Source organism: Brachybacterium sacelli, from assembly GCF_017876545.1.
Lineage (GTDB): Bacteria > Actinomycetota > Actinomycetes > Actinomycetales > Dermabacteraceae > Brachybacterium > Brachybacterium sacelli.
In genome coordinates this window covers 2,955,422-3,140,405 of sequence record NZ_JAGIOD010000001.1, presented here as the reverse complement: position 1 = coordinate 3,140,405, position 184,984 = coordinate 2,955,422, and the positions used below count along the sequence as shown (strand labels likewise).

Annotated in this window: 156 protein-coding genes, 1 tRNA gene and 5 pseudogenes (1 of these 162 only partly in view); 67 read left to right on the top strand and 95 right to left on the bottom strand. The window is 68.6% G+C overall.

Going from position 1 to position 184,984, the window contains the following annotated elements:
• Window positions 1-844: 844 nt before the first annotated feature.
• The 4 genes and pseudogenes from JOF43_RS23180 to JOF43_RS14125 all read left to right on the top strand — a co-directional run bounded on the left by JOF43_RS23180 (window position 845) and on the right by JOF43_RS14125 (window position 4,372).
• Entirely contained in the window at window positions 845-1,327 is a 483-nt protein-coding gene (locus JOF43_RS23180; protein WP_342592047.1) for a tyrosine-type recombinase/integrase, read from the top strand.
• Window positions 1,305-1,655 (top strand): helix-turn-helix domain-containing protein, encoded by a 351-nt coding sequence (locus tag JOF43_RS14135; protein WP_209897632.1) that lies wholly within the window; start codon window positions 1,305-1,307, stop codon window positions 1,653-1,655. Before JOF43_RS23180 ends, JOF43_RS14135 begins: the two co-directional genes overlap by 23 nt.
• 515 nt (window positions 1,656-2,170) lie before the next feature.
• Window positions 2,171-3,112 carry a site-specific integrase gene (locus JOF43_RS14130; protein ID WP_209897634.1) on the top strand — a complete coding sequence of 314 codons (942 nt, stop codon included), beginning with the start codon at window positions 2,171-2,173 and terminating at the stop codon, window positions 3,110-3,112.
• Window positions 3,113-3,219: 107 nt separating this feature from the next.
• Window positions 3,220-4,372 (top strand): annotated as a pseudogene (locus tag JOF43_RS14125) (IS3 family transposase).
• Here JOF43_RS14125 and JOF43_RS23175 read toward each other — a convergent pair.
• Entirely contained in the window at window positions 4,356-4,694 is a 339-nt protein-coding gene (locus JOF43_RS23175; RefSeq protein WP_342592184.1) for a type IIL restriction-modification enzyme MmeI, read from the bottom strand. The pseudogene JOF43_RS14125 and the gene JOF43_RS23175 sit on opposite strands and share 17 nt — an antisense overlap.
• A gap of 89 nt (window positions 4,695-4,783) precedes the next feature.
• On the opposite strand from JOF43_RS23175, the gene JOF43_RS14120 reads away from it, so the two are divergent.
• From JOF43_RS14120 to JOF43_RS14110, 3 genes are read left to right on the top strand one after another with little or no spacing between them, the layout of a single operon-like run.
• Window positions 4,784-5,080, top strand: coding sequence for an SDR family NAD(P)-dependent oxidoreductase (locus tag JOF43_RS14120; protein ID WP_209903343.1), 297 nt, complete (start codon window positions 4,784-4,786; stop codon window positions 5,078-5,080).
• Entirely contained in the window at window positions 5,049-5,540 is a 492-nt protein-coding gene (locus JOF43_RS14115; protein ID WP_209903348.1) for an SDR family NAD(P)-dependent oxidoreductase, read from the top strand. The genes JOF43_RS14120 and JOF43_RS14115 overlap by 32 nt, the downstream gene beginning before the upstream one ends.
• A 44-nt stretch (window positions 5,541-5,584) precedes the next feature.
• On the top strand, window positions 5,585-6,529 hold the full coding sequence (locus JOF43_RS14110) for an SDR family oxidoreductase (RefSeq protein ID WP_209897638.1): 945 nt from the start codon (window positions 5,585-5,587) through the stop codon (window positions 6,527-6,529).
• Window positions 6,530-6,638: 109 nt separating this feature from the next.
• On the opposite strand, the gene JOF43_RS14105 is transcribed toward JOF43_RS14110, so the two are convergent.
• Complete coding sequence (locus tag JOF43_RS14105) at window positions 6,639-7,406, bottom strand: SDR family oxidoreductase (RefSeq protein ID WP_209897641.1); 768 nt, start codon at window positions 7,404-7,406, stop codon at window positions 6,639-6,641.
• 100 nt (window positions 7,407-7,506) lie between these two features.
• Here JOF43_RS14105 and JOF43_RS14100 point away from each other — a divergent pair, with 100 nt between their 5' ends.
• From JOF43_RS14100 to JOF43_RS14085, 4 genes are all read left to right on the top strand, one after another.
• Window positions 7,507-8,358 (top strand): helix-turn-helix transcriptional regulator, encoded by an 852-nt coding sequence (locus JOF43_RS14100; RefSeq protein ID WP_209897643.1) that lies wholly within the window; start codon window positions 7,507-7,509, stop codon window positions 8,356-8,358.
• Window positions 8,359-8,451: 93 nt separating this feature from the next.
• On the top strand, window positions 8,452-9,237 hold the full coding sequence (locus tag JOF43_RS14095; RefSeq protein ID WP_209897645.1) for an SDR family NAD(P)-dependent oxidoreductase: 786 nt from the start codon (window positions 8,452-8,454) through the stop codon (window positions 9,235-9,237).
• 87 nt (window positions 9,238-9,324) lie between these two features.
• Window positions 9,325-9,495 carry a hypothetical protein gene (locus JOF43_RS14090; protein ID WP_209897647.1) on the top strand — a complete coding sequence of 57 codons (171 nt, stop codon included), beginning with the start codon at window positions 9,325-9,327 and terminating at the stop codon, window positions 9,493-9,495.
• An 85-nt stretch (window positions 9,496-9,580) separates the two neighbouring features.
• Complete coding sequence (locus JOF43_RS14085) at window positions 9,581-10,723, top strand: AAA family ATPase (protein WP_209897649.1); 1,143 nt, start codon at window positions 9,581-9,583, stop codon at window positions 10,721-10,723.
• Between the two features lie 134 nt (window positions 10,724-10,857).
• On the opposite strand, the gene JOF43_RS14080 is transcribed toward JOF43_RS14085, so the two are convergent.
• Window positions 10,858-12,083, bottom strand: a protein-coding gene (locus JOF43_RS14080; RefSeq protein ID WP_245353966.1) for an IS3 family transposase whose coding sequence is annotated in 2 segments (ribosomal slippage) — window positions 10,858-11,798 and window positions 11,798-12,083 — 1,227 coding nt in all. Because the reading frame shifts where the segments join, the coding sequence is not laid out codon by codon here.
• Window positions 12,084-12,148: 65 nt separating this feature from the next.
• Between JOF43_RS14080 and JOF43_RS14075 the strand changes: the two genes are divergently transcribed.
• Window positions 12,149-12,859, top strand: coding sequence for an SOS response-associated peptidase (locus JOF43_RS14075; protein ID WP_209902963.1), 711 nt, complete (start codon window positions 12,149-12,151; stop codon window positions 12,857-12,859).
• 12 nt (window positions 12,860-12,871) lie between these two features.
• Here the strand turns inward: JOF43_RS14075 and JOF43_RS14070 are convergent, their stop codons facing one another.
• From JOF43_RS14070 to JOF43_RS14020, 11 genes are all read right to left on the bottom strand, one after another.
• Complete coding sequence (locus tag JOF43_RS14070) at window positions 12,872-14,248, bottom strand: hypothetical protein (RefSeq protein ID WP_209902961.1); 1,377 nt, start codon at window positions 14,246-14,248, stop codon at window positions 12,872-12,874.
• Window positions 14,249-14,437: 189 nt separating this feature from the next.
• Entirely contained in the window at window positions 14,438-15,145 is a 708-nt protein-coding gene (locus JOF43_RS14065) for an ATP-binding protein (RefSeq protein WP_209903341.1), read from the bottom strand.
• Between the two features lie 38 nt (window positions 15,146-15,183).
• The gene (istA, locus tag JOF43_RS14060) at window positions 15,184-16,767 is read right to left on the bottom strand and encodes an IS21 family transposase (RefSeq protein ID WP_209902959.1); all 1,584 of its coding nucleotides are present in this window, start codon (window positions 16,765-16,767) and stop codon (window positions 15,184-15,186) included.
• Between the two features lie 162 nt (window positions 16,768-16,929).
• Window positions 16,930-17,181 (bottom strand): hypothetical protein, encoded by a 252-nt coding sequence (locus JOF43_RS14055; RefSeq protein ID WP_209902957.1) that lies wholly within the window; start codon window positions 17,179-17,181, stop codon window positions 16,930-16,932.
• Window positions 17,182-17,256: 75 nt separating this feature from the next.
• Window positions 17,257-17,994 (bottom strand): CBS domain-containing protein, encoded by a 738-nt coding sequence (locus tag JOF43_RS14050; RefSeq protein WP_209902955.1) that lies wholly within the window; start codon window positions 17,992-17,994, stop codon window positions 17,257-17,259.
• An 80-nt stretch (window positions 17,995-18,074) separates the two neighbouring features.
• On the bottom strand, window positions 18,075-18,584 hold the full coding sequence (locus JOF43_RS14045) for a hypothetical protein (RefSeq protein WP_209902953.1): 510 nt from the start codon (window positions 18,582-18,584) through the stop codon (window positions 18,075-18,077).
• Between the two features lie 243 nt (window positions 18,585-18,827).
• Window positions 18,828-19,598, bottom strand: a complete 771-nt coding sequence (locus JOF43_RS14040) for a hypothetical protein (RefSeq protein WP_209902952.1) — start codon at window positions 19,596-19,598, stop codon at window positions 18,828-18,830.
• A gap of 650 nt (window positions 19,599-20,248) precedes the next feature.
• Window positions 20,249-20,635, bottom strand: a complete 387-nt coding sequence (locus JOF43_RS14035) for an RNA polymerase-binding protein RbpA (protein ID WP_209902950.1) — start codon at window positions 20,633-20,635, stop codon at window positions 20,249-20,251.
• The gene (locus tag JOF43_RS14030; RefSeq protein ID WP_209902948.1) at window positions 20,635-21,135 is read right to left on the bottom strand and encodes a hypothetical protein; all 501 of its coding nucleotides are present in this window, start codon (window positions 21,133-21,135) and stop codon (window positions 20,635-20,637) included. The genes JOF43_RS14035 and JOF43_RS14030 overlap by 1 nt, the downstream gene beginning before the upstream one ends.
• Before the next feature lie 474 nt (window positions 21,136-21,609).
• Window positions 21,610-22,518 carry a CPBP family intramembrane glutamic endopeptidase gene (locus JOF43_RS14025; protein WP_245354114.1) on the bottom strand — a complete coding sequence of 303 codons (909 nt, stop codon included), beginning with the start codon at window positions 22,516-22,518 and terminating at the stop codon, window positions 21,610-21,612.
• Between the two features lie 40 nt (window positions 22,519-22,558).
• On the bottom strand, window positions 22,559-23,209 hold the full coding sequence (locus JOF43_RS14020) for a hypothetical protein (RefSeq protein WP_096197820.1): 651 nt from the start codon (window positions 23,207-23,209) through the stop codon (window positions 22,559-22,561).
• A 110-nt stretch (window positions 23,210-23,319) separates the two neighbouring features.
• Between JOF43_RS14020 and JOF43_RS14015 the strand changes: the two genes are divergently transcribed.
• Window positions 23,320-23,967, top strand: coding sequence for a TetR/AcrR family transcriptional regulator (locus JOF43_RS14015; RefSeq protein WP_245354113.1), 648 nt, complete (start codon window positions 23,320-23,322; stop codon window positions 23,965-23,967).
• An 82-nt stretch (window positions 23,968-24,049) separates the two neighbouring features.
• Here JOF43_RS14015 and JOF43_RS14010 read toward each other — a convergent pair whose 3' ends face one another.
• Window positions 24,050-24,592 (bottom strand): CPBP family intramembrane glutamic endopeptidase, encoded by a 543-nt coding sequence (locus tag JOF43_RS14010; RefSeq protein WP_209902946.1) that lies wholly within the window; start codon window positions 24,590-24,592, stop codon window positions 24,050-24,052.
• A gap of 161 nt (window positions 24,593-24,753) precedes the next feature.
• Between JOF43_RS14010 and JOF43_RS14005 the strand changes: the two genes are divergently transcribed.
• A protein-coding gene (locus JOF43_RS14005) for an IS3 family transposase (RefSeq protein WP_245353993.1) occupies window positions 24,754-25,919 on the top strand; the annotation gives its coding sequence in 2 pieces (ribosomal slippage) (window positions 24,754-25,038 and window positions 25,041-25,919; 1,164 coding nt in all).
• A gap of 141 nt (window positions 25,920-26,060) precedes the next feature.
• On the opposite strand, the gene JOF43_RS14000 is transcribed toward JOF43_RS14005, so the two are convergent.
• Window positions 26,061-28,019, bottom strand: coding sequence for a penicillin acylase family protein (locus tag JOF43_RS14000; protein ID WP_209902945.1), 1,959 nt, complete (start codon window positions 28,017-28,019; stop codon window positions 26,061-26,063).
• Window positions 28,020-28,062: 43 nt separating this feature from the next.
• A complete protein-coding gene (locus JOF43_RS13995) occupies window positions 28,063-29,955 on the bottom strand; it encodes a S9 family peptidase (RefSeq protein ID WP_209902943.1) in 1,893 nt (630 codons plus the stop codon).
• Between the two features lie 138 nt (window positions 29,956-30,093).
• Between JOF43_RS13995 and JOF43_RS13990 the strand changes: the two genes are divergently transcribed.
• Entirely contained in the window at window positions 30,094-30,840 is a 747-nt protein-coding gene (locus JOF43_RS13990) for a MerR family transcriptional regulator (protein WP_096197816.1), read from the top strand.
• A 20-nt stretch (window positions 30,841-30,860) separates the two neighbouring features.
• On the opposite strand, the gene JOF43_RS13985 is transcribed toward JOF43_RS13990, so the two are convergent.
• Together JOF43_RS13985 and JOF43_RS13980 are read right to left on the bottom strand one after the other, a co-directional pair.
• On the bottom strand, window positions 30,861-32,591 hold the full coding sequence (locus JOF43_RS13985; protein ID WP_209902941.1) for a hypothetical protein: 1,731 nt from the start codon (window positions 32,589-32,591) through the stop codon (window positions 30,861-30,863).
• Window positions 32,588-33,505, bottom strand: a complete 918-nt coding sequence (locus JOF43_RS13980) for a hypothetical protein (RefSeq protein ID WP_209902939.1) — start codon at window positions 33,503-33,505, stop codon at window positions 32,588-32,590. Before JOF43_RS13980 ends, JOF43_RS13985 begins: the two co-directional genes overlap by 4 nt.
• An 847-nt stretch (window positions 33,506-34,352) precedes the next feature.
• On the opposite strand from JOF43_RS13980, the gene dnaE reads away from it, so the two are divergent.
• The 3 genes from dnaE to JOF43_RS13965 all read left to right on the top strand — a co-directional run bounded on the left by dnaE (window position 34,353) and on the right by JOF43_RS13965 (window position 39,836).
• Window positions 34,353-38,666 (top strand): DNA polymerase III subunit alpha, encoded by a 4,314-nt coding sequence (gene dnaE, locus JOF43_RS13975; RefSeq protein WP_209902937.1) that lies wholly within the window; start codon window positions 34,353-34,355, stop codon window positions 38,664-38,666.
• Window positions 38,667-38,810: 144 nt separating this feature from the next.
• Complete coding sequence (gene ssb, locus JOF43_RS13970; RefSeq protein ID WP_209902935.1) at window positions 38,811-39,275, top strand: single-stranded DNA-binding protein; 465 nt, start codon at window positions 38,811-38,813, stop codon at window positions 39,273-39,275.
• 90 nt (window positions 39,276-39,365) lie between these two features.
• The gene (locus JOF43_RS13965) at window positions 39,366-39,836 is read left to right on the top strand and encodes an HNH endonuclease (RefSeq protein ID WP_209902934.1); all 471 of its coding nucleotides are present in this window, start codon (window positions 39,366-39,368) and stop codon (window positions 39,834-39,836) included.
• 198 nt (window positions 39,837-40,034) lie between these two features.
• On the opposite strand, the gene JOF43_RS13960 is transcribed toward JOF43_RS13965, so the two are convergent.
• Window positions 40,035-40,691: a GntR family transcriptional regulator gene (locus JOF43_RS13960; protein ID WP_209902932.1), complete on the bottom strand. Its 657-nt coding sequence runs from the start codon at window positions 40,689-40,691 to the stop codon at window positions 40,035-40,037.
• A 225-nt stretch (window positions 40,692-40,916) separates the two neighbouring features.
• On the opposite strand from JOF43_RS13960, the gene JOF43_RS13955 reads away from it, so the two are divergent.
• A complete protein-coding gene (locus tag JOF43_RS13955) occupies window positions 40,917-42,470 on the top strand; it encodes an AbgT family transporter (protein WP_209902930.1) in 1,554 nt (517 codons plus the stop codon).
• 80 nt (window positions 42,471-42,550) lie between these two features.
• A complete protein-coding gene (locus JOF43_RS13950; RefSeq protein ID WP_209902928.1) occupies window positions 42,551-43,639 on the top strand; it encodes an NAD/NADP-dependent octopine/nopaline dehydrogenase family protein in 1,089 nt (362 codons plus the stop codon).
• A gap of 174 nt (window positions 43,640-43,813) precedes the next feature.
• Here JOF43_RS13950 and JOF43_RS13945 read toward each other — a convergent pair whose 3' ends face one another.
• Genes JOF43_RS13945 through JOF43_RS13925 form a run of 5 tightly spaced genes read right to left on the bottom strand, consistent with a single transcriptional unit; the run spans window position 43,814 to window position 51,433 of the window.
• Window positions 43,814-44,803 carry a hypothetical protein gene (locus JOF43_RS13945; RefSeq protein ID WP_209902926.1) on the bottom strand — a complete coding sequence of 330 codons (990 nt, stop codon included), beginning with the start codon at window positions 44,801-44,803 and terminating at the stop codon, window positions 43,814-43,816.
• A gap of 5 nt (window positions 44,804-44,808) precedes the next feature.
• Window positions 44,809-46,617 (bottom strand): phage tail tip lysozyme, encoded by a 1,809-nt coding sequence (locus JOF43_RS13940; protein ID WP_209902925.1) that lies wholly within the window; start codon window positions 46,615-46,617, stop codon window positions 44,809-44,811.
• Between the two features lie 50 nt (window positions 46,618-46,667).
• Window positions 46,668-50,735, bottom strand: a complete 4,068-nt coding sequence (locus JOF43_RS13935) for an FtsK/SpoIIIE domain-containing protein (RefSeq protein WP_209902923.1) — start codon at window positions 50,733-50,735, stop codon at window positions 46,668-46,670.
• Between the two features lie 9 nt (window positions 50,736-50,744).
• Entirely contained in the window at window positions 50,745-51,296 is a 552-nt protein-coding gene (locus tag JOF43_RS13930; protein WP_209902921.1) for a nuclease-related domain-containing protein, read from the bottom strand.
• Window positions 51,293-51,433: a hypothetical protein gene (locus JOF43_RS13925; protein ID WP_209902919.1), complete on the bottom strand. Its 141-nt coding sequence runs from the start codon at window positions 51,431-51,433 to the stop codon at window positions 51,293-51,295. Before JOF43_RS13925 ends, JOF43_RS13930 begins: the two co-directional genes overlap by 4 nt.
• A 431-nt stretch (window positions 51,434-51,864) precedes the next feature.
• Here JOF43_RS13925 and JOF43_RS13920 point away from each other — a divergent pair, with 431 nt between their 5' ends.
• Window positions 51,865-52,596: a haloacid dehalogenase type II gene (locus JOF43_RS13920; protein WP_209902918.1), complete on the top strand. Its 732-nt coding sequence runs from the start codon at window positions 51,865-51,867 to the stop codon at window positions 52,594-52,596.
• A 157-nt stretch (window positions 52,597-52,753) separates the two neighbouring features.
• On the opposite strand, the gene JOF43_RS13915 is transcribed toward JOF43_RS13920, so the two are convergent.
• Window positions 52,754-53,374 (bottom strand): hypothetical protein, encoded by a 621-nt coding sequence (locus JOF43_RS13915; RefSeq protein WP_209902916.1) that lies wholly within the window; start codon window positions 53,372-53,374, stop codon window positions 52,754-52,756.
• A 185-nt stretch (window positions 53,375-53,559) separates the two neighbouring features.
• On the opposite strand from JOF43_RS13915, the gene JOF43_RS13910 reads away from it, so the two are divergent.
• Both JOF43_RS13910 and JOF43_RS13905 read left to right on the top strand, forming a co-directional pair.
• The gene (locus JOF43_RS13910; protein WP_209902914.1) at window positions 53,560-54,501 is read left to right on the top strand and encodes a hypothetical protein; all 942 of its coding nucleotides are present in this window, start codon (window positions 53,560-53,562) and stop codon (window positions 54,499-54,501) included.
• A gap of 161 nt (window positions 54,502-54,662) precedes the next feature.
• Entirely contained in the window at window positions 54,663-55,673 is a 1,011-nt protein-coding gene (locus tag JOF43_RS13905; protein WP_209899127.1) for an IS481 family transposase, read from the top strand.
• A gap of 22 nt (window positions 55,674-55,695) precedes the next feature.
• On the opposite strand, the gene JOF43_RS13900 is transcribed toward JOF43_RS13905, so the two are convergent.
• Window positions 55,696-57,138, bottom strand: a complete 1,443-nt coding sequence (locus tag JOF43_RS13900) for a hypothetical protein (protein ID WP_209902912.1) — start codon at window positions 57,136-57,138, stop codon at window positions 55,696-55,698.
• The gene (locus JOF43_RS13895) at window positions 57,135-59,684 is read right to left on the bottom strand and encodes a type IV secretory system conjugative DNA transfer family protein (RefSeq protein WP_209902911.1); all 2,550 of its coding nucleotides are present in this window, start codon (window positions 59,682-59,684) and stop codon (window positions 57,135-57,137) included. The genes JOF43_RS13900 and JOF43_RS13895 overlap by 4 nt, the downstream gene beginning before the upstream one ends.
• Window positions 59,685-59,897: 213 nt before the next feature.
• On the opposite strand from JOF43_RS13895, the gene JOF43_RS23290 reads away from it, so the two are divergent.
• Window positions 59,898-60,215 (top strand): GIY-YIG nuclease family protein, encoded by a 318-nt coding sequence (locus JOF43_RS23290; protein WP_209902909.1) that lies wholly within the window; start codon window positions 59,898-59,900, stop codon window positions 60,213-60,215.
• 1,297 nt (window positions 60,216-61,512) lie between these two features.
• Here the strand turns inward: JOF43_RS23290 and JOF43_RS13885 are convergent.
• From JOF43_RS13885 to JOF43_RS13860, 6 genes are read right to left on the bottom strand one after another with little or no spacing between them, the layout of a single operon-like run.
• Window positions 61,513-63,498, bottom strand: a complete 1,986-nt coding sequence (locus JOF43_RS13885) for a hydantoinase B/oxoprolinase family protein (protein WP_209902907.1) — start codon at window positions 63,496-63,498, stop codon at window positions 61,513-61,515.
• Window positions 63,495-65,606 (bottom strand): hydantoinase/oxoprolinase family protein, encoded by a 2,112-nt coding sequence (locus JOF43_RS13880; protein WP_209902905.1) that lies wholly within the window; start codon window positions 65,604-65,606, stop codon window positions 63,495-63,497. The genes JOF43_RS13885 and JOF43_RS13880 overlap by 4 nt, the downstream gene beginning before the upstream one ends.
• A complete protein-coding gene (locus JOF43_RS13875; protein WP_209902903.1) occupies window positions 65,603-66,400 on the bottom strand; it encodes an ABC transporter permease in 798 nt (265 codons plus the stop codon). Before JOF43_RS13875 ends, JOF43_RS13880 begins: the two co-directional genes overlap by 4 nt.
• Window positions 66,393-67,265 (bottom strand): ABC transporter permease, encoded by an 873-nt coding sequence (locus JOF43_RS13870; RefSeq protein ID WP_209902901.1) that lies wholly within the window; start codon window positions 67,263-67,265, stop codon window positions 66,393-66,395. The genes JOF43_RS13875 and JOF43_RS13870 overlap by 8 nt, the downstream gene beginning before the upstream one ends.
• Entirely contained in the window at window positions 67,262-68,347 is a 1,086-nt protein-coding gene (locus JOF43_RS13865) for an ABC transporter ATP-binding protein (protein ID WP_209902899.1), read from the bottom strand. The genes JOF43_RS13870 and JOF43_RS13865 overlap by 4 nt, the downstream gene beginning before the upstream one ends.
• On the bottom strand, window positions 68,326-69,420 hold the full coding sequence (locus tag JOF43_RS13860; protein ID WP_209902897.1) for an ABC transporter substrate-binding protein: 1,095 nt from the start codon (window positions 69,418-69,420) through the stop codon (window positions 68,326-68,328). The genes JOF43_RS13865 and JOF43_RS13860 overlap by 22 nt, the downstream gene beginning before the upstream one ends.
• Before the next feature lie 201 nt (window positions 69,421-69,621).
• On the opposite strand from JOF43_RS13860, the gene JOF43_RS13855 reads away from it, so the two are divergent.
• The gene (locus tag JOF43_RS13855; RefSeq protein WP_209902895.1) at window positions 69,622-69,864 is read left to right on the top strand and encodes a hypothetical protein; all 243 of its coding nucleotides are present in this window, start codon (window positions 69,622-69,624) and stop codon (window positions 69,862-69,864) included.
• A 54-nt stretch (window positions 69,865-69,918) separates the two neighbouring features.
• Here the strand turns inward: JOF43_RS13855 and JOF43_RS13850 are convergent, their stop codons facing one another.
• Window positions 69,919-70,560 (bottom strand): helix-turn-helix domain-containing protein, encoded by a 642-nt coding sequence (locus JOF43_RS13850; protein WP_209902894.1) that lies wholly within the window; start codon window positions 70,558-70,560, stop codon window positions 69,919-69,921.
• Window positions 70,561-70,742: 182 nt separating this feature from the next.
• On the opposite strand from JOF43_RS13850, the gene JOF43_RS13845 reads away from it, so the two are divergent.
• From JOF43_RS13845 to JOF43_RS13820, 6 genes are all read left to right on the top strand, one after another.
• Entirely contained in the window at window positions 70,743-71,369 is a 627-nt protein-coding gene (locus JOF43_RS13845) for a hypothetical protein (protein ID WP_209902892.1), read from the top strand.
• Complete coding sequence (locus JOF43_RS13840) at window positions 71,332-72,585, top strand: hypothetical protein (RefSeq protein ID WP_209902890.1); 1,254 nt, start codon at window positions 71,332-71,334, stop codon at window positions 72,583-72,585. Before JOF43_RS13845 ends, JOF43_RS13840 begins: the two co-directional genes overlap by 38 nt.
• Window positions 72,586-72,677: 92 nt before the next feature.
• Entirely contained in the window at window positions 72,678-73,157 is a 480-nt protein-coding gene (locus tag JOF43_RS13835; protein ID WP_209902888.1) for a 2'-5' RNA ligase family protein, read from the top strand.
• A gap of 138 nt (window positions 73,158-73,295) precedes the next feature.
• Window positions 73,296-74,165 carry an aminoglycoside phosphotransferase family protein gene (locus JOF43_RS13830; protein WP_209902887.1) on the top strand — a complete coding sequence of 290 codons (870 nt, stop codon included), beginning with the start codon at window positions 73,296-73,298 and terminating at the stop codon, window positions 74,163-74,165.
• A gap of 170 nt (window positions 74,166-74,335) precedes the next feature.
• A complete protein-coding gene (locus JOF43_RS13825; RefSeq protein ID WP_209902885.1) occupies window positions 74,336-75,913 on the top strand; it encodes a DapH/DapD/GlmU-related protein in 1,578 nt (525 codons plus the stop codon).
• 38 nt (window positions 75,914-75,951) lie between these two features.
• Window positions 75,952-76,239, top strand: coding sequence for a DUF7455 domain-containing protein (locus JOF43_RS13820; RefSeq protein ID WP_209902883.1), 288 nt, complete (start codon window positions 75,952-75,954; stop codon window positions 76,237-76,239).
• A 159-nt stretch (window positions 76,240-76,398) separates the two neighbouring features.
• On the opposite strand, the gene JOF43_RS13815 is transcribed toward JOF43_RS13820, so the two are convergent.
• The 4 genes from JOF43_RS13815 to JOF43_RS13800 form a co-directional block, all read right to left on the bottom strand.
• Window positions 76,399-77,466, bottom strand: coding sequence for a DUF6545 domain-containing protein (locus JOF43_RS13815; protein ID WP_209902881.1), 1,068 nt, complete (start codon window positions 77,464-77,466; stop codon window positions 76,399-76,401).
• Between the two features lie 9 nt (window positions 77,467-77,475).
• A complete protein-coding gene (locus JOF43_RS13810; protein ID WP_209902879.1) occupies window positions 77,476-77,961 on the bottom strand; it encodes a hypothetical protein in 486 nt (161 codons plus the stop codon).
• A 12-nt stretch (window positions 77,962-77,973) separates the two neighbouring features.
• Complete coding sequence (locus tag JOF43_RS13805; RefSeq protein WP_209902877.1) at window positions 77,974-78,786, bottom strand: alpha/beta hydrolase fold domain-containing protein; 813 nt, start codon at window positions 78,784-78,786, stop codon at window positions 77,974-77,976.
• Between the two features lie 91 nt (window positions 78,787-78,877).
• Entirely contained in the window at window positions 78,878-79,348 is a 471-nt protein-coding gene (locus JOF43_RS13800) for a helix-turn-helix domain-containing protein (protein ID WP_209902875.1), read from the bottom strand.
• 446 nt (window positions 79,349-79,794) lie between these two features.
• Between JOF43_RS13800 and JOF43_RS13795 the strand changes: the two genes are divergently transcribed.
• Together JOF43_RS13795 and JOF43_RS13790 are read left to right on the top strand one after the other, a co-directional pair.
• Window positions 79,795-80,778, top strand: a complete 984-nt coding sequence (locus tag JOF43_RS13795) for a hypothetical protein (RefSeq protein WP_209902873.1) — start codon at window positions 79,795-79,797, stop codon at window positions 80,776-80,778.
• Window positions 80,779-80,843: 65 nt separating this feature from the next.
• Window positions 80,844-81,419: a hypothetical protein gene (locus JOF43_RS13790; protein ID WP_209902871.1), complete on the top strand. Its 576-nt coding sequence runs from the start codon at window positions 80,844-80,846 to the stop codon at window positions 81,417-81,419.
• Between the two features lie 25 nt (window positions 81,420-81,444).
• Here the strand turns inward: JOF43_RS13790 and JOF43_RS13785 are convergent, their stop codons facing one another.
• Window positions 81,445-82,725, bottom strand: coding sequence for a J domain-containing protein (locus JOF43_RS13785; RefSeq protein ID WP_209902869.1), 1,281 nt, complete (start codon window positions 82,723-82,725; stop codon window positions 81,445-81,447).
• A gap of 542 nt (window positions 82,726-83,267) precedes the next feature.
• On the opposite strand from JOF43_RS13785, the gene JOF43_RS13780 reads away from it, so the two are divergent.
• A complete protein-coding gene (locus JOF43_RS13780; RefSeq protein ID WP_209902867.1) occupies window positions 83,268-84,329 on the top strand; it encodes a DUF6602 domain-containing protein in 1,062 nt (353 codons plus the stop codon).
• Between the two features lie 326 nt (window positions 84,330-84,655).
• Here JOF43_RS13780 and JOF43_RS13775 read toward each other — a convergent pair whose 3' ends face one another.
• The 5 genes from JOF43_RS13775 to JOF43_RS13755 all read right to left on the bottom strand — a co-directional run bounded on the left by JOF43_RS13775 (window position 84,656) and on the right by JOF43_RS13755 (window position 90,041).
• A complete protein-coding gene (locus JOF43_RS13775; RefSeq protein ID WP_209902865.1) occupies window positions 84,656-85,090 on the bottom strand; it encodes a hypothetical protein in 435 nt (144 codons plus the stop codon).
• 244 nt (window positions 85,091-85,334) lie between these two features.
• Window positions 85,335-85,535: a helix-turn-helix domain-containing protein gene (locus JOF43_RS13770; protein ID WP_209902863.1), complete on the bottom strand. Its 201-nt coding sequence runs from the start codon at window positions 85,533-85,535 to the stop codon at window positions 85,335-85,337.
• A 119-nt stretch (window positions 85,536-85,654) separates the two neighbouring features.
• Window positions 85,655-86,899: a tyrosine-type recombinase/integrase gene (locus tag JOF43_RS13765; protein WP_209902861.1), complete on the bottom strand. Its 1,245-nt coding sequence runs from the start codon at window positions 86,897-86,899 to the stop codon at window positions 85,655-85,657.
• Window positions 86,900-87,144: 245 nt separating this feature from the next.
• Window positions 87,145-88,176, bottom strand: coding sequence for an NAD(P)-dependent alcohol dehydrogenase (locus JOF43_RS13760; protein WP_209902859.1), 1,032 nt, complete (start codon window positions 88,174-88,176; stop codon window positions 87,145-87,147).
• Window positions 88,177-88,376: 200 nt separating this feature from the next.
• Window positions 88,377-90,041 (bottom strand): HNH endonuclease signature motif containing protein, encoded by a 1,665-nt coding sequence (locus JOF43_RS13755; RefSeq protein WP_209902857.1) that lies wholly within the window; start codon window positions 90,039-90,041, stop codon window positions 88,377-88,379.
• Window positions 90,042-91,020: 979 nt separating this feature from the next.
• On the opposite strand from JOF43_RS13755, the gene JOF43_RS13750 reads away from it, so the two are divergent.
• The 3 genes from JOF43_RS13750 to JOF43_RS13740 are packed head-to-tail and all read left to right on the top strand — an operon-like array spanning window position 91,021 to window position 97,058.
• Window positions 91,021-91,872: a hypothetical protein gene (locus JOF43_RS13750; RefSeq protein ID WP_245354110.1), complete on the top strand. Its 852-nt coding sequence runs from the start codon at window positions 91,021-91,023 to the stop codon at window positions 91,870-91,872.
• Window positions 91,872-93,620, top strand: a complete 1,749-nt coding sequence (locus JOF43_RS13745; RefSeq protein ID WP_209902855.1) for a DNA polymerase Y family protein — start codon at window positions 91,872-91,874, stop codon at window positions 93,618-93,620. The genes JOF43_RS13750 and JOF43_RS13745 overlap by 1 nt, the downstream gene beginning before the upstream one ends.
• Window positions 93,621-93,632: 12 nt before the next feature.
• A complete protein-coding gene (locus JOF43_RS13740) occupies window positions 93,633-97,058 on the top strand; it encodes an error-prone DNA polymerase (protein WP_209902854.1) in 3,426 nt (1,141 codons plus the stop codon).
• Between the two features lies 1 nt (window position 97,059).
• On the opposite strand, the gene JOF43_RS13735 is transcribed toward JOF43_RS13740, so the two are convergent.
• Window positions 97,060-99,864: a YhgE/Pip domain-containing protein gene (locus JOF43_RS13735; protein WP_209902852.1), complete on the bottom strand. Its 2,805-nt coding sequence runs from the start codon at window positions 99,862-99,864 to the stop codon at window positions 97,060-97,062.
• Window positions 99,861-102,626, bottom strand: coding sequence for an MMPL family transporter (locus JOF43_RS13730; protein WP_209902850.1), 2,766 nt, complete (start codon window positions 102,624-102,626; stop codon window positions 99,861-99,863). The genes JOF43_RS13735 and JOF43_RS13730 overlap by 4 nt, the downstream gene beginning before the upstream one ends.
• Window positions 102,627-102,781: 155 nt before the next feature.
• Here JOF43_RS13730 and JOF43_RS13725 point away from each other — a divergent pair, with 155 nt between their 5' ends.
• The 4 genes from JOF43_RS13725 to JOF43_RS13710 all read left to right on the top strand — a co-directional run bounded on the left by JOF43_RS13725 (window position 102,782) and on the right by JOF43_RS13710 (window position 106,756).
• Window positions 102,782-103,453: a TetR/AcrR family transcriptional regulator gene (locus JOF43_RS13725; protein ID WP_209902848.1), complete on the top strand. Its 672-nt coding sequence runs from the start codon at window positions 102,782-102,784 to the stop codon at window positions 103,451-103,453.
• Between the two features lie 145 nt (window positions 103,454-103,598).
• Window positions 103,599-104,405: a GH25 family lysozyme gene (locus JOF43_RS13720; RefSeq protein WP_209902846.1), complete on the top strand. Its 807-nt coding sequence runs from the start codon at window positions 103,599-103,601 to the stop codon at window positions 104,403-104,405.
• Between the two features lie 77 nt (window positions 104,406-104,482).
• On the top strand, window positions 104,483-105,250 hold the full coding sequence (locus JOF43_RS13715; RefSeq protein ID WP_209902845.1) for a queuosine precursor transporter: 768 nt from the start codon (window positions 104,483-104,485) through the stop codon (window positions 105,248-105,250).
• A gap of 114 nt (window positions 105,251-105,364) precedes the next feature.
• The gene (locus tag JOF43_RS13710; protein WP_342592183.1) at window positions 105,365-106,756 is read left to right on the top strand and encodes a multidrug effflux MFS transporter; all 1,392 of its coding nucleotides are present in this window, start codon (window positions 105,365-105,367) and stop codon (window positions 106,754-106,756) included.
• Between the two features lie 81 nt (window positions 106,757-106,837).
• Here JOF43_RS13710 and JOF43_RS13705 read toward each other — a convergent pair whose 3' ends face one another.
• Together JOF43_RS13705 and JOF43_RS13700 are read right to left on the bottom strand one after the other, a co-directional pair.
• The gene (locus JOF43_RS13705; RefSeq protein ID WP_209902843.1) at window positions 106,838-107,410 is read right to left on the bottom strand and encodes a maltokinase N-terminal cap-like domain-containing protein; all 573 of its coding nucleotides are present in this window, start codon (window positions 107,408-107,410) and stop codon (window positions 106,838-106,840) included.
• A 72-nt stretch (window positions 107,411-107,482) separates the two neighbouring features.
• Window positions 107,483-108,103, bottom strand: coding sequence for an HAD-IA family hydrolase (locus JOF43_RS13700; RefSeq protein WP_209902841.1), 621 nt, complete (start codon window positions 108,101-108,103; stop codon window positions 107,483-107,485).
• Between the two features lie 62 nt (window positions 108,104-108,165).
• On the opposite strand from JOF43_RS13700, the gene JOF43_RS13695 reads away from it, so the two are divergent.
• Entirely contained in the window at window positions 108,166-108,969 is an 804-nt protein-coding gene (locus tag JOF43_RS13695; protein ID WP_209902839.1) for a TSUP family transporter, read from the top strand.
• 98 nt (window positions 108,970-109,067) lie between these two features.
• The gene (locus tag JOF43_RS13690) at window positions 109,068-109,988 is read left to right on the top strand and encodes a PAC2 family protein (protein WP_209902837.1); all 921 of its coding nucleotides are present in this window, start codon (window positions 109,068-109,070) and stop codon (window positions 109,986-109,988) included.
• On the opposite strand, the gene JOF43_RS13685 is transcribed toward JOF43_RS13690, so the two are convergent.
• On the bottom strand, window positions 109,977-110,774 hold the full coding sequence (locus JOF43_RS13685; RefSeq protein ID WP_342592182.1) for a transglutaminase-like domain-containing protein: 798 nt from the start codon (window positions 110,772-110,774) through the stop codon (window positions 109,977-109,979). The genes JOF43_RS13690 and JOF43_RS13685 overlap by 12 nt on opposite strands.
• 114 nt (window positions 110,775-110,888) lie before the next feature.
• Between JOF43_RS13685 and JOF43_RS13680 the strand changes: the two genes are divergently transcribed.
• From JOF43_RS13680 to JOF43_RS13660, 5 genes are read left to right on the top strand one after another with little or no spacing between them, the layout of a single operon-like run.
• Window positions 110,889-111,638 carry a sugar phosphate isomerase/epimerase family protein gene (locus JOF43_RS13680; protein WP_342592181.1) on the top strand — a complete coding sequence of 250 codons (750 nt, stop codon included), beginning with the start codon at window positions 110,889-110,891 and terminating at the stop codon, window positions 111,636-111,638.
• On the top strand, window positions 111,635-112,744 hold the full coding sequence (locus tag JOF43_RS13675; protein ID WP_209902833.1) for a Gfo/Idh/MocA family protein: 1,110 nt from the start codon (window positions 111,635-111,637) through the stop codon (window positions 112,742-112,744). Before JOF43_RS13680 ends, JOF43_RS13675 begins: the two co-directional genes overlap by 4 nt.
• Window positions 112,745-112,782: 38 nt before the next feature.
• Complete coding sequence (locus JOF43_RS13670; protein WP_209902832.1) at window positions 112,783-113,946, top strand: Gfo/Idh/MocA family protein; 1,164 nt, start codon at window positions 112,783-112,785, stop codon at window positions 113,944-113,946.
• 57 nt (window positions 113,947-114,003) lie between these two features.
• A complete protein-coding gene (locus JOF43_RS13665; protein ID WP_209902830.1) occupies window positions 114,004-115,005 on the top strand; it encodes a sugar phosphate isomerase/epimerase family protein in 1,002 nt (333 codons plus the stop codon).
• 4 nt (window positions 115,006-115,009) lie between these two features.
• The gene (locus JOF43_RS13660) at window positions 115,010-115,642 is read left to right on the top strand and encodes a TIGR03085 family metal-binding protein (protein ID WP_245354109.1); all 633 of its coding nucleotides are present in this window, start codon (window positions 115,010-115,012) and stop codon (window positions 115,640-115,642) included.
• A gap of 29 nt (window positions 115,643-115,671) precedes the next feature.
• On the opposite strand, the gene JOF43_RS13655 is transcribed toward JOF43_RS13660, so the two are convergent.
• On the bottom strand, window positions 115,672-116,688 hold the full coding sequence (locus JOF43_RS13655) for a methyltransferase (RefSeq protein WP_209902828.1): 1,017 nt from the start codon (window positions 116,686-116,688) through the stop codon (window positions 115,672-115,674).
• Window positions 116,689-116,783: 95 nt separating this feature from the next.
• Between JOF43_RS13655 and JOF43_RS13650 the strand changes: the two genes are divergently transcribed.
• Complete coding sequence (locus JOF43_RS13650) at window positions 116,784-117,575, top strand: ParA family protein (protein WP_209902826.1); 792 nt, start codon at window positions 116,784-116,786, stop codon at window positions 117,573-117,575.
• Window positions 117,576-117,666: 91 nt separating this feature from the next.
• Here JOF43_RS13650 and JOF43_RS13645 read toward each other — a convergent pair whose 3' ends face one another.
• The 7 genes from JOF43_RS13645 to JOF43_RS13615 form a co-directional block, all read right to left on the bottom strand.
• Window positions 117,667-118,251, bottom strand: a complete 585-nt coding sequence (locus JOF43_RS13645; RefSeq protein WP_209902824.1) for a MerR family transcriptional regulator — start codon at window positions 118,249-118,251, stop codon at window positions 117,667-117,669.
• Window positions 118,252-118,414: 163 nt separating this feature from the next.
• Window positions 118,415-119,107 (bottom strand): transcriptional regulator FtsR, encoded by a 693-nt coding sequence (gene ftsR, locus JOF43_RS13640; RefSeq protein WP_209902822.1) that lies wholly within the window; start codon window positions 119,105-119,107, stop codon window positions 118,415-118,417.
• A gap of 4 nt (window positions 119,108-119,111) precedes the next feature.
• A complete protein-coding gene (locus JOF43_RS13635; RefSeq protein WP_209902820.1) occupies window positions 119,112-119,555 on the bottom strand; it encodes an FHA domain-containing protein in 444 nt (147 codons plus the stop codon).
• Between the two features lie 126 nt (window positions 119,556-119,681).
• Entirely contained in the window at window positions 119,682-120,434 is a 753-nt protein-coding gene (locus JOF43_RS13630; RefSeq protein WP_209902818.1) for a DUF881 domain-containing protein, read from the bottom strand.
• On the bottom strand, window positions 120,431-120,763 hold the full coding sequence (locus JOF43_RS13625) for a small basic family protein (RefSeq protein WP_209902816.1): 333 nt from the start codon (window positions 120,761-120,763) through the stop codon (window positions 120,431-120,433). Before JOF43_RS13625 ends, JOF43_RS13630 begins: the two co-directional genes overlap by 4 nt.
• The gene (locus tag JOF43_RS13620) at window positions 120,760-121,698 is read right to left on the bottom strand and encodes a DUF881 domain-containing protein (RefSeq protein WP_209902814.1); all 939 of its coding nucleotides are present in this window, start codon (window positions 121,696-121,698) and stop codon (window positions 120,760-120,762) included. Before JOF43_RS13620 ends, JOF43_RS13625 begins: the two co-directional genes overlap by 4 nt.
• 67 nt (window positions 121,699-121,765) lie before the next feature.
• Entirely contained in the window at window positions 121,766-122,791 is a 1,026-nt protein-coding gene (locus JOF43_RS13615; RefSeq protein WP_209902812.1) for a dioxygenase family protein, read from the bottom strand.
• Between the two features lie 190 nt (window positions 122,792-122,981).
• Here JOF43_RS13615 and JOF43_RS13610 point away from each other — a divergent pair.
• Window positions 122,982-123,055 (top strand) — tRNA-Pro (locus JOF43_RS13610).
• A gap of 538 nt (window positions 123,056-123,593) precedes the next feature.
• Here the strand turns inward: JOF43_RS13610 and JOF43_RS13605 are convergent.
• Window positions 123,594-124,046: pseudogene (locus JOF43_RS13605) on the bottom strand (FAD-binding domain-containing protein); the annotation flags it as partial.
• On the opposite strand from JOF43_RS13605, the pseudogene JOF43_RS23170 reads away from it, so the two are divergent.
• Window positions 123,983-124,411: pseudogene (locus JOF43_RS23170) on the top strand (cytochrome P450); the annotation flags it as partial. The pseudogenes JOF43_RS13605 and JOF43_RS23170 sit on opposite strands and share 64 nt — an antisense overlap.
• A gap of 6 nt (window positions 124,412-124,417) precedes the next feature.
• Window positions 124,418-124,543 (top strand): hypothetical protein, encoded by a 126-nt coding sequence (locus JOF43_RS23165; protein WP_342592180.1) that lies wholly within the window; start codon window positions 124,418-124,420, stop codon window positions 124,541-124,543.
• A 3-nt stretch (window positions 124,544-124,546) separates the two neighbouring features.
• On the opposite strand, the gene JOF43_RS13595 is transcribed toward JOF43_RS23165, so the two are convergent.
• Entirely contained in the window at window positions 124,547-125,677 is a 1,131-nt protein-coding gene (locus JOF43_RS13595; RefSeq protein ID WP_342592179.1) for an FUSC family protein, read from the bottom strand.
• A 679-nt stretch (window positions 125,678-126,356) separates the two neighbouring features.
• On the opposite strand from JOF43_RS13595, the gene JOF43_RS13590 reads away from it, so the two are divergent.
• Entirely contained in the window at window positions 126,357-126,683 is a 327-nt protein-coding gene (locus tag JOF43_RS13590) for a biopolymer transporter Tol (RefSeq protein WP_209902810.1), read from the top strand.
• A gap of 411 nt (window positions 126,684-127,094) precedes the next feature.
• Here JOF43_RS13590 and JOF43_RS13585 read toward each other — a convergent pair.
• Window positions 127,095-127,457 (bottom strand): annotated as a pseudogene (locus tag JOF43_RS13585) (transposase); the annotation flags it as partial.
• A 34-nt stretch (window positions 127,458-127,491) separates the two neighbouring features.
• A protein-coding gene (locus JOF43_RS13580; RefSeq protein WP_245353964.1) for an IS3 family transposase occupies window positions 127,492-128,657 on the bottom strand; the annotation gives its coding sequence in 2 pieces (ribosomal slippage) (window positions 127,492-128,370 and window positions 128,373-128,657; 1,164 coding nt in all).
• Window positions 128,658-128,777: 120 nt separating this feature from the next.
• Between JOF43_RS13580 and JOF43_RS13575 the strand changes: the two genes are divergently transcribed.
• From JOF43_RS13575 to JOF43_RS13565, 3 genes are all read left to right on the top strand, one after another.
• Entirely contained in the window at window positions 128,778-129,821 is a 1,044-nt protein-coding gene (locus tag JOF43_RS13575; protein WP_209902809.1) for a site-specific integrase, read from the top strand.
• A 328-nt stretch (window positions 129,822-130,149) separates the two neighbouring features.
• Window positions 130,150-130,362, top strand: coding sequence for a heavy-metal-associated domain-containing protein (locus tag JOF43_RS13570; RefSeq protein WP_209902807.1), 213 nt, complete (start codon window positions 130,150-130,152; stop codon window positions 130,360-130,362).
• Entirely contained in the window at window positions 130,359-132,668 is a 2,310-nt protein-coding gene (locus tag JOF43_RS13565; RefSeq protein ID WP_209902805.1) for a heavy metal translocating P-type ATPase, read from the top strand. The genes JOF43_RS13570 and JOF43_RS13565 overlap by 4 nt, the downstream gene beginning before the upstream one ends.
• On the opposite strand, the gene JOF43_RS13560 is transcribed toward JOF43_RS13565, so the two are convergent.
• From JOF43_RS13560 to JOF43_RS13545, 4 genes are all read right to left on the bottom strand, one after another.
• Complete coding sequence (locus JOF43_RS13560; protein ID WP_209902804.1) at window positions 132,628-134,049, bottom strand: NAD-dependent succinate-semialdehyde dehydrogenase; 1,422 nt, start codon at window positions 134,047-134,049, stop codon at window positions 132,628-132,630. The two genes, JOF43_RS13565 and JOF43_RS13560, sit on opposite strands and share 41 nt — an antisense overlap.
• Before the next feature lie 13 nt (window positions 134,050-134,062).
• On the bottom strand, window positions 134,063-135,268 hold the full coding sequence (gene doeA / locus JOF43_RS13555; RefSeq protein ID WP_209902802.1) for an ectoine hydrolase: 1,206 nt from the start codon (window positions 135,266-135,268) through the stop codon (window positions 134,063-134,065).
• Window positions 135,268-136,527 (bottom strand): aspartate aminotransferase family protein, encoded by a 1,260-nt coding sequence (locus tag JOF43_RS13550; RefSeq protein WP_209902800.1) that lies wholly within the window; start codon window positions 136,525-136,527, stop codon window positions 135,268-135,270. Before JOF43_RS13550 ends, doeA begins: the two co-directional genes overlap by 1 nt.
• 268 nt (window positions 136,528-136,795) lie before the next feature.
• Window positions 136,796-137,434 (bottom strand): MarR family winged helix-turn-helix transcriptional regulator, encoded by a 639-nt coding sequence (locus tag JOF43_RS13545; protein ID WP_209902798.1) that lies wholly within the window; start codon window positions 137,432-137,434, stop codon window positions 136,796-136,798.
• Between the two features lie 105 nt (window positions 137,435-137,539).
• Here JOF43_RS13545 and JOF43_RS13540 point away from each other — a divergent pair, with 105 nt between their 5' ends.
• Window positions 137,540-139,735 (top strand): MMPL family transporter, encoded by a 2,196-nt coding sequence (locus tag JOF43_RS13540; RefSeq protein WP_209902797.1) that lies wholly within the window; start codon window positions 137,540-137,542, stop codon window positions 139,733-139,735.
• A 10-nt stretch (window positions 139,736-139,745) separates the two neighbouring features.
• Window positions 139,746-140,627, top strand: a complete 882-nt coding sequence (locus JOF43_RS13535; RefSeq protein WP_209902795.1) for a formyltetrahydrofolate deformylase — start codon at window positions 139,746-139,748, stop codon at window positions 140,625-140,627.
• A 19-nt stretch (window positions 140,628-140,646) separates the two neighbouring features.
• Here JOF43_RS13535 and JOF43_RS13530 read toward each other — a convergent pair whose 3' ends face one another.
• Together JOF43_RS13530 and JOF43_RS13525 are read right to left on the bottom strand one after the other, a co-directional pair.
• Window positions 140,647-141,267: a response regulator gene (locus tag JOF43_RS13530; RefSeq protein ID WP_209902793.1), complete on the bottom strand. Its 621-nt coding sequence runs from the start codon at window positions 141,265-141,267 to the stop codon at window positions 140,647-140,649.
• Window positions 141,264-142,517 carry a sensor histidine kinase gene (locus JOF43_RS13525; RefSeq protein WP_209902792.1) on the bottom strand — a complete coding sequence of 418 codons (1,254 nt, stop codon included), beginning with the start codon at window positions 142,515-142,517 and terminating at the stop codon, window positions 141,264-141,266. Before JOF43_RS13525 ends, JOF43_RS13530 begins: the two co-directional genes overlap by 4 nt.
• 121 nt (window positions 142,518-142,638) lie before the next feature.
• Between JOF43_RS13525 and JOF43_RS13520 the strand changes: the two genes are divergently transcribed.
• Window positions 142,639-143,865, top strand: a complete 1,227-nt coding sequence (locus JOF43_RS13520) for an acyltransferase family protein (protein WP_209902790.1) — start codon at window positions 142,639-142,641, stop codon at window positions 143,863-143,865.
• A 37-nt stretch (window positions 143,866-143,902) separates the two neighbouring features.
• On the opposite strand, the gene JOF43_RS13515 is transcribed toward JOF43_RS13520, so the two are convergent.
• The 13 genes from JOF43_RS13515 to JOF43_RS13455 form a co-directional block, all read right to left on the bottom strand.
• Window positions 143,903-144,814 carry a carbohydrate ABC transporter permease gene (locus JOF43_RS13515; protein WP_209902788.1) on the bottom strand — a complete coding sequence of 304 codons (912 nt, stop codon included), beginning with the start codon at window positions 144,812-144,814 and terminating at the stop codon, window positions 143,903-143,905.
• A complete protein-coding gene (locus JOF43_RS13510) occupies window positions 144,811-145,752 on the bottom strand; it encodes a carbohydrate ABC transporter permease (RefSeq protein WP_209902786.1) in 942 nt (313 codons plus the stop codon). Before JOF43_RS13510 ends, JOF43_RS13515 begins: the two co-directional genes overlap by 4 nt.
• Window positions 145,749-147,143, bottom strand: a complete 1,395-nt coding sequence (locus tag JOF43_RS13505; RefSeq protein WP_209902784.1) for an extracellular solute-binding protein — start codon at window positions 147,141-147,143, stop codon at window positions 145,749-145,751. The genes JOF43_RS13510 and JOF43_RS13505 overlap by 4 nt, the downstream gene beginning before the upstream one ends.
• 100 nt (window positions 147,144-147,243) lie before the next feature.
• Window positions 147,244-147,861, bottom strand: a complete 618-nt coding sequence (locus tag JOF43_RS13500; RefSeq protein WP_209902783.1) for a hypothetical protein — start codon at window positions 147,859-147,861, stop codon at window positions 147,244-147,246.
• Window positions 147,858-148,331, bottom strand: a complete 474-nt coding sequence (locus tag JOF43_RS13495; protein ID WP_209902781.1) for an NUDIX hydrolase — start codon at window positions 148,329-148,331, stop codon at window positions 147,858-147,860. Before JOF43_RS13495 ends, JOF43_RS13500 begins: the two co-directional genes overlap by 4 nt.
• A gap of 53 nt (window positions 148,332-148,384) precedes the next feature.
• Window positions 148,385-148,675 (bottom strand): hypothetical protein, encoded by a 291-nt coding sequence (locus JOF43_RS13490; RefSeq protein ID WP_209902779.1) that lies wholly within the window; start codon window positions 148,673-148,675, stop codon window positions 148,385-148,387.
• Between the two features lie 33 nt (window positions 148,676-148,708).
• Window positions 148,709-149,410 (bottom strand): TM2 domain-containing protein, encoded by a 702-nt coding sequence (locus tag JOF43_RS13485; RefSeq protein ID WP_209902777.1) that lies wholly within the window; start codon window positions 149,408-149,410, stop codon window positions 148,709-148,711.
• A 54-nt stretch (window positions 149,411-149,464) separates the two neighbouring features.
• The gene (gene der, locus JOF43_RS13480) at window positions 149,465-151,723 is read right to left on the bottom strand and encodes a bifunctional cytidylate kinase/GTPase Der (protein WP_209902776.1); all 2,259 of its coding nucleotides are present in this window, start codon (window positions 151,721-151,723) and stop codon (window positions 149,465-149,467) included.
• Between the two features lie 20 nt (window positions 151,724-151,743).
• A complete protein-coding gene (locus JOF43_RS13475; protein WP_209902774.1) occupies window positions 151,744-152,853 on the bottom strand; it encodes a prephenate dehydrogenase in 1,110 nt (369 codons plus the stop codon).
• The gene (locus tag JOF43_RS13470) at window positions 152,850-153,725 is read right to left on the bottom strand and encodes a pseudouridine synthase (RefSeq protein ID WP_209902772.1); all 876 of its coding nucleotides are present in this window, start codon (window positions 153,723-153,725) and stop codon (window positions 152,850-152,852) included. The genes JOF43_RS13475 and JOF43_RS13470 overlap by 4 nt, the downstream gene beginning before the upstream one ends.
• Entirely contained in the window at window positions 153,725-154,597 is an 873-nt protein-coding gene (locus JOF43_RS13465) for a ParA family protein (protein ID WP_209902770.1), read from the bottom strand. The genes JOF43_RS13470 and JOF43_RS13465 overlap by 1 nt, the downstream gene beginning before the upstream one ends.
• Before the next feature lie 164 nt (window positions 154,598-154,761).
• Complete coding sequence (locus JOF43_RS13460; protein WP_209902768.1) at window positions 154,762-155,760, bottom strand: site-specific tyrosine recombinase XerD; 999 nt, start codon at window positions 155,758-155,760, stop codon at window positions 154,762-154,764.
• A complete protein-coding gene (locus JOF43_RS13455; protein ID WP_209902766.1) occupies window positions 155,757-156,719 on the bottom strand; it encodes a heme o synthase in 963 nt (320 codons plus the stop codon). Before JOF43_RS13455 ends, JOF43_RS13460 begins: the two co-directional genes overlap by 4 nt.
• Window positions 156,720-157,009: 290 nt before the next feature.
• On the opposite strand from JOF43_RS13455, the gene tkt reads away from it, so the two are divergent.
• The 4 genes from tkt (at window position 157,010) to pgl (ending at window position 163,736) form a co-directional block, all read left to right on the top strand.
• Window positions 157,010-159,109, top strand: a complete 2,100-nt coding sequence (gene tkt, locus JOF43_RS13450; RefSeq protein ID WP_209902764.1) for a transketolase — start codon at window positions 157,010-157,012, stop codon at window positions 159,107-159,109.
• A 168-nt stretch (window positions 159,110-159,277) separates the two neighbouring features.
• Window positions 159,278-160,390, top strand: a complete 1,113-nt coding sequence (gene tal, locus JOF43_RS13445; protein WP_209902762.1) for a transaldolase — start codon at window positions 159,278-159,280, stop codon at window positions 160,388-160,390.
• A 77-nt stretch (window positions 160,391-160,467) separates the two neighbouring features.
• The gene (gene zwf, locus JOF43_RS13440) at window positions 160,468-162,024 is read left to right on the top strand and encodes a glucose-6-phosphate dehydrogenase (RefSeq protein ID WP_209902760.1); all 1,557 of its coding nucleotides are present in this window, start codon (window positions 160,468-160,470) and stop codon (window positions 162,022-162,024) included.
• Window positions 162,021-163,736 (top strand): 6-phosphogluconolactonase, encoded by a 1,716-nt coding sequence (pgl, locus tag JOF43_RS13435; RefSeq protein ID WP_209902758.1) that lies wholly within the window; start codon window positions 162,021-162,023, stop codon window positions 163,734-163,736. The genes zwf and pgl overlap by 4 nt, the downstream gene beginning before the upstream one ends.
• A gap of 139 nt (window positions 163,737-163,875) precedes the next feature.
• On the opposite strand, the gene secG is transcribed toward pgl, so the two are convergent.
• From secG to uvrA, 9 genes are all read right to left on the bottom strand, one after another.
• The gene (gene secG, locus JOF43_RS13430) at window positions 163,876-164,118 is read right to left on the bottom strand and encodes a preprotein translocase subunit SecG (protein WP_209903325.1); all 243 of its coding nucleotides are present in this window, start codon (window positions 164,116-164,118) and stop codon (window positions 163,876-163,878) included.
• 130 nt (window positions 164,119-164,248) lie between these two features.
• Entirely contained in the window at window positions 164,249-165,022 is a 774-nt protein-coding gene (gene tpiA / locus JOF43_RS13425) for a triose-phosphate isomerase (RefSeq protein ID WP_209902756.1), read from the bottom strand.
• Window positions 165,019-166,221, bottom strand: a complete 1,203-nt coding sequence (locus JOF43_RS13420; protein ID WP_209902754.1) for a phosphoglycerate kinase — start codon at window positions 166,219-166,221, stop codon at window positions 165,019-165,021. The genes tpiA and JOF43_RS13420 overlap by 4 nt, the downstream gene beginning before the upstream one ends.
• Window positions 166,222-166,368: 147 nt before the next feature.
• Entirely contained in the window at window positions 166,369-167,373 is a 1,005-nt protein-coding gene (gene gap, locus JOF43_RS13415) for a type I glyceraldehyde-3-phosphate dehydrogenase (RefSeq protein ID WP_209902752.1), read from the bottom strand.
• Between the two features lie 136 nt (window positions 167,374-167,509).
• Window positions 167,510-168,508 (bottom strand): DNA-binding protein WhiA, encoded by a 999-nt coding sequence (whiA, locus tag JOF43_RS13410; RefSeq protein ID WP_209902750.1) that lies wholly within the window; start codon window positions 168,506-168,508, stop codon window positions 167,510-167,512.
• A complete protein-coding gene (locus JOF43_RS13405) occupies window positions 168,492-169,622 on the bottom strand; it encodes a gluconeogenesis factor YvcK family protein (protein WP_209902748.1) in 1,131 nt (376 codons plus the stop codon). Before JOF43_RS13405 ends, whiA begins: the two co-directional genes overlap by 17 nt.
• On the bottom strand, window positions 169,619-170,497 hold the full coding sequence (gene rapZ, locus JOF43_RS13400) for an RNase adapter RapZ (RefSeq protein ID WP_209903323.1): 879 nt from the start codon (window positions 170,495-170,497) through the stop codon (window positions 169,619-169,621). Before rapZ ends, JOF43_RS13405 begins: the two co-directional genes overlap by 4 nt.
• 58 nt (window positions 170,498-170,555) lie before the next feature.
• Window positions 170,556-172,496, bottom strand: a complete 1,941-nt coding sequence (gene uvrC, locus JOF43_RS13395; protein WP_209902746.1) for an excinuclease ABC subunit UvrC — start codon at window positions 172,494-172,496, stop codon at window positions 170,556-170,558.
• Window positions 172,497-172,509: 13 nt separating this feature from the next.
• Window positions 172,510-175,377, bottom strand: coding sequence for an excinuclease ABC subunit UvrA (gene uvrA / locus JOF43_RS13390; RefSeq protein ID WP_209902744.1), 2,868 nt, complete (start codon window positions 175,375-175,377; stop codon window positions 172,510-172,512).
• Window positions 175,378-175,449: 72 nt separating this feature from the next.
• Here uvrA and JOF43_RS13385 point away from each other — a divergent pair, with 72 nt between their 5' ends.
• A complete protein-coding gene (locus JOF43_RS13385; protein WP_209902742.1) occupies window positions 175,450-176,139 on the top strand; it encodes an MBL fold metallo-hydrolase in 690 nt (229 codons plus the stop codon).
• Window positions 176,140-176,235: 96 nt separating this feature from the next.
• A complete protein-coding gene (locus JOF43_RS13380) occupies window positions 176,236-177,996 on the top strand; it encodes a bifunctional 3'-5' exonuclease/DNA polymerase (RefSeq protein ID WP_209902740.1) in 1,761 nt (586 codons plus the stop codon).
• Here JOF43_RS13380 and JOF43_RS13375 read toward each other — a convergent pair.
• A complete protein-coding gene (locus tag JOF43_RS13375; protein WP_209902738.1) occupies window positions 177,971-178,459 on the bottom strand; it encodes a hypothetical protein in 489 nt (162 codons plus the stop codon). The genes JOF43_RS13380 and JOF43_RS13375 overlap by 26 nt on opposite strands.
• A 214-nt stretch (window positions 178,460-178,673) precedes the next feature.
• On the opposite strand from JOF43_RS13375, the gene JOF43_RS13370 reads away from it, so the two are divergent.
• On the top strand, window positions 178,674-179,471 hold the full coding sequence (locus tag JOF43_RS13370; RefSeq protein ID WP_209902737.1) for a phosphatase PAP2 family protein: 798 nt from the start codon (window positions 178,674-178,676) through the stop codon (window positions 179,469-179,471).
• Here the strand turns inward: JOF43_RS13370 and JOF43_RS13365 are convergent.
• Both JOF43_RS13365 and JOF43_RS22660 read right to left on the bottom strand, forming a co-directional pair.
• Window positions 179,387-179,896, bottom strand: a complete 510-nt coding sequence (locus JOF43_RS13365; RefSeq protein WP_209902735.1) for a GNAT family N-acetyltransferase — start codon at window positions 179,894-179,896, stop codon at window positions 179,387-179,389. The two genes, JOF43_RS13370 and JOF43_RS13365, sit on opposite strands and share 85 nt — an antisense overlap.
• Window positions 179,897-180,066: 170 nt before the next feature.
• A pseudogene (locus tag JOF43_RS22660) lies at window positions 180,067-180,957 on the bottom strand (ATP-binding cassette domain-containing protein).
• 292 nt (window positions 180,958-181,249) lie between these two features.
• Between JOF43_RS22660 and JOF43_RS13350 the strand changes: the two are divergent.
• A complete protein-coding gene (locus tag JOF43_RS13350; RefSeq protein ID WP_209902729.1) occupies window positions 181,250-182,323 on the top strand; it encodes a hypothetical protein in 1,074 nt (357 codons plus the stop codon).
• On the opposite strand, the gene uvrB is transcribed toward JOF43_RS13350, so the two are convergent.
• Window positions 182,320-184,422, bottom strand: a complete 2,103-nt coding sequence (uvrB, locus tag JOF43_RS13345) for an excinuclease ABC subunit UvrB (protein WP_209902727.1) — start codon at window positions 184,420-184,422, stop codon at window positions 182,320-182,322. The two genes, JOF43_RS13350 and uvrB, sit on opposite strands and share 4 nt — an antisense overlap.
• 51 nt (window positions 184,423-184,473) lie before the next feature.
• Window positions 184,474-184,984, bottom strand: the 3' portion of a protein-coding gene (coaE, locus tag JOF43_RS13340; protein ID WP_209902725.1) for a dephospho-CoA kinase. The gene runs 131 nt beyond the window's last position; 511 of the gene's 642 nt are visible here — the last part of the coding sequence; the start codon falls outside the window, past its right edge; its stop codon occupies window positions 184,474-184,476.

Here is a 184,984-nt window from a genome sequence, read left to right as displayed (position 1 = left end):
AACCTTGTTTCTGCCTATGAGGGTTCGGCTGGGTTCCTTTCAATGGTCTGTCGGGGCTCTCGATCAGTCACGTCATCGCCGGGCAGATCCAGATGCTGCATCGCCGCTGGCAGAGCCCCAGCCCCGCGCACGTCGACGAAGGCAGAATCTGCCCCCGTCTGGCCAGGCTTGATGCATCATTGTTGCAACGGATGCAATACTGGCGTCGTGGATCAGAACCGCCCTGGTGTATCTCCGCTTCGCGAGCTCCGCAACGTGCGTGCGCTGGACGAGCATCGCTTCGTGTTCGACGCGATGCTCTCCGGTTGGGCGGATCAGCAGAGCAGCCGAGGGCTCTCCGAGCGGACCATCGGGAGTAGGGAGCGAGTCGTCCGGTCTTTCGAGGAGTTCGCTGGCCGATACCCGTGGGAGTGGTCTCCTGGAGATCTTGAGGACTACACCACGCGCGTGATGTCGCGGACGCATCCGGCGGCTCGGTCCACGATCCGGGGCTACCACTCCATCATCCGTCTGTTCTGCGACTACCTCACCGACCCTCGCTACCAGTGGTCGGTGGATTGCGAGGAGCGGTTCGGAACGACGCCGCAGCAGGTCTGCCATGAGTGGAACACGCTCGCACATTTGCTCGGCTATGAAGGACGCGCACAGCGGCGCGCTCTGACCTACGACGAGCTCGAGACGTTCTTCTCCGCGGCCGACCAGCGAGTCGAAGTCATCCTCCGACGCGGTCGAAAGGGGGCCCTGGCGGCGCTGCGCGATTCCCAGATCTTCAAGACCATCTACGCATACGGGCTGCGTCGCGCCGAGGCGGTAAGGCTAGATGTAGCGGACCTGAGGCCCAACGGTGCGGCCCCGCGGTTCGGACGCTTCGGAGCCGTGGAGGTGCGCTGGGGGAAGGGAGCTCACGGATCGGGCCCAAGGCGCCGCTCGGTGCACACTTCCCGAACTCGACTGGATCACGGAAGGTCTGGCCCAATGGATCGACCAGGCTCGTCCCCGCTTCACTACCGAATCAACGGGCCCCCTGTGGCTGACCGAACGAGGGACTCGGGTCTCGTTGCGCTACATCGACCTTCGCTTCGCCCAGATCCGTGACGAAGCCGGGCTACCCGGGGAGCTCAGCGTGCACGCTCTACGCCACACCTACGTCACGAACCTCATCGAGTGGGGGTACGCCGAAAAGTTCGTGCAGGACCAGGTCGGACACGCCTACGCGTCCACCACCGCGATATACACCTCTGTCGGCGACGACTTCAAAAACCGCATGATCAGCCAAGCACTATCACGCATCTACGGAGGAAACCATGCCGACGACTCCCACACCTGACGCCCCGATCACCTGGAAGCTGCGCCAGATCATGGCTACCTCGGGGATGTTCAACACCACCGATCTGATCGACCCCCTACGAGACCAAGGCGTACAGCTCTCCCGCGAACAGATCTACCGCCTCGTGACCAAGACTCCCGAGCGATTGAACGTCGAAGTGCTCGCCGCACTCTGCCGAATCCTTGACTGCACTCCAAACGACCTCATCGAGATCCCCCAGGTCCAGGTCCAGCGACCACGCCGAGCAGCAGGAGCAGCGCAGCACACCGGGCCGACGATAGGCGATCTGCGCCCCGTCCGGCCTCGGCTGCACCGCCCAAACGAGTGAGTCGGCAGAAGGTCACGGTTCAGATCGGCTGTGACCGCTGTGCTCGAGAAGTCGCGGCCCGGTACGTGATCCTCGAGCAGCGCATCTGCAACGCCTGCTATTCCAGGCTTCGTCGGCACCCCGGTCGCTGCCCGAGTTGCGGCTACATCAAGGTTCTTGCCTTCTACGATCCATCTCGGCAGATCGTCTGTGCGGCCTGCGCTGGCGTACCGCCACGATTCGCATGTACTACCTGTGGGGGCGAGGAGCAGCTCACCGGTTCGCAGTGCGGCACCTGCCGGCTGACTGCTCGCCTCCGTGACGTGCTTGCGGACGGTCACGGTGGCGTTCACCGGGGCCTGACGTCGCTGTACGACCATCTCCTGACGGCTCGTGATCCACGCTCGGTCGTACGGTGGCTACGGCGGAACCCCATCGGAGAGACGCTGCGCGCAATGGCTACAGACCAAGCCCCGATCAGCCACACCACGCTCGACGCGTTACCCCCCTCGCCTCGAGTGCGCTACCTACGACGCATGCTCATCAGCGCCGGCACGCTACCCGCGATCGATGTTCGACTGAACGACCTCGAAAACTTCGCCGCCACGTTCATCGCTGACCTTCCTGCCGAACACGCGGCCATCGTCGGCCAGTACTTCAACTGGGAAGTGTTCCGTAAGCTCCGCCAGCGATCCTCGAAGCGGACTCTCTCGACCGGCGCTTACGACACACGCGCCACCGATCTGCGCAAGATCGCGAACTTCCTGTACTGGATAACCAACCACGGTCTTGACCTGCCCTCATTGAGTCAGGCCACGGTGGATCGGTACTTCGCCGGCCATAGCTCGCAAGCTGCCGTCGGAACGTTCCTGAACTGGGCAGTGCGCCGGGGATTAACCGGCCCAGTCACCGTGCCTCGTCGCACACCTACCATTCCCTCGACTACGGTTCCGGACGACACCCTCTGGAGCAAGGTTGACCTCCTCATCGAGGACGACAGCATCCCTCTAAGCAGCCGCATCATCGGCCTGCTCGCCCTCGTGTTCGCCCAACGGCTCTCCGACTGCGTCCGCTTGCACCTCTCCGACATCACGGCGCACGATGGAACCATTCGCATCGCCTTTGGTACGACTCCGCTCACGCTGCCCGAAGCCATCGCGGACCTGCTTAGCCGACATCTCGAGGAGCTGAGCGGTCACCGACCGTTCGTGGGGGATGCACCAGAATGGCTGTTCCCCGGAGCCACGCCCCAGCACCACACCAGCGAAGCCAACGTCGCCCTACATCTCGCCCGCCACCGGATCCAGATCCGGAAGGCCCAGCAGGCACGGATCGACCAACTCGTCCAACAGGTACCGGCCAGCATCGTCGCGGACACCCTCGGCATCAGCATCAACACTGCCATCAGGCACGCGGCTCGCACGAACGCGACCTGGGGTGCCTATCCGGAACTCCGAGCAACACCACCGCAGGATTAGTGCAGGGCCGAACGATGCCGTGCCCCGGGAATCTGGGGGGACTGATGCGCAGGTAGGTGTCACGTGATCTGTGGCGCTGAGGAGCGTTGCAGGGAAGGATGTGCACCATGCCTGCTCCCTACCCCCAGGAGTTCCGGGACGACGTCGTCCGCGTCGCGAGGAACCGTGAACCTGGTCAGAAGCTCGCCGTGATCGCGAAGGACTTCGGGATCTCCGAGTCGTGCCTGACGAACTGGATGCGTCAGGCTGACGTCGAAGACGGTGCCCGGCCCGGGAAAACTCGGGAGGAATCGACCGAGCTGCGCGATCTGCGTCGCCGGAACGGCTGCTCGAGCAGGAGACGAGGTCCTGCGCCGCGCGGCCGCCTACCTGTCCCAAGCGAACCTGCGGGAAAAGGTTCTACCCGCTCGTGAGCGAGCTCGCCGCAGACGGCATTCCCGTCGCGGTGTCCCTGCGGGTCCTGAAGCTCTCCCGCCAGCCCTACTACGCTGGTTGCACAGCAGGTCACTGCAGCTGAGCTGACCGAGGCCTATCGAGCCACTGCCTGTGGATGCCCATCGCGACGATCCGGAGTTCGGCTACGCTTCTTGGCCGGCGAAGCCGCAGGCAGGCGTAGAGATGTGTGAGCGCACGGCGTGGAGGATCTGCCGGGACACCAATGGTGGTCCGTATTCGGGAAGAAGGCGGCAAGAATGGAAAGCGGCCCGGTCCACCGGTCCACGATGACCTCGTGAAGCGCGAATTCACCGCCGACGACGCCAACGAACTCTGGCTCACCGACATCACCGAGCACTGGACCGACGAGGGGAAGCTCTATCTCTGCGCTATCAAGGACGTCTTCTCCGGCCGGATCGTGGGCTACTCCATGGACTCCCGAATGAAGGCTCGCCTCGCAGTGAACGCCCTGGGCAACGCGGTATCGCGGCGCCGAGATGCGGCTGGCTGCATCGTGCATTCCGACAGAGGTTCGCAGTTCAGAGCAAAGAAATTCGTCCATGCTCTGAACCGCCACCACCTCATCGGCTCGATGGGCCAGGTCGGTGCCGCCGGTGACAACGCCGCCATGGAGTCCTTCTTCGCCCTGCTCCAGAAGAACGTCCTGGACCGCAAGCGCTGGCAGACCAGAGAAGAGCTGCGGACCGCGATCATCACCTGGATCGAACGCACCTACCACGCCGACGCCGGCAGGCCCGACTGGGTCGATTGACCCCCATCGAGTACGAGACCATCATGAACCCGACCGTCAGTCTGGCGGCCTAACCCCAGCTGACACCTGATCGCGCATCAGTCCCCTGTGCGTCGTGCGCCTTGATGAGGCGGGGGACATAGCGAGTGGGTTGTAGTGGTCGGCGAGGGAGCGGTCCGGGTACTGGGCCCTTGCCTCGAGAATGCCTTTGCCTGCTTCGATGATCTGCTGCCGTACACGATCAGTGGGGTTCGGGAGTGGCAGGTTGCTCCAGACGACTGTGGCAGAGAATCGCAAGTCCGACTTGATGCGGCCTCCTGTGGCGCGTTGCGAGGCGGCGCACTCCGGAACGGGCAGCGCCGTCCCTTCGTTTCGCTTCTCGTCGATACCAGGCATCGACAGACCCTGGTTAGGTCTGCGGGCCCGCGCGATCCTGAACTACGTAAGCAATACACACACGTAGACAGTTCGCAGAGGAGAAGAAGATGTCGGATCTGGCTGGAAAGGTCGCGGTGGTTACAGGATCGGCCCGCGGCGTCGGCAAGGCGATCGCCCAGAGGTACGCACGCCTGGGCGCGAGCGTCGTCGTCAACTACTCGAGCGACGAGCAGAACGCGCGCCGCACCGTCGAGGAGATCGAAGCGGCCGGGGGCGACGCGATCGCCGTGCAGGCGGACATCGCGACGCCGGCGGAGATCGACAGGCTGTTCGCAAACCGCGGTCGAGACGTATGGAAGCCTCGACATCGTCGTGGCCAATGCCGGTGTCGAGATCGTCGATGAACCGGTTCTCGACGCGACGGAGGAGCAGTTCGACCGGCTGTTCGCGATCAACTCCAAGGGCGCGTTCTTCACGCTGCAGAAGGCGGCGAAACTGCTGACAGACGGCGGCCGGCTCATCAACATCGGCTCGAGTTCGACGGTGAGCCCCGTACCCGGCACCGGTCTGTACTCGTCGAGCAAGACCGCCTCGCGCCAGCTCGTACGGGTGCTCGCCCTCGAACTGGGCCCGCGGAACATCACGGTCAACACGATCCTCCCGACGGTGATCGCCGGGGCGGGTGTGTTCACACAGGTCACCGAGGACGACGAGTTCCATCAGGTCAACGCCGGGATGCGGCCGCTCGGCGGGCGACCCGGCACTCCGGAGGATGTCGCCGACGCCGCCGAGTACTTGGCCGGCGACCTCGCCGCCTGGGTCAGCGGACAGGCGCTGCTCGTCAGCGGCGGCGCCGTCCAATAGCATCCGCGAGAACCTTGGTCGAGTCGAGAGTCAGGAGCGAGAAGATGGCACGCAAGAAGGTCGATATCAGCATCCCGGATCTGTCGGGTACGCGCGCCGTGGTCACCGGCGCGAGCGACGGGATGGGCCTGGGCATCGCCACCCGCCTGGCCCGTGCCGGCGCCCAGGTGATCATGCCGGTCCGCAATCTCCGCAAGGGAGACACCGCGATGGCGAAGATCGTGCAGGCCGTTCCAGGGGCCGACGTGTCGCTGCGCGACCTCGATCTCTCGTCACTGGCCTCCGTCGCCGCCCTCGGCGAGACCCTGCGTGATGAGGGTGCGCCGATTCACATCCTCATCAACAACGCCGGTGTGATGACCCCGCCCGAACGGCAGGAGACCGCCGACGGACTCGAGCTGCAGTTCGGCTCGAACCACCTCGGGCACTTCGCGCTCGTGGCGCACCTGCTGCCGCTCCTCAAGGAGGGGCGTGCACGGGTGACCTCGCAGATCAGTGTCGCGGCGAATCAGAACTCCATCAACTGGGACGATCTGAACTGGGAGCGGTCGTACAACGGTGCTCGTGCGTACAGCCAGTCGAAGATCGCGTTCGGACTGTTCGGGCTCGAGCTGGATCGACGCAGCAGGGCCAACGGCTGGGGCATCAGCAGCAACCTGTCGCATCCTGGAGTGGCTCCGACCAATCTGCTGGCAGCTCGCCCGGAACTCGGCCGTTCTCGCGAGACGCCACGCCGCAGGCTCATCCGCAAGCTATCCGAGCGCGGCATCCTGTTCGGCACTGTCGAGACGGCGGGCATGCCCGCCCTCACGGCGGCGACCGATCCGGCGGCGAAGCCGGGCGCGCTGTACGGGCCGAGCGGCCCGGGCCATCTCGGAGGGGCACCGGCCGAGCAGAGACTGTACTCGCGTCTGCGCGGAGCCGAAGATGCCAAGCGCATCTGGGATGTCTCGGAGCGTCTGGCCGGGGTTGAGTTCCCGGCGTCCTGACGCGGGACGGGGCTCGGGTTGGCGCGGACGCCCCCCGGAAAGCAGGATGATGCGCCGCCCGGCACCCGGCCTGGCGGCGCATCATCCTGCCCGCTTGACGAACTACATATCACTCCGCCGCGTGCGGGTCGCTCGCGTTCAGGGTCTTGACGACCTCGGCGTAGTCGCCGCGCGCCTCGCCGTATCGCAGGAACTTCACACGCTCGACCTGCACCTCGGTCACGTCGGGCTCGTCGCGCAGGATCGAGATGACCTCGTCGGCGAACGCGTCGAGCGGCATCGCGAACGAGCTCTCGCTCTGACCTGGCATCAGGTCGGTCGCCACCGACGGCGGCTCCAGCTCCACGATCCGCACCGAGGTGTGGGCGAGTTGCAGTCTGAGCGACTCGCTGAGCATGTGGATCGCGGCCTTCGTGGCGTTGTACGTCGGGGTCACCCGCAGGGGTGCGAACGCAAGCCCTGACGAGACCGTCATGATCGTCGCATCCTCGCGAGTCTGCAGGTGCTCGATGAACGCTCCGATGAGTCTGATCGGGCCGAGCAGGTTCGTCGTGACGGTCTCTTCCGCCGTCGAGACGAAACCGGACGGACGGGTCCAGTCCTCGATGCGCATGATGCCCGCCATCGCCACAAGAACGTTCAGGTCGGGGTGACGCTCGATGACCTCTGATGCTGCGGACGCGATGGATGCGGCATCCGTCGTGTCGATCACGACCGTGTCGATCCCCGGATGCCGGGCGGCGATCTCGGCCAGCAGCTCGCGGCGACGTCCGCCGACGATGACCGTGTTACCCGCATCGTGCAGTCGTTCGGCGAGAGCGAGGCCGATGCCGCTCGTCGCGCCCGGGATGAAGATGGTGTTTCCGTTGATTCGCATGTTCAGAGTCTCCGCCGCGCAGGAGAGCCCTACCAGGGACCGCTTATCGAGGGATCGTCGATCCCTGGATGCCGTCTCGCAGTGCGTGCATCATGGAGGCATGGATCGTGAAGCCCTGGCCGAGTTCCTCCGCCGTCGTCGCGGTGAACTGCAACCCGGCGATGTCGGCCTCACATCAGGACCGCGACGCCGAGCGCCGGGTTTGAGACGTGAAGAGGTCGCGCAGCTCGCCCTCATGTCGACCGAATACTACACGCGCCTCGAACAGCAACGCGGACCGCAGCCGAGCACTCAGATTCTCTCATCGCTCGCCCGGGCATTACGGCTCACGGCCGACGAGCGCGACTATCTCTACCGCACGGCGGGGCACGCCGTCCCCGATCGCCTGGGGGCCACCGGGCACGTCGCACCGGCGCTGCACCGCGTCTTCGATCGGCTCTCCGACACACCTGCGTTGATCATCTCCGCCCTCGGGGAGACCCTGTTGCAGAACAGACTCGCTGCGGCGCTGCTCGGCAATAACGCTGGCGCGACAGGGTGGGAGAGGTATGAGTCGTGGCGATGGTTCGTCCACCCGGAAACGGGCCGGCAGCACTATCCGCAGAGCGATCACGCTCGACACAGTCGGACCCTCGTCGCCGGTCTGCGCGCAGCGTACGGTGCGATGGGAACCTCATCGCGGGCCGCCGAGCTGGTCTCGGAGCTGCACGGGAGCAGTGCGGAGTTCGTCGAACTCTGGGAGCAGCACGAGGTCGCCCAGCGCTTCGCCGACCACAAGGTGATCATCCACCCCGAGGTGGGGTCGATCGAGGTCGACTGCCAAGCGCTGTTCACCGAGGACTGGTCGCAGGCGCTCCTGGTTCTCACCGCCGAACCGCACAGCGAGGACGAGGAGAAGATCAGGCTGCTCGGCGTGCTGGGGGTTCAGCGGTTCTCCGCCTCGCGACAGTGACGAGCCGTCAGAATCAGACGCTGACCGGGTCAGTGTGAGCCTGGTACAGCCTGTGCCTGTATCTGGCGCTCGCCCGAGCGCAGAGTTGTCACCATGACGAACAACATCAACACCACTCCCGTCGGCCTGCTCGCCGGCAAGGTCATTCTCATCACCGGCGCGAGCCGCGGCATCGGCGCGGCCGCAGTACGCCTCTTCGCCGCTGAGGGCGCCTCGGTCGTCCTCGCCGCTCGTGGCACGGAAGCCCTCGACCGCATCGCCGATGAGATCCGCGAAACCGGCGGCACTGCGGACGCCCTCGCCCTCGATCTCGCCGACCCGTCGAGCATCCGCGCCGTCGTCGGCAGTGTCGAGAAGCTGCACGGACGCCTCGACGGAGCGTTCAACAACGGTGCAGCCCCTCAGCAGCAGTTCGGTCCGGCCGACACCACGACCGACCACGACATCGACGAGCAGTTCACCGTGAACTTCCGCGCGCACTGGATCGCCATGAACGCCGAAGCCGCTCTCATGCGCAGCAACGGCGGCGGCGCCATCGTCAACACGTCGAGCATCGGTAGCCGCCGAGCGAGCCCGGCACTGCCCGCCTACGGCGCCATGAAGCGCGCCCTGAACAGCCTGACCGAGACGGCAGCCGTGAGCTGGGCGGCCGGCGGCATCCGGGTCAACGCCATCACCCCGGGCGCCACGGCCACCGAGATGATGGACATATGGGAGGAGGCGGCGCCCGGAACCCTCGCGGCTACTGCCGCTTCCGTGCCCCTGGGCCGGCTCGGCGAGCCGCGTGAGATCGCCGAGGTCGCCGCCTGGTTACTCAGCGACCGCGCCTCGTATGTCACTGGCGCGATCGTGCCCGTCGACGGCGGCGCCGGGGCCTGAATCCGATCGCGAGATGCGCGAGCGGTATGCAGCCGAGAGCCTCGCCCACGGCGGCCGTCCTCTCGGATGTCTGGATCTGTGCGGCCGATGAGGGCTGGTGAGGCGCGAGATGCTGGCGGTGAGGTTCACAATCGGATACTGGCCTTCCTGACCGAGGGCACGCTCGAGGAATGGTTCTCCCCCAGCAAGCTCAGGGCTGAGCAGAAGGCGCCACTGCCCGCGGAGCTCGAGGAGGCCTCTACCGCGATCGCCGGATAGCTCGTCACCCGCCCCGTCAGCCTGAACGTAGTCCGAGGATCTTTTGATCCTTTTTGATGTGGGCGCTGCCCTTTATACTTTTTGTATGCCACGCAACCTATTCAAGCCGTCGTTCGGCACCTACCCACACCTCCTTGTCGGCCGCGACCAGCTGATCGACGAGTTCGAGGACACCTTCGACGGGATCCTAGACCCTGCTGGCCTAACGGTCCTCCTGTCCGGACAGCGCGGGATGGGCAAGACCGTGCTGCTCGACGCCTACCGACGAGCGGCCGAGGGCGCCGGATGGCTGGTCATCACCGAGAGCTCGAGCAGCGGACTCCTGGAGCGCCTTACTCATGACCATCTGCCGCGCCTGCTCCAGGAGCACTCCAGCAAGCCGCCGGCACAGCTCGGGTCCGCGAGCGGAACGATCGGCCCCCTCGGGGGCAGCGCCTCGTGGACCGAGCGCTACCCCGCAGAGTCGACGCTCCGATCGCAGATCACCGAGCTCACCGACGCTCTCCAGGCCGACGGGAAAGGCCTCGTCATCACCATCGACGAGGTCCAGGCCGCTGACATCGAAGATCTCCGCAAGCTCGGCGAGATCATCCAGTACGGCCGCCGAGAGGAACGTCTGCTCGCCTTCGCAGCGGCGGGACTCTCCACTCCCATCGAAGAGCTGCTCGACCACCCAGGGGCGACGTTCCTGCGCCGCGCCGAACACCACCCCATCGGCCGCGTGAGCCGCGCAGAGGTCCGAGCCGCACTTGCGGGGACGATCGCCGACAGCGGGCACGAGATCGACGTCCACGGGCTCGACCTGGCGGCCGATGCCGTCGACGGGTATCCCTTCATGATCCAGCTCGTGGGCTACCACACCCTCAAGGCCCACACGACCGCTGGCCCGATTACTACCGAGGACGTCGACACTGGAATCGCCGCTGCACGACGCCGCCTCGGCCGGCACGTCCACACCCCCGCCCTGCGTCCGCTATCGAGCGTCGACCGCACCTACCTGCTCGCCATGGCCCAAGACGACGGCCCTTCCCGCACAGGGAAGATCGCCGAGCGGATGGGCGTGAGCGCCCAGTACGCCGGCGAGTACCGCCGACGCCTCATCCGCGACGGCATCATCGAGTCGGCCGGCCACGGACAAGTCCGCTTCACCATCCCCTACACCGCGGACCATCTGCGCGAGCATGCCGCTCACAATGCACTCGAGGGCCTCGTCGACGAGGACACGTGATCCCTCCCTGCCATCGGAGAATGTCTTCCCGGTCGCGGTAGGACAGAACTTCCGCAGTCAGCCCACCCGCTCCAGAACAGGAACCGCAACATGTCCATGACTCACACTGAAGCGCCCTGGGTTCCGTTCCGTGGTTAGACGGTCGCGGGCGCGGTCGTCGTGGGGTGAGTGTAGGACGCTTCGACTTCGGCCGGGGTGCGATAGTCGAGTGCTTCGTGCAGGCGCTTCGTGTTCCACCAGGTGACCCAGTCCAGAGTGGCGATCTCGACGGCGGTCGCTGAGGGCCAGGTGCGGCGTCGGTGGATGAGCTCGGCTTTGTAGAGGCCGTTGACGGTCTCAGCCAGGGCGTTGTCGTAGCTGTCTCCGACGGATCCGACCGAGGCCTGGACTCCGGCGGTGATCAGCGCATCGGAGTAGGCCAGCGAGACGTAGTTGCTGCCCCTATCGCTGTGATGGATCAGCCCAGTCCGAGACGCTTCTGCCGGGGAGGTCTGGAGGGCCTGCTCGAGAGCCTGCAGTGGCAGTGCCTCAGTGCGGAGGCTGGTGGCCACTGCCCAGCCGACGATCCTTCGCGTGAAAACGTCCGTGATGAACGCGGTGTAGCAGAACCCGGACGGGATCCGGACGTAGGTGATGTCAGCGACCCAGAGCTGATTCGGTCCGGCAGCCGTGAAGTTCCGCTCGACCAGATCAGGACGACGGTCCAGGCCACCAGCAGGGCTCGTCGTGAACACCTTTCGACCACGGCGTATCCCGCACAGACCAGCAGCTTTCATCAGCCGAGCGGTCTGGTCGCGGCCGACTTCCCATCCGGCACGGCGCATCGCGTGATGCATCTTCCGATACCCGTAGACGCCGTAGTTCTCGGCATGAATCCGACGGATCTCTTCGACGAGCACCTCGTCACGGACCGCTCTGGCCGATGCCGGGCGCTGCTTCGCGGCACGGTATCCGCGAGAGGTGAGGAACCCACGTTCCGTCGCGCCCAGGACGCGGCAGATGGCCTCGACCCCGAAGTGATCGCGATGCCTATCGATGAAGGCGATCATTTCGTCGTGGGGTGGTCGAGTTCCCTGGCGAAAAACACGGAGGCGGCCTTGAGGATCTCGTTGGCCCGCCGGGACTCGGCGAGCTCTCGACGCAGTCTGCGGTTCTCCTCCTCGAGAGACTCCGCGGGGCCGGCCGAGGGCTCGGCTGGCCCGTAGCGGTTGCACCAGATCCTCAGCGTCTCCATGCCAACGCCGAGTTGGGGCGCGACAGCACGGATCGACTCCGATCGTGGGCCACCTTCGAGTGCCTGGCGGTCGTAGACCATGCGCACGGCACGGTCACGCAGCTCCGGACTGAACTTCTTGGGCATACTCCGATTCTCCTTGCTGAGACTCGGAACGGAACCCAGGGCGCTTCATAATTCTCGATCGAACGATGCTGGTCCCCGGTAACGGTGCCGGGCTCCTGCATGCCTATGTCGCGACCAGCGACGACCGCGCGGGGGAGTGGGAGGCGATCTACTCGATCGCTCCACGCACGAAGGCGCCAGTGGTGCGGGAGTTCGTCGATGACGACGGCGAGTTGCAGCGTCGTCTTGAGCTCGCGCGGTGGGGACTGCATCCCTCGTGGGCCAAGGACAAGGGACCTCGTCCGATCAACGCTCGCATGGAGACCATTGCGACGAACGGGATGTTCCGCGGCCCGTTCTCCAGCGGCCGTGCGGTCGTACCGATGACCAGCTACTACGAATGGGTCGAAGCCGAGGACGGTGGCAAGGATCCGTTCGTCATCCACCACCCGGACGGGAAGTTGCTGCACGCCGCCGGGCTCACCGCCGCCCGGAAGGCCGAGGACGGGGAAAGCTGGGACATCACGTTCACGATCGTCACCCGGGAAGCCCGGGACGCCGGCGGCGAGGTCCACGACCGCATGCCCGTGTTCCTCACCGACGAGGCCGTGGGGGAGTGGCTCGTCCCGGGGAAGCTCGAACCTGAGCAGAAGAACCCACTGCTCGCGATGATCGACGACGTGTCGACGACCGTGGCCCGTGAGCTTGAGACCTACGCGGTGGATCGGAAAGTCAACAACGTCCGAACCCTCGACCGCACCGACCCGTCCCTGGTCGAGCCGTTGCCAGCGTCCTGAGGCGCCAGGGAATCAGGACTGGACGATGATGGCGGTCTTCACGCCGGAATCGTCGACATAGTCGATCGTGCCGGTGAGCTCGGTGGCCGAGCCTTCGGGCGGTGCGTCGGTCGTTTCCCACGTGACGCGGTGGTTGCTCGTCGTCCGTCCCTCGACGTTCCATTCGCCGTCGGCTCCCGGCCGACGCGTTGTCCGCTCGACGCGGATCCGCTCCGCCGTGAGCTTTTTGCCGGCGCGGCCGAGAGCGTTGGGGGAGTAGGCCGTGTTGGGGGCGGGGAATCCATCGGCGCCGAGCGTTACAGGGATCTCGAGCTTCGCCCGGGAGATCTGGGTCTGGTCGACGCCGCGGAACTCGCCGTGCTCCTTCACGGTGCCGGTCATCGTGACCTCATCACCGACGGCGATGGGCTGGACGGTGCTGGTCTTCCACACGATCTCGTGGCCGTCCGCGCCGCGCATGGTGATGATCTGGAACGGCTCGTCCCCGTGGGGCCACGCATAGGCGGCACGCGTGCCCTCGAAGACATTTGTGATCGTCACCGGGACATCGCGCAGACGCGTCTTGACCGGCGCAACGAATCCCGGGGTGGCTTCCGTGATCCGATCCTCACGCACCTTGACCTGCGCAACCTCGCGGTTCTTCCGGCCGTAAGCGGCCACGGCACTGATGACGGTTCCGGACATCGCCACGGTGGAGAATCCGGCGTCCAGCGCGGTGTTGAGATTGCGGCCGTAGTCGGAGTCCGTCCCCACCTCACGCGCGGCCTTCACCACGTCATCGACCAGGCCGGAGCTCAGGACCTCCGCGAGCTCTTGCCGGGCCTCCTCACGTTCGAGCCTGTCCTCTTCGGTGAGTCGACGGAACGTGGTCGAGCCGAAGAGTGCATCGATGCGGTCGGCGGTGGAGGCGCTGCCCCATTCGCCGGCGCGGGACTTCGAGACGTAGCGCTTGCCCATGTCTGAGGCGACCAGCGCTTTCGCGATCAGCTCCCGGTTGTCCTCGACGGACTGGGTGGACAGCGGCGCCGTATTCCGATCCTCATCGGGCTCGATCGACGTGCCGAGGCTCCACAGTCCCTTAGGCCGCACACCGAGGAACACCTCCATGCACGACGCACCGACCTGCAGCGTCTCGCCGGTCTCCTCGTTCGTGACCAGGTAGGTGGTGTTCCGGTCGCGAAACTTGCCACAGTGATCGCAGCGTCCCGGTTCAGGTCGCCATCCAGCGAAGTCGCGGCCCGGCACCGTGCGCATCATGAACTCGTCCGTGCCGGGAACGCGGTCCAGTGCGGCATCGAACCGCCAGCCCTCGTGAGAGATCGACGGCCGGTTCAGGGTGAGGGTCGAGTATTGAAAGGCGTACTGCTGCCACGGCGCGTAGCCGTACATGTCGACCTCGTCGCCCGTGGGCCGGCGGTAGGAGACCTCCTCGTCGTCCCGCTCGAGCTCGAATGAGTATTCGGCCTGTTGAGCGCCAGTCGGTATTGCCTCTGAGCGCCACTCGATATCGCGGTCGGGCGCCGGTGGATCGCGTCGGTGAGCGCCAGCCCTCGGGGCCGACGCTCACCGATGCCGTGGTCAGGTCGTGGCGTGCGCGATGTGCTCGCGCATGTTCATCTCACCGGTGGTGATCCAGAGGGTGTTGTGCACGATGCGATCCATGATCGCGTCGGCGTGGACTCCTCCGCCGAGGCGGGCGTGCCAGTCCTTCTTCGCGTACTGGGTGCAGAACACCGTCGAGACCGTGTCGTAGCGCCGTTCGAGCAGCTCGAGCAGCATGGAGCGGATCTCGTCGCTGGGCTCGTCCAGCAGCCATTCATCGATGACCAGGACTGCGAACGTGGAGTACTTCCGCAGCCACTTCTCCCGGCCACCGGGTTTGTCCTGGGCCGTGGCCCAGGACTCCTCGAGATCTGGCATCCGGATGTAGTGAGCGCGGTAGCGGTGCTGGCAGGCGCTCTTGGCCAGCGCGGAGCCGAGATACGACTTCCCCGACCCCGTGAAGCCTTGGAAGACGACGTTCTGCCGCATCTGGACGAACGAGCAGCTCCGCAGCTGAGCGAGGACGCCGCGATCCAGGCCCCTTTCCTCGACGAGGTCCACGAAGCGCAGGTCCGCGTCGGGGTAACGCAGCCCAGCACGACGGATGAGCCCGTCGACCTTCGCGTTCGTGAACGTGGCATGCGCATCATCGACGGCGAGCTGGATACGCTCTTCGAACGCCATCCCCAGGGCGAGGGTGGGGTCTTGTCCTTCGAACGCCTCCAGCAGGCTCGAAGCGCCCATCTCGCGGAGCTTGTGCTTGGTCTGTGCATCCAGCTGCGTCACTTCTTGCCTCCTGCGTAGTACTCCGCACCGCGCACGAACCCTGCTGCCACCCCGGCCGGCGCCTGAGGGGCTCGATCGATCTGGGGGCGGGCATCTCGCTGGGCGGGTGGGGCGTCCTGTCTGCTGTCGAGGATCGGCCGCAGATGCGCATAGCGCGGTGACCGGACCCGGGAAGAGAGCGCGATGCCGGCCGCGGCCTCGACCCGCGCCGCGGAGAACCGGCGCGTCAGGCGCAGCACCGCCAGCGCGGGGTCCAGCCCCTGCTCGGCAACCGCCACGGACTCGAAGATCCGGTTGACCACGGTGAGGGTGTTCTCGCCGATGCGGCCTGCCCATTCGCGGGCGCGATCGGCCGTCCATTCCCGGTAGCGAGGGCCGTCGGGCAAGTCCGCATCATGGGTTCGATGCTCGTTGACCACCCCAGCTGGAGCCAGAGCGTGGCTGGTCACGCGCCGGTCACCGTCGAACACTTCCAGAATCGAGGAGGTCACCCGCAGATCCACGCCCTGACCGATGAGAGCGTAGGGGACGGAGTAGAAGTTCTTCTCGAACACCACGTGACCATCCCGGCGGACTCGCCGCCCATGCACCCAGTGGCTGATCTCGTAACGGACCGCCGGCAGGGGCCGCAGCAGAGGCTTCTCCTCGGCCTCGAACACCGAGGACCGGGACCCGGCCCGCTTCTGGAACGGCTCGGCGTTGTATGCCTCCATCCGCTCATAGATCGCCTCCCGCAGCTGCGGCAGCGTCGTGAAAGATCGATGGCGCAGCGCGGCGATGACCTGCGTGGCAATGTTCCCGACCGTGTTCTCCACGCTCGCCTTGTCCTTCGGCTTCCTGACCCGGCCCGGCAGCACCGCCGCGCTGTAGTGCGCGGCCAGTTCCCGGTAGGCGTCGTTGAGCACGACTTCTCCCTCGGCAGGGTGCGCGAGCACTCCCGTCTTGAGGTTGTCCGGGACGATCCGCGGAACGCTCCCGCCGAACCACTCGAACATCGCCGTATGTGCCCGCAGCCAGGCCTCCTGCTTCATATCCAGCGTCGGCTCGACAAACGCATACCGCGAGAACGGCAAGCAGGCGACGAACAAGAACACCTTCGTCGTCTTCCCCGTGACCGGATCTGTCAAGGACATGGTCTTGCCCGACCAGTCGACCTCGATGCTCTGCCCGGCCTTGTGGCCCACGCGCGAGGCGAGCCCCGCGACCAGGACATGACGCTGATAGGTCTTGCAGAACCTGTCATACCCCATCGCCGGGGTGCCGGCCGAGGCTGCCGCGTCGCGGTACTCGCCGTGCAACAGCTTCAGCGTGACCCCGCCCTTCGCGAGCTCACGGTGGACCTCGTCCCAGTCCGGCTGGGCATAGACGCTGTGGTGCTCTCCCCGCCCGGGGAAGAGCCGCGCATACACCTCCGCATCCGGCACCGCGACGACATCGTCGTAGCTGATCCCTATCGCGTCCGCGGCAGCGATGACCGCGTCCACCGAGTGCCTCGACATGCCCTGCGCGGCGATCTGCCGGCGTGAGAGACCCTCGCTGCGGAGGCGAAGCACCAGCTTCGCCCTGATCTTCCGTACCATTTCCGATTACTCCTTCTGCCACGTGAGACGCCACGTGGCAGAAGGAGCCTAGAAATATGGTGGCGCTGACGCCCACTACTCAACGGCGCTGAGCACCACGATCACGCCCCCGACAAGGTGGCGCCGAACGGGACCACCACCGGTGCTCAACACGCCGAATATTCACTCGAAGCGCTCGGCGATACCTTCCCGCTCCAGGCGCCGGTTGGCGAGCTCCACCTTGTGCTCGATGCGATCTAGCGACCAGGTCGGGATCCGCATGGTCGTACCGGTCGACGACTCCTCCGTCTCCAGTTTCACCACGGAGGACGGCTCGGTGATCGCCACGGCGGCCTCGGCGCGGCTCACACTGGCGAACTCACCCTGGTTGCCCTGCTCGCCAGTGTCGCGTTTGCGGACCTTCGTCGTGGTCATGTCCATCTCCCTCGATGCCGTCGCTGTCGAGGAAGTGGGCGAGGGCTCTGCGTCGCGGGACGACGAGGGCGTCGGTCAGGGGTAGCTCACGGTCGCTTCGCGCAGGATGCGGGCCACGTCGAAGCGGGTCACGATCCCCTGCAGTTGCCCGGCGGCTGTCCCATCGGTCGTCACGAGGATTGCTGGGGGAGCGGTCTCCTTTGAGAGCGTCTCGCACACCTTCAGAGCCGACTTATTCGGACCCACGAACTTCGGCATCTCGTGTTGCTCAACATGCTCCAGGATCTCCGCGACCTTCACGTTCTCGATGATTAGGGTCCCGTTTTCGCTGCGGACCGCGTTGCCGAGCCACCTGGCCATGGCATTCGTCGTGAACAACCCGACGTATGAGCCCTCGTGATAGACCGGCAACTGCGACAGGTCGAGTCGTACGACGTGCTCGGAGGCCTCTTCGATCGCACTGTTCGGAGCGAGCACTGCCGGGTTTTTGACCATGAAGTCCTTGATCAGCGGATGGTGTTCGATGTGGGCCCCGATCCGCTCCATCGCCTCGACGGCGTCATCTCTCGGGATAGCGATAGGCAGCCCCTTGTTCACGCGACTGTGCTGAATGACGTTGCGTAGGTCGACAAGCACATGGAGGGCGGCTGCATTCTGTCGCACGACATGGTCGCGCTGCTCCTCCGCATGCCTCACCGCGGCACCGAGCCCGGAGAACTTCCTCTGGTACTTCCCCTCGAGGGCCTTCTTGGCTTGCTCCGTCGCGTTGATGAAGCGGTCCGCAGCGTCGCGCTGCCCAGTGTTGTCGGTCATGCTGACGAGGGTAGATCGTCAGTTACCGCGCGGGCTCGATCGTTCAGGTCAGGACGAACGCTCGCGTGATCGAACGATGCTCAGAAGTCGTAGTCGTCGCGCTCTTCCGGCGCCGAGCCAGGTGCAGTTGTGCTGGCCTCGTCATCGGTGACCGTGTTCACCTCGGGGCTCTTCACAAGCGCGCTCGACGGGTTGGCGGGCTTGTCGACGGGTCTCTGGTCGGGCTCGGGGGACTCGTCGGCGTCCTCGCCGAGATCGCGACGGATCAGGCCGATGACGGCATCGAGCCGCTCCATGCGCTCCTCGAGCTCCTCCCGCTGCACCACCAGGTGCTCCAGGCGCAAGCGTGCGGACTCGTCTTTGCCCTCGGCCTCGGTGGTGCCGGCGACGACCCGCGTGGCGCAGGGATATGGCACATGCGCGAGTTCCGCCGTGTAGACCCAGTCTTCGCCGTCGGCACTCGCCTTCTCGAGGGCTTCGGTGCGCAGGCGGGTGCATTCGGGACAGATGACGTCGACGTCGTAGCCGTTGTCGTGCTCGACGAGTGTCGGGCCGTGCAGCTTGCGGACGGACTCGATCAGCGAGGCCATGGATCCTCCTCCACGTGGGGCATGTCCCCGCACCAGTGGGCGAAGGCGAGGTTCCGCGGGACGGAGGGTCAGAGGTCAGAGCCCGGTGGCAGCTCGTCCCAGTACGACCGGCTGTCCGCGGCGTCGATTGCGTCAAGCTCTTCCTCGGCCTGCTGGATGGACAACATCCGGCCATCCGGCGCCTGGATCAACCACGAGGGTCCGCTCGTCCTCTCGCGCAGGTTAGCGAGTTAATAGGATCGCTCAGCTTGGGCATGATGGGTACTTGACATCCGCGAAAAGACGCGGAAGAGGCTCGCTCCACCATCCCAAGTCTAACCGGCAGTACGAACCCGATAGTTCATCACTTTTTATGCGGGCCAGGCTCCGGTGTTCCTGAAAGAGCACTGTTGCATCTTCTTCGTCACGGCTCAGGACGTACGCGGTCTGCTCTCCATTTGGTGTAACGACGGTTTCCGGCGGTATCCAAGGAATCGGCAGAGAGCTGAACATTAGGATCGCAAGCCCGGCAAGGCCGGCGCTCGTCGCTTCAAACCTGCTTGGCGGCTCTGAGGTCGGTACGGGGACGTTCTCGCGGCTAGCGCGCATCCGAATATCCTTGATCGATCGATAGATCGACAGTGCGGTCGCCAGCAATATGAACACTGCAAAGAATATCAATATCCCAAGCGGGACAATAAATACCAGTAGGATCGTGGGCCATGTCGCCAAGAGTCGTGCAGCGGCTCTCTCAACCGGCGTACGAAGCCTGAGGTCACGTTCAATTCGAGGAATTATCGCGAATGCGAATGCTCCGTAAAGGGTTGGCAGAACGGCCAGGAGTGCACCTGTCAGGACATTAGCTGTCCCGTTTGCTGCGAGGATTCCGAACGCGGTGTTGCTGTCCCAGCCGGCGACTGCTAAAAGCTTAAGGCAGATGAGCGCTGAGGCGGCCACACCAATGACCGGGCCGACGTGGTTTCCCCACTCGAATGCAGGGGTCCGTGAGAGTGCCGTCGAGGACTCGCTAGTCATGACACGATTCTCTCATCACGTAGCCTCAACTGGGCGTTCAAGCGACAGGGAAGCAGGGACGCATTGTCGAACGACGGTGCATGTCCCCGGAGAAGTGGGCGAATAGTCGCCGCCGCGGGACGGAGGATCAGAGGTCTGAGCCTGGAGGCAGCTCGTCCCAGTACGACCGGCTGTCCTCGGCGTCGATTGCGTCAAGCTCATTCTCGGCCTGCTGGATGGACAAGATCCGGCCGTCCGGGGCTTGGATCACCCATCGATAGCCGCTGTCCCGCAAACGCTGGTTCCGATCCGCCTTCACCGCTGCACCCTCCCTTATCCGTCGCACTTCTCGCTGCCCGGCGCTCAACGGCGCGGGTCGTTCCGCAGCGACGCACTCCCGGCACTGGTGTCGGCGCCCATCGCCGGAGCTTGCATGAGGAGCGAACGACGCTGCGGGCAGAGACCGCTGGCAGGCGCGGCAGATCTTCGAATCGTGCACATGAGGCCCGCTCTTGAGGTCGACCGTCTGATTGCACGCCCCACAAGTAGTCATGACTCGAACCTACGACGTACCCCGGACACCCGAGCCGACGATCACAAGGAAGCTGCGATGGGAGAAGGCAAATGCAGGAACCGGCCCTCCAAGCGCTCGGGAGGGACCGAAGACTTGGTTACATGTGCGATGGGCCGGCGTGCAGCTTCCCGGCGCGAAGCAGCTCCAGCCGGGCCGCCAGCAGCCGTTCGAGCTCGGCCTCGGTGCGGCGCTCCGACAGGTGGGTCCAGTGGTCCTTGCGCTGGTACCGCTTCAGGGAAGCCGGCATACCGATCAGCTCGATGCCGTCGTCGGCCTCCACTGTGCACTCGGCACCCTCGCGGCAGATCCGGCACGGCCAGAGCACGGGAATCGGTGCGCGCGGGTGCAGCCGGGCCTCGGTGGTGACCTCGCACTGCCCGCACAGGTACGCCACGATCTGCGGCACGAGCGGCACCACCCGATCAGGGTTCTCGGCCGTTCTCGTCCGGTGGGGCACCGTGGCGGTCACCATGGCTGGGGGCATCAGGCAACCGCCAGGTCGCCGTGCTCGAGCAGCTCAATGACCCCCAGGCCCTGCAGCGTCTCCAGCATGGTGACGTCGTCGGTGGGGTCGACCCAGGCGATGTTCCCGATCGGCTGGTCCCGGTCCGTGTACGGAGCGAACAGGCTCGACACGAGCACGAGCGGGATCTGGTGTTCCCACCGCACCCCGGGGTCGACGGTCTCCCGCTCCGCCAGCAGCGCGGTCCACACTTCCTCGTCGGTGGTCTCGTCCAGGTCGCGGCGTTGCACGGCGGCGGCCACGATCGACTCCTGCACCGCGGTCGCGATCACGATCGCCTGCTCGAGACGCATCAGGAACAGCACCTCGGGATCGGACTCCTCGAGGTACTCGGGGCCGATGACCGCGGCGAGCAGCTCGTCGTTGCGGTCCGCCCGTACGGTGCGTTCCCCGATGCGGAGGCAGAACCTGCCGGCGCCTTCCTCGGGAACGCTGGAGGTGTGGGTGCTGGAGGTGCTCACGGGTGCTTCCTCAGTTCCTTGGGTGCGGGATAGTCACCCCGCACCAGTGGGCGGCAGATCCAGGTTCCCGCTCCGATCCCGATTCATGCTCCAATTTTTCGCGCGGCCCGCGCCGCAGCATTTGCGTCCCGCAGCTCCGTCCCGTCCTGGCTGTAGATCTGACCCAAGTCAGCATTCGGTGCGCGGCGTCCGTTTCAGGGGTCGTGTCGCCGAATAGGCCGGCACCGTGGTCGAGGTAGTCCATTCCGATATGCTCGGCGATTTCTGCCCGGGTCGGCTCTGGTCGACTGGTGCGGCGGACCGTGGTGGGGGCGCCTACGTGCTCGACAAAGCAAGCACCGCGGTGCACTTCAGCGAGACGGGAATCGCATAGTGAATCGAGGGAGACCTCGGCACCGCCTACTGAGCCTGGTCAAAGGCAGGCATAGTGGCCAGAGTGCCTGAATAGATGTACTGCAAGCACAAGACCGTCCATTAGCGCGCCGTCTTAGCGTCGCGCGTCCTCACCATCGGAAGCTCCGCGGCACGCCCCTCCCGTCTCCACACGACGAGAACGAGGGTGAGGACGAAGAAGGCGGGGATGAGAAGGTGAGGTCCACCCGATCCGGCTGTCCGGGCGACGCTGAAGTCGCCTCCTCCTGCGAGAAGGGTGTTGAGGGCAGCGGTGAAGGTGTTGTTCGCGACGTGGAATCCGATCGGTGCCTCAAGGCCCCGGCTGCGGATCGCCATCACTGCGGTAGCCAGTCCGAGGAAGACGTGGTACCCGAAAAGCCACGGGTCGGTCGCGAGGTGCGTGACCGCGAAGGCGAGGCTCGAGACGACTGCTCCGAGAGCCAGGGCGATCCGTTCCGGACGCACCCAGGACGCGACGGCAGGCATCATCGCCCCTCTGAACATCAGTTCCTCCGAGACTGCCGCTAGAGGGGTCGTCAGCATGATGACCACGAGGAGCGCCGCCGTTGTCCCGGTGACCCCGAAGCCAACCCATGGGGTCTGACCGGGGGCGAAAAGTGCCAGTGACCCGTTGGCGAGCGCTGTGGCCCCGAGGGCCCACAGGAGATAGCTAGCGAGGCGGCGCCTGTCGAATGCCCGAGGGAAGCTGAGGATGGTGCGCCAGGGGACCTTCGCCCACCGGGATATCAGCGGGACGGTGAGCACGCCGGTGATCCCCATGCTCAGGTTTACTGCGAGCAGCTGCAGGGGGCCGACAGCTTCCTCCTGGGCGCTGCCGTGATCGATGAGACCCACGATGGTGAACAGGATGATCTGGAGGATGATCATCGCCACCGGGGGCACCACGATGAGGACGATTGGTTTCCACCAGGTTAGGGAGAGATGTGTGCCGTAGCGTCGGCGAGCTGTGCGAGAGGGGTGCGAGTTCATGGGCGCCTTCCTGGCGTGCGTGCCGGGGATGTCGTGAGGGTTAGTTTCCGGCTGCGTCGAGCAGCCAGTGGTAGCGAAGTCGTAGGGCCCGTTCTGTGCTGCCGGCTGCGGCCGCGATCCCGAGCGTGATGGTGAGCCACAGCGGCAGGCGGACCAGCGGCTCGACGGGGCCGATCTGTTCGGCGATCGGCGGGATCTGCAAGATCGGGATGGCGATCTGCTGCAGCAGCAGCGCCACGCCCACGAGTAGCGCCATGATCGAGAGGGCACCAACGGCTCGGCTCAGCCCGGGACTGCGATGCTCGAAGCGGGCGCGGCGTCCCTCGGCGGAGCGAGGATCTGGCGAGAGCTGGTGCGTGATGCCGTCGTCAGCGACGTAGTGGCAGCGCTTGAGGCCGAAGGCACTGGTAGCGACTTCGATCGTCCCACCATCGACCGGGAACAACGCGGGTGTCCTCGATGCCGCGTGGTGCAGGCCGTTGCGGTAGAGGTGCACCATGACGTAGCCGTTCTCATCCGTCTTCCACTGCCGCACATCGACGCTGTACCGCGCCGTGCCCTCAGTGGTGGCCAGGTCCAGGTGCATCAGGGATCGGCTCAGGAGCTGCCAGATCCGGAAAGGGCGCAACGCACTGCCGTCACCGGACGCAATGCGCGCGATCGCCCGACGGCGTCTCCATTGCTGGAACATCAGAGGGACTCCTTGGTGCTCGACGTGGGACTAACACGCTGTGCTAGTCGGGTTCCCGGCACGCTAGCACGCCGTTCTAGTACGATGTACTAGACGAAAGGTGGGTGTGCATGGGTGAGCGATCAGAGCTGACCACGCGCGAACGGATCCTTGCCGCTGCGGCCGGGATCATCGGCGAGGACGGCGTGACCGCCCGGCTCAGCGTGCGCGCGGTCGCTGCGCGCGCCGAGGTGAGCACGGGGTCCCTGCGCCATCATTTCCCGACCCAGCAGGTGCTGCGGGACGAGGTCATGAGCCGTGTCTACGACTGGATGCTCCCGGACATCAGCATTGACGACACCGCCGTCCCTCCCCGCGACCGGCTCGTGCACTGCCTGCGCCAGGTGCTCGACATGTCCGGGACCGGCTCCGAGGCACGCCACTCGATGGTCCTGCTCATGGAGAATTTCGTAACGGTCGAGCAGACAGAGGCGATGCGCGAGGCCTATCTCGCGATGCAGCGCGATGGTCAGCGCCGGATGGAGGGGTGGCTGGGGACGCTCGCCGAGGAGGTGGGCACATTGCCGGTCGCCGACATACCGCGTCGAGCGCGCCACCTGGGGACCGTCCTCAACGGCCTGGCGCTTGAACGCGCGCTGCCCGCCGAGGATTCCCTGGCACAGAGGGAGTCCGAGGCGCTGTACGCCGCAGCAGACATGGCTCTCGCTCCCCAGTGGATGCCAGGCGTAGATGGCGTGACAGGTTCGGACACGAAGTGAGCGGCACCGCGCCGCCGTCACCCAGCACGCCGGACCGCAAAGCGTTCGCGCCGACGTCCCCTGCCGTTGAGACGCGGAGTGGTCAGCGCTGGGCGTGAAAACGTCTCTTCTCGGCGTGCCACACGATCAGCACCGCGACGGCCTCGGCGAGGAGGAACAGGAGCAGGTAGGGCCCGGCGGACCCGGCGCCGCGTTCCTGGCCGATGCCGCCACCGTCCGCGAACAGTGCGCCGATCCCCATCGCGAAGACGTTGTTCATGACATGGAAGGCGATGGGAGCCTCGAGGTCCCGCCCGAGCAGGGCCATGAGCGCACAGCTCACCCTGAGGCCGAGGTAGTTCACGATCATCCACAGGTCAGCGCTCGTATGCAGGACCGTGAACAGAGTGCTCGAGCCAATGATCCCGACGATCACCGCGGGGCGGGCCGACCGCACCCAGGAGGCATACGACGCGGTCAGCACGCCGCGGAACATGATCTCCTCGGCGGCAGCCTGCAGAGGAGTAGTCAGCAGCACCATCGCCAGCAACGTCACCGTCGTGCCGGAGACGGCGAACAGCGAGAGCGGGGAGGGGTGGATCAGCTGCAGTACGAGGTTTGTTGCCACCATGAGGACGGCGAACACTCCGAGATAGGCACCGAGGCGGCGCCACCTGAAGCTACCTGTGACTCGGAGACCAGCGCATCGTCAGATGCGCCCCGAAAGGTCGGGCCGGATGGGACTGCCGCGTCGATAGGTGACATCTGATCTGGCTTGCCCGTAGGCGGCCTGGAAGGATGTGCACCATGCCCGCTCCCTACCCCCAGGAGTTCCGCGAGGACGTCGTGCGTGTGGCCCGGTCCCGCGAAGACGGCGTCACCCTCGCGCAGATCGCGAAGGACTTCGGCGTCCACGAGATGACGCTCCACAAATGGATCCGCCAAGCCGACATCGACGACGGCAACCGTCCCGGCAAGACTCGTGAGGACTCGACGGAACTGCGCGAGCTCCGCCGCCGGAACCGGTTGCTGGAGCAGGAGAAAGAGGTCCTGCGCCGCGCAGCCGCCTACCTGTCCCAGGCGAACCTGCCGGGAAAAGGTTCTACCCGCTCGTGAGCGAGCTCGCCGCTGACGGCATCCCCGTCGCGGTGTCCCTGCGGGTCCTGAAGCTCTCCCGCCAGCCCTACTACCGCTGGCGGAAGCAGCAGATCACCAGGGCCGAGCTCGTCGAGGCCTACCGAGCCAACGCCCTGTTGGACGCCCACCGCGACGATCCTGAGTTCGGCTACCGGTTCCTCGTCGGAGAAGCCGCCGAGGCCGGAGAGGTGATGTGTGAGCGGACCGCGTGGAAGATCTGCCGCGACAACCAGTGGTGGTCCGTGTTCGGGAAGAAGCGCGGCAAGAACGGAAAGCGCCCCGGTCCGCCGGTCCATGACGACCTTGTGAAGCGGGACTTCTCCGCCGATGACGCCAACGAACTGTGGCTCACCGACATCACCGAGCACTGGACCGACGAGGGCAAGCTCTACCTCTGCGCCATCAAGGACGTGTTCTCCGGCCGGATCGTGGGCTACTCGATCAGCGACCGGATGAAGGCCCGTCTCGCGGCGAACGCCCTGGACAACGCAGTATCCAGGCGTCGTGACACCGCCGGTTGCATCGTGCATTCGGACAGGGGATCCCAGTTCAGGTCCCGGAAGTTCGTGCACGCCCTGAACCGTCATCACCTCATCGGATCGATGGGCCAAGTCGGTGCTGCCGGCGACAACGCCGCGATGGAATCGTTCTTCTCGCTACTTCAGAAGAACGTCCTGGACCGCAAGCGCTGGCGGACTCGAGAGGAGTTGCGGATCGCGATCATCACCTGGATCGAGAGGACCTATCACCGCCGTCGCCGACAGGCTCGCCTGGGCCGATTGACCCCCATCGAATACGAGACCATCATGAACCCGGCCGTGAGCCTCGCGGCCTGACACCACAACTGTCACCTGTTCGTGCGGCAGCCCCGATCGACGCAGGGGGCGGGCGTCGTGGAGGATTCGGTCTGTGAACCGGGTGTCGTGCTCATAGCACTCCCATGGGGGTGTCGGTGGATTGCGGGCGGGGCGCCCGGATCAGGGCAGCAGAGGGTGGGGGACGAGCTCCTCGGCAGCGAAGAAGGCGGTCTGTGCACGAGATGTGGGGGCCTTTGCCTCCGAGGCCGGCCCGGGCACCAGTAGGCCCGAGGCGGTCGGTGCAGAGGACCCGAGACAAATCAAGGAGATCCAGGTGTCTCCGCCGATGGCAGGCCAGGCACCTTCGGTGGGAACGATCTCGAGGCACTTGAACAGGCCGAAGTAGGTGGGTCCGCCGCTGGCCGGGACCTCGTCGGACCCGGTGCCGATCCGGGCGACCTCTCCGTACGCAGCATCCAGCGACCTTCCCAGCTCTGCGAGTCGGTGTGCCGCGCGACGCAGGGCCTCGACGGCCGCATCCGGGTCGCGCAGGCCCGTCGGGAGCCCACCGGCTTCGAGGGATGGCGTGAGCCGGCTGTTGTCCATGACGACGTCGCCGACCGGGAAGTGATCGTGCGCCCACAGGTGGAACAGCAGATAGCCGCGGCTGCCCTCGTCGGCGCGACGGTCCCACGCGTGCAAGATGCTCGCGGCCTCGGAGAGTTTCGCGATCCCGGAGCAGGCGGCGAGGAGGTCGTCGAGGACCAGATCGGCCAGGTGCACCCGGCTGTCCCACTTCAGAGCCAGCAGATCCTGCGGCGAGATCGGGCCGGGTCGGCCCAGGGCCGTCCGGGAGAGCGGGGACCGGATATCGCGAAGCTGATCGGGGCCGGGCGCGATCCCGTCGGGGTAGTCGCCCGGGTTCAGCGGTGGGTCGCAGAACCACCAGGGCGTCTCGTTGACGTTCTGAACCCAGCCACACTCCGGATCGACTACTCGGGGCAGGCTGTGGGGAGGGTTCAGACGGGTCCAGATCTGCGTGGGGTCGTCGCCGGGCAGCCGTCGTCGCGAGTCATCGAAGGTGCCACCGGGCCGGGCCGGGGTGGCACCGCAGAAGGCGGCACCGACCGATCCGCTCGAGTCGGCGGCGAGGACGTTGAACATCGGCAGCGGCCACTGCTCCTGCGTATCGAAGAGCTCGTCGACGGTCTCAGCGAGGGACATCTGCCACCAGCACTCGAGCGCGGTCGTCACCGGCTGGTGCAACACCCCGGCGACCCAGATCGCGACTAAGGTGCCGTCGGGTGCTTCGATGACCGGGCCGTGAATGCTTCGCCGAGCCATCACGCGCACCGGTTCGGCGCCGCGGACGGTCACGAGGTGTTCCTGCGTCTCGAATGGGACGAGCGCGCCGTCGTGGAGGTACCGGTCGCCTGTGACCTCAAGCTCGTAAACCCATAGCTGCGGGAGCGGGTTCACCGTGTGGGTCCACCCGATCTTCCGCGTGTAGGCGAAGGATTGCCAGGGGAGCCCGATCGGTGTCGCGCCGTGGCAGCTGCGCTCCGGGGACAAGGTCCGCGCCTCGAACATCCGGTAGGGGGCGATCCACGGGATATGCGGGTTGATCAGCAGCATCGCCTCACCCGTCGAGGACTTCTCCGCCCTGACAGCCCAGGCGCTCGAGCCGCCGCCCAGGAGGCCAGGACCGCCGACGGGTGGGAAGGCTAGTCCCTGGTCCCAGAAGCGTGAGAACTCGAAGAACATCGAGAAGGTGCGGGCTACGACATCGCGGGGGCCGACGGGCAGCACTTCGCGACGGTCCCCGCCTAGAGCGGGGTTCTCCGCGCAGGCCTCGTTGATTCCGTCGCAGAAGGCTTGCAATCTCGTGCGGGTGGCGGCGCCCTGTGCCTGCCACCAAGTCTCCATGGCGGCCTCGAGGCCGAGCCTCGCATGTTGAACGTCGCCCTCGAGGAACTCCTCGTCCCACAGGGCCGCAGCGTTTCCCCGGGAGACCCCGTAGAGCTCGAGCACCGCGGTGGCGTGGGTGAGGGCCTGCGCGCGGCCGAATCCTCGGCAGGCCTCTAGCTCGTCCTCGGCGGTGATGGTCGGGGTCCCGTGCTCGTCCCAAATGATATCCATGCTCTCTCCTCCTGGTTGGTTATGCGGATCTGCGGGGGCGTCATCACAGGTGGGTCGCGAAGTGCTCCGCGATCGCTTGCTGGAGTCGGATCTGGTTCTCCGGGTTGCCGAAGCCGTGCCCCTCGTCGTCTGCCAGCAGGTAGCGGACGGCGACGCCGCGTTCGCGCAGCGAGGCGACGAGGGTGTCGGACTCCGTGCGCTGGACCCGGGCGTCGTTCGCGCCGTGGGCGATCAGCAGGGGAGTGGTGATCCGGTCAACGTGGGTGAGCGGGGAGCGGGCCCGCATGTCCGCCTCCTGCGCCGGGTCCTCTGGATCGCCGACGTAGGTCAGCCAGTTGCTGCGCAGGTAAGGGCGGCTCACCGGTGGCAGGTTCCTCAGGAAGCTCGTCAGGTCGGCGATGCCGACGATGTCCACGGCCGCGGCGAAGCGCTCGGGAGTGAAAGCGGCGCCGACCAGCGCGGCGTACCCGCCGTAGGAGGCACCGAGGATAGCCACCCGCTCCGGATCAGCGATCCCCTGCGCGACCGCCCAGTCCACCGCGTCCAGCAGGTCATCGTGCATCGCCCCGGCGAATTCCCCGACCGCGGCGAGGGTGTGGCGCCGCCCGTACCCGGAGGAGCCGCGGTAGTTCACCTGCAGCACGGCATACCCGCGGCTCGCCAGGAACTGGGCCTGCGGGTTGAAGCCCCAGCTGTCATGCACCCACGGCCCGCCGTGCACCTCGAGTACGAGCGGCAGGTCCCGCGGTGGGTGTCCACGGGGGAGGGTGAGGAAGCCCTGCAGGGGCAGGCCGTCCCGGGCGGTGAGCGAGATGGGCTCCATGGGGGCGAGATCTTCTGGAGCCCGGTGCGGGGACGGCGGGAACAGTCGCCGGCTCACCCCGGTGGTGCGGTCGTGGAACCAGGCCACGTGCGGGTCGCGGTCGTGGAGGAAGGTCGCGATCCAGCGCTGTCCGGAGAGGTCCGAGGACAGGGATCCCAGCACGCCATCGGACAGCTCGGACAATGCGGCGTGCACCTCGGCGAAGGCGGGATCGATCACTTCGATGTGCGGCCTGGGTCCGGTGAACCGGGCGGCGAGGATCTCTCCGCTGTGGCGGTCTGTGTACAGGGTCGGCGGCAGCACGCCCGGGGCGAGCACGCTGAGGATGTCGAGGCTCCAGCCCTCCACGGCGGCGAGCACGCGGATCTCCCCGGTGATGCGGTCCACGCGTACCAGCTTCATGTCGTCGCCGTCGAGATAGCTGCCGAGCACGAGGCCCGAACCGTCGGGAGCCGCCTGCTGGATCTCCACCCCCATCGGGTGATCCGCACCCCCGACCCGCAACAGCACCTGGTGCTGACCGGACGCCGGATCGATCGCGGAGAACTCCGTGTCTCCGTCGTCGGTGACGCGGGCGAGGAAAGCAGGTTCGCCGTCGCCGTCCAGGAGCAGGTCCTGCCCCGGGCCAGGCTGCTCGTGGTGGAGGGTGATCTCGCCGGTCGGGACGTCGATGAGGAACGTGTCCAGGGCGGCCGGTCGACGGTTCATCGTCGTGAGCACGGTCGCGGGCCGAGAGCGCAGCGGCTCCGCGGCGAAGACCCGGGATCCCGGGGCCAGCGGCGTGAGGTCGAAGGCTGGGGCGTCCGGGGAGCGCAGATCCACCCGGAACAGGTGCCAGTCCTCGTTCCCGTCGGTGTCCTGGAGATACAACAACCAGCGAGGGTCATCGCAGAAGAAGAACGTGGAGATGCCGCGCCGCTCGTCGTGGGTGACGCAGCGGGCGTCCTCGTGCTCCTCGTCGATGCTGCGCACCCAGACGTTGCGCCGACCGTGGGCTGGAGCGAGGTAGGCGAGCCGGTTCCCGTCGGGGGAGATCAGCGGGCTGGCGAAGGCGGGGTCGGCGAAGAGCTCCTCAGCCTCGAGTCGGCGTGGGCGGTGCTCGGTGCTGGTCATGTGGTGTGCTCCTCGATGGGTCGATCACGGATGACCCCATCCGAAACGGTGCCCCGGGGGCACGGTCAAGAGTTCGCTTCCCAACCGCCGTGGGTTCCGCAAGGATGGGGGCATGTACACGCCGCGAAGTAACCGCTGATGGCCTGGAGCACGCGCCGGCTCGCCGACCTGGCAGGCACCACTGTGAAGAGCGTGCGGCACTATCACTCGGTGGGGCTGCTCGAGGTGCCCGGCAGGGCAGCAAACGGGTACAAGCAGTACGGCACCGAACATCTGGTGCGCCTGCTGCAGATCACCCGACTGCGAGACTTGGGGATGTCCCTTGCCGAGATCGCGCAGGCAGGGAGGTCCGATGAGAGCTACCTCGAGGTGATGCGTGGGCTCGACGCCCAGCTCGCCGAATCCATCGCACGCCAACAGGCCGTCCGCGCTGAGCTCGCAGCCCTGATGGCCCACCCCGCCGGGCCCGACGTCCCACCCGGCTTCGAATCCGTCGCCGACAGCCTCACCGAGGCGGACCGCGCGATGATCACGATCAGCGGCGTCCTCTTCGACGAGCAAGGCATGCGGGACCTGCACGGCATCACCACTGACCATCAGGAAGCCGACGAAGGCTTCAACACCCTGCCGGCCGACGCCGATGACAACACCGTGCGAGCTATCGCCGCACAGCTGGCGCCCGTGCTCCGCACCATCCACGAGCAGTACCCCGGCACCATCACCCCGCCCGTCGCGGCCGGCTACCGGGGAAGCGAGGCGATAGAAGCGTTGAACCAGGCCGTCCTCGATCTGTACAACGCGGCACAGCTCGAAGCTCTGCGCCAGGCATACCGACTCGCGAACCAGGGCGCTGCTGTACCGGATCGAAGAACTGACCGCATCTGACGACCTGGCTCCGACAGTTCTCAGGCGCCTGCGGCCTTCGCCGCGTGCGCAGCTGCGGCGGCCCCCCGCAGCTCGGTCCCGTCCTCGTTGTAGGCCCGATCGGACTCGGCTTTCGGTACTCGGCGGCCGTTCCAGGGGTCGTCGTCTCCGAGCTGGCCGGCGCCGTTGTCGAGGTCGTCCATGCCGGTGTGCTCGGCGATCTCGGCTTGGGTCGGCTCCGGACGCGCGGTGCGGCGGACGGTGCTGGAGGCGGCGAGGTGCTCGGCGAACGTGGCGGTCGGGGCGAAGTAGCCCTTGAACACTCGCGAGGGCTGCCCCTCGGTCTCGGTGACGCCGACGCCCTTGGACACCCCGGCGGTGGTCTTCACGTTCTCGGGGACCTCGGCAACGGAGTCCGGGGCTGAGAACGCGTTTGCGCGCTGGTTGTCCGAGGCGTTGGGGCCCATGAGGAACCTGTTGCCGCAGGCGGCCTTCAGCGCCGTGGACACGCCGGTCTTGGTGTTGCCCAGCTGGGTGGAGACGAACACGTGCACGCCCACGAACCGCATCTCGAGCGCGATCTTCTGGATGAACGTGGCGACCATGTCCTTGAACCCGTTGGTCGCCTCGGCCTCGACCCGCATCGGGTGGTCCTTCGGGAGGGCCTTCGGGACGCGTTCGGGGGTCATGAGGCCGGTGTACTCGTCGGCGATCAGGACGATCGGCAGGAACGTGGGATCATCCCCGATCGAGAACCAGTTGTTGATCCCGCGGCGCTTCAGCACAGCGGCGCGGCGCTTCCCCTCGGCGTAGACCATGCCGCAGGTGGCGACCATCGCCTCGTAGCTCTCGCATCCCCAGCCGCCGTCGCGGACGTAGGGCTTGATCCATTCGAAGTCGACGGCCTTGTCGGGGGTGTCGACGATGGCGAGCTCGGCACCGACTTGGAGCATCCAGTACGCGAACGCGTTGATGTTCACGCTCTTGCCGGACATCGGCAGGCCCTGCAGCAGCGTGTGGGAGGCGCTGGCGAGGTCGAGGCGGAACTCGGGCCCGGTCGTGTCTCCTGGATGCCCTAGCGCGCAGCCGAGCGGTGCCTGCGTCCATGCGGTGTCGGCGGGGGAGGTGAACGTGGGGATGTCGCGGTCGAAGGGGTAGGGGATCATCGCCGGGAACGTCGGTGGCCTGGCGGGGATGATCTGCGCTGTCAGGGCCTTCGCGTCGATATCGACGTACCAGCCGGGCCGGCCGATCACGTTCTCCGCGACCTCGGTGAGCTTCCCGTCATGCCGGGAGGGAACATAGCTGGTCGGGAGGTCGAGGACGAAGCCACCACCGCGGCGGCGGGCGACTTGGACCTGCCAGGGCTTGACCGCGAGGCTGACGGCGACGGCTCCGCGGCAGCGGATCGCGTCCTCGGGGAGCTTCTCGAGCACGGCATGGCTGAGGTGCGGTTCGAATCGGGTCATCGTGTAGCCGGGGTTCTGGTTCTCTAGCCGGATCGCCTCTCGCTCCCCGTCGGAGGGCTTCGCGCCGGTGCGGAGGCTCGCGATCAGCCGGGTGGTGCCCTTCTCGGCGGCGACCTCGGTCACGGCTCTCGTGCGTTCGAAGGTGACGGTCTGCGTCTCGGGGTCGAAGCCGACGACGCGGAAGCCGGTTCCGGCCTCGTCGCTGAGCTTCGCTTCGACCGCTGCGACGTGGGCGTCGTTGTGCGGGTCGAACCCGGGCACCCGGTGACGAGTCCGCTGCACGTGGGCACTGGCGGTGGTCATCGGTCCTCCGTCCCGGCGCCGGCGAGGCTGTCCTCGGTGAAGCTCGCGAGGACTTCGACGAGCACGGGTTCGTAGGCGGTCCACAGGCCCTGCGCGATCTCGGACAGCTGCGAGATGATCTCGTCGACCAGTATCGGTCCGTCGGCGCCGGGGGAGTCGGCCTGGGCCTGGAGGTGGGCCAGCAGCGCGGACACGTCGCCGTTGGAGGCGAAGCGGGTGCGGGCGATTCGCACCAGGGAGCTGACGGCTCGGGCGGGATCGCTGGTCCCGAGCGGGGTCAGGTCCCCTTCGGTAACGAGCTCGCACAGCGCGACGATGTCCACGGCCGACAGCGCCATGGACGCCTTGTCGAAGGACTTGACGAGCGCGAGGGACGCGATGGAGGCCCAGTCGGAGTCCTCGGCGGTCTCTGGGACCAGTGCGCCGGAGAGGTCGATCGCGTCGAGGGTCTCGTCCTCGGCGCCGGCCCACCACGCCTGGATGCGCTGCTGGGTCGCGGGGTCGTCGGGGTCGAGGTCGTACAGGGCGAGCACATCGAGCCAGCCGGCGGTCTCGATGTCGTACAGGCCGGACCCCCACATCTCGAACACGACCCTGAGTGCCCAGGCGTCGTCGGACTCGAGCGTGATCGTGTCGCCGGTGTCGATCTCGAACCGCTCTCGCAGCGGCGCCGGGAGCCACATGAACGGAAACCGCAGCGCCTCGGGTCGGATGCCGGGGGTGCCGCGCAGGGGGAGCCCGTCGGTGTAGCGCGGCAGCGGGATCGCGACGGCGGGGGAGGTGAGGATCCGTGCGTCGTCGAGACCGAGGATGGTGCGGGCGAGGCCGAGCCGCAGCACTTGCGGGACGGTCCGCTCGGGCAGGGTGAGTGGCTCGCCGGGTTGCAGCAGGTACCGCGCTCGTCGGGTGTGCATCGTGGGCCTCCAGGGTCGAAAGGTGCTCTCACCCAACCCATATGCGAAGGAGGCTCCAGCGACCCCGGTGTGCCGACGCTGAAGGGGTAGCGCCAACATGCGCCAACGGAGCATTCACGCAGGTCATCTACGCTTTCGGCGATTTGCTCCACCCCAACGCCAACGCGCTCCACCCATCAAACGTGCAGGTCAGTTCGCGTTTACCCCCATATCCCACATCTCCCACTATAACCTTTATAGAGAAGTAGGTAGTAGTAGTAAGAGGAGATATGAAACCAGATCCCCTATACGTATGCAGTTTCCGGCGCGCAATGTGGGATTTGGTGTCAAACGGGGTCTGACCTGCACAAATACCGACTCTCAGGCGTTGGCGCCCCGTTGGCGCTGTTGGCAAACCCAGTCTGACCTGCAGTTTTGCAGGGGGGTTCGTCGGCGCTGCGCCAACGTGCACGCCTCGACAGGAAGGATCCCCGCCCAATGAGCGGGTTGAGCCGCCTCAGGATTGTCAAGCATCCGTGCAGGTCACCCCGGGTTCGCCAACGAGGTGCCACCATTCACCATTTCTGGGAGATTCGCCTGTTGCAGCAGGTCGGAACACATTTCCGGCGCTCTGCGCACGAGGTCAGTGCCACCGTGGTGCCAACGCATAATGTGCAGGTCAGCCCGGGTTTGCGTACATATCCCACGTTCCCCGGTATGACCTTATAAGGGAATTCTCTATCGGTTCCGGACCGGGGGAGTGCGACGGCGCCGAAACTGCGAACGAGCGACTTGCCGGGCTCGTCCCGCGAGGGGGCCGCCGCGCCCACTGCGCACTTGCACGGGAATGGCGTCGAAAGGGATCTCGGTGAGCACTGCTGGTTTCGTCCACCTCCACACCCACTCGGAGTACTCCGACTTCGACGGTCTGTCCTCCGTGGCCCGCCTCGTGGACGCTGCCGCAGCCGATGGTCAGACCGCTCTGGCGATCACCGACCATGGACGACTCGCTTCCCTCTGGGCTCTCCGCACCGCCTGTGCGAAGTCCGGCACCGTCACGCCGATTCCGGGCATCGAGGCCTACGTCGTCGTCTCCGGCACCCGGCATGACCCGGGCACGATCCAGGTCGCCGCGGACTCCGACGATCTCGACCCGGGCGGCTCCTCGGCCTCGAGCACTCGGGCGGCGACGAAGACGAAGCGCTACGAACACTTGACGATCCTCGCCTCCACCCAGGCCGGCCTGCAGAACCTCATCGAGATGTCGAACCGCTCGCAGGAGTCCAAGGCGGGGAAGTATCCGCTGATCGACTACGAGCTTCTCGCTGAGCACGCCGAGGGTCTGATCGTACTGACCGGCTGCGTCGGCGGTCCTATCGCCGGACCCCTTTCCCGCATCACCGACGCCGACCCCGCAGCCGACGCCGCAGAAGCTGAGCGGGCACAGGCGAATCTTGAGAGGCTCATCGAAGCTGTCGGTCGCGAGAACGTGTACGTCGAGCTCGCCGACCATGGTCAGGCAGCCCAGGAACGCGCCCTTACCGGTCTGTACGAGATCGCGGCCCGCAACGATCTGCCGGTCGTGGTCACCAACGATTCCCACTACATCGCCGAAGACGAGCAGCCCGTCCACGAGGCCCATATCGCGTTGGGTCAGTCCGGCCGCACCATCAATGATCCTGACCGGTACCGGTTCAGTGGCTCCGGTCAGTTCTTCCGCACCGAGGCTCAGATGCGCGCGCTGCGACCGGGTGATGAGATCTGGCAGCGGGGCTGCGACGAGACCGTGCGCATCGCCGCTCGGATCGAGGCCGACGTCTTCCCCGAGACCCGGCTGCGGGTGCCGAGCTTCCCGATCCCGGCTTGGTTCACCACCGGCCTCGAGGACGGCACGTTCAAGCGCTACACGGTGCCGTCTTCGGCCGCTGACGGCACGGATCCTGTCACGTTCAGCTACTTCATGCATCGCGTCCACGCCGGCGCTGTACAACGCTGGGGCGAAGACCTACCCACCGAAGTGTCCGCGCGGCTGAAGTTCGAGCTGTCGGTGATCTGCCGCCTCGGCGTCATGGACTACTTCCTGCTCGTCGAAGACCTCATCACGTGGGCCCGCTCCGACTGGACCGCCCACGACTGGACCACCCGCCACGACCATGACACCGAGCACCCCGACAGGGAGCTCAAGGATCCGATCCATGTTGGTCCCGGCCGCGGGTCAGCACCCGGCTCGGCAGTCTCGTACAGCCTGCAGATCGTCGGAATCGACCCGATCGAAGGCGGACTGCTGTTCGAGCGGTTCCTGGATCTCGAGCGGACCGAGATGCCCGACATCGACGTCGACTTCGAGAAGGAACGTCGCGGTGAGGTGATCGACTACCTATCCGTCCGCTACGGCCACGACAACGTGTGCCGCCTCGGCATGCACGGCACCAACAAGGCCAAGCGCGCCATCGACTCCGCCGGCCGCTACCTCGAGATCCCCGTCAGCACCGTCGCCGACGTCAAGAAGCAGCTCCCTACCGACTGCGCGGGCCTGGCGATGCTCCTACGTGCGGAACCACCGGACACCACCGGCATGAGCGCGAAAGAAGCCGCCGCATTGCGGGACCGCTACGAGGCCGGCCAGACCCTTCGCGACCACCTCGCGGCCCAGGACGGCGATGACCTACCCAGCCCGGGGACGCGGCGCCGGGCCCGCTACGGCGTGGCCACGATGATGGAGTACGCCGCCGTCCTCGAAGGAGTCGTCGTTAGCCCCGGCACGCATCCCTGCGGGGTCGTCGTCTCTGACGAGAACCTCACCCCGCTGGTGCCGATGCGTCTGGTCGAGGGGGAGTGGGTCACCGAATGGGACGGCGGGGACATCGCCGACTTCGGGCTGCTGAAGATGGATGTCCTCGGACTGCGGAACCTCGACATCGTGAAGGCCACCGAACAGAACGTCATCGCCACCCAGGGCGAGATCGACTTCGACCTGCTCGAGCTGCGCACCGACGGCCCGCGCGGCGAGGCGGCCTGGGAGCTGCTGGGCCGCGGCGACTCCACCGGCGTCTTCCAGCTCGAATCCGCCGGGATGCGCGATCTGCTGACTACCGCGCTCCCTCACACGCTCGATGACCTCGCGGCGCTGATCGCTGCCTACCGGCCGGGTCCGATGAGCGCCGGCATGCACACCGAATGGGCAGAGCGCACAGGTGGCAAGGCACCCGTCTCCTACGACTCCCTGACCACCGATCCCGCCGAGCAGGACGTGATTGCGTCCGTATTGGGGCAGTCTCAGGGCGTGATCCTGTTCCAGGAGCAGATGATGCGCCTGGGGAAGATCGTCGGGAAGTTCGACGCGGCAAGGGCGAACAACCTCCGCCGTGCGATCTCGAAAAAGAAGCAAGACCTGATCGACTCCCTCAAACCCGACTTCATTGCCGGCGCTCAGCGAACGGGCGTTGCCGAGGACGGACAGTCCCCTGTCCCGGGGATCTCCGCGCAGACCGCGGAACGGTTGTGGACCGCGTTCGAGGGCTCGGGACGCTACTCGTTCAACCGCTCGCACACTGCGGCCTACGGGGCCCTGGCCTTCCAGACCGCGTACCTGAAGGCGAACTGGCCGGCCGAGTTCGGGGCTGCCGTGTTGCGGTTCACCGGTTCCGGCAAGGACAAGGCCCACCTGCGCGTTGCGACGATCCGCTCGCTGCGCGCCGAGGGCGTCACCGTCCAGGCCCCCGACATCAACACTTCCGACGAGCACACCATCGCGCGCGACGGTGCAGTCTGGCTCGGACTGGGCGAGATCAAGGGCGTCGGAGCGATCGCAGCCGAGATCGTCGCCGAACGTGACCGGGGCGGGAAGTTCGCCTCGATGGCTGAGGTCGCCACCCGCGTGATCGTGCCCGCCAGCGACGACGGCGGGAAGAAGAAGTCCGTCACCAGCGCCCAGCTGACGGCTCTCGCTCAGGCCGGCGCGTTCGACCACGTCGGCCATGGATACCGCCTGGGGCACGTGATCGCTTCCCGCGCCGTCGCGAAGGATCCCGGCGTTCGCCTCCCGCAGATGGAGTACTCGGTGCTGGAGAAGGCGTCACGGCAGCGGGCCAGCATCCTCGCGATCACCGGCACCCATCCCACGAAGGCCCTCGCTCGCCAGATCGCCGACCTGTACCGGGTCGATGCGGGCGACGACGCAGCGCCTAAGCCACCCGTGGGGCTGCACAAGCTGCCCGGCACGGACGGTGCCAGGGTCCGCACCGGCGGAGTCGTCTCTGCGTTCACGGAGCGGCTGACCCGCAAGGGCACGTGGATGGTGACGATGGAGTTGGAGAACGCACACACCTCGATCCAGACAGTCGGATTCGCGGACGTCCACTCCGACCTGAAGGAGATCGGGATGCCGGAGCTCGGGGATCTGGTTGAGATCCGCGGCACGGTTCGCATCCGGGAGGTCGAGCGGGAAGTCACAGACGAGGTGACGGGGGAGTCCAGCACGGAGACCACGCTCGAGCATTCGATCGTGTTGTCGAACGTCGAGTTCATGGCGGTGGAGGACCCTGATCGTGACGCTGAGGGCGACCCGGTCCTGGCCGTGGGGTGGATGCTGGCTGACGGCACCCCGGAGCCGCGTAGGTCGGACTCGAGCTCGGACCCGGGCATCTCGAGTGACGACGACGGGGAGGTCATCCCGGGCGTGGACCGCCTGGCGGTCTCCGAGGTCGCGTCCGAGTCCGACCCGTCCACGCCGGGGGAGACCCCGCTGGAGGCCCCGGAGCATGGGCCAGCTCCGCAGGTTTCGGAGCCCGGAGATGCTGAGAAGGACTTCGGGATCCAGGACATCGTCAGGACCGTTGAGTGGCGGCAGCTGCAGGAGGCGCTGAGTGAGGTCAGTGGGGAAGGGTTCGAGCTCGCCACGCCCCGCGCAGGGCGAGGCACCGGGGTGCATCTGCGGCTTGAGACTGAGAACGGGTCCGTGCGCGTCCCTGCGACCGCGCAGCGCCGGCTGACTGAGCTCCTTGCTGCGGGCAGACTTCCGGCCCTCGTGTCGACGCCGGCGCTGTGCTGCGTCGTGATCGAGCCCGGGCATTGGCGCGGCCAGCTGCGGGCGATGTCCGATGCGATCAACTCTGGCGCGATCGACCCGGCAACGGTCTCGGTCGACGGATTGAGCCCGTCTGTTGCTGCACGCTCCGGCTGAAGGGCGTCGCCCTGGCACGTCCTGTGAGGTGTTGGCTTCGCCCACTGGTGCGGTGTGCGGGATCGTCCCGCCGCGGCCCCCGAGGGGTTGCAGCCATGTGGCAGAGCATCAGCGATGTCACGCATACCAAAGAGGAGAGTTCACATGGCTCTGGACAACATCGTCACGGTCGTCGGTCAGCTGACGGCCGACCCCGAGCTGCGCCACACCAAGAAGAACATCCCGGTCGCCTCGTTCTCCGTCGCGCACAACGACCGGATCTTCGACAGAGAGTCCGAGGAGTGGGTGGATGGGGAGCCGACGTTCGTGCGGGCTTCCTACTGGCGTGAGTCCGGCGAGAATTTCGCCGAGTCCCACTCGAAGGGCGATCGCGTGATCCTCGTCGGCAAGCTCAAGCAGAACGACTTCACCGACAAGGAGGGCAACGAGCGCTCGACCCTCGAGCTGATCGTCGAGGAGGCCGGGCCCTCGAACAAGTTCGCCACGACCACGGCCACCCGCCGCAAGGGCAACGGCAACCGCTCCTCCTCGAAGCCAAAGGCGAAGGCCAGCGCCTCCGTCAAGGCCGGCGCCGACGACGCAGGCTCGGACGACGACTTCGACTTCTGACCCTACGCGGTTACGGCGGGCCGTCGACGCATCCCATCGCGGATGAGTCGACGGCCCGCCTCACGTCGAGCGAGAAGAGGATTGGACGTCATGACGGAGGCATCGGTGCTCAGCGGCGCCCTGCAGGTGCTCGAGGCCGTCCTCGGCGTGATCGGCCAGCACCCCTGGCTGCTGGCGCCTATCGCCGTCTCGCTGCTCGTTTGTGTGGTGCTGGCGTCCCCGGCCGGCGGAGCCTGCACCTCAAGGGATCCCCGCCGTGGCTTCACCGTGGCCGAGCGTCGGGCCGCGTTCGAGCGCGCAGGGCTCAGGTGCGAGCACAAGTCGATCCTTTGGCACCGTTGTACGAACACCCCCACGCAGGGTGACCACATCTTCCCCTGGTCGCGCGGCGGCTGGACGGCGAGGAGCAACCAGCAGGCGCTTTGTCCGTTCCACAACAGCCGCAAGTCCGGAGCGGTACCGACGCGGATATACATCCTGCGACTGCAGTGGCGACGCCGCCGCTATTTCCCCGAAGGAGAGTCGCCACGAATCGAATGGCGGCCCGGAGCTGGGCTCTGATCGTGGGTGTGCATCGTTGAGAGGCCCGTGAGTGCTACGTGAAAGTATCGGGTGCTTCGGAAATGAGGCGGGGCGTCACAGGATGGTGTCCAGACGGAGTGTCCGCACGTCGGGGACTCGCGTGAAGACAGAGCGATACAAGTGCACGTCCGGGGAGGGCGAGCGCGCGTAGCAGGGAGGATCTCGCCAGGATCCTCGTCAGTAGCCTCCGCGTAATTCCTCGGTCATCGCGTCGAGGATCCACTGTCTGGCCTTGGTGATACCGGAGGCGACGTTCTCTCGGATCTCTTCCTCGGAGCCGTTCTTGATCAGCTCGACGATGTTCAGGTGGTTGGTAATCTTCTCGGACTTCTGCCCGACGAACATCTTGTAGTTGAGATACCGCTCGTTCTCTTCATGCAGCGTGCCCACCATGACCTCGAGGAGCCGCACATGCGCGGCCTCAGCGATGGCTGTGTGGAAAATCCGATTGACCTCGTGTTTCTCCCGCGGGTCCTCCAGGCCGTGCATGGTCAGGTTCGCCAGCTCCTCGAGTCGGATGATGTCCTCTCCCGTGGCTCGCTTCGATGCGATGGCCGCGGCCTCGGGCTCGAGCAGGAGTCTCAGGTTGAAGTTGTCCCGCACGTCGGCATCGCTGACTGCCTTGACGAACGTTCCTTTGCGGGGGACGACGGAGACCAGCCCCTCCGTCTCCAACCGGCCGATCGCCTGGCGGATCGGGGTTTTGCTCATCCCGTAACGCTCGGCTAGCCAAGCCTCGAGGATCAGCTCTCCGGGCGGGATCTCGCACCGGATGATGTCGCGCTTGAGCGCGGCGTACGCCTGTGAGGCGAGTGACCTGTTTGCCTGATTCACGATTCCCCTTTCAGGCAGCTAATGGAGGCTACTCTGCGCTCAGCCGGGCTTGACATCTCGAGCGCCGACTGTACTGTACCTCACAGATCCACAGTAGATTTCTCAGAAATATCTCGCGTGATGCCTGTGATCTCAGCTTCCCGGAGAGCTGACGAGCTCGGTGCCACCCCAATTGGTCCTGCGCCGCACGAAGCAGTGCTGGTACGGCCCTGAGGAGACCTCCCCATGACAAGCACGAAGGCGACGACGCCGTCGCTGACCTCCAACGGCTTCGACCGGGCACTGCAGAGCTTCCTGCGCGCCATCGAGGTCGTGGGCAACAAGATCCCGCACCCGGTGGCGCTGTTCGTCTGCCTGATCGTGGTGTTGACGGTGGCAAGTGCGGTGATGTCCGCCCTGGGCGTCTCGGTCAACACGAACTCCGGCGAGTCGTTATCGGTGCAGAACCTGCTGTCGGCCGAAGGCGTGCGGATGGCCCTCGACGACGGCCTCGAGAACTTCATGCTCTTCGGGCCCTTCGGCACGGTGCTCGTGATCATGATGGGCGTCTCGGTCGCCACCCAGACCGGGTATCTGCAGAACCTGCTGGTCGGTATCGTCCAGCGCGTCCCGAAGAAGATGGTCACCTTCGCGGTCTCCTTTTCCGCCATGGTCGCGCACGTGGCCTCCGACGCCGCGTACGTGGTGATGGCCCCCATTGGAGCGACCGCCTTCTACCTGATCGGCCGCAACCCGGTCACCGGCATGGTGCTCGCCTTCGTCTCCGCCGGTGCCGCCTACAACGCGGCACCCTTCATCACCCCCTCGGATGCCATGTTCGCCGGCGTGACCACCGCCGCCGCCCAGACCGTCCAGGCCGGCTACACGGTCACCCCGGTCTCGACCATCTTCTTCACCGCGGCCTCCTCGGTCGTGATGGCGCTGGTGTTCACGATCCTGTGCGAGACGGTCCTGGAGAAGCGGGTCGCGATCCTGGGCCCGGTGACCGAGGTGCCCGACGACGTCAAGACCTTCGGGGAGACCTCGGCCGAGGAAAGCGCTCGGAAGAAGCGGGCCAGCCGCTGGGCGACCACCACGCTGGTGGGCATAGTCGTCGTGGTGCTGCTGGCGATGATCCCCTCGAACTCACCGCTGCGAGCGGAGGACGGCGGCCTCGAGGGCTCCCCCGTGATGTCCGGGATTGCCCTCATCACCGCTTTCGCGTTCCTGGCAGCGGGCCTGGTGTACGGAAAGCTGTCGGGATCGGTCGGGTCTGTCCAGAACGAGACCGGCAACCTCATGGCCCATGGCGTCAAGGAGCTGGGTCCGGTGATCGCTCTGTTCTTCTTCATCTCTCAGTTCGTCGCCTACTTCCAGTGGACCAACATCGCCGGGATCCTCGCCGTGTGGGGCGCGACCCTGCTCCAGGCGATCAACCTCCCCATCCCGCTGCTGCTGGCTCTGCTGGTGGTCATCGTCGCGATCATGAACGTATTCACCCTCGGCGGGATCGCGATGTACTCGCTGACCGGTCTGATCCTGGTCCCGATGCTGTTCAGCGTCGGCGTCATCCCAGAGGTCACTCAGACCGCGGTGCGCATCGGCGACTGCATTACCAACCCCATTAACCCGCTCAATCCGTACTTCCTGTGGGTGCTCTCGCTGCTCAAGAAGTACATCCCCTCGGCAGGCATCGGGACGCTCGCCTCGATGACCGTGCCGCTCGCGCTGGGCGCTGGAGCCGTGTGGATCGTGTTCTTCGTGGCATGGATCGTGCTCGGCATCCCGCTGGGCATTTGAGCGCCGCACCGACCCCAATTCCCTGCGAGCTCAGAGCCGACGGCACCTGCTCGCTCACCTGCATCGAAAGGAACCCCCCCATGGGAAAAATCGCAGTTCTCGGAGCCGGCAACGTCGGACTCGCCATCGCCGGCCATATGTCGCTCAGCGGCCATGACGTCAGGCTCTACGACCGCTTCGGCGACCCACTGGTCGACGTCGAGAAGAGCGGCGGGATCGAGCTCACCGGCGAGGTCGAGGGCAAAGGCACCCCGCGCCTGCTCACCTCCGACATCGCCGAGGCTGTCGATGGAGCGGACACGATCGTCATCGTCGCCCCAGCTTTCGCCCACGAATACATCGGCCAGCAACTTGCTGCGGTCGCCCACCCCGAGCAGATGATCCTCTTCCAGCCCGGCGCGCTGGGCAGCGGGGTGCGGCTGCTGCACCAGTTCGCCGAGCAGAGCCGCTCTCCGAGCTACGTCGCGGAGACGCCCACCAGCTTGTACACCTGCCGGAAGAGCGGGGAGACGACGGTCTACATCGGAGCGATCAAGCACTCCGTGGAGATCGCCTCGGTGCCCGCCTCCTTCACTGATCGGTGCGTGGAGCACTTGAACACCTACTTCGGGGGACGCTACGTACCCGGCCCCGATGCGCTCACCGTTGGACTGAGTAACCACAACCCGATCTACCACCTGCCCCCGTCGGTCCTGAACATCAAGACCGTGGAGGACCAGGCCCAGCATCCGCTGCACAGCCTGGTCACTCCCCGCATCGCTGCGGTCATCGACAAGATGGAAGCCGAGCGGATGGCGATCAGCCACGCGCTGGGCGTGGAGTCCAAGACCTTCTGGCAAACCTTGGAGACCGCCTACGGCGTCACCGAGGGCACCACCCAGGAGCGCATCATCCAGGCGTACGGTCGGCAAGCCTTCCCCGAGCCCGACTCGCTGACCCACCGCTACTTCACCGAGGACGTCCCCTTCGGTATGGTCCCGTGGCTGGCTCTGGCCGACGAGGTCGGCGTGGACGCCCCGATCAACCGTTCCCTGACCGTGCTGGCCTCGGCCCTGTGTGATCGGGACTTCATGGCCGAGGGTCGCAACATCGACGCCCTGGGGCTGCGGGGAAGCGGTAGGGAAGGCATACGCCGCGCCTTCATCGAGGGGGCCGTAGCGTTGGCGTGAGTGCGTAGAGGGCCAGCGACGTCCGCGTCCTAGCGAGCGCCGGCAGGCATCAATGCCGCGACCCTTTGGCTGCCCGCTCTCGGGCTCAAGAACCTCCTGCCGAGATTGACCCCGAGTGTTGGGAGATCCTGACTTGCTTGCTGTGCCCCGGCAACACCGTCTCGAACACGACAGCTACTCGTCGTTGCCATCGCTTGTGGGCGTCTCCTCGACGCTCTGGACGACGAGCTCGGCGTTGTCGTCACGCACGATGGTGGCCGTCAGCGCCCAGGTGCCGTGGTACTCAGCATCGTAGGGGTCCACCCAGGAGCCGTTGTAGCTGATTATGATCGCGCCTCCGGGCTCAGTGGCGTAGACCTGGGAGTGGATCTCGGTCCTCATGGCGTACCGGCCGCTTCGTGACATCGGTGGGGTCGCGCTCGTGGGCTCGACGATGATCTTGTCCAGTCGTGCCTGGCGCTGCTCATCGCTCTCTTCGGGGTCGACGGTCAGTACCTGTGCGATCACGTTCGTGCGGGTCTCGCTCATCAGATCGCCGCGCTGCTGGGCCGTGAGCGGGGAGACCAGGTTCGCGGCCGGCCCTGGATCCTCATCGTCGCCCAGCATGTCCGGGGACCAGTCGAAGGAGTGGACCTTGTACTCGAAGGTGTTGTCCGCGGCGCCGCCACCCTCGGCGGGCTCGGTAGGGCGTGCGACGACGATTGAATAAACCTGCATCTCGACCCCTTCGTAGGTGCCGGAGACGGTGAAGGCGTACCGCTCGTAGATGTCACCAGAGGCGTGATCGACCTGCTCGACGCTCAGGTCGGTGACCTGTTCAAGCAGTGGCGCGTCGACCCTGTCGAGGGAGGCGAGGAATGTCGGATCGGCGAGGGACTGGATGTCGCCCGGGTACGTGATCACGAAGGCGCGTGCGACCTGTTCGGGTTCGGTCCGATCGCCCACCGATTCTGAGGTGTCCTCGACTGTCGGCGGGGACGGTGCGTCGCTCTCCACCGGCTGATCTGACCCGCCATCGGAGGGCAGCACAGCGACATCGGTGCTCCCGTCCTGCGACGGTTCTCCGGTCTCCGGGTCCGGCCTGGGGATTAGCCAGAACGCTGCGGTGAGGACGAGCAGCACGATCGTCCCGATCACGAATCCCTGGATCATCTTCGAGCCCATGCTGGTCATCCTTCGTAGACGTCGATATTGCGGTCGCGGTGCAGCCCGGAGGGAATGAACTCGATGTGCCAGAACTCTTCGTCGTGGATGTACATGCCGTGCTTCAGGCCGAGCTCGCGGAGTTTCTTCCATCGCTCCAGGTCGGCGCCGGTGCCTGGGTAGGAGCAGGCAGCCTCGGGGGTCTGGGTGGGTCCGCAGTTGTGCCGCGAGTAGGAGGCGGGGAAGTTGCCGATGTCGAAGGCCATCCCGAACTCGTGGTTCGACCATCCGGGGCGGGCAGCGCCGCCGGGAGAGTTCGCGTACAGAGACTGCTGCGTGGCGTGGGACCGGTAGGAGGAGGTGATCGTCAGCTCGAGCCCCTGTGCTTCTGCATCGGTCCAGAACTCTACGAACTCAGGCGCGATGGTCGCGTTCATGACGATCGGGCGGCCGTTGAGGTCGGTGACGTCGTCGAGGGCGCACAGCCGGATCGGCTTGCCCTGCCCCTGGTAGTAGGCGGTGGTGGTGCCGTTGTCTGCGGTCCCGTCCGGACAGGACAGAGAAGCGGATGGCTGGATCAGGGCGGCGATGTTCACGCAGCCGGGGGTGCCGCTGGGGCATGGAGTGACGGAGCCGGTCTCGGATCCCGGGGTGATCGACGAGCCGGTGCAGTCGGACCTCGAGGCGTCCGCGACATCGGCTGGAACGGTGCCAGCGGACTCGTCTGAGGCCGGAACGTGCGCAGTGCCGCCGGGGTCAGGCGCAGCCGTGCCGGAGTACTGGTCGTAGAACGTCTGGGCGTTGGCGATGCGTTCGTCGATCGCCATGACACCGGAGCGTTCGTACTTCGCTTCGAACGATCGCGTGGCCTCCTCGACCGTGAATGTCGAGGCGAGATGGTCACCTGCCGCTTTCTCGACGCCCTCGAGCTCTCCAATGATGTACCGCAGTTGGAACAGCACCATCGCATCGACGTCCTCCTCGGACATCGTGGCGGGCAACTGCTGCATGGTGGGTGCGGCGATGTAGTACTCGGTGCCGAGCTCGTCGATCACGGCGTCGCGGATCTCGGCGTGGCGGCTGCCAGTCCACTGCACAAGTCCCCAGCCGGAACCGATCGACGGGGTGCTCGCTTCGCCTTGGGCGATGAACGGGTTGAAGCTGCTCTCGCGTTCGATGTTCCCCATGACCCCGGCGGTCTGCTCTTCGCTGTACCCGGCGCCGCGGAGGTAGTTCCACACCTTCTCCTCGATGTCCCCACCGGCCACGTCACCCGGGATCGCTCCACCGTGATTGCCCGTGTCGTTGCAGGTGTCGGACTGCATGGCTGCTTGGCTGACGGAAGGTAGGACGGCGCTGACGATCGCGGCAGTGACCCCGGAGATGAGCACGGTCTGCAGCACCAAGGTGACGACGACGAGCGCTGCGATGCCGGCGAAGAGGTAGCGGAAGGCCTTGGTCTGGAAGATGGTGGTGACGGCCGATCCGGCGAGTCCCGCGACGGGCGCTCCGGCTCCGGTGCCTGCGATGGCTGCGGTGGTGAGTGCTCCGGCTCCGGAGGCAGCGACGTCTTGGGCACCGCCGATCATGTCGCCACTACGGGCCTTCTGCGCTCCCCGCAGGGCGCTGACGGCAACGTCGGACCCGGTCGCCTTCTTCACCCCCGCCTCGACGCCACGCTGAGCGAGCGCCTTGCCCGCCGAGGTGGCTGTCGCGGCCGCACCGCCGTCGGTGCCGGATCCGAGGTCACCGCTTCCCGGTGCGTCCAGCGAGGTGTCTTCGGGCAGGGGAGTGTCCCCGGTGTTGGGACCGTGGGTGTCGGCGTGATCCGCCATGGGTGACCTCCTCGGCTGCGCCAGTGGGCGGGAGGTCGAAGCGGGCGCGGTCAGAGTCCGCCGCGGACCATCGGAGGGGCCTCGAAGGTGAAGTCGAAGCCGTCGTCCTCATCGAGCGACTCTTTGGTCTCCGGTGCTGGTGGCGCAGCGGGGGAGTCGGCCGGGGCCGGCGCGACCTCGGGCAAGTCTTCGGCTGGGGTATCGGTGCCGGGGGTGGCGGTCGCACATAGCTCAGCGCCAACGTCGACGGCGAGCTCGGTGATCAGCTCCCGGTAGGTCGCGCCGACCTCCGACTCTGCGTCCAGACCCTCGACGTCGACGACGATCTCCGTGACCTTCTCTCGCTCGGTCGCGTCTTGCAGGGCTTCGAGAATTTCGAAGAGGCTGTTGGCCTCGAGCTCGGACAGAGCTACGCTCCGCTCAGCAGAGGATGCCTCGCCTTCGGGATCGTGAGTGGTGTCTCCGAGCAGGGAGCCGAGGTCGAAGCTGATATTCAGATCGAGCTCCTCCACCGCCAGCGCTTCCTGCTCCGTGATCTTCTCTTCGACCACGTCGACGAAGTCCTCCAGCGGCGCGACCACGTAGCGCGGATCCGACGGGTCCAGTAACTGCTCGGGGCGGGGCTGCGGGATGTCGTGCTCTTGCAGCTTCGCCTGGAGGGTGGCGTTTTCCTCGTACCAGACCTGCATGAGGCACGGGTGCGGGGCAGTCAGCGGCTCAAACAGGCCACGACCCACACGCGGTGCAGCGATGGTGTCGGCTTCCATGGGGTTCCGGAACGCGCTCATCCGGTCACCCTGGGTCATGTTCCCCAGCCCCATCCGGGCCAGATTGGTTTTTATGTCTGCCCCGCCCGGCATGGTGTCGAGGGTCTTCGACGTCAGCTTCTGGGTGCCCAGCAGCAGGTGGATCCCGACGGAGCGTGCTTCTCGTCCGAGTTTGCCGACAATGTTCCCGATGATCGCCCGGGCATTGTTCTCGGCCTCGGCCTCGAGCCGGGCATGATCGGCCGCCGGATCATCAGATTTCGGAGGCACCGAGGACTTCCCGATCAGGGACGTGAACTCATCGACCACCACGATCAGATGCGGCGGGCGCGCATCGTCAGGCAGCTTGTCGATGTTCACCGCGCCGTACTGTCCGTTCAGGGCTTTGCGCCGCTCGAGCTCTCCGTAGAGGGCCTTCATGGTCGAGGCGGCCTGGAAGACGTCTGCGGCGAATGGGGCGATCGCCCAGTCCTTGGAGAACAGGAAGTCGTACCCGCCCTTGGTCGGATCGATGATCACGGGGAGGTAGCCGCAGCGAATCAGGTCGAACAGCATGGTGCTGATCGCCGCCGACTTGCCGGCGCCGGTTCCTCCCAGTACGAGGAGGTGGGGGTTCTCGAGCGGGTCGTAGATGGTCGGCTCACCGAGCGCCGTGACGCCGAAGGCAGCCGGGGTGTCGCCGAGCCGGTCGAAAGGGATCCCGACGCGTTCGGGCAGGGGGTCGTGCTCTGCCATGAACAACTGGATCCCGGAGGCTCCGTGGCGGCGCACGTCGAGGAACTCCACGTTCAGGTTCGAGCGCAGCTTCTCCCGGTTGCCCTTGACCTTGTTGATATCCACGCCGGCGGGCAGGTCGAAGTCCAGCACCTCCACCTGGTCGTTCGACGCGAGTGTCTCGAGCTTCGTCAGGGTCGGGACGGTGCCGGAGAGGTTCGTGATGTTCGAGTCGACGAACGCCTGGTCGAAGTCGACCCGCCGCACCTCGACCTCGGCGCCGCGACGCAGCTTCGCCCCCGGCCCCGGGTCCCCGATATACAGGGTGACTTCACCGTCGCATGGACTGGACAGGCGCATCCACGGGCAGGCGAGCTGGGAACGGAGAGCGTCGGCCTTCTTGCGCACATCGACCAGCGTCGTCCCGCCGTGCAGGCGGAGCGTCACCTTCCAGGCGTGCTTCGAACTGGCCGGCAGGGTGAGTGGCTCGGTCTCGACGAGCTCGGGTTTGGGCAGCTTTACGGCGGCGGCTTGGAAGGCGCTGTTGATCAGGTGCGCGAGGATCCATGCGGAGCCGCTGGTGGCCACGGGGGTCGTCTGCTCGGGTGGTGCGACGTCTTGTGGGGTGGTCGGTACTGGGTCGGTGGTCCAGCGGACCAGGAACAGGTGTGGGTGGCGGGAGCCTGGGCCTTCTTTCTCGCTGGGCCAGCCGACGATCGAGACCATTTGCGCCCCGGTGATCGAGGTGCGCATCCCCTTCTCGAAGTCCTTGCCGCGCGGGTCGATGTACGTCTCGCCCGCATCGAGGCCGGTCTTGGTGGCGAACAGCTGCTCATGCAGCACGAGACCTTCGCGAGTGAAGCGCTGGGGGAGTTCGGCGTCTCGCGTGATCTCGAATCGGGTCGTCGGCGGCTGGGCGCCCTGGGGGAGAGTCTGCTCCCAGCGCTTCTCCCACTCGATCTCTGCCTGCACGTTGCGGACCTGTTCCACGGTGAGTCCCGAGTCCTCTGCGTACCTCGCCCCGTCGGCGAGGGGGTCGCCGACGAGGAGGTAGCCGCTGCGTCGATCGACCACGGCATCGACGTCGACTGGTTCGTCCTCGATCACGGCGGAGCACTCTGCGGCGATGGTCTCGTATTCGGACTGGATGGTGTGCCACGGGGGAGTGGGAATGCCGGGCATCGCCCAGGTCGTCTTCCAGATCGCGAGCGGAGATTCCTCCGGGGTCATTGGTGCCGGGGCCGGCACACCACGTAGCCACCGCCACGCTGCTGCGGCACGGGAGGACGTCGGAGGTTCGACCGGTTCGGTCAGGGACTGCTTCAGGCGTGCGACCTCGTCGGGGTGCTCGTCTCCGAGCTTCTCGATCTGCTGGCGAACGCCACGGTGACGCTTCTCCGCGATCTCGGCCAGGTGCGGATCGGTCTTCGCGGGCAGGTCGGCGACCTGCACGGCCTCGATCAGCGACATGCGGTTCACGCCGATCCCGTCGAACGCCCGGGCGAGGGCCGACTCCAGGGCGAGGTCGCGGGAAACAGGGTCGAGGTCAGGGTCGAGCAGGTTCGGGAAGGATCCTTCCGGCCACTGGACGACCCGTACCCGGAGCTGGTGCGCGGTGCCGGGGATTGGCTGTCCCGATGCGTCCAGGTTCGGGCTGGACAGGATGTCGATCCGCGTGGACGGATCCCCGTAGAACGCCGAGATCGCGTCGGCGCGCTGTTGCAGTCCGGCGGCCATGAGCTTCGGCGGAGCGTCCATCACGTCGACGATGGCCGCGCACGGCGCGAGGGTGCGTTCCACGAGCCGCGGCCGGCCTTCCTTCTCGGTGAACAGCTCGGCGAACCGCGGCGCCCACTCCCCCGTAGCCGCCTGCAGACGGCGCCAACGCTCCAGGCAGACCCGCGAGATCGGCCCGCCGAGGATCGCGACGACGGCGAGCACCGCCGCAGCGACCATCCCGACCGTCTGCCAAATCGGCGAGTCCTGCCCCACCATCTCCAGCCCGGTCACGGCAGCCCAACCACCGAGCACCGCGGCAATAGGCGTGGCGAGCAAAAGCGGACGCGCCCGTGAGCTCCATAGCTGCCGGAGCACCGTGGGGCCGATGGTGACGACGGGCTGTTCTCGGATTCTGCGTCGGCGGGCGAGCAGCGACGTGATCACGTGATGGGTCAGCAGCCCCGACGCCACTGCCACCCACCACGGCATCGCCACGACTGGCGCATCCGTGCCGAACAGTGCCCCGACGCGCTCGAGCACCGCGGTCGGGAGCTGACCGGACAGCGGGAACGCCGCCACGAGAGCGCCGGTCGTGGCCGAAGCGATGAACGAGAGACGCGGCGGGATCCCCGGCCACACCGTCTCCCAGCCCCACACGTTCCCGAGCAGCAGGGACGTGCGGGTATCCAGCCACGACCGGTGCCGCCGGACCAGGTGCTCTTCCCGCGGATTCGCGGGTGTCTCCTTCGGTCCCGTGAGCATCGGCGCCGGATGCAGGCACGCCACGGCCAGCACCCCGACGAACATCACCCATCCTCCGGGCAGGCCGACGAGCACCGCGGCGGCAGCGAGCAGCAGAGTCAGCACCATCAAGGGGATGGTGAGGTTCAGGGCGGGCTTGTCGTACTTCTGAGCCATGGATCCTCCTCAGCGGGTGCGGAGCAGGGGGTATAGGGCCGTGACGAGATCCGGATCGGTCGGCTCATCAGGCACCAACGCACGGACACGCCGGGGGAGAGCACTGGCCCGGATCGCATCGGCGCCAGGGACGTGCAGGAACGTCACGCTCATGGTCCCGGGCCGGGAGGCCTCGATCGACACCAGCGGCCGACGGACCAGGGCGCGGGGGATGTGGGCGCTGATGCGATGCTGGATCATCGCCATCGTGCGACGGTCGGCATGCTCCACCTTCGACAACCACCGGTACGAGGTGTCCTCGAGCGTCCAGTAGAAGCCGGGCCGCCACCGCTTCGAATCGACGATCAGCAAGACCGTGCCGCCGGTGATGATGTGGTCGATGTTCGCGGCGATCCCGCGGGCGGGAACATCCAGGTCATGCCAAACATCCCGGCGGGATTCCACCGCGAGCATGTCCAGCACCCGGCCAGTGCTCTCCTCACCCGCGCGCCCAACCTTCGCCGCATCAGTACCGAGTTCTTCGACAGACCCGCCGGCGATCCCATACACGGAGCCGCTCACGAGAACACCCCGACCAGCAGGGACAGAATGAAGATCGCGACCAGCACGAACAGCCCGGCCTTAACTGCGCCGCGGCTGAGGGAGTTCGCGAGGTCGTCGGAGTCCTTCTCGTAACGCGGTCCACGTCCCAGCTCCATGTCGCCCACCTTCGCCAGAGAGTTCCTGTCGACCCGGCCAGTGGGCGGGAACGCGACCTCGCGGGACCCGCAGGATCTGGTGCGGGCGTGCAGTCAGACGTCGGAGGCCGACTTCGGTGCTGCGGGGCGCGTGGTCGAGGGTGACGTTCTCTCGGTCGACGACGTGCGAGCCGGACTCACGGAGACGGTCGTGTTCGATCCGCACGGCGCCGCCGATGGCGCTGCCGTCGTGGAGCACCATGTGGGCAGTGACTCTGTCACTGACGGACACCCCCCTGCCCACAACGGCACCCTCGCCCCCAGCAACATCGTTACCGAGGCTCGCGATTTGACCGACAACAGGCTTCTCGGCCAGTGCCACGCGAGCTCCGGTACGCATCATCGCGGGGGAGGCGTCGCACTCAGAGAAGGCCCGGGCTACGGTGAGGCTCATGACGAGCGCACACACCGACCACGCTCTCGCGAGTGCGGACCACCCCGTGAGTCCGGACGGGCCCCGGCGACCGTCCCTGCTGATCTTCGACGTCAACGAAACGCTCTCGGACATGTCGTCGATGGGCCAGCGGTTCCAGGGCGTCGGCGCGCCAGCTCACCTGGCGAAGACCTGGTTCGCGGGACTTCTCCGCGACGGCTTCGCCTTGACCGCTGTCGGTGTCAGTGAGCCCTTTGCCAGCATCGCGGCGGAGGGACTGCGCGCCAACCTCCACGGGCTCCCGCTGAACCGCGGGACCGAAGACGCCGTCGAACACATCATGGCCGGGTTCACCGCTCTGCCGGTCCATGCAGACGTCCCAGAGGGCATCGAGGCCTTGAGCCGCCTGGGAGTCCGGTTGGTGACGCTGAGCAACGGGTCTGCATCCGTCGCCGAGTCGCTGCTCGACCGGGCCGGGATCCGCGGCCACTTCGAGGCGCTCCTCTCCGTCGAACAGGCGAGCATCTGGGAGCCCGGCGCAGGCGCGTACGCCTACGCCCTCGAGCGGTGCGAGGTCGACCCGATGGACGCCATGCTCGTCGCCGTGCATCCCTGGGACATCGACGGCGCGGCGCGTGCGGGTCTCGGCGCCGCCTGGATCAACCGGGACGGCGGCGTCTACCCTGCGTACTTCAAGTTCCCGGATCTGCGGGCACGGTCTCTGATCCAGCTGGCCGAGCAGCTCACGTGAGATGCGTTCTGCCGAGCGTCCACGGCCAGTGAAATCACCGAAACGGAAGCGGTCTCGCGGCTCCGGCTCGGCGATCTCGGCCCCTTCGGCAGCTCGGGGTCGGAGTGCAGGTGCGGCCGGGAGGTCGAGGTCGGTCTGCACGAAGTGGTTCGTGTTGTCAGTCCTCGGGGGTCGGCTTCGGCGCCGCGCGCGGGTGGTCGATGGTGACGTGCTCACCGTCGGCGATGCGGGAGTCAGGAAGGACCATGATTCCGGGGTCGACTCGGACCTTGTCGCCGAGGGTGCAGCGGTAGCCGATCAGCGTGCCCTCGCCGAGCTCGACGTCGCCGCCGAGAGTGGTCGCGTGACCGACCGAGGACCAGGCCTTCAAGACAGTCCCTTGCCCGATGGTGGAGCGGCCGGTGACGTGGGTGTGCCGACCGATGTACACGTCGGGCCTGATCTCGGTGTCAGGGCCGATGTTCGCTCCCGCAGAGATCTTCGTGCGCGCTCCGATCCGCGCCCGTGTGGAGATCGAGGCGCTCGGTCCGATGCGGACGTCTTCGCCGATGTGAGAGCCGCCGCCGACCTTCGCGCTCGAGCCCACCTGAACGCCTGTGTCGAGTCGTGCTGCAGCGCCGACGAAGGAATGGTGTCCCAGCTTCACGCCGTCGCCGATCGTCACGTCTTCCTGGATCCGCACCATGTTCCGGATCGTCGCCGACGAGCTAATCGCCGCAGAGTCGTGGATCTTCGCGGAACGGTCGATGCTCCCGCTGGCCGGGGATACATCGACCACGGCGTCGCTCCGGGAAACTGACCCGAACTCGCCTCGATTGCCCTGCTCGCCCGTGCTCTTCTTTCGCCTGATTTCCATGGCGCCCAGCCCTTCATCTCGATCGTGACGCGGTCATGCCGTGAAGTGGGCGGATCCACCCCGGACGCCGTTTCCACGATGTCCGCCTCCGTCGTTACTCTGCGGGGATGATGTACTCACAAGCTGCTGCGGACGCCGTCGCTCCAGAGGGACGCGACCTCGCCGAGGCACGCACAATCATTTTGAATGTGCTCGCGGATACACCGTCGAGCTCGAAGGTTGACCTCTACGCGGCCGTGTTGAGTGCGCACGGATTGACCAGTGAAAGCGCGAACGAGCCGCTTAAAGTCGACACTCCGCACGGTCGTCCAGTTGATGACGTTGATCCTTCGCACCCGGCCGTACAATCTCGGCGCCTTCGGTTCGCGACAGATCACGTGCTTCACGAGTTGTACACCGGGGGCGTCATCTCCCCGGCGTCCGGGGATCACTACAGCGCGAGCAACGACTCGATCCCCGTTCGCGGGCCCTCCTGGGGCGGAAGTACCCAGTTCCAGCATCACCACACGCCTGCTCCTCAGTTCGGCAGGTGGAAGTTGGCCGGAGTTCCGTCTATCCGTGCTGAACTGGCGCGGGAAGATCTGCCTGAGCAGTACATCGAGCTCTTGGGAGGCCGTGGCTCGCAGGTTCTCCGGGAGGGCATCGGTGCCTTTCAGCGTGGACTGTTCATTGCTGGGGTGGACCTGCTCGGCGCTGCGAGTGAAGCCGCCTGGTTCGGTCTCGGCGCCTGGCTCAAGGACGATCTGAAGCTCCAGCGTTTGGTGGCTGCAGGCGACAATGCTGCCGAGGTCATTGACCGCTCCGCCGAGGGGGTGGCACGCCGGAACGTGTGGAACAAACGCGGGCTTAGTGATCTGCGATCGCAAGCGGCACATCTCCGCGATTTGCGGAACTACGGACTTCACCCCACAGGAGCAGCCGACGATGATCTCGAGCCCGCGTTCACTGAGGCAGGCTGCGCGGTTCTCTACATGGCCGCCCCTCGGTACTTTCGTCAGCTCGATCAGATCAGGCAGCGGCTGAAGGAAGTGGAGTCAGGCGAGGCGTGAGCCCTTTTACATCCCTGCTGCTGATCAGGTAGGTCCGCTTATGGATCTAGATGTTGCGGGTCATGACGTTGTGGTCACGGCGTATGGGATGAAGGAACGGGCCCCTGGACTGCACGATGGGTGGTGTCTAAGCAACCGTCTCGCAGGAAGAGGCCCGTTCCATGCACCACCGTAATGCGCCGCTGACCGTCGTTGGAAGGCAGCGAGCTGTCGCGCAGGTCATCGACTCCGGTCGCCCGATCGCCCACGTCGCGGCCGAGTTTCACATCGCTCGCACCACGCTCTCGAAATGGGTCGGCCGCTACCGCGAGCACGGCGACCCAGGCCTGCAAGACCACTCCAGCGCGCCGGCGAACCGCCCCACCCGCCTCCCGATCTGGGTGCTCGAGCTGATCGAGTCCTGGCGGCGGAAGAGGAAGTGGTCCGCGCGCCGGATCGCCCGCGAGCTCGCCGACGGCCACGGGTTCGCGTGCTGCGTGAGGACGGTGACGAGGTGGCTGGACCGCCTCGGCTTGAACCGGATCCGCGATATCACCCCAGACGGTGAGAACCTGCGTTCACCAGGGAAGATCACCGCCCGCTACCCCGGCCACATAGTCCACATGGACGTCAAGAAGGTCGGTCAGATTCCCGACGGCGGCGGCTGGCGGGCCCATGGTCGTGGCAGCGAACTGGCCCTCGCCGGCAAGCGCGCCCACAAGCAAAAGGTCGGCTACACCTACCTCCACTCCATGGAGGACGGCTTCTCCCGCCTGTCCTACACCGAGTCGCTCGAGGACGAGAAAGCGATCACGACCATCGGGTTCTTCCATCGCGCCCGCGTGTTCTTCGCCGCGCACGGCATCACCTGGATCACGCGGCTGGTCACCGACAACGGCAGCAACTACACCGCCTCAGCGTTTCGGCGATCGACCTGCGCTTTCATCTCCCGGCACCAGCGTACGAGGATCTACACACCTCGCCACAACGGCAAGATCGAGCGCTACCAGCGGATCCTGGCCGAGGAGTGCCTCTACGCCCGCCCCTACGGCTCCGAGACCGAGCGGCGCGAAGCGATCGCGATCTGGGTCCATCACTACAATTTCCACCGACCCCACACCGCCTGCGGCGACCAGCCCCCGGCCTCACGACTTCACACCGGCGTCGACAACGTCATGACCAACTACATCTAGACCCGGCGAGGGACGACCAGTGCTAGGGACTTCGATCAGCATCAACGGCCTGCGGATCGTGGGGCGTGGACGAAGCAGTGAACTCGCCGAGTGACACCAACCCTCGCCATTTGCGGCCCGCGACCTGCTGTGTGAATCCGGGGCCGGTCATGCGGTCGGGGACCGAGGGGTGCTTCAACGTGTCGATGCCGCCGGTGCCGACCTGGTTCAGCAGGTACTGGTAGGTGCGCGGGACGGTCCCGGGGCGGAGCCAATAGGGGGTGCCGGCAAGCAGGCGCGCATTCGTCGAGATCATCTCGCCCGCCATCGTGGAGCCCTCCCGATACGGCAGCTGTGCCACGTCCAGTAGTTGCACGGGTCGCCAGCCGTCCTCGCCACCGTTGGTGCCGCGGGCGAGGAACGAGGCGGTGAGTCCGTTGATGGAGTCAGCGATCTGGTGCGGGCCGGGGAACCAGTCCGTCCACGAGACGACGCCGAGCCGTGCGGCGGTCCGGTTCAGTGCAGTGCCGGGGTAGTCGCGGACGGCTTCGCGGATCGCGGCTTGGATCTCGGCGTGGGCGGTGTTCTTCGCGGCGGCGCTGGTCGCCTGCGACGGCGTGGACACGTCCACGACGAGGACCACCAACGGCAGCTCGTAGGTGGGGTGGCGTTGGAGGATCTGTGCCCACTTAGCCATCTTCCGTCGGAACGCCTCCCCGACCGAGGCCGTGGTCTCGAGCGCGATGACGAGCCCGTCGCGGCGCACGATCCCGGCATCGGCCCGGCGGCCCAGATCCGCCTGCTGCACCTGTAGCCCTGAGGCGGCGAGCATGGACGGTAGGGAGATCTGCTTTTCGCCGAGCACCGTGGCGACGTCGCAGAACTCTGCGACGCGGAGTGCGAGCTCGGTGGTGAGGACGTTGTGGCGGTCGAAGCGGTGTTCGCTGCTCCAGTCCTGTCCGCCGGTGATGGCGATGTGCTCGGCGAACGTGAGGGACTTGCGGTACTGGGCGTAGGCGTCGATCTGGTCGCCAACGGTCCACATACTCATCCGCTGCGCAGCGGGGGCGAGACGGTTCATGCCGGCAGAGACGTAGCCGTGGGCGAGCAGGCCGGCACTGAACGGGGCTGAGAGCGCGGCTGGGTAGGTGTTTCCCATGACGCGTGACCCGGCGATGCAGGCGAGCTGCTCGCGGGTGACGGTGCGCCAGGAGGAGACGGCGCCAAGCGCGGCGAGGATCGAGGGGCGGTGACGGTTGGTGCGCATCTCCTTCAGCGCCTGGTCCTGGCCGGTGACGTAGCGGGGCGGGATGCCGGACCATCGCATCTGGGATGCGGGGGCGCGGCGGTGCTGGGAGGCGGAGACCCAGCCATCGGAGCTGCCGGTCGCGAACATCCCCTCCCAGTACGGGTCCACGCGCTCTGCGGCACGGAACGGGACCGACGCGATGGGACTGGGCAGGTCAGCGAGGTGCCGAGTGTTCATCGGGACCGGTCCTCTGTCTCGGCCGGGTAGACGATGTCGCGGAACGCGTCGCGGTCGTCTTCGAAGGGGTGGACTTTCGCGGTGAATACGTTCTGGCGTTGCTGCTCGAGCACGGTGCGGACGAGGGTCATGTACCGCGGCAGGTCCATCACTTCCTTGGGGTGGACGACTTCGAAACCTTCGCTCGCGCCGCCGGTGAAGTCCTTCGCGATCTGGGTGGCGACGTCTGAGTTCTCCTGGGCGTAGGAGATGACCGTCGACAGCGAGAACATGGTGCGCCGAACTGCGTCGGGTAGCTGGTCGGGTTCCTGGGTGGCGTAGATCGGGATGACGCCGAAGGAGCGGCCCTGCATGCGGGTCCACTCGATGACTTCGGGGGAGTTCGTCGCAACACGGGCGAGCTCGTCGCAGATGATCGCGACGTACCGGCCCTGCTCTTCCCATCCGGCGCACACGTCCTGGATGGCTTCCTTCAGCGAGTACAGGAGCATGCCGCTGAGCGCGTTGCCGACGGCGGCTGGGAGGCGGAGGTTGTCGCGGCTGGCGCCGGTGCGGGTGGAGGTCGCGCCCGAGTTGATCACTACGCGAAGGTGCCGGCGCAGGATCTCTTCGATGGTGGTGACGCGGCCCTCTGGTCGCCACCAGTGCGGGGCGAGCATCAGCACTTCGACCTTTGAAGAGGGTGCCTTCTGTAGGGCGGCGCGACTGGCCGGCTTCACCGTGGCGCCGTAGAGCTCGGACAGTCCACTGACTGCGATCTCGAGTGCGTTCTGGTCATCGTCTGCGCGGTGCGTTTTTACATCGGCGAGTCGGCGGCGGATCGTCTCGGCCAGGTGCACGCCGAACTCGTCGCCGTATCCGCCGAGCAGCGCGTGCGCGATCGACATCGGCGTCGCGACCGGAGCCGGGGTCGGCGCCTCCGGATGCGTCCCGATCGCTTCGTCCAGGACGTCGGTCGGGACACCAAGGGCGGTGGTGAACACTCCGCGGAGTGTCTTCGCGGATGCGGCGCCGATGGAGTCGCTGCCCCAGTGGTAGATCATCTTCTCCACGAACTTCGCGGCACTGTCGAGGATCCCGTCGCCGCCGGTGAACATGTTGATGCGGGCACCGTCAGGGTCGGCCAGATCGAACACGTGCACCTTGCGTCTACCGAGCGACGTGGCCCATGCCTGGTACTCGGCAGTGTCCTGCCCGGACTTCGACTCAAACGCCACGATCACACCCTCCTCGCCGAGCATGGACGCCGACTGCTCCGGTGCCGTGGCGGTGTCGCGGGGGAGTGGCTGCTGGTCCATCAGCAAGAACGCGAACAAGGACCGCAGAAGATACGACTTGCCGGAACGGGGCTTGCCGAACACAGCGATCCCGGCCCACAGATCCAGGGCCGACAGACGCACCATCCGGCCGATAGCGTCCAAGCCGATGACCGGTCCGATGCGGCGCAGCAGAGACGCCGGCGCACTGCGGTCACCCGTCTCGGAAGTGCCCGATGCCGAACCGGATGCGGGGGCGAGAGCACCGACTGGGAGGATCGCCCCGAGCTTGAACGCTCCCCGGTTCAGCGGGTAGTCACCTGGGTCACCGGAACGCTTCGAGGATCCGCTCTGGAAGTCCTGCGTGGACTCGGCCCGGCCCTGATCATTGCCTTGCGTCGGGGGACGGGTGCGCAACGCCCATCGCCGCGGCGGCAGCGGGAATCGGCCGGTACGGAACCGCTTCTCGTACCGCCGACCCCACACCACGTACCCCGCCATCGCGAGTAGCGGCAGGACCGCGGCAGTGAACAGGGCGGTGGTGATCATCGAGGCGACCTCGGCGGGGATCACTGTCGCGATACTCGGAGCGATGAGCTGCACGCCGATCCCCGCAGCGACGAACGTGAGAGTTGCAGCGAGCAGTTGCGCGAGCACCCAGGTGCGGGGGAAGCGGACGGTCCGCGTCTCGAGGTCGAAGCCGTGCATGTCGCCGGCCACCTGACGCAGCAAAGAGTCGACGCTCGAGCGGGACGTGGATGCCGCGGCGACATGCGCGATCACGCCGTTCGGTTCGAGGGAGTGGTGGGTCCCGCCGACGATGCGTCCCTTGATCCACCGATCCCACAGTCGGTCCTCGTGCAGTAGCAGACCGCGGTGCGGGGCCCGCATCGTGATCGCCACCCAGGACCCAACCGGCATGTCCGCCAGCGACGCCGCCATCGAGAACGGATCCCTACCGGACTGCGTCGTCGACGCACGCGTCCCACCCGGACGGAAGAACAGATGCCCGACCTGGTCGGCGGCGCGCAGATCCGGCAACTCGTCTACGTAGGAGAGCCTGCCCGTGACCGCATGCGCCGCGGACAGGGCGGCCTTGTTCATGCTGTCGGTGTCCGGGGTGATCAGGTAATTCTCTAGCCCGTCGCTGGTCATGACGGCAAGGAACGTCGCTGCGGTGCGAGGGCTGAGCGAGGACGCGAAGGAACGCATTCGGGTGGCGACGAGCTCGGGACTGTTCTGGCCACCGGATGCTCGGGCCACCCGGCGGATCACGGCGGATGTACTCATGCCCCTACATATGCGAAGGAGTCCCGGGGGATGCTTCCCCAAGGCTTACGGTCGATCCGCAGCCCCTCAGGACGACGGACTCACCGTCGCGACTCGGCGATTGTCGCCAGCCATAGCTAGCCTGGTCGAGAGGGCGATGCCTTCAGCCGATCCCTGAACTTCGAACGGCACGTAGCAGGATACGCAGATTCCCAGACTCTTGGAAGTGATCAAATGCCAGGCAGCCCAGGACTCGGATCAGCAGCCAGAAAACTATTCCGGATCTACGCACTCCTCACACCTGACCGCCTTACGGCCCATTATGTTGGCCAGACTGCAGACGCGTTACATCGACGACTTGAGGACCATCTCCGACGTCCAGGTCACAGTAAGAAGGCTGATTGGATTAGGGCTGTGCGCGAATCCGGCGACGCCCCGCAGATCGTCCTACTCGAGGAGTTTACTGGTTACCGCCAACAGGCGTACGAGCGCGAAACGTATTGGATACGGAGGCTACGAGCCCAGGGTCACCCTCTGAAGAATGTGCCCTGATGCTTAAGCTGAGTGCTCGACCAGGTCAGGGCACGCGCCTACCGATGTTGACGGGCAACGAAGAATCTCACGCATCGATCCTCGGATTTCAGGTTTTAGATGCCACCTGACCTTGAAGAATCATTCGCGCCGCCCAGGACGAGTCCCCGCCCTGAACGCGCTGTGTCCACGATGCGGCTTCGCCGCGGGAATCGTGGTGCGTCCAGTCGTATGACCTCGTCCGTGTATCGACCCCTGTGTTCCTCCGGCTTCGCCTATCGGGATGGTCGATTCAGCGTTCCTTGTGAGGTCATCCGATCCGGCGGGGACTGCTTGCGCTTCGCGCTGCGCATCGGACGGCGTCCGACAACTCGCGCTACGCGTTGCGTCACGGACTGCGTCCGTCTGCTCGTACTTCGTACTTCGCCACGGGCTCCGCCCGAACACGCTCCGCGGGCGGAACGCATGCGCTGCGCGCAACAACACGCGGCGCGATGCGCAACGCACCGCTCCGCGAGGGAACCGTTCACGTCGGTGTGCACGAGTTCTCGCCACACTTAGCGTCACGCGCAACGTATCGGGCGCGTAGCGCATGCGCCGCGCAGCGGGAATCCGACCACTCCTTGAGTGCATCCGGGGATCTCCGATCCATGGAACACGCCGACTAGATCGACACTTCGTGAAGTGGGCGGGAACGCACCGACACCGCGACGACCACGAAACGCGAAGCATTGCAAAGTACGAAGTACGAGCAGACGCAGGCCCCGGCCAGCGTCGACGCCCGCAGTACTGAACGCGGGTACCGAGAATCCAAGAAGTGCGCGGGGAGACCATGCACGAGCAGCGCTGTGCGCAGCGCACAGCTGACGAACCGTGAACGTCACGAGGGCAGCGTTGCGACGGCTGAGAGGACGCGTACCGAGGGACCCGCCCAGTCAGCGCACCGGTTTCGCACCGAGAGCAGCGACCAGTGGGCGCCACGGCTGCGTCATGCGCGCGCAGCGCACCGACATCGCACCGATCCACGCCACGACCACCACCAAGGGGCGAAGCCCCGGCAGGGAGCGAACCGACCAGACCGGACAGTGAGCACCAAGGACGGACGAGCGCCAGCGAGGACAACCGCCGGAGCGAGTCGGCCGGGGAGGGAGTGAGCGACCCCTTGTTAAGGCTCTGGGGCCGGCTCGGCGCTACGTGTTGGTTCGGCGGTGTGAGGGTAGTGGTTCGGGCTGTCGCCCACGCCCGATCGCCTCGCTGCGGCTCGGCGGGGTGGGGCGCGGGGTCTCCCACCGTCGCCGACAGTAGCGACGGATCGAGTTCAGGCCTCCAGCTGCGTGACTTCGGCCGCGAACCTGGCTCGGGCAAGGGTGATCTCGTTGTCGTCGGCCGCGACGGTCGGGAAGGAGCCTGGAAGCTCGGCGAGGACTGCCAATAGCAATCGCTCGCGAATGCCGGACCGTTCGACCAGCGGTCGCACCATGAGCGCGCTGACGAAGCGGTCGTAGGTCTCGGTGTCGAACACCGACTCCCAGCGAGAGATCTCGGCTCCTCGCCCGTGATCTGCGCCGTTGGTGGGCCGTCCGGAGCGCCGCTGGGCGGTGGCCTCCTCGTCTACCGCTCCGTCCACGATCACGACTCCGTAGTCCCTCTCGGCCGACGTGATTCCGACCAGACCTGCCGAGACGTCATCCAGTACGGCGAGAGCATCGCGAGCGAACGGGTCTCCAAAGCCCCCGGCACCTGCGGTGCGCAGAGTGACCACGTCCCCGGGTCCGACCGAGATGACATCCGGAGCCGACGGTCGCTGCTCGTGTTCTGTGCCCTCGTTGATCACGAGCTCGCTTTGAGCACCCGGAAGCCCACCCTCGAACCCCCAGGGCCGGAAGACCCGTCGCTCCAGGCCGCGGGTCAGTAACGAGGCGGGCGCATGGACCTCGAACACCAACTCCAGGCCGGTACCGCCGCGCCAGCGGCCCGGGCCACCCGAATCCGGGCGAAGGGAGTAGCGATGGATCGTCGTAGACAGCTCGGCCTCGACGGTCTCAACCGGATTGTTCGAAAGGTTAGAGATGCCCGAGTCACGTCCGTCGACACCGTCGGCCCCGTACCGAGCTCCCATGCCACCGACCATCGGTTCGAGCACCTGCACCACATCGCCGTCGGGGTGCTGCTCGGCGAGCACGACGGGCACTACCAGTCCGCTGCTGGCAGCCGGCACCACCTGCGGAGCCGCCTGGATGAGGGCCCCCGAGAGTGCATCGTTGACACGTGAGGAGCTGGCGTGGCGCACTCCGACCGCGGCTGGCCGTTGCGCGTTGACCAACGATCCCGGGGGAACGGTAACGCTCACATCTCGAGTGAGGCCGGCATTGAGGTGGATCTCCGGATCGAGGGTGCCGACGAGCGCGAGCACTCGGGTGACCAGCCAAGCGTGAACCGTGCCCTGGCTGGCGACGTTGAAGGCGGAGCGCACCTGGGGGTCAGTGCCGGTGAAGTCGATGTCCATCGTGCCGTCGCGCATCGTGATCAGCACGCTGATTCGGACCGGCAACCTGGAGACGCCGTCGTGGTCGAGAAAGTCGACAAAGCGATAGCGGCCGTCCTTGAGCACCCTCAGCGCAGCGCGGGCGCGCACTGCGGTTTCCTCGACCATCGCCTCGTGCGCGGAGAGCAATGTCGGTCGCCCGTAGCGGTTTAGGATCTCCTGGAGACGTCTGCTGCCCGTCTCGAGCGCCGCGAACATCGCCTGGAAGTCGCCGCGGTTGGCTTCGGGCGTTCGGGAGTTGCGCAGCACCAGACGCTCGACATCGGGGTCGACGCGGCCTTCGCGAACTATCCTCACGGGCGGGATCTGCAGTCCCTCTGCGAAGATCGAGTCGTTGGTGGGGCTGATCGACGAGGGCACGCGTCCGCCGATGTCCGAGCAGTGGATGAAGCACCATCCGTAGCCGACGATCTGCTCGCCGTCGAAGTACGGGCGGATCATCTGGATGTCCGGCAGGTGAGTGGCCAGCCCCCGTGTCGAGTACGGGTCGTTGGCGATGATCACGTCGCCGGGTCGCAGCGGTCCGCTCTGCGTCGCGGCCTCCACGGTTGTCTTGACGTTCAGACCCACGAAGCCGGAGACCCCGATGTTGCGCGGGTAGGCCACGAACCGGCCGTCGACGTCGGCGATCGCGCAGCAGAAGTCGGCGGTCTCCTTGACGTACAGGCTACGGCTGGTGCGTTGCAGTGTCTTGCACATCTCCTCCGAGGCCGCGCGCAGTTTTAGGGCGACGATGTCACGACCGATGTCCGCGCTCATGCTCGGTCCTCCTGCGTTGGGTGGTGCTGTCTGGTCAGGTGGATGGTGCCGTCAATGCCGGATGCCGCCGTCCAGCCGGTCGGGACTAGGACGGTGCTGTCCGACACGTCGATCACGGCCGGGCCGGTCACCGTTGCGTGACCGGGCAGCGCTGCGGCCGCGTATATGGACGCCCTCACCCAGCGGCCTCTCTCGCGAAGATCTCGGTGCGCCGTTGGCGGGGGCGATTCGGTGCCGGTGGTGGGGACCGCGGCGGCGTGCGGTGCCTCGGTCGCGGGGGAGAGAGTTGCGAGGCGCAACGTGCCGAGTTCGACCGCGGCGTTCTCGTCCCGGAAGCCGTGCACCCTCTCGTGTTCTGCATGGAAGGCCTCACGGAGGGTGCTGAGATCCGGGACCAGCTCATCGGCCCGGTCCAGGGGTCGAGTAGCGAGTGCCACGGTCAGCTCGTAGGCCTGCCCCTGGTAGCGCATGTCTGCCGAGAGGCCCAGGTGCGCCCGTTCGGGTGCTCCGCCGCTGCTCCGCAGCCATTCGATGCCCTCGGCAGCGAGCTCGGTGACGATGTCGGCGGCCAGTTCCCGAACCTGCCCGTTCAGTGTGCGGCGGATGCTGCGGGCGAGATCGCGGCGCAGGGGGGCGATAGCGGCGCCGAGCGCGCAGAAGGTCGCAGCCGACGCAGGCACAAGTACCTTCTCGATCCCCAGCTCGTCCGCGAGCAGCAGCGCGTGGGTGGGGCCCGCGCCGCCGAAGGGCACCAGCGTGAACTCTGAGGGCTCGTGTCCCCGTTCCGCGAGGATGGTGCGCAGGGCGGTCGCCATCTGCACGGTCGCGATCTCGAGCACGTACTCGGCGGCGGCGCCCGCGGCGCCGAGGCCGGCGTCCTGCGCGATTGCGTCGAAGGCGGAGTCGGCGGCAGAGCGGTCCAGGGGCATCGTCCCGCCGAGGAATCCCTGCGGGTCCAGCAAACCGGCGCTGAGGTAGGCGTCGGTGATAGTCGGCGTCGTGCCGCCGCGCCCGTAGCTCACAGGCCCCGGGTGCGCGCCGGCGCTCTTGGGCCCGATGTGCAGTGCCGCGGCGTCGCCCGTGTCGCCGGCGCTGACCATGGAACCGCCTCCCGAGCCGATCGCGCTGACGTCCACGACCGGGAGCATCAGGGGCAGTCGTCCCAGCATGGTGCGTGTGGTTAGCACGGGTGCTCCGCCGACCACGACGGACATGTCGCTGCTGGTGCCTCCCATGTCGAAGGTCAGCACATTGCGATCCGGCATCGTCAGGGCGGCGGCGGTTACTCCGGAGGCGGGGCCGGACAGGACGGTCTCGAGCGGGTGCAGCGCCGCGTAGTCCAGGGAGAGCGTGCCGCCGTTGGACGCGGAGATGAAGACCGGCGCGGTGAGGCCGAGCGCGTTCAGACGGGCCCTGAGCCGCTCGTAGTATCGGCCCATCAGAGGTCTGATGTGCGCTTCGAGGACTGCCACCAGTGAGCGTTCGTACTCGCGGATTTCCGGCCAAGTTCCTGCGGCGGAGATTACCGGCACGCCGTGGAGCCGCTCTTCCAAGGCGGCGGCGAGCTCGTGTTCAACCTCTGGGGCGGTGAAGCCCTGCACGAGCGATAGGGCGACTGCTTCGGGCTGCGTAGCCCTGACCTGCTCAGCGAGCTGGTCGAGCTCACTCTCTGTGGGGTTTCGGAGCAGGCGACCATCGGCGGAGAGCCTCGCGTCGACTTCGAGCACCCGCTCACGCGGCACGAGCGGCAGCTCCGCCGCGGCGTGGAGGTCGAAGGACTTGGGAAGGCGGGCGCGGGCGATGCCCAGCAGGTCTCTGTAGCCGCGGCTGGTCACGAAGCTGACCCGGGCCCCGGAGCGCTGGATGATCGCGTTCAGCCCGATCGTGGTTCCATGCACCACAGCATCGACTGAGGACAGATTCAGGCCCTGTTCGAGCAGATCCCGCAGACCCTGTTCCACGGCCTCGGATGGGTCGTGAGGTGTAGACGGCGTCTTGTGCCGCTGCACGGTGCCGTCGGTCCCCTGCGGGACTACGACGAGATCCGTGAACGTCCCTCCGACGTCAATGCCGATGCGCGAGGTGGTGATGGCGTGTTCCTTTCTCACAGATGGTTCGAAATCCGGACGAAACGCTCGAGGACGAGGATTACCACCACACTGATTGCCATCAACAGGGTGGAGACCACGGCGGCTGAGGGGTCCAGCTCGAACTGGACGGCGGACAGCACCCGCAGCGGGACGGTGGTGGTGTTTGCGCCAGCGATGAAGGTCGACACTGCGACCTCGCCGAGGGAGATCACTGCGGCGAACACCCCGGCGGAGATCAGGCCGGGCACCAGCTGCGGCAGCGTCACGGTGAGGAACACCCGCACGGGTCCGGCCCCTAGGCTCGCCGCGGAGGCCTCTATCTGAGGATCGAGGGACGTCGCGCTGTTCATCACCGCCCGCAGGCCGAAGGGAAGTGCGACCAGGGAGTGCGCGAGCCACAGCCCGCCAATTGTGTTGATCAGGCCGAGGGACTGCAGATAGGTGAGCAGGCCGATGCCGAGCATGATCTCGGGCACCATCAGCGGAGACATCAGGAATGCCTGGACGGCTCCGTGACCGCGAAAGCGGCCGCGCACTAGCCCATACCCGCCCAGCAGCGCGAGCACTGCGACGGTGGGGATTGCCAGCAGCGCGAGCAGGAACGACAGCGAGAAGGAAACGCGCCATTCGCGGTTGGCGAGGACCTGCTCGTACCAGCGCAATGAGAAGCTCTCGGGCGGGAAGGACAGGGAACTGCTGGCGGAGAACGACGTGATCACCACGACGAGCAGCGGGCCGATCAGGAACACCATCGTCAGCGCGACGACGATGTGCAGCAGCCAGGAACCGGAGGTGGACTTTCGCTCAGCCATGGAGCCGCTTCCTCCAGACGAGCTGAACGAGACCCAGCAAACCGGCGACGACGAGGCTGATCGCCAGTAGCACGAAGCTCATCGCGGCGGCGGTGGGGTAGTCGAAAGAGCTCATCACCTGGGTGTAGACGCGCAGTCCTCCGAGTGGCTGGTTTACTCCGCCAATCAGCAGCGGCGTCACGTAGATGCCCATGGACAGGGAGAACACCACGATCCCTCCTCCCACCAGGCCCGGGACCGATAGTGGGAGGATCACCTGCACGAAGCGCCGCGCTGCACCGGCACCGAGGGAGTGCGCGGCCCGCAGCACCGATTCGTCCAGTGACTTCAGGGATGAGTTCAGCATCAGCACGAAGAACGGCAACAGCACGTGGACGATCGAGATGATTGATCCTGCGCGGCTGGTGAGAAGGCTCAGCGGCTGCTCGATGAGCCCGAGGCCCAGTAGTGCCGAATTCACAGGGCCCTCGGCGGACAGCAAGATCCGCCACCCGTAGGAACGCACCACCACCGACGTCAGCATGGGAGAGATGACCACCATGAACACCAGCACCTTGAGCCAACGCTGGGTTGTGCGTGCGATCACCCAGGACAGCGGGAAGGCCAGCACCGCGCACGCGATTGTCACGATCGTGGCGTTGACCACGGTGAACAGGAGGCTGTCGGCGAAGTACGGCTCGGTCAGAACCCGCTGGAAGTTCTCGGGGGTGAAGCCGCCGAGGATGCGATTGAATGCGTCCGTGGGTCGCAGGCTCAGCTGTGCGAGCTGAATGAGCGGGAAGGCGAACATCACCACCACGAACACCAGCGGCGGGACGACCAGTGCGCCAGGACCGAGCCGGCGTGGAGGAGCGGTGGTGCTCATCGGGAGTCCTCCGTGATGACATGTGGGGCATTGGCCGACCAACTGATGTTGACGTTGCTGCCCGCCTCGGGCAGAACCCAGCCGGATCCGGGTCGGTCGGGGACCTGGGCAGTCAGGCTCCGGCCGATTTCAGTCTCGAGCACGAACTCCCAGTGGGACCCGGTGAACGAACGCATGTGCACGGTGGCCGGAACGCCATCCGATGTCGCCTCGGCGTCGATGAGGATCTGCTCTTGGCGGATCGCGACGTCGACCGTCGTACCGGGGGCCCGGCCGGTGCGGACCGGCAGACGCGTGCCGTCCACGTTGATCGCCTCGGCGTCGATCACCGTACCGTGCAGAATGTTCGCCGCGCCCATGAAGTCTGCGACAAATCGGGTGCGGGGACGGCGGTAAATCTCCTCGGGGGTGCCGAGCTGCTCCAGCCGGCCGGCGTTGAACAGGGCGACACGGTCGGACATCGACAGCGCTTCGTCTTGATCGTGGGTCACGAAGATCATGGTCGTGCCCAGGGCCTCCTGGATCTCCCTCAGCTCGATGCGCATCTGGCGGCGCAGCTGCGCATCAAGGTTCGACAGCGGCTCGTCGAGCAGCAGCACCTCGGGGCTGATCGCGAGCCCCCGGGCGAGTGCGACACGCTGCTGCTGACCACCGGAGAGCTGGTTGGGGCGACGCTCGGCGTAGTCGGTCAGCCCTACCAGCTCGAGCATCTGCGCGACGCGTTCCTCCCGTGGGCCACGACTGATGCCGCGCACTCCCAGCCCGTAGCCCACATTGCCGGCGACCGACAGATGCGGGAACAAGGCATAGTTCTGGAACACGACCCCGAGGTCGCGTCGATGTGGGGCGAGCGAGGTGATGTCCCGGTCTCCCACGGAAATGGACCCGCGGCGGGGCGGGACGAACCCGGCGATCGCGTTGAGTAGGGTCGTCTTCCCGCAGCCCGAGGGGCCGAGGATGGAGATGAACTCTCCAGCGTGGACCGTGAGCTCGTCCAGGGAGAGCACTTCCCGGTCGCCGTAGCCGACGCCGAGGTCCTTGATTGTTACATCGCTGGGCATCAGCCGAAGATCCCGTTCCATCGTGTTTGCCAGTCCTCCAGTCGGGGGATGGCCTGGGTGTAGTCGACCCACGCGAAGCTTTTGAAGACTTCCTCACCATGGGCGATGCGTGCCTCGAACTCGTCGGAGTAGTCAATCGTCAGGTTCGCGGCGGCGTACAGCGTGCCCTCGCCGAAGACCTTCTGGTTCTCCGCTTGGGCCAGGGTCCCCAGGAATTCGTAGGCGAGCTGCTCCCGCTCGGTGCCAGCTGCCACGTAGTAGGAGGTGAGTGCACCGACGCCGCCGGAGGCGGGGTAACTGAAGCCGACGGGGTCGCCAGCGTCAGCCATCGCGAAGGCGCGGCCGTCCCAGAACGGCGCAACCCAGGCATCGCCCTGCTGGATCGCGGAGAGCATGCTGCCAGCATCGCTGGGAAAGACCGAGGCGCGGCCGCTGAGCTGTTCGAGCTGGGTGAACACCTCGTCGACTGCGTTCTCGTCGTCCATCGTCCCGCCATTTTCCTGGAGCAGACCGGCTAGCAGTTCCAGGCCCGGGCTGTAGGTGAAGGGTGGTACGCCGACGAAGTTGCCCCATTGCTCGTCGAAGATGTCGCTCCAGTTCTCCGGAGCGCGGTCCGCATGTTCTGTGCGGTACATCAACCCGCACGTGCCTGTGGTCAGCGGTACGCCGTAGGTCGTCTCGCCGACGCCTGCCGCGGAGAGCAGGGTTGGGCTGAGTTCGTCGAAGTGTTTGATCTTGTCCGTCTCGAGTGGCGCGATCAGCTCCAGCGCTGCGGCCTGCACCACGATGTCCGGGGTGAAAGCCATGAGGTCGAAGGGCGGGCGCTGCCTGTCGGCGACCCGGAGCTGGGCGAGCCATTCCGACGGTGCGCCGACCACCACGTTAACCGTGGCACCGGTTTCTTCCTCGAAGGGCTCGATCACGGCTTCCCGCAGGGTGTCGCTCCACGCCCCGGCGAAGGCGCAGATCGTCAGGTCGGTGCCGGTGACTGATGAGCTTCCGGTGTCGACGGTGCAGCTGGTGAGTGCGGGCACTGTGGGGCTGAGCGCCAGCGCACCTCCAGCAAGCACCTGGCGCCGGGTGAGCGATGCCATTGGCCTCCTTCAGTAGTAACAAGCAGCCTCCATTGTCCGCTTCTTACAGATTCGCGACGAATTGTGTTGCGGACTGAGAACGCCCGTGTGCAGAGGGGGCCGAGCGCAATGCATGCCGAGGACGATCGGCCCCAGTTGCGCGCGAAGTGCGTACGGCATGCCAGGTAGCACGAGTGAGAGTCGCTGTCCCAGTTCGCCACGGTGACCTCGGTCGGTTGCCAGGAGGGCGCCCTGAAGGCGTCCGTGTGGGGCTGGCTGGCCAGGGCCGACATCGACGACGACGTGACCAGTTCCGGCATCACCAGCGAAGAGTGCGCCAAGATCAAGCGACTCACGAGCGAGGGCCGGCGCTTGCGTGAGGACAATGCAATCCTGCGCAAGGCCTCGATATTCTTCGGGTCAGCACCGTCTTCGTCGCGGCCCTCAACTCGGGTTTCCACGTGAGACTGTGGATTGGCTGAGGATCGGCCTAGTTGTGCCTGCTGTTCTCCGTCGTACTTAAACGGCGCTGTCACTAAACTCGGGCTCGTTTGGTCTCCGGGTTCGCCTCGCGGTGGTCCGGACGGGATCGGGCTCCGGTCGCAGGTCGTGGATGTTGAGTAGCCAGTGCGTCCAGGTCGCTCCACGTCCGAGCGCGACTGAGAGTGTCTGCATGGGGACGCCGTCGTCGACGACGGTTCGGCATGCTTCTGCCAGCAGGCGTCCTTCGGGGCCGCGGACGGCTCGTGATCCTTCGCGGTTGCGCGGCGCCTGCGGGCACACCTCGTACAGTCTCTGGATATCGTTGATCTCGTCCTCGGTGGGCGCTCGACGTTGAGACAGACGCGGGTAGCGGGTTTCTGGGGCGCGCTGCGCGGTTTCGAGGGCGGTGCGGATCGCCTGGCGGGAACAGCCCAACTTCTCGGCAATCTGATTGAGGGTCTGCCCGTCCTCTCTGCGTCTGACGACCTCGTCGATGTCGGCGAGTGGCTGTTGGCCCCAGCGGCGAAAGCTGATGTCGTGGCGGGCGACCGTTAACCGACGGACGTACGTGGACGTCAGTCCGTACCTCTCAGCGATCTTGGCCCACGTCTCGCCAGCCCGGTATCGAGTGGCAGCGTCATCGGCGACCTGGTCCCGCTGCTCAGAGGTGAGCTTCATGCAAGCTCCTCCTGCCTGCGCTAGTGGTCGACGCGACGAGCCTACGGCGGTCTAATCATGTTGGGTGGCGTATTACCGATGGGCGGTTCCCGAGCTGTAATCAGTGAATGGTGTGCGCGCAGCGGGGGCTGAGCTGTCGGGCCCTCCGTGCAAGCTGTAGCGACGCGACGAAGGGATCTCTGATGAACAGCTCTCCGCTGGACCGTGACGATGTCGAGACGGTGCGCCGAGCACTGAACGGATGCGCCGATGACCTGATGTCCACGCCACCCGATGGCCTGGATCCGGATTACCTGCAGGCGCTGGAGTACATCGGCCAAGGTGGAGGGGTGCAGTGGCCCGATACCGACATCATCGGGTATGACCTGATGAAGGTTGCTTCGGAGCTCGAACCGGGGTCATCCCGACTTCCCGAGTCGATCAAGCCCATTCTGCGGACGCTCGCAGCTGCTGCTCTGCGGCGTTATGCGATGGAGATCGAGCAGGAATCGGGCGGGGTGCCGGATGCTGGGAGTGCCGAGTCGGCTGATGTCGAGCGGGCTGAGCGTCTTGCGCAGCAGACGCTCGAACTGTCGGTCCGCGTCGATGCTCGACGTTGGAGCGGCGGATGGGAGCTGTATGCCCTCGGTAGCGTGGACCTCGTCACGCAGGTCGCGAACTTCCGAGACGCCCCGGCGATGGTGCGGGACTTGCTGGAGACAGACTTCCCCGGCGCGGACTTCAGCCGAGTCGCCTTCGACGTTCAGATCATCGACCGAACAGGCCCGTCCTGTGACGGCCGCAGGTCGCCCACTTCCACGGGTAGGTGAGGATCCCGAGGAGGCAGGCGATGAGCGGCATGACGCGCACACTGGGCAGCCGGGGAACGGTGGTGAGTTCGGGACCATTGGACGGCAGGACGCCGAGGTGGACTTGAGGCCCACGTCCGGAAAGACCTGCGCCACGGGGGCGACACTGGTGGAGCGGTTCGGCTTCGATGTATGCACCGCCGATCCAGTCGACTTCGACGAGCACGCCGTGGAGGCCGGGAAGGCTCTGGGGGAGACTGAATCCCGCCTGCGCGGCCGGCTCGACGAGCTGCATCGAGCAGTCGGGGACCGGAGGAGCTCTCGTATCGGCTGGGCAAAGAGCGATCAGCAGGCGCTCACGGCTGCTCGTGATTGGGTGACCCTCTCCGATGGTGGCGCTGCGTCTGAGAAGATGGGCGGCCGGATCCGAGGCCCGCTGCGGGAGGTCGAGTCGGCACAGGCCGAGCACGACCGGGCGCGCGAACAGGTCGACGGGCTCCAGGAGGCGTTCCGGATCCGAGGCGGCTGGAACCGTGCGTTCCTTGTCGCGAACGCGAACGGTCACGTGCACTCGGGCACTGGGTGTTCGACCTGCCGGCCCGCGACCCGGTACGCCTGGCTGACCGACTACTCCGGCGTCGATGAGGATGCGATTGTTGCGGACGCCGGGCACCGCGCCTGTACGATTTGCTATCCCTCAGCGCCCGTGGGAGATGCGAAGTCGCTGCCCACGAAGATGTATTCGTCCGAAGAGCTCGCGGCCCAGCGGGATCGGGAGCGGCGGGAGGCGTGGGCGAAGCTGACCCCGGCGGAGAAGCGGGCACGAAAGCGGGCGGAGAAGCACGCGGCCGCCGTGTCGAAGGACGGGAAGCCGCTGCGATTCGAGGAAGACCTGGGGGATGCCGGGAAGGTGCGGGAGGTGATCTCCACTGAACGGGATGCCGAGATGGCCTGGGAGCGCGGAATCGGCGACACCCTAAATCTGAAGCGGACCGCGGGGGACGCGCTGCCGGAGTTCGCCGAGTACCGCCGGGACCAGGAAACGCGGGCAAACTGGCGGGCCCGAATGCGTCCCGTGATCGCCAGGACACTGGCCGAGAAACGCGGCACCACGGCACTCGAGGAGAAGCACCGCCTCGACGAGATGACCAGGACCTCTTACGAAGAGAAGCCCCCGAGTTCGCCAAGAATTTCGGGGCCGATTCGGAAGAGGACTACCTCGGCCAGTGAGGTGTAGGTTCTCGTCCTAGTTGGCCAGTTCTCACTTTCTTGGCCAGCGTGTGTCAGGTTTCTCGCCGACTTGTCAGGCGTGCAGGCACAATGGTGGGCGTGGCGCACACTGTCATCCAGGTCCCGGTACCAGAGCTTGAGTCGATCACTCAACGCCTCGAGCGTCCGCCTGTGTGCCCGCACATCACGTTACTCGGACCGTTCGTCGACCGGCGCGACGTCAACGAGGACCTCGTCGACACCCTCCGCGCCCTGTTAGCGCAGGTTCGACCCTTCGACTTCATGCTCTCCGCGGTGGGCCGCTTCGGCAGCGAGGTCACATACCTAGCACCGGAGCCAGCAGATCCCTTCATCCGACTCACGAACATGCTCGCAGCAGCTTTCCCGAAGTGGCCTCCATACGGCGGGGCGTTCGAGGAGATCATCCCTCACCTTTCGATCGGTGCAGCCCTCACAAGCGCCGAAGAAGAGGCCGTCCGGGGGCCTCTTCCGATCAGCTCGACAGCGGACGAGGTGACGCTCACCTGGTGGTCAGAGGACGCTGCCGAGGAGCTTGCGCGCTTTCCCCTGCACCTCTAGTGCAGTACAGGAACTCGCGGCACCGCCCGCGGGCAAGAAAACACGTGGACTGGAAGAAACCGACCTAGGCATACTCGAGTGCGTGCTGCCCACTCGGCCCGTGAGCAGAGACAAAGCATTGCCGTCGAGGGAGCCTGCATGCCTGAAATCACCGCTGATCTGGTCACCGAACTCGTCGCCCGCCACGTGCCTGCGCTTGCGGGATTGCCAGTGACGCCCGTGGCGCGCCAGGGCTGGGACAACCGCACCTTCCGGATCCAGGACACCCACTGCGCGCGCCTGCCGAGCGCCGACGGCTACTCCGCGGGGGTCGAGAAAGAGGACCATGTGCTCCCCATCCTCGCGCCCCACCTGCCAGTAGCAATTCCCGATGTGGTGGCTTCAGTTCCCCCCTCAGCCGATTTCGGTCGCCCGTGGACCGTACGCCGATGGCTGAGCGGCCGTACCCCCGACGAATGTCCAGATCTGGACCGCACTCAATTCGCCCACGAACTCGGTGTATTCCTTCTTAGAATGCGCGAGGCTCCGACCGACGGGGGACCGTGGGCCGGGGGACATACCGCCTTTCGCGGCTGCCACCCCAGCGTCTACGCCGATGAGGTGCAGCGCGCGCTAAGCCGCGAGCTGCCGATGGACACCGCGCAGTGCCGCGCCTTGTGGTTGGCCGGCATGGACTCCGCCTGGGAAGGTGAGCCGGTCTGGTTTCATGGCGACATGGCCATCGGTAACGTGCTGGTCGACAGCGGGAAGCTCAGCGCTGTCATCGACTTCGGGCAGTGTGGCGTCGGCGACCCTGCCTGCGACCTGACCATTGCATGGACCTACTTTCGAGGCACAGAGCGTCAGGTCTTCGCCGAGGCGCTCAATCTGGATGCGGGCACTTGGCGTCGCGCCAGGGCGTGGGCCCTGTGGAAAGCAATGATCCAGCTAGAGAGTCCTGACAATGCGTTGTACTCGATCCACAACGATGCGCTTCTCGAGATCCTCGCGGACCCAGTGGTCCGCTGACGAGGCTTGGCGACTCCACACCGCTGAGGAATCTGACAGCTTGGCGAGAATCGGGGCACCTGGCCATTGCCTCACACCGCAGGTCACAGCTCCACGCTCCTGACAGATCGCGCGAGAACCTACATGAGGACTCGTCCCGCGAGGAGCTGCCGTCGCCCACTGCGCCGGGTATGAGCAGCTGGAACTCTCCGCCCCGCTTCGCGCGCGCCCGCAGCGTCCTGGTGGGTCTGCTCGCGGTGCTGCTCGTCGCGCTGTACGGGTTCGCACACCGTGCAGAGCTGGGACAGATCGTCGACGAGCTCCGTGAGGCGCTTCCGGTCGACCGGCGGATGACTACGACGAGGAAGGAACTGACCATGGCGACGAAGTCCAGGGCAGCAGCGAGCCCCGATGAGAAGGTGCGCAAGCGCGATACCGGCGAGCAGGGGAACAAGGGCGAATTCAGTGCCGTGTCCCGCGGCGAGGCGGATATCCGGATCCCCGCTCCGGGTACCGGGGCCAGTCCGATCCTCGGGGAGGACGCCCAGGTAGCTGCCACTGCCGAGCTCGGGGACGGTGTCCAGATCGGCGGCTTCGGCCGGATCGGTGAGGATGTCACGATTAGCGAGGGCGTGAGCATCGGCGAAGGTGTCGTGATCCGAGACGGCGCCCGGATCGGCGCGGGGACGCGCATCGAGGACGATGCCTCGATCGGGGAAGGCGCCAGTGTGGGGGAGGGGACCACCATCCGCCAGGGCGCCATCCTGCAGGCCGGCTCTGCGGTCGGCGACGGGGTTGAGCTCGACGAAGAGGTCTCGGTAGGCGAGGTAGCTCAGCTCGGTCGGGACGTGCACGTCGAGCGTTTCACGCGCATCGGCGTGCGCGTCACGGTCGATGAGGGTGCCGTGATCGGCGAGTGCAGCGTGCTCGAGGACCGATCGTCCATCCGGCATTCGGTCCGGCTCGGGGATGCTGTCACGATCGGTAAGAGCACGGAGATCCACGCCGGGTCGAGCGTTGGCAACAGATCGCGGGTCGGAGCCCTCAGCCGGCTCGAGGGAACGTTCGGTGACGAGCTCGAGGTCGGTGCCCGCTCGAGACTGCTCGGTGGCAGCACATGGGGCGACAACGTCGAGATCGGTGACGGTGTAAAGGCGGGGACGGACGGCCGTTCCCGATTCGCCGACGACACGCAGCTCGGCGACAAGACGACCCTCAGCGGCGCCGTCGTCGCCGGAGAGCTGTCCACCGGCGAAGGAGTCGCGATCAAGGGTGGGAGCGGGACCAGCGAGCTGAACGGCACCATCGTGATTGGTGCCGGCTCGGTGCTCGACGGTGCGATCAAGCTCCAGGACGGTACGGAGATCGGGGAGTCCGTCGAGATCCACGGCCCAAGCGGCACCTTCGCAGATGAGGGGGCCACCGAGCTCGACCGGGACTGCGAGGTCCTGGACCGCGCCACGATCCGATCCGGTGCGCGGCTCGGTGAGCACACCATCGTCGGCTCTGCAGCGGAGGTCGGTCACGCCGTGACCACCGGCGCGGGAACAGACATCTTCGACAAGGTGAGGGTCGGAGACTTCTCCGTCATCAACGGCTCCATGATCGGCGAAGGCGCGACGGTTGGGCACGGTGCGCAGACGGGGTATGGAGCTGAGCTGGGGGAGCGTTCGGTCATCGAGGACAACGTGGTCATCGAGCCTCATGCCCGCATCGAGGCTGATGGCTACATCCCCCGCGGTGCCGTCGTGACGGAGACACCTCACTGACCGTCCCGCGACGGTACGGCATCGCCCACTGGAGCTGCATGACCATCACGACGCCGCACACCGCGCTCAAGGCGACTCCGCTGTCGGTCCCGCCCCGGCACGCGGACACCCTGTTCGGGCAGACCCCGACAGTCACCTCCGAGCAGACGTCCTGTGACCGCTGCCCGGCCGCGCTGGCCAGGGTGAATGCGATCTACGTGACCGGTCCGATCTACCTGTGCGGACACCACGCCCGCGAGTCGTGGCGCGTGCTTGAGCGCACCGCACTGCGGATCCGAGCGGACGTCCCGCACGGCACCTTCTACCTGCCCATGCCGCCCCGCTGACCAATCCCACGACCAACGAGAAGCCGCCATGGTTCCACCGAATCTTGCCCCGTTCGAGCACAAGGACATCGACCTGCTCGACGCCGCCGGCTGGCCGATGGAACGCGTGCGAGCCGAGTTGTCGCGGGAGTGCTGAGCAGCATTCTTGGCAGGTGAGGATTAATGCCGCTCCGCAGGAAGATGCCCTGTAGTCGTGGCACCACGGCGGTACGCGGTCGCCAAAACAGTGATGAGCTGGAGGTCCTCTCGGCGGGTCCGTCGCGGAGGGAGAGTGCGTGAGAGAGTCGGTTGCGAAGAATCAGAGGTGACGTCACCTCGTCGAAGTGCCGAGACGATCGAATCCGGGTCGTGGCTTCCGTCAACGACCACGCGGAGTGTGCAGATGGCGTCGGCGATCTCGACGTAGGCTCGTTGCAGCCTTGCCGGCGCGGAGAAACTCTGCGCCGGTAGGTGAAAATCTTGGTCCGAAAGCTCAATCATGCGCCGCCAGAGGGGACCGAGGCGTGCGAGCTGGTATCGGGACATCAGTTCGTCGTACAACCTTTCTCCGACACCTAACGTCGTGGCACCGGCCACGCAGATGCCCAGGCTCAGGGGTGAAAGGGCAAGGGCCCCTTCGCTCTCCGATGCCCGACCAGTGTTCATGTAGATCGCTGAGGTGGCGTTGGTCCAGATGAAGCCGCCGCAACCGAGCGCGATCAGGAACAGTGCAATCGTATTGATCGGCCTACGCTTGATGTCTCGGGGAAATCTATAGATGCTCAAGATGATTACCTGAGCCAACGCCCAAATGACGTACGCGGGGAACACCAGGTGTGTGACCACGGAGGCGAAGTCATGTTCCGAGAATTTGGACACACCTATCGAGGCTTCGTGCGCTGTTCCGAGGGGCCAAGCAGCCAAGATGAGAGCGACAGCGAAGCTTGAACGGGCGACTATCCGCCGGGTCGCTCTGACGGAGACGATTTCCGATCGAAGGGTAGCGATAAGCACCTCGAGTGCGCCCAGGATGATCACGGCTGAGCAATGCCACGCGAGGCGACCAATGTTATAAAATTGTTCCGTTTTGTCGGCCGTGCCGTACGCGAGTGCTCCGACGCCGATGCCGAAGAGCGCAACGATGATTGCCCTCTGAGTGAGCGAAAGTAGCTCGCCTCGCAGGCGCCACGAGCGCTCCATCCCAAGGATGCCAGCGCAAAGGCCGAGTGCAGCGAACGCCCAGTTCATCCTGTGGGATCACCACCAGAGCTCGTCATAGTAGGTGTGCCCGCCGCGCATGACCCTCCGCCGGAGCTGGATGGATATGTGCGTAGCTACCGTCTCTGCATCGAGTTCCGTGGCGTGAGCGTAAGCATGTCGACCTGCGACGACCGAGCGAACCAGATCCGGGTTGAGCCCTTGAAGTAGGCCCGATTCGATGAGGCCAGACGATAACGGCTGGTTGTCGTCATGTCCCAACAGCAGGTGTGCCACTTCGTGACAGACGATCGCGACCTGGCGCTCCGGAGACGCCTCGTCACCGACCACGACGTAGTCAGCCTTGCCGGTGGCAATCAGCAGGCCCGACAGAGGTGATGTCAGGGGCGCAGTCAGGATGGAGATTCTTCGATCGCGCGTCCGGGACAAGTTTGTGAGGAGGTCTTCGACATCGCCGCTCAGCGGCATCATGGAGTCCGCCATGCGAATGGCATCCCGCACCTGCATCGAGAATCTGCGGCCCATGTTTAAACACTCCTACAGCGTCGTGACGGTCTCACGGACGGCGTCGACGATTGCCCGCCTGGCGCGTTTGCCTTCGGGCGTCGGGAGCAGCGGGTACACATGAATGTGTCCAGGCTGTTCGTGATACTCGACCTCTGCTCCGGCTTCTGAGCTGCGAGCGACGAAGAGGCGGGTGTCGGGGTTCAATAGGTCTCGAGTTCCGCTGAAGATGACGAGTCGGCCGACTCCGCGGACGTCGCCCAAGAACGGGTTGAGGATGGGATCGTCTCCGTGCTCACCGATCCACATTTCGGTCAACATCAGCTGACCCTTCTTCACGAGCCAGGGATCTCGGGGCTGGACTTCATCGATCTCGGGGTTCTCCATCCGCATGTCGAGCGCGGGGGAGATCAGGAGCGTGAGATCGGCAGGGCGCCCGCGTTCCTTCAGCAGGAGGCTGGTGGACAACGCGATGGTGCCGCCGGCAGAGTCGCCCATTAGCACCAATGGGCCCTCGGTGTTCGCGCTGAGCTCCGCAACGATGGGGACGACGAACTCGGCGGCACCTCCGGTGTGGACCAATGGATAGACCGGCATCAGCACGGTGGTGCCTGCTTCGGCGGCGATCTGCTGGACTAGCCACCAGTGTTGCTGTGCGGCCTCATCGATCCACCCGCCGCCGTGGAGGTAGACGACGGTTCCCTGAGGTTCAATGTCGGTGGGTGCGATGGCGTGGATCGTCCAGCCGTGCTGATCTTGAGTGTCGACTCGAACTCCGCGGCGCAACCGCTTGGGAGGGTCGTACGACTGCGGCTGTTCTGCCAACTCCGCCAGGTGTCTGCGCACATGGTCTCGTGTCAGGTGGTTCCGGTTGGATCGCCGTAGACGCATGATGCTTGGCATCAGGCGTCCCATTAGGCTCAGCTTCGTCGGAGAGTCAGTCATCATCACCTGGACGGTCGTTGCTGGCGTCCAGCCCTTCAATACGGCGGATCTGGTCGAGCAGCGCGAGAACCGGTCCTAGGCTTTCAGCGGAGACGCCATGGGCTCTCATCATGAGCTGTTGTACGCCGGTATCTCGCATGGCGACCACCGTTTTCAGTGACTCCTGGATCTCGGCCGAGACGGAGTCGTTGACGAAGTAGTCCAGGGGCACCTGGAAGATATCGGCGAGCCCCGCGAGGAGTCGAAACGAAGGGTTTCGTCGACGTCCGGTGCGTAGGGCTCGGATGTGGTTTGGCGTCACGGAGATGTTCTGGCGCTCGAGCTCCTCGGCAATAGAGGCAGAGGTGTGAAGCTGGGAGCTTTCGTGGCCTCGGGGGACCGTTCGGAACAGCAGATCAAGTCGATCGGCCAGCCCTGGAACATCGTCGCCAGCTGGCACTTTGGACTGCGGCTCGTTTGGCATTGCGGCCTCAGCTCCCCGTTCCGGTGTACTTGGCGGGCGAGCGGTTCCTGCTTCCCGCCTCGCGCCGACCGTACCGCACGTGAATCCGTCGGGCAATCTATAGATGCGCTCGTGTCGGCCCCCCGCATCTAAGGGTTGTCATCCATGGATGCGTGTGTGAGCCTGGGCGCATCTACAGATTCGCTTCGGCCGCGTCTGAACTTCGATGGTCGTCTTCGGTCAGCGAATCGGCCGAATCCGAGCGGGTCGGGCAGTCTCGCTCGATTTGAACGACTGCCTTCAGCTTGCCAGCCAGGTCAGGAACCACCAATGACGCCCCAGTTCAATGGCTCCACGGATGCTCTAGACCAGAAGCGGATCTCGCGCGTTGCCGCCTACCGGCGTCACCTGGCGCATTGGCACTTCGGCTACCGACACCTGTCCTCGATCAGAAGAGCGAGCTGACGATGGTCCAGGCCAGAGCTACCGCGACGATGCGCCTCGCGCAGCATCATGCCTGGTGCGAGTGCGATCGGGACACGCTCGACACGCCCTGGAAGGCGGAGCTGTGCACGGTGTTACACGCGGGCAGCGAGGCGGAAGTGCAGCTGAGGCTGGACGAGTTCCTCGGTGACCAGATGCTCGAGGTTCGCCGCGCCCTTCGGCGCGTCAAGCGGGTTGCGCGTTTGCAGCGGGATGACGACAACCTGGCGCTGTCGTACTTCGGCCAGGCCCTACTGCGGATGATAAATCAGCGCTGGCGGGCCAAGGACGGCCCCGGCACCAGCTCGGTGTTCAACTACACCGCGAACCTCCCGATGATTCTGGAGTCCGAGACGAGATCCTGCATCCGTGACGATCGACGCCAGGGGCTGCTTGACGGCACCGCAGGTGTGCCCGGCGGTAGCGCGCAGGACCGCAAGTCGGCCCACGTGGGCAAGTCCCGTCAGCTGTTCGAGGTCGAGCACGGCTGTCTGCCATCTGACGAGGAGCTCGTGGTCTTCCACAACGACCGGATGCGCGCGACCCGGAAGGACGCAGCGCGCCAGGGGGCGCTGATCTCGCGGAGTGACCTGCATGCAGCTCGGGCGGTGCCGCTTGGCGCGGCCTCGTTGGAGATCGATGAACGGATGGCGGCCAGGGCACCAGCGGATGCAGGGTCGGTGAACTGGTCAGACCGGATCGGAGCTGTGGTCGCACGGTGCGAGCAGCTGGACCGGGAGCGGGAACGGTTGCGCGCCCGGCGCCTGAAGCGTGAACCAGTCAGGTCAGCCGACGTTGCGCGCGTGTACTTTATTCACCACGCGATCGGAGAGTTCCCCACCAGGCGCGATCTCCTCGAACGACTCGAGATCTCGGAGCCTGCCGCACGGCGCGAGCTCACCGTACGCGTGCAGGAAGTCCTTAACGTGGCCCGAGACCTCTTCGCGGACTATCGCGAGCCTGCCTGACGGTTACGCAACGGCCATCGTTGACCGCAAACTAGAGACCGACTACTTTCAAGGAGAGCCGATCCATGGTTAAACGAGCTGACGTCGAAGCGGGCTTGAGCCGGAATCGGATCGTGCATACCGACTCGGACGTCGATCAGATTACGAGCATCATTGGCCGTACTGGGGACCTAGCTCCAGAAGCTGAGTTGGTGAGGTTGTTCAACCGTGGACAGCTCTCACAAGCATCTCTTACCTACTTCTTGCCGCGACTCTGGGTGGGAAGAGAAGGGAATAGCCGGGTACCGGTCGAAACCTGGAAGGCGATGTTCGAAGTCGTGGAGTACACCGAGGATGGCATCGTCCAGCCTCGCCCTCGACGGACTGTGCGTGCTTACCGCGGTGCGACCGAAGCCAACCGTGCAGGGCTCTCCTGGAGTCTCGACCTTCGCCAAGCTGAATACTTCGCCCGTGAGCGCCAAGCGCCAAAGGATAAAACCGGTCGGGTTTGGGTCACCAATATCCCCGCCAGCCGCGTCTTTGCGCGGGTTATGGAGGGCTGGGAGAAGGAGCTTGTAGCCGATGTCAGAGGCCTGGATGTGCTCCCCATCGAGCAGGAGGCCCAGCTTCCCACCCCGCGCTGGTGGTGGCGTCAACGATGAGCTTCTCGGCTGCACCTGAAGAGATTCAGACCAACAGTGACATGGACTCCAGTGCCCGGTGGCGGAACAGCGTGTTGGGCTGATCGAGGCTCGAGTCGGCGATTGTCCCGACCGCATCGATAACCTGGTCGAGCGAGCCGAACGAGATCCCATCGACCTCCTGAACCGCCGGCGAAGCGGTCGAGAGCTGCGTGGGTACGACATATCCGTGGACGTCGGCGCCGCGGCCGTACAGTCCACAGAGAGCCTGCACCTCGTCGCGGACGACGTTGCGGTGGACCAGGCCGTTGCTGATGACCTCGGACCCTGAGATCTCCAGGCCGTCGGCGCCGAGCGGAGGGATGGCGATCAGGTGCACGGAACGGCCGACGACCACGGCGACCTGCGATCGCACCTGGGAGGTATTGGGCCGCGGAGTCACGCGGTCGGGCAGCAGGATCACGCGCACCCCGTCGCGGTGGCCGAATGCGCCTGTGAGGGCGCAGAGCAGTCGCTCGATGTCTGCGTTCCGGGGGCCGAGCGAGGTGGCGCCGACCTGGGTGATGAACGAGGAGTCGATGATGCCCTCGTCCCGGGAGACTCGGGCCAGCACGACTCCGAACGACGCATAGGTTGTCAGAGCGCTTGCAAGCAGGCACAACACGCTGCCGAGCATGGGCAAGGGAGTGCCGGCATCTAGGTGGATGCAGAAGGCCCCGGCCGCGGTGATGAGGAGCGCCGCGATCGACCCCCAGCGCCGGAGGATGCCCCGCGCGATCACCAGGACCGACCAGACCAGATGCGCTCCCAGCCCGCACAACAGAGCCACCGCTGTCGAGAGCGCTCCGATGCGCGCGAGCGGCAGTCCGAGCGTCGTGGCGGCCGCTGCTCCAGCCAACGCCCAGGCAACGAAAGCAAGCATGAGCAGGATCGTGCGGACGTGCTGACGGCGCGGAGCCTTCACGCCCCCGTCGGCAGAGTGCGCGTCGGCGGGGATGTGCCAATTCCACTGGGAAGGATCGACCTCCAGCATCGAAGTGGCTCGTGCCGTGTGCTCGGGATGGAACACGCGGTGCCGTCCGGCCTTCGAGTCTTTCGCCGGCGCGGAGGCGGCAGACGGGGCCTGGACTGCCAGGGTCCGGTCGTAGATGGCTCGGCGGGAGGCATTAGACAGGACGTTGTACGCGGAGCTCACGTGCTTGGCGAGTTGGTCGTCCCCTCCAGCATCACTGTGCAACGCCCTCATCTGGGCACGGAAGGCCGCGGTAATCTCCACTCTCGAGGCGTCGCGGGGCACGCCGAGGGTGTCGTAGTGCGTCAACGTCACGTTGCCTCCTCCCTCTGGGCCGGCCTGTGCTCGGCACCAGTGGGCGAAGTCGGGCTCCGGCGGGACGATCACGCTATCGCTCGCTCGGGTGTTGTGGACCGGCGGCGATAGGAGCCGCAGAGCTAGAGACAACACGAGGAGCTAATGGCCGAGTCTCTCTCACCGGGAAGCTCGGGAAGAACGGCCGAGAACACCTGCGCAACAGTCTGAGGGAGGTGTCCGGGTAGACCGCAAGTTGGCTCGTGACTCATCCCATTTCGCAGCGACCGTCGCAGACCACGCCATCAGCAGCGGGGTCTCCACCTCTCGGACTGCTCACTGGGCCGGTGTGATCGCGACTGGTTACGCCCGCGTCTGCACACTGCTCGCATCGGCCCGATAGCCGCGCAGCCTCTTTCAGTTCGCTTCCTGAAATCGGAGACCCGCCCACCGCGCCAGAGCGCGTCACCCTAAGCGCCAGTGGATGTACGCGCCTAGTACGTCCGACCTGGAGGATAGTGTTCCCGGGAGAGCGGCAAGTGGCTGATCTGATAGGTGGGAAGATGAACGACATCGTGGCGTTCGACGACGCAGAGGACTACGGATTCGGCTCCTTGGGCCAGCAACAGAGCCAACCCTCGCAGCAACACATCCTCTGGCTCCAACGTACGGCGCGGCAGATGTCGGAAGAGTACGAGGAAGCTTTCAAGGCGACCTCTGGGATAAGTGGTCGTGTGCAGGAAACCGGACACACGATCGAGGCGGGATGGAAATCGTTCCTCACCAACTGGCTTCCTCCGCAGTATGAAGCCAAGACGCGCAGGTACATCGTTGGCGAGGTGGACACAGGCGAAACCCGGGAGGAGACGGACATCGTCATCCTCCGCCCCAACTACCCAAAGTCGCTCCGGGAGGAGACGCAAATTCTCGCAGGAGGCGTCGCGGCCGCGTTCTCCGTGAAGTCGACTCTAAGGGCCGCTTCGATCGCGGAAGCGGCAGCGTCTTGTGCCCGTCTGGACCGCTCGCTTTCACCCAGGGAAGGGACACCCCGCAAGGAACTGAGCCGATCATTTCCCTACGGCCTGCTAGCTCACTCGCATGGCTGGAAGGGGGACGGGTCAAATCCGTCCCAGAACGTTTCCAGGAACCTTTTTGAGGCGGACCAACGGCACGCGACAAGGCCGAGGGCATCGCTGGATCTAGTCTGCGTCCCGGATCTCGGGACTTGGAACCAGATCAAGTCGGTCCAGCTGCCGATGCCACATTGGCCTGAGATGTTGGAGGGCGTGCCTCCGGAGGAAAGACAGCAAATTATTGAGGCGATGTCTCAGACGAAGATTCGCTCCGCGTTTGTCTTAAACGCCGCCCAGAGCCAGGGCGAGATTCTCGCCTCTTTCCTCACCTCGTTGTACTCACGGCTTGCGATCAATGATGAGCAGCTCCGGTCACTAGCTGATTCCTTCTCGCTCATGGGGGCAGATACGGGTGGGCGGAATAAGGTGCGAATCTGGGACGGTCCGAGCGTATTGTCGCAAGGCGTCCTGGGCACCCCGGTCTCGCAGTGGGACCATTTCGGATTCGGGGCGGAGTACGCGACGACGTACGGCTGGCATGTGCCGTGGTGAGTCCCCTGCTCACGTGGTATTGCGCCGCAGACCTGAACGCCTCAGCTGGATGCAACGTTCGGAGCCGAGCTTTCTCCTTCACGCTCGCCATAGCTAGGCCGTCAAGCGGGCGTCATTGTCTGCGATGGGGCTTCTTGCTAGCGGCCAAATGAGATCGGTGATGCAGCGTTTGTGGTCGCGCTCGACAAACATGGTTTACAAGTGTGCCCATCGTATTGCCTGAATAGGCGTCGAAGACCCGGGTCAGGGGGAGCGGGGCGGCCGTCAGCTCGCTGTGGCCGACCCGACGGTGGACTCCCCGTTCGTCATTCTCGCCGGCGAGATCTTCACGGGGTGAGGGTCGTCTCCGTGCCGAGACGCTGGGTGACGGTCTTTCGGGTCGCCGGGGGAGCCGACGGGTGCCCGGCCAGGTACCGGAGCGTCTCCGGGGCAGCATTTGGGGCGGAGGAGGCGTGGAAGATCGCATTGCGGTCGGTGAGCCGGCGGGCGATCCGGTCGATGAACGCGGGGGAGAGGTCACGGCGACGGGTGACGGGGAAGGTCAGCCACCGCTGGTCGATGTCGATCAGGTGCTCGAGGGTGTGCTCAGCCGTCGCTGGGTTGTGAGCGAGCTTCCGCAGCACCCCGCTGGTGACCTTGGACCGGGCGAGCTCGTCGAGGACCTGGGCATCGTCACCGAACTCAGCGGTACGCAAGACCAAAAGTGCAGTGCGGGGGTCATCGAGGAGGTGCGGATCGGCGTGTTGTGCAAGGTCGGTCATGGCGGCTCTTCTCCCTCTTGCCCCGGTGTCTCCGGTTACCGAGCAAGTGGGCGAAGGTCATGTGCCGTGGGACGCCGGGTATACGAGGAAGAGAGCGTGCGTACTGCACGGTCACGTCCGTCGGAGGCCAATCTCCAGTCTTCGTCGTCGTCGAAGTACTGACCGCCTCCATTTGTGCAGAGCTTCGGCTCACGTAACTGTACTTCGCGAACGACTCCAGAAGCGTTCGCTTGACGGTGGAGTGCTACTGCTCCTCGTGACGCTCAAGCCATTCGTCGAGGGCTTGGCGGCGGATCACACGACGTCGCCCTCCCTCGTGGGGCTTGACGCTCGGGAGGTAGTCGAAAGGGTCTGTCGTCCGCATCAGCGCGTAGACGGTAGTTCGGCTCATGCGCAGGAACTCGGCTGCTTCGTTGATGGAGTAGACCTGCTGAGGCTCCAGCATCAGGACAGCCCCGGGGGAGGGATCGTTAGTCTTCGATGGCGTCGACATGTTCGATGCAGTGGGCGAGTGATCGCGCTCGTGGGACGCCCAGCGTCGTCAGCGTTGACCACCGTGGGCCGTCATCTCTGGAAGAACCCACTTGCTACCCGGTCGGCGGCGGAGCGTGCATCGATGGACGACGGGTGGATGTATCCGCGCGTGGATCGTTCCTCTGCATGGCCGACCATCGTTTCGATGATGCTGGAGTGGGTGTTCGTGCGCATCAGCTCGGTGACGAACGTGTGTCGCATCTCGTGCGTGTTCCAACTCCGCCCCGAAGGGTGCTTGGTCTCGGCGCGCTGGAGTACCTGCTTCCAGAGAACATCGAGACTGTGTTGACCCATGGGACCGCCGATAGCCGTGAGTAGGACAAATCGCGGAACACCGTCCCAGCTTGACGGTCGATCAGCCGCTTGCATCTTCAGTAGATGCTCGGCCAGTTCGTCCACGATGGGCACCTCTCGTCGCCCGCGGGCCGTTTTAACAGGCCCCAGCACAAGAGAACTTCGGGGGATAACCTCATACCCGAGATGCGTCGGCGCCGCGACCCACCGTTTCGGGCATGACCGTGGCGTCCTGCCACAGGTGTCATCGCAGCCGTGCGACCACCCGAACCTGGTGAGCTGCCGGTCGATGACGAGGACTCCGCGGTCTAGATCGATCCTATCCCAGGTGAGTCCTGACATCTCGCCGCGTCGAAGGCCTGCCAAGAATCCGAGAAGGACGATGGCGCGCGCATCGTGCGACTCGCGCTTGGAAGCCTCGAAGATTCTGCCCACCGTGTCTATCGGTATGGCGATCCGGTCATTAGTCGGTACCGGTGGTCCTTGCACGATCAAGGCCGCTGGCGGTATCTCCAGTCCTTCCAGCACGGCAGCTTTCAGCATCGCCTTCAGCCGGTCGTGCAGACGCAGGACGCTCGAAGGGGAGAGTCCCTTCTTCGCTCCGAACTCATGGACGCGTCGGAAGTCAGCGGGACGCAGCTTGGCCAGTTTCACTTCGCCGATGGCCTCGACGACGTAGCCGATGGCCCAGTTGACGTTCTTCGTCGTGCTGTTGCGATTCCGCAGGGCGTGCTCGGCAAGGTAGGTCTTTGACCATCCCGCGACGGTTGTCGGATCGCCAGGTGCCTTGCCGCCCGCGACTTCGCGCATCTTCGAGCGCATGCGCGAGCGCGCCTGTTGCTCGGTGTCGGCGACCACCGTGAGTCGGCGACGTTTGCCGCTCCTCGTGTGCCCGGCGGGGAAGGAGCCGATCCACTTCCCGTCGGCGCGCTGGTAGATGGAGCCGGTCCCATACTCCCGGCGTTGTGCGCTCGTCGACATGTGTCCGCCTCCCTCGCAGATGGCTATCCGGACGTCTCCAGTCGGGCATCTGGATGGCCATTGGGATAGCCATCGTGGCACACATCCGGGCATCCGGACGCACTTATCCACACAACTGGAGGCACTGCGGGGAGGCCCTATTTCGCGGCCGGAGCACGGGGCGGACGGGGTGTGCGAACAGCTCGGAGAGCCCTTCTGGGACCCGTCAGGTCGCCACCGTATGGCCGCCCCGAACTGCTCGCTTTTTACAGTGTGATCTGCAGCTTCACGTCCGTCGGGCGCCCCTCGAGGAAGCGCTCGAAGGCCTGGACGGAGTTGTCGAAGGTGAAGGTCTCCGAGACGAAGCGGGAGAGGTCGACGGCGTCGCTCGCGGCGAGGTCGATGGCCTTCTGGTAGACGTTCGCGTAGCGGAAGACGGTCTCCAGGGAGACGCCGCGGCTCTGCGCGGTGGCGATGTCGAACGGCACCGGCTCGATGGGCATGCCGACCAACACGATCCGGCCACCCGGTGCCGGGGTCGACCAGAGACTCTTGTAGGCGGGGGTCGCACCGGAGGCCTCGAAGACCACCTGGGGGCCCCAGCCGTCGGTCTCGGAGCGGACCCGCTCACCCAGGTCCTCCTGGGTCGCGTCCACGGGGATGATCCCCTCCAGTCCGTCCAGCAGGGCGAGCTTCTCGGGCTGAACGTCGCTGATGTAGACGCGGCTGGCACCGCCGGCGCGGGCAGCGAGGGCGGTCATGATGCCGATGGTGCCGGAGCCGACGATGGCTGCGACGTCACCGGGCTTGATGCCGGCCTTGGTGGCGGCGAACATGCCGACGGAGAAGGGCTCGATGAGGGCGCCCTCGGCGAAGCTGAGGTTCTCGGGAAGCTTGAAGGTGTAGGAGGCGGGGTGGATGACCTCGTCGGTGAGGCAGCCGTGGACGGGCGGCGTGGCCCAGAACTGCACTGCGGGGTCCACGTTGTAGTGGCCTTCCTTCACGGCGCGGGAGGCGGGGTCCGGGACGCCCGGCTCCATGGCGACACGGTCTCCGGGGGCGAGGTGGGAGACGCCCTCACCGATCTCGACCACCGTGCCCGCGCCCTCGTGGCCGAGGACCATCGGCGCCTCGACGACGAACGGGCCGATCTTCCCGTCAGTCCAGTAGTGCACGTCGGAAGCGCAGATCCCGACGGTGTGCATCGCGACGCGGACCTCACCAGGACCGGGGGTGCTGACCGGCTCGACCTCCTCGATCGCCATTCGGTTCTTCTCCTGCAGCACCAGTGCGCGCATGGGTCTCCCTTTCGAAGCGGTATGTCCGGAGCCTCATGATCGCAGGTGCGGGAGGCGTGGCAGCCGGGCGTCCCGAGACGTGAGTCGATTCAGAGATTCGGAGCTCTTAGCCCGTGCTCGTCCGTGGGACCGTCGGGTCATGGTGTGACGGCGGGGGTCACCGACCGAGGCAGGCGTGAACTCGGCCGGGCCGTCAGGCTCTAGAAGGGTGGGGGTTGGTCGTAGTTGTGTCGGGGTGGTGGGGTGTCGTCGCGGGGGTGCTGGCTAGGGCGGTTGCGGTGGGTGAATCGTTGGTGTTCGCGGTGGCGTTGTTCGAGGACGCGGTCGCGTTTCGGGCGGGCTGCTTCGGTCTCGCGGAGGCGGAGGGCGTCGTCGTGGGCGTGTTGGTGAGTGCTCCAGGCCGCGTCGAGGGCTTGGGCGAGGTGCGGGGTCAGCAGGTCGACGTTCTCTCGGGTGGTGGCGTGGATGTCACCATCGATGCTCCACCAGGTCACGGTTGGTTCGACCACCGCCGGGGTAGCGGTGCCGGTCGGTGGGGGCGGGGTTCCGGTAGCGGGGTCGGGGTTGTTCTCCGACGAGCCGGCCGCGGCCTCGGCCGTGGTCTCTGCCCCGGGGGTGGCTTCGGTGTCGGGGCGTTGGGGGTCGATGTGGCCGGCGGTTTTGATTTTGTGGTGTAGCCAGCACAGTCGGTGCAGGTTTGCCAGGTCGGTCGGGCCGCCGGTGGTGGGGTTGTGGTGGTTGAACTCTTCGATGTGGTCGTCCTCTGCGGCCAGGACGGTGGGGCGGGTGCAGCCGGGTGCGGCGCAGACGGGGTGGCGCAGGCGGAGTTGGAGCCGCATCTGCGCGGAGGGGGTGTAGGTGCCGGCGGTCACGGGGAGGTAGGCACCGGTGGTGGGGTCGGTCAGGATCCGCTGCCACGTCACCTCCCCGGCCGCCAATGCTCTGGCTTGGTCGGCGGGGATCGGGGTCAGCCCCTCGATCAGGCCGGGTGCGTTCTCGAGTCCGAGGAGGGTCATGGCCGGGACGGTCACCAGCATCCGGTACGGGCTCGCCGGTGCCGGGACAGGGTCGGTGTCCAGGAGGGTGTGGGTGAGGATCGCGTAGTGCAGGGCTGTCAGCGACAGGGGGCGGCCGCGGTCGCGGACGGTCTGATCGAGGTCGAAGGGAATCTCGGCGTGATCGTCGCCGAGGGCGGCGCGTTGGGCTTTCTGCACGGTGCGGGCGGAGATATCCAGGCGGTGGGCGAGGGTTTTGATCTCGGGGATGGGCCCGGTGACCGAGAGGGTGGCCAGCCCGCAGGTGGGGTCGGCGATCTCCAGATCCACTCGTCGCTGCGTCCGCGGTGGGACGGGCAGGGTCCCGGCGGTGATGCGGACGATCAGGGTTTTGAGGTGGGTTTCGAATTTGTGGCGGGAGATCGAGGCGAGGTCCCATCCGGCGACGTGTTCGTCGACAGCCCGGACCTGTTGATCGGTCAGGGAACGGATGTGGCGCAGGAGGTAGTGGTGGAACCCTTCGGGCATCACCCCGGTCGTGAGGGCCTGGAACGTGGCCGGGAGGAGGTCGACGGACCGGTGGGCATCGCGCAGGAGGCGTTCGGCCTGGTTCGTCGTCACCCGCAGTCCGGTGGCGATCTTCATCGCGGAGATGTCGGCCTCGTCGATCAACCCGTCGGTCGCGGGGTCGTGGGTGAAAAACGCGACCAACAGTTCCTGCTGGCGAGCGTAGAGCAGACCTCGTTCACGCATCGTCTCGTGCAACGCGAGGACCCGCTCGGCCTGGTCACTACCGGGGCTGGTATCGGCTTTGGCGAGGATCCGCTGCGGAGTCAGCGGGGCCTGGGCCAGCACCGGCCAAGCCCGCACCCCCGGCACCTCCCCACCCGCGCCACTGCCCGCGGAGCTGACCGTGGGGGAGGGGCCGGCCTGTTTCTGCCTGGCCAACGGGCCGAACGCACTCCCCGAGACACCGGAGCCACCGGGACCGTCAGATGGGCCGGGCGAGCTGGCGGACGTGGTGGCAGCGTCACCGGGCAGCCCCTGGCCGGAGGGTGAGGTGGCGGGCTGGTCGCCGCCATCGGCGCGGGACCGGCCCTGCGGGCTGCGGCCCGGGGCGCTGCTGGACTCCAGCTCGTCTCCCACCACAAATCCCCTCCATCCCACGAATCACGCCAGCCGCGATGCCGACGAAATCACCAGCATCAGTGCCAGCGTGTTCCTTCCATTCTAGAACATCGAACACGCCCACAAAAGACCTCAACACCAATCAACCGAAAATGTGGATAACTACCTTGTGTGGAGGAAAGATGAGCCCGGAGCCCGGAGCCCGGAGCCCGGAGCCTGTCGTTCCGTGCGGGTTGGGGTGAGACGTGGAGGCGTGCTCTCGGGCGGAGCCGGCGATCATCGCGAGTGCGGAGGTGCAGTGGCGCGCAATGCCTCACGCACACCGTGACATGCGCCGCGCTAGACGCCGCAACCTGCACATTGTGGATAGGCGCCCGCTGGGGAGGAAAGGTGCCTCGCCCGTTTTGCGCCGAGTCAATTGTGGATACGCACCATCTGGGGAGGACAAATGAACTTGTCGAGCGCGCTGTCCGGAACATCCTGTGACACACAATCCTTTCCGAACGGCACGCTCGATCAGCCACCCGACACCGACATCCGACACCTCTTCGCACCCCACTCCACCCCGCTAGTCATCGACTGTCACACCCCTGCCACAGACTCCGTACGTACGTTCGAACCTGCGACCTGCACGGCTTGACTCCCGACATGCGAGGCGTAGAGTTCGAACAGTTGTTCGAGTACGTGCTGTGCTCCCGCGGGTCGGGGACGGAGGTGGACCATGAGCATGCCTCTGCAGCTGGCGGCTGCCGAGACGGAGGATCGAGACGACCGTCTGGCCCGGGCCCGCGCCGCCCTCGGCGCGGCTGAACGCAGCGCTGCCCGCTGGGGTGGACGGATCGACCGCACCGCCCTGCGGGGAGGCTCCCTGCGACCGGTGGAGTCCGGGCCCGACTCCGCCCCCGACCTCGAGCCCGAGGACGGCTTGGGCACCCGACTCCCGGTACCGGGCCCGCTGTCCTCGCTGTTCCCCCGCGGCAGCCTGCGCGAAGGGAGCTCCGTGGCGATCGAGGGCGCCGCGAGCACCTCACTGCTGCTGTCCCTCGCCGTCGCCGCGGCGGGGGAGGACTCCTGGTGTGCGGTCGCCGGCATGCCCGACCTCGGTCTGCGCTCCGCCCTCGATGCGGGGCTGGACCCCTGCCGCCTCGCCCTCGCTCCTACGCATGGGGAACAGCGTCCGCAGGTGCTCTCCGCCCTCGCCGACGGGGTCGGGGTGCTCGTGCTCGGCCCGGACCTCGACCTGACCCCCGCGCTGTGGCGCAGCCTGCTGAGCCGGGCACGCACCGCCGACACCCTGGTCCTCGCGGCCGCACCTCCCGGACGCGCCGATATCGCCCTGCGCTCCACGACGCACGCCTGGACCGGGTTGGGGACGGGCTCAGGGCGGCTGCGCCGGCGCCGTCTCGCGGTCACCTCCAGCGGTCGCGGGATCGCCGGGCATCGGGAGGTCGAGGTGCTGCTGCCGCAGGCGAGCGGCATGATCGCGCAGGCTCCGCAGGAGCGCACGAGCTCCGCGGAGACCACCGCCCCCGCCGGGATCCGTCTCCTGCAGTCGGTGCCGAGGGCCGGATGATGAGCACCACCGCCCGTGCCGCCCCGCGCGCTTCCACCCTCGCCACCACGTCCGCCGCCACCCGCACGGTCGCCGTCACCGTCCCGGACTGGCCGCTCGTGGCCGCGCTGGACAGGCACCAGCGCCGTCTGTCCGAAGAGGCCCCCGGCGAGGACCCGGCCGTCGATCCGGCCGTCGACCCCGTGCTCCTGCTCGACCAGCACCGCGTCACCCACGCGAGCGCCGCAGCCCGGGAGACCGGGGCACTGCCGGGGATGACGCGCCGCGCCGCCCGTACCGCCTGCCCCGAGGCGCTCGTGCTGGAGGCCGACCGGGAGCACGAGTCGGCCCTGTTCGAGCTGGTCGCCGCCGCGGTCGACACGATCGCCGCGGGAGTCGACGTGCTGCGCCCCGGGGTGCTGCTGATGTCGGCCCGCGGACCCGCCCGCCATCAGGGCGGCGAGGAGGCCCTGGCCGAGCGCCTCCTCGACGCCGTCGCCGAGCTCACCGGCTGGGACGCCGCCGTGGGGATCGCCGACGGACCCTTCGCCGCGCTGCTCGCCTCCCCTCCGGGACGGGTCGTCCGCCCCGGTCGCAGCGCCGACTACCTCGCCCCGCACCCGATCACCTCCTTGCGCAGCGCTCCCGTCGGCCCCGGCTGGGGGCATCGCGGGCAGCCCTCGGCGACCCGCCCCGAGCGTCGGCTGGACCTCGCCGAGACGGTCGACCTGCTGCAGCGTCTGGGCATCACCACCCTGGGAGATCTCGCCACCCTGCCGTCGTCCGCGGTCGCCGACCGCTTCGGCCCCGACATCGCCACGCTGCACCTGCTGGCCCGCGGCGAGGAGCCGGCCCCGCCCGCGGCCCACCACCCCACCCAGCCGATCCTGGCCGAGACCACGCTGGAGACCCCGCTGGTGCGCACCGACCAGGCGGCCTTCATCGCCCGCCCGCTGGCCGAACAGCTGCACGCGATGCTCCTCGAGCGCGGGCTGGTGTGCACCCGGCTGCGGATCGTGGCCCGCACCGAGGGCGGCGAGGAGATGGAGCGCACCTGGCGGCACGACGGGGCGCTGAGCGTGGCCGACGTCGTCGACCGCATCCGCTGGCAGTGCGACGGCTGGATCACCCGTGCGAAGCTCGGCGGCCCCACGACCGGCGCGATCACCCGGATCGGCCTGCACCCGCTGCAGCTCGCGCCGGCGGGGGAGGGTGCCCCTGCCCTGTGGGGCAGCGCCGGGGAGGCCGCCGTGCGGGCCTCGCGCGCCTTCGCCCGCGCGCAGGGCCTGGCGGGGGAGGACGCCGTGCAGGTCCCCGCCCTCGTCGGCGGACGCCTGCTCGCCGACGAGGTGACGCTGGTTCCCTGGCGCAGCGAGAAGCCCGCCCGACGGGAGGGCCCCTGGCCGGGGTCCCTGCCGCGCCCCGTGCCCGCCACGGTGTTCCGCGAGCTGCCGCCGGTGGTCCTCGAGGACGCCGCGGGCGGGCCCGTCGTCGTCACCGCCCGCGGCCTGCTCAGCGCCTCGCCCGCGCGCCTCCTGGTCACCGCGCCCGGCACCCCGGCGCTGCAGCGCCTCGGCCTGCGGGCCGGTTCCGCGCATCCGGTGCTCGCCCACGGCGCCCCCACCGTGATCGACGAGCGCTGGTGGACGCCCGGCGGCACCCGCTCCGCCCGTCTGCAGCTGGTGGTGCGCTCCGCGGGCGCCGAGGAGCTCGCCGTGCTGGCGCTGTCACGGACGGGGAGCTGGATGCTCGAGGGACTCTATGACTAGGAGGAGAGTCTGATGGCCGGCTGGTTCCTGGGCCCACCCGCGTGGAAGGACCTCGAGGCGATCCTCTCGGACCGTCCCGCCGAGGTCGTCGCCCCACCGATCGTCGTCGAGCACACCGGCAAGGCCACCGATGACGCGTACCGGCCCGAACACGTCGTCGACTACGCCGAGCTGCACGCCCACTCGCACTTCAGCTTCCTCGACGGCGCCTCGAGCCCCGAGGACATGGCCGAGCAGGCCGCCCGGCTGGGCCTGGGCGCGGTCACCCTGGTCGACCACGACGGGCTGTCCGGGGCGGTGCGCTTCGCCCGGGCCGCGGCGGAGCAGGGCGTGGCCACCGTCTTCGGGGCCGAGCTCACCCTGGGTCTCGAGCCCGGGGCCGAGAGCGCGTCCACCACCCCGGTGACCTCCGCGCCCCGCACCGGCACCCCCGATCCCACGGGGGAGCACCTCCTGGTGTTGGTGCGCGACACGGCCGGGTACCGGCAGCTGTCGGCCGCGATCGCCCGCGCCCATCTCGACAGCGGCGAGAAGGCCCTGCCGCGCTACCGGCTCGCCGAGCTGACCCGTCTCGCCCGTGACGGGCACTGGCAGATCCTCACCGGCTGCCGCAAGGGGGCCGTCACCCGCGCCTTCGCCCCGCACCTGGAGGCGGGTGACCTGGAGGCGGCCGCCCATGCCGCGGCCGAAGCCATCGCCCGCCTGCTGGAGCTGTTCGGGGCCGGGAACGTCGCGGTCGAGCTGGTCGCGGGCGGCGGGGGAGAGGCCGACGAGCTCCACGACGCCCTCGCCCAGGGCGCCCGCCTGGTCCGCGAGTCCCACGGGCTGGACATGGTCTCCCTGCCGCTGGTGGCGACCACCAACGCGCACTACGCGAGGCCGGCCGACAAGCGCCTGGCGGACACCCATGCCGCCCTCCGTGCGGGAGTGCCGCTCGTCGAGGCCGACCCCTACCTGTCCTCCCGCCCCGCCCATCTGCGCAGCGGGGAGGAGATGGCCCAGCTGCTGCCGCGATACCCGGGGGCGATCGCGGCGGCGGCGCGGCTGGGCCGGGACTGCGCCGTCGACCTGCGCCTGCTGGCCCCGGACCTGCCGCCGTTCCCGGTGCCGGCCGGGCACGACGAGGCCAGCTGGCTGGTGGAGCTGGTGGAGATCGAGGGCCGGGAGCGCTACGGCCCCAGGCCCACCCCTGAACGCCCGGAGCGGTTCCCGGGGGCGTGGGCGCAGATCGACCACGAGCTGCAGGTCATCACCGATCTGCACTTCCCCGGCTACTTCCTCATCGTCCACGAGATCGTCGACTTCTGCGCCGGGGAGGGGATCCTCGCCCAGGGGCGCGGCTCGGCCGCCAACAGCGCGGTCTGCTACGCGCTGGGCATCACGGCGGTCGAGCCCGTCGGCCATCAGCTGCTGTTCGAGCGGTTCCTGGCCCCGGAGCGCGACGGCCCGCCGGACATCGACATCGACATCGCCTCCGACCGTCGCGAGGAGGTCATCCAGCACGTCTATGAGCGCTACGGGCGGGAGAACGCCGCGCAGGTCGCCAACGTCATCACCTACCGGGCGAAGCTCGCGGTGCGCGACGCGGCGCGGGCGCTGGGCTACGACACCGGTGCGCAGGACGCCTTCTCGAAGCGGATCGAGCGCTCCTTCTCCTCCCTGGCGGACGCGGACGTCCCCGATGACGTGGTCGATCTCGCGCGGCGGCTGCGCGATGCCCCTCGGCATCTCGGCATCCACTCCGGCGGCATGGTGCTGTGCGACCGTCCGGTGATCGAGGTGTGCCCCGTGCAGTGGGCGGCGATGGCGGACCGCAGCGTGCTGCAGTGGGACAAGGACGACTGCGCCGATGCGGGGCTGGTGAAGTTCGACCTGCTGGGGCTGGGGATGCTCACCGCGCTGGACCACGCGCTGCGGATCGTCGCCGAGCACCACGGACAGCATTTCGAGCTGCGGACCCTGCCGCAGGAGGACGTGGCCGTCTACGACATGCTGTGCGCGGGGGACAGCGTCGGCGTGTTCCAGGTGGAGTCGCGCGCGCAGATCTCCACCCTGCCGCGCCTGAGGCCGCGTGAGTTCTACGACCTGGTGGTGGAGGTCGCGCTGATCCGGCCGGGCCCCATCCAGGGCGGGTCCGTGCACCCGTACATCCGGCGCCGCGCCGGCGAGGAGGAGGTCACCTACCTCCACCCGCGGCTGGAGAAGTCCCTGGCCCGCACCCTGGGGATCCCGCTGTTCCAGGAGCAGCTGATGCAGATGGTGGTCGATGTCGCGGACTTCAGCCCTGCGCAGGCTGATCAGCTGCGCCGGGCGATGGGCTCCAAGCGCTCCACCCAGAAGATGCTCGAGCTCTCCGACGCACTGTTCGAGGGGATGGCGCACCACGGCATCACCGGCGAGGACGCCGAGGCGGTCCACCGCAAGCTGCTGGCCTTCGCCAACTACGGCTTCCCCGAGTCCCACGCCTACTCCTTCGCCTACCTCGTGTACGCGAGCTCGTACCTGAAGTGCCACTACCCGGCGGCCTTCACCGCGGCGCTGCTGCGCAGCCAGCCGATGGGCTTCTACTCGCCGCAGTCGCTGGTCGCGGATGCTCGTCGGCACGGGGTGCTCACCCGCGGGCCCGACGTGCTGATCAGCCGCGCCCGCACCGATCTGGAGACGGATGCGGAGCATCAGGGGTACCGGGTGGATCCGCCGCACGAGCAGGTGCGAGGGGAGGTGGCCGAGGGCGGGCCGGCGATCCGGCTGGGCCTGGATCAGGTGCGCACGATCAGCACCGACACCGCCGAGGAGATCGTCGCCGAGCGGGGGCGCGGCGGCCCCTTCGCCTCGGTCCCGGATCTGGCCCGACGGGTGCGGCTGACCGCCCGGCAGCTCGAGGCGTTGGCCACCGCCGGGGCGCTCGACGCGCTGGCCTCCTCACGGCGACAGGCGCTGTGGGCGGCGGGTGCCGCCGCCCAGGAGTCCCCGGGCACGCTGCCGCATCTCGCGGTGGGGGCGCAGGCGCCGATGCTGCCGGGGATGAGCGACGCCGAGATCGCGACCGCGGACTCCTGGGCCACCGGCATCACCCTGGACGAGCACCCGATGGTGCTGGTGCGCGAGGAGCTAAGGGCCGACGGGGTGCTCACGATCGCCGGCACTCGCGAGGCCGAGGACTCCAGCCGGATCCGGGTGGGCGGGGTGATCACCCATCGTCAGCGCCCGGCCACCGCCGGGAACGTCACCTTCCTGAGCCTCGAGGACGAGACCGGGATCCTCAACGTGGTGTGCTCGCAGGGGTTCTGGGTGCGCCACCGCGCGCTGCTGCGCACCGCCCGCGCGATCGTGCTGCGCGGCCTGGTGGAGAACCGCAGCGGAGCGGTCAACCTGGTCGCCGACGACGTGGCGGCCCTGGACCTGGCCGGCGCCGGCAGGTCCAGGGACTTCCAGTGAGTCAGGCCGTCGAGGCCGCCGCCCCGATCGGCACCCGGTCGGAGCGGTCCGCGCGGCGGGCCGTGCGGGAGGCCGCCAGCGTCACCAGCAGCGAGACCGCGGCCCAGGCGAGGATCGCCAGCAGCGTGCTCGAGGTCGACACCAGGGAACCGCCGAGGGCGGCATGCACGAGCCCCTGGGTGACGATCGGCAGCGGCAGCAGCGCGCTGATCGACTGCAGCAGCGGGGGAGCGGTGGTCAGTGGCACGATGCCCACCAACGTCACCACCTGCAGCGCCATCACCAGGATCGAGACGATGCGGCCGATGCGATCGCCCAGCAGCGTCATCAGCGTCTGGTGGAGGGCCGCGAACATACCGGCCCCGGCGAGGGCCACCACCCCCACCGTCACCGGGGAGACGGGGGAGATGCCGACGGCGGTGAGCACGGCCAGCACCGCGACGGTCTGCACCACCGCGACCAGCAGCGCGGGCGCCAGCGAGCGCAGCACGACCCGGCCCATCGGCACCGCCCGGTCCAGCAGGCGGCGGGACAGGGCCGGCAGCAGCAGGAAGCTGGCGAAGGCGCCCAGCCACAGCGCGAGGGCCGTGACGAAGGGGAAGGTCGCGGTCGTCGCGCCGTCGGCCTCGTTCTGGCGCTCGACGTCGGTGTTCACCGGGTTCGCGGCCATCTCGCTCATCCGGGCGCGCTCGGACTCGGTGTAGCTGGGCACGCCCTCGGCTCCCTCGCGCAGACCGGAGGCGAGGTCGTCGCTGCCCGCGGAGAGCTCCGAGGTGCCGTCGGCGAGGTCCTCGGTGCCGGAGGCCAGCTCGTCGGTGCCGGAGGCCAGGTCGTCGCTGCCGTCGGCCAGCTGGTCCGCCCCATGACCCAGCTCGGTGGCGCCGTCGGCCAGCTGGGAGCTGCCGTCGGCGAGGGTGCCGGCACCGTCGGCCGAGGAGCGGGTGCCCGCGGCCAGGTCGTCGAGGCCGCTGGCGAGATCCCCGGCACCGTCGGCGCTCGCCCGGGAGCCCTCGGCGAGCTGGTCAGCGCCCACCGCGAGGTCGTCGACGCCGTCGGAGTACTGCTGCAGGCCGTCGCGCAGCCCGGTGACCCCGGTGACCAGGTCCCCGGCGCCGTCGGCGCTGTCGCGCGCCCCGGTCGCGAGCTGCTCGGCCGATGCGGTCAGACCGGGGTTCTGCTCGGTGCCGTCGCCGGCGAAGGCGGTCTCGAGGCCCTGGGCGTAGGTGACGACGCCCTCTGTGCCCTGGACCAGACCGGGCTCCTGATCGGTGCCGTTGATCCCGTCGGCGAGCTGCTGGAGCTGGGGGCCGAGGGGGAGCAGCTCGGAGGAGCCGTCCGCGATGTCCTGGGTACCGTCGACCAGGCCCGGATTCTCCGCGGTGCCGTCCCCGTTCAGGCCTGTCTCGACCCCCTGGGCGTACTTGAGCATGTCCTCGGCCTGCGCCTGCAGAGCCAGTGCATTCGTGTCCTTGGGATTCTCTTCGAGGAGAGCCTCAGCGCTGGCCTGCATCTGCTCGGCCAGAGCGACCATCCCCGGGTCCTGTTCGGTGCCATCGCCCTCCACGCCGGCCGACAGGGCGGCCGCCCCGTCCGCGACGTCCTGGGCGCCTTCCGGCAGGCCCGGCTCCTGTTCGGTGCCGCTGATGCCGTCGGCCAGCTGCTGCGCACCCTCGCCGAGCTCGGCGGTGCCGTCAGCCACACCCTCGGCGGTGGTCACCAGGCCCGGGTGCTCGGCGGTGCCGTCGCCGGTCACGGCGGTGCCCGCCTCGGAGACCCCGTCGGAGTACTGCTCGAGGCCGGTGGCAAGCTGATCGGCGCCCCCGACCAGACCCGGGTTCTCGGCGGTGCCGTCGCCCTCGACCCCGGCGGCCAGCTGGTTCGCGCCGTCGAGCAGCCCGGGCTCGGACTCCGTCCCGGTCATCCCCGTCTGCAGGCTCCCGATCCCGGCGGCGAGGTCCTCGGAGCCGGTCGCGAGGTCATCGAGCCCCGTGGCGAGGTCCTCACCGCCGCCGGCCGCGCCGTCGGTGCCCGCGGCGAGATCGTCGAGGCCGTCGGCGAGCTGCTGGGAGCCGTCGGCGGTCTGCCCGGCGCCGTCGGCGAGGCTCCACACGCCGCCGGAGAACTCCTTCGTCCCCTCGGCGGCCCGGGCGGAGCCGTCGGCGAGCTCCTGGCTGCCCGCGGCGAGATCCTGGGTGCCGTCGTCGAGCTCGGCGGTGCCGTCGGCGAGCTGCTCCGCACCGTCGGCCGCGTCGGAGAATCCGTCCTTCAGGTCGTTGAAGCCCAGGTAGAGGCCGTCGAGGTATTGCTCGGCCATCTGCCCGCCCATGGTGGAGGCCGAGGCCTCCGCCACCGCGGAGCCGACCAGCGAATTGATCTGCCCGCTGGCGTCGTTGGTGGTGACCTCGAGGATCGCCGGGACGGCGTCAGTGGTGCCGATGGTGGTGAGCTTCGCGGAGAAGTCCTCGGGGACCACCACGACCGCGGAGTAGGAGCCGTCCTTCAGTCCCTGCTGGGCATCGTCCTTCGAGGTCAGCTGCCAGTCGAAGCCGGTCGTCTCGGGGGAGTCGGCGCTCTCGACGGTGCCGGGCTGGGTGAGGGAGCCGGCCAGCAGCCGGCCGAGGGGCACGGTCTGGGACTCGCCGTCGGCGTCGGTGACCTCGGCGCCCTCGTCGAGGTTGACGACGGCCGCGGGCGCGCTGTCGAGACGGTCCACGCGCCCGCTGAGCGCCCACAGTCCCAGCCCCGCCACCAGCAGCGGCAGCAGGAGGACCACGATCAGCGTGCGCGGATGCTTCAGGCGGGTCATAGGTGAGCTCCTTCGGGGGCGGAGGCGGTGGAGCGCTGGACGGCGAGCGCGAGCAGCCGACGGGGGTCGCGCAGCGTGCCCTGGAGATGGCGCTCGGCCTCGGTGGCGCCCGCCGAACGGGAGCCCACCACGAGGGTGGCTCCCGTCGCCAGCAGGGCGTCGAGGCGCTCGATCAGGGTGTCGTCGGAGGTCGTGGCGCCATGGACGAGATCCTCGAGCCGTTCGACGACGATGACGGCGGTGCCGAGGTGGCGACCGGGGATCTCACGCAGCCGCGCGGGGACATCGGTCCCGGCCGGCAGCCAGTGCGCGCGACCCTGGATGGCCGCGAGATCGTCGGGGGCGAGCCGGTCGTGGACGGCGAGCAGGCCGCTGACGGGCTCGAGGCGGCCTCCGGCCAGGGCCAGGAAGGCGGCGCGGGCGGCGTCATCGGCCGAGCGCACCACCAGCAGGGTGCCCGGAGCGATCGCCCCGGGCAGCGGGCCGATCCTGCCCTTCTCACCGATCAGCGGGACGACCAGGTCCTGCAGGCGCAGGGCGTGGGCACCGTGCTCCTGGGTCCAGTGGCGATGTTCGAGGACGGCGTGCAGGCCCTCGCCCTCGACGTCGACCTTCGGGAGGATCCGGTCCAGCCAGCGCGGCAGCCACCAGGCGTGCCGGCCGAGCAGGGCGAGCACGGCGGGGACCAGGGTCATGCGCACCACGAAGGCATCGACCAGCACGCCGACGGCCAGGCCCACCGCGATCGGCTGCAGCATGAACCAGCCGGAGGTCACGAAGCCGGCGAACACGGAGACCATGATCAGGGCGGCGGCAATCACCACCGGGGCGCTCGCGGTGAAGCCCCTCTCGATGGAGGCGCGGGCGTCCCCGGTGTGGGTGAACTCCTCGCGCATCCGCGAGACCAGGAAGACCTCGTAGTCCATGGCCAGGCCGAAGAGCACCCCCATCACCATGATCGGCATGAAGGCGACCACCGGCCCGTTGACGGACACGGACAGCGGCGCGTTGAACCAGCCGTACTCGAACACCATCGCGGTGACGCCGAAGGCAGCGACGACGGAGAGCAGGTAGCCGAGCGAGGCCTTCAGCGGCACCCAGATCGAGCGGAAGACCATCGCGAGCAGGATCAGGGAGAGGCCGACGACGAAGATCGCGAAGGGCACCAGCGCGTCGGAGAGCTTGTCGGTGACATCGATGCCGACGGCGGTGGCCCCGGTGACGGTGACGTCGGAGATCGAGTACTCGTCCTCCCAGGATCCGGCGTGGGCGCGCAGCTCGTGGACCAGGTCCTTGGTGGACTTGGCCGTCGGTCCGCCCTCGGGGATCACGGCGACCACGGCCAGGTCGGCGCCGCGGTTGGGGGTGGCGAGCTGGATCTCCTTGACGTTCTCGAGCCCGGAGATGTCCGACTCGAGGTCCTCGACCACGCCGAGAGGGTCGGTGGTGTTGATGATGTCGGCGGTGATCAGCAGGGGACCGTTGTAGCCGGGGCCGAACTCGTCGGCCACGAGATCGTAGGTGTCCCGCGCCGAGGTCCCGGGCTGCTCGGTGCCGAGGTCCGGCAGGGCCAGTTCGAGGTCCTTGATGGGGATCGCGAGGGCCCCGACGCCGAGGACCACCAGCAGGATGGTCACGGCCGGGACCTTCGTGACCAGACGGACCCAGCCGGTGCCGAAGGGCCGGCGTCGGGACCGCGAGGGATCCTCCGCGGGCAGCACCCCGTCGTTCTCCTCCATCAGACGGCGGATCTTCCGCGGGCGCAGGCGCTCTCCGAGGATGCCCATGATGGCGGGCAGCATCGTCAGCGCGACCACCACCGACAGGGCGACGGTCGCCGCGGCGGCGACGCCCATGATGGTCAGGAACGGGATGCCCGTGACGAACAGGCCGACGAGGGCGACGATGACGGTGAGGCCGGCGAAGATGACGGCGCTGCCGGAGGTGGCGATCGCCCGGCCGACGGACTCGTGCACGTCCTCGCCGGCGGTGAGCTGGTCACGGTGCCGCGAGAGGATGAACAAGGCGTAGTCGATGCCCACCGCGAGGCCGAGCATCGCGCCGAGCGCCGTGGTCACCGAGGGGATCTCGACCCCGGCGGCCAGCGCCATGACGGCGAGCATGGACACGCCCACGCCCACGATCGCGGTGACGATCGGGATGATCGCCGGCACCAGGGAGCGGAACACGATGGCGAGGATGATCAGGGCGATGACGATGCCGACGACCTCGCCGGCGCCGAAGGGGACCTCGGAGCTCTGGAGGACCTGGCCTCCGATGTTGGCGTCCAGCGTCGGGGTGTCGGCGGTCTCGACCAGCTCCTCGAGCTGGTCGACGGACTCCTCGGGATAGCTGCCCTGCTGCCCGTCCATCTGGAACTGGGCGATGATCGCGGTGTCGTCGTCGGTGCGGGTGCCCGGCGAGGTGTCGTCGAAGGGGGAGGGGGCGGCCGCGACACCGTCCACCTCCGCGATGCGGTCCATGAGGTCGTCGATCTCGCCCTGGTGCTCCTCGACGGAGGAGCCGTCCTGGGTCACCAGCACGACCTGCCCGGAGGTTCCTCCCATCTCGGGGAACCGGTTGGCGAGCTCATCGATGCCGCGCTGGGCCTCGGTCCCCGGGATCTCGATGTCGGAGGAGAAGGTGCCGCCGAGAGCGACGGCGACGCCGCCGATCCCGATCAGCAGGACCATCCACACCGCGACGATCTTCCAGCGCAGCGAGGCCATGAGCAGGCCGAGACGGTACAGGGACGAGGACACAGGACCTCCAGAGCGATGCACTCCTGCATCCAAGACGTGGTCGAATTCGATACAGGAGTGTATCGATGTCATACTGTGGAGTCACGCAGGGTCGGCGACTCGAGGACGAGGAGTTCTGAGACCTTGACCACTCCCTGACCCACCCTCGAGGAACCATGACCGAACTGTTCGAGCCGCTGCCCGATTCCGCGGACACCCGGCGCAAGGAGAACACCCGCACCAAGCTGGTGCGGGCCTCGCTGGACGTCTTCGTCGAGAAGGGCATCGACGGCGCGACCGTGGACGACCTGGTGCGGGCCGCCGGATTCACCCGCGGCGCCTTCTACTCGAACTTCTCGACGAAGGAGGAGGTCTTCGCCGCACTGTTCGCCTCCGTCACCGAGGAGATGATCGAGATCGCGAACACCTCCGTCGACGAGGCGATCGAGACCGCGCGCACCCAGGGCGGGGTGCCGTGCAGCCTCTCCGACGTCGACGACGCGGCCCTCATGGTCGCCGTGTTCGAAGGGATCCGCCCGTACGGGCGCCAGTGGTACCTGCTCTACTCGGACGCCATCGCACGCTCCCTGCGCGACCAGGAGATGCGTGCCGAGCTCGCGACGCAGCGCGAACGGCTCCGCGACGAGATCGGCAAGCTCCTCTCCGCCCGGATGGAGGAGAAGGGCGACCACCCCCTGCTGCCACCCGGGGACCTCGCCCAGCTGCTGGTCGGCGTGTTCGTCGATCTGATGGTGCGCGAGCAGATGGACGGCCGTGACATCACCGAGCTCGCCGCGACCACGATCCTGGGCACCCTGCGCGCCTTCATCGAGCCCCGCGCCGACTGATTCGACGCCACACCCCTTCCGGTTCGCCCGTTTTGCCCCGACACGCCGCACTTCATGGGCTTGCCAGGGGAGAGGCCGCCATGCGTACGGTGTGCGGGGTGTGGCGTCCGTCGCACTGTGCTTCCCCCTTCCCCAGGAGACACGCATGGCTCCCTATCGCCCCCGCCATCTCACTCCACCTCCCGCTCCCGATTCCGATTCCGATTCCGGCACCTCCCGACGTTCTGTCCTCCGCGGCGGCGTGCTGGGCGCCGCCGCGGTCGGCACCGGTGCCACGGCGCTCGTCGCGCCGGCCGCGAACGCCGCCGGCTTCTCCGGCCAGGACGTCTCGGCCTGGCAGAGCGACATCGACTGGGACGCCCAGGTCTCGCTCGGCTCCCGCTTCGCCTACGTCAAGGCCACCGAGGGCCGCACCTATCGCAGCCCCTCCTTCAGCAAGCAGTACATCGATGCCGGCAATGCCGGTCTGGCACGTGGTGGGTACCACTTCGCCCGCCCCGACTCCGGCGGACCCGAGGAACAGGTCGAGTTCTTCCTCAGCAACGGTGGGGGATGGACCGACGACGGCATCACCCTGCCCGGCATGGTCGACCTCGAGGCCTACTCCGGCCTGCCGCGGGACTACGGGCTGACCCAGCAGGAGATGCGCGACTGGATCTACGGCTTCTCGGCCGCCTATCTCGCCGAGGTCGGTCGTCGCCCGGTCGTCTACACCGGCGTGAACTGGTGGAACGACGTGGTGGGGGACTGGACCCCGGTGAACTCGCCGCTGTTCGTGGCCTCCTACCGCGATGACCCGCCGACGACGCTGCCGGGCCGCTGGTGGGCCTGGGAGCTGTGGCAGTACTCGGACTCCGGGCCCTTCGCCGGCGACTCCGTGCAATGGCACGGCAGCGAGAGCGAGTTCGACAGCTTCGTCAGCGACGTCGACTACAGCGCACGGGGCATCTGAGACCGCTCGAGGATTCCTCACCCGGGCCGGGCGCCCGTCCGCGGACGGGTGCCCGGCCCGCTGTGTACCCTGCCCCGGTGAACACACACCACCGCACCGCGCCGTCCGCCCCTCCCACCCCGTCTGGAGGCCCGGCCGGCGCCGTCTACGCCGACCGGGGCTCCTCGCACTTCGACATCCTCCTCGCCGCCATGGTCACCGTGGTCGTCCTCTCCGGCATCGGAGCCGCCAAGGGCGTCAGCTTCGGCACGGTCCCCGGCACCGGATTCGAGATCCTCACCGACGGCGGCTTCTTCCTCTTCCCCCTCGCCTACGTCCTCGGCGACATCGTGACCGAGCTGTACGGTCCCCGCGTCGCGCGCCGGGCCATCCTCACCTCCTTCGCCGTGAGCATCCTCGCCTCCGTCTGCTACCAGGTGATCATCGCGCTGCCGCCGTTCCCGGACGAGTACGGTCAGGCCAAGCAGGCCGCCCTCGAGCTCGCCCTCGGCCCCGTCTGGATCGTGGTGCTCGCGGGCCTGGCGGGCTTCCTCGCCGGCCAGACCCTGAACTCCTTCGTCGTCAGTCGGATGAAGAGACGGATGGGGGAGCGGGGCCTCATTCCTCGCCTGTTCACCTCGAGCGGGCTCGGTGAGCTCGTGGACACCATCATTTTCTGCTCCATCGCAGCGACCGCGATCGGCATCACGACGCTCACACAGTGGGCGGAGTACACGCTCCTGGGCTTCGTCTACAAGGTAGCGGTGCAGTACGCGATGATCCCGGTGACCTCCGCCGTCATCCGCTGGCTCAAGCGCACCGATCCGACCTACCAGGAGCGCCTGGCGCACGCCGACGCCGGGTGAGGCACGGTATGACCCTTTCGTGAACGGTCACGATCTCCCTAGGATGGGGTGATCGATCCGTGCGAGGTCCTCGTCGACCCGCGCTGCTCGATCAGCACCCCTGAAAGGACCCTCGTGGCTCACGCCGCTCCCGATCCCCGCCGTGACGACGCTCACGACGAGCCCCTGACCTCCACCGGCTCGGTCCCCACCACCTCCGGCGCCATCCCCACCATCACGGGCGCGATCCCGGTGATGGAGGATGTCGCCGACCACGATCTCGCGCAACTGCCCAGCGAGGAGGAGCTGAGCCGTACCCGCGGCAAGGTCACCATCCTGGTGATCGTCGTGCTCACCACGCTCAGCGCCATCGGCCCCCTGGCGACCGACATGTACATCCCGGCCTTCCCCGAGGTGGCCTCCGACCTCGGCACCAGCGCCTCGCGGATGCAGCTGACCATCACGGCGTTCTTCCTGGGCACCGCGAGCGGCCAGGTCGTCGCGGGGCCGCTGTCGGACCGTCTGGGACGGCGCACACCGCTGCTGATCGGGATCGTGCTGTGCCTGCTGGCCTCGATCGGCTGCGCGCTCGCGCCGTCGGTGGAGTTCCTGCTGGTGCTCCGCATCCTGCAGGGGATCGGCGGCGGCTTCGGCATGGTGCTGGGCCGCGCGGTCCTGATCGACATGACCGACGGCCCCGAGCTGTTCCGGCTGATGAACATCATGCAGGGAGTCGGCGGCGTCGCCCCGATCGTCGCGCCGCTGCTGGGCGGCATCATCCTGGTCTTCGGTCAATGGCGCGAGATCTTCCTGGTGATCTCGGCGATGTCGCTGATCTCCCTGATCGGGGTGCTGACGCGCATCCCGGAGTCCCTGCCGCCGTCCCGACGCCACGCCGGGGGATTCCACACCTTCCTGCGGAATTGCCGCACTCTGCTGCGCCGCCGCATATTCGTGGCATACATGCTGGTCAACGCGTTCTCGGCCTTTGCATTGATGGCGTACGTCTCTGCCTCGTCCTTCGTGGTCCAGGAGATGCTCGGGTTCACCTCGAGCGAGTACTCGGTGAGCTTCGCGATCAACTCGATGGGCATGATGGCGCTCTCGCTGCTCTCGGCCCGACTGACCCGCTCGATCCATCCGCGCAAGCTGATCCGGGTGGGACTGATCGTGGTGACGCTGGCGAGCTTCTCGCTGCTGATCGGCAGCCTGTTCCTGGACACCCCGGCGTGGATCGTGCTGCCGGCGTTCTTCTTCACCGTCGCGCCGCAGGGACTGATCTTCGGCAACGGCGGCGCGCTGGCCTCGGACCAGGCGCGCGAGATTGCGGGCACCGGGTCGGCGATGCTGGGGCTGGGCTTCTCGTTCTCGGCCTCGATCGCGGCGCCGCTGGTGGGGATCGCCGGGACGCATTCCTCCCTGCCGATGGCGATCACGATGGTCATCGGCTGCCTGATCTCCGGCGCGTTCTTCGTCGTCGCCGGGCGAGGCAGCGGCACGCCGAACCCGCACACCGGCGCGCACTGACCAGGCCGGCGACAGCACGCCGATAATGTACGTTATGTAAAGTCATCCTGAGAGGGGCCCTCCCCGGCCGCCCCGGAGCGCTCAGTACGCCGCGAGCACGCCGCGTCCGTCGGACCATTCGGCGACCAGGCGCACTGTGCCGTCGAGATCGCCGACGGTGCGGGCGATGGTGAACGGCTCGCCGCCGCTGAGGAGATCGTCGTCGGTCGGCAGGCTCTCGCCCTCGTCGAGCTCGAGGCTCAGGCTCACCGAGTGCGTCCGCGTGTCGACACGGCGATCCTCGGCGTCGTGGATCTCGAGCTCGGCCTGTTCCTGCTGTCCGCACAGCGCGCGTCGGAAGCACTCCAGCGCCACCTCGTCACCGAGGCCGTCGTAGACGAAGCGCTCACCGAGCACCGAGTGCTGCAGGGTCCCGATCAGGGCGTCCTCACCGTCCTCGAGCGGTGCGGGGCGATAGGTCAGCGGCAGGTGGTACACGGTCTCCCCGACCCGCACCAGATGGCACTCGATGCCCACCTCGCCATCCGGGTCGTCGAAGCGGTAGGCGCCGAGCACCTCCAGCTCCCCCGCCTCGCCCCACGGCCTCGACGCCAGCAGACGGTGCAGGATCTCGGGTTTGGTCGGCTCGAGCCGGGCCTGGTAGATGATCGCCATACCTGCACGCTACCCGGGGTGCCCGCTGTGCGTCCTCAGCGACGCAGCGCTCGTACAGCGTCCGCCCCGGCGTCACCCGCGGACCCGGCCGAGCAGCTCGGTCAGGCTGGTGATCCGTTCGGCCTCCCCGGCCTGCAGCGGGATCCCCGGGGTCTCCAGCAGCACGCCGCGCACGCCGGCGGCGTGAGCCGCCTCCACGTCGGCGGGGCGATCGCCGACGGCGAGGCACTCCCCCGGGTCCAGCTCGTGCCGCGACAGCAGCGCCCTGATCATGGTCGGATCGGGCTTGCGCGGGTACCCGTCGGGGGCGCAGACGATGTCGTCCAGGGTGAGACCCAGGTCCTCCAGGAGTGCGGTCGCGCTGGCCCGATCACGATGCGTCGAGACCAGATTGATCCCGCCGGCGTCCCGGACGGCCGCCAGCAGCTCCCGCGCCCCGGCCATCACCGGGGCGGGACGGGTCCTCCACCGTCGCTTCGTGCTCTCGTACGCCGCGCGCAGAGTCTCCTCGGCGAGACCGTGGCGCATGGCGAGAGTCGTGATCGCCTCCGAGCTGGACCGGCGCGTCAGCACCGCGACCTCGTGGAGCAGCTCCTGACCGGGCTGAGGGTCGATCCTCGAGGCCAGAGCGCGGTCGACGTCCGGATAGGTGTCCACGAGGGTGCCGCCGAGGTCCCAGATCAGTGCACGCATCGTGGCAGTCTGACAGGCGGGCCGATTCTGCGGCTCGCTTCCCAGCGGTGTTGACTTATCCCGTGCCCCTGCCTGATCAGCTCCTCGAGCTCTCCGCGCTGACCCTGCTGCTCCTGGTCGGGGCGGCCTTCCTCGCCGGCTGGGTCGATGCCGTCGTCGGCGGCGGCGGCCTGATCCAGCTCCCGGCGCTGCTGACCGCGCTGCCCGCCGACGCCTCGACCGGTTCCGTGCTGGGCACCAACAAGGTCGCCTCGGCGGCGGGGACGGCGATCTCCTCGTGGACCTACGTCCGACGGATCGCCCCGATCGCCGCGACCGCGGGCCCACTGATCGTGTGCGCGCTGCTCGGCAGCGCCGTCGGGGCGGGCCTGGCCTCCTTCATCCCCCGCGACTGGCTCTCCCCCATCGTGCTGCTGGCGCTGATCGCGGTCGGGCTGTACACGCTCCTGCGCCCGGCGATGGGACTCGTGCACCGGCCCCGGCACAGCGGACGCGCACAGGTGCTGCGCGCCGGGGCCATCGGCGGCCTCGTCGGCGTCTACGACGGCGTCCTGGGGCCGGGCACCGGCAGCTTCTTCATCATCGCGATGGTGGCCGTGCTCGGGTACGGCTTCCTCGAGGCCAGTGTCCACGCGAAGCTCGCGAACCTCACCACCAACCTCGGCGCCCTGCTGGTCTTCGGACTGCAGGGCGAGATCTGGTGGCTGCTCGGCGGTCTGATGGCTCTGGCCAACGTGCTCGGCGGATTCCTCGGGGCGCGTCTGGCGATCCGCCTCGGCTCCGGCTTCGTGCGCTGGGTCTTCCTCGTGGTCACCGGCGCCCTGGCGGTCCGTCTCGCGATCGATACCGTGACCCTGTTCACGTGAGGTCCGCTCCCCCGTCGGAATAGTGTCCCGCGCCCGGTCGTTGAACGATGAGTCACCACTTGCCGCCCCGGCCCGGCGGCCCGTTGCCAGGAGGAACCATGGATCCGACGACACTGTTCAACTACGAGCGGCACGTCGACTCGCGCTCCCTGCGCGGCCGCACGCTGCTGGTCACGCTCGGTGCGTTCAGCGACGCCGGAAATGCCCAGGACCTCGTCGACGACCACCTGCTCAACACTCTGCCCAGCCGCGTCGTGGGACGCCTGGACATGGACCAGGTCTACGACTACGCGGGCCGACGCCCCGAGGTGACCCTCGAGCTCGACCACTTCGACGACTACCAGAAGCCCGAGATCGTGCTCCACGAGGTCACCGATCCCGACGGCGAGCCCTTCTTCCTGCTCACGGGTCCCGAGCCGTCGTTCCAGTGGGAGCGGGTCGCGCACGCGCTGCGGATCGTCGTGGACCAGCTCGGCATCGAGCGCACCCTCCTCGTCCAGGGCTTCCCCGCCCCGGTCCCCCACACCCGCGAGCTGCCGGTGACGCGCTTCGCGGGCGACCCGGACACGATCGAAGTGCGGAGGACGATGCCCGGCACCTTCCGCCTGCGCGCCCCCTTCACCTCGCTGCTCACACTGCGCCTGGCCGATGCCGGCCACGACGTGGTGGGCCTCGTGGTGCACGTCCCGCAGTACCTCCACGAGATGTCCTATCCCGATGCCGCGATCGCCCTCCTGCAGGCGATCGGCCAGGAGAAGGGTCCGCACGTGCCGATGGAGGCTCTGGAGGCGCAGGCCGGCCCCGTCCGCGAGGCCGTCAGCGCCCAGGTCGACGCCCAGGAGCAGCTCCAGGAGATGGTCTCCGGGCTCGAGCAGCGCTACGACCGGATGATCACCTCGGGCGCCGGCGCCGAGGTCCCCACCGCCGAGGACATCGCCGCCGAGGTCGAGCAGTATCTCGCGGGCTTCACCGGGGACGAGGGCTCGGACGAGGACTCCGGCGAAGACTCAGCGCAGTAGGACCCGTGCAGCGGGGTCCTCGGCGGGCAGCTCGGGGTCCACGATCGCCGTGACCTGGATGCCGGTGAGCACCACGTTGCCTGCGAGCGTGGTCATGAAGGCCGTGTCGGCCGCGTCCTGACCGGTCGCGATCCTCACCATCGAGGCCCGCGGCGCCAGGCGGGTGGAGTCCACCGCCACCCAGTCCCCCTCGACCAGGGCTTCGACCACCAGGTGGAAGTCCATCGGGGCGAGCCCCGGCGCGAACGCCGAGGAGCAGCGGGCGGGGACCCCACCTGCCCGCAGCAGCGTCGCGGTCAGGTGGGCGTAGTCCCGGCACACCCCCTGGCGGGAGACGTAGGTGCTGCGCGCGGAATCGGTGATCGAGCTGGCGCCGGGGACGTAGTCGAGATGGTCGTGCACCCACGCGGCGACGGCCTCGACCGCCGCGGCTCCGGTGCGCTCGCCCACGATCTCCTCGGCGGTCGACGTGAACTCGTCGACCTCGCAGTAGCGGGAGGGGCGCAGATGCAGCACCGCGTCCGCCTCGCTCACGACCGGCACCGATGCGCGCGTGATGCCGCGGGCGGCGTAGACCACTTCGACCTGACCTGCAGGCAGCCCCGTGATCAGGTGCATCCGGCTGCCGAAGCGGTCGCGGGTCTCGGCGACCGCGTGCTCGCGGCCCCCGGCGAGCACCGTCAGCGACTCCTGGGCGACGGGCGCCTCGGAGACCGCGACCAGCAGGGCGATGTCGGTGCCCTCGGTGACCTCGGCCGTCATCCACGCCCGCACATGTCTCTCCACGTCCCCAGTGTGGCACCGGGCCGGGCGCCGCGGGACGGACGCCTTTGCCGCGACGTGATCTCCGACATAGTGTGTGGTGACCCACGTCCTCGACGCCGTCCCAGGGAGCACTCCGTGCAGATCTCCGTCCAGCTCTACAGCGTCCGGGATGCTTTCGCCGCCGATCCCGAGGCCACTCTGCGCCGTCTGGCCGAGATGGGCTTCACCGCCGTCGAGCCCTTCGCGCTGCGTGAGAACGCGACGTCACTGCGGCCCCTGCTGGCCGTGCACGGGCTCGCGGCGCCCTCTGCCCATGCCTCCCTGCTCGGCGCCGAGGATCCCGCGGGCCTGCTCGCCACTGCGGCGGGGCTCGGCGTGCGCACCGTCATCGAGCCGTACTGGGACCGTGAGCAGTGGGCGCGGGAGGACGACATCCGGGCCACCGCCGACCGGCTCAACGCCCTGGCGCCGCTCGCCGCGGAGAACGGGGTGCGCATCGGCTACCACAACCACGACGCCGAGACCCGACCGGTCTTCGAGGGCCGCTGCGGTCTGGAGGTCCTGGTCGACCATCTCGACCCGCGGGTCGTGCTCGAGCTCGACACCTTCTGGTCCGCCGTCGGCGGCACCGACCCCGCGGCGCTGCTCAACGCACTCGGCCAGCGGGTCCAGCTCGTCCATCTCAAGGACGGCCCGCTGACCGGTGACGTGCGCGACCAGCTGCCGCTCGGCGAGGGCGAGATGGACGTGCCCGGGATCCTCGCCTCCGCGCCCTGGCTCGAGACCGGGGTGATCGAGTTCGACGACCACTCCGGCGACATCTTCACGGCGCTCTCCCGCTCCCTCGCCCAGCTGACCCGGTACCTCCAGGAGGAGCGAGCATGACCGCTGCGTCCGGCCCCGTCGGCCTCGGCATCATCGGTGCCGGGGTCATCGCTGCCCAGTACCTCGACCAGCTCACGGCCTATCCCGACGTCGAGGTGCGCGCTCTCGGTGATCTGCGGCCAGAGGCGGCCGCCGCACGCGCCGCGCAGTACGGCATCAGCGCCCATGGCCCGGTGGCGACGGTGCTCGAGGACCCCGCGATCGAGATCGTCATCAACCTGACGATCCCGGCGGCACATCACGACGTCTCACGCAGCATCCTCGAGGCCGGCAAGCACGTGTGGACCGAGAAGCCGCTGGTGACGACACGGGAGGATGCGGCCGCCCTGCTGAGTGCCGCCCGGGAGCGCGGGCTGCGCCTCGGTGGCGCTCCCGACACGGTCCTCGGCGCCGGGGTGCAGACCGGCCTGCGGGCCCTGCGCGACGGTGAGATCGGGGAGCCCCGCTCGGCGCTCGCCCGGTTCCGCTCCCCCGGCCCCGAGTCCTGGCATCCCCAGCCCGATTTCCTGTTCCAGCGCGGTGCCGGACCGCTCTACGACATGGGCCCGTACTACCTGACCAGCCTGGTGCTCGCCTACGGGCCCGTCACTTCCGTCTCCGCCGTCGGTTCCCGGTCCGTGACCTCCCGGACCATCGGCTCCGGCCCTCGCTCCGGGGAGAGCTTCGCCGTCGAGGTGCCCACCCGCCTCCAGGGACTGCTGCGCTTCGCCGGTGGGACCAGCGCCGCCGTGGAGTTCTCCTTCGACGAACCCTTCGACCGCCCGCACGTGCTCGAGCTCTCCGGCTCCACGGGCACCCTCGCCCTGCCCGACCCCAACCAGTTCACCGGCGTGACCTCCCGAGCCGCCCGGGGCGAGGAGGACTGGACCGAGCGTGAGGCGACCGGGGCCGTCGGCGGACGAGGGCTCGGCACCCTCGAGATGGCCCGCGCACTGCGTGCGGACCGCCCCCACCGCCTCACGGGCGAGCTGGCCGCCCATGTGCTCGACATCATGATCGGGCTCGACGAGGCCACGGCGGTCGACGGGTCCGTGCCGGTCGACTCCACCGCTGCTGTCCCCGAGCTGCTGCCGGAGGACTTCGACCCGCTCGCCGCCACCCTGTGACCACTGCCCCCACGAATCCCAGCACGAAGGAGACCCCGGTGTCCCCCACCCCCGCAGACCGTCCTCTCGGCGTGGCCCTGATCGGCTACGCGTTCATGGGCCGCGCCCATTCCCAGGCCTGGCGCACGGTCGGCGCCGCCTTCGACGTCGCCGAGATCGCCCGCCGCGTGATCGTCGGCCGCGACGAGGAGGCCGTGGCCGAGGCCGCCCGCCGCCTGGACTGGGACGAGCACGCCACCGACTGGCGGGAGGTGATCACCCGCGAGGACATCGACATCGTCGACATCGCCGCGCCCGGCTTCCTGCACGCCGAGATCGCGATCGCCGCGCTCGAGGCCGGCAAGCACGTGCTGTGCGAGAAGCCGTTGGCCAACGACACCGCAGAGGCGGAGGCGATGGTCGCGGCGGCCTCGGCAGCCACCACGCGCGGTCAGATCGCGGCGCTCGGCTTCACCTACCGCCGCGTGCCCGCGCTCGCCCTGGCCCGCCAGTTCGTCGAGTCCGGGAAGCTCGGCACGATCCGGCAGGCCAAGGCCGCCTATCTTCAGGACTGGCTGGTGGACGAGGACGCAGGCATGTCCTGGCGGCTGCGGAAGGAGACCGCCGGGTCCGGGGCGCTCGGCGACATCGGCTCCCATGCCATCGACCAGATCCAGCACCTCACGGGACAGCGTGCCACCGCCGTGCGCGGGCGACTGGCGACGGTCGTGCCCCGACGGCCCGGTCCCGACGGACCGGAGGACGTCACGGTCGACGATGCCGCCTGGGCGACGCTCGAGCTCGACGGCGGGGCGCTGGCCTCCGTGGAGGTCTCCCGCATGGCCGCCGGCGCCAAGAACCGCCTGACCATCGAGCTGTTCGGCTCGAAGGGCGCGCTCCGCTTCGACCTCGAGAGCCCGAACGAGCTCTGGTTCCTCGACGCCACCCGCCCGGTCGCCGAGCAGGGCTTCACCCGGGTCCTGGTCACCGAGCCCGAGCATCCCTATCTCGAGGCCTGGTGGCCGCAGGGTCACGTGCTGGGCTGGGAGAACGCCTTCTCGAACCAGGCGAGGGACCTGCTGGTCGCGATCCGCGAGCGCGACGACAGCCCCGGCGCCGCCGCCTCATTCTCCCCGGACTTCGCGGACGGCCTCGCACTGCAGCGGGTGCTGGAGGCCGTCATCGCCTCCGACGCCGCCGACGGCGCCACCGTCACCGTCTGAGATCCACACCTCCACCCCCATACCTCGACACGTTCACTGCTGAGAAGGAGCACCACCATGGCTCATCCGCACACCCTGTTCACCGGCCAGTGGGCCGATCTGACACTCGAGGAGGTGGCCGAGCTGGCCGCCGGCTGGGGCTACGACGGACTCGAGATCGCCGTCTCCGGCGAGCACCTGGACGCGAGCCGCTGGGACGACGACGCCTACATCGCCGAGCGCCTCGGTATCCTCGCGAAGCACGGCCTGAAGGTCTGGGCGATCTCCAACCACCTCAAGGGCCAGGCGATCTGCGACGACCCGATCGACTTCCGCCACCAGGCGATCGTCGGCTCCGCGGTCTGGGGCGACGGCGACCCCGAGGGCGTGCGGCAGCGCGCCGCCGAGGACATGAAGAACACCGCACGGCTCGCGCAGAAGCTGGGCGTGGAGACCGTCATCGGCTTCACCGGCTCGAAGATCTGGAAGTACGTGGCGATGTTCCCGCCGGTCCCGCAGGAGGTCATCGACGAGGGCTACCAGGACTTCGCCGACCGCTGGAACCCGATCCTCGACGTCTTCGACGAGTGCGGGGTGCGCTTCGCCCATGAGGTCCACCCCTCCGAGATCGCCTACGACTACTGGACGACACGGCGCACCCTGGAGGCCATCGGGCACCGCGAATCGTTCGGACTGAACTGGGACCCCTCGCACTTCATGTGGCAGGAGATCGACCCGGTCTCCTTCATCAGCGACTTCTCCGATCGCATCTACCACGTGGACTGCAAGGACATCCGCGTGCGGGTGACGGGCCGCAACACCCGCCTCGGCTCGCACCTGGCCTGGGGCGATCCGCGCCGCGGCTGGGACTTCGTCTCCTTCGGCCGCGGCGACGTACCGTGGGACGCCGCCTTCCGCGCCCTGCGCTCGATCGGCTACGACGGCCCCATCTCCATCGAGTGGGAGGACGCCGGCATGGACCGGCTGCACGGGGCGAAGGAGGCCCTCGAGCACCTGCGCTCGCTGGACTACCCGGTCTCGGAGGTCTCCTTCGACGCCGCGTTCAGCAATCAGGAGTGAGCACATGATGACGACCGTGACCGATCCGGAGCGCGAGGCCTTCGCCGCGACGTTCGACGCCCTCGGCCCCCAGGCGCCGACGATCCTGCCGGGCTGGGACGCCTCGGACCTGCTCGAGCATCTGCTGGGGCGCGAACGCTACCCGCACCTGCTCGTGGGCCCCCGCCTGCCCGGCCCGCTGGGGCAGCGCGCGGTGGCGGCCCGCGAGGACTTCCGCGCCCGGCCCTGGGCCGAGCAGGTGGAGCTCTTCCGGGAGGGTCCGGGCCGCCTCTCCCCCGTCGGCGCCGTCGACCGCGCGAGCGGTCAGGGCGAGCTGCTCATCCACCACGAGGACCTGCGTCGCGCCCAGGAGGGATGGGAGCCGCGCCTGCTCCCCGACGAGGAGCAGGCTCGCGCGTGGCGAGCCCTGTCCCTGCTGTCCCGGGTGAGCGTGCACGTGGACGCCGACATCACACTGGTCTCCCCGCAGGGCGGGCGTCAGCTGCGCTCGCGGCGGTCCACGGGCGCTCTGCGCGTTCACGGCGAGGCGCTCGAGCTGCTGCTCTGGGTCTCCGGGCGCGACGAGGTGGCGCAGGTGCGCCTCGAGGGCGACGAGGGCGCGCTGCAGGCGCTGCAGGAGGGCCGACGGGGGCTGTGACCCTCCGCTGCCCGAGACCAGGGACCCGCTCAGTCGCGCGCGAGCAGGAACAGCCGCGGATGGTGGCCCTTCTGGAAGAAGCGGTGCTCCCCGACCGGTCGCCACGCCGTCCCACGCTCCAGCACCCGATGCATGCGCGAGATCTCATGGGTGAGCACCCCGAGGCGGGCACGCGGCGCGGCCAGCTGGGCGGCCCGCGCGAGCAGGTCCGCCAGCAGCTGCTCGTTCGAGTCGTGGTCCCCGTGCAGCGTGCCCCAGGGCGGGTTCGTGACCATGCGCGTGAATCCCGGCTCGAGGGAGGTCGTCAGCACGTCGCCGAGGATCCAGTCGATGCGGCCCCGCCGTCGCGCGGCCCGCTGGTGGAGGCGGGCGGCGTCGATCGCCTCGGGGTCCACATCCACCCCGACCGCACGGGCGGGCGGCGCTGCGTACAGCTGCTCGATCAGAAAGGTCCCGGATCCGCAGGTCAGGTCCAGCAGGCTGTCCTCCTCCCCCACCTCGAGCAGGTCCAGCACGGTGGCCGCGACGGTCGCGTTGACCGCACCCGGGTAGTTCACGGTGCGCCAGGCGCGGGTGGACAGGGGACGCGGCGTGGTGCGCAGCAGCACCTGCCAGGTGCCCGATGCCGTCCCGCGCCTCACCCGTGCCACCAGGTCGCCGTCCTCGGCCACGGCGATCCCCGTCCGCTGCGCGAGGGCCTCGGCGAGCCGCCGCATCTCGGGCGTGCCGGAACCGGCCGCCTCCAGGCGCAGCCCGTGGAAGCGCTGACGAGGACGCTGACGCCCCATGTCCTCCAGCAGCTCGCCGAGGCGTCGCTGGACCGAGGTCTCCAGCAGCTCGCGCGGCCGCCGCGCGGGGACGGTGAGGGCGGTGGAGGCGGCGACCGTGCGGCGCAGGCCGCGCACCGCGTCGAGGTCGTCGGTGCTCAGAGTCAGCTCCGTCGGTGTCACCTCGCCCGCGGGGCCGAGCTCGGCGGCCTCCCGCAGGGCGCCCGCCCCGCAGCCCTCGAGCACCTCCAGCACGAGCTCATGCGTGATCTGCGACAACGTCGGCCCCCTCAGCACCGGTCCCGGACATGATTCACGCAGGTTACCGCCCGTGGCGGACCCGGTGATCAGGGTCCGGTCGGTAGACTCCCCCCGTGTTCATCGTGAGTGTGTGTTCCCTGAAGGGCGGCGTCGGCAAGACGTCGGTGACCTTGGGCCTGGCTTCTGCCGCCCTCCATCAGGAGGTGAACGCCCTCGTCATCGACCTCGATCCGCAGGGCGACTCCACCCTGGGGCTGCTGGGGGAGCCCGCGAGCACGGTGGACATCGCCGAGGTGCTCTCCTCCCCCCGCACGGAGACGATCGACCGTTCCATCGTGCCGGCGCCGTGGTCCTCCGAGGCCGCCTCGCACCTCGATGTGATCCCCGGGTCGAGCCGCTCCTCGCTGATGGACTCCCCCACGCCCGATCCGCGCGACGTGCGCCGGCTGCGTGAGGCGCTCGAGAAGCGCAGCCACCAGTACGACCTGGTGCTCATCGACTGTCCGCCGTCCCTGAACGGCCTCACCCAGATGGCGCTCGCCGCCTCGGACCGCTCCCTCGTCGTCGCCGAGCCGGGCTTCTTCGCGGTGACGGCGGCGGATCGCGCGCTGAAGCTCTCCGCCGAGATGCACGAGGACGGCATCGCGCCCCGCCTGCAGCCGCTGGGCCTGGTCGTCAACCGCTACCGCCCCCGTTCCGTCGAGCACCAGTACCGCCTGGCCGAGCTGCGGGACCTCTTCGGCGAGGCGGTCCTCGAGCCGGTCATCGAGGAGCGCGTGGGCTTGCAGCAGGCCCAGGGCGGCGCCGTTCCTCTGCACCGGTACGAGGGCGCCTCCGGCAAGCGGCTCACCGCGGACTTCGACGCCCTGCTGAAGACGGTGCTGGCCTCACGCCAGCACTCCTGAGCTGAACAGAGAATTACAGAGACATACAGAGACATACAGAGAACGGCGGGCCCCTTCCCGGGACCCGCCGTTCTTCTGGTTCAGCGACGGTTCAGCCGGCCTGGCGAGAGCGGCGGCGCGCGGCGAGCTCGTCCTGCAGGGCGAGGGCCGCGTCGTCGGCCGGGTCCACACCGGGCAGCACGGCGAGGTCGTTCTCGACCTCGCGCCACACTCGGCCCACGGCGATGCCGAAGACGCCCTGACCGCCCTGGACCAGGTCGAAGACGTCCTCCGCGGAGGTGCACTCGTAGACGGAGGCGCCGTCGCTCATCAGGGTGATGCCGGCGAGGTCGTCGATGCCGCGCTCACGCAGCGCGCTGACGGCGACACGGATCTGCTGCAGGGAGACGCCGGTGTCGAGGAGACGCTTGACGACCTTGAGGACGAGGATGTCCCGGAAGCCGTACAGGCGCTGGCTGCCGGAGCCGCTGGCGCCGCGGACGCCCGGCAGGACCAGGCCGGTGCGGGCCCAGTAATCCAGCTGACGGTAGGTGATGCCGGCGGCCTTGCAGGCGGCCGGACCACGGTATCCGAGCTCCCCGGGAGCGTCCACGACGTCATCGAACAGGACGCCCTGCGCGGGCTCGGCGGGCACGGTCGACTGCTCAGTGCGATCATCGCCAGGAGTGGCGTTCACGGCTACCTCCGGATTCCGGCTCTCCGACGGGGAAGGACGAGAGCACTCGCCCAGACTAGCCCGAACCACCCTCCCGGAGACAGCAACGCGCCGCCCGAAGATCACGGATCGATTGCGCCGAGGAGCCGATCCGGAGCGCCGAACGGAGTCGGATCAGCGGTGCTCAGGTCTCCCGGAGCTTGGCGCGCAGCACCGCGGAATGCAAGGTGACCATGGACTCCCCCAGGTCGCGGGCGAAGTCCTCGGCCTCGCCGCGGGCCACCGCGTCCCCGCCCCGCGAGCGCGGCTTGGCGACGGAGCGGATCATGTGGGCCTCCCGCTCCGCCGAGGTGCGCAGCATCACCAGGTGACGGGGATGCAGCCCCTCGTCGGCCAGGTCCCGGGCCGAGATGACGATCTCCAGCTCGGCGGACCCGTAGAACAGGAGCCCCTCGGCCAGCAGCCCGTACTGCTCGAGCTCGGCGAGGAAGTCCTCCTCGACGGCGGCCTGGCGGGCGAGTCCGCGCCGGTCCAGACGCACCGGCTGCGGAGAGGAGGTGGGGCCGGGGCGGGAGGCGATCGAGGTGACCTCGGAGTCCACGCCGTGCTCGAGCAGGTGCTCCTTGATGACCTTGAGCGGCCAGAAGCGGTCCCGCTGCGCCCGCAGCACGAACAGCAGGCGGTCGACGTCCTCGCGCGAGTACTTGCGATACCCGGCAGGGGTGCGCTCGGGCGTGATCAGACCCTCGGACTCGAGATAGTGGAGCTTGGAGTGCGCCAGGTCGGGGAACTCGTCCCGCAGGCTCCCGAGCACCTGCCCGATGCTCAGCCGTGCGGCCCCGGACGAGTTCGGCCTGCGCGCTGCGGAGGCCGGCATCCGGTCAGTCCGTCCCGTGGAAGGGGTGGTACGTCAGCCGGTACTTGCCGATCTGCACGTCCTGACCGGGCTGGAGGCGCACCTCGTCGACCCGGTCCTTGCCCACGTAGGTGCCGTTGAGGGAGCCCAGGTCGCGCACGAGGAAGCTGTCCCCCTCGCGCACGAAGGCGGCGTGCTTGCGGGAGACCGTGACGTCGTCGAGGAAGATCTCGCTGCCCGGGTGGCGACCGGCGATGGTGGTCTCGGAATCCAGCAGGAAGCGCGCACCGAGGTTCGGCCCCTTCCGCACGATCAGCAGAGCGCTGCGCGGGGGGAGGTTCTCGATCGCCCGACGGTCCTGCGACGAGAGGCCGGACTCCGAGTCCTCGACCGGGTCGCTGGGCGAGATGGCGCTCAGCTTCGACGTGTGATCGAGATTGTCGTCGTTCCACTCGGTGTTCCCGGACACTCCGCACCCCTTCCTGGCCGGCGACGGATCCTGCTCCGTGGGTGAACACGATCCCGCCTGTCCATCCTCGCACGAGGAGGGCAGGGGACGCGCCCCTTCGACGTCCCGCAGAGCAGGATTTGACGATCACTTGACCACTTGCGAGTGCACCGGCTCCTCGAGCTCCGCCGTCGCCTCGATCTGCACCTCCTGCTCGACCGCCACCGCGAGCGTCCCGCCGTCCCCGGCCACGGAGTCCGCAGCTCCGCCGGGGATCCGCAGAGCGGGTTCCATGACCTCCGGGTCGCCGATCGCGCGGATCGTGTACGGGGCGGCGACGGCGGCGCCGTCCACCATCAGCCGCCCGTCCGCGGCGGTGGTGACGGAGCTCGAGGCGACCACGCGCACGTCATCGATCTGGATCACCTCGGCGCCGGCGTTGCGCAGCTCCTGGATGACGCCGAGCAGGGTCGAGGAGCGGACGCCGCCGTCGGGGTCCGCGATCGAGACCACGATCCCGCGACCGTGCGCGGGGGTGGTCCCGGCGACGATCTCGAGCGTCGCCAGGCGCTCCTCGGCGGCGTTGCGCGCGGCGACGTCGTCCTCCTGGCCGGAGCGCAGCGCCTCGAGGGTGCGATCGAGCTCGGCGACCTCGACCTCCAGATCGGCGGAGTGCCGTCCCGACTCGTCGAGGAGCCGCACCAGCTCCTGCTGGGAGGCGCCGTCGAGGGAGTCGTCCGTCTGCCGCACCTGGGCAGCGATGGACACGCCCAGCAGCAGGCACAGCAGGCCCACGATCAGTTGGGTCCAGGTGGGCTGGGGGCGCAGGGTCTCGCGCAGCCGTCGCCAGACGATCTTCTGTGCCGTGCGGCTCTCCGGGGTGCGGGTGCCGTCGCTCATGACCGGAACAGCAGGCGTCGGATCGCGGCGGCGTTGGAGAAGATCCGGATCCCGAGCACGACGATCACGGCGGTGGACAGCTGGGCCCCCACCCCCAGCTGATCACCGAGGAACACCAGGAAGGCCGCGATCAGGACGTTGAACAGGAACGAGGTGATGAAGACGTGGGCGTCGAACGCCCCGTCGAGGCTCGCGCGCAGTCCTCCGGCCAGGGTGTCCAGGGCTGCGACGACGGCGATCGGGAGATAGGGCTGGAGCACGGCGGGCACATCGGGCTGGACGACGATGCCCAGTCCGATGCCGACGGCCAAGCCGATGAGGGCGATCATTCGGTCTCCTTCCGCGCCCCGCCGGTGGCGGGGTCGCTGGCGGGTGCGGTGGAGGGGGAGGTCTCGGGGGTGCTCTCACGCGGGGCCTCGAGCTCGGAGGCCTCGCGCAGGGTGCCGACGGGCCGGGCGGGGACGGTCAGGTCCTGGGCGCTGCCCCAGGAGTGGCGGATGCCGAAGCGGGCGGAGATCCCGGAGAGGTAGTCGCCGCTCTCCCCCGCGTCGACGGCCGCGCGCAGCTCCTCCGGGTCCCCGAGCGCCGTGATCTCGTAGGGCGGGGACAGGGGCCGGAAATCCACCAGCACCGCGGAGCCGGCGGTACGGATCGCGCTGGTGGCACTGAGTCGCTGGCCGTTGACGGCGATGGCCTCGGCGCCGGCGGCCCAGAGCCCGTTCACGGCGATCTGCAGGTCGTCGTCGGTGACGCGGTTGACGGTCCCCTCGCTGACGCCGGGGCTGGCCGGCAGCGGGGCGGAGTCCTCGACGGTGAGGACGACACCGGGACCGGTCCGGGCCGACCCCGCGCCGGCGGCCTCGTAGGCGCGCAGCCGTTCGGAGGCGTCGGCATCGGTGCTGTCCAGGACCACGGCCTGGGCATCGGCGATCTGACCCTCGAGACCCTCCTGCCGGCTCTCGAGCTCGTCCAGCTCACCGCGGGCCTCGAGCACCTCCTGCTCGAGCAGGGCCCGCGGGTCGTCGTCCCCGGCGGCGTCCCGCCGGAGGTCGGTGACCGCGACGGCGACGACGAAGCCCAGCGCGAGGGCCAGCAGCAGGGTGAGGGTGCGCATGGGCCGGTTGTCCGGCGGCGCGGCCTCGGCGAGCGGGTCGTCCTCGCGCAGGGCGTCGACGTCGTAGGGGTTCGCGGTCAGAGCACGCAGCAGCGAGGACGGCGAGTACGGGGTCTCCCCGTGGGGCGTCGACCGCGTCGGAGCAGGCATATCAGCACACTAGCGCCGCTCGCACCCGCAGCCGCTGCGACCCGCGGAGCCCCGCGAACCTCCCCGCTCAGCGGGAGCCGACGAGGGAGTTGCCCACCAGGGAGCCCCCGCCGTCGGACGCCCCACCCGGCCCGCCGGCGGGCGGCTCGCCCCCCACGGGCGGTGCGCCGCCTCCAGCGGCGGTCATCGTGGGCGTCGTGGTGGGATCGATCGCGACCGAGAGCGTCACGGTGTACCCGGACGTCGCGTTGCCCTCGGCGGTGGCCAGCTGGAGTTCGCCGCCGTCGTCGCCGAAGACGTTGTCGGACTCGAGGGTGATCGCCGCGAGGTTCTCGGCGGAGCCGTCGTAGCCGTCCGTCGCGTACACCGTCTCGCACACGTCCTGCGGCATCGCGACCTGTGACGTGGCGAGCAGGTCATCGACGCTGGTGAGAGTGTCGGCGTCCGGGTAGACCTCGAAGTGGACATGCGGCCAGCGCCCGGCATAGCAACCCGGATAGATGCTGGTGAAGGTGACGGCGCCGTCGGCGCCGGCGACCTGGACACCGCGCAGGAAGTTCTCCTCCTCGAGTTCCTCGGAGTACAGCGAGTACAGGCCGTCCCCGGTGCAGTGCCAGACGTAGACGGCGACGCCCTCGTAGGGCGCACCCTCGGCGGAGAGGTCCGTCAGCTGGAGCGTGAGGGTCATGGGGACCCCGCTCGCGGTGGCGGAGCCGGACCCGAAGCTCGAGGTGATGTCGCCGCGCACGACGTCGGCCTCGGTCAGGACGTTCACCCCGTTGGTGCCGTCGGCCGGGTAGGGGCCGTTGGTCTCCTCGGGGATCTCTCCGTCCGCGGTCGACCCGTCACCGCCATCCTCGCTCGCCGCGGTCTCCTCGTCGCCGACGCAGGCCGCGAGCCCGAACGCCGCCGAGCCGGCCGCGAGGGCCACCAGCGCGCCGCGGCGCGAGACGATCGTGCCGACATCGAAGGCGAGACCCTGGTCGGCGAGGGGTTCCTCCGGGTGGGCGAGGGCCCGACCCTCGTAGGAGAGGATGCCGTCGGGCTCCCGCTCGAGCCGGGGGTCCTGGGAATCGTCGGTCTGCTCGTACATGGTCGTTCCTGCTTCCTGTCGGGGACGTCGACGACGCTAGGGCCGCTTGCCATGGCTCGCCCCAGGGGCACCTGTGGGGTCGCTGTGCGACCTGCCGGAGGAGGGTGCCGCAGGTCACGCCCGTTCCGATTCGCTCGGGAGGTGGTGGCCGGGGTACTGTGTTCCACGGCCCTCCGGCGACGGAGGATCTCGGGCTGTGGCGCAGCTTGGTAGCGCACATGACTGGGGGTCATGGGGTCGCAGGTTCAAATCCTGTCAGCCCGACGAACGCCCTGGTGAGAACAAGTTTCTCGCCAGGGCGTTGTCTTATTCGGCAGCAATGTGACCGCTGGGGTGACCGCTAGGGTCGTGCCAGCTGCAGACCGCCCGAAACCCGCGACCACCACCAAGAAGGCGATCGACCTTCGAGTGCTGCACGTGACCAGGAGCGCACCTGGCGAGGACAGAACGGGACCGGCTGGCGGCAAGGGCCCGAGTCTCCGCCTTGCCCTCTCGCCACCCCGACTCACGACCGGTCAGGCCGCCTGGCCCACGCAAGGATGTCCCTCCCGTCGGAGCTCCCACGTGGCGGAGAACTGCGGCAGTGCCGCCGCGCCGCCCTCAGCTGCCGAGGCGTCGACTGCTCTGCGCCCGCACGGGGCGTCCACCGGGTCGTCTCGCACGTACGCCTCGACGCGCCGCTGCACCACGGCTGCCCGTCAGGGCAAGCTGGTACCTCCTCACAGTTGGAAGTCATTTCTCGGCACCGCGACCCATAATTGGCTGTGCGGGCAACATCTGTACAGCGCTCTCGTTCTACGTATCAGGCTTCTCCAGCTGAGGACTCGTTGCTTGATCGACGGATCGCGGCGAAGGCGGCAAGGGCCTCTTCGCGCGAGCTGCGCAGGTCGGCGATCGGGCGTTGCGCGTCCCGCGAGGGCTCAGTCGCCTCGGGGACCCACCGGTGCACGTAGGAGCCGTCGGGGTCGAAACGTTCCTGCTGTCGTCCGGGATTGATGATGCGGAAGTAGGGGGCGGCGTCGTCTCCGGTTCCAGCGACCCACTGCCAATTGAAGGGGTTGGAGGCTTCGTCGGCGTCGACCAGGGTGTCCCAGAACCACTCCTCACCGAGGCGCCAGTGCAGGCGAAGATTCTTGGTCAGGAACGAGGCGGTGACCAGGCGTACCCGATTGTGCATCCAGCCCGTGGTCCATAGCTCCCGCATTCCCGCATCAACCAGATCGATCCCGGTGCTGCCCTGTTGCCAGGCGCGGAGGTCCTGCGCTCGAGGACGCTCCGCTGCGCGAGCGGTACCTCGCCGCCGACCAGGACGAGCGCCTCGGCATTCTCCAGGAGATCATCCGCCTCGAGCCCGTTGTCGGTCACCTGTGCCGCCGGGTCCGCGGCCCCCTCACCGTCCGCGACGAAGGCCTCGAGCACCACCTGGCCCCCGGAGACCTCGTCGACATCGACGTCCGGGCCGCCAACGCGGACCCCGCGAGCGTCGGCGCCGCACCGCTGGAGCTCTGCCCGGGCCGGCCTCTGCCCCGCGGAGTCAGCGCATCGGGACTGAGCTTCGGGGACGGCACCCACCGCTGCCCAGGCAGCTCCCTCGCCCTGCTCGAGACCGACACGCTCCTGACCCGTGTGCTCGCGCAGCAGCCGACGATCCTGGCCGAGCCGTCGCTCGGGTGGGACGACCTCGTGGCGGGATACCGGCTGCGCGGCCTCGAGCTGTCGTTCGGCGCCGACGCTTCCCCGGCCGGCCCGTGAGACCTACTGGTCACGCGGATTCGCCGCCGCGCCCTCGCGCGCCTCGCGGGCCGAGGCGACGTCGTCCACGATGACCGCGATGTGGCGCATGCTGGTGATCAAGGACCCGTACAGCGGCCAGGACTCCCGCGGCAGCTGAGCCTCTCGCGCCACGGTGACGGAGAGGTCCGAGAGTCGATCGAAGATCGGTTCCACCTCGGCGTCCGGGTCGGCCATCGCATGCCCCGCATCCCGCACGATCCTCACCCAGCCCTTACGGAAGCGGGCGTCCCAGTCACCGTCGAGGTGGGTGGCCTCGCGCAGGGTGCGGGTCAGATGCCGGAGATGCGAGATGCCCTCGTCGACCCGGGCGAGAATGTTCTCGTACGACGCCTCCTCGGCCGGGACGGTGGAGGACCCGTTCCGGCCGGACCCGCGTCGACGCCGCAGGCCCGATCTCGGATTCACGCGCTCGCTCTCGCGCGCGAACCGCACCGTCTGCCACGCGGAGTCGAGCTCTTCGCTCATCGACTCGGTCTCGCGGAACCACGCTTCGGCTTGATCGGTGTCCCAGGACGTCGAGAACTCGTCCGCCATGTTGATCAGCACGTCGCCCATGCGGCGATTGATGCTGTCGACATAGCGCGCCGCCTGCTGGTCTCGCAGCGGTGGGATGATCAGGAGATTGACGCCAACGCCGACGGCGACGCCGAGGGCCACCTCGATCATGCGGTCCAGGAGCAGGGGCTGCTGGCTGTCGAAACCGCTGCCGAGGAGGAAGATCGCGGTGGTGGCGATCGCGACTCCTTCATCCCGTATCCAAGAGATCCGCGAACCCAGGAGACCGACCAGGAGAGCCAAAGCGAACGTCCACACGCTCACCCCGAGCCAGGCACCGATGACGAAGGACACGAGCACCCCGACCGCCGAGGCGACAGTGGTCTGCGCACCCCGTGACAACGAGCGGTGAACGGTCGCGTGGACCGTCAGCAGGGCGGTCCACGGGGCCAGGAACGGCAGCTGTGAATCCAGGACGAATATTGACAGCGCCCATGCGGCGGTGCCGGCGAGCACACCCTTCGCGATCTGCAACAGATCGGTGACAGTTTCAGGTCTCCTCAGCAGTGCCGGGAGGTCGCGCAGAAAGCGTCTCACAGTGTTCTTCCTCTCCACCCGTGCGAGCCTCCCCCTCACCGGTGCGGAGAGAGGCCTGGCTGACTGCTCAGTGATCGTGCGGCGGCAATGAAGCTCCTAGCCGTCGAGGAACACGATCGCATGGAATCGCGCTCCCCCGCGATGGAGTACAGCGTGACTCGACCCAAGCCCCGCCGTTCAAGCATCTCGGCTCGGAAGCTCACGCATCGACCGCGATCGATATGCTCAACCCGCCACCAGTCCAGCGCCTCACGGGCGTGGAAGACGGGACCGTCTCGCGCTCCGTCCTCAGACGCGCGCCCGCTCCGGTCCTCGAGTATCGGCGCCAATCAGCTTCCCCCGAATCCGAACTCGCCGGCGACCAGGACCGCGGAGAAGTGCTCGCGCGGTCCGAGCTCACAGCCCCGCCGCACCGCTCCCTCCGTTCGGCTTCCGGCCGGTGGCTTGCGCCTTGACGATCGCGGCGAGCACTGCGGGGCCCTCTCGGCATGAGCCCGTCGTCAGTGCACGGCGGTGGTGGCAGGCCGGGAGCCGGAGGTAGCGTGGGACTCGTCCGGTTTGCCGGTCCTCGAGTGCCCGAACCACTCTCGGGGGCGGGACGACCTCGACGTCTATCCGTACCTCGATGCGTTCCCTGCTCCCGAGGTTTACGCCCTCCAGCCGGAGAATTGAGGACGCGATGGAACGTACCCTCGATGGCCGATACATCGTGGTCGGTGGTCGGCGCTGGCGCGCAGCTGACCCGCTGCTTGCCGACGAGACGACGGCGGCGTTGCTGTCGGCGCTCGGGCGCGCTCGAGCTGCTGTGCGGAACACCGGAGGTGATGAGCGCGAACGAGCTCGCGACCGCGTGAAGCTCGCCAAGGAAGGCCTGGGCGAACGGGGAGTCCCCTGGTGGGACCTCACCCTCCCTGAACGGGAGAGACGGGCTCGCCTACGTCTGAACGAGCTCTCCACGGCCGAAGATGCGGACGCCGAGCTCTCGGACCGCGGAGAAGACGGGTAGGAACGCAATGCACAAAGCATCACTCGCCTTCGCGGCATTCGGCCACTCCTCGCGCTTCCTCGGAGCGATGCTGCTGCTGGGGGCGCTCGTTATCTTCGCGGGCACAGTGGTTTGGGCGTTGTCCGCTCCGGGGGTCGAGTACGTGTGGCCTCTGAGCATGATCAGCGATCTTGATGCCAGTGACTGCTTCACAGCGGATGGGCGGTGGATTTGCTCCCCTCGCGCCACGGCTTTCAATATCGGACTTCTCGCGGCGGGCACGGCACTGGGATGCGCTGTCACGATCCTCCGGCGTAGCTGGGGAATCGCACTGTGTGGTTCCGTCGCCTCTGCCGCGATCGGTCTCATTCTGCTTGGGCTTCTGCCTTCCGATACGGCTCCACGGGCACATATGGTCGGTGCTTTGCTGGCTCATCCCAATCGGGGGTGTAGAAGTTGGGGTCTGAAGCCGCCGGTCTCGAGCAGGCTTCGGGCGATGTAGTTGGTCAGGTTGCGGAACCCGAGTGCGGAGCCGCGCAGGTGTTCGAGCCGTCCGTTGAGCGCCTCGGTCGGCCCGTTGCTGGTGCCGGGTCGTTCGAAGTAGGCGAGCACGTCAGCGGCTCGCTTCTTCAGGGTCCGGCCCAGGGTGGTGAGCTCGGTGAGCACCTTGGGGACGCCGGCGCTGAGGTCGGTGATCAGCTTCTCCATGAGCTCGCGGCCACGTTGCCGGTCCTCGTGGCGATAGGCGGCGATCATGCGCTGGTAGACACCCCAGGTCGCCTCGACCTCGACGTGAGGGGACTGATGCGCGATCAGGTGTCAGCTGGGGTTAGGCCGCCAGACTGACGGTCGGGTTCATGATGGTCTCGTACTCGATGGGGGTCAATCGACCCAGTCGGGCCTGCCGGCGTCGGCGGTGGTAGGTGCGTTCGATCCAGGTGATGATCGCGGTCCGCAGCTCTTCTCTGGTCTGCCAGCGCTTGCGGTCCAGGACGTTCTTCTGGAGCAGGGCGAAGAAGGACTCCATGGCGGCGTTGTCACCGGCGGCACCGACCTGGCCCATCGAGCCGATGAGGTGGTGGCGGTTCAGAGCATGGACGAATTTCTTTGCTCTGAACTGCGAACCTCTGTCGGAATGCACGATGCAGCCAGCCGCATCTCGGCGCCGCGATACCGCGTTGCCCAGGGCGTTCACTGCGAGGCGAGCCTTCATTCGGGAGTCCATGGAGTAGCCCACGATCCGGCCGGAGAAGACGTCCTTGATAGCGCAGAGATAGAGCTTCCCCTCGTCGGTCCAGTGCTCGGTGATGTCGGTGAGCCAGAGTTCGTTGGCGTCGTCGGCGGTGAATTCGCGCTTCACGAGGTCATCGTGGACCGGTGGACCGGGCCGCTTTCCATTCTTGCCGCGCTTCTTCCCGAATACGGACCACCATTGGTTGTCCCGGCAGATCCTCCACGCCGTGCGCTCACACATCTCTACGCCTGCTGCTGCGGCTTCGCCGGCCAAGAAGCGGTAGCCGAACTCCGGATCGTCGCGATGGGCATCCAGCAGGGCATTGGCTCGATAGGCCTCGGTCAGCTCAGCTGCAGTGACCTGCTGGTGCAACCAGCGGTAGTAGGGCTGGCGGGAGAGCTTCAGGACCCGCAGGGACACCGCGACGGGAATGCCGTCTGCGGCGAGCTCGCTCACGAGCGGGTAGAACCTTTTCCCGGCAGGTTCGCTTGGGACAGGTAGGCGGCCGCGCGGCGCAGGACCTCGTTCTCCTGCTCGAGCAGCCGGTTCCGGCGACGCAGATCGCGCAGCTCGGTCGATTCCTCCCGAGTTTTCCCGGGCCGGGCACCGTCTTCGACGTCAGCCTGACGCATCCAGTTCGTCAGGCACGACTCGGAGATCCCGAAGTCCTTCGCGATCACGGCGAGCTTCTGACCAGGTTCACGGTTCCTCGCGACGCGGACGACGTCGTCCCGGAACTCCTGGGGGTAGGGAGCAGGCATGGTGCACATCCTTCCCTGCAACGCTCCTCAGCGCCACAGATCACGTGACACCTACCTGCGCATCAGTCCCCGGCGAAGGGCAAGGTCAGGGCTCGAGCGAGAGCGAGGGCTGCAGACCTATTGAGTGGTTCCGTCGACGGTGGATGGAAGGGCACCAGCAAGACCCTCGACTATCTGGACACGGTCACCCTCCCGGCTATTCGTGCCGAGCGTCTCGCCGACAGCACCACGAGACGTTACGAGCTGGCCTACCGGCTACTGCGCGGCGAGTGCGGAGACGAGGCATGCAAGCACGCCCATACTTTGGCCGGTCTATCGTTGCGAGAGGCGATGCGGCCCCGGGCCCTGACCTCGTGCCTGGAGGAGATCGGGAGACTGCACGGTGCGGTCAACGCGAAGCATGCGAAGACCGTGGCGAAGAAGTACCTGGCCGCACCGCTGCGCGTGGACGAGGTGATCGAGTACAACCCCCTCATGGATCTGGACCTCGACCTGTCCGGGGCCAAGAAGCCGGCATACTCGCGGGGCGGGCGGGCGCTGACCGCGGAGCAGTACCGCGCGGCCATCGAATACCTACTCGCCGCCGACCCGGAGGATGTGGAAGCGCCGAAGCGCGGACGGTGGACGCGGGAGCAACGAGTGATCGAGCGGGCCGCATGCATCGACATCGTGCTCGCGCAAGCGACGACGGGGCTGCGCACCTCCGAGCTGTGCATGAGGCCCACGGAGGACTGCCACGTGGACGCCTCCAGCACCTTCATCGTCGAACTGCCCCCGGATGCCACGAAGACGCGTACGGGCCGTCCAGTACCGGTCCTTGCTCCCGCGGTCAGTAAGCGTCTCGCGACGCGGCTGGATTCTGGGAGCCCGTGGCTCTTCCCTTCGCCGACCGACCAAGCGAAGGTCTGGGACCCCCGCAACCGCGATCGGAAGCTCGCGGCGCTCTACCGGGAACTCGCCGAGCAGCTCCACATCGAAATGTTCGAGTACGAGCGGGGGCATTCCTGGCGCACCACGAACAACACGCTGCTGTACGACGTGCTTCCCGAGGCGACCCGCACCCGGCTCTTCGGTCACACGGCGGCGGTCAACCGGCAGCGGTACACGGCCGTGACGAGCACCGAGGCTGTGGTCTCTGCGGCGGCCGGAATCTTCGAGAAGTGACCGCTAAGGTGACCGCAAGAGGCGGGATCTGGCGGTCACACCCAGGAATCTCCGTGAAGTTCTCGAGCGCACAAAACCGTCAACTGCCTGCGCGTTCTCCGCACTACCAGGGCATCAAACCTTAATTGGCGCAGAGTCATGGGGTCGCAGGTTCAAATCCTGTCAGCCCGACCGAGAGAAATGCAGGTCAGAGCGGGAGCGCTGGGTCACCGACCCGGCGCTCCCGCTTTTCTGTGGTTCCGACGCCTTCCAAATATACCCCTCAGGGGTATACGGTTCCTCCAGGACGCGGTACCCACCGAGGGTATCCCCGACGAAGGAGGAGCCGATGGCGGCGCACGAGTACGAGGTGACGGGCATGACCTGCGGGCACTGCGAGATGTCGGTGCGCGAGGAGGTGGGCGGGATCCCCGGCGTCACCGACGTCCAGGTGAGCGCGCAGACCGGGAAGCTCGTCGTCAGCGCCACCGCCGAGCTCGAGGACGCCACGGTCCTCGGCGCGGTCGAGGAGGCCGGGTACGCGGCGGTGCGGGCCCGATGAGTTCGGCGCCGCCGAGGGCGGCTTCCGGCATCGAGCTGGAGATAGGCGGGATGACCTGCGCCTCCTGCGCGAACCGGATCGAGCGCAAGCTCAACAAGCTCGACGGGGTCGCCGCGACGGTCAACTACGCCACCGAGAAGGCGACGCTCACCGTCCCGGCGGGCTACGACCCCCAGCTGCTGGTCGCCGAGGTCGAACGGACCGGGTACACGGCCGCGCTGCCGACTCCCCCGGCCGTGGAGGGCCACGGCGCGCAGCCCGCGGACGCAGCGGAGGATCCCGAGCTGACCGCCCTTCGACAGCGCCTCACCGGCGCGGTGGTGCTGAGCGTTCCCGTCATCGCGATGTCGATGATCCCCGCGCTGCAGTTCACCTACTGGCAATGGCTCTCCCTGACGCTGGCCGCCCCGGTGATCATCTGGGGCGCCTGGCCCTTCCACCGGGCAGCCTGGACCAGCCTCCGGAACGGCGCCGCCACGATGGACACCCTCATCTCCCTGGGCACCTCCGCCTCCCTGCTGTGGTCGCTGTACGCCCTGTTCCTCGGCACGGCCGGCACTCCCGGCATGTCCCATCCCTTCGAGCTGACCATCGCCCCCTCGGACGGCGCCTCGAGCATCTACCTCGAAGTCGGCGCGGGCGTGACGATGTTCCTCCTGGCCGGGCGCTACGTCGAGAAACGAGCAAAACGCCGAGCGGGTGCCGCTCTGCGGGCCCTGCTCGAGCTCGGCGCGAAGGAGGTCTCCGTGCTCCGGGGCGGGGCCGAGGTGAAGATCTCGACGTCGGAGCTCGCCGTGAACGACGAGTTCGTGGTCCGTCCCGGCGAGAAGATCGCCACCGACGGCACCGTCGTCGCGGGTACCTCCGCCGTGGACGCCTCGATGCTCACCGGCGAGTCTGTCCCCGTCGAGACCGGCGTGGGTGATGACGTCACCGGCGCCACCGTCAACGACGGAGGCCGCCTGGTCGTCCGCGCGACCCGGGTCGGCGCGGACACCCAGCTCGCCCGGATGGCGAAGCTCGTCGAGGAAGCCCAGGCCGGCAAGGCCCAGGTCCAGCGCCTCGCCGACCGGATCTCCGCGGTCTTCGTGCCGATCGTCCTCGTGATCGCCGTGGTGACCCTCGGCGCCTGGTTCGTCGCCGGCTTCCCGGCCACGGCGGGCTTCTCCGCCGCGGTCGCGGTACTCGTCATCGCCTGCCCCTGTGCCCTGGGCCTCGCCACTCCGACCGCGCTGTTGGTGGGCAGCGGCCGCGGCGCCCAGCTGGGCATCCTCCTCAAGGGCCCCGAGGTGCTGGAGAGCACTCGGAGGATCGACACCGTCGTGCTGGACAAGACCGGCACTGTCACCAGCGGACGGATGACCCTGGTGGATGTCGTCACGGAGCCCGGCACCGACCGGGGTGAGCTGCTGCGCCGTGCCGGCGCCCTCGAGAACGCCTCCGAACACCCTCTCGGCCGGGCGATCGCCGCGGGGGCGGCCGAGGAGCTCGGCACCCTGCCCGACCCCGAGCAGTTCGGCACGCTCGAGGGCAGGGGTGTGCGCGGCGTGGTGGACGGGAGCGAGGTCGTCGTCGGCCGCGCGTCCCTGCTCGCCGAGCGGGGCGCGGCACTGTCCCCGCAGACCGCCGCCGCCCGAGCCGCCGCGGAGGCCGACGGCAGGACCGCGGTCGTCATCGGCTGGGACGGTCGTGCCCGCGGCCTGCTGATGGTGGCCGACACCGTCCGCCCCACCAGCGCCCTGGCCGTCGCGGAGCTGAAGCAGCTCGGCCTGACCCCCGTGCTGCTGACCGGGGACCATGAGGGCGTCGCCCGTCAGGTCGCGACCGAGGTAGGCATCGACGAGGTCCTCGCCGAGGTGCTCCCCCGGGACAAAGTCGACGTCATCGCCCGTCTCCAGGCCGAGGGCCGGATCGTCGCGATGATCGGCGACGGCGTCAACGACGCCCCGGCACTCGCCCACGCCGATCTCGGCCTCGCGATGGGGACCGGCACCGACGTCGCGATCGAGGCCGGGGACATCACCCTGGTGCGCGGCGACCTCCGCGACGCCGTCGACGCGATCCGCCTCTCCCGTCGGACCCTGCGGACGATCAAGACCAACCTCTTCTGGGCCTTCGGCTACAACGTCGCCGCGATCCCGATCGCCGCCCTCGGCATGCTCAATCCCATGCTCGCCGGTGCGGCGATGGCGCTGTCCAGCGTGTTCGTCGTCTCCAACAGCCTGCGGCTGCGTAAATTCCGCTCGGTCACCGCCTCGGCACGGGTCAGCCGACGGCCGGCCCCACCCACACCTGCTGGGCATTGACGAACTCACGGATGCCGTGGGGGCCGAGCTCCCGGCCGTAGCCGGAGCGCTTGATGCCGCCCGAGGGGAGCCGGGGGTCCGTCTTCACGATGCCGTTGACCGCGACCTGGCCGGCCTCGATGCGCGGCGCCATCTGCTCACCGCGCTCCGTGGTCGTCCACACGCTGGCCGCGAGCCCGAAGGGGGTGTCGTTGGCCAGGGCGAGGGCGTGCTCGCCGTCCTCCGCGGCGATCACCACGGCGACCGGTCCGAAGGTCTCCTCGGTGCACGCGGACATGCCGGGCTCGACGTCGGTGAGCAGGGTGACGGGGTAGAAGTACCCCTCTCCCTCCGGCATCGTGCCGCCGAGGACGCAGGTGGCCCCCGCCGCGACCGAGGTGGTCACCTGGCGGTGGAGGTTCTCGCGCAGCTCGGCCCGCGCGATGGGCCCCACCTGCGTGCTCTCCTCCCGCGGGTCCCCGACCACGAGCGCCGCCAGGCGCTCGCGCAGCAGCTCCACGAACTCGTCGTGCACCGAGCGCTCGACGATCACCCGCTTGGCTGCGATGCAGGACTGACCCGCGTTGATGATGCGGGAGGTCGCCGTGACGTCAGCGGCCTTCCGGAGGTCCGCGTCGGCCAGCACGATGCACGGGTCGGAACCGCCCAGCTCGAGCACCGCGGGCTTGATCTCCGAGGCCGCCGTCGCCGCGACCGCGGAGCCGGCCCGGTCCGAGCCGGTGAAGCTGACGGCCCGGATACGGGGATCGCGGATCATCTGCTCCACGTCCTCGGTGACCGCCTGGACCGCCTGGAAGATCCCCTCCGGGGCCCCGGCGGCACGGAACGCCTCCTCGATCGCCTCCGCGCAGCCCGGCACGTGCGGATCGTGCTTCATGACGCAGGTGTTGCCGGCCATCAGCGCCGGGGCGCAGAAGCGGAACGCGATCCAGAAGGGCGCGTTCCACGGCAGGATCCCCAGCACCGGGCCGATCGGCAGGTGCTGGACGTAGGAGGAGGTGGCATCGGCCTGGAGATGCAGCGGGGCGAGGTACTCCTCGGCATGCTCGGCGTAGTGCTCAGCGGCCCAGGCGGCCTTGCCCACCTCCCCCCGCGCCTCGGTGATGGGCTTGCCCATCTCCTCGGTCATCACCGGCGCGAGCTCCTCGGTGTGTTCGCGCAGATGGGTGGCGACGGCGCGCAGCACCTCCGCCCGCTGGGCGAAGCTCCTCGCCCTCCAGCTCTCGTACGCGCTCTGGGCCCGATCGATCACGGCCGTGATCTCCGCGGAGGAGGCGGCGGGGACCTCCCGGACGACCTTCTCGGTGGTCGGGTCGACGACGGTCAGGACCCGCTGGTCGGTCCGGATGGTCTCCGTGGACTCGGTGGACTCGATGTTCATGGCATCGCTCCTCTCAGCTCGCGCGGGCGTTCAGGTCGGTCACTGGGCCGGGCATCCGGCCGTCGTGGACGGTGAAGTCCTCGCCGAGAGTGAACAGCGACTCGCAGCCCTCCTCGGTGACGTGGAGGGTGTCGGAGATGCCGACGGTCTTGTCGCCGTCGACGCCCCACATCCAGGGGATGACGTGGAAGGTCATCCCCGGTTCCAGCGGCCGGTCGTCGCCGTCCATCAGCGAGAGGATGTACCCCTCGTCCCAGGAGGGAGGGAAGGCGATGCCGATCGAGTACCCGGCTCGGGTGACCAGCCGGGCGCCGACGTCGTTGCTCTCGATGACGGAGCGGACGAGACGGTCGACCTCGGCCACGGTCACCCCCGGTCGCATCAGTCCGCGCAGCTCGGCCAGGGCATGCTTCATCAGCTCCTGCGCGGAGTGCATCGACGGGCTCAGCTCCCCGTTGACCACGGTGCGCATCACGGCCGCGTGGTACCTGCGGTAGCAGCCGCCGAGCTCGAGGAACACGTGCTCGCCGGGTTCGATGGTGCGCCCCTCCCAGGTGGAGTGGCCGATCATGGTCCGCGGTCCGGAGGCGACGTAGGGCATCACCGCGGGGAACTCCCCGCCGGCCCGGAACATCGCCGAGGAGATCGCGGCCGCCACATCGTTCTCGGTGGCACCGACCACGGCCGCCTCCTGGCCCGCCCGCATCCCGGCCTCGGCCGCATGGGCCGCTCTCCGCATCACCGAGATCTCGGCCGCCGACTTGAGGATCCGTCCCTCCTCGACGATGCCGAAGCAGTCCACCAGACCCTCGCCGAAGGCGTCGTGGAAGCGGTCCTGCTGGTAGGCCGGGAAGTAGTAGCTGTTGCGCTCATAGCCCACTCGGGCGTCCCCCAGCCGCAGATCGCGCAGGGAACTGACCAGATCGAGGATGGCGTCACCGGTGTCCGGATAGGCCCGTGAGCTCTCCACCCACGTGCGTTCGAGGACGTTGGACTGCTCCATCGCGCGTGTGATCATCATCGGCTCGGCCTCGAGCGGGACGATCAGTGCCTGGAAGAACGAGTAGCCGGTGGTCTGATGGTCCGTGAGGTACATCAGGTTCTCGGGATCGGTGATGATCACCGCGTCCAGCTCGCGCCCGGCCATCCGCTCCCGCAGCTCCCGCAGCCGGCGCTCGTACTCCCCGGGCGGGAAGGTCATGTCCTCGCGGCGGCGCATCAGTCCGCCTCCCGCGCCGTACGGATCGCCTGCTCGAGCAGGTCGAGGCCCTGGAGGAGATCGTCCTCGGGGATGGTCAGCGGCGGGATCAGCTTGATCACCCGTCCCCCGCTCCCGCACGGGCCGATCAGCAGACCGGCCTCGAAGGCCGTCTGCTGGACGCGCTTGGCGAAGGCGCCGTCCCCGGTGTCCAGCGCCTGGATCATGCCGCGGCCGCGGACCTCCCAGCCCAGTCCGGGGTGCTCGCGCACGAGCGCCGTGAGGCGTTCGCGCATCCGCTCCCCCTTGGCCAGGACGTCGGCGAGGAAGGACTCGTCGGTGAAGTAGTCCAGCGCCACCGTGCCGGCGACGAAGGACAGCCCTTGGCCGCGGAAGGTTCCCGTGTGCGCCCCGGGCGACCAGTGGTCGTCGACCTCGGGCTTGTTGAGGTTCATGGCGATCGGGGTGCCGAACCCGCCCAGGCCCTTGGCCAGCGTGATGATGTCCGGGTCGAGGCCCATGCCGTCGAAGGAGAAGTAGGTGCCGGTACGGCCGATGCCGGCCTGGATGTCGTCGAAGATCAGCAGAGCGCCGACCTCTCGGGCGAGGTCCTGGACCTCGTGCAGCCAGTCGCGGCTGGCGACGTTGACACCGCCCTCGGCCTGGACTGGTTCGACCAGGAACGCCGCCGGGGGCAGCAGTCCGCTGGAGGGGTCCTGGAGCGCCGTCCGGTACTCCGCCAGGGCCGTGTCGCCGCCCGGCGCGGTCTCGAACGGCAGGCGGTGGATGTGCTCCAGCGGCACCCCGGACCACTGTCGGAAGGCATCGTTGGCGGTGGCGGCGAGGGAGCCCAGCGTCATGCCGTGGAACCCGTGGCTGAAGGCCACGATCTCCCGGCGCCCGGTGGCCTTCCGGGCGAGCTTCATGGCGGCTTCGACCGCGTTGGAGCCGGTCGGGCCCATGAACTGCATCCGGTGATCCATGCCGCGCGGAGCCAGGACCACCTCCTGGAAGCGGGCGACGAAGTCCCGCTTGGTGGTGGTGTAGGTGTCCAGGCTGTGCGCGACGCCGTCGGCTTGGAGGAAGTCGATCAGTGCCTCCTTCATGCGGGGGTTGTTGTGCCCGAAGTTGAGCACCCCGGCCCCGGCGAAGAAGTCGATGTACGACCTGCCGTCCTCGTCGACCTGGCGCGCATTGGACGCCGAGGCGAACACCGTGGGGTAGTTGCGGCAGTAGCCGCGGATCGTGGATTCGTGTGCTTCGAAGACGGTGGTGTCCATGGGAGACCTCTCTACGGTGGAAGGCGATCCCGATCTCCATGCCCGGCCCTCATAGCGAAGATCGCCTCGTCTGGCAAGGGTGAGCCGGTGTGCCGACCTTCACCTCCCGTGTCGCACCCCGTCAAGTCCCCCGTCGCCGGGAGATCTGGGCGAAAGTCCCAATGCAGGTCACCAATCCGACCGAGCGGTCGGACGGGGTCGATGCGGGGCCGCGGGCGGGATCCTCACACCAGGGCGCGAGGGGGCGTCACAGCACCCTCCGGCGGGGTCAGGGCCCCCCGTCCGCGTCCCCCGGCTCCCCCGGCTCCGCCGGCTCCCCCGGCTCCGCCGGCTCCGCAGCCCAGTCGAGCCCGTCGACGGAGATCTCCTCCGCCATGTCCTCGAGGAAGCCGATCACGATGTCGCGCTCCTCGGGCCGCAGGCGGCCTGCGGCGAGCACCCGGCGGGCCTGCTGAGCGCCGACGGTGCGCATCGCCGCCGCCCGGGTGGAGGGTTCGATGCCGATCACGAGCGCCCGACGGTCGGTGGGATGTCGGCGGCGACGGATGTGCCCGGCCCGCTCGAGACGATCCAGCAGCTTGGTCGTCGACGCGGTCGAGATCTCGAGCGCCTGCGCGATGGCGCCGGGGGTGGCGAGGGTGCCCGTGCTCTCGCACGCGATGAGGAAGTGCAGGGCCCGCATGTCGCTCTCGCCCAGCTCCATGTAACGCAAGGAGGCATCGGCGAGCTTCTGCTCAGCGCCGCGAAGATGCGCGAGAGCTGCCATCAGCGCGTCGATCTGGGCGAGATCCCGCTCCGTGAGCCCCGTGCGGTCCACCAGCTCGGCATCGGGGTCGCTCGCCGCGAGGCTGTACACCGCGGGCAGTGTCTCGGGTTCCGGGGTCTGGTCCGGCTCGCGGCGGGTCATCGGGCGAGGATATCCCGGCGACATCACACCCATCATCTATCTAGCTCGGCTAGCTACCTGTGCGACACTGAATGCGGTCCACCCGCCGTCCGAAGGATCCTCCCGATGCCCGAGCCCGCCTCAGCTCCCACCCCGACCCGCCGTGGACGGGTGCCGCGCACACCGCGCGTCCTGCGCATCCTGGTGCCGGCACTGCTGATCCTGGTCTGGCTGACCGCCGCCGGCATCGGCGGCCCGTACTTCGGCCGGGTCGACGAGGTCTCCTCCAACGACCGCACCGCGTATCTGCCGGAATCGGCGGAGGCGACCCAGGTGCAGGCCCTGGCCGACGATTTCAGCGGCTCCGACGCGCTTCCCGCGCTCGTCGTGGTCACCTCCGAGGACGAGATCACCGAGGCGGAGCTCAGCGCGCTCACCGACGCCGGCGAAGAGCTCACCTCCTTGGAAGGGGTGATCGACGAAGTCTCCCCGCCGATCGCCTCCGAGGACTCCCTGGCGATTCAGATGTTCGTCCCGGTCGACGCCGATGCCGACGTCGGCACGGTCGTCGAGCAGCTCGAGCAGGAGCTGGCCACCGAAGTGCCCGAGGGCCTGACCGTCCACGTCACCGGGCCCGCCGGGTTCTCCGCCGACCTCGCGGAGGCCTTCGCCGGGATCGACGGGCTGCTGCTGGCCGTGGCGCTGGCCGCCGTGCTGGTCATCCTGGTGATCGTCTATCGCTCGCTGCTGCTGCCGCTGATCGTGCTGTCCACCTCGCTGTTCGCCCTGTGCGCGGCGCTGCTGGTGATCTGGCATCTTGCCGCGGACGGCGTCCTGCTGCTGAGCGGGCAGACCCAGGGCATCCTGTTCATCCTGGTCATCGGCGCGGCCACCGACTACTCCCTGCTGTACGTCTCCCGGTACCGCGACGAGCTGCGTCACCGGGAGAGCAGCTGGGCCGCCACCGTCTCCGCGTTGCGGGGAACCGTCGAGCCGGTGCTCGCCTCCGGCGGCACCGTGATCGCGGGGCTGCTGTGCCTGCTCCTGTCGGATCTGAAATCCAACAGCACCCTCGGGCCGGTCGCGGCGATCGGGATCGCCTTCGCGATGCTCGCCGCCCTGACGTTCCTGCCCGCGCTGCTGTACGCCGCCGGTCGCGTCGCGTTCTGGCCCCGCCGGCCACGGTACGACCCCGCCTCTGCGCAAGAGCCATCCTCCGTCACCGGTCGCGGCGTGTGGGGCAGGGTCGCCAGGGCTGTCTCCCGCCGGCCCCGGCCGCTCTGGGTGCTCACCGCGGTGGTGCTCGCCGTGGGCTGCATCGGTGCCCTCTCGCTGGACGCCGACGGCGTCCCCCAGTCGGATCTCGTGCTGAAATCCTCCTCCGCTCGCGACGGGCAGGCCGCGCTCGGCGAGCACTTCCCGGCCGGTGTCGGAAGTCCTGTCCAGGTCGTCGTCGACGAGGAGGATCTGCAGGCCACGGCGGACGTACTGGCCGAGGCCGAGGGCATCGACTCGGTCTCCGTGACTTCGGCGGACTACCCCAGCGGCTCCGCGCCGGTGACCGCCGAAGGGATCCAGGCGCAGGGCCCGCCCGGTGCCCCGGCCCCGGACCCGACCGTCGTCGGCGGCAAGGTGCAGGTCCAGGGCACCCTGGCCGACGCGCCCGATTCGCCCGCCGCCGAGCAGACGGTGCGCGAGCTGCGCACCGCCCTGGACCAGGAGGGCTTCGAGGAGATCGTGGGCGGCGTGACGGCCACCTCGATCGACACCAATGACGCCTCTGCCCATGACCGCGCTCTGATCATCCCCGTGGTGCTGGTGGTGATCCTGATGATCCTCATGGTGCTGCTGCGCTCGATCCTCGCGCCCGTGCTCCTGGTGGCCACCACCGTGCTCTCCTTCGGCACCGCGCTGGGAGTCGCCGCCCTGGTGTTCGAGCATCTCTTCGACTTCCCCGGCGCCGATCCGGCGGTGCCGCTGTACGGGTTCGTGTTCCTGGTCGCGCTCGGGATCGACTACAACATCTTCCTCATGACCCGGGTGCGAGAGGAGGCGCTCCAGCGCGGGACACGGGAGGGCATGGTGCGGGGCCTGGCCGTCACCGGTGGGGTGATCACCTCCGCGGGGGTGGTCCTGGCCGCCACCTTCGCGGCGCTCGCGGTGATCCCGATCCTGTTCCTCGCCCAGATCGCCTTCATCGTCGCCTTCGGCGTGCTCTTGGACACCTTCGTGGTGCGCACCCTGCTGGTCCCGGCACTCACCCTCGATATCGGCCGGGCCATCTGGTGGCCCTCGCGCCTCTGGCGCGCCGGGGGCTCCTAGACTCGCCCGTATGAGCAGTCCGAGCCCCGCCAGCGCCCCCTCCCCCATCCTCGAGTACGTCCTGACCTTCGTGTGCGAGGACCGCCCCGGCATCGTCCACGCGGTCACGGGCGCGATCATCGAGGTGGGCGGGAACATCACGGAGTCGCGCCAGTTCGAGAGCGGCAGCACCCACCGGTTCTACATGCGCCTGCAGCTGACCACCAGCGCGTCCACGGAGGAGATCACCACCGCACTGGCGCCCGTCGTCGAGAACTTCGGCATCGAGCACCACCTGGACGTGGTGGGCCGGCCCGTGCGCACCCTGATCCTGGGCTCGAAGGCGACCCATTGCGTGAACGACCTGCTGTTCCAGGTCGAGGCCGGACATCTGCCGATCGAGGTGCCGCTGATCCTCGCCAACCATCCCACGCTCGAACCGCTCTCGACCTTCCACGGGATCGGCTTCGAGCATCACCAGACCCGAGGCGACGGGGCGAAGGAGGCCTTCGAGGACCGGGTGCGCCAGGTGATCGACGAGTACGACATCGAGCTCGTGGTACTGGCCCGGTACATGCAGATCCTCTCCCCCGAGCTGTGTGCGGAGCTCGCCGGTCGCTGCATCAACATCCACCACTCCTTCCTCCCGGGGTTCAAGGGCGCCAATCCTTATCGGCAGGCCCACGCCCGCGGCGTCAAGCAGATCGGTGCCACCGCCCACTTCGTCACCAGCGATCTCGATGAGGGACCGATCATCGAGCAGGACGTGATCCGGGTGGACCACACCCGCTCCCCGCAGGAGCTGATGGCCATCGGGCAGGACGCCGAGGTGCGCACCCTGCGCCAGGCGGTCACCTGGTTCGCCCAGTCACGGGTGCTGCTGGACGGGACCCGCACCATCATCTTCCGCTGACGAGGAACGGGCGGCGCGCTCAGACCAGCCCGAGCTCCCAGGCGGTGCGCACCGCGGAAGCACGGTCCCCCACACCGAGCTTCTCGTAGACGTGCATGAGGTGGGTCTTCACCGTCGCCTCCCCGATCCCGAGCCGGGAGGCGACCGCCCGGTTCGTGCAGCCATCGGCCACCAGGCGCAGCACCTCGGCCTCGCGGGAGCTGAGCGCGACGTGGCCGTCCCGGCCCCCGGCGAGGGCGGCGAGGGCGGCGGGGGCGAGCACCGCCCGCCCGGCCGCGAGGTCGTGCACGGCGCGGACCACCTCCTCGCGGGGCGTGTCCTTGAGCAGGTAGCCGTCGGCACCCGCCTCGAGCGCACCACGGATGTCGCGATCGGTGTCGTACGTGGTCAGCACCAGGATTCGCGGGGTCCTGCGGCCTCCGTGACGCAATGTCCGGATGGCCTCGATCCCGCTGGTGCCGGGCATCCGCAGGTCCATCAGCACCACGTCCGGGCCGGCCGCCTCGCTCACCGTGATGGCCTCGCCGCCGTCCTGGGCGGTGCCGACCACGGTGATCTCCTCCTCGGTCCCGAGCATCGCGACCAGGCCGTCGCGCACCACGGGGTGGTCGTCGACCACCACCACCTTCACGGGGCTCATCGCGGCACCGTCGCGGTGACGGTGGTGCCCCGACCGGGGGTGGAGGAGATCTCGAGGCCCCCGTCGACCCGCCGGGTGCGCTCGGCCATGTTGGACAGCCCGTGGCCGCGTTCGACGGCACCCGGCTCGAAGCCGCGGCCGTCGTCGACGATGCGCAGGACCATCGTCTTCTCGTCGCCGAGCAGGGTCGCCGTCACCGTGCCGGCCCCGGCGTGGCGGGCGATGTTCGCCAGCGACTCCTGGGCGACGCGCACCAGCACGTCGCCATGCCGCCCCTCCCGCGGTGCCTCGTCGGCGTCGAAGGTGGCGACCACCCGGTGGGTCCTGGCCCAGCGCGCCACCAGGGCGGACAGTGCCTCGACGAGGTCGGTGTCGTGCAGCTGGTGGGGGCCGAGCGCCTCCACTGCCCGGCGGGCCTCGAGCAGACAGTCGCGAGCGGCCTCCTCGGCGATCGCGAGGCGATGGCGCGAGGCCGGGTCGATGTCGGAGCCGACCGTCTCGAGCTGGCGGATCACGCCGACCAGCCCCTGGGCGACGGTGTCGTGGATCTCGCGCGAGAGCCGGTCCCGCTCCTCATCGGCCCCGGCCCGCCGCGCCCCGGCCATCAGCTGCTCGTGCAGGTGCGCGTTCTCCCGGTTCACCCGGTCGATCTCGGACAGGGCCTGCTCGCGCTGGTCGAGGATCCGTTCGCGCTCCCCCGCCAGGAACATCATGCAGGTCGCGATCAGCATGTTCACGACCGCGAGCCCGACGAAGAACCAGATCTCCGTGAGGACCACCTGCACCCCGCCCAGCTGACCGACGGCGCACAGCAGTGCCGTCACCACGACCACCGCCTGCGCCGTGCGGCCGGCCAGGAACCGCTGGGAATCGATGTAGCCGACGAAGGCGTAGATGCAGGTCATCGGATTGAGGAGGGTCCCGATCGCGACCAGCATCAGATGCAGGGCGTAGAGCATCACGAGCGGTCGCGCCCCCGGGCGTGAGCGTCGCAGGATCTTCTCCAGCAGGCCTCGCACCAGCGCGATCACCCCCGTCGGGATGAGGGCCCACAGCACACGGTCGCCCGGCATCCAGGTCTGCTCCGCGATCCAGCCCACCGACCAGGCGACCAGGAGCAGCGCCGGCGGGATCCACACCTCGAGCATCTCTCCGCGCGAGCCCTGCCCGATCCCGCATCGCGCAGCACCCGGCACGGGCTCGCTCTCGAGCTCGGCCCGCAGCTGCGCCGGCGCAGGGAGTATCGCCATGAGGGCCAGTGTTCCCCGAGTTGCGTCCCGGCGCCAGGGCCGGCGCATCCGCAGATCGGTGGATGCCCGCCCTCCCGATCGGGCGAGGCGCGCGGGCGGCGGCGTGCCTACTGTCGAGGTCATGTCCCAGAATCTCTCCTCCGTCCCGTCGACCGCCTCACCCCCGACCACCGCCCCGCAGCGGCTGCACCACCTCGATGCACTGCGTGGTGGAGCGCTGCTGCTCGGCGTGCTGCTGCACGCCCTGATGCCCTTCCTCCCCGGTGACCTCTGGCTCGTCAGCGACACCCACGACTCCTGGGGAGCGCTGGGCGCGGTGGGAGTGATCCACCTGTTCCGCATGATCCTGTTCATGATGCTGGCCGGCTACTTCGGGCACATGGTGCTGCACCGTCGGGGAGCCGGGTCCTATGTGCGGGACCGGCTGATGCGCATCGGCCTGCCGCTGGTCGTCTTCCTGCCGGGACTCTTCGTGCTGGTGATCGGGGCGGTGCAGCTGAACGCCACCGTGCGTGGCCTCGGCCCCCTGACACCCCCGCCGCCACCGTCCGGGGCGCCCACGGGCATACTCGCCCTGCCGACGCTGCACCTGTGGTTCCTGCTCCTGCTGCTCGAGATCGTGCTCGTGGTCGTGGTGGTCCGTGCCGTGCTCGTGCGGCTCCTGGGCACCGTGCGGGCGGAGCGGGCCTCCCTCCGCATCGCCTCGGCGCTGTCCTCCCCGTTCGGTCTCCTCCTGGTCGCCGCGCCGTACGCCCTGGCCCTGGTGGTCCAGGGCGGGAACGGCGCCGGCATCACCGAGCCCACCACGCTGGTGCCGGTGGCGGGCGCGAGCATCACGTACGGCGCCGCCTTCCTGGCGGGGTGGTTCCTGCGCGCGCATCCCGATGCACTGAACCGGCTGCAGCGGCAGTGGATCCCGCAGCTGGCGATCGCCGTCGTGCTCAGCCCGCTCGCCCTGCTCGCACCGGCCTCCACGCCGCCGGCCCTGGTGGCGGTCCTCGCCGCGTTCGCCGGATGGGCATGGGTGTACGGCCTGCTCGGGCTCACCGGGCGACTCGTGGGCCGAGAGATCCCGTGGGTCCGCTACCTGGCCGACTCCTCCTACTGGGTCTACCTCATCCATTTCCCGCTGCTGCTGCTGGTGGAGGTTCCGCTGGCGGACCTCGCCCTGCCGCTCCTGGTCAAGCTCGCCGTCGCCCTGGTGGTGGTGATGGCGGTGCTCCTGGTCAGCTACGACCTCGTGGTGCGCTCCACCTGGCTCGGGAAGTGGCTCAACGGCCACCGCCGCCCCCGGGCGCTGTTCGGGAGCCGGCGGCAGCGCGAGGAGCGGGTCACCGAGCCGGCCTGAGCTCGCCGCTGCGACGCCGCCGGGAGCAGCGCCCCTGTCAGCCTTTCACTCCCCCGGCCGCGGCGAAGCCCTGGCCCAGGCTGCGGCCCAGGAACAGGTACAGCGCGACCACCGGGAGCGAGTAGAAGATCGAGAACGCGGCGAGCTGGCCGTAGGCGACCTGGCCGTACTGGGAGGAGAAGGTGTACAGCGTCACCGCCGCGGGCAGGTTCTCCGGGCTCAGCAGCAGCATGAACGGGACGAAGAAGTTGCCCCACATGTTCACGAAGGTGAAGATCGTCGCGACGGCGAGACCCGAACGCATCAGCGGGATCACCACGGACCACAGGGCCCGGAACACGCCGGCTCCCTCCGTCCAGGCGGACTCCTCGATCTCCAGCGGCACCCCGTCCATGAATCCCTTGGTCAGGAATATCGCGTACGGCAGAGCGCTGGCGCCGAGGAACAGGATCGCCCCGAACATCGAATCGACGAGGTTGACCTGCACGAACAGCGAATAGACGGGGATCATGATCGCGGTGATCGGCAGGCCGGTCGAGAAGATGATCGTCAGCAGCAGCGGACGCTTGGCCCGGAAGCGGTAGCGGGACATCGGATACGCGCACAGGACGGCCGCGACCATCGTGACCACCGTCGCGCCGCCGCACAGGATGAGCGAGTTCGCCAGCGGACGGAATGTGGTCTCGGCGTTCCAGATGGCGGAGAAGTTGCCCAGGCTCCAGGTGTCGGGCCAGGCGACGGACAGCGAGGCCTGGGTGTCGAAGGAGGCCAGCACGACCCACAGCAGCGGGACCAGGAACGCCAGCCCGATCACGAGCATCACGACGGTGCTGGCGATCCGGGAGCTGCGCTCACGGCCTCCGCTCCGGGACCCGACGGGCGCAGGGGCGGTCCGATGCGCCGCGGGGTTCGCGGCGCCCTGGGGGCTCGTCTCGGTGGTCGCGCTCATCGCTTCTCCTCCTCGGGCAGCAGACGCAGGTACACCAGGGACGCGGCGGCCCCGATCAGGAGCAGCAGCAGGGCCACGGCGGTGCCGTAGCCGAGCTGGCCGTAGCTGAAGGCCTGCTCGTACATGTACAGCGGGAGGGTCTGGCTCTGCCGGGCCGGACCGCCGCCGGTCATGATGAAGATCAGCCCGAAGACCGAGAGGGTCTGCAGCGTGGTCAGCATCAGGTTGGTCGCGATCGCCGGGCGCATCAGCGGCAGCGTCACGGAGACGAAGCGCCGCACGGGTCCGGCGCCGTCGAGGGCGGCGGACTCGTAGACGTCGCCGGGCACGGAGCTCAGGGCCGCGGAGTAGACCAGCATCGAGAAGGCCGTGCCGCGCCAGATGTTCGCGAAGGACACGGCGAGGATCGGTGCGCTGAAGAGCATGTCCTGGGCCGGCAGCCCGATCGAGGTGAGGATCGTGTTCAGGCTGCCCTCGTCGGCGAAGAACGTGTACAGCAGGTAGCCGGCCACGACCTCCGGGAGGATCCAGGCTGCGATGACGATCGAGGTGACCGTGAAGGAGATCACCCGATGGGCCCGCTCCATGAGCAGGGCCAGCAGCATGCCCATCACGTTCTGGCCGATCACGGCGGAGACGATCGTGAAGATCAGCGTCAGCAGCACCGAGTTCCAGAAGTCCCCGTCGGTGAAGGCGTCGAGGAAGTTGTCGAACCCGACGAAGCTGGTGTCGGAGGCGCCCTCGCCGCGGATCGCGCGGTCGGTGAACGCCAGGTAGACCGAATAGAGGATCGGGCCCAGCATGAAGCCGACGAGCAACACGGCCGCCGGGATCATCGGGGAGGCGCGGCGGGGGGTCAGGCGGTCCCCGAGCGGACTGTGGCGGCGGCGCGCGGGAGCGGTCCCGGGCCGCGGCGCCGTGGGGGCGTCGGTACTCATGCGGTGGCCTCCTGGACGTTCTCGGGGCCGACGATGTCGGTGACGGCTGCGTCGTACGCGGCGGCCGCCGCCTGAGGTGAGGAACCGGTCATGACCGCCTCCATCGCCTCCTGGATCGAGGCGGAGACCTCCGGGTACACCGGCAGCGCCGGACGGTAGTAGGCGGTCTCCAGCAGGTCCGTGAAGTACTTCACGGCCGGTGAGTAGGAGAGGTACTCCTCCTTCGCGGCGACGTCGGCCCGCACGGTGATGTGGTTGTCCGCGATCGCGTAGTCGACGAGGGTCTCGGTGGAGACCAGCTTCTGGAGGAAGCGGAAGGCGACGTCACGGTCGGTCACGTACTGCGGGATCGACAGTCCCCAGCCGCCGGCGAGGGTGATGGTGCCGTTCCCTCCGCCGTCCTGGGTGGGCATGTCCGCGAGGCCCACGGCGTCGGGCCACTCGGGCCAGGGCCGGGCGGCGCTCTCGGTCCAGTTCTGGGAGATCCAGGAGCCGTCGATCAGGATCCCGAGCTTCGCATCGGGCAGCAGCGAGGTGTAGATCGTCTCGGAGATGTTGGGGTCGAGATGCTGACCGAGCGAGGCCGTGAGGTCCTCCTCGAAGATCGTCTGCAGGAAGGTCAGGGAGTCCTCGAAGCCCGGACTGCCCAGGATCCACTTCTTCGTCTCGTCGTCGTACAGGCCCTTGCCCTCGCCCGTGCCGTACAGAAGCATCTCGAGCCCCTGCATGGACGCCTTCTCCCCCTGCGGCGTGCCGGCGAACATGAAGAACGGGATCGCCTCGCTGTCGGAGTCGCGGATCGCGCGCGCCGCCTCGAGGATGTCCTCCCAGCTGCCGGGGGCCCATTCCTCGGGCAATCCCGCCTCGGCGAAGACGTCCCGCTGGTACCACAGGGCCCGGGTGTCGGTCGTGATCGGGACGCCGTAGATCTCCCCGTCGTCCGCGGTGACCGCCTTCTTCGAGGGGGCGGCGACCTGGTCCCAGTTCTCCAGGTGCTCCACCAGGTCGGTGATCGGCTGCAGGTATCCCGCACCGACGTCGGAGAGCAGGATGAAGGAGTCCTCGTAGACGAGATCGGGGCTCGTGCCCGGGGAGTTCATGAGCAGCTCGTTCTTGGTGAAGTAGTCGTTCTCCGAGGCGACGATCGGGACCAGCTCCACTGTCAGCTCCGGGTTCTCCTCGGAGAACTCCTGGGCAGCAGTCTCGATCCACTTCTGCTTGATCGTGCCGGAGCCGAACTGCTGGAAGGCGATGCGGATCGTGTGCGGGTCCCGGCCGCCGCCGCCGCATCCGGCCAGGGCCGCGAGCGGGAGCACGGTGGCGACCCCGGCGCTCAGCCGCAGGAAGGTACGGCGGTCGGGGGATGACCGGGGGAACGGTCCTGAGGGCACGAAGACCTCCTCGTCGACGTCGGTGACGAGGCCTGACTGTAGCCGCTGGGGTGAGGATCACACCGGTAGCGCTGCGGCGAGTCGGGAGCGGATCTCGCGGTCAGGCGCGGGGCCGGGCACGGCCGACGCCGTGGAGGCGCTCGGCGTCGGCGTACCGGGTCCCCGGCGGGACCTGGGCGAGCTCGAACCAGCGTCCGGCGTGCGGGAGCAGGCGGACGTCGTGCCAGGGGATCTCGAAGTCCTCAGCCTGCCAGAGGGTCAGGGCGATCTCGGGGCGACGACCGAGGGCGACCAGCACGAGGCGGCGCAGTCGTGAGAGCGGGTGCGACCGGGGGCGGGCGGCCGACGGGATCGCGACCGCTCCCCCGAGGTCGAGCGGCCAGGTGGTCTCGCCCCAGTGCAGCGTGGCCCGCTCGGGCGTGCCCACGATCACGGCCGGTGGGCGGAGGTCGGCGGCGGCCACCGGCACCGGCTCGAGCGCGGTGCCTCGTTCGAGCACCTCCCGCTCGACCCACGCCCCGGGCAGCACCAGCCGTCCGCCGACGGCGACGTCGACCAGGAGCGCCTCGGCGAAGGACTGCAGCGGCTCGCCGAGACGACCGCCGCGGACCATGTCGCGCCGGGGCGCGGCGATCACCCGCACCACGGCCACGTCCCCCTCGCGAGCGGTGAGCGGGATCGTGACGCGAGTGCCGGGCAGTGGCTCGGCGCCGCTCATGTGCGGAACTGCGTCGCGGCGTCGTCGGCGAGGGCCAGCGCGAGCTGCTCACGGAAGCGCCCGTTCAGAGGCGGTGGCCGATCGACCGGGAACCAGCGTGCCGCGGTGTTCTCCTCGTCGGCCGGGAAGGGCTCCCCACCGGTGTGCTCGCACAGGAAGCACAGATCGAGGTACTGGGCGCGATCGCCGCCCGGATACGAAATCGGCGGGAGCGTGCGCACGTCGAGCAGTCGCAGCGGTACGCAGTCCACCCCGGCCTCCTCGGCGACCTCACGGACCGCAGCCGTCGCCGGCTCCTCGCCCGGGTCGATGATGCCGGTCACGGGGGCCCACGTGTGGTCGTCGGCGCGGCGCACCGCGAGCATGCGGGTGCGCGCGGAGTCGAGCACGACCGCGGTCACCCCCGGCATCCACAGCAGGTCGTGCCCGATCCGCTCACGCAGGGCGAGCACGAACTCCGGAGTGGGCATGCGACTCCTCGAGGGGATCGGTAGGACGGGGTGGGAGGGATGGACGGGAGGCGTCAGCCGTCGCCCATCATCGGGATCAGCGTCATGCCGAAGACCAGGCCGAAGATCAGGAAGTAGGCGAGCACGAGCAGGATCCCCAGGGCGAGGAGGATCCAGAAGATGATCCAGCCGACCTTGTTCATCCGGCGGGCGGAGTACGGGTCGGTGTCCATCTGGACCAGGGCGATGATGCCGAAGATCGCGGGAAGGGTGCCGCCGCAGAGGAAGCCGACGACGATCAGCCAGATCGCGCTGGTCTGGATCGATCCGCGATCAGGGGCGGGGCCCGGGGACGGGTAGCTCATCGGCGTGGTCCTCGTGCTGGGCGGGGCGCGATCTCAGTCGGTCAGCGGACGACCGTGCGCGTCGCGCTCGAAGTTCGGGGACTTGGCGAGGACCATGATGCCCTCGACGAGACCCCAGATCTGGATGAACGGGTACAGGGTGAAGCAGCTGAGCACGCTCACCAGCACCTGGACCAGCCCGATGGTGGTGTACCCCATGAGGAAACGGTGCACGCCGAAGCCGCCGAAGAAGATCCCCATCAGCCCGACCAGGAGCCGGCTCTGACCCTGCCCACCCGGGCCACCCTGCGGGGCGCCGGCAGGGACCTGACCGCCGGGTCCCTGTCCACCGGGACCCTGCGGTGGGCCGCCCGGGCCGTAGCCACCGCCGGCGCCCTGGCCGTAGGGATCCCCCGCCGATGGGGCGGAGCCGCCCGCTGGGGACCAGCCCGGCGTGGCTTGGCCGGAGGGGTCCGAGGCCGCCGACTGAGCGTACGGATCCTGGGACACCGGCACCTGATCGCCCTGCGGCGGCGCGCCGTACGGATTCTGCTGGCCGTACTGCTGCTCACCGCTCGACGCCTGAGCGAACGGATCCTGGGACACCGGCACCTGTTCGCCCTGCGGCGGCGCACCGTACGGATTCTGCTGGCCGTACTGCTGCTCACCGCTCGACGCCTGGCCGTAGGGATTCTGCTGCCCGTCCTGCTGGCCCTCCTGGGGATCCCAGGAGGCGTTGCCGTTCGAGGTGCTCATGGGCCCCACACTACTGTCTGACCTCTCGTGTGCCCACCCCGGGCGCGCCCCTGGTCAGCGCCGACGCTTCTCGCGGATCCGGACGCCGATCACGATCGGGGAACCGGTGAACTCGAAGTCCTCCCGCAAGCGGCGCTCGATGAAACGGCGGTACCCGTGCTCGAGGAAGCCGCTGGCGAAGATGACGAATCGGGGCGGCCGGGTACGGGCCTGGGTCGCGAACAGGATCCGCGACTGCTTGCCGCCGCGCAGCGGGTGCGGGTGCGCCGCGACCAGCGTGCCGAGGAAGGCGTTGAGACGGCCGGTGGGGATGCGCTGGTCCCAGGACTCCAGCGACCGCTCCAGGGCCGGGACCAGCCGTTCGGCGTGGCGGCCGGTCTCGGCGGAGATGTTGACCCGGGGAGCCCAGGCGACATGGCCGAGGTCCCGTTCGATCTCCCGCTCGAGCTGCGCATGGCGCTCCTCGTCGAGCAGGTCCCACTTGTTGAAGGCCAGCACCAGCGCCCGCCCCGATTCGAGCACCATGTCGATGATCTTGAGGTCCTGGGTCGAGATCGGTTCGTTCGCCTCCAGCAGCACCACGGCGACCTCCGCCCGGTCCAGCGCGGCGCGGGTGCGCAGCGAGGCGTAGTAGTCGGCGCCCTGGGACTGCAGGACGCGGCGACGGATGCCCGCGGTGTCGACGAAGGTCCAGTCCTTGCCGCCGAGGGAGATCCGCTCGTCGACCGGGTCGCGGGTGGTGCCACCGACCTCGTCCACGACGACCCGGCGCTCCTTCGCGAGGCGGTTCAGCAGGGAGGACTTGCCGACGTTGGGCCGCCCCACCAGGGCGATACGGCGCGGACCACGGTCGACGGCGGAGCCCCGGCCCTCCTCGGGCATCGCCTCGAGCGTCGCGTCCAGCAGATCGCCGGAGCCCCGGCCGTGCAGCGCCGAGACGGGGTGCGGCTCGCCCAGACCCAGGTTCCACAGGGCGGCGGCCTCGAGCTCGCCGCGCTGGTCGTCGACCTTGTTGGCGACCAGCACCACCGGGCGGTCCGCGCGGCGCAGCACCTTGAGCAGCTGCTCGTCGGTGGTGGTGATGCCGACGTTCGCATCGACGATGAACAGGACGACATCGGCCAGGGAGACCGCGACCTCCGCCTGCTCGGCGACCCGGTAGGCGACGCCCTGGACCCGGTCCTCCCAGCCGCCGGTGTCGACCAGCCAGAAGTCCTTGCCCGCCCATTCGGCCTGATAGAACACGCGGTCGCGGGTGACTCCCGGAGTGTCCTCGACCACTGCCTCGCGGCGGCCGAGGATGCGGTTGACCAGCGTGGACTTGCCGACGTTCGGTCGGCCCACGACGGCGACGACGGGCAGGTTCTGCGCCACGGCCGGCCGGGCGTCCTCGCCCTGGTCTCCCTCGAGAAGCGCCAGGTCCTCGTCGTCCAGCTCGTAGTCGGAGAGCCCGGCCCGCAGCGCCGACTCGATCTCACCGTCGGTGGATCCCTCGGCCCCGGCATCCCCGGGGGCGGCCTGCACAGGAGCGGGTGCTGGCGCGGGTGTCTCGGCGACGCCGTGCAGCGCCTCCTCCTGGGCGGTCTCGGCGGCGGCGACCAGCATCAGCACCTGTTCGACGACGTCCTCGACCCCGAGTCCGGTGGTGTCGACCGCGTCCACGCCCTCGGCGGCGGTGAGGAATTCGGAGACGGTGGAGTCGTCACGATCTCGGCGCAGCACCTGGTCGGCCATCCGGGCCCGGGTGTCCTCGGTGTCCTCGAGGTCCAGCTCGGCGGCGCGGCGGCGCATGCGCTCCTCGTCGGAGGCGCTCAGCAGCACCCGCACGTGGGCATCGGGGGCGACGACGGTGGTGATGTCGCGGCCCTCGGCGACGCAGAAGCCGCGGGCGTCGGCCGTGGAGAACAGCACCTCGCGCTGGCGGCGCTGCAGGATCGCGCGCACCAGGGTGTTGGTGGCCACGATGCTGACCTGCTGGGAGATCCGCTCGGTGCGGATCTCGGCGGTGATGTCGGTGCCACCGACGGCGACGGTCGCCCCGGCCGGATCGGTGCCGAGGTCGAGGTCGATCGACTCGGCCACCGCCGCGACGGCCTCACGGTCTTCCAGGTCGGTGCCCGTCTCGAGGCAGGACCAGGTCACCGCCCGGTACATCGCCCCGGTGTCGAGGAAGCCACCGTCCAGCGCCTCGGCGACGAGCCGGGAGACGGTCGACTTGCCCGAACCGGCCGGGCCGTCGATCGCGATGGTGATGCCGGTCCCGGCTCCGGGGGTCGCGAGGGCGGAGGGGTCGTGCGGCGCGCTGGTGTGCATCCCAGAAGGATACGGGGCGCTCAGGCGTCGGCGACGGTCCAGCCGCGTTCCGTGAGGGATCTCGTGAGCAGGTCCTCACGGGCGGCGTCCACGGCGACGTGCGCGAGCCCGACCTCACGGCCCAGCTCGTGCTCCAGGCGGAGGTCCTCGAGGTTGACACCGATCTCACCGATCTCCGTGAGCAGGCGCGCCAGCTCCCCGGGACGGTCCGGCACCAGCACGGTCACCGTCGCGAAGGCGTCCGTGGCCCCGCCGTGCTTGCCGGGGATGCGGCGCACCCCGCGGTTGCCGTCGGAGATCAGCTCGGCCAGGGCGCGCCGGGAGCCCACGGCCGGGTCCGGATCGCCGGGCATGGTCCCCAGGGCCGCGAGCACGTCCTCCAGCCGCGCGCGCACGTCCTCGAGGACGGACGAGACCGCCGAGGCGTTCGCCCCGAGGATCTCGACCCACAGGCGCGGATCGGAGTCGGCGATGCGTGTGGTGTCGCGCAGCCCCTGCCCCGCCAGGGCCAGCGCCGCCTCGTCCGGGGCGAGCAGGCTCGTGGCCAGCAGGCTGGACATCACTTGAGGTGCATGGGAGACGTGGGCGACCGCGAGATCGTGCGCGTCCGACCGCATCACGACCGGGACCGACCCGATCTCGGTGGCCAGCCCCTTGAGCACGCTGACGGCGTCGGGCCGGGTGTGCTCGTGGGGGGCCACCACGAAGGGACGACCCTGGAACAGGTCGCCGCGCGCGGCGATCACCCCGGAGACCTCGCGCCCGGCCATGGGATGGGCTCCGAGGTAGCGCGGGAGGTCCGCCGCCTCCGCGTGGCGGCGCACTCCCTCGAGCACGATCTCCTTGACGCTGGCGACGTCGGCGACCAGGGCCCCGGGCCAGCGGTGCAGCGCGTCGGCGACCAGTCGCGCGGTCACGTCCGGCGGGGCCGCGACGATCACCAGCGCCGGGTCGGGGTCCTGCGCGGTGGGCACGGCCCCCACGCCGAGCTCGACGGCCAGCGCGGTGGTGCCCGGGGAGACGTCCTCGACCTGGACCTGGGCCCCGGCGCGTCCCAGGGCCATCCCGAGCGAGCCGCCGATGAGCCCGGCACCGATGATCCGCACCGGGGACGGGACCAGCGCGGTCACAGCCCGACCTCGGCCATCAGGGTGCCGAGCTCGCGACCGGTGAGCTCGCGCGTCTCGCCCGCGGCGAGGTCACCCAGGAGCACCGGACCGATCCGGGTCCGCACCAGGGCGGTCAGCTCGAAGCCCTGGGAGGAGAACATGCGGCGCACGATGCGATTGCGGCCCTCGTGGAGCGTGACCTCGACGACGGCCTCCCGGCCGTCCTGGGCGAGCACGCGCGCGGAGTCGGCGCGGGCCGGGCCGTCGCCCAGCTCGACGCCGTCGCGCAGCGTCCGCACCAGACCGCGGGGCGGTCCCCCGGGTGCGTCGAAGCGGCAGACGTAGGTCTTCTCGACCGCGAAGCTGGGGTGGGTGAGCCGGTGGGCGAGCTCGCCGTCGTTGGTCAGCAGCAGCAGCCCCTCGGTCTCGACATCGAGACGGCCCACGTGGTAGAGGCGCTGGGAGTAGCGGGCGGAGAACTCGGTGAGGTCGCGGCGTCCCTCGGGGTCGCTCATCGCGGAGACCACGTGCCTCGGCTTGTTCAGCACCACGGTGAGCTTGGCGGTGTCGAGCTGGAGACGGCGCCCGTCGACGTGCACCACCTGGGTCGCGGGGTCGATCCGCACGCCCTGCTCGTGGACGCTCGTCCCGTCGACCTTCACCCGGCCGCTCGAGATCAGCGTCTCGCAGGCCCGGCGGGAGCCGAAACCGGCCCTGGCCAGGACCTTCTGCAGCCGTTCCCCGTCCTCGCGGTGCAGGTCGTCCCCCGTACCGTCCTCACCGGAGGGAGCGGTCACGGGTGCCCCCTGGTCATCGCGCAGGCGCACGGTCCGCGGCGGGGTGAAGGCGCTGCGGCGACGCTGTCGGCCGCCGGAGCCCTTCGCCGTCGCCATCAGGCGGCCGCGCCGCGGGAGATCAGCTCCCGGGCCAGCTGCCGGTAGGCATCGGCGCCCTTGGTCGAGCCGGCGTAGGAGATGATCGGCTCCGCGGCCACGGAGGCGTCGGGGAACTTCACGGTGCGGTTGATGGTGGTGTGGAAGACCTTGTCGGGGAAGGCCTCCACGACGCGCTGGCACACCTCGCGGGCGTGCAGGGTGCGAGGGTCGAACATGGTGATGACGATGCCGTCCATCTCCAGGCGCGGGTTGATCCGGTCCTGGACCTTCTCGATGGTCTCGACCAGCAGGGCCACGCCGCGCAGCGCGAAGTACTCGGCCTCCAGGGGGATCATCACGCCGTGGCTCGCGGCCAGGGCGTTGACGGTGAGGAGACCCAGGGAGGGCTGGCAGTCGATGATGATGACGTCGTAGTCGTCCGCCACGGGACGCAGCACCCTCGCCAGGGCCATCTCGCGGGCGACCTCGTTGACGAGGGTGACCTCCGCGGCGGAGAGGTCGATGTTCGCCGGCAGCACGTCGAGGTCGTCGGTGCCGGTGGAGCGGATCACCTCGCGCACGTCGTGCCCGCGCTCCATCAGCAGGTTGTAGACGGTGACGTCGAGCTCATAGGGGTTCACACCCATCCCGGCGCTCAGCGCACCCTGCGGGTCGAGGTCCACGAGCAGCACCTTGCGTCCCAGCTCCGCGAGCGCGGCGCCGAGATTGATGACGCTGGTGGTCTTGCCCACCCCACCCTTCTGATTGACCATCGAGATGACCCGGGCCGGTCCGTGGCCGTCGAGCGGGGCTGGCTCCGGCAGCTCCGGCATCGGACGGCCGGTGGGACCGAGGTCGATGTCCAGCTGCTGGTTGGAGGTCGAGCTCACGTCGTTGTCCTGTCGTCGGCGTCGTGGTGTGGTGCGGGGCGAAGGGGTGCCGCCCTGTGCACGGTACGGGACGGGCCCCAGCCCGGGGAGCGACGGCTGCGCGCAGTCGTCGATGTCCTGGGGGTGACGGCCGTCGTCGGGCGAGGTCGTCGTGCCGGACAAGTCTAAGCCCCCCGTCGGGCCCGGGGGTGGGCACCGGCGTGGGTCTCGCGGAGCGAGTCGACGGTGACCTGCGTGTACAGCTGCGTCGTCGTGACCGAGGCATGCCCCAGCAGCTCCTGCACGCTGCGCACGTCCGCTCCCCCGTGCAGCAGGTGCGTGGCGTAGGAGTGACGCAAGGTGTGAGGGCTGATCGGCTCGGGAAGATCAGCGAGATCGGCCTCCTCGGCAGCGCGCTGCACGACCTGCCAGGCGGCCTGACGGGTCAGCCGGGTCCCCCGCGAGCCCAGGAACACGGCCGGGGTGCCCGTCCCTCGTCGCGCGAGCGTCGGGCGCCCACGGGTGAGGTAGGCGTCCAGCGCCTCGAGCGCATACCGACCCACCGGCACCACCCGCTGCTTGTCGCCCTTGCCGCGGAGGATCGCGGCCCGCTGCGCGCGGTCGAGGTCGTCGACATCGAGGCCCGTCGCCTCGGAGATGCGAGCCCCGATGCCGTAAAGGATCTCGAGCAGCGCCCGGTCCCGCAGCGCGCGCTCGGCGGAGTCACGCCCGGTCCCGGCACGCCCGGCGGCCTCCAGCAGGGCCTCGACCTGCTCGAGCGCCAGCGGGTGCGGCAGCCGCCCGGGCAGGGACGGGGCGGGGACGAGGCGGGTGGGGTCCCCGGTGGTCGAGACCCGCTCGTCGTCGAGGAAGGCGTGCAGGCCGCGTACGGCGGCCAGCGACCGGGCGGCCGAGGAGGCTGACAGTGCGGTACCCCCGTCGGCCCCGGTGCGCAGGGACTGCAGCCAGTCCGTCAGCCGCTGCGGGTCGACGGCGGCGGGGTCGACGTCCTGGCGGGCGAGGTGGCGCAGGTAGCGTTCGAGGTCGCGCCGATAGGCGGCGAGCGTGTTGGCGGCCAGGCCGCGCTCGATGCGCAGATGGCTGAGGTACTGCTCGAGGATCCGCCGGTCCCCGGGGCGCAGCGACGGCTCCCCGGTGGGGCGCGGGCCGTCGCTGGGGTTCACAGGTGCACGAAGGGATCGATCGCGAGGGCGACGAACAGGAGCGTGAGGTACGTGATCGAGCCGTGGAAGACGACCATCGGGCCGAGCTTCTTCCCGCTCAGCCCCTTGCCGACGCGCACCGCGTAGCGGATCACGAGGAAGGCGAACCAGGCGCCGACGGCGACAGCGCTGACGCCGTAGACCCAGCCCGTGTGACCCAGCGGGATGATCGCGAGGCTCGCGGCGATCATCAGCAGCGTGTGCATGATCATCTGCCGGGCGACGCTGGTGCGCGAGGCGACCACGGGGAGCATGGGCACGCCGGCATCGGCGTAGTCCTGCGAGAACTTCTCCGCGAGCGGCCAGTAGTGCGGCGGGGTCCAGAAGAAGATCACCAGGAACAGCAGCACCGCGGTCCAGGAGACGGTCCCGGTCACCGCGGACCAGCCGATGAGCACCGGCATGCAGCCGGCCACGCCGCCCCAGACGATGTTCTGGCTGGTGCGACGCTTGAGGATCATCGTGTAGAAGATGACGTAGAGCAGGATCGCGCCGAGGGCGAGGGCCGCCGACATCCAGTTGACCAGCAGCCCCAGCCACAGGCCGGAGACGATCGAGAGCACGATGCCGAAGAGCAGCCCGGCACGGGCCGACACCTCACCGGTGACCAGCGGACGGTTCTTCGTCCGCTTCATCTTCGCGTCGATGTCGCGGTCGAGGTACATGTTCAGCGCGTTGGCGCCGCCGGCGGCGAGATAGCCGCCGAACATCGTCGCCAGGATCAGCCACACCGAGGGGAACCCGCCCGCCGCGAGGAACATGGTGGGGATCGTGGTGATGAGCAGCAGCTCGATGATGCGCGGTTTCGTCAGGGCCACGTACGCCCGGACCACGGTCCGCACCGTCCGTTCCTGGCGTCGCGGGGTGCGGTCACCGCCCTGACCCGAGTCCCGGACCGAAGCTCCCTGGGTGGCGGTCACCGCCCACCGTCCTTCCTCCTGAGCGCGACGATGCCGTCGCGTGAACCCCGCCAGTCTAGGCGCTCGGCCGGTGAGGTCCCAGTCACCGCGCGGGTGAGTCCCGGCACCGTCCCGGTCCGGGCGGGGCAACGGGCTGGACGAAAGATGTGCGGCGGGCCTGCCCGCATTAAGGTGGACACGTCGCTCCGCGCTCGGCCCGACGTCGCAGGATGCACGTCGGGCCAGGGCGGGTGGAGCAGTCGTCCCGAGCGGCCGCAGCGGCCGCACTCCGGTGAAAGGAAGCACTCGACGTGACCGATACGTTCAAGGCCCCCGAGGGCTGGACCGAGCTCGACAAGAGGGCGGTGGACACCGTGCGCGTCCTCGCCGCGGACGCGGTGGAGAAGGTCGGCAACGGCCACCCGGGCACCGCGATCAGCCTGGCGCCCGCCGCCTACCTGCTCTACCAGGACCTGATGCGCCACGATCCGACCGACCCGAGCTGGCTCGGGCGCGACCGTTTCGTGCTCTCGGCCGGCCACTCCAGCCTCACCCAGTACATCCAGCTCTATCTCGGCGGCTTCGGCCTCGAGGTGGAGGACATCGAGGGCCTGCGCACCTGGGGCTCCAAGACCCCGGGGCACCCCGAGAACTTCCACACCCAGGGCGTGGAGATCACCACCGGCCCCCTCGGCCAGGGGATCTCCTCGGCCGTCGGCATGGCGATGGCCCAGCGTCGCGAGCGCGGCCTGCTCGATCCCGAGGCCGCCCCCGGCACCAGCCCCTTCGACCACTTCACCTACGTGATCGCCTCGGACGGCGACCTGCAGGAGGGCGTCAGCAGCGAGGCCAGCTCACTGGCCGGCACCCAGCAGCTCGGCAACCTCATCGTCCTGTGGGACGACAACGAGATCTCCATCGAGGGCGACACCTCGATCGCCTTCACCGAGGACACCGCTGCGCGCTACGCCGCCTACGGCTGGGACGTGCGCACCGTGGACTGGACCCACGGCGGCACGAAGTACCTCGAGGACGTCGCGGCCCTGAAGGCCGAGATCCTCGCGGCCCAGGAGGTCACGGACAAGCCGACCTTCATCCGTCTGCGCACCGTCATCGGCTGGCCGATCCCCGAGCTGGCCGGCAGCCACGCCGTCCACGGCGCCAAGCTCGGCGCCGAGGCCGTCGCGGGCCTGAAGGAGGTCCTCGGCTTCGATCCGGAGCGTCAGTTCCAGGTCGACGAGGACGTGCTGGCCCGCACCCGCTCCCTCGCCGAGCGGGGTGCCGCCGCCAAGGCCGAGTGGGACACGGGCTACCAGGCGTGGCGCTCGGCGAATGCCGAGGCCGCGACGCTCCTGGACCGGCTGCGGGCCCGTGAGCTGCCCGAGGATTTCGCCGGAGCGTTCCCGACCTTCGAGGCCGACGAGAAGGGCATCGCCACCCGCGCCGCCTCCGGCAAGGTCCTCGGCGCCCTCGCCGACGTCATGCCCGAGCTGTGGGGCGGCTCCGCCGACCTCGCCGGCTCCAACAACACCACGATGAAGGGTGAGCCGTCCTTCCTGCCTGCCGAGTACGGCTCCGCGGAGTTCGCGGGTGACGAGTACGGCCGCACGCTGCACTTCGGGATCCGCGAGCACGGCATGGGCGCGATCCTCTCCGGCATCTCCCTGCACGGCCTGACCCGCCCCTACGGCGGCACCTTCTTCCAGTTCGCGGACTACATGCGCGGTGCCGTGCGCCTCGCCTCGCTGATGAAGGTCCCGGCCACCTACGTGTGGACCCACGACTCCATCGGTCTGGGCGAGGACGGCCCGACCCACCAGCCGGTCGAGCACCTGGCCGCCTACCGGGCGATCCCGAACCTGTCGATCGTGCGTCCGGCCGACGCCAACGAGACCGCGCAGGCGTGGAAGGCGACCCTCGAGCGCGACAGCGGCCCGGTCGGCCTGGTCCTCAGCCGTCAGGCCATGCCCACCTTCGACCGCACCGAGTACGCCGGGGCCGAGAACCTGGTCAAGGGCGGCTACGTGATGAAGGAGGCGTCCACGGGGACCCCCCAGCTCATCCTCATCGGCACCGGCTCCGAGGTGCAGTACGCCGCCGAGGCGCAGCGGCAGCTCGAGGCCGAGGGCGTGCCCACCCGACTGGTCTCGATGCCCTCTCTCGAATGGTTCGACGAGCAGGACGAGGCGTACCGCGAGTCCGTGCTGCCGTCCTCGGTGACCGCTCGGGTCACCGTCGAGGCCGGTATCGCGATGCCGTGGTACCGCATCCTCGGCACCCACGGTCGCGCCGTCTCCCTCGAGCACTACGGCGCCTCGGCCGACGCCAAGACGCTGTTCCGCGAGTACGGGTTCACGGCGGAGGCCGTCGTGGCCGCCGCGAAGGAGTCCCTCACCGCCGCCGGCGCCTGAGCATCCGCGGGGCGGGGTCCGAGGATCCCGCCCCGCTCCCCTCCCCCGCCCCGTCGGCCGGTGCGCCCGGGTTCCCTCCGCCACAGGCAGGAAGGAAAGCGGACCGCAGCGCGTTGACGAGGGGACAGCAGTTCGACACAGGGCGCGCCGCGCCCGGAAGGAACGCACATGACCCAGAATCCCCGCACCCAGGCCCTCACCGACGCCGGCGTCTCCATCTGGCTCGACGACCTCTCGCGCCAGCGCCTGAGCTCCGGCAACCTGCAGGAGCTCGTCGACACCAAGAACGTCGTCGGCGTGACCACGAACCCGTCGATCTTCCAGGCAGCGATCTCCGGCGCCGAGGACTACGACGAGGACATCGCCGCCCTCGCGAAGGACGGCAAGGATGTCGACGCCGTCGTGGAGAAGCTCACCACCGATGACGTCCGCAGCGCCGCCGATCTCTTCGAGGGTGTCCACACCGCCTCCCACGGGATCGACGGCCGCGTGAGCATCGAGGTCGACCCGCGCCTGGCGCACGACACGGAGGAGACCGTCGCGCAGGCCAAGCGGCTGCACGAGGTCGTCGGCCGCGACAACCTCTTCGTGAAGATCCCCGCGACCAAGGCGGGTCTCCCGGCGATCACCGCGGTCATCGCCGAGGGCATCAGCGTCAATGTGACCCTGATCTTCTCCGTCGACCGCTACGTCGAGGTCATCGATGCCTACCTCAGCGGTCTCGAGAAGGCCGCCGCGTCCGGCAAGGACCTCTCCTCGATCCACTCCGTGGCCTCGTTCTTCGTCTCCCGCGTGGATGCCGAGATCGACAAGCGCCTGGAGGCCCTCGGCGGCGAGGCGGAGACCCTGCGCGGCAGCGCCGGCGTCGCCAACGCCCAGGTCGCCTTCGGCACCTACCTCGAGTCCTTCGGCTCGGAGCGCTTCGAGGCCCTCCAGGCACAGGGCGCGAACACCCAGCGCGCGCTGTGGGCGTCCACCGGCGTGAAGAACCCCGATTACCCGGACACCCTCTACGTCGACCGCCTGGTCGCCGAGCCGACGGTCAACACCATGCCCGAGAAGACCCTCGACGCGGTCGCGGACCACTCCGAGCCCGCAGCGACCCTGAACGCCGAGATCGCCACGTCCGCGCAGGCCGTGCTCGAGCGCGTGGCCGAGGCCGGGGTGGACCTCGACGACGTCTTCGCGCTCCTGGAGCGCGAAGGGGTCGAGAAGTTCGAGAAGGCCTGGGAGGAGCTCCTCGAGACCGTGTCGGCGTCGATCGACGACGTCAGCGCCTGAGACTCCCCGCGGTGAGCACGGTCCCGTCCTCCGGGGCGGGCCGTGCTCTCGCAGTCCGTGTCCGAGAAAGGACGACCGTGACCGATTCCAGCACTCCCCCGCTCGGGGCCGAGGATCTCGTCAACCCGCTGCGCGATCCCCGCGACCGCCGCCTCCCCCTCATCGCCGGTCCCAGCTCCATGGTGATGTTCGGCGTCACCGGCGACCTCGCCCGCAAGAAGCTCCTGCCGGCGATCTACGACCTCACCCACCGCGGACTGCTGCCGCCCAGCTTCGGCCTGGTCGGCTACGGCCGCCGCGACTGGTCCGACGACGACTTCGCCGAGTACGTTCGCACATCGGTGGCGGAGCACTCGCGCACCGGGTTCTCCGAGAGCGTCTTCGAGCAGCTGCGCGGCGGACTGCGGTTCGTCACCGGCACTTTCGACGACACCGCGGCCTTCGAACGATTGACCGAGGTGGTCGGCGAGCTGGACCGCACCCGCGGCACCGGCGGCAATCACGCCTTCTACCTCTCGATCCCGCCGGACGCGTTCCCGCAGGTCTGCGAGCAGCTGGCGAACTCGGGGCTGAACACCCCGCGGGACGGTTCCTGGCGCCGCGTGGTGATCGAGAAGCCCTTCGGTCATGACCTGGAGTCCGCTCGCGAGCTCAATGACGTGGTAGAGAAGGTCTTCCGGCCCGAGGACGTCTTCCGCATCGACCACTACCTGGGCAAGGAGACCGTCCAGAACGTCCTGGCGCTGCGCTTCGCGAACCAGATGTTCGAGCCGGTGTGGAACGCCGGATACGTCGACCACGTGCAGATCACGATGGCCGAGGACATCGGCATCGGCTCCCGTGCCGGCTACTACGACGGCATCGGCACCGCCCGCGACGTCATCCAGAACCATCTGCTGCAGCTGCTCGCGCTGACCGCCATGGAGGAGCCGGTCTCCTTCCGCGCCTCGGACCTGCGCGCGGAGAAGGAGAAGGTGCTCTCCGCGCTCGAGCTGCCCGACGACCTCGCCGCGCACACCGCGCGGGGCCAGTACGTGGGCGGCTGGCAGGGCGGCGAGGAGGTCCGCCCGTACCTCGAGGAGGACGGGATCCCGGACGACTCGATCACCGAGACCTTCGCCGCCATGCGTCTGGACATCGCCACCCGACGCTGGGCGGGTGTGCCGTTCTACCTGCGGGCCGGCAAGCGCCTGGGACGCCGGGTCACCGAGATCGCCCTGGTGTTCAAGCAGGCCCCGTTCCTGCCCTTCCGCTCCACGGACACCGCGGACCTGGGCCAGAACGCGATCGTCATCCGCGTCCAGCCCGACGAGGGCGTGACCATGCGCTTCGGCTCCAAGGTGCCCGGCACCCAGATGGAGGTGCGGGACGTGACCATGGACTTCGCCTACGGCATGAACTTCACCGAGGAGTCCCCCGAGGCGTACGAGCGGCTGATCCTGGACATGCTCCTGGGCGATCCGCCGCTGTTCCCGCGCCAGAAGGAGGTCGAGCTGTCCTGGAAGATCCTCGATCCCATCACCGAGTTCTGGGCCGAGAACCTCAAGCCGGCGCCCTACCGCCCCGGCAGCTGGGGCCCCGACACCGCGCACGAGATGCTCGCTCGTGACGGACGTACCTGGAGGCGACCGTGATCACCACCCTGAACGACACCACCGCATCGGCGATCGACAAGAAGATGATCGAGATGCGGGAGACCTTCGGCGCGAACACCATCGGCCGGGTCCTCACCCTGATCATCATCGCCACCGGCGACATCGAGGAACCCCTCGAGGCCGCCATCAGCGCGAGCCACGAGCATCCCGCCCGGGTGCTCGTGGTCGACGCCGACCCCGAGGCGGAGACCTCGGGGCTCGACGCCGAGATCCGGGTGGGACGCGACGCCGGCGCCGGCGAGATCGTGATCCTGCGGGCCCGCGGGGAGATCATGTCCTCGCTGGACACCCTCGTGATGGCGCTCCTGCTGCCGGACGCACCGATCGTCACCTGGTGGCCGGAGACCGCCCCGTCCGCCCCCGTCCACGACGTGCTGGGCTCCATGTCCCAGCGGCGCATCACCGATGCCGCCGCCTGCGCGGGCCCGCTCGACACGCTCAAGCGCCTGCGCCGCGGGTACACCAGCGGGGACTCCGACCTGGCCTGGTCACGACTGACCCGTTGGCGCGGGCTGGTCGCCAGCGCCTTCGAGGTTCCGCCGGTGACCGTCCCGCAGCGGGTGGAGGTCTCCGGCGCCGCCGACAACCCCTCCGTGGTCCTCCTGGCCGCCTGGCTCTCGCACAGCCTCGGGGTCGACGCCGAGATCGTCGAGACCACCTCGGGCACCACCGATTCCATCGGGGTGCACGGGGTACGGCTGATCCGTGAGGACGGCGTCATCGACCTCACCCGCGTCAGCGACGACTCGATCGTGATGACGCTGCCGAGCGATGACAGTGGTCAGCACGTGACCATGCCCCGCCGCACCCTCAGCGAGCTGCTCGCCGAGGAGCTGCGGCGCCTGGATCCGGACGAGGTCTACGGCGAGGTGCTCGCCACCGCCTTCAGCGCGATCGACGACTCCGGCACCTATGCGAGCGGGAAGCCCGAGCCCACCGACAGGGTGCTGCCCGATGCCGCGGCGGTCGCCACCGCCGCCGCCGAGAGCGCCGCGTCCCAGCTCGCCACGGCCCTCGACCAGCGCAACCTCGCCCACCTCGTGGTCACCGGCGGCACCGTCGGCACGGCGACGGCCCGGGCGCTGCCGGCGGCGCTGGCCGCCGCCGACGTCGACGTCTCGCGCCTGCACCTCTGGTGGGGTGACGAGCGCTTCGTCGACCCGGACTCGAGCGACCGCAACGAGGTCGCGGTGCGCGAGGGGCTGCTGGAGCCGCTCCAGGAGTCCGGGATGCCGGCGCGGAACATCCACGTGATGCCCTCCCCGGCCGACGGCATGTCCCTGGAGGAGGCGGCGGCCCGGTACGGCCAGCAGCTGGACCAGTCCGGCGGCGACGAGCCGTTCCGCACCCGTGGGCGCGCCTTCTTCGACGTGCTGATGCTGGGCGTGGGGCCGGACGGGCACATTGCCTCCCTGTTCCCCGAGCACCCGGACCAGCGGCAGGTCGGGGCCAGCGCGATCGCGGTGACCGGCTCGCCGAAGCCTCCGCCCGAGCGAGTCTCCCTCACGTGGCCCGTGCTGAACTCGGCGCGGCATGTCGCGCTGCTGGTCGCGGGCGAGGAGAAGGCCGATGCGGTCGCCGCCGCGCACGGGACCATCAACCCCTGGCCGGTCCCCGCCTCCGCCGTGCGGGGACTGGGCTCGACCACCTGGTTCCTCGACGAGGCGGCCGCCGCGCAGCTGACGCGCTGAGCTGCAGCAGCCCCGGACCGGCCGTCGCGGATCATGGATCCGCGGCGGCCGGTCCTCGTCGATCGCGGCCGCTGAGCAGACGGCGGGCCGGTCACCACGAGGGTGACCGGCCCGCCGTCTGAGGCTCAGGAGGGGGCGCTCAGAGGAAGCGCTCCAGGATGCCCAGGCCGACGCAGCTGGCGCCCCAGAGCACAGCGACCGTCACGGTCAGACGGTTCAGGTTGCGCTCGGCCACGCCGGAGGCGCTGGCCGAGGAGGAGACGCCGCCGCCGAACATGTCGGACAGGCCACCGCCGCGGCCCTTGTGCAGGAGCACGAGCATGATGGCCAGCAGGCTGAACACGGCCAGCAGAATCTGAAGGATGAGCTTCAGGAGGGGCAGATCCACGAGGGAGGACACCTTCCACGGAGACAGGAGGACCGATCCAGCATACGCCACGGGCCGGACCCCAGGGGGATCCGGCCCGCGTGGCACGCCTCTCGCTCAGTTCTGCTGAGCTCCTACCGCTAACTCAGCTCTGGAAGCCCGCGATCCGGGCGAACTCCTCGGCCTTCAGCGAGGCGCCGCCGATGAGGGCCCCGTCGACGTCCTCCTTGCCCATCAGCTCGACGACGTTGGAGGACTTCACGCTGCCGCCGTACAGGACGCGCACGGCGTCGGCAACCTCGTCCCCGTGGAGGGCGCGCAGGGCGTCACGGATCGCGGCGCACACCTCCTGGGCGTCGTCGGGGGTCGCGACCTCGCCGGTGCCGATGGCCCAGACAGGCTCGTAGGCGATGACGATCTGCTTCGCCTGCTCGGCGCTCAGGGACGCGATGCCGCCTTCGAGCTGCGCGAGGGTGTACTCCACGTGCTTGCCGGCCTGACGCTCCTCGAGCGGTTCGCCGACGCACAGGATCGGGGTCAGCCCCGCGTCGAAGGAGGCCTTCACCTTCGCGTCGGTGACCTCCTCGGTCTCGGCGTGGTACTGACGGCGCTCGGAGTGCCCGACCGTCGTGTAGGTCGCGCCGAGGGCCTTCAGCATCGCCCCGGAGACCTCCCCGGTGTAGGCACCGGACTCGTGCGCGGAGATGTCCTGGGAGCCGTAGCCGATGGGGAGCTTGTCGGCCTCGACCACCGTCTGCACGGTGCGGATGTCGACGAACGGGGGCAGCACGACGACCTCGACGCGGTCGGTGTCGACGGACTTCAGCTGGTCGCCCAGCTCCTCGACGAGGGCCAGGCCCTGCTTCCAGTCGAGATTCATCTTCCAGTTGCCCGCCATCAGCGGGGTACGGTTGCTCACTTGGTGTCCTCCTCGAGGATGGAGATTCCCGGCAGCTCCTGGCCCTCGATGAGTTCGAGGCTCGCGCCGCCGCCGGTGGAGATGTGCGAGAAGAGGGATTCGTCGAACCCGAGCGTGCGGACCGCGGCCGCGGAGTCGCCGCCCCCGACCACGGTGTAGCCCTCGGCCGCGGAGAGGACCTCGGCGACCGACTTAGTACCGGCCGCGAATGTCTCGAACTCGAACACGCCCATCGGGCCGTTCCAGAACACGGTGGCGGCGTCGGCGATCTTCTCGCCGAACAGCTTCGCGGTCTCCGGTCCGATGTCCATGCCCTCCTGGTCGGCCGGCATGGCGTCGGCCGCGACCACGGTGGCCGGGGCGTCCGCCGAGAACTCGGGGGCCACCACGGTGTCGACCGGGAGGACCAGTTCGACGCCATTGCGCTCGGCGCGCTCCATGTACTCGCGCACCACGTCGAGCTTGCTCGTATCCAGCAGCGAGTCGCCGACCTCGTAGCCCTTCGCCTTCTGGAAGGTGTAGGCCATGCCGCCGCCGATGAGGAGGCGGTTGGCCTTGCTCAGCAGGCTGTCGATCACGCCGAGCTTGTCGGCGATCTTGGCCCCGCCGAGGACGACCACGAAGGGCCGCTCGGGTGAGTCGGTGACCTTGCGCAGGGAGTCGACCTCGCGCAGCACCAGCTCGCCCGCGGCCGAGGGCAGCAGGGTCGCGAGCTCGTAGACCGAGGCCTGCTTGCGGTGGACGACGCCGAAGCCGTCGGAGACGAAGGCGTCCCCGAGGGCGGCCAGCTGCGTGGCGAAGGACAGCCGCTCGGCGTCGTCCTTCGCGGTCTCGCCGGGATGGAAGCGGAGGTTCTCGAGCACGGCGACCTGGCCGTCCTCGAGACCGTCGACGACGGCGCGGGCGGACTCGCCGACGGTGTCGCTCGCGAAGGCGACCTCCCGGCCCAGCAGTTCGCCGAGCCGGCCGACGACGGGCTTCAGCGAGTACTTGTCCTCGGGCGCGCCCTTCGGACGGCCGAGGTGGGAGATCACCACGACCTGCGCACCGGCCTCGACGAGGCGCGTGAGGGTGGGCAGAGCGGCCTGGATGCGACCGTCGTCGGTGATGGTGGTCCCGTCCAGCGGGACGTTGAGATCGGCCCGGACGAGCACGCGTTTGCCGCGCAGCTCTCCGAGCGAATCGATGGTCTTCAGCACGGTGGTGGTTCCTTCGTGTCGTGGCCGCGCGGCAGCGGACTGCGCGCGAGGCCGTCGGACGAGCGGAGCCCGCCGGGCACCGACCCCTCGGGGTGGCGACCGGCGGGCTCCGGGGAGGTCCAGGTCGTCAGGACGACGACGCGGGGATCAGAGGGACTTGCCCACGAGCTGCGAGAGCTCGACGAGGCGGTTGGAGAAGCCCCACTCGTTGTCGTACCAGGAGAAGATCTTCACCTGGTTGCCGATGACCTTGGTCAGCTGCGCGTCGAAGATCGCGGAGTGCGGATCGCCCTCGATGTCCTTGGAGACGATCGGGTCCTCGGTGTAGCGCAGAACGCCCTTGAGCGGGCCCTCGGCCGCCTTCTTGACGGCAGCGTTGACCTCCTCGGCGGTGACCTCGCGGGAGGCCTCGAAGGTGAGATCGGTGATCGAGCCGGTGGGGACCGGCACGCGCAGCGAGTAGCCGTCGAGCTTGCCCTTGAGCTCCGGCAGCACCAGTGCCACGGCCTTGGCCGCACCGGTGGTGGTGGGGATGATGTTCAGCGCGGCGGCACGGGCACGACGCGGGTCCTTGTGGGGACCGTCCTGCAGCACCTGATCCGACGTGTAGGCGTGGATCGTGGTCATCAGGCCCTTGACGATGCCGAACTCGTCGTTGAGCACCTTGGCCACGGGAGCGAGGCTGTTGGTGGTGCAGGAGGCGTTGGAGACGATGTGGTGGGAGGCGGGGTCGTAGTCGCCCTCGTTCACGCCGATCACGAAGGTCGCGTCCTCGTTCTTCGCCGGAGCGGAGATGATGACCTTCTTGGCACCGGCCTCGAGGTGCGCCTTGGCCTTCTCGGCGTCGGTGAAGATACCGGTGGACTCGATGACGACGTCGGCGCCGATCTCGCCCCACGGGATGTTCTTCGGGTCGCGCTCGGCGAACGCCTTGAAGGTGGTCTCGCCGACCGTGATCGTGTCCTCGTCGTGGGAGACCTCGACAGGGAGGGCACCGCCGATGGAGTCGTACTTGATGAGATTCGCGAGCGTGGCGTTGTCGGTGAGGTCGTTGACCCCGACGATCTGGATGTCAGCCTTCTGCTCGAGCGCGGCGCGCAGGTAGTTGCGCCCGATGCGACCGAATCCGTTGATTCCGACCTTAATGGTCACGGTTCCTCCTAGATTCGCAGGGGATCTGCGAAGTATGGACAGTGGCGCGCACGCCCTCGTACGCTCGGACGGCGCCGGTGGTGACCGACGACCGGAACAATCCTATCAATGCCCCGGACCCCGGCTGCGGGACGTGTCACGCGCCGGGATCGGGAGACGGCGGCAGCTGCTCCTCGTCGACGCCCTCATCGGTCCCCGGCAGACCCAGGTCCTCCGCGCGCTTGTCCGCCGTCGCCAGCAGTCGCCGGATCCGTCCGGCGACGGCGTCCTTGGTCAGCGGCGGATCGGCGAGCCGCCCGAGCTCCTCGAGGCTCGCCTGGCGGTGCTCCAGCCGCAGCCGTCCCGCCGCCTGCAGGTGCTCGGGGACCTCGTCGCCGAGGATCTCGAGGGCGCGCTGGACGCGCTGACCGGCGGCCACCGCGGCCCGCGCGCTGCGGCGCAGGTTGGCGTCGTCGAAGTTCGCCAGCCGATGGGCGGTCGCCTTCACCTCGCGCTTGGTGCGCCGCTCCTCCCAGGTCCGCACCGTCGTGCGGGCCCCCATGCGAGCCAGCAGCGTGGAGATGGCGTCCCCGTCGCGCAGCACGACCCGGTCGGCGCCCCGAGCCTCGCGGGCCTTGGAGGCCACCCCGAGGCGCCGTGCCGCACCGACCATCGCCAGCGCCACCTCCGGACCCGGGCAGGACAGCTCGAGCGCCGAGGAGCGGCCGGGCTCGGTGAGGGTCCCGCGGGCGAGGAAGGCGCCGCGCCAGGCGGCCTCCGCGTCGACCGCGGCACCGCCGACGACGAACGGGGGCATACCCCGAACGGGCCGGCCGCGGGCGTCGAGCAGTCCGGTCTGGCGGGCGAGCATCCCGCCCTCGCGGTCCACCCGCACGAGATAGCGGGTGGTGCGGCGGATCCCGGCCGGGGCGAGCACCGCGAGGTCGGCGCGGTGGCCGTACATGTCACCGATGATCGCGTGCAGCCGCCGTGCGACGGCGGCGGAATCCAGCTCCGCCTCGACCACGACCCGTCCGGCGACCAGGTGCAGCCCGCCGGCGAAGCGCAGCATCGCCGCCGCCTCTGCCTTTCGGGCCGAGGGCCGGGTCACCTCGAGGTGGCTCAGCTCCTCCTTGGCTTCACCCGTCAGCGCCATGCAGGTCCTCCTCGTTCGATGGGGCGTCGGCCGTGACCGCGCCGTACGTGGTGCCCGGCGCGGTGGTGCCGGGAGTGGGTTCGACGTCGCCGTAGGCATCGTCGAACAGGTCACGATAAGCGGCGGCCAGGCGCACCGGGTCATGGTGGGGCCGGCCGTCGCCCACGCTGACCTGGCGCAGCAGGGTCCGGATGCCGCGGGACTCGGCGGACTGGGCGAGCACCAGCGCGTCGTCGAGGGTCGTGGGATCAGCGACCAGGGCGTCGAAGCGGCAGCCGTCCGCCCGCTCCAGCAGCACGTCGAGCATGTCCAGGCTGGTCATCCCCTCGGCCTCCTGCGAGCCCACCGACAGGTTCGTGGTGATGCAGCGCCGGGCCGGGCTGGTGCGGATCGCCTCGGCGATCTCGGGGATCATCAGGTGCGGCAGCACCGAGGTGTACCAGGAGCCGGGGCCGACGATGATCCAGTCGGCGCGGTCGATGGCCTCGAGCACGGCCTCGGGCACCTGCGGACGCGGTGGGACGAGGCGCACCGTCTCGACGCGGCCCTCGGCCGTGGCGACCTGCCACTGGCCGCTGATGGTGCGCGATGTGCCGTCCGTGCCGCGCACCCGGGCCTCGATGTCCAGCGGCTCCAGCGCCATGGGCAGCACCCGACCGCGGGCGCCGAGCAGCTCCGCCATCTGGTCGAGGCCCTCGATGGGGTCCTCGAGGATCTGCCACAGCGAGACGATCAGGAGATTGCCCAGCGCGTGCCCGTCCAGTTCGCCCTCGGTCTCGAAGCGGTGCTGGATGACGTCGCCCCAGATGGACCCCCAATCGGAGTCCTCGCACAGGGCGGCCAGCGCCATCCGCAGGTCACCCGGCGGCAGCACCGGCATCTCGGTGCGGATCCGCCCCGAGGAGCCGCCGTTGTCGGCGACGGTGACCACCGCGGTGATGTCGTCGGTCAGCAGGCGCAGGGCCCGCAGGTTCGCGGCCAGGCCGTGGCCGCCACCGAGGGCGACCACACGCAAGGGGCGCTGGGGGTCGCCCCGACGGCCGCGGCGGGCGCTGGCGGAGCGGTCGGCCGTGCGCAGGCGGTGCGCTCCGGAGCGGGAAGCGATGGAGCTCATTCGCGTCCCAGATCCCGGTGACGGATGCGGACGGCGTATCCGGCCGACCGCAGCTCGTCGCCGATCCTCTCGGCCACCGCGACGGAGCGGTGCTTGCCGCCGGTGCAGCCGACGGCGAGCGTCGCGAAGTGCTTGTTCTCGGAGCTGTAGCCGCGCAGCACGGGCGTGATCATCTCGAGGTACTTCTCGACGAACTCCTTCGCATTGGCGTCCCCGAGGACGAAGTCGGCCACCTCCTTATCCGTGCCGCGCAGGGGTTTGAGCTCGGGCACCCAGTACGGATTGGGGATGAACCGCACGTCGCTGACGTGGTCGGCCTCCAGCGGGATCCCGTACTTGAACCCGAAGGACAGCATGGTCACGGTGAGCCGCTGCTCCTCGCTGGTGCCGAAGACGGAACGCATCTTCATGGTCAGCTGGTGCGCGTTCAGCGGAGAGGTGTCGACCACCAGATCGGCCATGCGACGGTAGGGCGCGAGCATCTCGCGCTCGCGCCGGATCCCCTCGAGCACCCCCTCGTCCCCCTGCAGCGGGTGGGGACGACGCACGGAGTCGAAGCGGCGCACCAGCGTGGGTTCGTCGGCGGTGAGGAACAGCAGGCGCAGCCGCAGATCGGCGCGGCGCAGCTGAGGCACCACGTCCGAGAGCTCGGAGAAGAAGGGCCCGGAGCGAGGATCGACGACCACGGCGAAGCGATTCTGGCGGCCGACGGCGCTCTCGCGCAGCTCGTACAGGGTGGTGATCAGCTGGGGGGCGATGTTGTAGACGACGTACCAGCCCATGTCCTCGAGGGCGTGCGCGGCGGTCTCCCGCCCGGCACCGGCGAGGCCGGTGATGATGACGACGTCGCCCGTCGTGTCGGAGCGGGGTGCCATCGAGGGCTCGTCCTGCACAGGACGCTCCTTCCAGGGTCGTGGGCTGCGCGGGGTCGACTCAGCGGTCGAGAATCTCGCCGGTGGCCATGTCCACCGCGACGTCGAGCGAGTCCTCGCCCGCGCTGTCGTCCCTCGCGGCGCCGGTGTCCGTCGCCTGGTCGGATCGTAGCGCGGCCAGCAACTGCGCGGCCAACGCGGGCCCGATCCCGTCCACCTCCTGGAGCTCCTCCTCACTCGCCTCGCGGATCGCGGAGACGGTCACGAAGCGATCCAGCAGGGTACGACGCCGCGCCGGACCCAGGCCGGGGACACCGTCGAGCGCGCTGGCCTGCATGGCCCGGCCCCGCTTGGAGCGGTGGTACGTGATCGCGAAGCGATGGGCCTCGTCCCGCAGGCGCTGCACCAGGAACAGGGCCTCGCTGGTGCGCGGCAGGATCACCGGGTAGTCGTCCCCGGGCAGCCAGATCTCCTCGAGCCGCTTGGCGATGCCCGCCAGGGCGATGTCGGTGATCCCGAGCTCGTCGAGGACCCGCTGTGCGGCGGCGACCTGCGGGGGGCCGCCGTCGACCAGGATCAGCGAGGGCGGGTAGGCGAAACGCCTCGACTCCTCCTCGGTCTTCTCGGGCGGGTCGAGGTGATGCTTGAGCCGCCGTGTGAGCACGTCATGCATCGAGGCGGTGTCGTCGCGGGCCGCCGCGCCGCTGACAGAGTAGCGGCGGTACTCGCTCTTCTTCGGCAGCCCGTCCTCGAAGACCACCTGGGAGCCGACCACGTTCGTGCCCTGGGAATGGGAGATGTCGAAGCATTCGATGCGCAGCGGGGGCTCGGCCAGGCCGAGCGCCTCCCCCAGGTCCTCGAGCGCCCTGGTGCGGGCGGTGAGGTCGCCGGTGCGCTTGAGCCGGTGCAGCCGCAGCGCCTCGGCCGCGTTCTCGGTGACGGTGGCCAGCAGGTCCTTCTTCTCCCCGCGCTGCGGGATGCGCAGATCGACAGGCCGGCCGATCAGCTCGAGCACCTGGTCGCGGTTGGTGGGCTGGACGGGGACCAGCACCTCCTTGGGGGCTTGCCCCTCGGTGTACAGAGTGGTCAGGGCGCGCTCGACGAGATCGGGCGCGGTGGAGTCGTCGAGGATCTCGGCGGTCCAGCCGCGCTGGCCCCGGATCCGGCCGCCGCGCACGTGGAAAACCTGCACGGAGGCCTCGAGCTCGTCCTGGGCCAGTCCCACCAGATCGGCGTCGGTGGCGTCCGAGAGCACCACCGAGTTCTTCTCCATCACCTTGTCCAGGGCCTCGAGGTCGTCGCGCAGGCCGGCGGCGGTCTCGTAGTCCATCGCCGCGGCGGCCTCCCGCATCTGCTTCTCGATCCGGCGGGTGTAGGTGGCGGTGTTGCCGGCCATGAAGTCCGCGAACTGCTCGGCGAGGCGACGATGGTCGTCCACGGAGATGTCGCCGACGCAGGGTGCGGCGCACTTGCCGATGAAGCCCAGCAGGCAGGGGCGCCCGGAACGCTCGGCGCGGCGGTAGACCCCGGGCGTGCAGGAGCGGATCGGGAACACCCGCAGCATCAGATCGAGGGTCTCGCGGATCGCCCCGACCTGCGGGTAGGGCCCGAAGGTCCGGTCGCCCTTGGCGCGGGGACGACGGGTGATGTGCACCCGCGGCACCTTCTCCCCCATCGTGAGCACCAGATAGGGATAGGACTTGTCGTCGCGGAACTTGACGTTGAACCGCGGGTCGAACTCCTTGATCCACGTGTACTCGAGGGTGAGCGCCTCGACCTCCGTGCCCACCACCGTCCACTCCACACCCGCGGCGGTCGTGACCATGCGCCGGGTGCGCTCGTGCAGCACCGTGAGGTCCTGGAAATAGTTGACCAGGCGCTGGCGGAGGTTCTTCGCCTTCCCGACGTAGATGACCCGTCCGTGCTCGTCACGGAAGCGGTACACCCCCGGCCGGGTGGGAATGGAACCGGTGGCGGGGCGGTAGGTGGAGGGATCTGCCATGACGACTCGGTCCTCAGTTCCGTCCGGAGCGGCCCGACCGCCCGTCCCCGAGCATCGGGGCGAGGAAGCGCCCGGTGTAGGAGCCGTCCACCGCCGCGACCTCCTCGGGCGTGCCGGTGGCGACGACGCGTCCGCCGCCCGCGCCGCCCTCGGGGCCGAGGTCGATGACATGGTCGGCAGTCTTGATGACGTCGAGGTTGTGCTCGATGACGAGGACGGTGTTGCCCTTGTCGACCAGTCCGCCGAGCACCTCGAGCAGCTTGCGGACGTCCTCGAAGTGCAGCCCCGTGGTGGGCTCGTCGAGCACATAGATGGTGCGGCCGTTGGAGCGCTTGTGCAGCTCGGAGGAGAGCTTCACCCGCTGCGCCTCGCCGCCGGAGAGGGTGGTCGCGGACTGCCCGAGCTTCACGTAGCCCAGGCCCACGTCGACCAGGGTCTGCATCTGCCGGCGGATCGCGGGCACGGCGTCGAAGAACTCCAGCGCCTCCGCGATCGACATCCCCAGCACCTCGGCGACGTTCTTGTCCTTGAACTTCACCTCGAGGGTCTCGCGGTTGTACCGCTGGCCGTGGCACACCTCGCACTGGACGTACACGTCCGGCAGGAAGTTCATCTCGATCTTCAGGGTGCCGTCGCCGGAGCAGGCCTCGCACCGCCCGCCCTTGACGTTGAAGGAGAAGCGCCCGGCGGTGTAGCCGCGGATCTTCGCCTCGGCGGTCTGGGCGAACAGGGTGCGCACCCGGTCCCAGACCCCGGTGTAGGTGGCGGGGTTCGAACGCGGGGTGCGGCCGATCGGCGACTGGTCGACGTGGACCACCTTGTCGAGGTGCTCGAGGCCGGTGACGCGCTTGTGGCGGCCCGGCACGATCCGGGCCCGATTGAGCTCCTTGGCCAGGACCGCGTAGAGGATGTCGTTGACCAGGGAGGACTTGCCGGAACCGGAGACGCCGGTGATGGCGGTGAGCACCCCGAGCGGGAAGCTGACGTCCTGCCCGACGAGGTTGTTGGCGCGAGGGGCGAGCACCTTGACCATCCGGGAGCGGTCCACCGGTCGCCGGGTCAGCGGGAGCGGGATCAAGAGCTTCCCACTGAGATAGCGGCCGGTGAGGCTGTCCGGGTTGTCCTTGAGCCCTTCGACCGATCCGGAATGGACCACCTGTCCGCCGTGCTCACCGGCCAACGGCCCGATGTCCACCACCCAGTCGGCGGCGTTGAGGGTGTCCTCGTCGTGCTCGACGACGATGAGCGTGTTGCCGAGGTCCCGCAGCCGGGTCAGGGTCGCGATCAGGCGCTCGTTGTCGCGCTGGTGCAGGCCGATCGAGGGCTCGTCGAGGACGTAGAGCACTCCCACCAGACCGGAGCCGATCTGGGTGGCCAGGCGGATGCGCTGGGCCTCCCCGCCGGACAGCGTCCCGGCGGCGCGGGCGAGATTGAGGTAGTCCAGACCGACGTCGAGCAGGAAGCCCAGGCGGGAGCGGATCTCCCGGAGCACCTCGTCGGCGATCGCGGCCTCGCGCACGCCGAGCTCGAGCCCCTCGTGGAAGGTGAGGGCGTCGCGGATCGACATCTCGGTGACCTCGGAGATCGAGCGACCGCCGACGGTGACCGCGAGGACCTCGGGGCGCAGTCGCGCCCCCTGGCAGGCGGGGCACGGGACCTCGCGCATGAACTGCTCGTAGCGCTCCTTGGCCCAGTCCGACTCGGTGTCGGAGTGGCGGCGCTCGAGGAAGTGCATGACGCCCTCGAAGCCGGTGGCGTAGGTGCGCTCGCGCCCGAAGCGGTTGCGGTACTTCACATGGACCTTGTAGTCCTTGCCGTGCAGCAGCGCGTCCCGGGCGCGCTCGGGCAGCGCTCGCCACGGGCTGTCCATGGAGAAGCTGAGCTCCTCGGCGAGCGCGGCGATGACCTCCTGGTGGCGGTCGGACGAGCCCATGGTCCACGGCGCGATCGCCCCGTCGGCCAGGCTGAGATCCTCGTCGGGGATCACGAGCTCGGGATCGACCTCGAGCCGCATGCCGATGCCGGTGCACTCGGGGCAGGCGCCGTAGGGCGCGTTGAACGAGAAGGTGCGCGGCTCGATGTCGTCGATCGCGAGCGGATGGTCGTTGGGGCAGGCGCGCTTCTCGGAGAAGCGGCGCAGACGGTCCTCGGAGTCCTCCTCGACGTCGACGAAGTCGACCAGGACGATGCCCTCGGCCAGGCGCAGCGCGGTCTCGACCGAGTCGGTGAGGCGGCGGCGGGAGTCCGGCTTGGCGGCCAGGCGGTCGACCACCACCTCGAGGGTGTGCTTGATGTTCTTGTCGAGGCTGATCTCCTCGTCCAGGCGGCGTGTGACCCCGTCGATCCGGGCGCGGGCGTAGCCCTGGGAGCGCAGGGCGCTGAGGAGGTCGGTGTGCTCGCCCTTGCGACCCTGCACCACCGGCGCCAGCAGCTGGAAGCGGGTGCCGGCCGCCTGGTCGAGCAGGGTGTCGACGATCTGCTCGGCCGAGGAGGAGCTCACCGGCTCGCCGCAGATCGGACAGTGCTGGACCCCGGTGCGGGAGAACAGCAGGCGCAGGTAGTCGTAGATCTCGGTGATCGTGCCGACCGTCGAGCGCGGGTTGCGGTTGGTGGACTTCTGGTCGATCGAGACCGCCGGGGAGAGCCCTTCGATGAGATCGACCGAGGGCTTGTCCATCTGCCCCAGGAACTGCCGGGCGTAGGCGGACAACGACTCGACGTAACGGCGCTGCCCCTCGGCGAAGATCGTGTCGAAGGCGAGGGAGCTCTTGCCGGAGCCGGACAGCCCGGAGAAGACCACCAGGTGGTCCCGGGGGATGTCGATGTCGATGTTCTTGAGGTTGTGCTCGCGCGCACCGCGGACGACGAGGGAATCAGTCACCCGGACATCCTACGAGCGGGACCGACGTTCGAACAGCTGTTCGCCACGAGACGGACGCGACATACTGGGGGCATGACTGAGAACGAGTACACCGGACATGCCGAACCCCATGGTGACAGTGCCCTGCGCACTCTGCCCGGACTGCAGATCCGCAAGGCCTCCGTGGGATCGATGGACAACAACGCCTATCTGCTGACCTGTCGGTCGACGGGGGCGCAGCTGCTGATCGACGCGGCCGCCGAGCCGGAGCGGCTGCGCCGCCTGGTCGCCGAGGGGTCGGAGCAGGAGCGGCTGGACCTCATCGTCACCACGCACAACCATCACGATCACATCGGGGCGCTGGCGGAGCTGGCCGCCGCCACCGAGGCCCGCACCGCGGCCGGTGCGCCGGACGCCGAGACGATCATGACCAGGATCGATCTCCCCCTCTCCCATCAGGACGTGGTCGAGTTCGGAGAGCAGCGGGTCGAGATCATCGCGCTGCGCGGGCACACACCGGGCTCCGTCGCGGTGCTGTGGCAGGGCATCGATGACGAAGGGGCCGAGACCCACCACCTGTTCACCGGGGACTCGCTGTTCCCCGGAGGGGTGGGCAACACGGACTCGGATCCGCAGCGCTTCGCCCAGCTGATCGACGACATCACCCAGCGCGTCTTCGACCGTCTTCCGGACGAGACCTGGGTCTACCCGGGGCACGGGGACGACACCACCCTCGGGGCCGAGCGACCCTCCCTGCCGCAGTGGCGCGAGCGCGGCTGGTGACTCCGCACGCGCCGCCGGACCCCCGGCGGCCATGAGCGCGCCGCTCCGCTCCGCCGCGCCCTCGGTCGGCGCCGTGCCGCGCAGTACGGTGGCCCCGTGACCACCACCGCGCAGCAGGGGACGACGCGTCGGACTCCCGCGTGGTGCCTCGTGGGCCGCGGCACGCGCGAAGCGGTGACCGTGGTCGAGCTCGACGCCGACGGGAGCGAGCTCGAGACGCGGGACGTCCCGTCGGCGCAGTGGCCCGAGCACGTCCGGCACGCCGAGGAAGAGGCCGGGCCGCGCTGGGTGTGGAGCGACACCGCGACCTGGTACCCGAGGCTGCTGGCCGCCGGGGTGACGGTCTCCCGGTGCCACGACCTGCGTCTGATCCACGTGATCCTGCGCCACTCGCAGCTGGTGGGTGACGCAGGCCGCCTTCGCGAGGCGACGGCCTGGGACGCCCCGATCGATCAGGCGCTCGAGGAACCCGCTCGGGGCGCGACGCTGTTCGACCTCGACGACTCCTCGCGCAGCGGCGGGGTGCCGCACGCTCTCGAGGAGGCACGGGCGGAGTTCGCGCGGCAGCGCACCGCCACCGACGGCGCCGCGGATCCGGGCAGGCTCCGGCTGCTGCTGGCGGCGGAGTCCGCCGGGGCCCTGGTGGCCGCCGAGCTGCACGCCGCCGGGATCCCCTGGGACGTCGCCGAGCACGACCGGATCCTCACCGAGGCCCTCGGGCCCCGGCCAGGCACCGGCCAGACCCCGTCGCGGATGGCCGAGGCCGCCGCGGAGGTGAGGACCGCGCTCGGCGACCCGATGCTGGGCATCGACTCCCCGCCGAAACTGCTGCGCGCTCTGCACCGGGCGGAGATCGACGTCGAGTCCACCTCGCAGTGGGAGCTGATGGAGCACGACCACCCGGCGATCGACCCGCTGCTGCGCTACAAGAAGATGTCCCGCCTGCTCGCCGCCAACGGCTGGGCCTGGCTCGAGGAATGGGTCGAGGAGGGCCGGTACCGTCCCGTCTACGTCCCGGGAGGGGTGGTCACGGGACGCTGGGCCGCGAGCGGCGGCGGGGCGCTGCAGATCCCTCGCCAGCTGCGCCCGGCGCTGCGGGCCGATGCCGGCTGGCGCCTGGTCAGCGCCGACGTGTCCCAGCTGGAGCCGCGAGTGCTGGCCGCGATGTCCGGCGACCGCGCGATGGCCGAGGCCGGGGCGGACCGGGACCTCTACTCGGGCATCGTCGACGCCGGGGTGGTCGAGACCCGGCAGGAGGCGAAGGTGGGCGTGCTCGGCGCGCTGTACGGCGGGACCACGGGGGACAGCGGCCGGGTGGTGCCGCGGCTTCGGCGGAACTTCCCCGAGGCGATGCGGCTGGTCGACGACGCCGCCGCCACCGGTGAGCGCGGAGGGACCGTCTCGACCTGGCTGGGCCGCTCCTCCCCCGCCCCGGAGGCGGAGTGGACGCGGGCGCAGACCGGCGCGAACCTCCCCGATGCCGCGGCGCGGGAGCAGGAGCGTGCGCGCCGCGCGGCCCGGGACCGGGGGCGCTTCACCCGCAACTTCGTCGTGCAGGGCACAGCGGCGGAGTGGGCACTGTCCTGGCTCGCGGCGCTGCGCCTGGCCCTGGCGCGCTTCGAGCCGGTCCCCGAGACGGATGCGGCGACGGCCTCCGGACCGGTGTTCGCCGCGCGAGCGCACCTGGTCTTCTTCCTGCACGACGAGGTGATCGTGCATGCACCCGCCGCTCAGGCCGAGGCGGCCGCCTCCGCGATCCTCTCCTCCGCCGACGCGGCCGGGCGCCTGCTGTTCCCCGGCAGCGTCGTCGATTTCCCGCTGGACCTGACGATCACGGAGCGCTCGCCGACGAAGTGAGCGGATCCTTCCCGCTCTCCTGCTCGAGGGCGGTGACGGCGACGGTGAGAGCCCCGGTGGCAAGTCCCAGGACCAGGCGCGGCGCCGCGACCCCTCGGGAGCGCAGGGCCGTCTCGAGCCGGTGGTCGATCCGGATCCAGGCAGCGCCCGCGCCGGCGAGCACGGCGCCCAGGGCGAGTGACAGGCCGATCCGGCCGACCCATGGCTCCGGATGCCCGTCCTCCTCGGAGTTCGTCGTCCCGGTGTCCTCGGGTTCGTTCCCGGCGCCCGGTGCGGCGACCGCACCGGTATCCCGCGCGCGCAGGCTGAAGAGGGTGACGCCCATGGTGAGCACCGCGGGGGCGAGGACGTAGCCGATCCGGATCGGCCGCGGCAGGCGGTGCAGCGGCACGGCACCGAGGGCCGCTGCGGCCGTACCTCCGACAACGTAGGAGATGATCCTGGTGCGTCGCGACGTGGTCATCGGTGGTGGTGCTCCTCAGAAGGTTCCGGTCTCTTCGTGCGGCCGACTGTATCGGGCACGGTGCCGCGCAGCGTCGACGAACGTCGTGTTCCCGTCCGACGAGAGGCGGTACCGCGAACTCATGCCACCGCCCGCGCCCACGGCCTGGGTGGCCCGGGCGATCTCCGCCCGTGGGCGGACGACGCCGCGGGAGCGGGCCTGCTGTGCTGGAGGGATGCGACATCGACGCTCCCCCGCCACCTCCCACCCGCTCCTGCTGCTCGGGGCGGTGCTCCTCCTCGCCGGGACGGCGGTCCTCGCCCTGCTGCTCGTGCGCGGGATGACCTACCGTGGCGCCGTCGCAGCAGCCGCCGAGCTGCCCTCTGCCGTCCGCACCGGGATCGCCGGCATCTCCGAGCACGGGATCCTCGGCCTGATGGTGATGTTCGGGATCGCGATCCTGCACGCGCGCCGCCAGGGTCCGCCCGCGCTGGCCCGGGGGCTCGCGGCCGGAGCAGGCGTGGTCCTCGCGTATCTGGCCAGCGAGACGATCAAGGTGCTCGTGGCCGAGCTGCGGCCGTGCCGGAACTTCGCGGTCGAGACGATCACGGCCTGCCCGGACGCCGCGGACTGGTCCTGGCCCAGCAACCACGCGACCATCTCGGCCGCGATCGCGGTGGCGGTGGCGGTGATGTCCGCCCGCCTGGCCTTCGGTGCGCTCCCGCTCGCCGGGCTCATCGCCCTCAGCCGAGTCCTCGTCGGGGTCCATTACCCGCACGACGTCCTCGCCGGCGCCGTGCTGGGAGCGCTCGTCGTCCTGCTCGTGACCAGGTGGGGCGCTCCCATGGTCCAGCGCGGTCTCGAGGCGTCCCACCGCGTCCCGCTGCTCGAGCGCACACCGGCCGGGCGCCGTCCGCCCGGCGATCACCGCGGCATCCTCGAGCGGGCTCAGAGCGCCCGGACGTACACGCGGTGGCGCACGGGACTGCTGCGCTCGTCGTCCTCGCTGGTACCGAGCACGTCCCGCACGTAGGCGAATCCGGCCTTCTCGGCGACCCGCACCGAAGCGAGGTTGTCGGCCTCGCAGCGGATCACGGCGCGCTCCCCCGCACCCCGCCTACTCAGCTCGGCGCAGAGCAGCTCGACGGCACGGGCGGTGATCCCGCGTCCTCGCAGCCACGGGGCGAGGACGTAGGCGATGTTCACGTCACCGGGCCCGATGCCGTCCTGCGGGTCGGCGTCGTGGTCGATCGAGCCCACGCACTCGCCGTCGACCCGGATCGTGAAGGCGCGCTTGGTGCTGCCGGCGAGGGCGTTCTCCGCGAGGCGACGCACGTACTCGCGCGTGCCCTCGATCGTGCTGCGCCCTCCGGTGAGCCGGCGGATCGTCTCCTCGTCCTCCGCGGCGACCATCGCCCCGGCGTCCTCGACTCGGAGGGGTTCCACGGTGATCGTCATGCGGTGACCTTCAAGCACGGCGCCCGCGGCGTCAAGCGCAGGGTCTCTCACCTCTGCTCGGCGAAGATGGCCGCGAACCTGCCGTCCTGGACGAGCAGGTCCTCGTAGCTCCCCTGCTCGAGGACCCGACCCTCGTCGACGACGTAGATCCGGTCCATCTCCTTGAGCGTCTATGCCCGGTGCGAGACGACGACGGTGATCCGACCGTGCTTCGTGCGCTGCAGCTCGTGGAAGATCTCCTGCTCGGCCTCCGCGTCGATCGCCGACGTCGGCTCGTCCAGCACCCAGATCGGGGCGTCGCGGAGGTAGATCCGCGCGAGGGCCAGCCGCTGCCACTGGCCCCCGGAGATGCCGACCCCACCCCACTGCTCCCCGAGCTGTTGATCCAGACCCTCCGGCATGGCCGCGACCATGTCCGCCGCATGGGCGGAGCGCAGCGCGTCCCAGACCTCCGCGTCCGTCACGTCCTCGCGGGGGGATCCCAGGCGCACCGCCTCGCGCACCGTCAGCTCGAAGCGTCCGAACTACTGGGTCAGCAGCCCGAAACGCGACAGCCACTCCGCCTCGCCGAGCTCGGCCCGGGTCGCTCCGTCGAGCAGGACCTCGCCGGCCTGCGGGGTCACCAGACCGAGCAGCGCATTGACCGTGGTGGTCTTGCCGGCCCCGTTGACTCCGACCAGCGCGACCACCTCGCCGCGCCGCGCCGCGATGCTCACGTCGGTGATGGCGTCGCGGTCACGGCCGCTGTAGCGATGCGTGAGGTGGTCAGCTCGGATCTGCTGGACCACCCCAGCGGCGGGGTGCGTCCTGCTCGGTCGGCCGACGGCGAGGAACTCGTGGAGACCTCGGGTGAGAGGGAGGTTCTCGATCGCGAGCCCGGCGTTCAGCCCGGCTCCGGCGGCGGCGGTCATCGCCGCCATCACGCCGTAGATGCCGGCCACCGCCGGTGACTCGAACTGCGCGCCGACCACCACCGCGAGGATCGCCCCGCCGAGCAGGGCCGCCGAGACGATCCCGCTGGCGGCGTTCCCCAACGCCTCGGGGCGGGGGGCCTTGGCCATGATGGAGTCGATGACGCGCCAGCGCGCGGCGACCATCTCTCCGACGCGCTCGGAGGTGCCGAGCCCGGCCAGCTCCGTCGCCGAGCGCTGGCGCACGATGAGATCCCGCAGATAGCGCTCCTTGTCGTACTGGGGGCTGACCTCCTGCCACTGCCGCTCCCAGACCCCCGAGAGGTACCGGGAGTAGATCAGCGGCGGGATGAGACCTCGGCTACTGGCGTCGAGGCACCGACCTACCCGATCCGCAGGGGAGTCCGCGTCATCTCGACGTGCTCTCTTCGCGGAGTCAGCGATGAACACTCCTCCCGCCGTTTCTCGTCCGGTGCAGCTGTGGGACATGGTCGATGGCCCGATGCCGCGCGGCGTCCTCGGCCTCGGCGATCCCGACGTCCACGTCATCGACGGCGTGGCAACCATGTTCCTCGGAGGTTTCTCGACCTCGTTTCGCAACCGCCTCTACGTCGCCACCCTCGAGGCCGGCTGCGATCCCGCAGGCCCGTCCTGGAACCTGGCCGCAGATGCACGCGGTCGCGCGCTGGCCATCACCCCTGACCCTCCACGCGGTGCATGGGACGCCGCCGGGATGCACACTCCCTCGTACGTGCCGTCCACTGCCGACCAGCCGGCACGCATCTACTACACAGGCAGGAGGTCGGCGAAGCAGTACGGCCCGAGCAGCGAATATGCGATCGGCGCTCTCGAACTCCTCGACGGTGGTTGGCGCCGACGTGAGCAGCCCGTGATCCGTGGTGATGGGCGCCGTCGCAGTGTGCTCGAACCGCTCGTCGTGCACGATGGGGACCGCTACCTGATGTGGTTCCAGGCGAATCCCTTCGAGATCGGCCCCGGCGACCTTCCCGACTACGAGATCCGCGTCGCGGAGAGCGCCGATGGTGCGTCATGGTCCGACCCGCGGGTCTTCACCACCTCGAGCGAGGGGTTCTTCGACAACGCACTCACGCGTGTGCCGGGCGGATGGCTCATGGTCCTCGCCCGCGGCGCAGACATCCATGGCTCAGGAGGAATGCCTCCGCAGGGGCTGTGGACCAGCACGGCACCGGAGCTCAGCATGGATCCCGACTCCTGGTCGGCACCTCGACATGTCCTCCGCACCGATGCACCGGGGATGCCGGAGCACCTGGCGCGCGGTACGTATGGACCGGGAGTTCTGCGCACCGTCGATCCGGACCGGGTGACTCTCTACGCCACCGGAGTCCGCGCGGCGCCCCGCTGGCCCAGGTTGATCGGCAGTCGTCTGCTCCACGGGCACTCTCCCGTCGTCCCGTCGCCGTTCTACCTCTCCGTCGCGGCGCTCGATCTGCACGTCGAGACCAGAACCGGCGATCAGCGGCACTCGGCCCACTAGGACCGCTGGATCGCGCGCAGCTCCTTCTTGAGCTCCTGCACCTCGTCGCGCAGCCGGGCCGCCTGCTCGAACTGGAGGGTCTCGGCGGCCTGATGCATCTGGGCGGTCATCTCGTCGATCATGCCGGTGAGCGAACCCACCGGGTCCTCGCCCAGGTCGACCGTGCGCCCGCTGACCGCGTCGACCGCATTGGCGCGCGCCCTGTCCCGGGAGACCTTCTCCTTGCCGGAGCGGTAGTCCGTCGCCATCAGGGTGTCGGTGTCGATGTCCTCGCGGGCCAGCATGTCGGTGACGTCCGCGATCCGCTTGCGCAGCGGTGTCGGGTCGATCCCGTTGGCCTCGTTGAACGCGATCTGCTTCTCGCGGCGACGATTGGTCTCCTCGATCGCGGACTCCATCGAGTCGGTGACCGTGTCCGCGTACATGTGGACCTGCCCGGAGACGTTGCGGGCGGCGCGTCCGATGGTCTGGATCAGCGAGGTCCGCGAACGCAGGAATCCCTCCTTGTCCGCATCGAGGATCGCGACCAGGGAGACCTCGGGGAGGTCCAGACCCTCGCGCAGGAGGTTGATGCCCACCAGCACGTCGAACTCGCCCGCACGCAGGGAGCGCAGCAGCTCGATGCGGCGCAGGGTGTCGACGTCCGAGTGCAGATACTGCACGCGCACCCCGTTCTCGAGCAGGAAGTCGGTGAGGTCCTCGGCCATCCGCTTGGTCAACGTGGTCACCAGCACCCGCTCGTCGCGCTGGACCCGCGCGTCGATCTCCTCCCGCAGATCATCGATCTGCCCCTTGACGGGCTTGACGATCACCTCCGGATCCACCAGGCCCGTGGGACGGATGATCTGCTCGACATATCCGTCGGCCCTGCCCAGCTCGTAGTCCGCGGGCGTCGCGGAGAGATAGACGGTCTGCCCGGTGCGCTCGGTGAACTCGGCGAAGGTCAGCGGGCGGTTGTCCAGGGCGCTGGGCAGGCGGAAGCCGAAGTCCACGAGGGTGCGCTTGCGAGAGCGGTCACCCTCGAACATGGCGCCGATCTGGGGGACGGTCACATGGGACTCGTCGATGACCAGCAGGAAGTCCTCGGGGAAGTAGTCCATGAGGGTGTTCGGCGCCGTGCCGGGTTCGCGCCCGTCGAGGTGGCGGGAGTAGTTCTCGACGCCGTTGGTGGAGCCCATTTGTCGCAGCATCTCGAGGTCGTGAGTGGTGCGCATGCGCAGCCGCTGCGCCTCGAGCAGCTTGTTCTGGGCCTCGAGCTCCTCGAGCCGCTCGGCGAGCTCGACCTCGATGGTGCCGATGGCGCGGGAAAGACGCTCGGGGCCGGCCACGTAGTGGGAGGCGGGGAAGATGTGGATGTGGTCCTCCCCGCGGATCACCTCGCCCGTCATCGGGTGCAGCGTGTACAGCGCGTCGATCTCGTCGCCGAAGAACTCGATGCGGATCGCGAGCTCCTCGTACATGGGGATGATCTCGACGGTGTCGCCGCGCACCCGGAAGGTGCCGCGCTCGAAGGCGACGTCGTTGCGGTCGTACTGCATGTCCACGAAACGGGTCAGCAGCTCGTCGCGGTCCAGCTGCTGACCGCGGGAGAGCTGCACCATGCGGTCCACGTACTCCTGCGGGGTCCCCAGGCCGTAGATGCACGAGACCGAGGAGACCACGACCACGTCGCGACGGGTCAGCAGGGAGTTGGTCGCGCTGTGCCGCAGCCGCTCCACCTCGGCGTTGACCGAGGAGTCCTTCTCGATGTAGGTGTCCGACTGCGGGACGTACGCCTCCGGCTGGTAGTAGTCGTAGTAGGAGACGAAGTACTCCACCGCGTTGTGCGGCAGCAGCTCTCGGAACTCGCTGGCCAGCTGAGCGGCGAGGGTCTTGTTGTGGGCCATCACCAGCGTGGGCCGCTGGACCTGCTCGATCAACCAGGCCGTGGTGGCGGATTTGCCGGTGCCAGTCGCGCCCAGCAGCACCACGTCTTGCTCACCGCCCTCGAGCCGACGGGTGAGATCGGCGATGGCGGTCGGCTGATCGCCGGAAGGGTTGTAGTCGGAGACGACCTCGAAGGGATGCTCGGCACGGACCAGATCGGTGACGGGGCGCATGATCCGAGCCTACGACCCGGGGCCGACGGACGACACGGCGGGGCCGCGCGGTCAGCGCACGGCGGAATCCACGAGGCCCGCGGTCACGACGGCCAGGGCGTGCTCGGCGCGGCGGCCCAGGATCTCGCGCCCGGACGTGTTCAGCACCAGTCGATCCGCGCGACGGATCCGTTCGAGGTCGGTGACCTGGGCGGCCATGATCGACTCGACATAGGCACGGTCCTTGCCGCGGTCCCGCACCACCCGGTCGATGCGGTCCTCGCGTCGGGCGAGCACGGCGATGACCGCCTGGTAGTCGGCCTCCAGGCGCTTCTCCAGCAGCAGCGGGCTGTCGTGGATCACGAGGCGCTCCCCCGCCGCGACCGCCTCCAGCTCCTGCTCGGCGACCGCACGATCGACCCGGCCCAGCACGATGTGCTCGAGATCGTCGCGGGCCGCAGGATCGGCGAAGACGATCGACGCCAGGGCGGCGCGGTCGATGGTCCCCGCCGGGGTGCGCAGCCGCTCGCCGAAGCGGGAGACGGCCTCCTCGACCCCGTCGCCCGGCACGTCGAGGACCGCT

Excerpts from the sequence above, each read along its gene's own strand:
- JOF43_RS14135 (WP_209897632.1), top strand. The coding sequence starts at position 1,305 with ATGCCGACGACTCCCACACCTGACGCCCCGATCACCTGGAAGCTGCGC.
- JOF43_RS14130 (WP_209897634.1), top strand. The coding sequence starts at position 2,171 with ATGCTCATCAGCGCCGGCACGCTACCCGCGATCGATGTTCGACTGAAC.
- JOF43_RS23175 (WP_342592184.1), bottom strand. The coding sequence starts at position 4,694 with ATGCCTGGTATCGACGAGAAGCGAAACGAAGGGACGGCGCTGCCCGTT.
- JOF43_RS14120 (WP_209903343.1), top strand. The coding sequence starts at position 4,784 with ATGTCGGATCTGGCTGGAAAGGTCGCGGTGGTTACAGGATCGGCCCGC.
- JOF43_RS14110 (WP_209897638.1), top strand. The coding sequence starts at position 5,585 with ATGGCACGCAAGAAGGTCGATATCAGCATCCCGGATCTGTCGGGTACG.
- JOF43_RS14105 (WP_209897641.1), bottom strand. The coding sequence starts at position 7,406 with ATGCGAATCAACGGAAACACCATCTTCATCCCGGGCGCGACGAGCGGC.
- JOF43_RS14100 (WP_209897643.1), top strand. The coding sequence starts at position 7,507 with ATGGATCGTGAAGCCCTGGCCGAGTTCCTCCGCCGTCGTCGCGGTGAA.
- JOF43_RS14095 (WP_209897645.1), top strand. The coding sequence starts at position 8,452 with ATGACGAACAACATCAACACCACTCCCGTCGGCCTGCTCGCCGGCAAG.
- JOF43_RS14090 (WP_209897647.1), top strand. The coding sequence starts at position 9,325 with ATGAGGGCTGGTGAGGCGCGAGATGCTGGCGGTGAGGTTCACAATCGG.
- JOF43_RS14085 (WP_209897649.1), top strand. The coding sequence starts at position 9,581 with ATGCCACGCAACCTATTCAAGCCGTCGTTCGGCACCTACCCACACCTC.
- JOF43_RS14075 (WP_209902963.1), top strand. The coding sequence starts at position 12,149 with ATGCTGGTCCCCGGTAACGGTGCCGGGCTCCTGCATGCCTATGTCGCG.
- JOF43_RS14070 (WP_209902961.1), bottom strand. The coding sequence starts at position 14,248 with ATGTACGGCTACGCGCCGTGGCAGCAGTACGCCTTTCAATACTCGACC.
- JOF43_RS14065 (WP_209903341.1), bottom strand. The coding sequence starts at position 15,145 with ATGGGCGCTTCGAGCCTGCTGGAGGCGTTCGAAGGACAAGACCCCACC.
- istA (WP_209902959.1), bottom strand. The coding sequence starts at position 16,767 with ATGGTACGGAAGATCAGGGCGAAGCTGGTGCTTCGCCTCCGCAGCGAG.
- JOF43_RS14055 (WP_209902957.1), bottom strand. The coding sequence starts at position 17,181 with ATGACCACGACGAAGGTCCGCAAACGCGACACTGGCGAGCAGGGCAAC.
- JOF43_RS14050 (WP_209902955.1), bottom strand. The coding sequence starts at position 17,994 with ATGACCGACAACACTGGGCAGCGCGACGCTGCGGACCGCTTCATCAAC.
- JOF43_RS14045 (WP_209902953.1), bottom strand. The coding sequence starts at position 18,584 with ATGGCCTCGCTGATCGAGTCCGTCCGCAAGCTGCACGGCCCGACACTC.
- JOF43_RS14040 (WP_209902952.1), bottom strand. The coding sequence starts at position 19,598 with ATGACTAGCGAGTCCTCGACGGCACTCTCACGGACCCCTGCATTCGAG.
- JOF43_RS14035 (WP_209902950.1), bottom strand. The coding sequence starts at position 20,635 with ATGCCCCCAGCCATGGTGACCGCCACGGTGCCCCACCGGACGAGAACG.
- JOF43_RS14025 (WP_245354114.1), bottom strand. The coding sequence starts at position 22,518 with ATGAACTCGCACCCCTCTCGCACAGCTCGCCGACGCTACGGCACACAT.
- JOF43_RS14020 (WP_096197820.1), bottom strand. The coding sequence starts at position 23,209 with ATGTTCCAGCAATGGAGACGCCGTCGGGCGATCGCGCGCATTGCGTCC.
- JOF43_RS14015 (WP_245354113.1), top strand. The coding sequence starts at position 23,320 with ATGGGTGAGCGATCAGAGCTGACCACGCGCGAACGGATCCTTGCCGCT.
- JOF43_RS14000 (WP_209902945.1), bottom strand. The coding sequence starts at position 28,019 with ATGGATATCATTTGGGACGAGCACGGGACCCCGACCATCACCGCCGAG.
- JOF43_RS13995 (WP_209902943.1), bottom strand. The coding sequence starts at position 29,955 with ATGACCAGCACCGAGCACCGCCCACGCCGACTCGAGGCTGAGGAGCTC.
- JOF43_RS13990 (WP_096197816.1), top strand. The coding sequence starts at position 30,094 with ATGGCCTGGAGCACGCGCCGGCTCGCCGACCTGGCAGGCACCACTGTG.
- JOF43_RS13985 (WP_209902941.1), bottom strand. The coding sequence starts at position 32,591 with ATGACCACCGCCAGTGCCCACGTGCAGCGGACTCGTCACCGGGTGCCC.
- JOF43_RS13980 (WP_209902939.1), bottom strand. The coding sequence starts at position 33,505 with ATGCACACCCGACGAGCGCGGTACCTGCTGCAACCCGGCGAGCCACTC.
- ssb (WP_209902935.1), top strand. The coding sequence starts at position 38,811 with ATGGCTCTGGACAACATCGTCACGGTCGTCGGTCAGCTGACGGCCGAC.
- JOF43_RS13965 (WP_209902934.1), top strand. The coding sequence starts at position 39,366 with ATGACGGAGGCATCGGTGCTCAGCGGCGCCCTGCAGGTGCTCGAGGCC.
- JOF43_RS13955 (WP_209902930.1), top strand. The coding sequence starts at position 40,917 with ATGACAAGCACGAAGGCGACGACGCCGTCGCTGACCTCCAACGGCTTC.
- JOF43_RS13950 (WP_209902928.1), top strand. The coding sequence starts at position 42,551 with ATGGGAAAAATCGCAGTTCTCGGAGCCGGCAACGTCGGACTCGCCATC.
- JOF43_RS13945 (WP_209902926.1), bottom strand. The coding sequence starts at position 44,803 with ATGGGCTCGAAGATGATCCAGGGATTCGTGATCGGGACGATCGTGCTG.
- JOF43_RS13940 (WP_209902925.1), bottom strand. The coding sequence starts at position 46,617 with ATGGCGGATCACGCCGACACCCACGGTCCCAACACCGGGGACACTCCC.
- JOF43_RS13935 (WP_209902923.1), bottom strand. The coding sequence starts at position 50,735 with ATGGCTCAGAAGTACGACAAGCCCGCCCTGAACCTCACCATCCCCTTG.
- JOF43_RS13925 (WP_209902919.1), bottom strand. The coding sequence starts at position 51,433 with ATGGAGCTGGGACGTGGACCGCGTTACGAGAAGGACTCCGACGACCTC.
- JOF43_RS13920 (WP_209902918.1), top strand. The coding sequence starts at position 51,865 with ATGACGAGCGCACACACCGACCACGCTCTCGCGAGTGCGGACCACCCC.
- JOF43_RS13910 (WP_209902914.1), top strand. The coding sequence starts at position 53,560 with ATGATGTACTCACAAGCTGCTGCGGACGCCGTCGCTCCAGAGGGACGC.
- JOF43_RS13905 (WP_209899127.1), top strand. The coding sequence starts at position 54,663 with ATGCACCACCGTAATGCGCCGCTGACCGTCGTTGGAAGGCAGCGAGCT.
- JOF43_RS13900 (WP_209902912.1), bottom strand. The coding sequence starts at position 57,138 with ATGAACACTCGGCACCTCGCTGACCTGCCCAGTCCCATCGCGTCGGTC.
- JOF43_RS13895 (WP_209902911.1), bottom strand. The coding sequence starts at position 59,684 with ATGAGTACATCCGCCGTGATCCGCCGGGTGGCCCGAGCATCCGGTGGC.
- JOF43_RS23290 (WP_209902909.1), top strand. The coding sequence starts at position 59,898 with ATGCCAGGCAGCCCAGGACTCGGATCAGCAGCCAGAAAACTATTCCGG.
- JOF43_RS13885 (WP_209902907.1), bottom strand. The coding sequence starts at position 63,498 with ATGAGCGCGGACATCGGTCGTGACATCGTCGCCCTAAAACTGCGCGCG.
- JOF43_RS13875 (WP_209902903.1), bottom strand. The coding sequence starts at position 66,400 with ATGGCTGAGCGAAAGTCCACCTCCGGTTCCTGGCTGCTGCACATCGTC.
- JOF43_RS13870 (WP_209902901.1), bottom strand. The coding sequence starts at position 67,265 with ATGAGCACCACCGCTCCTCCACGCCGGCTCGGTCCTGGCGCACTGGTC.
- JOF43_RS13865 (WP_209902899.1), bottom strand. The coding sequence starts at position 68,347 with ATGGAACGGGATCTTCGGCTGATGCCCAGCGATGTAACAATCAAGGAC.
- JOF43_RS13860 (WP_209902897.1), bottom strand. The coding sequence starts at position 69,420 with ATGGCATCGCTCACCCGGCGCCAGGTGCTTGCTGGAGGTGCGCTGGCG.
- JOF43_RS13850 (WP_209902894.1), bottom strand. The coding sequence starts at position 70,560 with ATGAAGCTCACCTCTGAGCAGCGGGACCAGGTCGCCGATGACGCTGCC.
- JOF43_RS13845 (WP_209902892.1), top strand. The coding sequence starts at position 70,743 with ATGAACAGCTCTCCGCTGGACCGTGACGATGTCGAGACGGTGCGCCGA.
- JOF43_RS13830 (WP_209902887.1), top strand. The coding sequence starts at position 73,296 with ATGCCTGAAATCACCGCTGATCTGGTCACCGAACTCGTCGCCCGCCAC.
- JOF43_RS13825 (WP_209902885.1), top strand. The coding sequence starts at position 74,336 with ATGAGCAGCTGGAACTCTCCGCCCCGCTTCGCGCGCGCCCGCAGCGTC.
- JOF43_RS13820 (WP_209902883.1), top strand. The coding sequence starts at position 75,952 with ATGACCATCACGACGCCGCACACCGCGCTCAAGGCGACTCCGCTGTCG.
- JOF43_RS13815 (WP_209902881.1), bottom strand. The coding sequence starts at position 77,466 with ATGAACTGGGCGTTCGCTGCACTCGGCCTTTGCGCTGGCATCCTTGGG.
- JOF43_RS13810 (WP_209902879.1), bottom strand. The coding sequence starts at position 77,961 with ATGGGCCGCAGATTCTCGATGCAGGTGCGGGATGCCATTCGCATGGCG.
- JOF43_RS13800 (WP_209902875.1), bottom strand. The coding sequence starts at position 79,348 with ATGCCAAACGAGCCGCAGTCCAAAGTGCCAGCTGGCGACGATGTTCCA.
- JOF43_RS13795 (WP_209902873.1), top strand. The coding sequence starts at position 79,795 with ATGGTCCAGGCCAGAGCTACCGCGACGATGCGCCTCGCGCAGCATCAT.
- JOF43_RS13790 (WP_209902871.1), top strand. The coding sequence starts at position 80,844 with ATGGTTAAACGAGCTGACGTCGAAGCGGGCTTGAGCCGGAATCGGATC.
- JOF43_RS13780 (WP_209902867.1), top strand. The coding sequence starts at position 83,268 with ATGAACGACATCGTGGCGTTCGACGACGCAGAGGACTACGGATTCGGC.
- JOF43_RS13775 (WP_209902865.1), bottom strand. The coding sequence starts at position 85,090 with ATGACCGACCTTGCACAACACGCCGATCCGCACCTCCTCGATGACCCC.
- JOF43_RS13770 (WP_209902863.1), bottom strand. The coding sequence starts at position 85,535 with ATGCTGGAGCCTCAGCAGGTCTACTCCATCAACGAAGCAGCCGAGTTC.
- JOF43_RS13765 (WP_209902861.1), bottom strand. The coding sequence starts at position 86,899 with ATGTCGACGAGCGCACAACGCCGGGAGTATGGGACCGGCTCCATCTAC.
- JOF43_RS13760 (WP_209902859.1), bottom strand. The coding sequence starts at position 88,176 with ATGCGCGCACTGGTGCTGCAGGAGAAGAACCGAATGGCGATCGAGGAG.
- JOF43_RS13750 (WP_245354110.1), top strand. The coding sequence starts at position 91,021 with ATGAGCATGCCTCTGCAGCTGGCGGCTGCCGAGACGGAGGATCGAGAC.
- JOF43_RS13745 (WP_209902855.1), top strand. The coding sequence starts at position 91,872 with ATGAGCACCACCGCCCGTGCCGCCCCGCGCGCTTCCACCCTCGCCACC.
- JOF43_RS13740 (WP_209902854.1), top strand. The coding sequence starts at position 93,633 with ATGGCCGGCTGGTTCCTGGGCCCACCCGCGTGGAAGGACCTCGAGGCG.
- JOF43_RS13735 (WP_209902852.1), bottom strand. The coding sequence starts at position 99,864 with ATGACCCGCCTGAAGCATCCGCGCACGCTGATCGTGGTCCTCCTGCTG.
- JOF43_RS13725 (WP_209902848.1), top strand. The coding sequence starts at position 102,782 with ATGACCGAACTGTTCGAGCCGCTGCCCGATTCCGCGGACACCCGGCGC.
- JOF43_RS13720 (WP_209902846.1), top strand. The coding sequence starts at position 103,599 with ATGGCTCCCTATCGCCCCCGCCATCTCACTCCACCTCCCGCTCCCGAT.
- JOF43_RS13705 (WP_209902843.1), bottom strand. The coding sequence starts at position 107,410 with ATGGCGATCATCTACCAGGCCCGGCTCGAGCCGACCAAACCCGAGATC.
- JOF43_RS13700 (WP_209902841.1), bottom strand. The coding sequence starts at position 108,103 with ATGCGTGCACTGATCTGGGACCTCGGCGGCACCCTCGTGGACACCTAT.
- JOF43_RS13690 (WP_209902837.1), top strand. The coding sequence starts at position 109,068 with ATGGATCCGACGACACTGTTCAACTACGAGCGGCACGTCGACTCGCGC.
- JOF43_RS13675 (WP_209902833.1), top strand. The coding sequence starts at position 111,635 with ATGACCGCTGCGTCCGGCCCCGTCGGCCTCGGCATCATCGGTGCCGGG.
- JOF43_RS13665 (WP_209902830.1), top strand. The coding sequence starts at position 114,004 with ATGGCTCATCCGCACACCCTGTTCACCGGCCAGTGGGCCGATCTGACA.
- JOF43_RS13660 (WP_245354109.1), top strand. The coding sequence starts at position 115,010 with ATGATGACGACCGTGACCGATCCGGAGCGCGAGGCCTTCGCCGCGACG.
- ftsR (WP_209902822.1), bottom strand. The coding sequence starts at position 119,107 with ATGCCGGCCTCCGCAGCGCGCAGGCCGAACTCGTCCGGGGCCGCACGG.
- JOF43_RS13630 (WP_209902818.1), bottom strand. The coding sequence starts at position 120,434 with ATGAGCGACGGCACCCGCACCCCGGAGAGCCGCACGGCACAGAAGATC.
- JOF43_RS13625 (WP_209902816.1), bottom strand. The coding sequence starts at position 120,763 with ATGATCGCCCTCATCGGCTTGGCCGTCGGCATCGGACTGGGCATCGTC.
- JOF43_RS13620 (WP_209902814.1), bottom strand. The coding sequence starts at position 121,698 with ATGCCTGCTCCGACGCGGTCGACGCCCCACGGGGAGACCCCGTACTCG.
- JOF43_RS13615 (WP_209902812.1), bottom strand. The coding sequence starts at position 122,791 with ATGTACGAGCAGACCGACGATTCCCAGGACCCCCGGCTCGAGCGGGAG.
- JOF43_RS13590 (WP_209902810.1), top strand. The coding sequence starts at position 126,357 with ATGGAACGTACCCTCGATGGCCGATACATCGTGGTCGGTGGTCGGCGC.
- JOF43_RS13570 (WP_209902807.1), top strand. The coding sequence starts at position 130,150 with ATGGCGGCGCACGAGTACGAGGTGACGGGCATGACCTGCGGGCACTGC.
- JOF43_RS13565 (WP_209902805.1), top strand. The coding sequence starts at position 130,359 with ATGAGTTCGGCGCCGCCGAGGGCGGCTTCCGGCATCGAGCTGGAGATA.
- JOF43_RS13560 (WP_209902804.1), bottom strand. The coding sequence starts at position 134,049 with ATGAACATCGAGTCCACCGAGTCCACGGAGACCATCCGGACCGACCAG.
- doeA (WP_209902802.1), bottom strand. The coding sequence starts at position 135,268 with ATGCGCCGCCGCGAGGACATGACCTTCCCGCCCGGGGAGTACGAGCGC.
- JOF43_RS13550 (WP_209902800.1), bottom strand. The coding sequence starts at position 136,527 with ATGGACACCACCGTCTTCGAAGCACACGAATCCACGATCCGCGGCTAC.
- JOF43_RS13545 (WP_209902798.1), bottom strand. The coding sequence starts at position 137,434 with ATGACCCGCCGCGAGCCGGACCAGACCCCGGAACCCGAGACACTGCCC.
- JOF43_RS13540 (WP_209902797.1), top strand. The coding sequence starts at position 137,540 with ATGCCCGAGCCCGCCTCAGCTCCCACCCCGACCCGCCGTGGACGGGTG.
- JOF43_RS13535 (WP_209902795.1), top strand. The coding sequence starts at position 139,746 with ATGAGCAGTCCGAGCCCCGCCAGCGCCCCCTCCCCCATCCTCGAGTAC.
- JOF43_RS13530 (WP_209902793.1), bottom strand. The coding sequence starts at position 141,267 with ATGAGCCCCGTGAAGGTGGTGGTGGTCGACGACCACCCCGTGGTGCGC.
- JOF43_RS13525 (WP_209902792.1), bottom strand. The coding sequence starts at position 142,517 with ATGGCGATACTCCCTGCGCCGGCGCAGCTGCGGGCCGAGCTCGAGAGC.
- JOF43_RS13520 (WP_209902790.1), top strand. The coding sequence starts at position 142,639 with ATGTCCCAGAATCTCTCCTCCGTCCCGTCGACCGCCTCACCCCCGACC.
- JOF43_RS13515 (WP_209902788.1), bottom strand. The coding sequence starts at position 144,814 with ATGAGCGCGACCACCGAGACGAGCCCCCAGGGCGCCGCGAACCCCGCG.
- JOF43_RS13510 (WP_209902786.1), bottom strand. The coding sequence starts at position 145,752 with ATGAGTACCGACGCCCCCACGGCGCCGCGGCCCGGGACCGCTCCCGCG.
- JOF43_RS13500 (WP_209902783.1), bottom strand. The coding sequence starts at position 147,861 with ATGAGCGGCGCCGAGCCACTGCCCGGCACTCGCGTCACGATCCCGCTC.
- JOF43_RS13495 (WP_209902781.1), bottom strand. The coding sequence starts at position 148,331 with ATGCCCACTCCGGAGTTCGTGCTCGCCCTGCGTGAGCGGATCGGGCAC.
- JOF43_RS13490 (WP_209902779.1), bottom strand. The coding sequence starts at position 148,675 with ATGAGCTACCCGTCCCCGGGCCCCGCCCCTGATCGCGGATCGATCCAG.
- JOF43_RS13485 (WP_209902777.1), bottom strand. The coding sequence starts at position 149,410 with ATGAGCACCTCGAACGGCAACGCCTCCTGGGATCCCCAGGAGGGCCAG.
- der (WP_209902776.1), bottom strand. The coding sequence starts at position 151,723 with ATGCACACCAGCGCGCCGCACGACCCCTCCGCCCTCGCGACCCCCGGA.
- JOF43_RS13470 (WP_209902772.1), bottom strand. The coding sequence starts at position 153,725 with ATGGCGACGGCGAAGGGCTCCGGCGGCCGACAGCGTCGCCGCAGCGCC.
- tal (WP_209902762.1), top strand. The coding sequence starts at position 159,278 with ATGACCCAGAATCCCCGCACCCAGGCCCTCACCGACGCCGGCGTCTCC.
- whiA (WP_209902750.1), bottom strand. The coding sequence starts at position 168,508 with ATGGCGCTGACGGGTGAAGCCAAGGAGGAGCTGAGCCACCTCGAGGTG.
- JOF43_RS13405 (WP_209902748.1), bottom strand. The coding sequence starts at position 169,622 with ATGAGCTCCATCGCTTCCCGCTCCGGAGCGCACCGCCTGCGCACGGCC.
- rapZ (WP_209903323.1), bottom strand. The coding sequence starts at position 170,497 with ATGGCACCCCGCTCCGACACGACGGGCGACGTCGTCATCATCACCGGC.
- uvrC (WP_209902746.1), bottom strand. The coding sequence starts at position 172,496 with ATGGCAGATCCCTCCACCTACCGCCCCGCCACCGGTTCCATTCCCACC.
- JOF43_RS13385 (WP_209902742.1), top strand. The coding sequence starts at position 175,450 with ATGACTGAGAACGAGTACACCGGACATGCCGAACCCCATGGTGACAGT.
- JOF43_RS13375 (WP_209902738.1), bottom strand. The coding sequence starts at position 178,459 with ATGACCACGTCGCGACGCACCAGGATCATCTCCTACGTTGTCGGAGGT.
- JOF43_RS13370 (WP_209902737.1), top strand. The coding sequence starts at position 178,674 with ATGCGACATCGACGCTCCCCCGCCACCTCCCACCCGCTCCTGCTGCTC.
- JOF43_RS13365 (WP_209902735.1), bottom strand. The coding sequence starts at position 179,896 with ATGACGATCACCGTGGAACCCCTCCGAGTCGAGGACGCCGGGGCGATG.
- JOF43_RS13350 (WP_209902729.1), top strand. The coding sequence starts at position 181,250 with ATGAACACTCCTCCCGCCGTTTCTCGTCCGGTGCAGCTGTGGGACATG.
- uvrB (WP_209902727.1), bottom strand. The coding sequence starts at position 184,422 with ATGCGCCCCGTCACCGATCTGGTCCGTGCCGAGCATCCCTTCGAGGTC.